This is a genomic window from Sphingomonas sp. G5 (assembly GCF_052660795.1).
Window position 1 is genome coordinate 113,435 of the sequence record NZ_CP109660.1, and the last position, 227,507, is coordinate 340,941.

The 227,507-nt window shown below is 70.2% G+C and carries 214 protein-coding genes and 1 pseudogene (2 of these 215 running past the window's edge); 93 read left to right on the forward strand and 122 right to left on the reverse strand.

Annotated features, from left to right (window positions below):
- A protein-coding gene (locus NE358_RS00555; RefSeq protein ID WP_289940411.1) for a DUF4241 domain-containing protein crosses the window boundary here: on the forward strand, positions 1-427 show its 3' portion. It extends 647 nt beyond the left edge of the window; the window shows 427 of its 1,074 coding nt (coding positions 648-1,074); the start codon falls outside the window, past its left edge; the stop codon is at positions 425-427.
- Between the two features lie 65 nt (positions 428-492).
- Here the strand turns inward: NE358_RS00555 and NE358_RS00560 are convergent, their stop codons facing one another.
- From NE358_RS00560 to NE358_RS00585, 6 genes are all read right to left on the reverse strand, one after another.
- On the reverse strand, positions 493-705 hold the full coding sequence (locus NE358_RS00560) for a hypothetical protein (protein ID WP_289940413.1): 213 nt from the start codon (positions 703-705) through the stop codon (positions 493-495).
- Between the two features lie 226 nt (positions 706-931).
- Positions 932-1,360 carry a hypothetical protein gene (locus tag NE358_RS00565; protein WP_289940415.1) on the reverse strand — a complete coding sequence of 143 codons (429 nt, stop codon included), beginning with the start codon at positions 1,358-1,360 and terminating at the stop codon, positions 932-934.
- Between the two features lie 665 nt (positions 1,361-2,025).
- A complete protein-coding gene (locus NE358_RS00570; RefSeq protein ID WP_499318133.1) occupies positions 2,026-2,859 on the reverse strand; it encodes a DUF6671 family protein in 834 nt (277 codons plus the stop codon).
- Positions 2,859-3,182, reverse strand: a complete 324-nt coding sequence (locus NE358_RS00575; RefSeq protein WP_116239610.1) for a P-II family nitrogen regulator — start codon at positions 3,180-3,182, stop codon at positions 2,859-2,861. Before NE358_RS00575 ends, NE358_RS00570 begins: the two co-directional genes overlap by 1 nt.
- Positions 3,182-5,728 carry a DUF2309 domain-containing protein gene (locus NE358_RS00580; RefSeq protein ID WP_289940419.1) on the reverse strand — a complete coding sequence of 849 codons (2,547 nt, stop codon included), beginning with the start codon at positions 5,726-5,728 and terminating at the stop codon, positions 3,182-3,184. The genes NE358_RS00575 and NE358_RS00580 overlap by 1 nt, the downstream gene beginning before the upstream one ends.
- Positions 5,728-7,203: a proton-conducting transporter transmembrane domain-containing protein gene (locus NE358_RS00585; protein ID WP_289940421.1), complete on the reverse strand. Its 1,476-nt coding sequence runs from the start codon at positions 7,201-7,203 to the stop codon at positions 5,728-5,730. The genes NE358_RS00580 and NE358_RS00585 overlap by 1 nt, the downstream gene beginning before the upstream one ends.
- 98 nt (positions 7,204-7,301) lie before the next feature.
- Between NE358_RS00585 and NE358_RS00590 the strand changes: the two genes are divergently transcribed.
- The 3 genes from NE358_RS00590 to NE358_RS00600 are packed head-to-tail and all read left to right on the forward strand — an operon-like array spanning position 7,302 to position 8,989.
- Entirely contained in the window at positions 7,302-7,574 is a 273-nt protein-coding gene (locus NE358_RS00590) for a helix-turn-helix transcriptional regulator (protein ID WP_115916228.1), read from the forward strand.
- Positions 7,575-7,618: 44 nt separating this feature from the next.
- Positions 7,619-7,993, forward strand: a complete 375-nt coding sequence (locus tag NE358_RS00595; RefSeq protein WP_141376920.1) for an ArsR/SmtB family transcription factor — start codon at positions 7,619-7,621, stop codon at positions 7,991-7,993.
- Positions 7,994-8,011: 18 nt separating this feature from the next.
- Positions 8,012-8,989 (forward strand): SRPBCC family protein, encoded by a 978-nt coding sequence (locus tag NE358_RS00600; protein ID WP_141376918.1) that lies wholly within the window; start codon positions 8,012-8,014, stop codon positions 8,987-8,989.
- A gap of 164 nt (positions 8,990-9,153) precedes the next feature.
- On the opposite strand, the gene fdhA is transcribed toward NE358_RS00600, so the two are convergent.
- From fdhA to NE358_RS00620, 4 genes are all read right to left on the reverse strand, one after another.
- Complete coding sequence (gene fdhA / locus NE358_RS00605) at positions 9,154-10,371, reverse strand: formaldehyde dehydrogenase, glutathione-independent (protein WP_141376916.1); 1,218 nt, start codon at positions 10,369-10,371, stop codon at positions 9,154-9,156.
- A gap of 197 nt (positions 10,372-10,568) precedes the next feature.
- Positions 10,569-11,003, reverse strand: a complete 435-nt coding sequence (locus NE358_RS00610; protein WP_141376914.1) for a hypothetical protein — start codon at positions 11,001-11,003, stop codon at positions 10,569-10,571.
- Between the two features lie 148 nt (positions 11,004-11,151).
- The gene (gene sufU, locus NE358_RS00615) at positions 11,152-11,607 is read right to left on the reverse strand and encodes a Fe-S cluster assembly sulfur transfer protein SufU (RefSeq protein WP_103211031.1); all 456 of its coding nucleotides are present in this window, start codon (positions 11,605-11,607) and stop codon (positions 11,152-11,154) included.
- Positions 11,604-12,845: an aminotransferase class V-fold PLP-dependent enzyme gene (locus NE358_RS00620; RefSeq protein WP_289940431.1), complete on the reverse strand. Its 1,242-nt coding sequence runs from the start codon at positions 12,843-12,845 to the stop codon at positions 11,604-11,606. The genes sufU and NE358_RS00620 overlap by 4 nt, the downstream gene beginning before the upstream one ends.
- Positions 12,846-12,957: 112 nt before the next feature.
- On the opposite strand from NE358_RS00620, the gene NE358_RS00625 reads away from it, so the two are divergent.
- From NE358_RS00625 to NE358_RS00635, 3 genes are all read left to right on the forward strand, one after another.
- Complete coding sequence (locus NE358_RS00625; RefSeq protein WP_289940432.1) at positions 12,958-13,389, forward strand: chemotaxis protein CheY; 432 nt, start codon at positions 12,958-12,960, stop codon at positions 13,387-13,389.
- The gene (locus NE358_RS00630) at positions 13,386-13,697 is read left to right on the forward strand and encodes a winged helix-turn-helix domain-containing protein (RefSeq protein WP_103211037.1); all 312 of its coding nucleotides are present in this window, start codon (positions 13,386-13,388) and stop codon (positions 13,695-13,697) included. The genes NE358_RS00625 and NE358_RS00630 overlap by 4 nt, the downstream gene beginning before the upstream one ends.
- Before the next feature lie 155 nt (positions 13,698-13,852).
- Positions 13,853-14,329, forward strand: coding sequence for a hypothetical protein (locus NE358_RS00635; RefSeq protein ID WP_289940433.1), 477 nt, complete (start codon positions 13,853-13,855; stop codon positions 14,327-14,329).
- Positions 14,330-14,567: 238 nt separating this feature from the next.
- Here NE358_RS00635 and NE358_RS00640 read toward each other — a convergent pair whose 3' ends face one another.
- From NE358_RS00640 to NE358_RS00675, 8 genes are read right to left on the reverse strand one after another with little or no spacing between them, the layout of a single operon-like run.
- Positions 14,568-15,239, reverse strand: a complete 672-nt coding sequence (locus tag NE358_RS00640; RefSeq protein WP_103211041.1) for a response regulator — start codon at positions 15,237-15,239, stop codon at positions 14,568-14,570.
- On the reverse strand, positions 15,236-17,758 hold the full coding sequence (locus NE358_RS00645) for a DUF4118 domain-containing protein (RefSeq protein WP_116238851.1): 2,523 nt from the start codon (positions 17,756-17,758) through the stop codon (positions 15,236-15,238). The genes NE358_RS00640 and NE358_RS00645 overlap by 4 nt, the downstream gene beginning before the upstream one ends.
- Positions 17,755-17,910 carry a hypothetical protein gene (locus tag NE358_RS00650; RefSeq protein ID WP_170210663.1) on the reverse strand — a complete coding sequence of 52 codons (156 nt, stop codon included), beginning with the start codon at positions 17,908-17,910 and terminating at the stop codon, positions 17,755-17,757. The genes NE358_RS00645 and NE358_RS00650 overlap by 4 nt, the downstream gene beginning before the upstream one ends.
- Positions 17,911-17,928: 18 nt before the next feature.
- Entirely contained in the window at positions 17,929-18,513 is a 585-nt protein-coding gene (gene kdpC / locus NE358_RS00655) for a potassium-transporting ATPase subunit KdpC (protein WP_289940434.1), read from the reverse strand.
- Positions 18,514-18,524: 11 nt separating this feature from the next.
- Positions 18,525-20,660: a potassium-transporting ATPase subunit KdpB gene (kdpB, locus tag NE358_RS00660; RefSeq protein WP_289940435.1), complete on the reverse strand. Its 2,136-nt coding sequence runs from the start codon at positions 20,658-20,660 to the stop codon at positions 18,525-18,527.
- Positions 20,660-22,345: a potassium-transporting ATPase subunit KdpA gene (gene kdpA / locus NE358_RS00665; RefSeq protein WP_141376904.1), complete on the reverse strand. Its 1,686-nt coding sequence runs from the start codon at positions 22,343-22,345 to the stop codon at positions 20,660-20,662. The genes kdpB and kdpA overlap by 1 nt, the downstream gene beginning before the upstream one ends.
- A 3-nt stretch (positions 22,346-22,348) precedes the next feature.
- On the reverse strand, positions 22,349-22,438 hold the full coding sequence (gene kdpF, locus NE358_RS00670; RefSeq protein WP_074696280.1) for a K(+)-transporting ATPase subunit F: 90 nt from the start codon (positions 22,436-22,438) through the stop codon (positions 22,349-22,351).
- On the reverse strand, positions 22,435-22,575 hold the full coding sequence (locus tag NE358_RS00675) for a hypothetical protein (protein WP_170210662.1): 141 nt from the start codon (positions 22,573-22,575) through the stop codon (positions 22,435-22,437). Before NE358_RS00675 ends, kdpF begins: the two co-directional genes overlap by 4 nt.
- 281 nt (positions 22,576-22,856) lie before the next feature.
- On the opposite strand from NE358_RS00675, the gene arfB reads away from it, so the two are divergent.
- Positions 22,857-23,294, forward strand: a complete 438-nt coding sequence (gene arfB, locus NE358_RS00680) for an alternative ribosome rescue aminoacyl-tRNA hydrolase ArfB (protein WP_289940441.1) — start codon at positions 22,857-22,859, stop codon at positions 23,292-23,294.
- Between the two features lie 177 nt (positions 23,295-23,471).
- Here the strand turns inward: arfB and NE358_RS00685 are convergent, their stop codons facing one another.
- From NE358_RS00685 to NE358_RS00700, 4 genes are all read right to left on the reverse strand, one after another.
- Complete coding sequence (locus NE358_RS00685; RefSeq protein WP_289940444.1) at positions 23,472-23,840, reverse strand: PLD nuclease N-terminal domain-containing protein; 369 nt, start codon at positions 23,838-23,840, stop codon at positions 23,472-23,474.
- Between the two features lie 133 nt (positions 23,841-23,973).
- Complete coding sequence (locus NE358_RS00690; protein WP_289940446.1) at positions 23,974-26,358, reverse strand: P-loop ATPase, Sll1717 family; 2,385 nt, start codon at positions 26,356-26,358, stop codon at positions 23,974-23,976.
- A 260-nt stretch (positions 26,359-26,618) separates the two neighbouring features.
- Positions 26,619-28,700, reverse strand: a complete 2,082-nt coding sequence (locus tag NE358_RS00695) for an APC family permease (RefSeq protein WP_499318143.1) — start codon at positions 28,698-28,700, stop codon at positions 26,619-26,621.
- A 112-nt stretch (positions 28,701-28,812) separates the two neighbouring features.
- Entirely contained in the window at positions 28,813-29,661 is an 849-nt protein-coding gene (locus NE358_RS00700; RefSeq protein ID WP_289940451.1) for a serine hydrolase domain-containing protein, read from the reverse strand.
- Between the two features lie 44 nt (positions 29,662-29,705).
- On the opposite strand from NE358_RS00700, the gene NE358_RS00705 reads away from it, so the two are divergent.
- Entirely contained in the window at positions 29,706-30,794 is a 1,089-nt protein-coding gene (locus NE358_RS00705) for a VanZ family protein (RefSeq protein ID WP_289940454.1), read from the forward strand.
- 7 nt (positions 30,795-30,801) lie between these two features.
- On the opposite strand, the gene NE358_RS00710 is transcribed toward NE358_RS00705, so the two are convergent.
- A complete protein-coding gene (locus NE358_RS00710; RefSeq protein WP_103207055.1) occupies positions 30,802-31,386 on the reverse strand; it encodes a GNAT family N-acetyltransferase in 585 nt (194 codons plus the stop codon).
- Between the two features lie 262 nt (positions 31,387-31,648).
- Here NE358_RS00710 and NE358_RS00715 point away from each other — a divergent pair, with 262 nt between their 5' ends.
- The 3 genes from NE358_RS00715 (at position 31,649) to NE358_RS00725 (ending at position 33,630) form a co-directional block, all read left to right on the forward strand.
- Positions 31,649-32,197: a hypothetical protein gene (locus tag NE358_RS00715; RefSeq protein WP_103207054.1), complete on the forward strand. Its 549-nt coding sequence runs from the start codon at positions 31,649-31,651 to the stop codon at positions 32,195-32,197.
- Between the two features lie 69 nt (positions 32,198-32,266).
- On the forward strand, positions 32,267-33,019 hold the full coding sequence (locus NE358_RS00720; protein ID WP_141376898.1) for a YcnI family copper-binding membrane protein: 753 nt from the start codon (positions 32,267-32,269) through the stop codon (positions 33,017-33,019).
- A 2-nt stretch (positions 33,020-33,021) separates the two neighbouring features.
- Positions 33,022-33,630, forward strand: coding sequence for a copper resistance CopC family protein (locus NE358_RS00725; protein ID WP_289940466.1), 609 nt, complete (start codon positions 33,022-33,024; stop codon positions 33,628-33,630).
- A gap of 142 nt (positions 33,631-33,772) precedes the next feature.
- Here NE358_RS00725 and ypfJ read toward each other — a convergent pair whose 3' ends face one another.
- Entirely contained in the window at positions 33,773-34,648 is an 876-nt protein-coding gene (gene ypfJ / locus NE358_RS00730; RefSeq protein ID WP_141376892.1) for a KPN_02809 family neutral zinc metallopeptidase, read from the reverse strand.
- A gap of 305 nt (positions 34,649-34,953) precedes the next feature.
- Here ypfJ and NE358_RS00735 point away from each other — a divergent pair, with 305 nt between their 5' ends.
- Positions 34,954-36,477 (forward strand): fibronectin type III domain-containing protein, encoded by a 1,524-nt coding sequence (locus NE358_RS00735; RefSeq protein WP_289940470.1) that lies wholly within the window; start codon positions 34,954-34,956, stop codon positions 36,475-36,477.
- 124 nt (positions 36,478-36,601) lie between these two features.
- Here NE358_RS00735 and NE358_RS00740 read toward each other — a convergent pair whose 3' ends face one another.
- On the reverse strand, positions 36,602-37,816 hold the full coding sequence (locus tag NE358_RS00740) for an amidohydrolase (RefSeq protein ID WP_289940472.1): 1,215 nt from the start codon (positions 37,814-37,816) through the stop codon (positions 36,602-36,604).
- Positions 37,817-38,021: 205 nt separating this feature from the next.
- Between NE358_RS00740 and NE358_RS00745 the strand changes: the two genes are divergently transcribed.
- Positions 38,022-39,215 carry an NAD(P)/FAD-dependent oxidoreductase gene (locus tag NE358_RS00745; protein WP_289940474.1) on the forward strand — a complete coding sequence of 398 codons (1,194 nt, stop codon included), beginning with the start codon at positions 38,022-38,024 and terminating at the stop codon, positions 39,213-39,215.
- A 138-nt stretch (positions 39,216-39,353) separates the two neighbouring features.
- Complete coding sequence (locus NE358_RS00750; RefSeq protein ID WP_141378409.1) at positions 39,354-40,601, forward strand: DUF4190 domain-containing protein; 1,248 nt, start codon at positions 39,354-39,356, stop codon at positions 40,599-40,601.
- Positions 40,602-40,775: 174 nt separating this feature from the next.
- Here the strand turns inward: NE358_RS00750 and NE358_RS00755 are convergent, their stop codons facing one another.
- The 4 genes from NE358_RS00755 to NE358_RS00770 all read right to left on the reverse strand — a co-directional run bounded on the left by NE358_RS00755 (position 40,776) and on the right by NE358_RS00770 (position 44,904).
- Positions 40,776-40,991 carry a hypothetical protein gene (locus NE358_RS00755; protein WP_289940481.1) on the reverse strand — a complete coding sequence of 72 codons (216 nt, stop codon included), beginning with the start codon at positions 40,989-40,991 and terminating at the stop codon, positions 40,776-40,778.
- Positions 40,992-41,091: 100 nt separating this feature from the next.
- Positions 41,092-41,979, reverse strand: coding sequence for a cutinase family protein (locus NE358_RS00760; protein ID WP_499318147.1), 888 nt, complete (start codon positions 41,977-41,979; stop codon positions 41,092-41,094).
- 202 nt (positions 41,980-42,181) lie between these two features.
- Positions 42,182-43,183, reverse strand: coding sequence for a LacI family DNA-binding transcriptional regulator (locus NE358_RS00765; RefSeq protein WP_141378406.1), 1,002 nt, complete (start codon positions 43,181-43,183; stop codon positions 42,182-42,184).
- A gap of 41 nt (positions 43,184-43,224) precedes the next feature.
- Positions 43,225-44,904: a glycoside hydrolase family 13 protein gene (locus tag NE358_RS00770; RefSeq protein WP_289940487.1), complete on the reverse strand. Its 1,680-nt coding sequence runs from the start codon at positions 44,902-44,904 to the stop codon at positions 43,225-43,227.
- Positions 44,905-45,247: 343 nt separating this feature from the next.
- Here NE358_RS00770 and NE358_RS00775 point away from each other — a divergent pair, with 343 nt between their 5' ends.
- Entirely contained in the window at positions 45,248-45,772 is a 525-nt protein-coding gene (locus NE358_RS00775; protein ID WP_103207036.1) for an adenine phosphoribosyltransferase, read from the forward strand.
- Between the two features lie 130 nt (positions 45,773-45,902).
- Here NE358_RS00775 and NE358_RS00780 read toward each other — a convergent pair whose 3' ends face one another.
- Entirely contained in the window at positions 45,903-47,123 is a 1,221-nt protein-coding gene (locus NE358_RS00780) for an FAD-dependent oxidoreductase (protein ID WP_289940490.1), read from the reverse strand.
- Between the two features lie 66 nt (positions 47,124-47,189).
- Here NE358_RS00780 and NE358_RS00785 point away from each other — a divergent pair, with 66 nt between their 5' ends.
- Complete coding sequence (locus NE358_RS00785; RefSeq protein ID WP_103207034.1) at positions 47,190-47,705, forward strand: MarR family winged helix-turn-helix transcriptional regulator; 516 nt, start codon at positions 47,190-47,192, stop codon at positions 47,703-47,705.
- A 60-nt stretch (positions 47,706-47,765) separates the two neighbouring features.
- On the opposite strand, the gene NE358_RS00790 is transcribed toward NE358_RS00785, so the two are convergent.
- The 4 genes from NE358_RS00790 to NE358_RS00805 all read right to left on the reverse strand — a co-directional run bounded on the left by NE358_RS00790 (position 47,766) and on the right by NE358_RS00805 (position 52,967).
- The gene (locus tag NE358_RS00790; RefSeq protein ID WP_116238835.1) at positions 47,766-48,488 is read right to left on the reverse strand and encodes a GNAT family N-acetyltransferase; all 723 of its coding nucleotides are present in this window, start codon (positions 48,486-48,488) and stop codon (positions 47,766-47,768) included.
- Positions 48,489-48,562: 74 nt separating this feature from the next.
- Positions 48,563-50,440, reverse strand: coding sequence for an FAD/NAD(P)-binding protein (locus NE358_RS00795; protein WP_289940497.1), 1,878 nt, complete (start codon positions 50,438-50,440; stop codon positions 48,563-48,565).
- Positions 50,437-51,789, reverse strand: coding sequence for an NtaA/DmoA family FMN-dependent monooxygenase (locus NE358_RS00800; protein WP_289940499.1), 1,353 nt, complete (start codon positions 51,787-51,789; stop codon positions 50,437-50,439). Before NE358_RS00800 ends, NE358_RS00795 begins: the two co-directional genes overlap by 4 nt.
- Positions 51,786-52,967 (reverse strand): LLM class flavin-dependent oxidoreductase, encoded by a 1,182-nt coding sequence (locus NE358_RS00805; protein ID WP_289940500.1) that lies wholly within the window; start codon positions 52,965-52,967, stop codon positions 51,786-51,788. Before NE358_RS00805 ends, NE358_RS00800 begins: the two co-directional genes overlap by 4 nt.
- A gap of 275 nt (positions 52,968-53,242) precedes the next feature.
- Here NE358_RS00805 and NE358_RS00810 point away from each other — a divergent pair, with 275 nt between their 5' ends.
- From NE358_RS00810 to NE358_RS00835, 6 genes are all read left to right on the forward strand, one after another.
- A complete protein-coding gene (locus tag NE358_RS00810; protein ID WP_289940502.1) occupies positions 53,243-54,658 on the forward strand; it encodes an FAD-binding oxidoreductase in 1,416 nt (471 codons plus the stop codon).
- Positions 54,659-54,684: 26 nt separating this feature from the next.
- Positions 54,685-56,340 (forward strand): ABC transporter substrate-binding protein, encoded by a 1,656-nt coding sequence (locus NE358_RS00815; protein ID WP_289940505.1) that lies wholly within the window; start codon positions 54,685-54,687, stop codon positions 56,338-56,340.
- Between the two features lie 71 nt (positions 56,341-56,411).
- Positions 56,412-57,428, forward strand: a complete 1,017-nt coding sequence (locus NE358_RS00820) for an ABC transporter permease (protein ID WP_289940507.1) — start codon at positions 56,412-56,414, stop codon at positions 57,426-57,428.
- Positions 57,425-58,270 carry an ABC transporter permease gene (locus tag NE358_RS00825; RefSeq protein WP_289940509.1) on the forward strand — a complete coding sequence of 282 codons (846 nt, stop codon included), beginning with the start codon at positions 57,425-57,427 and terminating at the stop codon, positions 58,268-58,270. The genes NE358_RS00820 and NE358_RS00825 overlap by 4 nt, the downstream gene beginning before the upstream one ends.
- Positions 58,267-59,922, forward strand: coding sequence for a dipeptide ABC transporter ATP-binding protein (locus NE358_RS00830; protein WP_289940511.1), 1,656 nt, complete (start codon positions 58,267-58,269; stop codon positions 59,920-59,922). The genes NE358_RS00825 and NE358_RS00830 overlap by 4 nt, the downstream gene beginning before the upstream one ends.
- Complete coding sequence (locus NE358_RS00835) at positions 59,919-61,109, forward strand: aminotransferase-like domain-containing protein (protein ID WP_289940513.1); 1,191 nt, start codon at positions 59,919-59,921, stop codon at positions 61,107-61,109. Before NE358_RS00830 ends, NE358_RS00835 begins: the two co-directional genes overlap by 4 nt.
- A gap of 117 nt (positions 61,110-61,226) precedes the next feature.
- Here NE358_RS00835 and NE358_RS00840 read toward each other — a convergent pair whose 3' ends face one another.
- A complete protein-coding gene (locus tag NE358_RS00840) occupies positions 61,227-62,237 on the reverse strand; it encodes an LLM class flavin-dependent oxidoreductase (RefSeq protein WP_289940515.1) in 1,011 nt (336 codons plus the stop codon).
- Between the two features lie 329 nt (positions 62,238-62,566).
- Between NE358_RS00840 and NE358_RS00845 the strand changes: the two genes are divergently transcribed.
- The 3 genes from NE358_RS00845 (at position 62,567) to NE358_RS00855 (ending at position 65,361) form a co-directional block, all read left to right on the forward strand.
- A complete protein-coding gene (locus NE358_RS00845) occupies positions 62,567-63,940 on the forward strand; it encodes a pyridoxal phosphate-dependent decarboxylase family protein (RefSeq protein WP_289940517.1) in 1,374 nt (457 codons plus the stop codon).
- Between the two features lie 63 nt (positions 63,941-64,003).
- The gene (locus tag NE358_RS00850; protein WP_141378394.1) at positions 64,004-64,783 is read left to right on the forward strand and encodes an alpha/beta fold hydrolase; all 780 of its coding nucleotides are present in this window, start codon (positions 64,004-64,006) and stop codon (positions 64,781-64,783) included.
- 74 nt (positions 64,784-64,857) lie between these two features.
- The gene (locus NE358_RS00855; protein ID WP_289940519.1) at positions 64,858-65,361 is read left to right on the forward strand and encodes a GNAT family N-acetyltransferase; all 504 of its coding nucleotides are present in this window, start codon (positions 64,858-64,860) and stop codon (positions 65,359-65,361) included.
- A gap of 185 nt (positions 65,362-65,546) precedes the next feature.
- Here the strand turns inward: NE358_RS00855 and NE358_RS00860 are convergent, their stop codons facing one another.
- From NE358_RS00860 to NE358_RS00935, 16 genes are all read right to left on the reverse strand, one after another.
- The gene (locus NE358_RS00860) at positions 65,547-66,314 is read right to left on the reverse strand and encodes an alpha/beta fold hydrolase (protein WP_289940521.1); all 768 of its coding nucleotides are present in this window, start codon (positions 66,312-66,314) and stop codon (positions 65,547-65,549) included.
- An 87-nt stretch (positions 66,315-66,401) separates the two neighbouring features.
- On the reverse strand, positions 66,402-66,917 hold the full coding sequence (locus NE358_RS00865) for a GNAT family N-acetyltransferase (protein ID WP_103207020.1): 516 nt from the start codon (positions 66,915-66,917) through the stop codon (positions 66,402-66,404).
- A gap of 60 nt (positions 66,918-66,977) precedes the next feature.
- Positions 66,978-67,958, reverse strand: coding sequence for an ABC transporter substrate-binding protein (locus NE358_RS00870; protein WP_103207019.1), 981 nt, complete (start codon positions 67,956-67,958; stop codon positions 66,978-66,980).
- Between the two features lie 113 nt (positions 67,959-68,071).
- Positions 68,072-68,854, reverse strand: coding sequence for an amino acid ABC transporter ATP-binding protein (locus NE358_RS00875; RefSeq protein WP_116238823.1), 783 nt, complete (start codon positions 68,852-68,854; stop codon positions 68,072-68,074).
- Positions 68,851-69,912, reverse strand: coding sequence for an amino acid ABC transporter permease (locus tag NE358_RS00880; protein ID WP_289940525.1), 1,062 nt, complete (start codon positions 69,910-69,912; stop codon positions 68,851-68,853). Before NE358_RS00880 ends, NE358_RS00875 begins: the two co-directional genes overlap by 4 nt.
- A 426-nt stretch (positions 69,913-70,338) precedes the next feature.
- On the reverse strand, positions 70,339-71,682 hold the full coding sequence (locus NE358_RS00885) for a M20/M25/M40 family metallo-hydrolase (protein ID WP_289940527.1): 1,344 nt from the start codon (positions 71,680-71,682) through the stop codon (positions 70,339-70,341).
- 4 nt (positions 71,683-71,686) lie between these two features.
- Positions 71,687-72,037, reverse strand: coding sequence for a carboxymuconolactone decarboxylase family protein (locus NE358_RS00890; protein WP_055959812.1), 351 nt, complete (start codon positions 72,035-72,037; stop codon positions 71,687-71,689).
- A gap of 105 nt (positions 72,038-72,142) precedes the next feature.
- On the reverse strand, positions 72,143-72,625 hold the full coding sequence (locus tag NE358_RS00895) for a hypothetical protein (RefSeq protein ID WP_289940536.1): 483 nt from the start codon (positions 72,623-72,625) through the stop codon (positions 72,143-72,145).
- Positions 72,626-72,664: 39 nt separating this feature from the next.
- The gene (locus tag NE358_RS00900; protein ID WP_170210745.1) at positions 72,665-72,949 is read right to left on the reverse strand and encodes a WXG100 family type VII secretion target; all 285 of its coding nucleotides are present in this window, start codon (positions 72,947-72,949) and stop codon (positions 72,665-72,667) included.
- Entirely contained in the window at positions 72,946-73,434 is a 489-nt protein-coding gene (locus NE358_RS00905) for a hypothetical protein (protein ID WP_181904578.1), read from the reverse strand. The genes NE358_RS00900 and NE358_RS00905 overlap by 4 nt, the downstream gene beginning before the upstream one ends.
- Positions 73,431-74,699, reverse strand: coding sequence for a putative T7SS-secreted protein (locus tag NE358_RS00910; protein WP_116238820.1), 1,269 nt, complete (start codon positions 74,697-74,699; stop codon positions 73,431-73,433). Before NE358_RS00910 ends, NE358_RS00905 begins: the two co-directional genes overlap by 4 nt.
- The gene (locus tag NE358_RS00915; RefSeq protein ID WP_116238819.1) at positions 74,696-74,977 is read right to left on the reverse strand and encodes a hypothetical protein; all 282 of its coding nucleotides are present in this window, start codon (positions 74,975-74,977) and stop codon (positions 74,696-74,698) included. The genes NE358_RS00910 and NE358_RS00915 overlap by 4 nt, the downstream gene beginning before the upstream one ends.
- A 150-nt stretch (positions 74,978-75,127) precedes the next feature.
- The gene (hpxO, locus tag NE358_RS00920; RefSeq protein ID WP_116238818.1) at positions 75,128-76,312 is read right to left on the reverse strand and encodes an FAD-dependent urate hydroxylase HpxO; all 1,185 of its coding nucleotides are present in this window, start codon (positions 76,310-76,312) and stop codon (positions 75,128-75,130) included.
- Between the two features lie 8 nt (positions 76,313-76,320).
- Positions 76,321-76,641, reverse strand: coding sequence for a hydroxyisourate hydrolase (uraH, locus tag NE358_RS00925; protein ID WP_115916147.1), 321 nt, complete (start codon positions 76,639-76,641; stop codon positions 76,321-76,323).
- Complete coding sequence (uraD, locus tag NE358_RS00930; RefSeq protein WP_289940552.1) at positions 76,638-77,165, reverse strand: 2-oxo-4-hydroxy-4-carboxy-5-ureidoimidazoline decarboxylase; 528 nt, start codon at positions 77,163-77,165, stop codon at positions 76,638-76,640. Before uraD ends, uraH begins: the two co-directional genes overlap by 4 nt.
- 207 nt (positions 77,166-77,372) lie before the next feature.
- Positions 77,373-78,011 (reverse strand): helix-turn-helix domain-containing protein, encoded by a 639-nt coding sequence (locus NE358_RS00935; protein WP_141378441.1) that lies wholly within the window; start codon positions 78,009-78,011, stop codon positions 77,373-77,375.
- Between the two features lie 160 nt (positions 78,012-78,171).
- On the opposite strand from NE358_RS00935, the gene NE358_RS00940 reads away from it, so the two are divergent.
- The 7 genes from NE358_RS00940 to NE358_RS00970 all read left to right on the forward strand — a co-directional run bounded on the left by NE358_RS00940 (position 78,172) and on the right by NE358_RS00970 (position 87,853).
- The gene (locus NE358_RS00940) at positions 78,172-79,845 is read left to right on the forward strand and encodes an NCS1 family nucleobase:cation symporter-1 (protein WP_246078349.1); all 1,674 of its coding nucleotides are present in this window, start codon (positions 78,172-78,174) and stop codon (positions 79,843-79,845) included.
- Positions 79,842-80,681, forward strand: a complete 840-nt coding sequence (locus NE358_RS00945; protein WP_170210744.1) for an aspartate/glutamate racemase family protein — start codon at positions 79,842-79,844, stop codon at positions 80,679-80,681. Before NE358_RS00940 ends, NE358_RS00945 begins: the two co-directional genes overlap by 4 nt.
- A gap of 51 nt (positions 80,682-80,732) precedes the next feature.
- A complete protein-coding gene (gene allB / locus NE358_RS00950) occupies positions 80,733-82,067 on the forward strand; it encodes an allantoinase AllB (protein ID WP_141378442.1) in 1,335 nt (444 codons plus the stop codon).
- Positions 82,064-83,266 carry an acetamidase/formamidase family protein gene (locus NE358_RS00955; RefSeq protein ID WP_499318161.1) on the forward strand — a complete coding sequence of 401 codons (1,203 nt, stop codon included), beginning with the start codon at positions 82,064-82,066 and terminating at the stop codon, positions 83,264-83,266. Before allB ends, NE358_RS00955 begins: the two co-directional genes overlap by 4 nt.
- 220 nt (positions 83,267-83,486) lie before the next feature.
- Entirely contained in the window at positions 83,487-85,145 is a 1,659-nt protein-coding gene (locus NE358_RS00960; RefSeq protein ID WP_289940559.1) for an AtzH-like domain-containing protein, read from the forward strand.
- Positions 85,146-85,320: 175 nt separating this feature from the next.
- The gene (locus tag NE358_RS00965) at positions 85,321-86,553 is read left to right on the forward strand and encodes a pyridoxal-phosphate-dependent aminotransferase family protein (RefSeq protein ID WP_289940562.1); all 1,233 of its coding nucleotides are present in this window, start codon (positions 85,321-85,323) and stop codon (positions 86,551-86,553) included.
- A 16-nt stretch (positions 86,554-86,569) separates the two neighbouring features.
- The gene (locus tag NE358_RS00970) at positions 86,570-87,853 is read left to right on the forward strand and encodes an allantoate amidohydrolase (protein WP_289940565.1); all 1,284 of its coding nucleotides are present in this window, start codon (positions 86,570-86,572) and stop codon (positions 87,851-87,853) included.
- A gap of 160 nt (positions 87,854-88,013) precedes the next feature.
- Here the strand turns inward: NE358_RS00970 and NE358_RS00975 are convergent, their stop codons facing one another.
- The 3 genes from NE358_RS00975 to NE358_RS00985 all read right to left on the reverse strand — a co-directional run bounded on the left by NE358_RS00975 (position 88,014) and on the right by NE358_RS00985 (position 90,879).
- Positions 88,014-89,420 (reverse strand): hypothetical protein, encoded by a 1,407-nt coding sequence (locus tag NE358_RS00975; protein WP_289940567.1) that lies wholly within the window; start codon positions 89,418-89,420, stop codon positions 88,014-88,016.
- Positions 89,417-89,935 (reverse strand): MarR family winged helix-turn-helix transcriptional regulator, encoded by a 519-nt coding sequence (locus NE358_RS00980; RefSeq protein ID WP_103207002.1) that lies wholly within the window; start codon positions 89,933-89,935, stop codon positions 89,417-89,419. Before NE358_RS00980 ends, NE358_RS00975 begins: the two co-directional genes overlap by 4 nt.
- A 164-nt stretch (positions 89,936-90,099) precedes the next feature.
- Complete coding sequence (locus NE358_RS00985; protein ID WP_499318163.1) at positions 90,100-90,879, reverse strand: isocitrate lyase/PEP mutase family protein; 780 nt, start codon at positions 90,877-90,879, stop codon at positions 90,100-90,102.
- A gap of 410 nt (positions 90,880-91,289) precedes the next feature.
- Between NE358_RS00985 and NE358_RS00990 the strand changes: the two genes are divergently transcribed.
- A complete protein-coding gene (locus tag NE358_RS00990) occupies positions 91,290-92,147 on the forward strand; it encodes a PhzF family phenazine biosynthesis protein (protein WP_289940571.1) in 858 nt (285 codons plus the stop codon).
- A 75-nt stretch (positions 92,148-92,222) separates the two neighbouring features.
- On the opposite strand, the gene NE358_RS00995 is transcribed toward NE358_RS00990, so the two are convergent.
- From NE358_RS00995 to NE358_RS01010, 4 genes are read right to left on the reverse strand one after another with little or no spacing between them, the layout of a single operon-like run.
- Positions 92,223-92,579 (reverse strand): DUF6188 family protein, encoded by a 357-nt coding sequence (locus tag NE358_RS00995; protein ID WP_289940573.1) that lies wholly within the window; start codon positions 92,577-92,579, stop codon positions 92,223-92,225.
- Positions 92,580-92,589: 10 nt separating this feature from the next.
- Positions 92,590-95,391 (reverse strand): molybdopterin-dependent oxidoreductase, encoded by a 2,802-nt coding sequence (locus NE358_RS01000; protein WP_289940575.1) that lies wholly within the window; start codon positions 95,389-95,391, stop codon positions 92,590-92,592.
- Positions 95,388-96,221, reverse strand: coding sequence for an FAD binding domain-containing protein (locus NE358_RS01005; protein ID WP_289940576.1), 834 nt, complete (start codon positions 96,219-96,221; stop codon positions 95,388-95,390). The genes NE358_RS01000 and NE358_RS01005 overlap by 4 nt, the downstream gene beginning before the upstream one ends.
- Positions 96,222-96,224: 3 nt before the next feature.
- Positions 96,225-96,839, reverse strand: a complete 615-nt coding sequence (locus NE358_RS01010; protein WP_289940577.1) for a pyridoxine/pyridoxamine 5'-phosphate oxidase — start codon at positions 96,837-96,839, stop codon at positions 96,225-96,227.
- Positions 96,840-96,948: 109 nt separating this feature from the next.
- On the opposite strand from NE358_RS01010, the gene NE358_RS01015 reads away from it, so the two are divergent.
- Positions 96,949-97,971 (forward strand): methylenetetrahydrofolate reductase C-terminal domain-containing protein, encoded by a 1,023-nt coding sequence (locus NE358_RS01015; protein ID WP_289940579.1) that lies wholly within the window; start codon positions 96,949-96,951, stop codon positions 97,969-97,971.
- A 145-nt stretch (positions 97,972-98,116) separates the two neighbouring features.
- Here NE358_RS01015 and NE358_RS01020 read toward each other — a convergent pair whose 3' ends face one another.
- Together NE358_RS01020 and NE358_RS01025 are read right to left on the reverse strand one after the other, a co-directional pair.
- Positions 98,117-98,824, reverse strand: a complete 708-nt coding sequence (locus NE358_RS01020; RefSeq protein ID WP_103206995.1) for an SDR family NAD(P)-dependent oxidoreductase — start codon at positions 98,822-98,824, stop codon at positions 98,117-98,119.
- Between the two features lie 130 nt (positions 98,825-98,954).
- Positions 98,955-99,461 (reverse strand): hypothetical protein, encoded by a 507-nt coding sequence (locus NE358_RS01025; RefSeq protein ID WP_141378347.1) that lies wholly within the window; start codon positions 99,459-99,461, stop codon positions 98,955-98,957.
- Between the two features lie 194 nt (positions 99,462-99,655).
- Here NE358_RS01025 and NE358_RS01030 point away from each other — a divergent pair, with 194 nt between their 5' ends.
- Positions 99,656-100,606: an alpha/beta hydrolase gene (locus NE358_RS01030; protein ID WP_289940586.1), complete on the forward strand. Its 951-nt coding sequence runs from the start codon at positions 99,656-99,658 to the stop codon at positions 100,604-100,606.
- Positions 100,607-100,667: 61 nt separating this feature from the next.
- On the opposite strand, the gene NE358_RS01035 is transcribed toward NE358_RS01030, so the two are convergent.
- The 4 genes from NE358_RS01035 to NE358_RS01050 all read right to left on the reverse strand — a co-directional run bounded on the left by NE358_RS01035 (position 100,668) and on the right by NE358_RS01050 (position 105,385).
- On the reverse strand, positions 100,668-102,002 hold the full coding sequence (locus tag NE358_RS01035) for an MFS transporter (RefSeq protein WP_103206993.1): 1,335 nt from the start codon (positions 102,000-102,002) through the stop codon (positions 100,668-100,670).
- A gap of 386 nt (positions 102,003-102,388) precedes the next feature.
- Positions 102,389-103,066 carry a GntR family transcriptional regulator gene (locus tag NE358_RS01040; protein ID WP_103206992.1) on the reverse strand — a complete coding sequence of 226 codons (678 nt, stop codon included), beginning with the start codon at positions 103,064-103,066 and terminating at the stop codon, positions 102,389-102,391.
- A gap of 82 nt (positions 103,067-103,148) precedes the next feature.
- Positions 103,149-103,625, reverse strand: a complete 477-nt coding sequence (locus NE358_RS01045; RefSeq protein WP_103206991.1) for a ribose-5-phosphate isomerase — start codon at positions 103,623-103,625, stop codon at positions 103,149-103,151.
- Positions 103,622-105,385, reverse strand: a complete 1,764-nt coding sequence (locus NE358_RS01050; protein ID WP_289940589.1) for a dihydroxyacetone kinase family protein — start codon at positions 105,383-105,385, stop codon at positions 103,622-103,624. The genes NE358_RS01045 and NE358_RS01050 overlap by 4 nt, the downstream gene beginning before the upstream one ends.
- Positions 105,386-105,497: 112 nt before the next feature.
- Between NE358_RS01050 and NE358_RS01055 the strand changes: the two genes are divergently transcribed.
- The 4 genes from NE358_RS01055 to NE358_RS01070 all read left to right on the forward strand — a co-directional run bounded on the left by NE358_RS01055 (position 105,498) and on the right by NE358_RS01070 (position 109,958).
- Positions 105,498-106,346 carry a sugar phosphate isomerase/epimerase family protein gene (locus NE358_RS01055; protein WP_103206989.1) on the forward strand — a complete coding sequence of 283 codons (849 nt, stop codon included), beginning with the start codon at positions 105,498-105,500 and terminating at the stop codon, positions 106,344-106,346.
- A gap of 32 nt (positions 106,347-106,378) precedes the next feature.
- Positions 106,379-107,137 (forward strand): SDR family NAD(P)-dependent oxidoreductase, encoded by a 759-nt coding sequence (locus tag NE358_RS01060; RefSeq protein ID WP_103207141.1) that lies wholly within the window; start codon positions 106,379-106,381, stop codon positions 107,135-107,137.
- Positions 107,138-107,453: 316 nt separating this feature from the next.
- A complete protein-coding gene (locus NE358_RS01065; protein WP_289940595.1) occupies positions 107,454-108,830 on the forward strand; it encodes an amidohydrolase family protein in 1,377 nt (458 codons plus the stop codon).
- Between the two features lie 333 nt (positions 108,831-109,163).
- The gene (locus NE358_RS01070) at positions 109,164-109,958 is read left to right on the forward strand and encodes an alpha/beta fold hydrolase (protein WP_289940598.1); all 795 of its coding nucleotides are present in this window, start codon (positions 109,164-109,166) and stop codon (positions 109,956-109,958) included.
- A gap of 233 nt (positions 109,959-110,191) precedes the next feature.
- Here NE358_RS01070 and NE358_RS01075 read toward each other — a convergent pair whose 3' ends face one another.
- From NE358_RS01075 to NE358_RS01105, 7 genes are all read right to left on the reverse strand, one after another.
- Positions 110,192-111,406, reverse strand: a complete 1,215-nt coding sequence (locus NE358_RS01075; protein WP_289940600.1) for an MFS transporter — start codon at positions 111,404-111,406, stop codon at positions 110,192-110,194.
- Positions 111,407-111,533: 127 nt separating this feature from the next.
- Positions 111,534-112,313 (reverse strand): creatininase family protein, encoded by a 780-nt coding sequence (locus NE358_RS01080; protein WP_103206985.1) that lies wholly within the window; start codon positions 112,311-112,313, stop codon positions 111,534-111,536.
- Positions 112,310-113,641, reverse strand: a complete 1,332-nt coding sequence (locus NE358_RS01085) for an FAD-binding oxidoreductase (protein ID WP_289940604.1) — start codon at positions 113,639-113,641, stop codon at positions 112,310-112,312. Before NE358_RS01085 ends, NE358_RS01080 begins: the two co-directional genes overlap by 4 nt.
- 90 nt (positions 113,642-113,731) lie before the next feature.
- Positions 113,732-114,910 (reverse strand): ABC transporter substrate-binding protein, encoded by a 1,179-nt coding sequence (locus tag NE358_RS01090; protein ID WP_141378340.1) that lies wholly within the window; start codon positions 114,908-114,910, stop codon positions 113,732-113,734.
- Positions 114,911-115,029: 119 nt separating this feature from the next.
- A complete protein-coding gene (locus tag NE358_RS01095; protein WP_103206982.1) occupies positions 115,030-115,920 on the reverse strand; it encodes an ABC transporter permease in 891 nt (296 codons plus the stop codon).
- Positions 115,917-116,693 (reverse strand): ABC transporter ATP-binding protein, encoded by a 777-nt coding sequence (locus tag NE358_RS01100; RefSeq protein ID WP_180993396.1) that lies wholly within the window; start codon positions 116,691-116,693, stop codon positions 115,917-115,919. The genes NE358_RS01095 and NE358_RS01100 overlap by 4 nt, the downstream gene beginning before the upstream one ends.
- Entirely contained in the window at positions 116,690-117,949 is a 1,260-nt protein-coding gene (locus NE358_RS01105) for an amidohydrolase family protein (protein WP_289940610.1), read from the reverse strand. Before NE358_RS01105 ends, NE358_RS01100 begins: the two co-directional genes overlap by 4 nt.
- Positions 117,950-118,327: 378 nt before the next feature.
- On the opposite strand from NE358_RS01105, the gene NE358_RS01110 reads away from it, so the two are divergent.
- Entirely contained in the window at positions 118,328-119,569 is a 1,242-nt protein-coding gene (locus tag NE358_RS01110; protein WP_289940612.1) for an MFS transporter, read from the forward strand.
- Positions 119,570-119,589: 20 nt separating this feature from the next.
- Here the strand turns inward: NE358_RS01110 and NE358_RS01115 are convergent, their stop codons facing one another.
- Genes NE358_RS01115 through NE358_RS01130 form a run of 4 tightly spaced genes read right to left on the reverse strand, consistent with a single transcriptional unit; the run spans position 119,590 to position 123,420 of the window.
- A complete protein-coding gene (locus NE358_RS01115) occupies positions 119,590-120,525 on the reverse strand; it encodes a PDR/VanB family oxidoreductase (RefSeq protein ID WP_289940613.1) in 936 nt (311 codons plus the stop codon).
- A gap of 8 nt (positions 120,526-120,533) precedes the next feature.
- On the reverse strand, positions 120,534-121,160 hold the full coding sequence (locus tag NE358_RS01120) for a helix-turn-helix domain-containing protein (RefSeq protein ID WP_103206979.1): 627 nt from the start codon (positions 121,158-121,160) through the stop codon (positions 120,534-120,536).
- Positions 121,157-122,455, reverse strand: coding sequence for an amidohydrolase family protein (locus NE358_RS01125; RefSeq protein WP_289940616.1), 1,299 nt, complete (start codon positions 122,453-122,455; stop codon positions 121,157-121,159). The genes NE358_RS01120 and NE358_RS01125 overlap by 4 nt, the downstream gene beginning before the upstream one ends.
- Positions 122,452-123,420, reverse strand: coding sequence for an XdhC family protein (locus NE358_RS01130; protein ID WP_289940618.1), 969 nt, complete (start codon positions 123,418-123,420; stop codon positions 122,452-122,454). Before NE358_RS01130 ends, NE358_RS01125 begins: the two co-directional genes overlap by 4 nt.
- A gap of 51 nt (positions 123,421-123,471) precedes the next feature.
- Between NE358_RS01130 and NE358_RS01135 the strand changes: the two genes are divergently transcribed.
- From NE358_RS01135 to NE358_RS01155, 5 genes are all read left to right on the forward strand, one after another.
- Positions 123,472-124,041, forward strand: coding sequence for a nucleotidyltransferase family protein (locus tag NE358_RS01135; protein WP_289940622.1), 570 nt, complete (start codon positions 123,472-123,474; stop codon positions 124,039-124,041).
- A gap of 215 nt (positions 124,042-124,256) precedes the next feature.
- A complete protein-coding gene (gene chvE / locus NE358_RS01140; protein ID WP_103206976.1) occupies positions 124,257-125,378 on the forward strand; it encodes a multiple monosaccharide ABC transporter substrate-binding protein in 1,122 nt (373 codons plus the stop codon).
- 108 nt (positions 125,379-125,486) lie between these two features.
- Positions 125,487-127,016, forward strand: a complete 1,530-nt coding sequence (mmsA, locus tag NE358_RS01145) for a multiple monosaccharide ABC transporter ATP-binding protein (RefSeq protein WP_103206975.1) — start codon at positions 125,487-125,489, stop codon at positions 127,014-127,016.
- 5 nt (positions 127,017-127,021) lie between these two features.
- Positions 127,022-128,242 (forward strand): multiple monosaccharide ABC transporter permease, encoded by a 1,221-nt coding sequence (gene mmsB / locus NE358_RS01150; RefSeq protein WP_103206974.1) that lies wholly within the window; start codon positions 127,022-127,024, stop codon positions 128,240-128,242.
- A 135-nt stretch (positions 128,243-128,377) separates the two neighbouring features.
- Positions 128,378-129,589, forward strand: coding sequence for an ROK family protein (locus tag NE358_RS01155; RefSeq protein WP_103206973.1), 1,212 nt, complete (start codon positions 128,378-128,380; stop codon positions 129,587-129,589).
- 208 nt (positions 129,590-129,797) lie between these two features.
- Here NE358_RS01155 and NE358_RS01160 read toward each other — a convergent pair whose 3' ends face one another.
- The 6 genes from NE358_RS01160 to purS all read right to left on the reverse strand — a co-directional run bounded on the left by NE358_RS01160 (position 129,798) and on the right by purS (position 134,539).
- Positions 129,798-130,727, reverse strand: coding sequence for a 2-hydroxyacid dehydrogenase (locus NE358_RS01160; RefSeq protein ID WP_267789124.1), 930 nt, complete (start codon positions 130,725-130,727; stop codon positions 129,798-129,800).
- On the reverse strand, positions 130,724-132,202 hold the full coding sequence (locus NE358_RS01165) for an FAD-dependent oxidoreductase (protein WP_141376383.1): 1,479 nt from the start codon (positions 132,200-132,202) through the stop codon (positions 130,724-130,726). The genes NE358_RS01160 and NE358_RS01165 overlap by 4 nt, the downstream gene beginning before the upstream one ends.
- On the reverse strand, positions 132,199-132,693 hold the full coding sequence (locus NE358_RS01170; RefSeq protein WP_289940634.1) for an ureidoglycolate lyase: 495 nt from the start codon (positions 132,691-132,693) through the stop codon (positions 132,199-132,201). The genes NE358_RS01165 and NE358_RS01170 overlap by 4 nt, the downstream gene beginning before the upstream one ends.
- A 101-nt stretch (positions 132,694-132,794) precedes the next feature.
- Positions 132,795-133,499: a GntR family transcriptional regulator gene (locus tag NE358_RS01175; protein WP_141376388.1), complete on the reverse strand. Its 705-nt coding sequence runs from the start codon at positions 133,497-133,499 to the stop codon at positions 132,795-132,797.
- 87 nt (positions 133,500-133,586) lie between these two features.
- Positions 133,587-134,294 carry a phosphoribosylformylglycinamidine synthase subunit PurQ gene (purQ, locus tag NE358_RS01180; protein ID WP_103206969.1) on the reverse strand — a complete coding sequence of 236 codons (708 nt, stop codon included), beginning with the start codon at positions 134,292-134,294 and terminating at the stop codon, positions 133,587-133,589.
- Positions 134,291-134,539: a phosphoribosylformylglycinamidine synthase subunit PurS gene (purS, locus tag NE358_RS01185; RefSeq protein ID WP_056225673.1), complete on the reverse strand. Its 249-nt coding sequence runs from the start codon at positions 134,537-134,539 to the stop codon at positions 134,291-134,293. The genes purQ and purS overlap by 4 nt, the downstream gene beginning before the upstream one ends.
- Positions 134,540-134,773: 234 nt before the next feature.
- Between purS and NE358_RS01190 the strand changes: the two genes are divergently transcribed.
- From NE358_RS01190 to NE358_RS01210, 5 genes are all read left to right on the forward strand, one after another.
- Positions 134,774-136,048: an ABC transporter substrate-binding protein gene (locus NE358_RS01190; RefSeq protein ID WP_103206968.1), complete on the forward strand. Its 1,275-nt coding sequence runs from the start codon at positions 134,774-134,776 to the stop codon at positions 136,046-136,048.
- A 79-nt stretch (positions 136,049-136,127) separates the two neighbouring features.
- Positions 136,128-137,249, forward strand: coding sequence for a carbohydrate ABC transporter permease (locus tag NE358_RS01195; RefSeq protein ID WP_174799654.1), 1,122 nt, complete (start codon positions 136,128-136,130; stop codon positions 137,247-137,249).
- The gene (locus NE358_RS01200; protein WP_141376390.1) at positions 137,246-138,151 is read left to right on the forward strand and encodes a carbohydrate ABC transporter permease; all 906 of its coding nucleotides are present in this window, start codon (positions 137,246-137,248) and stop codon (positions 138,149-138,151) included. Before NE358_RS01195 ends, NE358_RS01200 begins: the two co-directional genes overlap by 4 nt.
- 29 nt (positions 138,152-138,180) lie before the next feature.
- Entirely contained in the window at positions 138,181-139,635 is a 1,455-nt protein-coding gene (locus NE358_RS01205) for a glycoside hydrolase family 1 protein (RefSeq protein ID WP_116238788.1), read from the forward strand.
- 217 nt (positions 139,636-139,852) lie between these two features.
- Complete coding sequence (locus NE358_RS01210) at positions 139,853-140,866, forward strand: LacI family DNA-binding transcriptional regulator (protein ID WP_103206965.1); 1,014 nt, start codon at positions 139,853-139,855, stop codon at positions 140,864-140,866.
- A gap of 6 nt (positions 140,867-140,872) precedes the next feature.
- Here NE358_RS01210 and NE358_RS01215 read toward each other — a convergent pair whose 3' ends face one another.
- Positions 140,873-141,958 carry a sensor histidine kinase gene (locus tag NE358_RS01215; protein WP_103206964.1) on the reverse strand — a complete coding sequence of 362 codons (1,086 nt, stop codon included), beginning with the start codon at positions 141,956-141,958 and terminating at the stop codon, positions 140,873-140,875.
- On the reverse strand, positions 141,955-142,629 hold the full coding sequence (locus NE358_RS01220) for a response regulator (protein WP_103206963.1): 675 nt from the start codon (positions 142,627-142,629) through the stop codon (positions 141,955-141,957). The genes NE358_RS01215 and NE358_RS01220 overlap by 4 nt, the downstream gene beginning before the upstream one ends.
- Before the next feature lie 155 nt (positions 142,630-142,784).
- Between NE358_RS01220 and NE358_RS01225 the strand changes: the two genes are divergently transcribed.
- Both NE358_RS01225 and NE358_RS01230 read left to right on the forward strand, forming a co-directional pair.
- A complete protein-coding gene (locus NE358_RS01225; RefSeq protein WP_289940666.1) occupies positions 142,785-143,993 on the forward strand; it encodes a cation:proton antiporter domain-containing protein in 1,209 nt (402 codons plus the stop codon).
- Between the two features lie 97 nt (positions 143,994-144,090).
- Positions 144,091-146,655, forward strand: a complete 2,565-nt coding sequence (locus NE358_RS01230; RefSeq protein WP_289940669.1) for a bifunctional lysylphosphatidylglycerol flippase/synthetase MprF — start codon at positions 144,091-144,093, stop codon at positions 146,653-146,655.
- A gap of 138 nt (positions 146,656-146,793) precedes the next feature.
- On the opposite strand, the gene NE358_RS01235 is transcribed toward NE358_RS01230, so the two are convergent.
- From NE358_RS01235 to NE358_RS01245, 3 genes are all read right to left on the reverse strand, one after another.
- Positions 146,794-147,216, reverse strand: a complete 423-nt coding sequence (locus tag NE358_RS01235) for a response regulator transcription factor (RefSeq protein ID WP_289940671.1) — start codon at positions 147,214-147,216, stop codon at positions 146,794-146,796.
- Between the two features lie 91 nt (positions 147,217-147,307).
- Positions 147,308-148,045 carry a signal peptidase I gene (locus NE358_RS01240; protein ID WP_141376400.1) on the reverse strand — a complete coding sequence of 246 codons (738 nt, stop codon included), beginning with the start codon at positions 148,043-148,045 and terminating at the stop codon, positions 147,308-147,310.
- On the reverse strand, positions 148,042-148,614 hold the full coding sequence (locus NE358_RS01245) for a hypothetical protein (protein WP_289940677.1): 573 nt from the start codon (positions 148,612-148,614) through the stop codon (positions 148,042-148,044). The genes NE358_RS01240 and NE358_RS01245 overlap by 4 nt, the downstream gene beginning before the upstream one ends.
- A 418-nt stretch (positions 148,615-149,032) precedes the next feature.
- On the opposite strand from NE358_RS01245, the gene NE358_RS01250 reads away from it, so the two are divergent.
- Positions 149,033-149,770 (forward strand): acetoacetate decarboxylase family protein, encoded by a 738-nt coding sequence (locus NE358_RS01250; RefSeq protein ID WP_289940679.1) that lies wholly within the window; start codon positions 149,033-149,035, stop codon positions 149,768-149,770.
- 122 nt (positions 149,771-149,892) lie between these two features.
- Here NE358_RS01250 and NE358_RS01255 read toward each other — a convergent pair whose 3' ends face one another.
- Positions 149,893-150,135 carry a helix-turn-helix domain-containing protein gene (locus NE358_RS01255; protein ID WP_141376406.1) on the reverse strand — a complete coding sequence of 81 codons (243 nt, stop codon included), beginning with the start codon at positions 150,133-150,135 and terminating at the stop codon, positions 149,893-149,895.
- A 287-nt stretch (positions 150,136-150,422) separates the two neighbouring features.
- Between NE358_RS01255 and NE358_RS01260 the strand changes: the two genes are divergently transcribed.
- The 3 genes from NE358_RS01260 to NE358_RS01270 all read left to right on the forward strand — a co-directional run bounded on the left by NE358_RS01260 (position 150,423) and on the right by NE358_RS01270 (position 153,806).
- Positions 150,423-151,025 carry a hypothetical protein gene (locus NE358_RS01260; RefSeq protein ID WP_289940681.1) on the forward strand — a complete coding sequence of 201 codons (603 nt, stop codon included), beginning with the start codon at positions 150,423-150,425 and terminating at the stop codon, positions 151,023-151,025.
- 145 nt (positions 151,026-151,170) lie between these two features.
- Complete coding sequence (locus NE358_RS01265; protein ID WP_141376410.1) at positions 151,171-151,746, forward strand: hypothetical protein; 576 nt, start codon at positions 151,171-151,173, stop codon at positions 151,744-151,746.
- A gap of 239 nt (positions 151,747-151,985) precedes the next feature.
- The gene (locus NE358_RS01270) at positions 151,986-153,806 is read left to right on the forward strand and encodes a YncE family protein (protein ID WP_289940685.1); all 1,821 of its coding nucleotides are present in this window, start codon (positions 151,986-151,988) and stop codon (positions 153,804-153,806) included.
- 217 nt (positions 153,807-154,023) lie between these two features.
- Here the strand turns inward: NE358_RS01270 and nhaA are convergent, their stop codons facing one another.
- From nhaA to NE358_RS01290, 4 genes are all read right to left on the reverse strand, one after another.
- Complete coding sequence (gene nhaA / locus NE358_RS01275; RefSeq protein WP_499318183.1) at positions 154,024-155,391, reverse strand: Na+/H+ antiporter NhaA; 1,368 nt, start codon at positions 155,389-155,391, stop codon at positions 154,024-154,026.
- A gap of 39 nt (positions 155,392-155,430) precedes the next feature.
- Positions 155,431-155,658 carry a hypothetical protein gene (locus NE358_RS01280; RefSeq protein ID WP_141376414.1) on the reverse strand — a complete coding sequence of 76 codons (228 nt, stop codon included), beginning with the start codon at positions 155,656-155,658 and terminating at the stop codon, positions 155,431-155,433.
- A 262-nt stretch (positions 155,659-155,920) separates the two neighbouring features.
- A complete protein-coding gene (locus tag NE358_RS01285; protein ID WP_141376416.1) occupies positions 155,921-157,258 on the reverse strand; it encodes a uracil-xanthine permease family protein in 1,338 nt (445 codons plus the stop codon).
- A 178-nt stretch (positions 157,259-157,436) separates the two neighbouring features.
- Entirely contained in the window at positions 157,437-158,366 is a 930-nt protein-coding gene (locus NE358_RS01290; protein WP_499318185.1) for a phosphoribosylaminoimidazolesuccinocarboxamide synthase, read from the reverse strand.
- 111 nt (positions 158,367-158,477) lie between these two features.
- On the opposite strand from NE358_RS01290, the gene NE358_RS01295 reads away from it, so the two are divergent.
- The 3 genes from NE358_RS01295 to NE358_RS01305 all read left to right on the forward strand — a co-directional run bounded on the left by NE358_RS01295 (position 158,478) and on the right by NE358_RS01305 (position 162,622).
- Entirely contained in the window at positions 158,478-160,244 is a 1,767-nt protein-coding gene (locus NE358_RS01295; protein ID WP_103206956.1) for a BCCT family transporter, read from the forward strand.
- Positions 160,245-160,451: 207 nt separating this feature from the next.
- Positions 160,452-161,075: a PadR family transcriptional regulator gene (locus NE358_RS01300; RefSeq protein ID WP_103206955.1), complete on the forward strand. Its 624-nt coding sequence runs from the start codon at positions 160,452-160,454 to the stop codon at positions 161,073-161,075.
- Positions 161,072-162,622: an MFS transporter gene (locus tag NE358_RS01305; RefSeq protein ID WP_141376422.1), complete on the forward strand. Its 1,551-nt coding sequence runs from the start codon at positions 161,072-161,074 to the stop codon at positions 162,620-162,622. The genes NE358_RS01300 and NE358_RS01305 overlap by 4 nt, the downstream gene beginning before the upstream one ends.
- 165 nt (positions 162,623-162,787) lie before the next feature.
- Here NE358_RS01305 and NE358_RS01310 read toward each other — a convergent pair whose 3' ends face one another.
- The gene (locus tag NE358_RS01310) at positions 162,788-163,099 is read right to left on the reverse strand and encodes a hypothetical protein (protein ID WP_116238778.1); all 312 of its coding nucleotides are present in this window, start codon (positions 163,097-163,099) and stop codon (positions 162,788-162,790) included.
- A gap of 155 nt (positions 163,100-163,254) precedes the next feature.
- Positions 163,255-163,611 carry a hypothetical protein gene (locus tag NE358_RS01315; RefSeq protein ID WP_289940700.1) on the reverse strand — a complete coding sequence of 119 codons (357 nt, stop codon included), beginning with the start codon at positions 163,609-163,611 and terminating at the stop codon, positions 163,255-163,257.
- A 115-nt stretch (positions 163,612-163,726) separates the two neighbouring features.
- Here NE358_RS01315 and NE358_RS01320 point away from each other — a divergent pair, with 115 nt between their 5' ends.
- Positions 163,727-164,947 carry an ice-binding family protein gene (locus NE358_RS01320; RefSeq protein ID WP_180993392.1) on the forward strand — a complete coding sequence of 407 codons (1,221 nt, stop codon included), beginning with the start codon at positions 163,727-163,729 and terminating at the stop codon, positions 164,945-164,947.
- 132 nt (positions 164,948-165,079) lie between these two features.
- On the opposite strand, the gene NE358_RS01325 is transcribed toward NE358_RS01320, so the two are convergent.
- From NE358_RS01325 to purD, 3 genes are all read right to left on the reverse strand, one after another.
- Positions 165,080-165,592: a GNAT family N-acetyltransferase gene (locus NE358_RS01325; RefSeq protein WP_170210636.1), complete on the reverse strand. Its 513-nt coding sequence runs from the start codon at positions 165,590-165,592 to the stop codon at positions 165,080-165,082.
- Positions 165,589-166,179, reverse strand: coding sequence for a class I SAM-dependent DNA methyltransferase (locus tag NE358_RS01330; protein ID WP_289940704.1), 591 nt, complete (start codon positions 166,177-166,179; stop codon positions 165,589-165,591). Before NE358_RS01330 ends, NE358_RS01325 begins: the two co-directional genes overlap by 4 nt.
- A gap of 124 nt (positions 166,180-166,303) precedes the next feature.
- Complete coding sequence (purD, locus tag NE358_RS01335; RefSeq protein WP_289940705.1) at positions 166,304-167,575, reverse strand: phosphoribosylamine--glycine ligase; 1,272 nt, start codon at positions 167,573-167,575, stop codon at positions 166,304-166,306.
- A 184-nt stretch (positions 167,576-167,759) separates the two neighbouring features.
- Here purD and NE358_RS01340 point away from each other — a divergent pair, with 184 nt between their 5' ends.
- Positions 167,760-168,116: a sterol carrier family protein gene (locus NE358_RS01340; RefSeq protein ID WP_103206948.1), complete on the forward strand. Its 357-nt coding sequence runs from the start codon at positions 167,760-167,762 to the stop codon at positions 168,114-168,116.
- 130 nt (positions 168,117-168,246) lie between these two features.
- Here NE358_RS01340 and NE358_RS01345 read toward each other — a convergent pair whose 3' ends face one another.
- From NE358_RS01345 to NE358_RS01370, 6 genes are all read right to left on the reverse strand, one after another.
- Entirely contained in the window at positions 168,247-169,179 is a 933-nt protein-coding gene (locus tag NE358_RS01345) for a sugar kinase (RefSeq protein WP_103206947.1), read from the reverse strand.
- Positions 169,176-169,832, reverse strand: coding sequence for a bifunctional 4-hydroxy-2-oxoglutarate aldolase/2-dehydro-3-deoxy-phosphogluconate aldolase (locus NE358_RS01350; protein ID WP_289940712.1), 657 nt, complete (start codon positions 169,830-169,832; stop codon positions 169,176-169,178). Before NE358_RS01350 ends, NE358_RS01345 begins: the two co-directional genes overlap by 4 nt.
- Entirely contained in the window at positions 169,822-171,048 is a 1,227-nt protein-coding gene (gene manD / locus NE358_RS01355) for a D-mannonate dehydratase ManD (protein ID WP_103206945.1), read from the reverse strand. The genes NE358_RS01350 and manD overlap by 11 nt, the downstream gene beginning before the upstream one ends.
- Before the next feature lie 201 nt (positions 171,049-171,249).
- Entirely contained in the window at positions 171,250-172,650 is a 1,401-nt protein-coding gene (locus NE358_RS01360; RefSeq protein WP_103206944.1) for an MFS transporter, read from the reverse strand.
- Positions 172,651-172,685: 35 nt separating this feature from the next.
- Positions 172,686-173,690 carry an L-idonate 5-dehydrogenase gene (locus NE358_RS01365; RefSeq protein WP_289940716.1) on the reverse strand — a complete coding sequence of 335 codons (1,005 nt, stop codon included), beginning with the start codon at positions 173,688-173,690 and terminating at the stop codon, positions 172,686-172,688.
- Positions 173,691-173,732: 42 nt separating this feature from the next.
- A complete protein-coding gene (locus tag NE358_RS01370; protein WP_289940718.1) occupies positions 173,733-175,220 on the reverse strand; it encodes a mannitol dehydrogenase family protein in 1,488 nt (495 codons plus the stop codon).
- Between the two features lie 146 nt (positions 175,221-175,366).
- On the opposite strand from NE358_RS01370, the gene NE358_RS01375 reads away from it, so the two are divergent.
- Positions 175,367-176,329 (forward strand): LacI family DNA-binding transcriptional regulator, encoded by a 963-nt coding sequence (locus NE358_RS01375; protein ID WP_141376439.1) that lies wholly within the window; start codon positions 175,367-175,369, stop codon positions 176,327-176,329.
- 64 nt (positions 176,330-176,393) lie between these two features.
- On the forward strand, positions 176,394-176,729 hold the full coding sequence (locus tag NE358_RS01380; protein ID WP_141376441.1) for a potassium transporter Trk: 336 nt from the start codon (positions 176,394-176,396) through the stop codon (positions 176,727-176,729).
- Between the two features lie 15 nt (positions 176,730-176,744).
- Here the strand turns inward: NE358_RS01380 and NE358_RS01385 are convergent, their stop codons facing one another.
- On the reverse strand, positions 176,745-177,356 hold the full coding sequence (locus NE358_RS01385) for a zinc-binding alcohol dehydrogenase (protein ID WP_116238768.1): 612 nt from the start codon (positions 177,354-177,356) through the stop codon (positions 176,745-176,747).
- Between the two features lie 273 nt (positions 177,357-177,629).
- On the opposite strand from NE358_RS01385, the gene NE358_RS01390 reads away from it, so the two are divergent.
- The 4 genes from NE358_RS01390 (at position 177,630) to NE358_RS01405 (ending at position 182,624) form a co-directional block, all read left to right on the forward strand.
- Positions 177,630-178,481 (forward strand): endonuclease domain-containing protein, encoded by an 852-nt coding sequence (locus NE358_RS01390; RefSeq protein WP_289940723.1) that lies wholly within the window; start codon positions 177,630-177,632, stop codon positions 178,479-178,481.
- Positions 178,482-178,785: 304 nt separating this feature from the next.
- Positions 178,786-179,928 carry a phosphoribosylformylglycinamidine cyclo-ligase gene (gene purM / locus NE358_RS01395; protein WP_289940726.1) on the forward strand — a complete coding sequence of 381 codons (1,143 nt, stop codon included), beginning with the start codon at positions 178,786-178,788 and terminating at the stop codon, positions 179,926-179,928.
- Positions 179,929-179,934: 6 nt separating this feature from the next.
- The gene (gene purF, locus NE358_RS01400) at positions 179,935-181,410 is read left to right on the forward strand and encodes an amidophosphoribosyltransferase (protein ID WP_289940729.1); all 1,476 of its coding nucleotides are present in this window, start codon (positions 179,935-179,937) and stop codon (positions 181,408-181,410) included.
- Positions 181,407-182,624, forward strand: a complete 1,218-nt coding sequence (locus tag NE358_RS01405) for an MFS transporter (RefSeq protein WP_116238765.1) — start codon at positions 181,407-181,409, stop codon at positions 182,622-182,624. Before purF ends, NE358_RS01405 begins: the two co-directional genes overlap by 4 nt.
- 33 nt (positions 182,625-182,657) lie before the next feature.
- Here NE358_RS01405 and NE358_RS01410 read toward each other — a convergent pair whose 3' ends face one another.
- The 3 genes from NE358_RS01410 to NE358_RS01420 form a co-directional block, all read right to left on the reverse strand.
- Positions 182,658-183,410, reverse strand: a complete 753-nt coding sequence (locus tag NE358_RS01410) for a L,D-transpeptidase family protein (protein ID WP_289940733.1) — start codon at positions 183,408-183,410, stop codon at positions 182,658-182,660.
- A gap of 82 nt (positions 183,411-183,492) precedes the next feature.
- A complete protein-coding gene (locus NE358_RS01415) occupies positions 183,493-184,269 on the reverse strand; it encodes a hypothetical protein (protein WP_103206933.1) in 777 nt (258 codons plus the stop codon).
- A 263-nt stretch (positions 184,270-184,532) separates the two neighbouring features.
- Positions 184,533-184,715, reverse strand: a complete 183-nt coding sequence (locus NE358_RS01420) for a DUF3073 domain-containing protein (protein WP_056225789.1) — start codon at positions 184,713-184,715, stop codon at positions 184,533-184,535.
- Between the two features lie 160 nt (positions 184,716-184,875).
- Here NE358_RS01420 and NE358_RS01425 point away from each other — a divergent pair, with 160 nt between their 5' ends.
- On the forward strand, positions 184,876-185,391 hold the full coding sequence (locus NE358_RS01425; protein ID WP_103206932.1) for a universal stress protein: 516 nt from the start codon (positions 184,876-184,878) through the stop codon (positions 185,389-185,391).
- Positions 185,392-185,395: 4 nt separating this feature from the next.
- On the opposite strand, the gene NE358_RS01430 is transcribed toward NE358_RS01425, so the two are convergent.
- Complete coding sequence (locus NE358_RS01430; RefSeq protein ID WP_103206931.1) at positions 185,396-186,001, reverse strand: PadR family transcriptional regulator; 606 nt, start codon at positions 185,999-186,001, stop codon at positions 185,396-185,398.
- Positions 186,001-186,846, reverse strand: a complete 846-nt coding sequence (locus NE358_RS01435) for a DUF4097 family beta strand repeat-containing protein (protein WP_103206930.1) — start codon at positions 186,844-186,846, stop codon at positions 186,001-186,003. The genes NE358_RS01430 and NE358_RS01435 overlap by 1 nt, the downstream gene beginning before the upstream one ends.
- A 246-nt stretch (positions 186,847-187,092) precedes the next feature.
- On the opposite strand from NE358_RS01435, the gene NE358_RS01440 reads away from it, so the two are divergent.
- Together NE358_RS01440 and NE358_RS01445 are read left to right on the forward strand one after the other, a co-directional pair.
- Complete coding sequence (locus NE358_RS01440; RefSeq protein ID WP_289940746.1) at positions 187,093-187,362, forward strand: DUF7218 family protein; 270 nt, start codon at positions 187,093-187,095, stop codon at positions 187,360-187,362.
- A 4-nt stretch (positions 187,363-187,366) separates the two neighbouring features.
- Complete coding sequence (locus NE358_RS01445; RefSeq protein WP_289940748.1) at positions 187,367-188,332, forward strand: DNA topoisomerase IB; 966 nt, start codon at positions 187,367-187,369, stop codon at positions 188,330-188,332.
- On the opposite strand, the gene NE358_RS01450 is transcribed toward NE358_RS01445, so the two are convergent.
- Positions 188,316-189,302: a cation diffusion facilitator family transporter gene (locus NE358_RS01450; RefSeq protein WP_116238761.1), complete on the reverse strand. Its 987-nt coding sequence runs from the start codon at positions 189,300-189,302 to the stop codon at positions 188,316-188,318. The genes NE358_RS01445 and NE358_RS01450 overlap by 17 nt on opposite strands.
- Positions 189,299-189,790 carry a transporter substrate-binding domain-containing protein gene (locus NE358_RS01455; RefSeq protein ID WP_115916062.1) on the reverse strand — a complete coding sequence of 164 codons (492 nt, stop codon included), beginning with the start codon at positions 189,788-189,790 and terminating at the stop codon, positions 189,299-189,301. The genes NE358_RS01450 and NE358_RS01455 overlap by 4 nt, the downstream gene beginning before the upstream one ends.
- Before the next feature lie 98 nt (positions 189,791-189,888).
- Here NE358_RS01455 and NE358_RS01460 point away from each other — a divergent pair, with 98 nt between their 5' ends.
- A complete protein-coding gene (locus NE358_RS01460) occupies positions 189,889-190,959 on the forward strand; it encodes a LacI family DNA-binding transcriptional regulator (RefSeq protein ID WP_116238760.1) in 1,071 nt (356 codons plus the stop codon).
- Between the two features lie 105 nt (positions 190,960-191,064).
- Positions 191,065-191,721: a 2'-5' RNA ligase family protein gene (locus NE358_RS01465; protein ID WP_289940753.1), complete on the forward strand. Its 657-nt coding sequence runs from the start codon at positions 191,065-191,067 to the stop codon at positions 191,719-191,721.
- A 49-nt stretch (positions 191,722-191,770) separates the two neighbouring features.
- Here the strand turns inward: NE358_RS01465 and NE358_RS01470 are convergent, their stop codons facing one another.
- A complete protein-coding gene (locus tag NE358_RS01470; RefSeq protein ID WP_499318194.1) occupies positions 191,771-192,613 on the reverse strand; it encodes an inositol monophosphatase family protein in 843 nt (280 codons plus the stop codon).
- Between the two features lie 160 nt (positions 192,614-192,773).
- Between NE358_RS01470 and NE358_RS01475 the strand changes: the two genes are divergently transcribed.
- From NE358_RS01475 to NE358_RS01510, 8 genes are all read left to right on the forward strand, one after another.
- Positions 192,774-193,718, forward strand: coding sequence for a carbohydrate ABC transporter permease (locus NE358_RS01475; protein ID WP_116238757.1), 945 nt, complete (start codon positions 192,774-192,776; stop codon positions 193,716-193,718).
- Positions 193,718-194,554: a carbohydrate ABC transporter permease gene (locus NE358_RS01480; protein ID WP_103206924.1), complete on the forward strand. Its 837-nt coding sequence runs from the start codon at positions 193,718-193,720 to the stop codon at positions 194,552-194,554. Before NE358_RS01475 ends, NE358_RS01480 begins: the two co-directional genes overlap by 1 nt.
- A 26-nt stretch (positions 194,555-194,580) precedes the next feature.
- A complete protein-coding gene (locus tag NE358_RS01485) occupies positions 194,581-195,927 on the forward strand; it encodes an extracellular solute-binding protein (protein ID WP_289940756.1) in 1,347 nt (448 codons plus the stop codon).
- Between the two features lie 323 nt (positions 195,928-196,250).
- Positions 196,251-197,069 carry a hypothetical protein gene (locus tag NE358_RS01490; protein ID WP_289940758.1) on the forward strand — a complete coding sequence of 273 codons (819 nt, stop codon included), beginning with the start codon at positions 196,251-196,253 and terminating at the stop codon, positions 197,067-197,069.
- A 47-nt stretch (positions 197,070-197,116) separates the two neighbouring features.
- Entirely contained in the window at positions 197,117-197,482 is a 366-nt protein-coding gene (locus NE358_RS01495) for a fluoride efflux transporter FluC (protein ID WP_074696312.1), read from the forward strand.
- A gap of 90 nt (positions 197,483-197,572) precedes the next feature.
- Positions 197,573-198,502: a carbohydrate kinase family protein gene (locus NE358_RS01500; RefSeq protein ID WP_116238754.1), complete on the forward strand. Its 930-nt coding sequence runs from the start codon at positions 197,573-197,575 to the stop codon at positions 198,500-198,502.
- 23 nt (positions 198,503-198,525) lie between these two features.
- Complete coding sequence (locus NE358_RS01505; RefSeq protein ID WP_141376465.1) at positions 198,526-199,146, forward strand: class II aldolase/adducin family protein; 621 nt, start codon at positions 198,526-198,528, stop codon at positions 199,144-199,146.
- A 1-nt stretch (position 199,147) separates the two neighbouring features.
- A complete protein-coding gene (locus tag NE358_RS01510) occupies positions 199,148-200,614 on the forward strand; it encodes an aldehyde dehydrogenase family protein (protein WP_103206920.1) in 1,467 nt (488 codons plus the stop codon).
- Positions 200,615-200,659: 45 nt separating this feature from the next.
- Here the strand turns inward: NE358_RS01510 and NE358_RS01515 are convergent, their stop codons facing one another.
- From NE358_RS01515 to NE358_RS01525, 3 genes are all read right to left on the reverse strand, one after another.
- Positions 200,660-201,982 (reverse strand): MFS transporter, encoded by a 1,323-nt coding sequence (locus NE358_RS01515; RefSeq protein ID WP_258027876.1) that lies wholly within the window; start codon positions 201,980-201,982, stop codon positions 200,660-200,662.
- Positions 201,934-203,004, reverse strand: a complete 1,071-nt coding sequence (locus tag NE358_RS01520; protein ID WP_289940765.1) for an alpha/beta hydrolase — start codon at positions 203,002-203,004, stop codon at positions 201,934-201,936. Before NE358_RS01520 ends, NE358_RS01515 begins: the two co-directional genes overlap by 49 nt.
- Before the next feature lie 143 nt (positions 203,005-203,147).
- On the reverse strand, positions 203,148-203,783 hold the full coding sequence (locus NE358_RS01525) for a TetR/AcrR family transcriptional regulator (RefSeq protein ID WP_218026333.1): 636 nt from the start codon (positions 203,781-203,783) through the stop codon (positions 203,148-203,150).
- A 56-nt stretch (positions 203,784-203,839) separates the two neighbouring features.
- Between NE358_RS01525 and NE358_RS01530 the strand changes: the two genes are divergently transcribed.
- From NE358_RS01530 to NE358_RS01555, 6 genes are all read left to right on the forward strand, one after another.
- Complete coding sequence (locus NE358_RS01530; protein ID WP_289940769.1) at positions 203,840-205,261, forward strand: flavin monoamine oxidase family protein; 1,422 nt, start codon at positions 203,840-203,842, stop codon at positions 205,259-205,261.
- The gene (locus NE358_RS01535) at positions 205,258-205,701 is read left to right on the forward strand and encodes an SRPBCC family protein (protein WP_103206916.1); all 444 of its coding nucleotides are present in this window, start codon (positions 205,258-205,260) and stop codon (positions 205,699-205,701) included. The genes NE358_RS01530 and NE358_RS01535 overlap by 4 nt, the downstream gene beginning before the upstream one ends.
- A 3-nt stretch (positions 205,702-205,704) precedes the next feature.
- Complete coding sequence (locus tag NE358_RS01540) at positions 205,705-206,601, forward strand: alpha/beta hydrolase fold domain-containing protein (RefSeq protein WP_289940773.1); 897 nt, start codon at positions 205,705-205,707, stop codon at positions 206,599-206,601.
- Positions 206,602-206,662: 61 nt separating this feature from the next.
- Positions 206,663-206,887 carry a DUF2076 domain-containing protein gene (locus tag NE358_RS01545; protein ID WP_074696036.1) on the forward strand — a complete coding sequence of 75 codons (225 nt, stop codon included), beginning with the start codon at positions 206,663-206,665 and terminating at the stop codon, positions 206,885-206,887.
- Between the two features lie 35 nt (positions 206,888-206,922).
- Positions 206,923-207,285 (forward strand): fluoride efflux transporter CrcB, encoded by a 363-nt coding sequence (gene crcB / locus NE358_RS01550; RefSeq protein ID WP_267789366.1) that lies wholly within the window; start codon positions 206,923-206,925, stop codon positions 207,283-207,285.
- A 94-nt stretch (positions 207,286-207,379) separates the two neighbouring features.
- The gene (locus tag NE358_RS01555) at positions 207,380-210,541 is read left to right on the forward strand and encodes an efflux RND transporter permease subunit (protein ID WP_289940776.1); all 3,162 of its coding nucleotides are present in this window, start codon (positions 207,380-207,382) and stop codon (positions 210,539-210,541) included.
- Positions 210,542-210,860: 319 nt separating this feature from the next.
- Here NE358_RS01555 and NE358_RS01560 read toward each other — a convergent pair.
- From NE358_RS01560 to NE358_RS01570, 3 genes and pseudogenes are all read right to left on the reverse strand, one after another.
- Positions 210,861-211,484, reverse strand: a pseudogene (locus NE358_RS01560) (DUF998 domain-containing protein); the annotation flags it as partial.
- Between the two features lie 241 nt (positions 211,485-211,725).
- Positions 211,726-212,631: an aldose 1-epimerase family protein gene (locus NE358_RS01565; RefSeq protein WP_289940778.1), complete on the reverse strand. Its 906-nt coding sequence runs from the start codon at positions 212,629-212,631 to the stop codon at positions 211,726-211,728.
- On the reverse strand, positions 212,628-213,260 hold the full coding sequence (locus tag NE358_RS01570; RefSeq protein ID WP_056225826.1) for an antibiotic biosynthesis monooxygenase: 633 nt from the start codon (positions 213,258-213,260) through the stop codon (positions 212,628-212,630). Before NE358_RS01570 ends, NE358_RS01565 begins: the two co-directional genes overlap by 4 nt.
- A 404-nt stretch (positions 213,261-213,664) precedes the next feature.
- On the opposite strand from NE358_RS01570, the gene NE358_RS01575 reads away from it, so the two are divergent.
- Entirely contained in the window at positions 213,665-215,917 is a 2,253-nt protein-coding gene (locus NE358_RS01575) for a DEAD/DEAH box helicase (RefSeq protein ID WP_289940780.1), read from the forward strand.
- A 72-nt stretch (positions 215,918-215,989) separates the two neighbouring features.
- On the opposite strand, the gene NE358_RS01580 is transcribed toward NE358_RS01575, so the two are convergent.
- The gene (locus NE358_RS01580) at positions 215,990-218,125 is read right to left on the reverse strand and encodes an intein-containing Rv2578c family radical SAM protein (protein WP_289940782.1); all 2,136 of its coding nucleotides are present in this window, start codon (positions 218,123-218,125) and stop codon (positions 215,990-215,992) included.
- A gap of 131 nt (positions 218,126-218,256) precedes the next feature.
- Here NE358_RS01580 and NE358_RS01585 point away from each other — a divergent pair, with 131 nt between their 5' ends.
- Positions 218,257-219,378, forward strand: a complete 1,122-nt coding sequence (locus NE358_RS01585) for a D-alanyl-D-alanine carboxypeptidase family protein (protein WP_289940784.1) — start codon at positions 218,257-218,259, stop codon at positions 219,376-219,378.
- A 261-nt stretch (positions 219,379-219,639) separates the two neighbouring features.
- Positions 219,640-223,212, forward strand: a complete 3,573-nt coding sequence (locus tag NE358_RS01590; protein ID WP_289940785.1) for a S8 family serine peptidase — start codon at positions 219,640-219,642, stop codon at positions 223,210-223,212.
- Positions 223,213-223,270: 58 nt separating this feature from the next.
- Here NE358_RS01590 and NE358_RS01595 read toward each other — a convergent pair whose 3' ends face one another.
- From NE358_RS01595 to NE358_RS01605, 3 genes are all read right to left on the reverse strand, one after another.
- On the reverse strand, positions 223,271-224,293 hold the full coding sequence (locus NE358_RS01595; RefSeq protein WP_289940787.1) for a pirin family protein: 1,023 nt from the start codon (positions 224,291-224,293) through the stop codon (positions 223,271-223,273).
- The gene (locus tag NE358_RS01600; RefSeq protein ID WP_210072466.1) at positions 224,290-224,628 is read right to left on the reverse strand and encodes a GNAT family N-acetyltransferase; all 339 of its coding nucleotides are present in this window, start codon (positions 224,626-224,628) and stop codon (positions 224,290-224,292) included. The genes NE358_RS01595 and NE358_RS01600 overlap by 4 nt, the downstream gene beginning before the upstream one ends.
- An 85-nt stretch (positions 224,629-224,713) precedes the next feature.
- Positions 224,714-225,235: a CGNR zinc finger domain-containing protein gene (locus tag NE358_RS01605; protein WP_289940793.1), complete on the reverse strand. Its 522-nt coding sequence runs from the start codon at positions 225,233-225,235 to the stop codon at positions 224,714-224,716.
- 25 nt (positions 225,236-225,260) lie between these two features.
- On the opposite strand from NE358_RS01605, the gene NE358_RS01610 reads away from it, so the two are divergent.
- Genes NE358_RS01610 through NE358_RS01620 form a run of 3 tightly spaced genes read left to right on the forward strand, consistent with a single transcriptional unit; the run spans position 225,261 to position 226,867 of the window.
- Positions 225,261-225,455, forward strand: coding sequence for a hypothetical protein (locus NE358_RS01610; protein WP_116238745.1), 195 nt, complete (start codon positions 225,261-225,263; stop codon positions 225,453-225,455).
- 52 nt (positions 225,456-225,507) lie between these two features.
- Entirely contained in the window at positions 225,508-226,473 is a 966-nt protein-coding gene (locus tag NE358_RS01615) for a DUF5684 domain-containing protein (RefSeq protein ID WP_499318203.1), read from the forward strand.
- Positions 226,433-226,867, forward strand: a complete 435-nt coding sequence (locus NE358_RS01620) for an FHA domain-containing protein (RefSeq protein ID WP_499318205.1) — start codon at positions 226,433-226,435, stop codon at positions 226,865-226,867. The genes NE358_RS01615 and NE358_RS01620 overlap by 41 nt, the downstream gene beginning before the upstream one ends.
- A gap of 114 nt (positions 226,868-226,981) precedes the next feature.
- Here the strand turns inward: NE358_RS01620 and NE358_RS01625 are convergent, their stop codons facing one another.
- Positions 226,982-227,507, reverse strand: the end of a protein-coding gene (locus NE358_RS01625; RefSeq protein ID WP_141376492.1) for a S8 family serine peptidase. Its footprint extends 803 nt past the window's final position; 526 of the gene's 1,329 nt are visible here — the last part of the coding sequence; its start codon lies beyond the right edge, outside the window; the stop codon is at positions 226,982-226,984.

The following is a 227,507-nucleotide window of genomic DNA, read 5'->3' on the forward strand; positions in this document are numbered from 1 at the left end:
CAGCGTGGCACCGGGGGCGTACCCGGTCGAAAGAGTGACCGGTTTCGGCCGCAACGCCGCCCTGCGGGTGCGTTTCAGCGATCGGATGCCGGTGACCTGGCATCCCGCCGATCTGCCGACCGGGCCGGGGCACTTCTTCGGCGTCGACGCGGGTTCGGCGTGCATCGTCGACCTCGCCGCGTACACGACCATGAGCCGGCGGGCCAAGGCCGCGGCCTTCACCGAGTACATGTACGCGCCGTCGCCGAGCGTGCAGGAGATCGCCCTCGGTCCATCCGACGTGGGCATCGTCGCGGAGTCCGGGTACGGCGACGGTCAGTACCCGGTGTACTGGGGGCTCGACGAGACGGGCGCGGTCGCCCAGCTCGTCGTCGACTTCCTGGTGCTCGTCACCGCGGACGAAGAGGGGAACCTGCGGCACCTGTGAGGCGACCGGCCGCGTGATGGTGCGGCCGGCCTCTTGCGGTCGTCTCGCAGGGGCCGTTGCGTAGCTCAGATCGAACTGCGCTGCTGGCTCAGAGCGGCAGCCGGAGCCGCCGCGATGAGCGCGGCGATGAGGAGCAGGGCGCCGGTATCGCCGTGAACGGTGAGCATCGCAAGACCCGACACGCCGAGGACGAACACGGACGCCCACAGAAGGAACACCGCCACGGCACTCGCCCAGACCGGCTGCCCGAACGGCCTCTGATTCAGATCGGTTCGCACGGTGCCTCGCCTTCGGGTCGCTCGCAGATGAGGAGGTGTCACACATCGACGCGGCGCCTTCGTTGAACGCGGCTCGATACGGGGCCAGCATAACCGGGGCCAGGTCCCCCGAATGGGGGACATTGTGCGGCGAGTCGCGGAGCGGTATAGGCGAGCCGTGATGCCGTTCCGCCCGGCCCGTCGGCTAGTTCCGGGCATGCTGCCCACAACGAAAGTTGGAAGCGCCTTACTCGGACGTAGCGGTGCTGTCGAAGTATTCCTGCACATCGGCTCTGTCGCCTTCGCTGAGGGAATGCCCGACGTACTCGATCACGATCCAGTTCGACCGGTAGGAGCTAGACGACGTGGCGGCGAACGCTACCGCATCGTCAATGCTGCTGAACTTCCGGTACGACGCATACGTCGCGCTGTAGCCCTGAACGCACCCAGCAACGTCACTGCAGAGCTCCTCGGTCGCCTCCTCGTAGCCGTTCAGCGCGCGAAATTGCGAGCTGGAGTGAGCGAAGTCGCCGAGGTCAATGTCTTGTCGTGTGTCCCGGGTTGCCATCATGACGAGGAGAACGGCCAGCATCGCGGTGATCGCTACGCCAGCAGTCACACCCGTAGCAATCAGCGCGGCGCGCTGTGACCTGACTCGATTCACGGCCAGTTGCACTTGTAGGGGAAGGCGCCGCCGTCGATACGCCAGTTCAGTCTGTTCGCCCTATAGCCCTCGAGATCCCATGAAGGTCCGCCAAATTCTCTTGCGCGGCAATGCCGGTTTCGGCCGCGGTGCTTGTGACCGACCGAAGCGTGTCCAATGTCGGGGGCGGGTCTCCGTCATCGGCGTTCGCGGCAGTCGGTAGCAAGGCAAGCATCATCGTGATGGTCGCAGTTGCCGCACGGCAGGTCCAGTGTTTGCTGATCAAAGTTCCCCCCGGAACGTTCGAGCCTCACCGGTCCCCCCGGCACTGCGAACGTAGCGTTCGACGAGTTCTTTTCGCAAAACGAACATTTCTGCGTTTCGGGGGAGAGGGTCCGGCCGGCGGCCGGCGACCTCGAACAAGTGCTTGGTGTCGTGGGCTGGTCAGATCTCGCGGAGTCTTGCTCGCCCCGGAGAACGGTGCGGCGGCTCGATAGCCCCTGATTGTTCGGCGAGGATGGCGGCTCAAAACGCTCTGCCCATTCGTGCGCGTCGCCGCGTAATGGCCGGCGGTGATCGCGGGCCAGGCGCCCTTCGGTGCATCCGGCCCGTGCAGACCGAAAATCGACAACTCACCGTCGGGTGAAATGGTGAGTCAACCGCGCGCCGCACCTCCCGCACCGGCTCCAAAGCCCCCCTCACGGATTGCACCTATCGCACGTGGCCGGGTCGGCCTCACGCTGGGGTCGCCGGCGCTCGCGCTGCTCGTCGCACGCGGGGCAGCCGTCGACGTCGATGCGCACCTGCGAGGTGGCGTTGCCGCACGCGCCACAGCGGAGTCCGCGCACGACGCCCACCGGGCCGAAGCCCAGGCACCCGCACCCCGGACACAGCTGCCTCATCCGGGCCGCGAGCAGCCACGAGAGCCGGCGCAGCACCCTCCGCCGGGTCGGGTTCATATGGGCGCGCAGGTCGGGCTCGAGCTCGACGGGGCCGCGGAGGAGCAGGGCGTCGATGATCGCGGCATCCTGGATCCCCTTCTGCATCCCGGTGTCGGTGCGCGCGACGACGGCCTGGTGCGGGAAGCCCGCGCGGGCGAGGTAGCGCCGTGCTTCGCTCTCGGTGCGGACGGTCCGCGCGGGTGCGACGTGCGTGTACTGGCGGATGCCGTGGCGCACGCGGATGCCGCGTTCGAGGTCGACGAAGACGGCGAGCTCCTCGTGCACCATGGGGCCGAAGCCCCCGAGCGCGGGGGCGTACGATGCCTCGGTCGCCAGCCCCGTCGAGGTGCCGAGCTCGAGGGCCGCTCCGCGGGCCTTGGCCGTGGCCGCTTGCTCGGGAGTGCCCGCCCTCGGCACGTCTCGGGTGAACGTGCCGAGGGAGTCTGTATCGAGCTGTGTCGTAGGCATGACGCCCGCGACGAGCCACCGGGAGAAGGCCGGGGCGAATGCGTCCGCCTTGCCATGCCGGGTGCCCACGGCGATCGTCTCGCCGGCGTACGCCGACGCTGGGGGGCTCGTCGCGGCGCGCATCAGGCGAAGTAGTCCGGGCGGCTGACCGAGGTCGGCGAGACGAACATCACGCCCGACGCGTGATCCAGGACGGGACGGATGCCGGCGATGATCGCGTCCGCCTTCTCGGGAGCCACGACGGTGACGAGCAGCGTCAGGGTGTCGTGGTCGTTGAAGAGCAGACGGCCGCCGCGGGGGCCGTGGTGGCCCACGCCGGCCACGCCGGTGATCGCGGTGTAGCCGCGGGCGCCCAACGATTGCATGAGGGCGGACACCTCGGCGACGTCGTCGCTCGCGACGACCACCTCGATCTTGGTCATCGGGGTCAGTTCGGACAGGCTCATCAGTGGATCTCCTTCGTGGTGGTCTCTGCGGGGGCGGCGGGGACGCCCGATGGGGTGGGAATGTCGAGGTCGTCGGCCTGCCAGCCGTAGCGGCCCCACCGCATCCAGCGGGCGCTGTCGTGCTCGCGGACGCGGAGGGTGATCCAGCGGTTGGTCACCAGGGTGCGGACGGCCTCGGAAGCGTCGATGATGTCGTTTACCCGCGCGAGCGGGGCTTCGACGAACACCTGGAGCCGGATCGGCTCGTGCCGGGCCGCCCGGCCGACGCCCACCGACTGCCAGGGCAGGCCGAGGCGCAGGTCGCCGCCGTAGCCCGCGAGCACGCCAACCGTGCCGACGACGTTGTGCAGGGGCTTCGGCCCGGCGCCGAAGCGGTCGGGGGCGACGGTCGAGGCCGCGTACTGGGCGTTGATCCACTGCGCCACGATCATCGGCGCGGTCAGGATGGTTTCGAGACCCGAGCCGTCGGGGTCGGCGGCGGCGTCGTAGCTGTGCAGGAAGGCGCGGCGAGCGAGGTCGGTGCCTGCCGTGATCGAGCGCGGACCCACGATGAAGGCGGCGTTACCGACCAGGCCCCACTCGGCGTACGCCTCCGCCCAGTCCGCCGACCGGCGCGCGGTGTCGCGGATCGCGCCGTGGCGGCCGCCCGCTCCGGGCAGACTCGGGCCGCGTTCGGCCGTGTTCCCGGCGCGTGCGGTTTCGAGCCGCCGGGTCAGCTCGAGCACGGCGGTCTCGTGCGTGGCCGGGATGGCCCAGGGCTCGAGCAGGGTGACTTCGTCGGTGACGGTGTCCATCTGCGCCGCGACGAAGAGCGTGTCGGCGGGGATCGAGATGCCGAGGGCGGCGAGGGCGTCGCGCGTCTCGGGGTCGTTGAAGATCATGGCCGCCGCCCGCGCGTTCGGTTCGCCCTCGTGCCCGCCGCACGCCCCGCACTGCAGCGACGAGGCGAAGGGGTTGTTGGTCACGGAGGCACCGTGTCCGGTCAGTAGCACGATGGGCGCGAAGTCGTCGACGAGTCCCATCATCCGCAGCGCCGTCTCGGCGTAGAGCACGCGTTCTTCGAGTGTGAAGACGACGTTCGCGTCGACGTGCGTCGAGGGCTTCGCGGGGCGCATCCGCGACACCAGTGCGCGCCAGCCCTCCGGAGCGAGCGTCCGGGCCGCGCTCGCGGCGCCCAGGACCCACCCGGCGGTCTCCGCGAACGCATAAGGCGCGACGGCGGATTCTTTCAGGGCGTCGATCGCGGCATCCCGTTCCACGCCGGCGGCGCGTTGCCGCTTCCAGCGTGCGATCGCGTCGCGCTGCACGGACGACTCGGTGATCGCGACGCGAGGCGTGAGCAGCACCGGGCACGACGCGACCTCGGCGGACCCGTCGGCGGGCCGGAACGAGATGGGAGCGGCGAAGAAGCCCGCGAAGCCGAGGGTCTCGACCCCGCCCGCGGCCTCGAGGTGCCGCCGGAAGCTCTCCGACCGCGTGTCGATGCAGAAGACCGCCTGCGCGAGCGGCCGCTGGACCGGTGCGCTCGGGCGGAGCACCGGGGCGGTCGCCGGGGCGAGCTCGCGCGCGACGCCCCTCTCGAAGGCCTCCTGCCAGACGGCGAGCCGCGCCGGGGGGTGGATGAGCGAAAGGACGGGCCGTAGAGCGGCGCGCGCCTCGCCGTCGGTGGCGTCGACGCCGAGGGCGAGAGCGACGGCGCCGATGCGGGCGGTGTCGTCGGTCGGAACTTCTTCGTTCGCAGCCCGCGCGGGAAGGGTGGTGTCGGCGGGCAGGAGCAACCGCTCGAGCGTCGCGCGGATCGCGACGAGCGAGGTGAGGTCGACACCCGTCGTGCCGACGTGCCGGACGAGCGCCGCCCACCCCGGCAGTGCGAGCACGTGCGCAGACAGGAAGGACTTCGCGGCGGTCTCGTCGAGCTGCCACCGGGCGAGCGCTTCGCCGACAGCCGCGGCCGGGTCGTCGGGAGAGTTCCGGATGCCGCTGCGCACCCGCCGCGACAGGGTCGGGTCGAGTGCGGCCAGGCGCCGCCACGCCGTCCACATGTTCTCGCCGTTCGCCCGCGACCAGGGTGCCGAGCCCAGCGAGGCGGCGGCCCACCGCGCGGTGAGGTCGTCGACCCGCGCGTGGACCCGCGGCGAAAGCCGTGCGGCCGGTGTCGGCTGCGGGGAGGCAGCTGTCATCGGGGGAGCGACGAGCAGGTCATGCCCGAGCACCTCGCCGACCGTGGTGGCGAGGCCGCCGATGCGAAGGATGCGGGAGGAGCCCGCCTCGGGCACGGTGAACCGCAGAGCCGCGTGCAGGTCGGAGGACGAGATTCGCCCCCGCGCGTGCAGGTCACGGAACCGTTGCTCCGAAAGAGACAGCAGGATGCCGTGGTCTCGCGCGATCCGCCCGATCGCCTCTTCCCAATCGAGGTTCTCGTAGCCGGCGACGGGGTTGCGGGCGATGAAGGTCTCGAGGGGGAAGTGCGCAGAGATACTGCGCCCGGCGGCGGCGATCCAGCCCCGGATGACGGCGGGCGAGGGAGGGGAGGTGTGGGTGGTCATCAGAATCTCCGGTACTCGAGGGGGCCGTCGGCGGGTGCCGGGGTCCAGGACGTGTCCGTGCGGGGTGCGGTCGGGGGTAGGGGTGGTCGGCCCCAGGCGAAGGCGAAGGCGAAGAGGTGGTCGGCGAACCGGCCCGAGCCTCGCGCGGCGAGGCCCGAGACGGCGGCGATCACGAAGACCGCGATGGCGAACGGCGCGGGCACGGGTGCGGCGGCGGCGATCGGAGTGAGCGCTTCGGCGGCGGGGAAGACCACCGCGAGATAGGCGGCGGTGGCGGCGGCCAGACCGGCGACGAGGGCCGTGCGGGTCGCGGCCGGCGATGAACCCCCGCCGATCCGAGCCCCGGCGATCACCGCGGTGGCCCAGGCGAAGAGGAGGAGCACTGCCGCGCTGTGAGTGATCGCACCGGATGCCGCCAGCGCCGCCGCCCCGGTCAGGAGCACGACTGCGCCGCCGACGATGGCGCCGCCGCGGGACGGCACCGGGACCGCGATCGCCCGGCCCTTCAGCGCGTGCTCGACCGCGGAGCCGGCGCCGAGGAACAGGCTCGCCTTGTAGAGCGCGTGACCGATCGCGTGGACCAGGGCCACTCCGAAGGCCCCGAGCCCGCAGGCCAAGAGCAGGAACCCCATCTGCGCGGCGGTGGACTGCACGAGGCGGCCCTTCACGTCGGGGCGCGTGAGCATGGCGAGGGTCGCCACGATCATCGTGATCGCGCCGGCGACGGCCACCACCCAGGGCCCCACGGCGGAGGGCACAGCGGCATAGCGCAGCAGGAGCAGCGCGCCCGCGTTCACGAAGCCCGCGTGCAGGAGCGCCGAGACCGGGGTTGTCGTCGCCGCGGTCGCGGGAAGCCAGCCGTGCAGGGGGAAGGAGCCCGCGCGGGCCACGGCGGCGACCGCCACGAGCACACTCACCACTGCCGCCGAGGTGACGTCGAGGCTCCCGAGCGCGGCGAGCGAGACTGAGCCGGTGGACGCCACCGCCACGATGACCGCTGCCCAGAGGGCCGCGTCTCCGAGCAGCAGGGCGACCGTGCTGCGCGATACCGCGATCCGGGTTTGCGGCCCGGCACCGCCGGTCGAGATGAGGGCGATCATGCTGACCGTGCCGAGGGTCCACCCGGCCGCGAGCAGCACGACGTCGTTCGCGGCGATGGCGGTGGTCGACCCGACGGCCGCGAGAGACGACAGGGCGAAGAAGCTGCGCGAACGGGGGTCGCCGCGCAGGTTGCGGCTGGCGTAGGCCTGCACGATCACGGTGAGGGCGACGACCAGCAGCGCGAGGGCGGAACCGGCGATGTCGTCGTCCGTGGCGAGGGCCGACGCGAGGCTCACGGTGGCGACGATCGCGGCGACGGCTGCGGGCCAGGCGGCGAGTGAGCCCGGGGTGTGCCGACGCGCGACTTCCGGGAGGAGGGCGGCGACGACCGCGGCGAGCAGCGCGGCGATCGTGAGCGGGGCGAGAAGCGACATGCGCAGCACGTTACATGCAAAAAATTGCTGGTGTCAAAAAACAGGTAATGATTAACCGGTGCTTTGATTCCGGTACCGCGGGTCAGTATGCTGTGGCGATGACGACATGGACGTTTCTGACCAACCACGCCCATGTGTTCATCTACGTCGCCCGCGACCCCGGTGCCCGCGTGCGTGAGATCGCGGATGCCGTCGGCATCACGGAGCGCACCGCGCACGGCATCCTGGCCGACCTCGTCGACGCCGGGTATCTGAAGCGCGAGAAGGAGGGTCGACGCAATCGGTACGAGTGCGTCGAAGACCTCCCGCTGCGCCACCCGATCGAGAGCGATCACCCCGTGGGGGCGTTGCTGCAGGCGTTGCGGGGCTGAGCGCCTCCTGTACGAGTGGCTCCGCGGCGCTAACGTGCAATCAAATGGTTGAACATAAGAGCGCCGCCGACATCGACCGCGTCTTCCACGCCCTGGCCGATGCGACGCGCCGCGACATCGTGCGGCGCACCCTCGTCTCCGAACAGTCGGTGACGCAGCTCGCCGCAGCGTACGCGATGTCGTTCGCCGCCGTGTCGAAGCACGTCGCCGTGCTCGCCGAGGCGCGACTCATCACCAAGCGTGCGGAGGGGAGGGTGCGACTCGTGTCCGCCGACCCCACCGCGCTCGCCCGGGTGCAGGAACTGCTGCGCTCGTACGAAGACCTCTGGCGCGGCCGCGTCGACCGACTCGAAGCGATCCTGCTCGAAGACGCCGGGGTGCCGGCATCCGTTCCGCCCTCCGAACCCACCGAGATCTGAACCGACGAAGGAGTCGTCATGCCCGTCACATCTGTCGAGAGCGACGCTGCAGCGCTCACCATGACCCTGATCGCCGACTTCGCGGTCGGCGTCGAGAGGCTCTGGGCGGTGTTCACCGATCCGCGTCAGCTCGAGCGGTTCTGGGGTCCTCCCGGGTGGCCCGCGACCTTCGCATCGTTCGACTGCGCGGTGGGTGGCCGGGCGCGCTACGCCATGGCCAGCGCCACCGGCGAGGTCGCGCGAGGGAGCTGGGAGTTCCTCGCCATCGATGCGCCGCGGGGCTTCGAGGTGATCGACTCCTTCGTCGACGAGAACGGCGACCCCATCGACGGCATGCCCGCCATGCGCATGACCTTCTCGTTCGACGAGACCGCGACCGGGTCGCGGCTGACGAACGTCACGTACTTCGACTCCGAAGAGGCGCTCGAGCAGCTCACTGCGATGGGCGCGGTCGAGGGCTCGACGCTCGCGATGAACCAGCTCGACGCCGTGGTGCAGGATCTGCGCGCATTCGCTCAGGGCAAGGGCACACAGCTCGAGATCCTCGACGACCGGCACGTGCGCATCACGCGTCTGATCGACGGGCCGCGTGAGCTCGTCTGGCGCGCGCACGTCGACCCCGACCTGATGCGACAGTGGATGCTCGGCCCCGACGGCTGGCGCATGACGCACCGCGAGGTCGACCGGCGTGAGGGCGGCACGTACCGGATCGCGTGGGAGCCCGAGCCCGGCGCCGAGGGAGAGCCCTTCGGCTTCGACGGCGAGATCCTGCTCCTCGACGAGCCCCGCCGCATGGTGCAGACGGAGCACATGACCGGCACCGATTACCCCGCGACGATCAATGACTTGTCGCTGTACGAAGAGGACGGCGCGACCCTGGTGACCCTGCTGATCGAGTATCCGGATGCCGAGACCCGCGACGCCGTGCTGGCCACGGGCATGGTGGACGGGATGGAGCAGAGCTTTCAGCGGATGGAGCGGGTCGTCCTCGGGTGATCGGCGCGCGACTCCTGCAGATCGGCGGGTGGCCCCGAGAGAGGCCCTAGTGGTGCGGGGGTGAGTCTCCCGCGCACGGAAGCTCGCAGAACCGCGCGGATCTCGCAGGATCCAGGAGGAAGGCTGCGAGGAAGGGCCGGCTCTGCGCGCTCCGGTGCGGGTGATCAGCTCGTGATGTACCCGTTCGGGTTCAGCACGTACTTGCGCGGGGCGCCCTTGTCGAAGTCGGCGTAGCCCTGTGGGGCGTCGTCGAGGCTGATGGGCGTGGCGTTGACGGCTTTCGCGATCTGTACCTTGTCGTGCAGGATCGCCATCATCAGCTGCCGGTTGTACTTCATCACCGGGCACTGACCGGTCGTGAACGACAGCGACTTCGCCCAGCCGAGGCCGAGTCGCAGCGACAGCGAACCGACCTTCGCGGCCTCGTCGACCCCGCCCGGGTCGCCGGTCACGTACAGGCCCGGGATGCCGACCCCGCCGCCCGCCGCGGTCACGGTGAACAGCGAGTTGAGCACCGTCGCCGGGGCCTCGTGGCCCGCGTCGGACCCGTGACCGCGTGCCTCGAAGCCGACCGCGTCGACCGCGGCATCCACTTCGGGGACACCGAGGATCTGCTCGATCTGTTCTCCGGGGTCGCCCTTCGACACGTCGACGCTCTCGAACCCGAGCGAGCGCACCTGCGCCAGGCGCTCCGGGTTGAGGTCGCCGACGAGCACCGCGGCCGCGCCCAGCAGCTGCGCGCCGACGGCGGCGGCGATGCCCACCGGTCCCGCACCGGCGATGTACACCGTCGATCCGGGGCGGACGCCCGCGGTGTACGCGCCGTGGAAGCCCGTGGGGAAGATGTCGGACAGCATCGTGAGGTCGAGGATCTTCTCCAGCGCCTGTTCGCGGTCGGGGAACACCAGCAGGTTCCAGTCGGCGTAGGGCACGAGCACGTACTCGGCCTGACCGCCGACCCAGCCGCCCATGTCGACGTAGCCGTAGGCGCTGCCGGGGCGGTCGGGGTTCACGTTCAGGCAGATGCCGGTCTTGCCCTCCTTGCAGTTGCGGCAGCGGCCGCACGCGATGTTGAAGGGGACCGAGACGATGTCGCCGACCTTGACGAACTCGACGTCGGGTCCGACCTCGATCACCTCACCGGTGATCTCGTGACCGAGCACGAGGCCGGCCGGAGCCGTGGTGCGCCCGCGCACCATGTGCTGGTCGGAGCCGCAGATGTTGGTGGAGACGGTGCGCAGGATTGCACCGTGCGGGACCTTGCGGCCCACATTCGCCGGGTTGACGCCCGGTCCGTCCTTCAGTTCGAACTCGGGGTAGGGAGTGTCGATGACTTCCACGACACCGGGCTCTTTGTACGCCACTGCCTTGTTGCCGGACATCTTCGTCCTCTCCGGCCGGGTCGTCCCGGCCTGATCGTGTCCCGCGGTGCGGGGGCCGCGGCCCCGTCCGACGCGGCACTACCGGGTTCGGCGGTGAGAGACGCGAAGGATGCCCTCAGCCAAGACGTGGACGCCGGACGCGTCAAGGGATGGCGCGAGAAGCCGCCCGGTGCATCATGCGGCCGATGGTCGTTCGGTCAGGACGAGGGTGCCGCCCGCCGGACGGCCTCGCGGATGCGCTCCTCGACCTCGTCCGTCACCTCGACCACGGCGAACGAGACCGGCCACATCGGACCGTCGTCGAGCTGAGCGCTGTCGTCGAAGCTGACCGTTCCATATCGCGTCTTGAACTTCGAGGCCGGCTGGTAGAACACCACGACCTTCCCGTTCTTGGCATAGGCGGGGAAGCCGTAGAAGGTCTTGGGGTTCAGGTGCCCCGCCTCTTCGAGCACGATCACGTGCAGGCGCTCCGCGACCGCGCGGTCGACGCCCTCCAGCTTCTCGATCGCCTCGAGGCAGGCTTCGTTCTCCTTCTGCAGCTTCGCCAGGCCCTTCAGGCCCTTCATCGCCCTCAGCTCCTCGGCGCGCTGCTTCATCGCCGCGCGTTCTTCTTCGCTGAATCCGGTGGCCATGGCATCCGCCTTCGTTGAGGTCTGACCGAAAGAGTAGCGCGCGTCAGGCCCGCGTATCCTCCGGGATTCGCGCAACCTCAGCTCGGATCAGTGGATGCCGGCTGACTTTGCGTGGATCGCTGAGGTGATGCCGCTCGCGGCGCCGCGCTCAGGCCTGCCGCAGCCCCTCTTCCAGCGCGACCCACGCGAGCATCGCGCACTTCACGCGCGCCGTGAACTTCGAAACACCCGAGAGGGCGGCGGCGTCGGCGAAGGTCTCCTCGTCGAGGGGAATCTTGCCGCGGGAGCGCAGCGACTCCCGGAACGACGCGATCAGCGCTTCGGCGTCGGCGCGCGGCATCCCTTCGTCTCCGCCGTCTTCCTGCAGCAGGGCGACGAGCATCGAGGCCGAGGCTTGCGAGATCGAGCAGCCGGCGCCCTCCCACGTGACTGAGGTGATGCGGTCGTCGTCGACCGACACGCGCAGAGTGATCTCGTCGCCGCAGATCGGGTTGCGCTGGTGCACGGTCGCGCTGTGAGCCCCGGGATCGGCGAGGCCGAAGCCGCGCCGGTTCTTCGCGTGGTCGAGGATCAGCTCCTGGTACAGGGACTCGAGGCCGCTCACGCGCCCACCCCGAAGAAGCCGCGCACGCCCGAGACGGCGTCGAGGAGGGTGTCGATCTCGTCCTCCGTGGTGTGTATCGCGGCACTCGCGCGGACCGACGCCGTCATGCCGAAGCGACGGTGCAGCGGCTGCGCGCAGTGATGGCCGACGCGGACGGCGACCCCGCGCGAGTCGAGGAACTGACCCACGTCGTGTGCGTGCACCCCCTCGACCTCGAAGGCCTGCAGGGCGACCCGCTCCGCGGCATCCGTGTCTCCGAGAAGACGGATGCCGTCGATCGAGCGGAGGCCCTCGCGCAGGCGTGTCTCGAGTCTCGCTTCGTAGGCATGGGCGGCGTCGAGGTCGTGCTCGCCAAGCCATCGGACCGCGGTGGCGAGGGCGACCGCCTGCGACACCGGCTGCGTTCCCGCCTCGAAGCGCTGCGGCGCGGGCAGGTACTCGGCCTTGTCGAGGGTGACGGTCGTGATCATCGATCCGCCGGTGGTGAAGGGCGGCAGGCTGTCGAGCACCTCGTCGCGACCCCAGAGCGCGCCGATGCCGTACGGCCCGTAGATCTTGTGCCCCGAGAACACGGCGAGATCGACCCCGGATGCCGGCAGGTCGAGGCGCAGGTGAGGGGCCGACTGGCACGCGTCGAGCACCGTCAGTGCGCCGACGCCGCGGGCCAGGGTGACGAGCTTCGCGACGGGGTTCACGATGCCGAGCACGTTCGACACGTGCGGGAAGGCGACGACCTTCGTGCGCGCACCGATGAGGTCGGCAGCGGCGTGCAGGTCGAGCATGCCGTCGTCGAGCACGGGGATGTGGCGCAGACGCGCCCCCGTGCGGGCGGCCAGCTCTTGCCACGGGATGAGGTTGGCGTGGTGCTCGGCCTCGGTGACGACGATCTCATCGCCCTCGCGCAGACGCCCGGCGTACCCCAGCGAGCCGGCCACGAGGTTGAGGCCCGCGGTGGCGCCGCTCGACCACACGAGTTGCTCGGGCTCGGCGCCCACGAACTCGGCGACGGAGACGCGCGAGTCTTCGAACAGCTCGGTGGCCTCGGCTGCGAGGGTGTGTGCTCCGCGGTGCACGGCGGAATTGGCCGTCTCGAGGAAGGCGCGCTCGGCGTCGAGAACGGCGCGCGGCTTCTGGCTCGTCGCGCCTGAGTCGAGGTAGACGAGGGGGCGACCGTCGATCTCGGTCTCGAGGATCGGGAAATCGGCGCGTACGGCGTCGACATCGAAGGGGAGGGTCACCCCTCCAGGCTACGTCGCGTTGTGGGGCGGGGTGCCGCGAGGCGAAGAAAAGGAGAAAGTACTTGCCAAAGTGGAAAGTAGTTGCGATGATCGAACTAACGAAAGGATCGCCATGGACCACACGCCCGCGATGACCGCGTCGGAAGCCCAACTGCTGCTCGATCGCGCCGACCGCCTCAGCCACGCCGCACACAACGCAACGCGGTGGCCGTACATCAGCTTCATCCTCGCGCTCGGGGTGGCGACCTCGATGGGCACCTTCGCGATGGCCGTCACGACCGGAGATACGTTCGGCCTCGCCTACGTGAGCTTGCTGGCCGTCGTATTCACCCTCATCATCTTCTTCGTCGTCAGCATCCAAGGCCGCGCCGCCTTCGCCCGCGGCCGCCGCTGGACCGCCTACATCGCGAGCTGGTTCGCGTCGTACGCGCTCGCCCTGGCAGTCGTCATCTGGGCGCACGGCGACGTGCTGCTCGCGGCGCTGGCCTCGGGCCTCGTGCTCGTCGTCTCGCTGGTCTGCGCGGCGCGCGAGGCTCGGTCGTGACCACGTCGACCCCGCATCCCCGGCACCGGCTCGACGAGCTGCTGCAGAACTCCGTGCGGTTCTCGATCCTCGCGGCTCTCGACCGGGCGACCACGCTGAGCTTCAAGGAGGTTCGGGATGCCGTCGAGGTCACCGACTCCGCGCTGAGCAAGCAGGTCTCGACGCTCGAGGGCGCCGGCTACATCGCTGTGGGGAAGTCGTTCGCGGGCAAGATGCCCCGCACCTCGCTCACCCTGACGAAGGAGGGGCGAGCGGCGTGGAGGAGCCACCTCGACACGCTCCGCGAGATCGCGGGGACGTCGGTCTGAGCCGTTCGATCGTTCGACACCGCGTCTCACCGCCTCCTCATGGACGAGTCGATGAGACGCGGTGTCGTGCGCGAAGAGTGAGGAAGTCGAACCGGCCCGTTCGGAAACCGTGAGCACCGGCTGATCGCCCTCGCCGCGCGCGTAGACCGGATGCCATGACCCTCACGGCCCTGCTCCCCACCCTTCGATCCAGCATCCCGGCGCCCTTCGACGCCGCACTCTGGCCGGCGGGCTCGACCCCCACGCTCGACGACGTCACCGTGCGGGCCGTGTCGGTCGGTCGTTTCGCCGACATCTGCGGCACGCCCTGCGTCTGCACGGGCCCCGCGGTGATTCCGGCGTCGGGCGGGGTGGCATCCGCGACCCTCTCGACGACCGTGGTGATCGCGACCGTGACGGATGCCATGCCCGATACGCTGCGCCTCGATGCCTGCGTCGCCGGGCTCGAGGCCGTCTGGCGCGAGGCGCGGCTCATCGGCCGCGTGTCCCGCGCGTACGACGAGCCGTTCGCCGTCGTCGACGCGCACGGCGAGGAACCGTGCGGCACGGTCGTGCTGCCCGGGGACGTCTGCGTGGGCGATCGCATCGCCTTTCCCTGCCCCGGATGCCACACCGTCGGCGAGGTCCGCTGATGCTGCTGCACTCGATCGTCTTCGCCTCCCGCTGCGCCCGGGTACAGGCGGAATTCCTTGCCGCGGAGGCCGAGGACGAGGCGGCCGACGTGCGTGACTCCTGAGTGTCAGGACCGGCTCCGGCGGCAGCCGGCTCGGGCCCCGGTGCCGGCGCGTCTTTCCGACCGGGGGGTAAGCCGCCGCGGCGCGAATCTCAAGAGATTCGCGCGCTCGCGGCGGTCGTCCGGCCCGGGCCCGCTCAGACGACGAGCCGGTACCCCATCCCCTGCTCGGTGAGCAGGTGCGCGGGCGCCGACGGGTCGACCTCGAGCTTCTTTCGCAGTTGCGACATGTACAGCCGCAGATATCCCGAGTCGGCGACCTGTTCGCTCGCCCAGATCTCCTTCAGCAGCGTCTGTCGCGTCACGAGAGAACCGGGGTTGCGGGCGAGGAACTCGAGCATGCGCCACTCGGTCGGGGTGAGATGCACCCGGGTGCCGCCGCGCAGCACGGCTTTCGCCGACAGGTCGACCTCGACGTCGCCGAAGCGCACCACGGCGTCCCCCGCCGACGGCACCGAGCGTCGCGCGTGCACACGCAGGCGCGCCAGCAGCTCGTCGATCTGGAACGGCTTGGTGACGAAGTCGTCTGCCCCGGCGTCGAGCGCCTCGACCTTGTCAGCCGAGCCCGTGCGGCCCGAGACGACGATGATCGGGGCCGTCGTCCACCCGCGCAGGGCGTGGATCACCTGCACCCCGTCGAGGTGCGGCATCCCGAGGTCGAGAAGGACGATGTCGGGGTGCGATTGCGCGGCGAGGGTGACCGCCGCGGCACCGTCGGCCGCCGCCACCACGTCGTAGCCGTGCGCGGCGAGCGTGATGCGAAGGGCCCGCACCAACTGCGGGTCGTCGTCGGCGATGAGTACCTTCACGGCATCCTCCTCGAGATTCCGGATGCCATGGCCTCCGCATCGGCCACGGGCAGCGCCACGACCATGGTGAGGCCGCCGCCGGGGGTGTCCTCCGGGGTGAGCGTGCCGCCCATGCCCTCGGCGAAGCCGCGCGAGAGCGCGAGGCCCAGCCCCAGGCCCGCGGTGTTGTCGGTGTCGCCCAGGCGCTGGAAGGGCGAGAACATGTCCTCGCGGCGGTCGGCGGCGATGCCGGGGCCGTGGTCGATCACGCGGATCTCGGCGGTGCCGCCGAGGCGGCTCGTCGCGATGCGGACGCGTTCGCCGTCGGGCGAGTAGCGCTGGGCGTTGGCGAGCACGTTCACCAGAACGCGCTGCAGCAGCACGGGGTCGGCGCGCAGCATCGGCAGGTCGGGATCGAGCGCGAGCTCGACGTCGTCGGGGCCGAGGTCGAGCTCGTCGAGGGCGGAGAGCACGACGCCCGCGGCATCCGTCGCCGTCAGAGACACGGCGAGCACGCCGGCCTGCACGCGGCTCACGTCGAGCAGGTCGGTGACCAGCACGGACAGGGTCGCAAGGCTTTCGTCGGCGGTTTCGAGCAACACCCGGCGGTCGTCGTCGGAGAGCTGGTCGCCGGCGGCGCGCAGGCCGCCGAGCGAGGCGACGGCGGCGGCGAGCGGACGGCGGAGGTCATGGCTGACGGCCGACAGCAGGGCGGTGCGCACCTGGTCGGTCTCGGCGAGTGCCCCGGCCTCGGCCGCGGTCTCGGCCAGATCGGTGCGCTCGAGGGCGGCGGCGAGCTGCGCCACGACCACGTCGAGCAGGCGCCGTTCCGAGGCATCGAGGTCGCCGCCGTGCAGCTCGAGGGTCGCGCGGCCGTCGCCCACGGGCACGATGACCGCGCGATCGTCGCGCACCGGCTCCCCGTCGGTGGCGAGCACCGTGCCGTCGGTCGCGATCAGGCGGACACCGGCGAGGCCGAACGCCTCGCGTGCGCGGCTGATGAGCGCGGGCACGGCGCTCTCTCCCCGCAGCACGCTGCCGGCGATCGTGGCGAGCATCTCGGACTCCGCCGCGGCTCGTCGGGCCGCCCGCGCGCGGCGGGCGGCCTGGTCGACGACGACGCTGACGAGCACGGCGATGACGACGTAGAGCGTCAGCGACAGCGCGTGCGCGGGGTCGCTGATGGTGATCGTGTAGATGGGGGCGATGAACAGGAAGTCGAGCGTGACGCCCGACAGCACGGCCGCGAACACCGCCGGCCAGATGCCGCCGACGAGCGCGACGACCACGACCAGCAGCTGATAGGCCAGCACGTCGGCGGTGATCGACTCGTCGGAACCGGTCGCGATCATCAGCAGCGACAGAAGGGGCCCGCCGACCAGAGCCGTCACGAAGCCGAGGATGCGCCGCTTCGCGCTCAGCGCCGGGCCCGCGAGCCGGGGGAGCGTGAACCGGCCCCCCGCACGCGCGTGGTTGACGATGTGCACGTCGATGTCGCCCGAGGCGCGGATCACGGTCGCCCCGATGCCCGGTCCGGTCAGGGCCGCGCCGAGACGCCCGCGACGGCTTACCCCGATGACCAGCTGAGAGGCGTTGACCGATCGCGCGAAATCGACCAGGGCGGTGGCCACGTCATCGCCGACGACCTGGTGATACGTGCCGCCGAGGGTCTCGACGAGGGCGCGCTGTTCGGCGAGGGCGCCGGGGGCGCTCGCGCGCAGGCCGTCCTGCGTCGACACGTGCACGGCGAGCAGCTCACCGCCGGCGGAGCGTGCCGCGATCCGGGCGCCGCGGCGCAGCAGCGTCTCGCCCTCGGGACCCCCGGTGAGGGCCACCACGACGCGTTCGCGCGCTTGCCACGAGCCCTCGATGCCGTGCTCGGTGCGGTACCGCTGCAGGGCGGAGTCGACCTCGTCGGCGAGCCACAGCAGGGCGAGTTCGCGCAGCGCCGTGAGGTTGCCGAGACGGAAGTAGTTCGACAGGGCGGCGTCGATCCGCTCGGCCGGGTACACCGAGCCCGCCGCGAGGCGATCGCGCAGGGACTGCGGTGCCAGGTCGACGACCTCGATCTGATCGGCCGCCCGGACCACGGCATCCGGGACCGTCTCGCGCTGCACCACGCCGGTGATCTTCTCGACGACGTCGTTGAGCGATTCGATGTGCTGCACGTTCACGGTCGTGATCACGTCGATGCCCGCGTCGAGCAGCTCCTCGACGTCGGTCCAGCGCTTGCCGTTGCGAGAGCCGGGGACGTTGGTGTGCGCCAGCTCGTCGACGAGCGCGATTCTCGGGAGCCGTTCGAGCACGGCATCCAGGTCCATCTCGTCGAGCGCGACGCCGCGGTGCGCCACGGCCCGGCGCGGAACCACCTCGAGGCCTTCGGCTTGAGCGGCGGTGGCGGCACGGCCGTGCGTCTCGACGATCGCGATGACGACGTCGTGGCCCTCCGAGCGCAGCCGGCGCCCCTCCTCGAGCATCTCGTACGTCTTGCCGACGCCGGGGGCCATGCCCAGCAGCACGCGCAGGCGCCCGCGCTTCACGAGGCGTCCCCCGTGCGCGTTCCGTCGAGTGTCCAGAACTCGCCGCGCCCGCGAACGGCCAGCGGCATGTTCTGGACACTCGACCGGCGTTCCCGCACACGGCGCCGCCGCCGCACGGAGGGTGCGACGGCGGCGACGGGCGACAGGGTCATGACAGTGATTCTCGTCGCTCAGCGGGCGTCGAGCGCGCGGTTGAGCTCCACGACGTTCACGCGCGGGTCGCCGAGGTACCCGAGATCGCGGGGCAGCGTGTGCTCGGCGACGAGCGCGGAGACCTCGGATGACGGGATGCCGCGGGCTTGCGCGATGCGCGCGACCTGGCGTTCAGCGTTCTCGACCGAGACGTCGGGGTCGAGGCCCGAGCCCGAGGCGGTCACCGCGTCGGCGGGGATCGAGCCCGGGCCGTTCAGCGACTCGAACGTGGTCCGACCGTCCTGGATGGACGAGATCAGGTCGCTGTTCTCGGGGCCCAGGTTCGAGCCGGTCGAGGCCGAGGAGTCGTAGCTCGCAGCAGACGGTCGCGACTGGAAGTACTGCGGGAGCGCGTTGCCGTCGGCATCCTGGAACGACTGCCCGATCAGCTGCGAGCCGGCGACGGTCCCGTCGGCGGTCTTGATGAGCGATCCGTTCGCCTGGAACGGTAGGGCGACCTGTCCGACCGCGGTGATCAGCAGCATGTAGGCGACCCCGAGGAGGAGGGTGAAGACGACCATCGCGCGGACGGCGACGGCGGTGGTACGCAGGGTGGTGCGCATGACGGGGCCTTTCAGAAACCGGGGAGCAGGCTCACGACGAGGTCGATGAGCTTGATGCCGATGAAGGGGACGATGACGCCGCCGAGCCCGTAGACGAGCAGGTTGCGGCTGAGGATGCTCGACGCGCTCGCGGCGCGGTATTTCACGCCCCGCAGCGCGAGGGGGATGAGCACGATGATCACGATCGCGTTGAAGATGATCGCGCTCGTGACGGCGGATGCCGGGGAGTGCAGACCCATGATGTTCAGCGCCGCGAGGCCCGGGAACACGCCCATGAACATCGCCGGGATGATCGCGAAGTACTTCGCGATGTCGTTGGCGAGCGAGAACGTGGTCAGGGCGCCGCGCGTGATGAGCAGCTGCTTGCCGATGCGGACGATGTCGATGAGCTTGGTCGGGTCGGAATCGAGGTCGACCATGTTGCCGGCCTCTTTCGCCGCCGAGGTGCCCGTGTTCATCGCGACGCCCACATCGGCCTGCGCCAGGGCGGGAGCGTCGTTCGTGCCGTCGCCGGTCATCGCGACGAGGTTGCCGCCCTCCTGCTCGCGCTGGATGAGGGCGAGCTTGTCCTCGGGCGTCGCCTCGGCGAGGAAGTCGTCGACCCCGGCCTCGGCGGCGATCGCCTTCGCGGTGAGCGGGTTGTCGCCCGTGATCATCACGGTGCGGATCCCCATCGCGCGCAGCTCCTGGAAGCGCTCGCGCAGACCGTCCTTGACGACGTCCTTGAGGTGGATGACGCCGAGCACCTGCCCCACGCCCTTCGACAGGGTCGCGACCACCAGGGGCGTGCCGCCGGACTGGGCGATGGCATCCGTCTCGCTCATCAGCTGCGCGCGCAACGCCGGGGCGACCGGGCTGCCCGAGGCCTCGAGCCACGCGAGCACGGCCGAGCTCGCGCCCTTGCGCACCTGTGTGCCGTCGACCAGGTCGAGGCCGCTCATGCGAGTCTGGGCGGTGAAGGGTACGGGCTCCGCACCGCGGGGCATGTCGGCGACGATGCCTTGAGCTGCGGCCAGCTCGACCACCGAGACGCCCTCGGGCGTGGGGTCGGCCTGCGACGACAGCGAGGCGTACTCGGCGAGCTCGGGGCTCCCGACGCCCTTCATCGGCACGAAGGCCGACGCGCGACGGTTGCCGTAGGTGATGGTGCCGGTCTTATCCAGCAGCAGGGTGGTGACGTCTCCCGCGGCCTCGACCGCGCGACCCGACATCGCGAGCACGTTGCGCTGCACGAGACGGTCCATGCCCGCGATGCCGATCGCGCTCAGCAGAGCACCGATGGTCGTGGGGATCAGGCAGACCAGCAGCGCGACCAGGACCGGGATCGACACCGGCGACGCCGCATACGAGGCGATCGGGTTCAGCACCAGAACCACGACGACGAACACGATCGACAGGCTCGCGAGCAGGATGTTCAGCGCGATCTCGTTGGGCGTGCGCTGGCGCGACGCGCCCTCGACGAGCGCGATCATGCGGTCGACGAAGGTCTCGCCGGGCTTCGACGTGATCTTCACCACGATGCGGTCGCTGAGCACGCGCGTGCCGCCGGTGACGGCGCTGCGATCACCGCCCGACTCGCGGACGACCGGGGCCGACTCTCCCGTGATCGCCGACTCGTCGACGGTCGCGATGCCCGAGACGATGTCGCCGTCGCCGGGGATGAGTTCCCCGGTCTCGACCAGCACGATGTCGCCGACGCGGAGGTCGCCCGAGGGGACGTCTTCGGTGGCGGCACCGGATGCCGAGGGGTCGGTGGGGGAGTACGAGACCACGCGGCGGGCCGAGGTCGTCGTGCGGGTCTTGCGCAGGGTCGCGGCCTGCGCCTTGCCGCGGCCCTCGGCCACGGACTCGGCGATGTTCGCGAAGAACACCGTGAGCCACAGCCAGACCGCGATTCCCCAGGTGAAGCCGAAGGGGAGGCCGGTGTCGTCGCCGCCGAGGAACGGCTCGGCGATCGCGATGAGCGTCGTCAGGGCCGCACCGACCCAGACGAGGAACATCACGGGGTTGCGCCACTGGGCGGCGGGGTTGAGCTTCTTGGCCGCGCCCGGGAGGGCGGCGACGACCTGAGCGGCGCTGAACGCGCGGCGCGGGGCGGCCGGCGCCTCGTCGGCAGCGGGGACCGGCGCGTGGGTGAGGGTGGACATCAGCGGGTAAGTCCTTCAGCGAGGGGTCCGAGGGTGAGGACCGGGAAGTAGGTGAGGGCCGTGACGATCACGACGACGCCGGCGAGCAGACCCGCGAACTGCGGGCGGTGCGTCGGCAGGGTTCCGGCGGTGGAGGGCACGGCATCCTGGGCCGCGAGAGAACCCGCCAGGGCCAGCACGAACACGATCGGCAGGAACCGGCCGAGGAGCATCGCCACCCCCAGTGCCGTGTTGAACCACGGGGTGTTGGCCGTGAGACCGGCGAACGCGGAGCCGTTGTTGTTCGCCGCCGAGGTGAAGGCGTAGAGCACTTCGCTCAGGCCGTGCACGCCCGGATTGAGGATCGAGGTGGTCTCGACGTCGTCCCGGATGCCGGGAATCCCGAAGCTCAGCGCGGTTCCGGCGAGCACGAGCGTGGGTGTGACGAGGATGTACAGGCTCGCGAGCTTGATCTCTTTCGGCCCGATCTTCTTGCCCAGGTACTCGGGGGTGCGCCCGATCAGCAGGCCGCCGACGAACACCGCGATCACGGCGAGGATGAGCATGCCGTACAGGCCCGATCCGACACCGCCGGGGGCGATCTCACCGAGCATCATGTTGATCATCGGCATCATGCCGCCGAGCGCCGTGTAGCTGTCGTGCATCGAGTTGACCGCACCGGTCGAGGTCAGCGTGCTGGTCGTGCCGAAGAGCGTCGAACCGAAGATGCCGAAGCGCACCTCTTTGCCCTCCATGGCGCCGCCGGCGAGCATCGGGGCCGTCCCGTTCCCGGCCATCTCGGCCCAGGTGAGAAGAGCCGCGGATGCCACGAAGATCGCGCCCATGACGCCGAGGATCGTGTAGCCCTGGCGGTCGTCGTTCACGATCCGGCCGAAGGCACGGGGGAGCGAGAACGGGATCACCAGCATGAGGAAGATCTCGAAGAGGTTCGTCCAGGGGGTGGGGTTCTCGAACGGGTGGGCGGAGTTCGTGTTGAAGATCCCGCCGCCGTTGGTGCCGAGGAGCTTGATCGCCTCCTGCGAGGCGACCGGTCCGCCGGGGATCGACTGGGCCGCGCCCGCCACCGTCGTGGCATCCGTGAAGCCCGAGAGGTTCTGGATGACGCCACCGGCGAGCAGCACGACCGCCGCGACGATCGAGAACGGCAGCAGAAGGCGGTAGGTGCCGCGCACCAGGTCGACCCAGAAGTTGCCGATCACACCGCTGCGGCGGTAGGCGAACCCGCGCACGAGAGCGACCGCGATGGCGATGCCGACGGCCGCGCTGACGAAGTTCTGCACGGTGAGGGCGGCGAACTGCACGGTGTAGCCGAGCGTGGTCTCTCCGCCGTAGGACTGCCAGTTGGTGTTCGTGACGAAGGAGACGGCCGTGTTGAACGACAACGCCTCGCCCGGGGCGTCGAAGCCGAGAGAGAGCGGCAGCACGGCCTGCAGGCGCATGATCGCGTACACGAAGACGACCCCGACGAACGAGAACAGCAGCACCGAGCGCAGGTAGGCCTGCCAGGTCTGGGCGCTGCGGGGGTCGACGCCGATCAGGCGGTAGGTGCCCCGCTCGACGGCGAGGTCGCGCTGACCGGTGTAGATGCGGGCGATGTAGTCGCCGAGGGGGCGGTAGGCCAGGCCCAGGGCGACGAGAAGAGTGAGGCTGGTCAGGACGATCGACCAGATGGTTCCGCTATCCATGGGTCAGAACTTCTCCGGTCGGACGAGGGCGACCACGAGGTACACGACGGCGGCGACCGCGAGGACCGCGGCGAGGATCGAGAAGAAGATCACGGGCGCTCGCCCCCTCGTCCGGTGGTGCGGGACGTCGAGGGGCGGGCCTCGGGGCCCAGCTTCTCGACCCCCTTCGCGACGAGGGCGATCAGCGCGAAGAGCGCGACGATCGCGGCGAGGAAGACGGCATCGAGCACGACGACTCCAGATTCGGGTGTGTCCGCGGCGGACCGCGGGCGCCGCGGGGCGGCACGTGTGTCGATACAACTCCTCGAGGTCACGGCATCCCGGCGCCCTAACGCTTTCCCTACGGGTCGCCGACGGACACATACGGAGTGCTTACGGGGCGCTCTGCTCGATCGCCGCCGCCGCCGAGACGGCAACTCGCTGACATCCCGCTTGCAGGCTGACGCCGACGTGTCGGCCAGATGCAGTCTCGAGACCATCGGCGTCGGTGCCGACCGCGCATGATGGAGGCATGCTTTCCTCCGACGGATCCGACGTGCGCGTCAGCGCGGGGCTGGTGATCCCGGCGGCGGAGCTGTCGTGGCGGTTCTCGCGTTCCTCGGGCCCGGGCGGTCAGGGAGTGAACACCGCCGACTCGAGGGTCGAGTTGATGTGGGATGCCGCGGCCTCGACCGTTCTGTCGCGGGTGCAGCGTGAGCGGCTCATCGAGCGGCTCGGCGACCGGCTCGTCGGCGGGGTGCTGACGATCGCGGCATCCGAGCATCGGGCGCAGCTGCGCAATCGCGATGCCGCGCGGGCACGGCTCGCCGCTCTGGTGGCCGAGGCCGTGGCGCCTCCCGCCCCGCCGCGCCGCGCGACGAAGCCCACCCGCGGATCGAGGGAGCGCCGCCTGCAGGCCAAGCAGCGCCGCACCGACGTGAAGAGGATGCGCCGTCGTCCGACGGACTGACCCGCCCCGCCCCGCCATCCCGCCCTCCCTCCCGCCCTCCCGCCCCCTCCCCCCATGCCTGACGTTGAGTGTCCAAAACGCCCGGACGCTTTTGAAAACCGTCCGGGTGTTTTGGACACTCAACAGGGGTGGGCCGCGGGGAGCGGGCCGCGGGGAGGGGGCAGCGCGGCGTGAGCGTTATGGCTGAGCGCCGCCCTCGGCGCGGCGGCGGCGCACCTGCTCCTCGAGGTCGGCGAGGCGCATCTCGCGCTCGAGGTCGGCGATCTGTTGCTCGGTGGTGCGGGTCTCGCGAGCAGCGGCCGGCGGGGGAGCGGGGTCGGTGTCCTTCTGCCAGCGCCGCGGGTCGCCGAAGGACATCGGCGTCGCTCGCGTCTCATACTCCCGGCCGAGGGCGAACCACAGGATCGACCCGATCAGCGGCAGCAGCACGATGAAGATGATCCACGCGAATTTCGGCAGGTGCTTCACCTGGTCTTCGCGCCGGGTGATGACATCGACGAGGGCGACCACCATCACCACGAGGGTCAGCAGGGCGAGTACTGGCATGGCATCCACCCTGTCGGAGACGTCCGTCGGCGTCCACCGATCTGCCGCGATCGGGCCTGATCCCTGAGGCAGGCCCCGTCGGTGAGGATAAACCCGCTCTAGCGAAGTGCAAAAGATGCTAACGGCCGCGGACTCAGTTGGGGGAGAGCACTTCAGATCCATGAGAAGCAGAAGTGCCGTCGTGGAGGTCATCGTCCCTTATCTCGAGGTGATGCCGAAACGCGGGGTGAACACGGAAGCGGATAGGTGTGGCTTGACGCTCCGCAAAGCGCCGCGCGAGACGTAGTTGACGCTTGGCATTAGTTCGTCCCTCGACGTGCCTAAACTCGCCGGGCGCTACCTCCACCCCGAGGAATGATGTTCGCATTAGCCAATTAATGACGGCCCCTGCGTCAGTCGCTGGCGAAAGCACCTCATTCACCTCGTCCTCGGTCATCGTGGCACCAACTCCGGCGAACTCGTACAAAATTTCCTCCAGATCAAACTCTTCTGCATCGCTTTCTACAATCAATGCGTCGAAAGCGAACTTAGAGTACTGCCCCTCTGCAAAGAGAACATCAGACGCTTCAATCGTTCGATGCCTACGATTGATAGCGGTAGTCAGAGCCGAGTTGGCTAAATAGATGATGTCCCTAGGGCGAGGGAGTGTGCGCCAGAGCACATAGTCGCGCATCGGCGCGCCTCTGACCTCAGTTGCAAACAAGTCATCCCACAGGTCTTTTTCGGCGTGAGGGGCTTTGGCGCTCTTCATGGCAGAGTAGCGCTCTTCCAATACCCTGGATAGGAGTTCTTCATCTTGCCAATGAACCGCAAGGACGCGTATTTTATCTGGCTCGCGTGCCACGTTTGCGACTCGGTCGAATATGTCGGCGCGCAGGAAGACGGTCAGAGACAGGCGGACACCTTGGTCCGTGGCGTTCGCGGGTCGTTGGAATTCGCGCTCCAGGCTCCCCACCGTAGTGAGAAGAGCAAGAATAAATCGGGCCATTACTGCGTAATCGGCGCCGTTTTCCCATGCTTTATCAAGATTGTCGATGAGAACCGCAACGCGATTGTAAATTTGCGTTGCGCCTAACGTGAGACGGCGCAGGTCGCCCAGCCTATGCGATCGAAGTTCGCGCGCGATGAATTCTCGGTCTTGCTCCCCGGGGCGGCGGTTTTTCTCCTGTAGTCGTGCCACTGCGGATTCTAGTCGAGCCGACATGTCGTCTGTGGGGGAGATTCCAAGCGAGTCTAGCTCCTCCGAAAGCGCGTTCGTCGCGTCGTCGGCGCCCGCTGCCTTATTGCGACCGCCGTTGTACCGTACTGCGTGGCAGGCGATCTCCGTATATAGGAGGAAGGACCAGAGGGCGTGAAGTACATAGTCTGAATCCGCGCCAATGTTTCTGGCTACGGCGATCAAGTCCGCAAGTTCGTACCCAGACGGCTTGACCGATACTACGAGGTTCCGCCGGTCCTTCCTCAGATCATCCACCGCCTGCAGCATTGTGGCGGTCTTGCCAGTGCCTTTCCTTCCCACGAATATCTTCGCGTCGCCGCGCATGATGCTCGCGAACTCGCTGGTGTTGATGAAGTAGTCGCTTAGTTCTTCTCTTTCATACTCCGCGACGTACTGTCCGAAACTGGAGATGGGCAATTCGACGTCAAGGACAAGGCGCCCCAATCTTTTCCTGCCGCCAGACGAGGTCGGCAGCGTATTCAGCCATTCGCCGACATGGTCGGTTAGCTTTGCAGACGTCGGGTACACGTAGAGCATGTCCCGGTAGTCGAGTGGGGCTTTGAAACCGCTCTCTGCCACGATCAGTGTCGGAATTTCCAGCCCGTGGGCGAGGCCCGCTAAAAAGCTTGCCCGAGCGTTATGCTCCAACGCTTTCACGCGGTTCGGGGCGAGAAGGTGAAATACTGCCGCAGAAGACCGATATATCTCCTTAGCGTAGAATGCCAGCGGCGCGAGCCCTAAATCATCCTCACTGCCGAGCAGTTTGAGGTCCGAGCGGCGTTCTAGGAAGCGTTCCAGGCTGGTAGCCGCTTGAAACTTAATGGGGAGCGCTGGGGCGAAGATAGCATCCGCTTCCTTGGGTTTGCCTCCGGCTAGAAGTCCGTCAAGTAGTCCGGGTCTTTTTGTTGAGTTATTGGAAAACCACTGGGAGACCAATGTCTGAACGGAGCCCCCGTAGTCGACTCGACCAATCGATCCAAGGAGTGAGATCTCGCTCCAAAGGCGTGTGGCCGTTGCGTCCGTCTCATCCATTAGCAGGAACAAGTGCTTGTCTCGTCCGAGGGCATAGCCAGCTTCGAACAGCACGTTGCTATTCATGCTGCTCACCTCAGCGAAAACGTGCGATGATTCGTCGATCTTCCGACAAATCTCTTCTATGAGAATTTGTCCCGCGATGCTCATGTTTTCCCACGATTCTGCGCGAACCTTGCGACTCCGCAGGCTCTCAACGGCGTCCCGCATGGTCTCCGCTCGCAGAGCCGATTCGCTGCCATAAGCGACGAAGATATCGTTGTTCATTCGAAGAGCTTCCCACGAAATACCGCGGAAGAAGGTAGAGAGGCGCCATCCGCGCCGTCGGCCAGATCATGGCTCGGCGCGAGGCCTCTGCCCGCGATCACTATCAGTGGCCTGCACGGAAGCTCTCCCGGCTTGCGACGCGACATGGCGGTGCAGTTCCACCGTGGCGCCTCACCCTCCCCGCGGCGTGCTCTGGACAGTCGACGGGGCAGCGAGAACACCGACGCCCCCACCACGAAGGTGGGGGCGTCGGGCCAGACTCAGGATGCCGAACCGGGCGGGGTCTTCTTCGGGCGGTGGGCCGTGACCTCGGCCACCGGCTGTCCACCGCGCTGCTGTCCGGGCAGGGGGCGCGAGCGGCGACCGTAGATGACCTCGGACGAATCCAGCAGCCACGGGACGAGCGTGATCGAGACGCCGTGCACCAGCATGAGCTGGTGCGCGAGGCGGCGCGAGCGGCGGTTGTGCAGGATCGACTCCCACCAGTGGCCGACGATGAACTGCGGCAGGTACACGGTCACCACGGCCGAGCCGTTGTTCTCGCGGTACTTCTTTATGAACGTCGACACCGGCGAGGTGTACGTGCGATACGGGGAGTCGATGATCACCAGGGGGATGGGCATGTCGTGCTCGGCCCACTCCTTCTGCAGCTTCGCCGCATCTTCGTCGGTGATGGCGACGTGGACCGCGAGCGTCTTCTGGTGGTTGGCGGCCAGTGCGTAGTCGATCGCCTTCATGACGGGCTTCTGCAGGCGGTTCACCAGCACGATCGCCACGTCTCCCGACGAGCCGAAGTGCACGGTCTCGTCCATGCGGATCTCGTGCTCGACGTCGCGGTAGTAGCGGTTCACGCCGATCATCAGCACCGCGAGGATCGGGATCGCGATGAACACCAGCCACGCGCCGTGCGTGAACTTCGTGATCGTGACGATGAGCAGCACCAGCACGGTCATCGCCGCGCCGACGGAGTTGATCCACAGGCCCGAGATCGCCGAGCGGCGCTCGATCGCGGCCGACTGCTGCTTCGCCGCCTCGGGCGGCAGGTCCTTCAACCCGCGCAGCGCGCGGCGCCAGTGCTTGACCATGCCGATCTGCCCGAGCGAGAACGAGACGAAGACGCCGATGATGTAGAGCTGGATCAGCGTCGTGAGGTTGGCCTGGTAGACGATCAGCACGCCGATGGCGACGATGCCCAGGATGATCATGCCGTTCGAGTAGACCAGCCGGTCGCCGCGGGTGTTCAGCGCCTTGGGGGCGTAGCCGTCGCGGGCGAGCACGGCGCCGAGCAGCGGGAAGCCGTTGAAGGCGGTGTTGGCGGCGAGCAGCAGCACGCACGCCGTGGCGGCTTGGATGATGAAGAACGGGATGCTGTTCATGCCGAAGGTCGCGGCGGCGACCTGGGCCATGAGGCTCGGTTGCGGGTTGTTCGCACAGTCGAAGCCGATGAGGTGGCAGGGGTTCTCGGCGTAGTGCACGCCCGAGATGAGGGCCAGCATCGTCAGGCCCGCGAACAGCACGATGGCGATGCCGCCCATCAGGGTCAGCGTCGTCTGGGCGTTGCGGATCTTCGGCATGCGGAAGGCGGGCACGCCGTTCGACACGGCCTCGACGCCGGTCAAGGCGGAGCAGCCGCTCGAGAACGCGCGCAGCACCAACAGGATCAGCGCCGCTTGCGTCAACGATTCCGCCTGCACGCCGTAGTCCGCGCTCGAGGCGTGCGGCGCGTCTCCGAGCAGTGTGCGCGCGAGGCCCACGACGATCATCACGCCGACCGACCCGATGAACAGGTAGGTCGGGATGGCGAAGACGCTCGACGCCTCGCGCACGCCGCGCAGGTTCACGATCACGATGAGGATGACGAAACCGACGGCGATCTCGACGCGGAACGGATTCAACTCCGGCAGGGCCGAGATGATGTTGTCGACTCCGGATGCCACCGACACGGCGACCGTGAGCACGTAGTCGACCAGGAGCGCCGCGGCCACGATCACGCCCGGCACCTCGCCCAGGTTCTTGCTCGCCACCTCGTAGTCGCCGCCGCCCGAGGGGTAGGCCTTGATGAGCTGCCGGTAGCTCAACACGACCACGACGAGCAGCGTCACCACGGCGACGGCGACCCATGGACTCAGGGTCAGCAGGGCCGTTCCGCCGATCAGCAGGATCATCAGCAGCTCCTGTGGCGCATAGGCCACGGAGGACAGCGCGTCGGAGGCGAAGATCGGCAGCGCCATCTTCTTCGGGAGGAGCTGCTCGTCGAGTTTCTCGGAGGTGAGGGGCTCGCCGATCAGGATGCGTTTCGCGATCGGCGTCTCTTCGCCGTCAACGCGACTTTCGTCAGTCACGGCGCGCGACACTACGCGCACTGGAGGCCATGCGCAATCTGACGCGCACGCTGTTCAATGCATGGTCGCCAGACCGTGACCTAGCGGCGCATTCTCGCAATGCGAGAAACGCTCACTTCGCGGCCCTATTCCCGATGAATTCCGCGACCGCGTCAGCGCCCTCATGATCGTGCGCGGTCACCGTGACGACGGCATCGCCGGTGAAGACGACGAGCTGCCCGTGGGCACCGTGCAGGCGCCAGGCGTCGCCCGGTCCGTCCCATCCCGCGAGGGCGTAGCGGCGGTACCCGGCGCCGGGGCTGCCGGTGTCGACCCACCCCGAGTGCATGGCATCCACGATCCCCTCCGAGACCACCCGATGGCCGTCGATGACGCCGCCGTCGCGGATGAGCAGACCGAGACGCGCCAGCTCGGCGGTGCGCAGCTCGAGGCCCTCGCCGCCGAGGACGCGACCGTTCGGGCAGCGGCGCCACGACACATCGGTCCATCCCATCGGGGCGAACAGGCGCGGGCGCAGGAAGTCCTCGATGTCGCCGGTCCGCTGCGACAACGCGGCCATCGCCGTATAGGTGCTGGCGTTCGAGTATTGGAACACCCGGCCGCTCGAGGGGCGAGACAAGAACTCCGCGGCGAGATCGGGCCAGTCGGTCATCATCGTCTCGGACCAGGGCAGATCGATGCCGCTCGACATCGAGAGCAGCTCTCGCAGAGTGACAGGCGTTGCGGCGGGAAGCATCGAGCGAACCGGGTCGTCGAGCGACACGAGCCCCTCGTCGGCGGCGATTCCGGCGGCCAGCACCGCGACGGCCTTCGCGACGGAGTGGATCTCTTCCCGCACATCCGGCGTCCACCGGTGCATCGCGACGTCGTCGCCCACGCGCGCGTGCACGCCGTGCGCGGCGAAGCCGGTGTCGTCGATACGAGCGACGAGCGCGTCTCGAAGGGCGGCGGCGCGGGTCATGCGCCCAGGCTACGGGCCCGAGCGATTCTGCCTAGGCTCTCGGGGTGGACAACATCGTGGGCTCGGGCGTTCTCGCTGTCGTCGCGGGTGCCGTGGTCGCGATCCTCGCCTTCGTGCCGTTCGTCGCGGTCAGCTATCGGCGTCGCGGTCGGCTCACGGTGTGGCGCTCGCTCCTGTGGGCGGGGGCGGCCGTGTACTTCTGGGCGATCTGGACGTACACGCTCATCCCCCTGCCCGACTCCGAGGTCTACCGCTGCGCGGGCGTGAACCTGCACCCCTTCGCGTTCGTCGACGAGGTCCGCGCGGCCGTCGCCGCCTCGGGCCGGTACCTGACCGACCCCGTCGTTCTGCAGGTGGCGCTGAACGTGCTGCTGTTCGCCCCGCTCGGCTTCTTCTTACGGGTGCTCGGGGGTCGCGGCATCCTGATCGCGGGTCTCGTCGGCTTCGCGACCTCGGGGATCATCGAGACGACGCAGCTGACGGGCGTCTGGGGTCTGTTCCCCTGCGCCTACCGCGTCTTCGATGTCGACGATCTCATCTCGAACACCAGCGGCGCTCTGATCGGGTCGTTCCTCGCGTTCGTCGTCCCGGCGCAGCACCGGGGTGTGGAGAGAGCTGCGGATGCCGACACCCCGCGCCCCGTGACGCGTCGCCGCCGTCTGCTGGGACTTGTGTGCGACGTCGTGGGCGTCTGGCTGGTGGGCTTCGCCGTGGCCGTGGTGGTGCAGGCCGCGCTCGTGCTGCTTCTCGGTGAGACGTCGTCGTTCTCGACCGACCGCGTCGCGTCGGTGGCGGGGACGATCGCTTCGGCGGGGCTGTGGCTCGGCGTGATCCTGGCGACGGGTCGCTCGATCGGTGACCTCGCCACGCGTGTGCGGTTCACGAACGGCGTCCTGCCGGCGTGGGTCGCGCGACCCCTGCGCTTCGCGACCGGGGCCGGGTCGTACGCGATCCTCGCCGGGCTGCCGGCACCGTGGTCGCTCCTCGCCGTTCTCCTGGCGCTGACGACCGCGGCGCTCCTGCTCGTGTGGCCCGATGGTCGTGGGCTCACGGGGTGGATCGGGCGCCGCCGCCTGGTCGACGACCGCGCGGGAGTGGTCAGTCCGACGGTGGATCGAGGCTCGCGCGTCTAGGGCGCCGTCAGCCCGCGCGGAACTCCTCGGCCAGCACGCCCATCAGCACCTCGTCATGGAAACGCCCGCCGTGGAACGCCACCGCGCGCCGCACGCCCTCACGGACGAATCCGGCCTTCTCGTAAGCCCGGATGGCACGGTCGTTGAAGGCCCAGACGCGCAGCTCGACCTTGTGCACCCCGAGCTCGTCGAACCCGTACCGCAGCAGGGTGCGAGTGGCATCCGGGCCGTATCCGCGTCCGACCGCGTCGGGGCCGAGGATGATCGCGAACGTCGCGATGCGCGCGGGCAGGGCGGCTCCCCACAGCGTCGCGTGACCGATGAGCCGACCGGTCTCGTCATCGATGCTGAAGCCCGCGCCGCCCGGGGAGTCGTTGCGGCTCCACGCCTGGAACATCTCGCGGACGGATGCCGTGGGGCGCAGGCTCACGCTGTTCTGTTGCAGCACGGCGCTGTCGCTGCGCTGCCACCAGTCGACGAGCGGGTCGAGGTCGGCGTCGGTCAGCGCGCGTAACCGCACGCGCTCGCCGCGCAGGATGTCGGAGCCGTACGCCAGGGCGGAGTCGGTGTCGTGGATCGCGTCATCGGCCATGGCCCGACGTTACCGAAGGGGTCCGACACGGGACCACCAGGCCTCGGCCTTGTGCCCACGGGCGGGGCCGTCGACCGATATCCGGCGCGTCGAATGAACGCCCCGCGGTTGTGCTCGCGCCCCCCGCGATCGTATGCGCGGTCCCGCGGGTGTCTCGACGGCGGAACACTCCTCGTCACCCTCCGCGGGCCCGCCACCTAGGCTGGACCCGGAGGATTCGATGTCGTCGAGAGCAGGGCGCGCGCAGCGGACGGGGCGCGGCATGGCCGCAGCCGCGGTCGCGACGTTCGTGGCGACCCTCTCGCACTCGGCCGTATCGGCCGAGCGACCGCCTCTCGGAAACATCGTGCTGGCCTTGTGCCTGGCCGCTCCCGTGTGCGTCCTGCTCGCGGGGCGTGCGATGTCCTGGGTGCGCCTGTCGCTCGCGGTCGTGCTGAGCCAAGCGCTTTTCCACGCGTTGCTCGTGCTCGACCTCCAGGGCGGATTCGTCCCGGCCGGTCACCACGCCGCGGCATCCGTCCTCAGCGCCACCGGAGCGCACAGCGCGTCGGCACACGCCTCGGAGTCACCGTGGATGTGGGCTGCGCACGCCGTCGCCGCTCTCGTGACGGTCGTCGCCCTCGGTCGGGGGGAGCGCGCGGTACAGGTCATCGCGCGGTTCTTCGTCGCGGTGCTGTCGGCGCTACGACCCTTCCGGGGGCTTCCCCCGCGGCCGGATGCCGTCGTCTCGGCGCCCGCGCCGGTGCTGCTGACCACGACGATGACGGTGCTGTCGTCGATGAGGCACCGGGGTCCGCCGCTCGCGGCCTGATCCCCACCCCTCATCCTTCGCGCGTGAAAAACGCCGATTCGGCGTGCGCACCTCTCAGAAAGCAGCACCATGTCTCGAAAGACCACTCTCCGCCGTGCCCTCGCCGGCCTCGCCGCCGGTGCGGCCCTGGCGATCGCCGTTCCGCTCGCGGCTTCGGCCCACGTCACCGTGAACCCCAACACGGCCACCCCGGGCAGCTACGCCACGGTCAACTTCCGCGTTCCCACCGAGTCCGAGACGGCCTCCACCGTCAAGCTCGAGGTCACTCTGCCCACCGACACCCCGCTGACCTCGGTGCTCGTCGAGCCCGTCCCGGGGTGGACCGCCACCGTCGAGAAGGGGGCGCTGCCCGCTCCCGTCGAGGTCGACGGCAACACCGTCTCGGACGGCCCGCTCAAGATCGTCTGGCAGGCCGACCCCGGCGTGGGTATCGGACAGGACCAGTTCCAGATCTTCTCGGCGGTGCTCGGGCCCATCCCCGACACCGGGCACCTCGTGCTCCCCGCCGTGCAGACCTACTCCGACGGCTCGGTCGTCGACTGGACGAACACCCCCGAGCAGGTCGCGGCTGACGACACGCTCGAGCCCGCCCCGGTGCTCTACATCAACGACACCCCGCCCGCGAGCGGGCACGGCGGACACAGCGGCCACGGCAGCGCTTCGGCCGCGCCGACGATGGACGACCACTCGATGGAGGCCTCGTCCCAGACCGGCGACTCCTCGGGTCTGTCGCTGGGCCTCAGCATCGCGGCTCTCGTGATCGCGGTCGTCGGCGCCCTGCTCGGCGCCTTCGCGGTGTCGCGTCGCCCGAAGCGCAGCTGAGTATGGTCACCCGGAACGCTCTGCGCCGGGCCCTGGTCGGGGCGGTGGTCGTCGCTGCGGCGATGACCGCCGCCCTCGGCGGGGCGACGGCTGCCTCGGCCCACGACAGTCTCGTCTCGTCGACGCCCGCGGAGGGCGAGAGCGTCTCGTCGCTGTCGGAGGTCGCACTCGGTTTCAGCGCCAACCTGCTCGGTTACGACGGCGGCAACATCGTCATCGTGGTCGGCCCCGACGGCAAGCACTACGAGAGCGAGTGCGTGGCTCTCGCCGGCCCCACCCTGACCCTCCCGGTCGCCCTGGGGGCACCCGGCGCGTACACGGTGGAGTGGCGCGCGGTCTCGTCCGACGGACACCCCGTCTCGGGCGAGATCCCGTTCACGTACACCGGCGAGAACACCTCGGCCGGAGCGGATTCCTCGCCGTGCGCGAGCGCCCAGGGCGCGGCTCCCGCCGAGACCCCGGTGGCAGCGCCCTCGACCTCGGGCGGCGTGTCCGGCCTGACGGTGGGCCTGCTGATCGGAGGCGGAGCGATCGTGCTGGTCGGTGTGATCGTCGTCGTGATCCTCAGCCGTCGCCCGCGCGAGGACCAGGAGCCGTCCGACAAGGAGTGATTCCGGATGCCACGACCCGGCGCCTCCGCCCCACCCTCCGTTTCGCGGAGTCCGGGCCGGGCGCGCCGGGTTTCGGCATCCGGAGGCGGGGTGTGGACCGCCGAGTCCGCGGGACGACCGCTGCTCGCGCCGCGCGACGGGCTTACAGGCTCCCGCCGGGCACCGAGAACGTGTCGCAGGCGTTGACGCCGCCCTGGCGGCCTTCGTCGAACCAGCGCGTGCGCTGCTCGCTCGAGCCGTGCGTGAAGCTGTCGGGGTTGGAGATCTGGCCCGCTTCGGTCTGGATGTGGTCATCGCCGACGGCCGAAGCGGCGGACAGGGCGTCGAGGATCTGCTGGTCGGTGGGCGGCTGCAGGTACGGGGTGCCGTTCTCGTCCACCTGCTCGCTCGCCGCGGCAACCCAGGCGCCCGCGTAGCAATCGGCCTGCAGCTCAGTGCGCACGCCGTTGCTGTCGGCGCCCGTGCCGTTGTTCGGGTGCTGCTGCATCACGCCGGTGAGGCTCTGCACGTGGTGGCCGTACTCGTGGGCGAGCACGTAGAGCTGAGCGAGGGGCCCCGCTGTGGTGTCGTACTGCTCTCGCAGGATCGAGAAGAAGGTCGGATCGACGAACACCGTCTCGTCCGGCGGGCAGTAGAACGGACCGGTCGCGTTCGAGGCGGTACCGCACGAGCTCCCCGTCTGTCCGTCGACGATGACCAACTGCGGTTTGCGGTACCCGTCGAGGCGCTCGGCCCAGAACTGGTCGATGTCGAGCGAGGCCGCAGCGAGACGACAGGAGTCGTTTTCGTTTGCATCCTGACCCGTCTCGCAGCTCGCGATCCGCTCGCCGCCGCTGCCGGGGGCCGCAGCGCCCCCGCCCGAGCCGAGCAGGCCCGTCAGGTCGGTGCCGGTGAACATCGAGATGAGCAGCACGACCACCGCGCCGAGGCCCACGGCCCCGCCGCCCACGGCCGCCACGGTTCCGCCCCGGCGCTTGGCCGAGTTGCCGCCCACGCGGGCATTGTCGTTGAACGTCACGGCCGTCAGGCTACGCGCGGGGTCGGCGTGCTTGGAGGGGCTGGACTTCCAGCGAGCGAATCGTCGAGCCGCGTGCCCGAAAGCCCGTGTAAGTCCGTGTAAGTCCGTGTAAGTCCGTTTTGACCCGTTTCGCTCCATATCATACAGTTCGAAGAGTCATCCGTGAGCGCGCGAGGCGCGGAGCCAGGCGCAGGTCTTGCCCCTCTGGCCGACAGCGATTCCGCGCGAGCGCCATTCCCACGAACCAGAAAGGCCCCATGCGTTACAACCCATCACGGCCCCGTCTCCTTGGCGCAGTAGCAGCCGTGCTGCTGGTGATCGGCGGACCCGCCGCTGCCGCATCGGCTGCCCCCAACTCGTCGCATTGGCCTGACCAGATCTCGATCCCCGACGCCTACGGGATGGCATTCAGTCAGGACGGTTCGACGCTGTACGTCGCGCAGCGCGAGGTTGGTGTGGCCGCGGCGTCGTCGTCGGGCGATGTTTACCAGATCATCAAATCGTCGGACGACTTCATGGCCGTCGCCACCGAGGCGAATGGCGACCTTCTCCTCACCCTCGACAGCGACCCCAACATTTACCGCGTCAACATGACGGAGCTAAACCGAAATCCCGAGGCGGGCAAGGGCCCCATGTGGAAATTGCTGCTGGCCGACGTCGTCTATACCTCCACTTCCAGCTCCTCTCTCAACTCGCTTGCGGCGGCGCCCGACGGCACGATCTATTACTCGACATCTCAGGACAACCAGATCAACGTCCTCCGCGACGGCGTTTCGACGCCCTTGCTCACCTCATCGGCAGGCTCGCCGTTCAACGGCTTCTCGCTGCTCTCCGACGGCGGGTTGGGCGCGCTGGACCGAGAAGGAGTCATCTACGAGGTCTCTGCGGCGCAACTCGCCTCGGGCTCGGTTGAGCCCTCCGCCCTCAAGATCCTCACGACGGGTGTGAGCGACTACGGCTTCGCCGCTTTCGACGGCGACACGTTCTACGACGTCTCAGGCACGAAACGGACCTTCCAGGGCGCCCCTGCCGACGTCCCCGATGCGCCGACCGGACTCACGGCGACGACGGGTGATGGCGAGGTCACGCTGCGCTGGAAGGCCCCCGAGAACGACGGCGGCGCGGACGTGACCGAGTACACGGTCCTCGCTTACAACCGCAGCGATGACGAATTCGAGCGTGTCGCGTCGACGACGACTACCACCGCGAGGGTAACGGGGCTCAAGAACGGAACCCCTACCCAGTTCGTCGTCAGAGCCTCGAACAGAGTCGGTAAGAGCGACTTCTCCCGCAGCCTCACCGCAACCCCGTTCGCGCTGGACGTGGTTTACACGACCGGCGGGGCGACCCTCGCATCGGACGGCACGGTCGAAGCGGGGTACTCCGTGACCGCGACCGGGAGCGCCCTGCCGCCCGGCGCAGCCCTGAGTCTCGTGCTGCACTCCACTCCGGTCACCCTCGCCACCGGGGTGGTCGGCAGCGGCGGCACGTTCACGCTCACCGGCACCGTCCCCTCGGACACGGTCGCGGGAGCACACACTCTCATCCTGACGGTCGCGCCCGCGGGAGATGACGCCCGCTCGGTGGAACAGCCCATCACCGTCATCAACGCGACCCAGACTCCCTCGCAAACGGTGAACCCGTCCCAGGGCACGTCGTCGGCAACACCGGGTACGCCACCCTCCGCTGTCAGCCCGGCGAGTGCCGCGGGGCGCCTCGCGGCCACGGGAACGGATGACCCGGAGCCCGCGCTTGCCGCCGCTGCGTTCCTTGTCGCCCTGGGCATCGCGTTCTCCGTCCTCAGCCGCGTGCGCGAGCGCCGCGCCTGAGGGTCGGCGACAGAAAAAACGCCCACCGCGAGACGGCACCCCCCGGGGGGTGCCGTCTCGTCGTCTCTCACCTACCTTCGGAGCGGGCCGGCGAAGCCGGCCCGCTCCGAAGGTCGAAGCGCGTTCAGCCCAGGAACTCCCGCGCCGCGACCACCAGGTTCTCGACCCCGCGGTCGATCGTCGGCTGCATGACCGGCGCGAAGTACGGGGAGTGGTTCGTCGGGATGTCCCGCTCGATCGTGCCGCCTGCGAACGCCTTCTGGAACGTTTCGGGGTCGACCCCGCCCCAGAACCAGAACACCAGGGGAGCGCCGGACTCGCGGGCGAACCACGACACGTCCTCGCTGCCGGTGAACATGCCCGGGTCGACGACCGAGCCCTCACCGAACGATCGCCGGAACGCGTCGGTGAGCCGGGCCGTGGCATCCGCGTCGTTGATGGTCGGCGGCAGGGTGTGATCGGTCGTGATGGTCGGCGTCTGCTCCGCGCCCGAGGCCTCCGCCTCGGCGCGGATGATGCGCTCGACCTTGGTCATGACCCGTTCGCGCGCGGCGTCGTCGGGGTAGCGCAGGCTGAGCTCGAGCTTCGCCTCGGCGGGGATGATGTTGTTTTTCAGGCCGGCGTGGATCGAGCCGACGGTGACGACGGCGACGTCGCGCGGGTCGACCTCGCGCGAGACGACGGTCTGCAGGCGCATGACGGTGGCGGCCGCCATCACGACCGGGTCGATCGTGGAGTGCGGGCGCGAGCCGTGCCCGCCGCGGCCGTGGAGCACGACGGTGAGACCGTCGGATGCCGCCATCTGGGTGCCCGGACGCACGCCGATCATTCCGGTGGGAAGGGGCGTGACGTGCTGGCCGAGCACGATGTCGGGCTTCGGGAACCGCTCCAGCACGCCGTCGGCGATCATCGCCTTCGACCCCGCGCCGTACTCCTCGGCGGGTTGGAAGACCGCGACGACGGTGCCCGACCACTCCTCGCGCGTGGCGACGAGGCGCTCGAGGGCGCCGATGAGTGCGGTGACGTGCATGTCGTGGCCGCACGCGTGCATGACGGGAACAGCGTTGCCGGCGGGGTCGGTGCCGCGCGCGGTGCTGGCGTAGGCGAGGCCCGTCTGCTCCTCGACGGGCAGGCCGTCCATGTCGGCGCGCAGCCACACGACGGGACCGTCGCCGTTGACGATGCTCGTGACGAGGCCGGTGCGGCCCACTCCCTCTTCGATCTCGAGCCCCAGGTCCGCGAGATGCCGGGCGATGACACCCGCCGTCCGCGTCTCTTGGAACGACAGCTCCGGGTGGGCGTGCAGGTCGGTGTAGAGGCTTTCGAGGTCGACGCTCATGTGTCCGAGCCTAGTTCTCCCCGCCCGCGCGCGGTCGGGCTCCTCCTCGTCGAGTGTCCAGAAAACGCCGTACCGAGCGGCGCGCTGACGGAGTGTCGTGGACACTCGACGAGAGAGCGGCGGCACGCCCGCCGCATCGCTACCGGATGCCGGGGACACCCGCAACCCATCCGCTCCGGTCAGGTCGAGCGGTCACGCTTTCGCCATGACCACCACACACTTCGACTACCTCATCGTCGGCGGCGGAATGGTCGCCGACACCGCCGCCCGTGGCATCCGCGAGATCGACGCCGACGGCTCGATCGGCATCCTGAGCGACGACGTCGACGAGCCCTACACGCGCCCCGCCCTGAGCAAGAAGCTGTGGACCGACGAAGAGTTCACGTGGGACAAGGTGCCCCTCGGCACCTCCGACGACACGGGCGCCGATATCCGGCTGCAGACGCGCGCCACGGCGATCCGCCCGGACGCGCACGAAGTGGATGCCGACGGCGACACGTTCTCGTACGGCAAACTCCTCATCGCCACCGGCGGCAAGCCCGTGCCCCTGCCCGTCGAAGACCACTCGAACGGCGAGCGGGCGCTGACCTTCCGCACCGCCGAGGATTACCGACACCTCCGAGCCCTCGCGAAGGACCTCGACCGCATCGCCGTCGTCGGCGGCGGTTATATCGGCTCCGAGCTCGCCGCCGCCCTCGTGCAGAACGGCGTCGAGACGGTGCTCATCCACACGGGTTCGGTGCTCGGCGATGCGGTGTTCCCGGCCTCGCTGGCAGAGCGCTTCGAGAAGCTCTTCCGCGACGCCGGGGTCGAGATCGTCTCGGGCTCCAAAGTCGCAGGAGGAGAAGTGGATGCCACGGGCGCCCGCCTCGAACTCGAGAACGGCGATGAGGTGAGCGCGGACGCCGTCGTGAGCGGCCTCGGCATCGAAGTGGCCGTCGACCTGGCCGAGAAGGCGGGTCTTCAGGTCGACGACGGCGTGCACGTCGATGCGCAGCTGCGCACATCGGCCGACGACGTCTACGCTGCGGGCGACGTCGCGAGCTACCCCGACCGTCTGCTCGGGCGCCGTCGCGTCGAGCACGTCGACAACGCGAACGAGCAGGGCGCGGCCGCCGGTCGCAATCTCGCGGGCGCGGCCGAGCCCTACACGCACACCCCCTATTACTACTCGGCGGTCTTCGGCACCCGGTACGAGGCGATCGGCACGCTCGACTCCTCGCTCGAGACGGTCGAGGACTGGATCGACACCGACCGCGGGGTCGTCTACTACCTCGACGACGACCGCGTCGTCGGCGTCCTGCTGTGGAACGTGGAGGAGGCTCGGGATGCCGCCCGCGCGGTCCTCGCCGAGGCGGACACCCTGACGCGCGACGATCTCGTCGGTCGCATCCGCTGATCCGGCGGGCGGGCGGGAGGCGAGACCCCTCGTTCGCTCCCGCCCTGCTGCGGACGATCCGGTCGTGCGGACCGCGCCGCAGGACTAACCTGGACGCGCGCTGAGTGTCTTCAGCCCGTGATCCCCCAGGAGCATCCGATGGCCACCGCCGAACTTCGCCTCTCCGTCCCCGTCGACTCCGCACGAGACGCGGTCGGCTACGCGCTCGCCGAACAGGGCTTCACGGCCCAGCCCACGGCATCCGGATCCCTCGACGTGTCGCGCGGGAGCATGGGCACCACCCTGGTCGCCGGGGCGTTCGCGGGACAGGACATGCACGTCCGTTTCGACGTGCACTTCTCGGAGATCCCCGAGGGGACTCTCGCGTCGTTCGAGCACTCCACTCTGGGCGGCTTCTTCAAGGGCGGGGCGATCGGCGCCGCAAAGGTCGGCGATGTCGTGCGCGATGCAGCTCACCGTGCGGGCGCTCGGCTGGCCGAGCAGGGCGTGCTGGTCGGGGGTGTGCCTGCTTCCCCTTCCGGCGCGGGCGACGCGCAGCAGCCGGCCGCGACCGACAGCACGTGGGCGCCTCCGGTGCCGCCCGCTCCTCCCGGCTACCCCGGCGCGGCTTCTGCGGGCGACGGCGGAGCCGCTCCGGCTGACGGCGCTCCCGTCGGCGGCGCTCACACGGTCGCGCCCGCGTACGGCTCGTCGCCCTATGGCACCGTGCCGGCCGCATCGGATCGCACCAACGGCATCTCGATCCTCGCGATCATCCTCGGTTTCGTCTTCCCCATCGGCGGCATCATCGCCGGTGCGGTCGCCCTCGCCCAGATCAAGCGCACGGGCGAGAAGGGGCGCGGCCTCGCGATCACCGGCATCGTGGCGGGCGCGGTCATCAGCGTCCTGACGATCCTCGCCGTCATCGGCCTGTTGATCTTCTCGTTCACCGTCGGTTCGAAGGCGTCCTCCGCCGACCCGTTCGATGTCCCCACGTTCCCGCAGGACGGTGGCGTCACCGTCGGCCCCAGCGAGGCTGCTCCGGGCGACGAGGACACCTTCACCCTGCCCGTCGGGGTCTGCCTCGACGACGTCCCGAGCGGATTCATCAGCTCGTCCAACATCGTCGAGTGCGGCACCGCGCACACCTACGAGGTGTTCAGCAGCTTCCTGCTGACCGAGGGCTCCTTCCCCGGCGACGACGCCATCGCCTCGGCCGCCGAGACGGGCTGCGAGTCGGCGTTCCCGTCGTTCGTCGGCATTCCGTACGACCAATCCGCTTTGAACTACCAGTACGTCGCCCCCACCGAGGGCACCTGGGCCGACGGTGACCGCGAGATCTCGTGCCTGCTCTTCGACCCCGCCGTCCAGGAGACGACCGGGTCACTGGCAGGTTCGGCGCGCTGAGGCCAGGCGGAGGGTCGGAGCGCGAGCCGTCTCATGTGAATCGGTGGGATTCGGTCTTCGTGCGATGCACCCCGGGCCCGTTCGGGTCGGGAGGGCGACGACACGATAGATGACGGAGGGGGCCAGCTTCTCGCTGGCCCCCTCCGCCTGTCGATGTCCCGGGCGATGAAAGACTCAGCCTCCCGACGACGTCTGGCCCAGTGCCGCGGTGAGCAGCGCCGCTACGAGGGCGAGCATGAGGCCGACGAGGACGAATGCAGCGATCCGAGTGATCCTCGCGGCCCCGTGGTGACGATTGGCATCCAGCAGGATGGCGGCGCCGCCGAGAACGGGTACCGCGAAGAACGCGGCGATTGCGCTGATGCTGGCCGCATCGATGAGGTCTCCCACCGTCCGCATCATTCCCATGATGGAGACTCCGGTGGCGAGCACGACGACCCACGCGACAGCAGCAACCGGCAGAAGAAACCAGACGCCGTAGCGCGTGAACTTACCCGATGTCGAGGACGACGTTGTTGATGTAATTGGTTGCTGCATTGACCCACGCTCCGTACTGCCCATGAATGTTCCACCCGGTTGCGATCTGGTTCTGACAGGCGGCGTCCCCGTACAGACAGTACTCGCGCACGTGTTGGCGGGTTCCCATCGACTGCGTGTCGGCGTTCCACCCGTACGAGGTCATACCGTTCAACGCATTCTGGATGGCGTCCGTTCGCGTCTGCGAGAACATGCCGCTTCCCCCCGGGTTCAAACCAGGAGCATTGATCGGCTGGTTCGCGCGATAGCTGGGGTCTCCCAACAGAACCGCGGCCTGGACGCGGCTCCTGATGCTCTGGCTCACTTGGCCGAGTGCGGTCCCGATGACGTCGGCACCCTGGGAGTAGCCGATCAGGGTGACGGAAGGCGGCCGTGCGCAGGACGCGTAGTACTGGAGCTCCGCCTTCAACGCCGCGACGCCCGCGTTTCGGCTGTTGATGTAGGCACCGCTGGAGTCGATCGGGTTGACCGTCGCCGTCGCCGGGTAGTTCAAGGACACGCGATACATGCCCTGCAGGGCGTCGGGGGCGTTGGTGTCGACACCGTTGGCGATGGATGTGACGAAGTCGCCCATGCCGCCACTGCGCCAGACGCGGCCGCCGGGGCCAGGGTTCGAACCGGCGGGGGCCCCCGTGCCTCGCACACCGATCATCACCATCCATGCGTCACACGGGTTGGAAGGCGGAAGGGCCTGCGCGGGAGTTGCGGCGGCTCCGCCTCCTACGATGATGGCCACGGCCGCAGCGAACGCTGCTCCTCGTCGCTTCCAGCTGCCTCGATCGCGTGCGCGCCCGCTGGCGCGCCCCCCATCGCGTGAGGTCGAACGGGTGAAGTTGTACATGGTGCCCCCTTTGGATGAATTCCTTGAGGCGAACATAGTTACGAACGAGTGATTCTTTATGTAGGTACTTCGGGGGACATTGGTTCTATGAGGCTGAGCCTCGAGTTCACCCATCGCGTCAACGTGGACTGAATGGTCGTGGCTGATGGCGGGCGGACAGAAGGACCATGGCCGCCCCTGTCTTGTCGTCCCGACTGGTGCCTCAGCGCGCCATCGCCGCCGTCGAGCCGCGGTCGACCAGCTCGAAGGGCAACGTGCCGAGGCCCCGGCCGGGCTCGGCGCCGTCGAGGGCGGCGAGCACCGCCTCGGCCGCACGTCCTCCCTGACCCCGTGCGAACTGATCGACGGTGGTGAGGGAGAACCACCGGCCGAGCTCGTGTCCGTCCACACCGACGATCGACACGTCCTCGGGGACGCGCAGGCCGAGTTCGCGCGCGGCGAGGATCGCCCCGATCGCCATCTCGTCCGAGGCGGCGAAGAGCGCGGTCGGCGGGTTCGCGGCGGTCAGGGCGCGGGTCGCCGCGGCGGAGCCACCCTCGATCGTGAAGTCTGCCGGCTCCACCACGGCGTCGGTGATACCCGCTGCCGCCAGCTGCTCCACGAAGCCTCGACGTCGCAGGCCCGGCACGGTCGAACCCGCGGCGGTCGCGGCATCCGCTCCGATGTGCACGAGATGCCGGTGACCGAGCGCGAGCAGGTGATCCGTCGCCAGGCGTCCCACGGCGAGATCGTCGACCGTCAGGGTCGTCAGGAGCGGGTTGGGCCCGGCGATCGCGACGATCGGAACGCCCAGCCCGCGCAGGGACGCCGATTCCTCGGCATCCAGTTCGAGGGCGATCGTGATGACCGCGTCGATGCGGCGGCGGCGCAGGTGGTCGTCGAAGACGCGGTGACGCTCGACCGGGTCGCCGCTGACGCTGTAGAGCGTGATGTCGTAGCCCTCGCGCACGAGAGCATCGGAGATGCCCGCGAGCACCGTGCTGAAGAACCAGCGGTCGAGGAACGGCACGACCACGCCCACCGCCCGCGCCCGTCCGGTCGCCAGGCTCGACGCGGCCGCCGAGACGACGTACCCGAGCTCCTCCGCCGCTACGAGCACGCGCTCACGGGTGGCGGTCGAGACCGGCCCGCGCCCGCTCAACGCGCGCGAGACCGTGGCCGTCGACACCCCCGCCGCGCGGGCGACGTCATCGATACCGACCACGGTCTCGTGCTTCCGGGTGAACGCGTTCGGGATGCCGCGGCTCAGGCCGCCGCGATCCAGACGGTCGTGTCGGTCGGCAGGCGATCGCCGTCGAGGGGGCCGCTCGCGATGAGCACCTCGCCCGCGGGCAGGTCGACAGGTCCGTCGCCGAGGTTGGCCACCACCAGCAGCGAGCCGTTGCGGAAGGCCACCACGTCGTCGCCGTACTCGTCGAGCCACTCCAGGTGGCCCGCGCCGAGGCCCCGCTCGCGACGCTCGGCGAGCAGCGACCGGTAGAGGGTCAGCGTCGAGGCCGGATCGTCGACCTGCACATCGTGCGCGAGCTCGGCCCACTCGGCGGGCTGGGGCAGCCACGACGCGCCCGTGGTGTTGAAGCCGTAGGCGGGAGCGTCCGCGGTCCACGGGATGGGTACGCGGCAGCCGTCGCGGCCGTAGCGCTCACCGTTCGTGCGGAACCACGTGGGATCCTGACGCGCGTCGTCGGGGAGGTCGATGACCTCGGGCAGGCCCAGCTCCTCGCCCTGGTACAGGTACGACGAACCGGGGAGAGCCAGCATCAGCGACGTCGCCGCGCGGGCGCGGCGGAGGCCCTTCACCGGATCGGGCTGACCCGGGGACTTCGGGCCGATTCCCGCGCCCTGGGGGTTCTCGGCGGTCAGCGCGAGGCGCGAGGCGTGGCGCACGACGTCGTGGTTCGACAGGACCCAGGTGCTCGGGGCGCCGACGGCGGCATACTCTTTCAGCGACTCCGAGATGACATCGCGGAGGGCGGCGGCATCCCACTTCGTCTCGAGGTAGTGGAAGTTGAACGCCTGGTGCATCTCGTCGGGACGTACCCAGAGAGCCGTCTGCTCGATGGTCGGCAGCCACGCCTCGGCGCACAGGGCGCGGTCGCCGTCGTACGCGGCGAGCACCTCGTGCCACTCGCGCCACACGTCGTGCACGCCGGGCTGACCCCAGTACGGCACCTCTTCGGCGTCGCCGCCCATCGAGCCGCCCTCGGGGTCGGGCGTGAAGTCGGGCAGGCCCTCGGCCTTGATGAGGCCGTGGGCGACGTCGACGCGGAAACCGTCGACCCCGCGGTCGAGCCAGAAGCGCAGGATGTCGCGGAACTCCGCACGCACCTCGTCGTTGGTCCAGTCGAAGTCGGGCTGGCTCTCGTCGAAGATGTGCAGGTACCACTGGCCCGGAGTGCCGTCGGCCTCGGTGATGCGCTTCCACATGCCGCCGCCGAACACGCTCTCCCAGTTGTTCGGGGGCAGTTCGCCGTTCTCGCCCTTGCCATCGCGGAAGATGTACCGCGCCCGCTCGGGGCTGCCGGGAGCGGCCTTCAGCGCCTCCTGGAACCAGACGTGCTGGTCGCTGGAGTGGTTCGGGACGAGGTCGACGATGACCCGGATGCCACGCTCGTGCGCACCCGCGAGCATCTCGTCGAAGTCGGCGAGGGTGCCGAAGATCGGGTCGACGTCGCGGTAGTCGGCGACGTCGTAGCCCGCGTCCTTCTGCGGTGAGGTCTGGAAGGGGCTGAGCCAGATGGCATCCACCCCCAGCTCTTTCAGGTCGTCGAGGTGCGCGGTGACGCCGGGCAGATCGCCGAGGCCGTCGCCCGATGCATCGGCGAAGGAGCGGGGGTAGATCTGGTAGATGACGGCGGTGTGCCACCACTCGGAGCCGGGCGCGGAGACGAGGTCGGCCTGCGCCTCTTCCTGCGTGAAAGTCATGGTGTCCACGTTAGTGCAAGCGCTTGCATCGTGGTCAAGTGGGCGGCGGGTGAATCGCGGCGGGCGTAGCGAGGTGGGGTGGGTGGTGTCGGCCGGGGTGCGAGCGGTCCGCGCCTCGGGGTGTGAACGCTCCTTGAGTGTCCAAAACACCCGGACAAATTTTCGAAGTGTCCGGGTGTCTTGGACACTCGATGCGTCGGGCGAGCGCCCACCGTGAGCCCGCCCGTCCGCGCCCGCCGTGAGCCCGCCGGTCCGCGCCCGCCGTGAGCCCGCCCGTCCGCGCCCGCCGTGCGCCTGCCGCCCGCGAGCCCCGCCCCGCGGGCGCCGCGATTAGGCTGGGTCGGTGCCCGACGCCTCCGCCCTCGCCCGTGCTGAATCGCTCATCACGAGCATCCCCGACTACCCCAAGCCCGGGATCGTGTTCCGCGACATCACGCCGCTGCTCGCCGACGCCGCGGCGCTGCGGGTCGTGGTCGACGCGCTGATCGCGCCGTTCGCCGGACGCTTCGACGCCGTCGCCGGGGTCGAGGCCCGCGGCTTCCTGCTCGCGGGGGCGGCGGCCATCGCCGCCGACGTGGGGCTCATGCCGATCCGCAAAGCCGGCAAGCTGCCCCGGCCCGCGGCGAGCGTCTCGTACGACCTCGAGTACGGCTCGGCGCGGATCGAGATGCACGATGACGCCGCAGCCGGTGCTCGCGTGCTGCTGCTCGACGACGTTCTCGCCACCGGTGGCACGCTCGGCGCGGGCCGCGAACTGCTCGAGGCCGTGGGTAGCGAGGTCATCGGCATCGCGACGCTGCTCGAGATCGACGGCCTGGGCGGCCGCGAGGCGCTCGGCGGCGACCTGCACTCGGTCTTCCACGTCTGACGCGCGTCGACCACCCCATGCCGCGCTCCGGGTGATCCGGCTGCGATAACCGCGCGCCGCGAGGCGGCGGGAGAGTGGATGCCGGGATCTTTCGGAGTCCGGCACGCCGCTGCCCCGCCGCGACGACGTTCTACGTGTGGTCGCTCGACGCTCGCAGCGCCGGCAGCTCCCGGTCGGTGTCGGCGACCTGCGTCAGTTTCGCCGTGAAATGCGAGAGGGGCGGTGCGGTCATGACCTTCATGAGCACGCCCCGTGCGGCGAGCCCGAGCCGCGAATGCGGGTACGCGAGCTTGAGCATCCCGCGCGGAAAACCCTGGATCTCGTCGACCAGCGGCCGCATCCACGCATCGAACGAGGCGAGCGCCTCGTCGAGCCGGTCGCGGTCGGGGCGCCCCTCGACCTGCGAGAGGGAGGCCGCCAACACGTACCCGCCGATGAGTGCCAAAGACGCCCCGCCCCCGCCCATCGGTGTCACGCACCACGCCGCGTCGCCGATGACGCACACGCGTCCGCGGTGCCATCCCGGCATCCGGATCTGCGTGAGTTCGTCGATGTACACGTCGTCGGAGGAGTCGAAGCCGTCGAGCACGCGCTCCGCCTGCCACCCGGCGTCGGCATAACGCTCGCGCAGCACGCGCAGGGCTTCGTCGCGGTCGCGCCCGACCAGGTCGTCCTCGCCCGCGTACGACAGGATCGCGCGGATGGTGCCGTAGGGGTCGGGGCGCAGGTGCACCTGGCGTCCGCCGACCGCGTTGTACCAGCGCCACCGGTCGTCGTCGCCGTCGGCCCGGGGGATCGTTCCGAAGGCCATCGTGATGCCGAGGGGATCGGCATCCACCTCCGATTCCGCGAAGAGCAGGTCGCGCGTGGCTGAGCGCACGCCCTCGGCCACGATGAGGAGGTCGGCCTCGAGGCGCTCGCCGTCGGTCGTGACGACGACGATCCGGTCGGCCCGCGACTCGTCGACCTCGGTCACGGTCGCGCCGTAGACGAAACGCACGCCCTTCGGGAGGGACTCGAGAACGGCGCGCGCGAAGTCTCCGCGCAACACTTCGAGTTCGGCCGTGGCACCGTCGGGCCCGTCCGAAGGAAGCTCGGCGATGACCTTGTCATCGGCGTCGACGATCACGGTGCCGGTCTCGGTGGTGTTCTTCGCGCGGATCGCGTCGGTCAGGCCCATGCGTTCGAGGACCTCGCGCGCGACCCCTCGCACGTCGACGTTCTGCCCGCCGTCGCGAAAGGCCGGGGCCCTCTCGACGACGGTGACGTCCCACCCGATCGTGCGCAGCCACCAGGCGGTGGACAGTCCGGCGATGCTGGCGCCGGTGATGAGGGCGTGCGGTGCGGTCATGGCGGTCTCCTCGGGGGTCGGTGCATATAGCTTTACGGCAAAGTCGCTTGACTGTAAAGTCATTGCATGACCTCCGTGAACGCGCTCTCCACGTCCTGGTCCGACGACGAGGTCGGGGTGATGCACGGTCTTCGCGACTGGGCGATGGCATCCGACGAACTCAATCGGCACCTGTCGACCTGGATGGGTCTTCCCGTCTCGGATGCCGAGGCGCTCGGCCAGATCGTGTGGGCCGCGCAATCCGGCAGCCCGGTGTCGCCCGCTCTGCTCGCACGACAGATGGGCATGACCTCGGGCGCGGTGTCGGTGCTCATCGACCGGCTCGAGCGCGCGGGGTACGTCACGCGCCACCGCGAAGGCGACGACCGCCGTCGCGTGGTCGTGCGCCCCACCGCCACCGCCCTCGAGGGGACCGAGCGCTTCCTCGGCTTCGCCGGCGCCGAGGTCGCCGCCGCCGTCCGCGAGACACCGGAGGCCGAGCTGCGCGTGATCCGCGCCTTTCTCGGGCGTATGACGCAGGCGGCGTCGGCTGCGAACACCCGACTTCGCGACGCACCCGCGTCGACCAGAATCGACGCGTGACCATCAGCCCGGGACCCCGGCGCCGAGGAACGGCGACCGCGCTCACGCGTTAGCGTCGGCTCACGCGGGCGTGCGCACCGCAGCGAACCTGTTGCGGCGACGCAGCGCGAAGCCCAAGCGCTCGTACGCGGCGATCGCGCCGAGGTTCGTCGCCGCGGCGTGCAGCAGCGCACGGTCGCCGCGTTGCTGGATGTGGAAGGCGACATCGAGCACGAGTCGTGAGGCGAGTCCCTGGCGGCGGTGGTCGGCGTCGACGGCGACGGCACTGATCTCGGTCCATCCGGTGGGGTGCAGACGCTCGCCGGCCATCGCCACGAGACGCCCCTCACGACGGATGCCGATGTACCGGCCGAGCTCGTAGGTACGGGGTCGGAAGGGACCGGGCTGGTTGCGCGCGACGATGTCGATCATCTCGGCCGCGTCATCGGCGCTCAGCTCGATGGCCTCGTCGTCGGGGCGGGTCTGCAGGGCATCGGTCTCGACGAGCTGGACTCCCTCGCCGCCGCCGACCCACTGCCAGTCCGCGGGGATCTCGCCCTCGAAACCCGACAGGCCCACGTCGGCGCCGGGGCCGACGAGCTCGCGCAGCGCCTCCCACACGTTCGGGTCGTCCCACGTGCGCACGGCCACGAACGGGGCGACGTCTTCGGGGTAACGCTTGACCAGATCGCCGCCGATCGCGAAGCGCGCGTGCGGACCGGCGAGCGAATGCCAGGCGGCGTTGTCGAGCACGGTGGCGTCGGCGTGCGGAACGGGAAGCGGGAGGGTGGTGGTGGTGGTCATGGCATCCGTTCTGGGCGAGGTGCGGCGAGGCGCACTTAAGACAACAGCGGCGAGAGTCCCGCATTCCGCGGGGCTCAGCGCACCCCGGCCGTGGTGCGGGCCGCGAGGGCGGCGGCGACCGCCCCGGCGACTCGGTCGGTCTGGCGCAGCGACAGCGAATCGGAGCGCGGGCGGGTGAAAGCGCCGGCCTCCATCGACGAGGTGAAGGGCCCGATCGCGAACATCGCCGGGCGCGACCGCCCGTCGCGCGCGATCACGCGACCGTCGGCGTCGACGTCGATGCGCCCGAGCGAGCCGGTGAACGTCTCATCCGAGACGTGCACCTCGCGTCCGTGACGACTGGCCAGCTCGCGGAGTGCGGGGTTCTCGCTCGCCGACGCGGTCGCGGCGGGAAGCCACGCGTCGATGAGTCCTCGAGCGCTCACGTCGCCGCCGGTCCGCGGCGACGAGGCGACGAAACCCCGGTCGACGTCGACGTGCACCGCGACGTCGGGCCCGAGAAAACGGACGATCCCCGCGTCGGCCAGCGCGAGGAACTCGTGCAGACGGTGCGCGGGCGGACCCGAGGCGACGTAGCTGAAGAACGCGTGCCAGGTCACGGGCAGGTCGACGGCCCGGGAGCGCGCGCTCCACCGCTCGGTCGGGATGTCCGCCAGTGCCAGGAACGACGACAGGATCGTGAGGAACAGCGCCTGGGCCGTGCTGCGCTCCTGGTTCGTGCGCAGGTGCAGGTCGTCGAGGATGTGCCGGCTCACCCGCTCGTGCACCTCGGCGGCGTCGGCGAACGTCTCGTCTCCCAGCGGTACGTCGAGTGTGCGCACGTCGAACCGGTCGAGAGGGTCGGGCACCACCGCGGCGGCGGCCCGGCGGAGGGCCGAGGTGTCGGCATCCACCTCGCGAAGGGTTTCGCGGAAGGCCTGCCACGTCGTCGTGACGCGCTCGGGGTGACCCGTGAAGAGTTCGCGGTAGTGGCCCCACACGAGCTCGCGCGCGATGAGCGGCCAGACGTCGTCGAGGAAGTCGATCGTGCCGGGGCGCGCGAGCAGCGCGGCGACCGCCGCGGGGGTCAGCACCTCGCGCACGGGCGGGTCTCCCTGAAGCTGAGACGACACCTTCGAGCGGTAGGGCACGCCGCGTCGAGATCCGAGGTGCAGCCGCGGCTCGCGGCCCGAGGGCTCGTAGCGCAGCCTCCCGTCCGCACCGGTGACGAAGCGACCGCCCCGCCCCGCGGTGAGCAGCACCACGGCGTCGACGGACGCCAGCCCCATCCCGCGGACGATCACGTCGTCGCCGGGTGCGAAGACGCTCAGGTCGGCGTCGGCGGTGAAGGCCGGGGGAACGTAGGTCAGCCCGGTGCGGGCGGCGGCCTCGCGCAACGAGACCGCCTCGCCCTCGAGCTCGCGGGCGTTGTGCCCCATCGCGTACACGAGAACATCGGCGGGCAGACGGATGCCGTCGGCGAGGGCGATCTCGTACCCGTCGGCCGTGTCGTCGACCCACTGCACGGTACCCTCGTGCCACCGCACCTCGACGCCCGGCGGGGCGATCGCCACCGTGCGCCGCCAGAACCAGTCGAGGTACGCGCTCTGCAGGCGCCGCGTCGGGAAGGAGTCCGGGCCCAGGCCCCGCAGCTCGGCATCCAGCTCGACATCGTCGATCGCGACGTCGGGGAGCGTGCCCGCGCGCACCCGCTCGGCCCACTCGATCAGCGAGGGCCCGGAACGGATCGGCCCCGAGATCGTGCAGGACTCGTCGGTGAAGACGGTGACGTCGCGCGCCATCGAATTGAGCTTCAGCAGCGGCGACTGCTCGCGTCGCCAGATGCGCCCCGCCCCCGGCGGGAACGGGTCGACGAGGGTGATGCGCAGCGGAAGCGGGGAGCGCCGGGCGAGCAGACGCTCGACGAGCATGACCGCCCGCGGCCCTGCCCCGACGATCACGAGCTCGGTCATCGCACCCCGGCGCTCACGGTGACCGGGGGCAGGCCCAGCAGGTCGTGCAGCGTGGCCCCCTCGTCGTAGGAGCGGCGGTACGACCCGCGTTCCTGCAGCAGCGGGACGACCTTCTCGGTGAACTCGTCGAGGCCGTGCGGGGTGACGTGCCCGACGACGGTGAACCCGTCGGTCGCGCGCTCCTGGACGTAGCGGTCGATCTCGGATGCCACGTGCTCCGGCGTCCCGACGAAGGTGTGCTTCGCGGTGAGGCGGATGACGAGCTCGCGGATGCTGAGGTTCTCGGCGGTGGCCTGCTCGCGCAGCTGCCCCACGCGAGCGCGGATCGCGGCGTGACGTCCGGCGAACCCCTGCGCTGTCTCGACCCCCGTGTCGGGCTCGAGGTCGGGCAGTGGTCCGTCGGCGTCGTACCCGCTGAGATCGCGATTCCAGATCTGCTCGAGATAGGTGATCGCGGTCTGGGGCCGCACCTGCGCGAGCGCGATCTCGCGCGAGCGTTCGCGGGCCTCGCCGGCGGTGTCGCCGAGGACGAAGGTGGCGGCGGGGAGGATCCTCAGCGAGTCCTCGTCGCGGCCGTGCGAGGCGAGGCGGCCCTTCACGTCGCGGTAGAACTGCTGCGCGTCGGCGAATTCCGTGTGCAGCGAGAAGATCACATCGGCGTGGGTCGAGGCGAAGTCGCGGCCGTCGGGGGAGTCCCCGGCCTGCACGATGACGGGCCGCCCCTGGGGGGAGCGGGGGACGTCGAACACCGCGTCGACGTCGAATAGACGGGATTCGTGCCGCACCCGCGTGATGGCGTCGTCGCGCAGGAACTCACCCGTCTCGGCATCGGCCACGACCGCGTCGTCGCGCCACGACGACCACAGCGCCTTCGACAGTGCCGCGAACTCCGATGCCCGCACGTACCGGTCGGCGTGGTCGAGGTAGCCGCCGCGGCGGAAGTTCGCCCCGTGGAACGCGTCGGAGCTCGTCACGGCGTTCCATCCGGCCCGGCCGCCCGAGAGCTGATCGAGGGTGCCGATCTGTCGCGCGAGTTCGAACGGCTCGTTGAACGTCGTGTTGAGCGTGCCGACCAGTCCGATGTGCTCGGTGACGGCGGCCAGCGCGGTGAGGATGGCGAGGGTGTTCGGGCGTCCCGCGACGTCGAGGTCGTGCAGCTGCCCGCGGTGCTCGCGCAGACGCAGGCCCTCGGCCAGGAAGAGGTAGTCGAAGAAGCCGCGCTCGGCCGTGCGGGCGAAGTGCTCGAACGACGAGAAGTCGATCTGGCTGCCCGCGCTCGGGTCGGTCCACACGGTGGTGTTGTTGACGCCCGGGAAGTGCGCGGCGAGATGGACCTGGCGGCGGGTCATGCGCCGACCTCCTGACGGGCGTAGCGGCTGGCGAGGCGGGGGAGTCCGAGACGCTCGCGCAGCGTGGGGGAGCCGTCGTCGGGGAGCAGGATGCCGGCGGCCGCCGCCCGCGGCACGACCCGGTCGGCGATGGCGTCGAGGTCGGCGGGCAGACGGGCGGGGCGCAGGCGGACGCCGTCGACCCCCGCATCGGCGAGCGCGCGGATCTCGTCCACCACGTCGTCCGCGGTGCCGACCACAATCCGGGCATCGGTGGTGAGCGGAGCGCGGTCCTGCAGGCGGCTCCACACGGCCTCGGCCCCGGCGCGCGTCTCGTCGACGAGCACGAGCAGGTCGGCGAAGACGCGCAGGTCGTCGCCCCCGTCGAGTTCGCCCAGGATGCCTCCGACGGCGTTCGCGTCGGAGGGAGTGACGAAGACGAGGTCGGCGTGCTCCGCGGCGAAGCGATAGGGGATCGTCTGGTGCGCGAGCGCCGTGATGAGCGGCTGACCCTGGGGAGACCGCGGCACGATCGACGCCCCGGTGATCGAGAAGAACTCGCCCTCGAACGCGACGTTGTGCACGCGTTCGCGGTCGAGGAATCTGCCCGACTCGAGGTCGCGCACGATCGCGTCGTCCTCCCACGAGTCGGCCAGACGCCGGATGACGTCGGCGACCTCGCCCGCCTCGCGGAAGGCGGCCAGCAGCGCGGGATCGTCTTCGACACGACCGGATGCCGGCAACCCGGTCGGTCCGTCGGCGCGGCGACCGAAGTTCTTCCGCTCCTGCGCCGTCGAACCCGCGACGAGCCGGACGCCCGCGCGGCCGCGGCTCACGTGGTCGAGGGTCTGCAGGCCCGTGGCGAGGTGGAAGGGCTCGGGATGGGTCGTCGTGGCGGTCGGCACGAGACCGATCCGCCGCGTGGCCGGGGTCAGGAACGACGCCAGCAGCACCGCGTCGAGGCGCCCGCGGACGCGGTCGCGGCGGGTCTCGGCATCCGGTTCGAACGACCGCCCGCCCAGGCTGAGCGCGTCCTCGATCGTCGCGAGGACAAGACCCGCGGCGTCGGCCGTGCGGGCGAGGTCGCGCCAGTAGCGGGCAGAGGTCAGCTCGGTGGGCCGGGCTCCGGGCTCGCGCCAGGCGGCCGGGTGCCAGCCGGCTCCGTCCAGGGCGACGGCGAGGTGGATGCGGTCGGGCATCGAGGCTCCTTCGGTCAGGCGACGTGCTGACGACTGTCGCCCGGGACCCAGGCGGGTCTCAATGCGTGACGTAACGCAACGTCTTGCGGCGTCACGAACCGACGAAAGGGGCGGAATCTAGCGCGCGCGCTCGGCGACCGCTCGACTATGACGCTCCGCAACGCAGGGTGTCGGACGGTGACGCCTCGCGACGGTCGGTGTCGCTCGAGATGAGCGCGCCGCCGCGCGCGCCTACGGTCGGCGTCATTCCTGTTCCCGAGGAGAGAGGCCTTCCCATGAGCGCAGCCCCCGCGACCGCCCCGTTCACGGGTGTGTCCGCGCTTTTCGACGATCTGCGTCGCGAAGCGCCCGAGATCGACGTACGGCAACCGTCGTCCGAAACGGTGGCGTTCGCCTACGACGCGGGCACGACCCCGCGGAGCGGCGATCCGGCGCTCGACGGGCCGACGGTGGCCTTCCCCGCGACCGTGGGTGACGTGCAGCAGCTCGTGCGTCTCGCCGCCCGTCACGGCGTCAGCGTCGTGCCGCGTGGGGCGGGAACCGGCCTCTCGGGCGGGGCCACGGCGCAACCCGACCAGCTCGTCATCTCGACCGACCGGCTCGACCGCATCGTCGAGGTGTCGCCCGCCGACGAGGTCGCCGTCGTCGAACCCGGCGTGCTCAACGCCGCGCTCAACGAGCGCTTGGCGCCCCTGGGGCTCTTCTACGCCCCCGACCCCGCCAGCTGGCGCATCTCGACGATCGGCGGCAACATCGCCACCAACGCCGGGGGCCTGCGCTGCGCCAAGTACGGCGTCACGCGCGAATCGGTCCTCGCTCTCGACGTCGTGCTCGCCGACGGCAGCCTCGTGTCGGTGGGCCACCGCTCGATCAAGGGCGTGACGGGTCTCGACCTGGTCTCGCTGTTCGTCGGGTCGGAGGGCGTGCTCGGCATCGTGGTGGGCGCCACCGTGCGCATCCGCCCGCTCCCGGTTGCGCGGCGCACCCTGACGGCGTTCTTCGATTCCACCGACGCGGGGGCCGCGGCCATCGGGGCCATCACCGCCTCTCGCGTGCGCCCGAGCGTCATCGAGTTCCTCGACGAGATCACCCTCGACGGGATCGACGCGGCGCAGGGTTCGGGCCTGAGCGCCCGGGGCGCCGCCCTGCTGCTGATCGAACTCGACGGCTTCGGCATCGACGAGCAGACCGCTGAACTGACGACCGCGCTCGTCGCGGCAGGGGCGCGGGTCGAGGTCGAGAACGACGCGGATGCCGAGGTCCTCTGGGAACTGCGACGCTCGGGCCGACGTTTCGACGCGGGCTCGTGGTTCGCCGGTGGCGACGTCGCCGTGCCGAAATCGCGCATCGCGGAGTTGTTCGCGGGATTCCCCGCGATCGCCGCGCGGTTCGGGGTCTCGGTGAGCGCCGTCGCGCACGCCGGCGACGGAAACCTCCACCCGGTCATCTCGCTCCCCATCCCCGCCGGCGCGGACCCCGCCGTCGTCCCGCCCGCGGTCCACGATGCGTCCGACGCCGTCGTGCGCGCCGCTCTCGCCGTCGGGGGGACCGTGAGCGGCGAACACGGCATCGGCACAGTGAAACGCGCGCTCGCCGCCGAGGAACTCACCGTCCGTGTTCGCGAAGCCCAGCTCGCCGTGAAGAACGCGCTCGATCCGGCCGGGCTCTTCAACCCCGGCAAAGCCCTGTAGTCAGCCCCCACAGCCCGAGGATTTCCATGACCACTCGCCTCCGTCCTTTCCGGCGCCTTCTCGGCGTCGCCTCCGCCCTCACCGTCGGCGCCGTGCTGCTGAGCGGGTGCGGCGCCGCGTCGACCGCCGCTCCGGCCGCCGACGCCGAACCCCAGCCGGGTGGTGACCTCGTCTTCCTCATCGATTCGCTCGGCGCGACCTGGATTCCCAACAACAGCGCGATCTCGAGCTACCAGGGTCAGATCTGGGGCAACCTCACCGACAAGCTCGTCTACGTCGACGCCGAGGGGAACCTCAGCCCGTGGATCGCCGAGAGCTGGGACGAGAACGCCGACAAGACCGAGTTCACCCTGCACCTGAAGGAGGGCGTCACCTTCTCCGACGGCACGCCTCTGGATGCCGCCGCGGTCGTGGCGAACATCGACATCTGGGCGAAGGGACGACCCGATGACGGCATCAACCGCATCGGACTGTTCCCCTCGGCCAACTACGCCGGCGCCGAGGCGGTGGATGCCACGACGGTGAAGGTGTCGTTCTCGGCTCCCACCCTCAGCTTCATCCCGACGTTGGCGTACCACGGCTCGATCCTCATCTCGCCGACCACTCTCGCTCTTCCCGCTGAGCAGCAGGCCGACCTCACGAACGACATCGGCAGCGGTCCGTTCGTCGTCGAGAAGGTCGCCGAGGGCGACAGCGTCGTGCTGAAGAAGCGCGACGACTACGACTGGGGTCCCGAGGCCCTCGGCCACGAGGGCGCGGCCTACCTCGACACGATCACGTACAAGCAGGTCGCCGAGCCCACGCTCCGTACCGCTTCGGTGGAGTCGGGCCAGGCGCAGGTGGCGTACAACGCCAGTCCGCAGGACCTCGAGGCCCTGAAGCAGGAGGGGCTGACCGTCGAGACGCCCCGCTACCTCGGCTTCGTCAACGGCTACGCGCTGAACACGTCGGTGGCCCCCTTCGACGACCTCGCCGTGCGCCAGGCCGTGCAGCACGGCATCGACCGCGACGAGATCCTCTCGACCGTCTACACCCCCGACTGGCACGCGGCCGAGTCGCTGTTCCAGAGCACGGTGCCCGAGGCGACTGACCACAGCGCCGACTTCGCCTACGACCCCGACAAGGCCGCGGCGCTTCTCGACGAGGCCGGCTGGGCGAAGGGTGCCGACGGCGTCCGTACGAAGAACGGCCAGAAGCTGTCGTTCACGCTCTACCCGAACCCGTACCTGCAGGCTTCGCAGTCGGTCGACGAGCTCGTCGACCAGCAGCTGACGGCGCTCGGGTTCGAGGTGAACCTCGAGACCTACGACGTGCCGACGTACGGTCAGAAGGTGATCGGCAACGCGACGATCCCCGCGACCGAGATCACCCGCAGCTTCGTCGACGTCGGAACCGTCGCCGGCGTCCTCACCTCGCAGAAGAAGGGCGACGAAGACTGGTTCACGCTCGGCACCTCGGATGCCACGCTCAACGACCTGTCGACGCGCATCGCCACGGCCACCGACCGTGACGCCCGCGCGAAGGTCGCCGACGAGCTGCAGAGCTATGTGCTCGACCAGGGCTACTTCGTGCCGCTGACGCAGATCGTGCAGCGCGTCTACGTGCAGGCCCCCGACGTCAGCGGCGTGACCTACAACGGCCTCGCCTACGCGTACTACCTGGACGCCTGGCTCAACAGCTGACACCGGACGGGAGACGGATGCCGCGGTATCCGTCTCCTCGATCCGTTACACCGAGACGAGAGGAGGAGAGCATGTTCCGCACATACGGCCGATTCGTGCTGCGCCGCACGGGCCAGGCGCTCGTCGTCGTGCTGCTGGCGTACCTGTTCACGTTCTTCGTGATCAGCATCCTGCCCGGGGACCCGATCACGAGCACCTTGCGCAATCCCGACAACGGCTTCACCGAGGACGACATCGCCCGCATCGTGGCGTACTACGGCCTCGACCAGCCCTGGTGGGTGCAGCTCGGATCGTCGCTCGGACGCTTCGTGGTCGGCGACCTCGGTGTCTCGCTGCGATCGAACCTGCCCGTCAGCACTCTCGTGTTCGACGCGCTGGGGTCGACGCTGAGCCTCGCGGCCGTCGCGCTGCTGGTCGCCATCGTGCTCGCCGTCGCCATCGCGTACGGAACGCAGTTCCTGCCCGCGCGCTTCGGGCAGGGCGTGCTGCGGTCGCTGCCGTCGCTGTTCCTCTCCGTCCCGAACTTCGTGATCGGCCTGCTGCTGATCCACGTCTTCGCCTTCGGGCTCGGACTGTTCAGCATGATCGACACCGAGACGCCCTGGGGCACCTTCTTCGCGGCGGTGGCCCTCGGCATCCCCGTGTCGGCTCAGCTCGCCGAGGTGCTCATCGCGTCGCTCGATCACGAGTCACGGCAGGAGTACGTCGCCGTCGCGCGCTCGCGGGGACTCCGCCAGGCAGCGCTGTTCCTGCGTCACCTCGTGAAGCCCTCGGCGCTGCCGACGGTCACCGTTCTCGCACTCATCGTCGGAGAGCTCCTCGGCGGCGCGCTCATCACCGAAGCGATCTTCGGCCGCGTCGGCATCGGCACCCTGGTCGAGTCATCGGTGGCCAGTCAGGACCTCCCCGTGCTGCAGGCCGTGGTGTCGCTCGCCGCCATCGTCTTCGTCGTCGTCAACCTGCTCGCCGACCTCGCCTATCCGCTGCTCGACCCCCGCGTGTCCATCGGCTCGCGCGGGCGCGCGGTCACGGCGACCCCGCGCGAAGAGCCGGCGCCGCTGCTCCGCGAGGAAGTGAGCGTCGTATGACCGCCGTCGTCTCACCATCCCGCCCCGCGATTGCCCGGGTCCGCGGCATCCGTCTCGCCGTTCCGGTCGGTGTCATCGTGTCACTCCTCGTCGTGGCCGTGGTGCTGGCGTTCTCTCTCGCGCCGACCCTGTTCACGTCGCAGAACCCGGCGCAGGGCGTGCCGGCCAACAAGCTGCAACCGCCCAGTGCCGCGCACCTGCTCGGCACCGATCACCTGGGCCGCGACCTCTTCGCGCGCATCGTGTTCGGTGCGCAGTCGTCGGTGACAAGCGCCCTCGTCGCCGTGGCGATCGGCGTGGTCGTGGGCGGGCTCATCGGCCTGCTCGCGGGGTTCCTGGGGTCGTGGACCGACACGGTGCTCGCCCGTCTCATCGACGTGCTGCTCGCCATCCCGGCGTTCCTGCTCGCCGTCGTCATCGTCAGCTCGCTCGGTTTCCAGACCATCAACGCCGCGATCGCCACCGGCGTCTCGGCCGTCGCCGTGTTCGCCCGGGTGATGCGCTCCGAGGTGCTGCGCGTGCGCTCGTCGGTGTTCGTCGAGGCGGCGCGGTTGCAGGGCGGGTCGAGCCTGCACGTGCTGTTCCGGCACGTGCTGCCCAACGCGTCGCGCTCGCTCGTGCCCCTCGCGGTCCTGCAGTTCGGGCTGTCGATCCTCGTCATCGCGGGGCTCGCCTTCCTGGGCTACGGCGATCCGCCCCCGGCATCCGATTGGGGTCTGCTCATCTCAGCCGGCAAGGACTACCCGCGTGCGCCGTGGCTCGTCGTGTGGCCGGCCCTGGTCACCGTGGCGACGGTGTTGTCGATCAACCGCATCAGCCGGTGGCTTCGGAGGACGTCATGACCCTCACTCTCCCCTCGCGCGAACAGACACGGGCCGAGGCCGCACCCCTCCTGAGGGTGCGGGACCTCTCGGTGGCCTACGGACGAACCCCCGTGGTGCACGACGTGTCGTTCTCGATCCCGCACGGCGGCAGCCTTGCCCTCATCGGCGAGTCGGGGTCGGGAAAGTCGACGATCGCGCGATCCGTGCTGCGGCTGCTGCCCCGCGCGACCGGGCGGGCGAGCGGACGCGTCGAGTTCGCCGGCGACGAGGTGCTCGGGCTGAGTGAGGCGCGGTTCCGCCCTCTCCGCGGCCGGCGCCTCGGCTTCGTGCCCCAGGACCCGTCGAACGCGCTCAACCCGGTGCGCACCATCGGCTCGCAGGCGCACGAGGCCGCCGCGTTGTCGGGAATCACGGATGCCGGCGCGCAGCGCGACGCGATCCTCGACGTCTTCGCCCGCGTGGGCCTTCCCGATCCGCGCCGGGTTTACGGCTCGTATCCGCATCAGCTCTCGGGCGGCATGCTGCAGCGCGTGCTCATCGGTCTCGCGGTGCTGCCGCGACCCGAGCTGCTCGTCGCCGACGAGCCGACGAGCGCCCTCGACGTCACGATCCAGAAGCGCATCCTCGACCTGCTCGGCGACCTGCGCGAGGAGCTCGGCATCGGCCTGCTGCTCATCACGCACGACCTGGCCATCGCGGCCGAGCGCACCGACGAGATCGTCGTGCTGAAGGACGGGCGGGTGCAGGAGGCCGGCGCCACACGCGAGGTCTTCGCGGCGCCGACCTCGCCGTACACGGTGCAGCTGCAGGCCGACGCACCCGCGCTGAACCCCGACCGCTACCGGCGCGCTGACGAGCGCGGTGTCGACGCGTGGACCACCGACACCACCGCGACCCGCATCGAGGTGCGCGAGGTGTCGAAGAGCTTCGTGGTCGACGGGTCTGAGCGCGCGGCGGTGTCGGCGGTGTCGTTCCGCGTGCCGCCGGGCACCACCCACGCGCTCGTGGGGGAGTCGGGCTCGGGGAAGACCACGACGGTGCGGCTACTACTCGGACTCGAGACCCCCGACACGGGCGACATCGTCGTCGACGGCAAGCCCGCGACCGGACGCACCGAGGCGGAGCTCCGCGGCATCCGTCGCCACCTGCAGCTCGTGTACCAGAACCCCTTCACCTCGCTCGATCCCACCTGGACCGTGGGGCGGATCGTGCGCGAGCCGCTCGATCAATACCGGGTCGGCACGCGCGCCGAGCGCGCGGCGAAAGTCACCGAGGCCCTGGACGCCGTGGGTCTGTCTCCGCAGCTCACCCGCCGTCGCCCCGACGCGCTGTCGGGCGGTCAGCGGCAGCGCGTCGCGATCGCCCGCGCCCTGGTGCTCGAACCCGACGTCATCGTGCTCGACGAGCCGACCTCGGCGCTCGACGTGACGGTGCAGGCGGGGGTGTTCGACGTGCTCCGCCGACTGCAGCGCGAACGCGGGCTGACCTACCTCTTCGTCTCGCACGACCTCGCGCTCGTGCGGCAGATCGCCGACACCGTCTCGGTGCTCAAAGACGGACGGGTCGTGGAGGCCGGGCGGGTGGCCGACGTGCTCTCGCACCCGCGCGAGCAGTACACACGGGCCCTCGTCGACGCGATCCCCACCCCCGACCCCCGGAGTCCCTCATGACCCTGCTCTTCCCGCCCCGCTCGCGTCCCGCGCTCATCGAGGCGTTCACCGCCCCGAAGGGCTTCGGCGATCAGACCCTGCGGGACCGCCGGCCCGATGCGATCGAGTTGCTCGGCGGCATCCCCGATCCCTCCGTCCTGCCGACCGCGGAGCTCGCCGAGGCGACGGCCCGCGTACTCGCCCGACCGGGGGCGCCGTCGCTGCAGTACTCGCGTACCGAGGGCATCCCGGCGCTGCGCGAGTGGATCGCCGCGCGCGAGGGCGTCGCCGTCGAGCGCGTGCTCATCACCAACGGCGGGTTCCACGGCCTCGCGATCGCCGTGCAGACGGTGCTCGAGCGCGGCGACCTCGTGGCGGTCGACAACCCGGTGTTCCCGCTGTTCCTGCGCGGGCTCGAGCTCGCGGATGCCCGCGTTCTGCCCATCCGCGTCGGGGCCGAGGGGCTCGACATCGACGCCCTCGCCGCCGAGCTGCGCGCCGGCGCCCGCCCGGCCGCGGTGTATACGGTTCCCGAGTTCCACAACCCCTCGCAGTCGTCGCTGCCGACCGCCCGGCGTCGCGAGCTCGTGGAACTGGCCGAGAAGTACGGCTTCGTCGTCTTCGCCGACGACCCGTATCGCGAACTGCGCTTCCACGGCGAGCCCGAGTCGCTCGCACCGTTCCACGACTCCGACCACGTCATCCACGTCAACACCTTCACGAAGACGCTGGGCCCGGGCCTGCGGCTCGGCTGGATCGTTCTTCCGGAGCGCCTGATCCCGGATGCCGTGGCCCTCCGCAGCCGCCAGGACTCGCACTCGTCGACCTTCGTGCAGGCCGTCGTGGCCGAGCTGCTGACCGGCGACGTGGGCGTCTTCGACCGGGTTCTCGGAGGTGCTCGAGCCCTGTACCGGGCGCGGGCGCACGCTCTGGCCGAGGCGCTCTCGGCATCGGGCTCCTTCGACGTCACCGTGCCGGACGGCGGCCTGTTCCTCTGGCCGCGCCTGACCGACGACTCCCTGGACGCCGACCGGCTCGCCGCCGCCGCGAGCGCCGAGGGGGTCGAGTACCAGCGCGGGTCGTTCTTCCCCTCGGGGCCGGGAACGGACGCCGACCGGCACCTGCGGCTGGCCTACGGCGACACGTCCGAGGAGCTGTTGGTGGAGGCGGCGTCGCGGCTGGCGCGGGCCGTAGCGCGGCAGCGCTGACGCGCCGCGTCGCCCTCGTGCTGGCGTTGAGCGTCCAAGACACCCGGACGTCTCGAGAATTCGTCCGGGTTTCTTGGACACTCAACGTGCCGCGCGGACGGCGGTGCGTCCGGGGCGTCAGGCTGACGGCTGCCACCCCAGCAGCGGCCCGAGGCGCCCCGCGATGTCCTCGAGGATCTGCACGTAGTCGTCGGGCTCGAAGGCGAAGGGCAGCGCGAAGGCCACCTCGTCGACCCGCGGGAACGACCGCGACGACAGCAGCCGGTCGGCGATCTGCTCGGACGTGCCCACGAGATCCTCGGCGAACAGCAGCCCTTTCGGACCCTGGGGGATGCCGACGCGCCCGCGCCGCGACTCGGCGTACGCCTCGTACCGCCGGCGTTGTTCGGGTGTGGCGGTGTCGGTCGGCACGACGACGAGACCCTGTGACACCCGGGCGGTCTCGCCGTCGGGGTGCGTCTCCCGGTAGAGCTGGATCTGCGCGTCCTGCTCGACATCGAAGTCGGTCGAGTGCACCGACTGGATCACGCTGCTGGTGAGCAGGTGGAAGCCGTTCTCTGCCGCCCAGGTCGTCGAGGTCGGGCTGCCGGCGCCGTACCAGAGCCGGTCCGAGAGACCGGGGGAGTGGGGCTCGACGCGCTCGGAGTACTCCTCGATCCCCTCGGTGCCCGAGAACGGGCTGACCCGCTCGCCGGCGAGGAAGCGGCGCAGGCGCGAGAGGCGCTCGTATCCGAAGTCCTCGGCGTCGGCGGTGTCGGGGTACAGCGCCGGCGCGATCTCGTCGAGGCGGCGGGGCGGCCCCACCGAGAAGCCGGGCTCGAGGCGCCCGCCGGTCAGCACGTCGACGGTGGCGAGGTCTTCGGCGAGGCGCAGCGGGTTCTCCCACCCGAGCGGGATGACAGCGGTACCCAGGCGGATGCGGCTCGTGCGCTGGGATGCCGCGGCGAGCACCGCCACGGGCGAGGAGATGCCGTACTGCAGGTGCCGGTCGCGCAGCCACGCGCTGTCGAAGCCGAGGCGCTCGCCGCGCTCGATGATCGACAGCGTGGTCTCGTGCCCGGCGCGCGGGTTCTCGCGATCGAAGAGGCCGATGGTGAGGAAGCCGAGGGAGCGGAGAGCGCGGGTCACCCCGCCACGCTAACGGCGCCGGCGACCGATCGAGGCCGCATCGTCACGGTCCGTCATCGCCGGGCCGAGCGGGCACACGAGGGGATCGGATGCCGCCGCTCGAGGTGGCATCCGTCATCGAATCGGCGGCTGAACCCCTTCGCTCGCGCGCCCGTCCCTGCGAACCCGAGGCGTGTTCGTGGCTGATGTGCCAGGCTCCGCGCCTTTCGGGCACGCGACCGGCGTCAGCGAAGCGAGGCGGCGGAGGAGCGAGGGCGCGCCCCCGACGAGTCCACGGAGTCCCGATTGGCCGCTCCGTCGCGCGTCCGTGGGCGGTCAGAATCGGACCCATGCTGCCCTCCCGAGACCCTCACGATCGTCTGGCCGAACTCGCCGTCCTCGCAGACGCCGACCGTCGCGCCCAGGACTACGTCGCGGCCATCGGCTCACGACCGGTCTACCCGTCGGTTCACGCGCGGGAGGCGCTCAGCGGATTCGATGAGGAGTTGTCCGCGGCCGGTCACGATGAGCGCTCGACCATCGCCCTGCTCGATGAACTCGGCTCGGCAGCCGCCGTCGAGTCGAACGGGGCGCGCTACTTCGGTTTCGTCGTCGGCGCGACGCTCCCCGTCGCGGCGGCGGCCGATCGCCTGGTCCTGGCGTGGGACAACACGGCATCCACTCCGCTCGGCTCGCCCGCGACCAGCGCGATCGAAGCGATTGCCGCTCGCTGGGTCGTCGAGGTTCTCGATCTGCCGCGCGACAGCGCCGTCGGGTTCTCTACCAGCGCGGGAGCCGGGACGGTCGCGATCCTCGCCACCGCTCGGCAGCACGTGCTGGCACAGCTCGGGTGGGACGTCGCGCGTCGCGGGCTGACCGGTGCACCCCCGGTGCGGGTCGTCGCGAGCGAGCTCGCGCACGTCGTCGTGCGCAAGGCTCTGCGCGTCCTCGGTTTCGGCTCGGACCTCGTCGAGTGGGTTCGCACCGACGAGTACGGACGCATCGACCCCGACGCCCTCCCCGCGGTCGACGCGAGCACGATCGTGATCCTGCAGGCCGGTGAGGTCAACACGGGCGAGTTCGACCCGTTCGAACCGATCATGCAGAAGGTGCGGGCGAGCGCCGGGTGGATCCACGTCGACGGAGCGTTCGGTCTGTGGGCGCGTGCCTCGCGTCTTCGACCGCTCACCGACGGCATCGACCGGGCCGATTCGTGGACCGTCGACGGGCACAAATGGTTGAACACGCCCTACGACAGCGCCGTCAGCATCGTGCGGAACCGCGACGCGGCGAACGCGGCTCTGCACTCCGATGCGACATATGCCCCGTCGACCGATGACGCGCAGAAGAACCTGACCCTGGAGTTCTCGCGACGGGCACGCGGTATCCCGATCTGGGCGGCACTGCGCACGCTGGGTCGCGACGGCGTGGCCGAACTCGTCGAGAACTCGACCGCGACGGCCACGCGGATCGCCGACGGTCTCCGCGGGGCCGGCTACACGGTGCTCAATCGCGTCGTGCTGAACCAGGTGCTGGCACGAGCCGGGTCCGCCGAGGAGACGGCGCGCATCGTGGCCGCCGCCCAAGCCAGCGGCCACACGTGGTTCGGCGCGACCGTCTGGCGGGGGGAACCGGCGTTCCGCATCTCGGTGTCGTCGTGGCGGACGCGCGCGGAGGACGCGGACGCTCTCGTCAAACTGCTGGCGGGACTCGCGCGAGCCTGAACGGGCGCTTGTGGTGCGCTCATCTGGTGGGGAGCGCAGCTACGCTCGCGTACGATCCCCTTCGTGATCGCGCGTGAAATCGGTTCGGGTCGCCCCCTCGTCGCTTTGCACGGATTCGGTGTGGACCACCGGATCATGCTGCCGCTCGCCGAGTGGATCGGAGACGCGCCGTGGCGCTTGGTGCTGCTCGACCTGCCCTGGGCGGAGTCGGCAGCGCGGGGAGCGACGGTGTCGAGTACCCGGGAGGTGGCGCACGGCGTCCTCGCCGAGATCGACGATCATCTGGGCGATGAGCCCTTCGCTGTCATCGGCAACTCCTACGGGGCGATGCTCGCCCGCCACGTCGCGCACGAACGTCGTCCGCGTGTGCGGGGCCTGGCCACCCTGGCGGGCGTATTCCGCCCGGCGCATCACGAGCGGAGCGTCCCCGAACGCACCGTGGTCCACGTCGAGTCGCCGGTCCTCGACGCTGCGGGCGACGCTCGCGAGGCCTTCGAAGAGATCAGCGTCATTCAGGATGCCGCGTCGTTCGCCGCCTTCCAGCGGTACGTCCTGCCGGGTCTGCGCGGGGCCGACACCACGGTCATGGACCGCATCGCCGCCGACTACGCAATCGATGGCGTGCCGGAGGAGCGGTATCCCGAACCGTTCACCGCGCCGACCCTGCACGTGTTCGGCCGTCAGGACGACGTCGTCGGGTACGAGGACGGTCTCGCCCTGCGGGAGCACTACCCGCGCGGGAGCTTCGTCGTCCTCGACGGGGCCGGTCACAACGTGCACCTCGAACAGCCCGACGTCACCGGGGCGCTCTTCCGCGAGTGGCTCGCCCGCATGGATCGCTGAGCGGCGCATGCCCCGTATGACCCGACGTTTCCGCCTGCTCTCGGCACGCGTGTGACCCCGGCGATACTGGCGTCATGACGGCGGCGCACCCCACGTGGACAATCGAACGCGTCGACTGGCACGACGAGCGCGCCGTCGCTCTGCGCACAGCGATGGACGAAGAGATCGGCCCCCGCTACGCCCCGGTCTTCGCCGCCTTCGACGAAGAGACGCAGGCGGTCCTGGCGGAGGACTTCGCGGTCGATCCGGCGACGATCGTCGACGTGATCCTCGTCCACGATGCCGCCGGGGAACCGGTGGGGCACGCGGCCCTGCGCGCGCTCGGGACCGATCTCGAGGTCAAGCGCGTCTTCGTCGATCGGCGTGCCCGCGGGCAGGGCGCCAGCCGAGCGCTCATGTCGGAGCTCGAGCGTCTCGCCCTCGCGCGCGGGGTGTCGCGACTGATCCTGCAGACCGGCGATCGTCAGCCCGAGGCCATCGCGCTGTACGAGCGCATCGGCTACCACGCGATCGAGACCTTCCCGCCGTACGTCCGCTTCCCCGCGTCGCGCTGCTTCGCGAAGTCGCTCCCCTCGTGAGCGTCTCGCCTTTCGCCGGCTGACCGTGCTGACCGGCGGCAGCGCGGCTTCGCCGGCCCGCCCCGCCGACTCGGCTCCCGCCCTGCTCGCGCGGCATTCACGCGGTGACGGCCGACCCGTGTCGTCTACGACAGCAGACCGAGGGATGCCACGCTCCGCGGCATCCCTCCTCTGACGGGACCGACTCAGCGGGTGCTTCGGTGGCGTGCCAGGAACGCGAGGATGCGCCGGGCGACCTCGGGCGCCGCGGTGAACTGCACGAGGTGGCGGTGACCGGGGACGATGTCGACCGTGCCGTCGGCGGCGAGGGTGCCCAAGCGCTGCGCCCACGACTGTTGCGCGATCGGGTCGTCGGCGCCGCGCACGACGAGCAGGGGTGCCGTGAGGAGGGGAATCCGGTCCTCGATCGGGTAGCCCAGCATGTGCCGCGCCTGGCGGGCGTACCAGACGGGGCCGCAGCGCAGGTAGTCGGTGCAGACGAGGGCGTTTGGTCGGGGCGGCTCGAGGACGGAGTCGCGGGTCAGCCGCAGGGCCTGGACCAGGGCGTTGCGCCTCCGATCGTCGGTGACGGGCCCGATCGCGACGACCGCGTCCGCGAGGTCGGGACGCTGCACCCCCAGCTCCACGACCCACTGCGCGCCCATCGAGTGGCCCACGAGCACCGCGGATCGGACGCCGAGACCGTCGAGCACGCGTCCCAGCGCCCGTGCGACGTCGGCGATGTCGGCGGCCCGTCGCGGTTTGGGCAGCCCGCCGAAACCGGGCAGATCGATGGTGTGCACCTCGGCATCCCGCGCCAGTTCGTCGTGAAGGCGGGTCAGGTAGCGGTGCGACATTCCGATGCCGTGGATGAGCACGAAGACCGGGCGTCCTTCGCGGCGGCTGGAGAACGACCGGAACGCGAGCCCGTGCACCGCATGGTCGCGAACTGATTTCCCCGTGACGGATGCCACCGTATACCCGCCGCGACGAGGGCGGGTGAGGCTTGCGCGCCCCCGTTTCGATCGGATCCCCCCGAGCGACCGGCGCGCCCCGCGCCGTCAGAGGTCGAAGCCGAACGCCCGCAGATCGAGGAACCGGCCCGGTTCCACCTCGACCGGGTGCTCGCGCTCGGTGAGGCGGCGGAAGCCGAGCTTCAGGTAGAGCGCGTGCGCGCCGAGCATCTCGGGGCCGCTGTTCATGACCACGCGGTGCGCCCCTCTCTCTCGAGCGAGCCCGATCACGTGCCGGGTGAGCGCCTCTCCGACGCCGCGCCCGCGCGCCGAGGGGGCGACCGCGAGCTGACGGAAATCGAGCTCGCCCTCCTCGGCGAGCTCGGAGAGGCGCTCGCCGGGGCGCGGCGTCCACACCGTCCCGACGATCTCCTCACCGTCGAGCGCAACCCAGACCTCGCCCAGCGCGACGCGCCCGTCGACGTCGGCGAGCGACGAGAGGTAGCTGTCGGTGAGCCCGTCATAGCTCTGCCGGTACGCCTCGGCGGTGACGCGGCCGGCCTCGGTGTGCTCGTGCGGGGCGACGAGCCGGATGGTCGGTGACGAGACGGGCGAGGTGGTCATGGCATCCATTCCATCAGGCGTGCTGGGGGCCCGGTCTCGGAAGACCGGGCCCCAGAGGATTCAGGACTTCGGGAGTCCCGGGGGGTTGATCTGTGAGGTCTCGATGCCCTCGGATGTGAGGTTCCACGCCTTCAGCACCTTGGCGTACGTGCCGTTCGCGATCAGGTCGTTCAGCACGATCTGCACGGGCTCGATGAGGCCGTTGCCCTTCTTGGTGCCCGCCGCGATGTCGGCCTGCAGCGGGTAGCCGCCCGGGACGACGCCCACGATCTTGGTCTCACCCGTGTCGCGCGCGGCCCACGCGGCGGTGGCGTTCGGACCGAAGGTCGCGTCGACTCGACCCGACAGCAGGGCGAGGGTCGCGGCGGCGGTGTCGTCGTAGTACTGCAGGTCGGCGGGAGCCTTGCCGGCCGCGACGAGCTCTTCGTTCCAGTTCAGCAGCACCTTCTCTTGGTTGGTGCCCGAGCCGACCACGATCTTCAGGCCCGAGATGTCGTCGGCGGTCTCGATCTTCGCGATCGAGCTGTCGGCGCGGACGGCGAAGCCCAGCAGGTCTTGGCGGTAGCTGGCGAAGTCGTACAGCTCTTTCCGCTCCTCGGTCACCGTGACGTTGGCGGTGATGAGGTCATACTTTCCCGACTGGATGCCGAGCGGCCAATCCGCCCACGCCACCACGACGGGGTTGTACTCGAGGCCGAGACCCTCGGCGATGAGCGAGCCGATGTTGGGCTCGGTGCCCGAGGGCAGCGTCTCTCCCTCGGGCACGTAGCTCAGCGGCGGCACGAACGCGCCGACGGCGACCGTCAGCTTGCCCGGTTCGATGGGCGTGAACCCGCTCGCCTTGAGCGCGGCGACGGCCTCGGGAACGGCGTCGGTGTGCACCCACTCCGCCGGGGCGTTCGAGGCGGATGCCGAGGGCTCGGGCGCCGCGACCGCGTCGGCCGGGCGGGTGAGGCCGATGGTGACGCCGACGCCGACGACGGCGACGACCGCTGCGGCGATCACGCCGATCGCGATGCCCTGCTTCTTACTGAGTGCCATGCTGTGTCTCCTGTGGTGGTGCGGGTTGGATGCCGCGGCGGCGGTGTCGGCGCCGCGGTTTCGGGTACGGGTGGGAGCGGGCCCCCGCGTGGCGAGGCCCGAGAGGGGTGGGGTCAGCCGAGCACCTTCGCGAGGAACTCGCGCGTGCGCGGATGCTGCGGTCGCGAGAGCACCTCATCGGGGGTGCCCTGCTCGACGAGACGGCCCTGGTCGAGGAAGACCACCCGGTCGGCGACCTCGCGGGCGAAGCCGATCTCGTGCGTGACGATCACGAGGGTCGTGCCGAGCTTCGCGAGGTCGCGGATGACATCGAGCACCTCGCCCACGAGCTCGGGGTCGAGAGCGCTCGTCGGCTCATCGAACAGGAGCACCTTGGGCTGCAGGGCGAGGGCGCGGGCGATCGCGACGCGCTGCTGCTGGCCGCCGGACAGCTGCCGCGGATAGGCGTCGGCCTTCTCGGCCAGGCCCACCCGCTCGAGCAGGCCGAGAGCCAGCTCACGCGCCTCGCCTCTGCCCAGGCGTTTGAGCGCGAGAGGTGCCTCGGTGATGTTCTCGAGGGCGGTGAGGTGCGGGAAGAGGTGGAAGTTCTGGAAGACGATGCCCACCTGCGTGCGACGCTGGAGGATCTCGCGCTCGCGCAGCTCGTGCAGTCTGCCGTGACGCAGCTCGTAACCGATGAACTCGCCGTCGACCGTGACCGAGCCGGCATCCACCGTCTCGAGGTGGTTGATGGTGCGCAGCAGAGTCGACTTTCCCGAACCGCTCGGGCCGAGCAGGGCCACGACCTCTCCGGGCTGCACGGTCAGGTCGATGCCCTTCAGCACCTCGACCCCGTGGAAGCTCTTGTGCACGTTGTGCACCTCGACGAGCCCGCTCGTCGCCGTGACCGCGGTCATGCCCGAGCTCCCTTCGCGGCGGTGGGTGTCTCGGCATCCGTTCCCCCCGGTGGAGCGGGGGAGTCACCGAGGCGCGCCCACTGCGTGCGCACCCAGGTGCGGGCGCGCTGCACGGGAGTCGGCGGCAGCGCCCGAGCGGACCCGCGGGCGTAGTACCGCTCGATGTAGTACTGCGCGATGCTCAGGATCGTCGTGATCAGCGTGTACCAGACGACCGCGACGAGCAGCAGCGGGATCACGCGGCTGTTGCGGTTGTAGATGACCTGCACCGCGTAGAACAGCTCGGGGATCGCGATGACGAACACGACCGACGCGCCCTTGACCAGGCCGATGATCTCGTTCGTCGCGTTGGGCACGATCGAGCGCATGGCCTGCGGCAGGATGATCCGGAACAGACGACGGGATGCCGGGATGCCGAGCGCCGCAGCCGCCTCGTGCTGACCGGGGTCGACCGAGACGAGGCCGCCGCGGATGATCTCGGCCGAATACGCCGCCTGGTGCAGGCCGAGTCCGAGAATCGCGGCGGCGAAGGCGCTGACCAGCTGGACCGTCGGGAACTCCACGATCCAGAAATCGGTCGTGAACGGGGTGCCCAGGCCCAGGGTCGGGTACAGGTACCCCAGGTTGTACCAGACGATGATCTGCGCGACGAGGGGCACCGACCGGAAGAACCAGATGTAGCCCCACGCCACCCCGCTCAGCAGCGGAGACGCCGACAGACGGCCGAGGGCCAGCAGCGTACCCAGCGAGAAGCCGACGATGGCCGAGATCGCCGTGAGCGACAGCGTGTAGCCGATGCCGATCAGCACGGGCTCCGAGAAGAAGTACTGCGCGAAGGTGCCCCAGAGGTAGCGGTCGTTGGTGACGAGACTCCACGCGAACTGCGCCACGACGAACAGCAGCAGGCCGCTGAGGATCCAACGCCACCAGTGGCGGGTGGGGACGACGGCGATGGTGCCGAGGTCGACCTTGTCGCGGGCTGTCGTGGGCGCGGTGTCTCGCGCGGCGGTGGGACCGGTGGTCGGGCGGTCGGCGGGGGCCGGCGCGGTGGTGGTCATGGCGTGCTCCTGGGCTTCCGGATCGGCGGGATGCCGGTGGGTGACCGAAACGCTATGACGGCCCGCGCGCACCGCCGAGCGGGCGTTTCACACGTCGAAACGCCCCGCCACGGGCCGAAACCCGGGGGCATGCGGGGTAACACGCTGGACGCGCGACGGCTCGGGGCGTTACCGTCGCCGGTTTGGCGGCGGGCTGCCGTGCCCAATTCCGGAGAAGTGGCGCGCTGCGGCGACTTTCGGGGCGGATGTCGGCGTTCTCGCGTGGATTCTCGGGAGTTACGCACGCGACCTGCGCGCGACTCGAGCACCGGGGAGCCGCCACGGCGGCGTGCTGAACTCCGGAGAAGTGGCGCGCTGCGGCGGCTTTCGGCTCCGGAACGAGCCTTTCCGCCCGGATTCTCAGGAGTTCGGCACGCCCGCCCGCCGCTACGCGTCGCGCAGGATCCGCGCCGTCACCCGCGTCCCGAAGAACAGTGCCTCGACCGGCACGCACTCGTCGGCCGTGTGGAACTGCCCGAACACGTCGAAGTCGGCGGGAACCCGCAGCGGCACGAAGCCATAGCCCCGGATGCCGAGACGACTGAGGTGCTTGTTGTCGGTGCTGGCGGGAAGCAGGTACGGCACGACGGTGCCGTCGGGGTCTTCGGCGGTCACGGCATCCTGCAGCACGTCGATCAGCCGCCCCTCTGCCGGAGCCTCGATCGCCGGGATGTCGCGCGTCCACGTGACCTCGATGTCGTCGCCGACGACAGCCGCGAGCTGCTCCCGCACTGCATCGGCCTGCCCCGGCACGATGCGGACGTCGAGTGCCGCGCTCGCCGAGGCGGGGATGACGTTGATCTTGCCCCCGGCCGCGAGCACGGTCGGCGAGACCGTGTTGCGCGCTCCCGCGTCGATGACGGATGCCGAGAACCCCAGGCGCGACAGGTCGTCGCCGTCGAGGGGCTCGCCGCTGGCGCGTCCGTAGACCTCGAGGAAGCGCTCGAGCGTCGCGGTCCGCACGACCGGGAAGCGGTGATCGCCGATCGCCGCGACGGCGCGCGCGACGCGCACCACGGCGTTGTCGGCGGTGGGTCGGGAGCCGTGCGCCGCAGCCCCACGCGCGGTCAGGGTGGCGACCGTCACGCCTTTTTCGGCGGTCGCGACGAGATAGGCGCGGCGGTCATCGGGCAGCGGGATCGAGAAGCCGCCCACCTCGCTCAGCGCCTCGGTCGCGCCCTCGAAGAGCTCCGGGCGGTTCTCGACGATCCACCGTGCGCCCCACACGCCTCCGGCCTCCTCGTCGGCGAAGAACGCGAAGATGAGGTCGCGCCGCGGAACGACGCCGTCGCGCCGGAACGCGCGCGCGATCGCGAGCAGCATCCCCGCGAAGTCCTTCATGTCGACCGCCCCGCGGCCGTACAGGATGCCGTCGTGGATCTCGGCCCCGAACGGCGGGTACGTCCAGTCCTCGGCGTCGACCGGCACGACGTCGAGGTGGGCATGGGCGACGAGGGCTCCGGCATCCGGATCCGAACCGGGCAACCGTGCGATGACGCTCGCCCGACCCGGCCGGGGTTCGACCAGGACCGTCTCGTACCCGACCTCGTCGAGACGCTTCTTCACGTAGAGCGCGGCGCGCGTCTCGCCGTCACCGATCGTGGCCGCGTCGCCCGTGTTGACGCTGTCGATGCGGATGAGCGCGCGGATGTGCTCGAGCGCCTCGGTCTCGAGCGGGCCCGGGTCTGGCGGTTCGTGCCCGTCGGGCTGGGGCGAGGGCGCGTCGGCCACGGGGTCAGTGCTGGTGCGGGCGGGCGTCGTCGGCGAGCTTGAACGCCAGGCGTCCGTGTGCGTAGCCACCGCCCGCGCGGATGGCGGTCGCGACCCAGGCGGCCTCGGCGAGCTCGGCCTCGGTGGCGCCGGCCTTCACGGCGTTCTGCGAGTGACCGTCGATGCAGTACACGCACTGGGTCGTGATGCCGACGGCCAGGGCGATGAGCTCGCGGTACTTCAGCGGGATCGCGCGGCCCTCGGGCGCGAACACGGCCTGATCGAACGCGGCGAACGCGGCGAGGATGTCGGGCGTCTCGGCCTTGTAGACCTTGGTGTACGTCTTGTCAGCGGTGCGATCGAAGTATTCGGACATGGGGCCTCCCGGCGGCGTGAGCGGTGCGGATATGTCGCATCCACGGTGCCACGCGGGGCCGCCCCGACCGGCGGTCGTGCGTCATACGGTGACACACCGGTGAGATCAGGGCTGCGGTTTCGGCCAGGTGAGGTCGTACCAGCGCAGCTCGTACGCGGACGGGATCTCGCCGGTCTCGTAGTAGTGGAAGAAGATGTCGGTCGCTTCGTCGAGTGCGAAGACCTCGTCGGGATACACGGTGGCCTTCCGCGTGCCGTCGAAGAAGGGGATGTCGACGGAGGGCTCTCCGGAGTGGTCACCGCCGTGGCCGACGATGTAATGCCGGTCTTGACCGTCGTCGTCGATCTTGTGCCATTCAATCGTCATCGCGTCGGAGGTGCCGGCGCATTGCAGGTACCGAGACTTCTCGCCTTCGTGGATGTGATGCGCGAAGTGAATGCCTTCGGGAATGGCGCCGAGTATGAATGTGGACCTCTCCCCCGGCCGGAGGAGGCCAAGAAGATGGGCGACTTGATCACGCGGGCCGCGAAAGTCGGAGCCGAATTCCATGGAGCTGCCATCCATCGTGTAGTAATAGCGCTGGGCCACTGCATCCTCCCTCTCACTATTGCTGACGTTGATGTGGACTCAGGTCCAGAGGCGAGTTACCAGCGCCTCAGCGGTCTCGAATGCCGAGCGCGCCGCATCCATCCCCGACGCCGCGTCAGCCAAACTCGTGTTCATGCGCTCGAGAGCGTCCGACCACTGTCGCTGGGCCGCGTCGTAGGCGTTTCTCGCGTCTCCTGTCCATTCGGCTCGGCCTGCGGCGACGGCGGCATCGAGGTCGTCGAGATGTCGCTCGATGGACACGGTTGCGTCGCGGAGCGCATCGATGAGCTCTGCATGGCGGTCGCCGTCGAAACGGATGGTCACGGCTGCGGTTTCGGCCAGGCGAGGTCGTACCAGCGCAACTCGTACGCGGACGGGATCTCGCCGGTCTCGTAGTAGTGGAAGAAGATGTCGGTCGCTTCGTCGAGTGCGAAGACCTCGTCGGGATACACGGTGGCCTTCCGTGTGCCGTCGAAGAAGGGGATGTCGACGGAGGGCTCTCCGGAGTGGTCGCCGCCGTGGCCGACGATGTAATGCCGGTCTTGACCGTCGTCGTCGATCTTGTGCCATTCAATCGTCATCGCGTCGGAGGTGCCGGCGCACTGCAAGAAGACCGGGCTTCCGCCCTCATGGAGGTAGTCGACAAAGTTTTTGGCATCGGGAATTGGCGCGAGCATCAGGGTGGACCGTTTGCCGGATTGCATCAGGGTGAGCAAGTTTTCCAGCAACTCTCGGGCTGGTCGTATTCGCGGCTTGAGCTCAGTCGAACGAGAGCCATCGACCGTGTAATAGTGCCGCTTTACCGTCATGGTACAACCGATATCAGCACGTCGGTGATTGTCATTTTCTGCCCCCTGATCGTAACGGTTGCAGGGTTGTCGGGGGAGATGGAATCATCGAACGATTTCTGGTTCTCTGCGTTCTTCATGTATTTCTCGTAACCCGTTCCACTCTTCACCTCGATGGCTGTATAAGTGCCGTCGTCGTTTTTTACATATCCGTCGAAGTAGCGTTGCTGGGTGGAGCCCTCGATCGAAGACCGAGCCCTCTGGCGCTCCACCGGGACCTTCAGTTCAGCTTCGACTTCATCGAGACCGATTTTTTCCTTATCTACCCACGGCTTGTTCGTTTGCCCATGCGCAAACTGCCCGTAGTCGTCACGGCCATCTCCTCGATCGGCCCCATGCTGCTTCTCCATCAGCATGACACCCGCGCTGCCGGTTGCCTCACCGGCCAGCTTCGAGGCGCCCGCGGCCGCCAACGCGCCGCCGGTCCCCGCGACGGCGACGCCACCGACGACCGCGGCCCCGCCCGGAACGCTTCCCACCCCGGTCGCGGCCAGCCCTCCACCACCGAGAGCTGTCGCGCCGCCGCCGATCATCATCGCCCCGCCACCCAGGAGAGCGAGGAGTGCGTCTGGATTGCGCAAGATGGCATTACCGACCGAGGCGGTACCGTTCACCAGGTTCGCCAGGGTGTCCCAGTGAATCTGGCCTTGCACGACGAGCGCTCCCAAGAAGAGCGCGCCGGCCCCTTCCCACGTGAGTGCTTCCGGCGGCGTGATCGCGGTCACCGCATGTGCGGCGGTGTCGCCCGCGTCTCGGACCTCGGACCGGGCATAGGCGAGCAAACTTTGCGCGTCACTTCGAGTTGCTGCGCCGGCGTCTGTGTAGAAGGGGACGATGCCTGTCGCGCCCGCCTGGCGTTCCGCCTGCCGGTAGCTCTCGACCCCTGCGGCCGTTTGCGCCTGCGCAACCTGCCACATGGCGATGGCATCGCCCGCCTTCTGCTGTGCCCACCCGAGTACGGTTGCGTATTCGTCTAGCGCGTCGGCTGCCGTGGTCAGTGACTCCCCCAGCTGTTGCCATTGCGTCCCCACGTCGGGGAGACGGGCAGCGAAGCCGTCCGCGGCTGCCCCTTCCCAGCCCTCCGGCGAGGGAAGGCTCGTTAGCTGAGCGGCGATGTCCCCCGCAGTACGTGCATTCTCTCGCCACCGCGATACGAATTCGTCCAGACCGCTCACCGACCCGGGGATGAGGTCGACCGGGTCGGACGTCTGCCCGAGTTCGCTCACCTCTCGACCGTCCCGCCGGGCACCACGAGGTCTTGATCGGTGCTCTCGTACAGGTCGGCACTCTGCCGGAGCCGCTCGACGAGGTGACCGAGGTCCTCGATCGCGCTTCTCCACGCTTCAGCCGTGTCGACCGCAAGAAGCGAGATAGCCTTCGCCGCGGCGGCGTGGCCGATATCGGCCGGACACGTCTCGACGAATGAACCCGCGGAGTCGCGCACACCCTCGATGTGCGCGGCGGTCGAGCGCAGAGCCTCAGGATCGACGGAGAATCTTGGCACGAGAGCCCCCTCTCGCCGACGAGGGTAATGCTTTGATGGCGCGAGCGCTGTTTTCCTTCGACTTCTCCTAGGAGGATTCACCCGGGTGAAACGTGAGTTCCCCGCACTCGCCCGGGATCGTTCCCTGTGGCAGCGGGGAGCCGGCGGTCCTCAGCGCATCACACTCGCGCCGAGCTCGACCGGACTGCCCTCGATGTTGCCGACGATCCCGCGGATCACGCCCGTGCCGTCTTCGCGGCGCAGGCCGTCGTACCAGGCCTGGGTCGCGGCGACGTCGAAGGCGTGGGTCTCGTGGGCGCGCTTGCGGGCGCGCAGCACGAGGTCGCCCGCGCGTTCGGTGCGGATGCGTTCGTAGCGCTTGAGCGAATCCTCGACGCCGAGGGTCGACGTGGCGAACACGATGCCGAGCGCGAAGCTGTCTTCGAGCGCCGAGCACGCGCCCTGCCCGATGTCGGGGGCGGTGTTGTGCGCCGCGTCGCCGAGGATCGCCACGCGGCCCCGCACCCACGTGTCGAAGGGGTCGATGTCCCAGATCTCCACGCGGTTGAGCGACTCGTCGGGGTCGATGCCGTCGAGCAGTGCCCGCACGCCCGGTGCGCCCCACGACCCGAAGGCGTGCTCCAGCGCCGCCATGCGGTCTTCGACCACGCCCGAGGGCCCGGGCACATCGACGAAGAAGTAGAAGCGGTCGCCCGCGACGGGCATCACGGCGCAGCGCTTTCCGTCGCCCACGTACGTCGTCCACTGGTCGAGCGGCCCGATCCGCTCGTCGGCCGCCACCAGGCCGTTGTAGTTCACGTACCCCGAGTAGGAGCGCTCGGGACGGATGCCGGTGGGCTCGGTGACGTAATCCCGCACGAGCGACCGGGCGCCGTCGGCTCCGATCAACAGCTCGGCGAAGTCGGTGGAGCCGTCGGCGAACGTGGCGGTCACGATGCCGTCGGCCTCGTAGACCCCGGTCAGCTGTTTGCCGAGGTGGATGTTGTCGGAGCCGACGGCATCCATCATCAGCTGCTGCAGGTCGGCGCGGGCGACGGGGTACGGGCGCTGGCCGGTCTGTTCGGTGACCGGGGCGAGACTGAAGCGGCACATCTCGTCGCCGGTGTGGCCGTCGTAGTAGGCCATGTCGTCCATGCGCCCGCCGAGGGCGGCGACCTGCGGGCCGAGGCCGAGCCAGTTGAGCACCTTCACGCCGTTCGACCACAGCGACAGTGCGGCTCCGACCGGCCGGTTCTCGCGCATGCGGTCGTAGACGACGACCTCGTGGCCGAGTTTCTGCAGGGCGAGGGCGGCGGAGGTTCCGCCGACTCCGGCTCCGATGACGATGACCTTCATGACGCTCCTCAGCTGCCGCGGTAGGTCGAGTAGGCGAAGGGGCTCAACAGCAACGGCACGTGCAGGTGCTGCTCGCCCGAGACGGTGAAGGCGACGGTGACCACGGGGTGGAACGACGGCACGTCGCGCCCACGGAAGTACGCGCCCGTCGCGAAGGTCAGCGAATAGTCGCCGTCGTCGAGCCGGTCGGGGCCAAGGGCCAGGCGCCCGTCGGCGTCGGTGGACCCCTCCGCGACCGCGGTGCCGTCGAGACGGGCCAGCGTCACTGTAACGCCGGGCGCGGGCGTGCCAGCTGTGGCATCCAGGATGTGGGTGGTGACGTGGGTCATTCGGCGTCCTCGGGTTCGGTGGGAGCGTCGTCGGCGAAGGTGGTCCGCAGGCGCAGCAGCGCGATCTCGGCGAGCTGGCGGGTGGCCTCGATCGTCTCGGCGTCGGGGTCGTTGCCGAGCCGGCGCTCGAGCTCGGCGCGCATCTCGCTCGGCGTGCGCCCGGCGGCGCGGATGAGGAAGACGCGACCGAAGCGCTCCTCGTACGCGGCGTTGCCCGCGGCGATGGCCGCCACGTCATCGTCGGCGGCGGATGCCATCGAGCCCTGCTCGCGACGTGATGCCGCGGCCTCGGCCCCGTCGCCCGACACTTTCGCGCCGATACGGGGGTGGGCGTGGAGAGCTGCCTCGAGGTCGGCAGGCGACCACGCGGCGGCGAGGTCTCCGGCGTAGGCGGCGAGGGCGTCGACGCTCGCGTAGGGGCGGCCCGCGACGACGGCGTCGACCCAGCCCGGAACGTCGGCCCAGACGCGGGCGACGGCGACCGCTTCGGCATCGTCGGCGGCGTTGAAGTCGGAGAGGTGCATACGCGCCACGCTAGGCGGTGCGCGTTACGCGGCTGTAGCGGGATGTGTCGGCGATGTTGCTGTGGGCAACATCCCGGGCGGGGTTCGCGGTCACGAGAACAGGGGATGTCATGAGAACAGGCCGTTGCGACCGGTTGCGGCCTGTCGTGGTTGTCTTCCCCTGTTCTGGTGACGCGAGACGCCGCGGGTGGTGAGCCGGGCCCTGCGTCAGGCGTGCACGATCAGCCAGTGCGCCACGGCATCCACGTCACCGGTGTTGTGCAGGCGGTGGGGGACCGAGCAGGGGTAGCTGATGGCATCGCCGGCGCGCAGGATCACGCGCTCGGCCTCGAAGTCGATGGTGAGCTCGCCCGCGACGACCGTGCCGACCTCGTACCCCTCGTGGTGGAACAGCCCGTCGGCGCCGTGCGCGGCCGCTCCGGGCGGGTAGATCGACTCGAAGTAGTCGACGCCGGGAGAGGACCCCGGGGTGAGCCGGCGGAACGACACCCCGCTGTCGAGCACGATGTCGGGCGACTGGCCCGCGCGCTGCAGGGTGAATCCCGAGGGACCGGCGGGTTCGACGGAACGACCGGATGCCGGGTCGAAGGCCGCGACGAGCGGAACGCCGAGGGCGTCGGTGATGGCGATGAGGCGCGAGACGCTCGGCTGCATCACGCCGCGCTCGATCTGCGAGACGGCGCTGGGGGAGATGCCGAGGGTCTTCGCGAGGGCGCGTGCCGAGATGCCGCGCGCCTGCCGCAGGTCGCGGATGCGGGTGCCGACGGAGGTCGTGGCCTCGGATTCGTGGGAGGAAGCGGCGGCAGCGGCAGTCTCGACGGCGTCGGCGAGGGATGGCTGCGGCATGCCCCGAGTCTAAGGATCGCCGAGGGTGTGAAGGAGCGACTTCACATGCTCGTTACAAACGCGAAACCGCCGCGGTGATGTGAACCAATAACTTCACATCAGAGCTCCACTCCGGCCGCGGACTCCACGTCGTGGCATCCATCGTCCTGAGAGGATTGACATGACTTCGACCCCGCTCACCGGCCCCCACGATCTCGTGGAGGCCGCCGGCCACCCCCACGGGGGTGGCAACATGAAGCCCCACTACGACGATCGTCTCGCCAACGAAGACCTCGCGCCCCTGCGGAAGCAGAAGTGGTCGAGCTACAACATCTTCGCGTTCTGGATGAGCGACGTGCACTCGGTCGGCGGTTACGTCACCGCCGGTTCGCTCTTCGCGCTCGGTCTTCAGTCGTGGCAGGTGTTCGTCGCCCTCATCGCGGGCATCGTCATCGTGCAGGTCTTCGCGAACATGGTCGCCAAGCCCAGTCAGAAGACGGGCGTGCCCTACCCCGTCATCAACCGCGTGGTCTTCGGCATCCGGGGTGCCAACATCCCCGCGATCATCCGCGGCCTCATCGCCATCGCCTGGTACGGGGTGCAGACGTTCCTCGCGGCCGAGTCGCTCAACATCATCTTCCTGAAGTTCATCCCGGGCTCCGCGGCCCTGCTCGACGTCTCGTTCGCGGGCCTGTCGGCGCTGGGCTGGATCTCGTACGCGATCCTCTGGGTCGCGCAGTTCCTGCTCTTCTGGAACGGCATGGAGGTCATCCGCCGCTTCATCGACTGGGCCGGCCCCGCCGTCTACGTCGTGATGATCATCCTCGCCGTCTACCTCGTCTCGCAGGCCGGCGTCCAGAACATCTCCTTCACGCTCTCGACGACCCAGCTCGACTTCTGGGCGTCCATCCCGGTCATGTTCGCCGCCATCGCCCTCGTCGTGTCGTACTTCTCCGGCCCGATGCTGAACTTCGGCGACTTCGCCCGCTACGGCAAGAGCTTCGAGGCGGTCAAGAAGGGCAACTTCTGGGGTCTGCCGATCAACTTCATGTTCTTCTCGCTGCTGACCGTCATCACCGCGTCGGCCACCGTGCCGGTGTTCGGTGCGCTCATCACCGACCCGATCAAGACTGTCGAGCAGATCGACACGCCCTTCGCGATCCTGCTCGGCGGCCTGACCTTCGTCACGGCCACGGTCGGCATCAACATCGTCGCCAACTTCATCTCGCCCGCCTTCGACTTCTCCAACGTCGCCCCGAAGAAGATCTCGTGGCGCGCGGGCGGCATGATCGCCGCCGTCGGGTCGACCTTCCTCATGCCCTGGAACTGGTACTCCAACGCCGACGCCATCCACTACTCGCTCGGTGTGCTGGGCGCGCTGATCGGCCCGCTGTTCGGCATCCTGATCGCCGGCTACTACATCGCCGCTCGCCAGCGGGTGAAGGTCGACGCGATGTTCACGATGGACACCCAGGGGCCCTACTGGTACCGCAACGGCTTCAACCCGAACGCGGTCAAGGCCGTCGTCTTCGCGGGTGTTCCGACGGTCGCGATCGCGATCTTCCCGAAGCTCTTCGCCGACCTGGGCCTGTTCGACATCGCCGCCATCAGCGACTACAGCTGGTTCATCGGCTGCGGTCTCGGCTACGTGCTGTTCCTGTTCTTCGAGCGTCTCGACCCCCGCATCCCGACGTTCGACGGCGAGACCGAGGGCATCTCCGACGGCACCGTCGACGGAGCCGCCGCCACCACGGCATCCGAGCCGTCGGCCGTCTCGGCTCCGGTCGCCGTCGTGACGAGCACGGTTCCGGATGCCGCGGCCCCCGGTACGACTTCCCGCGAGGCGCTCGCGTGAGGATCCTGCTCATCAACCCCAACACCTCCCGGGCGATGACCGCGAAGATCGCGGACGCCGCCCGGGGGGTGGCGGGACCCGATGTGATCGTCGATGCCGTGTGCCCGAGCGTCGGGGCGGCGGCGATCGAGAGCCACACCGACGAGATCGCGGCGGCCGCCGCCGTGGTCGAGCTGATCGCGGCGGACCGCGACGGAACCGACCCCGCAGACGCGTACGTGATCGCCTGCTTCGGCGACCCGGGGCTCGACGCGGCGCGCGAGCTGGTCGAGGTGCCGGTGGTGGGCATCGCCGAGGCGGCGATGCACCTGGCAGCGGTGTCGGGCCGGCACTTCGGGGTGGTCACGACGCTCAGCCGGACGCTGGGGCGCGCGCACGACCTCGTGTCGCGGTACGGCATGGAGCGGGCGTGCGTCTCGCTCGCCGCGACGGGGATTCCCGTGCTCGACCTCGAGGACACCGACTCGCCCGCCGTGGAGACCATCGCGCGGTATAGCGCCGACGCGGCCGCCGGGGGCGCCGACGTCATCGTGCTCGGGTGCGCAGGCATGGCCGATCTCTGCATCGAGCTCACGGCACGCGTGGGTATTCCGGTCGTCGACGGGGTCGCGGCGGCGGTGGGCATGGCATCCGGGATGGTGCGGATGGGGCTCGGTACGAGCAAGCGCGACGAGTACGCACGGCCGCCGCGGGCCTTCGCCGGTGGCCTCGGAGTGCTGGGCGAGCGCGATGTGTCGCCGCACCCGTCGGCCGGTGGCCCCGGGGTGACTTCTGACGCGCCGGGGGCAGCGACACCGCCCCGCGCCGCCGTCGTCACCTCGAAGGTGTTCGCATGAATGTTGATGACGGTTACATCGGCGAAACGCGAGGCGCTTAGCGTGAACGGCATGAGCACCCGGATCGCCGCCCGCCGCGTCTTCGTCGACGGGGCTTTCGCGCCCGCCACGGTCGTCATCGACGACGGGGTGATCGACGCCCTCGAGCCGTTCGACGCCTCCGCCGACACGGTCCTCCCCGCCGACGCGGTGCTGCTGCCCGGGCTCGTCGATTCGCATGTGCATCTCGACGAGCCCGGCCGCACCGAGTGGGAGGGCTTCGCCACGGGCACCGCCGCGGCGGCCGCGGGAGGCGTCACCACGATCGTCGACATGCCGCTGAACAGCCTCCCCGTGACCACGACCGTCGAGGCACTGGATGCCAAGCGCCGGGCCGCCGCAGGAAAGCTCGCCGTCGATGTCGCGTACTGGGGCGGCGCGGTCCCCGAGAACCTCGGGTCGCTCCGTGCTCTCGCCGACGCCGGGGTCATGGGCTTCAAGTGCTTCCTCTCTCCCAGCGGGATCGACGAGTTCGGCCATCTCGATGCCGAGCAGCTCGAGCGGTGCCTCGCCGAGCTCGCCGAGTTCGACGGGCTTCTGATCGTCCATGCCGAAGACCCCGCACATCTGCACGCCGACGGCCCTCTGGGGCAGCGCTACAGCGACTTCGAGGCCAGTCGCCCGCCGATGAGCGAGCGCGCCGCGATCCTCCGCGTCATCGACGCCGCCCGCCGCACGGGCGCCCGGGCGCACATCGTGCACGTGTCCGACGGGGGAGCGCTCGACGCCGTCCGCGCGGCGAAGGCCGAGGGCGTCCGCCTCACCGTCGAGACGTGCCCGCACTACCTCACGCTCGACGCGTCGGCGGTGCCGGACGGCGCGGGAGCGTTCAAATGCTGCCCGCCCATCCGCGGCGGCGCCAACCGCGACCTGCTCTGGGCGGGTGTCGTCGACGGCACGATCGACGCGATCGTCAGCGACCACTCACCCGCAACCGTCGAGTTGAAGGGCAACCCCGACTTCGGTCTCGCGTGGGGTGGGATCGCGGGACTGCAGACCGGCTTGTCGGCCGTGCACACCACGGCCCGCGAGCGGGGACTCGCGTTCGAGTCGTTGCTGCCCCTGATGACGACCGGACCCGCGCGCATCGCGGGCCTCGAGGGGCTGGGCGTCATCGCCCCCGGCGCTCCCGCGCACCTGATGGCGTTCGCTCCTGACGAGGAGTTCACGGTGGATGCCGCGGCCCTCGAGTACCGCAACCCCGTCTCGCCCTGGCACGGTCAGACCCTCACGGGGGTCGTCCGCGAGACGTGGCTGCGCGGCGAGCCGGTCTACCGTCGCGGGGCCGCGGTGACCGAGCGTGAGGGGCGCGAGATCCTGCGCACGGCGACGGCGGTACAGGCGTGAGCGCCGCCACGGCGCCCGAGCCCGGCGCCCTGACCACGGCGGGGATTCCCGGGGGGACCCGTGTCCCCGCCGTGCCGATCCTGCAGCCCGGTGAGGGCCCCATCCCCGCCGCCCACTACCTCCCAGCCACGCCCGACACCGTGCTGTGGGGACGCCTCCCCTGCGCGACCGACGCCCCCGTGCTCGAGATCTCCTCGGGCGAGAGCGTGACGATCGACACCGTGAGCCACGAGGGCATCCTCGACGACCAGGGCAAAGACCCCGCCGCGTACTTCGCCGCGCACGGTGTCGCCGCCGACGACGTGCTCGTCGACGCGATCGAGATCGCGGCATCCGTGGCTCGAGATCCCTTCGCCGACGGACCGCACGTCGTCGTCGGCCCGGTGCACGTGAAAGACGCGCATCCCGGCGACCTGCTCAAGATCACGGTCGAGTCGCTCGTCCCGCGCGTTCCGTACGGCGTGATCTCGAACCGGCACGGCAAGGGCGCCCTCGTCGGCGAGCTGCCCCGAGGCGAGCACAACGTCAGCGTGTTCGCCGCGGTCGCCGAGCGCGACGGCATCCTGCACGGCACGCTTCCCCTCGTCGAGGGAGGGGATGCCGTGGTGTCGTTCCCGCTCGCGCCGTTCCTCGGCACGATGGGGGTGGCCGTCGCCGGCGACGAGCGTCCGCACTCCGTCCCGCCGGGCCCCCACGGCGGCAACATCGACATCAACCTTCTCATCGAGGGCGCGACCCTCTTCCTCCCCGTGCAGGTCGAGGGGGCGCTCGCCTACATCGGCGACCCGCACTTCGCCCAGGGCGACGGCGAGGTCGCGCTCACCGCGCTCGAGGCATCGCTGCGAGCGACCCTGCGGTTCGAGGTCATCCCCGCCGACGCCGCCCGCGCCGCATTCGGTGAGGTCACCGGCCCGTTGGTGCGGACCCCCGACTACCTCGTGCCGACCGGGATGGACCCCGACCTCGACGCCGCGATGCGCGCCTGCGTGCGTTCGTCGCTCGCGCTGCTCGGTGGCCGATGGGGCATGGACGAGCACCTCGCCTACGCGTACCTGTCGGCGGCGACCGACTTCGACATCTCACAGGTCGTCGACATCGTCTCGGGCGTGCACGCGCGCATCCGCGAAGCCGACTTCGCGGGTGTTCCGGCCGTGGAGCCCGAGGCATTGGCATCCGCTCCCGAAGGAGACGCCGCATGAGCCCCGTCCTCGCCGCCGCCCTGGCCCGCGCCGAGGCCGCTGACGCCGACTTGGCCTTCGACGCCCATGTCGCGCGCGCGCCGCGGGACGTCGACGCCGCGGGCCCGCCGTTCAGGCGGGGCGCCCCAGAGGTGGCTCCTTCCGGTCGAGTGTCCAAAACACCCGGACGATTTTCCTGGGTGTCCGGGTTTCTTGGACACTCAACGCAGCTGAGAGGCGGGTGACGCTCGTGACGGATGCCATGACCCCGCCGACCGAGACCGCCGCCGCCGGGTCGGTGCCGACCGGCCCCGCGCCCGAAGCTTCCGACACGGCGCCGATCCCTGCCGACCTCCGCGCCGCGTTCGACGCGTACGAGCGCGCGATCGTCGCGAACGACCTCGACGCGCTCGACGCCTTCTTCGCGCCCGGGCCCGACACCCTGCGCGGCGACCCGGCGGGACTGCTCGTCGGGCACGACGCGATCAGCGGGTTCCGCTCGCTGCGCGGAGGCGTGCCCCCGCGCGACATCGCCGAGGTGCACTACCGGCCGCTCTCGCCGGATGCCGCCCTGCTCATGTCGGTCTCGCGCTTCCACGGCGGAGGCCGCGGCCTGCAGACGCAGGTGTGGCAACGCCTCGACGGTCGGTGGCTCATCACCGCCGCTCACGTCGCGCCGCGCACGCCCCCGCTCGACAGGACCATCTGGCGCAGCGTCGGCGACCCCTTCCAGCAGGGCGCATGGGAGGGGCCGCTCGCGGGCCTGACCGTCGCCGTGAAAGATCTCTTCGCGATCGCCGGCTTCCGCATCGGCGCGGGCAACCCGACGTACCTCGAGCAAGCGCGACCCGAGAAGGCCACTGCCCCCGCCGTCGCCGACCTCCTGCGCGCCGGGGCGTCGCTGCGCGGGATCGCCCGCACCGACGAGTTCGCCTACTCGATCGCCGGAGACAATGTGCACTACGGCACCCCGCCCAACGGCGCGGTGGTCGGCGCCCTCCCCGGCGGATCGTCGAGCGGACCGGCATCCGCCGTCGCCCTCGGCCATGCCGATATCGGTCTCGCCACCGACACGGCCGGCTCGATCCGCGTGCCCGCGTCGTACCAGGGGCTCTGGGGCTTGCGCACGACCCACGACCTCGTGCCCCGGCAGGGCATGCTCCCCCTCGCGCAATCGTTCGACACGATCGGCTGGCTCACGCGCGACGGCGAGACGCTGCAGCGCGTCGCCGACTGGTGCCTGAGCTACGACGGCTCGTCCTCGACCGAGAACGTCCAGGGTGCCTCCGGGGAAGATCTCCCCTGGCGCTTCCTCGTGCCCGAGGAGATCCTCGCGTGCGTGGAGCCCGCGACCCGCGAGGCGTTCTCGCGGTTGCTCGCCGGGCTGTCGGCATCCGACGAGCCGCCGCCGTTCCGCGCCGTGTCGAGTGGAGACCTGGATGCCGCGTTCACGGCGTTCCGCACGGTGCAGGGCGCCGAGGCGTGGCGCAACGACGGCGAGTGGCTGCGGGCGCACCCCGGGGCCGTGGGCCCCGCCGTGGCGGAGCGCTTCGAGATCGCCTCGCGCATCACCGCGGCCGACGAAGCCGCCGCGCGCGAACACCTCGAGCCGATCGCCGCGCATTTCGCCGAACTGGTCGACGGGGCCGTCATGATCTTCCCGACCGTGCCCGGCCCCGCGCCGCAGCGCACCGCCGACGTCGACGCCGTGCGGGCCGCAACCCTGCGGATGACCGCGCCCGCTGCGATCGCGGGTCTTCCCGCTGTGTCGGTGCCGCTGCTCACCGTCGACGGCGCCCCGGTCGGGGTCTGTCTCGTCTCTCGGGCCGGTACCGATATCGCCCTCGTGCGCCTGGCCCGGCGCCTCGCCGAGGCCGCCGGCGCGGGGGTTGCCCGGTGAGTCGCGTCGTCCCGTCGTCGGGCCGTGCGAGACTCCTGACTTTCTCCCCCGTGGCGGCGGTGGCCCTCCCCGGGGTGGTGGCTGCCGTCGGTTCTTCAGGAGTTCGGCCCGCTCCGCCGCTCCCACCGTCTCGTCCCGCCCGCCCGAAGTCCCTGTCCCGCACCACGGAGTCCTGATGTCCCACCTCCCCGGCCCGATCGATCCGCCCGCCCGCCTGCTGATGGGCCCCGGCCCGATCTCGGCGTACCCCAGCGTGCTGCGCGCGATGGGGGCGCCGCTCGTCGGCCAGTACGACCCGTTCATGACGGCGACGATGACCGAGACGCAAGAGCTGTACCGCCAGGTCTGGGGCACGACGAACGACGCGACGTTGCTCATCGACGGCACGAGTCGCGCGGGCATCGAGGCCGCGATGGTCTCGCTCATCCGCCCCGGCGATCGCGTGCTCGTGCCCGTGTTCGGCCGCTTCGGCCACCTGCTGGCCGAGATCGCCGAGCGCGCTCTCGCCGAGGTCCACACGATCGAGGTGCCGTGGGGACAGGTCTTCCCGGTGTCGACGATCCGCGAGGCCGTCGAGCGGGTGAAACCCCACCTCGTCGCGTGCGTGCAGGGCGACACCTCGACCACGATGCTCCAACCGCTCGACGAGATCGGCGAGATCTGTCGCGCGCACGGCGCGCTGTTCTACACCGACGCCACCGCTTCGCTCGGCGGCAACCCCTTCGAGATGGACGGCTGGGGCCTGGACGCCGCGACCGCGGGACTGCAGAAATGCCTCGGCGGTCCCTCGGGGTCGGCGCCGCTGAGCCTCTCCGACCGCGCCGTCGAGGTGGTCCGTTCGCGGGCCCGGGTCGAGGCCGGAATCCGGGAGGAGGGCGATGCCGTGGCATCCGACTTCATCCGCTCGAACTACTTCGACCTCGCGATGATCCTCGACTATTGGGGACCGCGGCGCCTGAACCACCACACCGAGGCCACCACGATGCTCTACGGCGCGCGCGAGTGCGCCCGCGTGCTGCTTCTCGAGGGCCGGGATGCCGTGATCGAGCGCCACCGGCTGCACGGCGACGCGATGCTCGCCGGCGTCGAAGGCCTCGGGCTCACCGTCTTCGGCGACGTGGCCCACAAGATGACCAACGTGGTGGCGGTGGAGATTCCGGATGCCGTGGTCGGCGACGCCGTGCGCAGCGAGCTGCTCAGCGACTTCGGCATCGAGATCGGCACCTCATTCGGTCCGCTCCACGGCCGCGTCTGGCGGATCGGCACGATGGGGTACAACGCCCGCACCGACGCCGTGCTGACCACCCTCGCCGCCCTCGAGGCCGTGCTGCGGCGCCACGGTGCGGCGGTGCCCGCGGGTGGGGGCGTCGAGGCGGCCCAGGGCGTCTACGCGGCGGCGCGCTCGTGAGGCCGGGAGTTCGCGCGTGAGCACCGCCACCCGCCTGCAGGTCGCCCCCGAGCTCATCGCGTCGGCCGCCCGCCGCGTCATGGGTCGCTGCGAAGAGCTGGCCCGCGTCACCTCGACGCCCGGGAGCATCACGCGCGTCTACCTCTCGCCCGAGCACGCCCGCGTGAACCGGCTCGCCGCCGAATGGATGCGCGAGCTCGGCATGACCACGCGCCAGGACGCGGCGGGCAACCAGATCGGACGCCTCGCCCCCGCCGGAGCCCCCGATGCGCCGGCGCTGCTGATGGGCTCGCACCTCGACACCGTCCCGGACGCCGGACGCTTCGACGGCATCGTCGGGGTGCTGATGGCGCTCGAGGTCGTGCGAGTGATTCGCCGGGTCGACGCCGAGGGAACGGCATCCAGCCCCTTCCCCTTCGCGCTCGAGGTCGTCGCCTTCAGCGACGAAGAGGGCACGCGCTTCGGCAAGGCCCTGCTGGGGTCGTCGGCCGTGGCCGGGCAGTGGGACGAGTCCTGGTGGGAGTTGACGGATGCCGACGGCTCGACGCTGCGCGAAGCCTTCCGCGAGTTCGGGCTCGATCCCGGTCGCGTGGGGGAGGCCGCCCGTCGCTCCGAGCAGCTCGTCGGGTATCTCGAGGCGCACATCGAGCAGGGACCGGAACTGCACCGCAGCGGGCAGGCGCTCGCCGCGGTGTCATCGATCGCGTCGGCCAGACGGTTCCAGCTCGTGGTCGAGGGGGAGGCCCGCCACGCCGGCGGCACGCCCTACGACATGCGCCGCGATGCCCTCCTCGGCGCGAGCGAGGCCGCCCTCGCGGTCGAACGCATCTGCCGGGGCGAGCACCACATCGTGGGTACCGTAGGCCAGCTCGAGGCCTTCCCCGGAGCCGTGAACGTCGTGCCGGGCGAGGCGCACTTCTCTCTCGACCTGCGCGGAGAGTTCGACGACTCCCGCGACCACGCGTGGGACGAGATCGCACGCGAACTCGACGCCATCATGGGCCGTCGCGGGCTGCGCTGGACGGCCCGCGAGGTGCACAGCGCCCCGGCCGTGTTCTGCGCGCCCCTGCTGCAGGACGTCGTGCGCGCCGGCATCGGGGGCGAGGCCCCCACGCTCTTCAGCCGCGCCGGGCACGACGCGATGTCGATCGGTGCGATCACCGAGGTCGGCATGCTGTTCCTTCGCAACCCCGACGGCATCAGCCATCACCCCGACGAAGCCGTGGCCGGAGCGGATGTGGCGGCGGGGATCCGCGCGCTGGCCGAGGCGGTGCTGCACCTGGGGGCCGAGCGGCGCTGAGTTCCTCGTCGATCAGCGAGATGCCCGGGCAGTCGACATCGGTATCGCTCTCCGCCGTGACCGTGCCGTGCGGTGAGCAAGATCGACCGGCGTGGTCACCTGGCTGTACCTTCGCGGTGCGTTTGTGGTGCGAAACCGAACGGTTTCGCACCACCGTGCGTCAGGCCTTGATGAGGTGTCGCAGTGCTCGGGCTGCGGCGACGAGCTTGTTGAGCTTGTTCGGCAGTTTGACTTTGCCGAAGCTGTCGCTGGCGACCGGGCCGGCGAGGTGGTTTTGCAGGCGGCGGAAGCTGTCGATCTGGCGTGTCAGTAGGTCGATGTCCACGACGTCTTCGTTGGTTTCCGCGAGGAGGTAGAGGGGGCCGGTGACGAGGGCGATCGCGGGGATGCGGTGGTCGTAGAGCGGTTCGCCTTCGCCGAGGTGGATGAGGGCGCCGGGCTTGACGGGGTGGCCGGTCGGGTCGACGCCGTTCCACGTCGCGCGGGCCAGATCCGCGAGTTCCTTGGTGGTGGCGTAGAGCAGTTCGGGTTCGAGTTTCCCGGTGGGGCCGTAGGTGCCGGTGGCGGGGTCGACGTCGTAGTGCTTCGCGCCGAGGTGTTCGATCGCCAGGCCAGCGACGGCGTGTAGCGGACTCCCGGTTGACCACATCTCTGGGTGCGCGTCCAGCCAGGCGGTGGTGGCTTGGCCGTGGGAGGTGACGGCGGGGATGCGGAGGTGTCCGGCGGTGTAGATGAACACGATGGTGCGGTTGTGGGGCGCTGCTGCGGCGTCACGCGCGAGGGTGAGTAGTCCGATGTGGCCGTTCTCTTCGACGGCGTTGCCGCCGTCGCTGTGGGTGACTACCAGGATTGCTTCGTGGGCGTCGCTCCCGGAGCCGGGGGAGACAGCCCAGAGGGTGTCCATCGTGGCGCCGGGCACTCGCTCGGCGGCGAGGACGACTGTGGCGGTGGCGCCGGCTTCGGCCGCGGCGACGAGCGCGTCGGCTTCGGACTCGGGAGCCCACACGGCCGGGATGCCCTGGTAGTCACGGGTGAACGGCAGGTACTGGGCGTGCGCGGCCCCATCGGGTAGGTCACGCCAGACAGCGATCACCGCTCGCACCCCGGCTGCGCACGCCTTCGCCAGATCGGTGCCGCCAAGCTCTGACCCAACAACGGGGTTGGCGATCGAATCGAACGGATAGGTGCCGTCCCACGTGTCGACCAAGAGGGAGGAGGGGACGTCGATGTTGCGCATCTCCACCACGGCGATCTTCCCCGCAGCGTTCGCCCACTTCTTGCGTCGTCCGCGGAGGAGGACGAGGGGCGCCGTGACGCCCTCCGGGGGTGTCTCGCCGGAGTAGGGCCACGCCGAGGAGAGTTTCACCGCGCGGCCGGCGACGGTGAGCGCGACGTTTTCCGGGGACACTTCCCAGCGTTCGAAGGAGTGCGGGTCACGGTGCACCTGGTAGCCCAGGTCGGTGAGGTCTTGAGCGACGTCTTCGATGAGCGCGCGGTGCGCGCTAGTGGCGGAGTTGCGCGGGCCGAGTTCGTGCAGTCGACGGATCCGTGCGGCGTAGTCAGTCATGAGACCTCCCGAACGTGAGCGCTCGGGAGAACGAGGGGTGGTGTGACATGCGCGAGGGCGTTGTTCAGTGCGGGTAGGTCGATGCCGCGCGCGGCGAGCTGAGCGGCACCATCGGTAGACGCTTGGGCAATGCGGGGCGCGACCGCCTCCGCCGCCTCGAGGCCGGCGGGGGTGAGGCGGACGAGCACGCGGCGCCTGTTCGCCTCGTCAGGGCGCCGCTCGACAAGTCCGCGGTTTTCGAGGTGGCGCACCCGGTGGGTTACCGACCCCGCCGTGATGAAGAGCTGTGCCTGAAGGTCGCCCATCGCGATGTCCACCGGCGAATACCTCCACAGCACGAACAGAACGTCCCACTCCCAAAGGTCCAGCTCACTCCCCGCCAACACCACTGCCGAGTAGGCGGCGAGGGTGCGGTGCGCGAGAAACAGTCGCCGGTTCAACTCCAACGCCGACAAGTCCGCGTCGGGGAACCGAGCACCCCAGGCCTTCAAAACCTCATCCATGGCGTCTGTCATGACACCTCCAAAACTTTTATATCAAAATGTCGCGTACGGCATGCGCATTGCTTTCCTCACGTCATCTGTACGGGGCAGGTGTGCTGCAGTACCGATCGGTTTCACGCCTCCGCGGGACCGTCGACGGGGCGCCGCACATTGGCGGGCCCGCCAGGCGCGAGTCGCTAGCCTCGTGAGAACAGCGAGTTCAGCTCGCCGTAAGCGACGGCCGGGGCCAAGGGCCCATACGTGCCAGCAGTCAGCAGCTCGGTAGCGGCCGATCGAGCAATCTCGTACGCGGCCTGTGCCATGCCCGAGCCGACGCTCACGCGGGCCACTCCGAGTTCCGAGAGCTGCGCGGTGTTCGGGGAGCCGGGACCTACCATCACGTTCAGCGGGCCGTTGATCGCCTCAGCCAGCGCCCTGATCGTGTCGGCGTCGCTGACTCCGGGTACGAAGACACCATCTGCTCCTGCTTCGAGGTACCGGTGCGTTCGGTGGAGGGTCTCAACGAGGCGTTGCTCCGGCGTGACCAGGCCGGCGAGGTACACGTCCGTCCGCGCGTTGATGAACATCGGCACCCCGGCGCGATCCGCTGTGCGTCGAGCCGCGCCGATACGAGCTATCAGCTCTGCTGGGGGCAGTGCGCCGTCCTCGATGTTGATGCCGACCGCACCGGCCTCGAGAACGGCGTCGACCGTCTGCTCCACGCCGTCTGCGTCGTCGGCGTAGCCGGCTTCGATGTCAGCGGTGACGGGCACGGTGACCGCGCTTGCGATCCGAGCGAGTGCCGCGATGGCCTCCTCGCGCCCGAGCGCGTTACCGTCCGCATGACCGAGTGACCATGCGACACCTGCGCTGGTGGTAGCGATGGCTGGCGCACCCGCGCTCTCGACGAGTCGGGCGCTTGCTACGTCCCAGGCGTTGGCGAGAAGGAGCGGGTGTGCGGGGTTCTGGTGCAGCATGTGGAAGGCGGCGGCCTGCGTGGTTCTGTCGTTCATCTGCTCAGTTCATCCGAGCCGCGGTCCCGTTTCTGGCGGATATCGGACGACGCGGTCAGCGTTACAGCGGTCTCGATAGCCGATCGCCAGACGAGACGTCCGGCTGTGCCTCGTGACCGTGGTCAGCGATAAAGCTCGACGCCATCATGGGTCGTCGCGCGTTCCGCCGGACGGCCCGCGAGGTGCACAGCGCCCCGAGGCCGTGCTGCACCTGGGGGCCGAGCCGCGCTGAGTTCCGCGTCGAGCGTGATTCCCGGGCGGTCGCGACCGCTGTCGTAGCCCGCCCGTGCGCATGCCGCGCGGGCGCCCGGTGCAGGCCACGAGAACGCGGGTGGCCCCCTCGGTCACCGGGCGCCCTGCGGAAGAATCGAGTCATGACCCCCACCCCTGACGTCCTCGAACTCCTCGCCTTCGCCGCCGAGCCCGGCGGCGGCAATCCCGCGGGTGTCGTCCTGGATGCCGTGGGTCTGAGCGACGCGGACATGCAGCGGATCGCGGCCGACCTGGGGCACCCCGAGACCGCGTTCGTGGGCGCCCGCGAGGGGCGCCGCGTCGCCGTGCGTTACTTCTCGCCTGACGATGAGGTGCCGTTCTGCGGGCACGCGACCGTCGCGACCGCCGTCGCGCTCGCCGAGGCCGAGGGGCCGGGGTCCTTCGTTTTCGACACCGCCGCCGGGGTCGTCGAAGTGACGACCGAGCGCGGAGCAGAGGGGCGTGTGACGGCCGGGTTCACGAGCGTCGAGCCGTACGTCGTCGACCTCGAAGCAGACGTCGCCGACCGCCTGCTCGGCCTTCTCGGGCTCTCTCACGCGGACCTCGACGAGCGGATGCCGCTGGCCCAATCGTTCGCGGGCAACCTGCACCCGGTCGTCGCGGTGCGGGAGCAGCACACGTTCGATTCCTTCACGTTCGCGCCCGCACCCGTGCGCGCTCTGCTCGACGAGCGCGGATGGAAGGGCACGATCATCGTCGTCCATGTCGACGCTGCGATCGCCGACGGCGTGGTGATCGAGGCGAGGAATCTCTTCCCGGTGGTCGACATCACCGAGGACCCCGCGACGGGCTCCGCGGCGGCGTCGCTCGGCGCGTATCTGCGCGACCGCATCGGTCTGCCGGCCCCGTTCGGATTCAGCGTCCGGCAGGGCCGACACATCGGTCGACCGAGCGTGCTGGACGTCGAGGTTCCGGCATCCGGTGGCATCGTCGTGCGGGGGTCGGCGACGCCGCTCTGATCTCGCGCCGGCGGGTCGTACCCTTGCCGGGAACCGGAGGGCTCGGCGGGGCGACCCCGCAGACGCGACCAGCGATCACATGATCCAGATGCGCTCGCCGTGGTGCACGTCGAAGCATTCGTACGGGCCGAGGTCGTCGATCGCCCTCACGACCGTGCCGTTCTCGAACGTCAACGCGAGGCTCGAGGGCGCGTCGACTCCCACCGCCGTCACGGTCAGCGCGAGCAGGTCGAGCAGCGGCGCCGCGAGAGCGCGGGAGTCTTCGGCGGATCTCTCGTCGCCGCCCGGGACGGTCACGGCGAGCGGCCCCTCGACGTCGAGGCCCACGCCTTCGTCGAAGAACAGCGACACCTTGTAGCGGCCGAAGGTCACGGCATCCAGCCGTCGCCCCTCGAAGAAGTCGAACGTCTCGTCCGCGGGAATGCCGTACACAGCGGTCAGCCTAGGCGGCGTCCCCGCCGGCCAGCCGCCACACGCGGTCGCGCGAGAACGGCAGCTCGTACCCGCGTCGCCCGAGCGCGCGCGACACGGCGTTGCCGATCGCGGCTCCCACGGGGTTGTACGGCGACTCGCTCATCGACTTCGCGCCGAACGGACCCAGGGTGTCGTCGGTCTCGGCGAAGTACACCTCGGTGTCGGGCACGTCGGCGAACTGCGGCACGCGGTACGTGCGGAACACCGGGTTCTGCACGACGCCGTCCTCGAGGTAGACCTCTTCGTAGAGCGCCCCACCCAGGGCCTGAGCCGCTCCGCCCTCGATCTGCCCACGGCACTGCGCAGGGTTGATGACGACTCCGGCGTCCGCCGACTGAATGGACTGCAGCACCTTCACCGTCCCCGTCTCGGGGTCGACCGCGACGCGCACGGCGTGCACGTTGAACGCGAGCGAACGGAAATCGCCGAACTCCGCGCCGTCCGCGGTGAGCTCTCCCGCGCCCCCGGCCTCGACGATCCGCGCCCACGAGACGACCTCACCTCCGGATCGGATTCCGGATGCCACGATCTCGGCCTCCGCGGCATCGCTCTGCGTGAGGTCGGCGGCGAGGGCGAGCATCCGCCGCTTCAGCGCGAGGCAGGCGCCGTAGAGCGCCTTGCCGGCGACCACCGTTCCCGCCGAGGCGAACGCTCCGGTGTCGTGGCGCACCGCGTCGGTGTCGGCGGCCCATAGCTCGAGCCGCTCCGGGGCCGCGTCGAGCACGGTCGCGGCGATCTGCCGGTGCACGGTCGAGGTGCCGTTGCCGAACTCCGCCGTACCCACGCGCAGCAGGTACGTGCCGTCGGGGCGCAGGGTCGCGCTCGTGTGGGCGATGTGCCCGCGTGGCGCCATGGTCGCGATCATCGCGGCGGCCATGCCCTCGCCGACGAGCCAGCCCGCCGGGGCCTCGGCGCCGTTGCCGCGCCGCAGCGCCTCCTGCGCGAGGTCGAGGCACTGGTCGAGACCGTAGCTGCCCCAGATGAGATCTTCCTCGTGGGGCTCCTCGCCGTCGTCGGGGTGCAGGGAGTCGCCCTCTCGGACGGCGTTGATGCGGCGCAGGTCGAAGGGGTCGATGTCGAGCGCTTCCGCGAGGGCGTCCATCGCGGACTCGACCGCGAAGACCACCTGCCCGAGCCCGTACCCGCGGAACGCTCCCGACGGCGGGTTGTTCGTGTAGACCGCCTCGGCGTCGATCCACTTCACCGGAACCCGGTACAGCGTCGTCGATTCGGCGCACGAGTGGAAGAGCACGCCGATGGCATGGTTGCCGTAGGCCCCGGTGTCGCTCAGCACGTCGATCTTCATCGCGGTGAGGGTGCCGTCGGCATCCGCTCCCAGCGTCGTCTTCACGCGCATCGGATGCCGGAGCGAGGCCCGCATGAACTGATCGGTGCGCGAGAACTCGTAGGCGACGGGCCGACCGAGCTTGAGCACGGCGAGAGCGGTGAGGTCCTCGGTGAACAGCTCCTGCTTGCCGCCGAAGCCGCCGCCGACGCGCGTCGCGTACACGCGGACGCGATCGCGCTCCAGGCCGAACACGTGCGCGAGTTCGTCGCGCGCGAGGAACGGCACCTGGGTCGACGAGCGGATCACCAGGCGCCCCTCGTCGTCGAGCCAGCCGATGGCGCCGTGCGTCTCGAGGGCCGCGTGCGTGACGCGCGACGACCTCCACTCGCCGGTCACGGTGGTGTGGCTGGCATCCAAGGCGGCCTCGATGTCACCGCCGTGGCCCACGTGGAACCCGGCCACGACGTTGCGGCCGGCCTCCATCACGCGTTCGGCGGGTGTGCGTTCGGGATGCAGCAGGGGAGCACCGGGCTGACGCGCCTGCTCGGGGTCGAAGACCGCGGGCAGCACCTCGTACTCGACGGCGATCGCTCGGCATCCGGCATCCGCGGCCTCCGCCGTCTCGCCGACGACGGCGACGACCCGCTGACCCACGTGCCGCACGACGTCGTCGAGCATGCGCGTGTCGTCGGGGTCGTCGGTGCGGTGCTCGTGCCGCCCGGTCGAATACCGCACGGCGGGGACGTCTTCGTGGGTGAAGACGGCGACGACCCCGGGGATCGCCCGCGCCGCCGCGGTGTCGATCGAGACCACGCGGGCATGCGCGTGCGGCGACGTCACGACGCGCAGCACGAGCGGCGGACCGCCGGGCACGGGCTCGTCGAAGGTGAAGGGCTCGCGTCCCTGGACGATGCGCCGCGCGGCCTCGGGAACGACCGAGGTGCCGACGCGTCCGGCCGGGGAGGGTCCGGATGCCGCGGTCTCGCCGTGCCACTCGCACGACGCGCCGCACGAGGGGTCGGGGGTTCGCGCCCCCGTCTCGCGCACCGGCCCGAGCACCGACTGGCGGATGGCCTCGCGGATCGGGCGGTATCCGGTGCAGCGGCAGAGGTTGCCCTTCATGCGGCGGTCGAGGTCGGGCAGGTCGTCGGCGGTGAGGGTGGATGCCGTGACGCTCATGCCCGGCGTGCAGAACCCGCACTGGAAGCCGAAGCCGGTCGCCAAGGCCTCCTGCACGGGATGCAACTCGTCGCCGGGGGCGAGGCCCGCGGCGGTGGTGATCGCGCGACCCTCGAGCCGCATCGCGGGGATGATGCACGAGTGGGTGGGTGTGCCGTCGAGGAGCACGGAGCACGCGCCGCAGTCGCCCGCGTCGCAGCCCTTCTTGACCTCGACGTGGCCGGCCTCGCGCAGCAGCGTGCGGGCACTCTGACCGGGGCGGGGGTCGACCTCGACCGGGGCGCCGTTGACCTCGAACCTCACGCGACGCCTTCCTGCAGCTCGCGCGCGAAGCGCGCGCGCAGTCGTTCCGCGAGCACGACGCTGACGCCCCGACGCCAGTCCGCGCTTCCCAGCGGATCCGTGTAGAAGTCGCTCGCGGCGGCCACGGCATCCCGCAGCTCTCCCGCCCCGGGCACCTGCGGAAAGCGCAGCACGCGGGGCCGGCGCACCGCCGCCGTCACGACGAAGACGGCGGTGCCGTCGGGGTCGACGCGGGCCGTGACGACGGCCCCTGACCGGCCGAGCTCCGCGAGCGCGATCTTCTGCAGCCCGACCCGCGCCTCCAGCGCGCGGGCCGGAACGTCGAGGGCGCGCACGATCTCACCGGGGTTCAGGGAGGTCGCGGCATTGTCGACCACCAGGTCCGCCACGGCGATCCGGCGTTCTCCGCCGTCGGGCGTCCAGACCACCGCCGTGGCATCAAGGGTCGACAAGAGCGCGATCATGGCGCCGGCAGCGAATGCCTGACACACGTTGCCGCCGACGGTGGCGGTGTTCCAGATCTTGAACGAGGCCAGCAGCGCGTCTGCGGCGGGGCGCGCGAGAGCGAGGGAGGTCCAGGCGGTGGGGGCCTCGTGCTCGACCCACGAGAGGAGCCGCGCGATGGTGCACGTCGCACCGATGCGCAGGCCCTCGTCGGTGATCTCGAGGTCGGGCCAGTCGAGGGTCGTCAGGTCGACGAAGCCGGTGGTGCCGGGCTGGGGCTCGCTCATGATCCAGGTGCCGCCGGCGAGCACGACCTCGCCGGGCGCGAGAGCGAGATCGGCGCGCGTGCGTGCGGCGCGGTACGAGCTGACGGTGGTGATGTCCATCACTCAACCCGCCAGGATCCGGCCCGACCAGCGGCCGTCGGCGAGCGTGTAGTGCTGGCGCGTGCTCTGACCGATCGGGTCGCCGCGCCAGAACGTCAGCGTCACCGGGCGCAGCCGGAACCCGACCCACCGCTCGGGCGGGTCGAGCGCGGGGTGGGCGTCGGAGAACTCCGCCCACAGGTGGTGCCGCGCGTCGACCGGAAGGTGGGCGTTCTCGTGCGTGTTCAGCCACGCGAGCAGCTGCAGGTAACGGGATCGCTCCCGGTAGACGGCCGCCGCCTCGGCGGCGCTCACCGGCTCGACGATTCCGCGCACGACGAGCTGGCGGCCGACCTCGGGCCACGCCACGGCCATCGCCGCGACCGGGTTGGCGGCGATCTCGGCGACCTTCGTGCTCGCAGAGTCGGTGTGGAAGAAGACGCCCGTGGCGTCCCGGTCGCTGATCAACACGTGCCGGAGCGAAGGGATGCCGTCGAGCCCGACGGTCGAGAGAGCGGCGAGGGGGCGCAGTTCCCCCTCGTGGGGCGGGAGCCACTGCTGGACGAGCTCCAGCGGATCGTCGACGAGCGCGTCGATGTCGTCGACGTCGGAACCGAACGTGGTGCCGGCCGTGATCATGGCCACCTCCGTGGGCTGCAGCGGGTAGGCCCGAGCGTAGGCAGCCCGCGTTTCGGCGATGTTGCCGCCATGAACATTCGTCGAAACACGCGTTTCCTACACTCCGGTCATGACCCTGCTGCCACTGATCGACGCGTGCCCCAAGCGCATGGAGTACGGCCCCTGCGGCGGGGTCGGCTTCGACGGCTCGTGCGAGATCGACGCGAGCCATCGCTGCGCCTTCCTCGACCGGCCGACCGTCGCGTGGACGGGCGTCGATCGGTCCGAGCGTCCGGCCCCGGCGCCCCGCACGGCCGCTGCCGAGGCCACCCTCGCCGCCCTCGGCACCCGCCCCTGGGTGGTGGCCGACCTTCCTGCCCGCGCGCTCAGCGTCGCCTCGATCGACGCGTGCGCGGACGTGCTCTCGGGACCGGTGGATGCCGTTCTCGCCGGCGACGCGGGAAGCGCGCGGGTGCAGTTCCCTCCGGCGTATCGCGCGCATCTGCTGCAGCGGCGCGGCCTGCGCGTGTGGACCGGCCTGAACATGCGCGACCGCAACCGGGTGGCGATCGAGGGGGAGCTCGCCGCCCTCGCGGTCGAGGGGGTGGCGGGTGTGCACTGCGTCACCGGCGACCACACCCGCACCGGCCACCGGCCCGATGCCGCCCCCGTCTTCGACCTCGACTCCACCGAGGCCGCCGCCCTCGCCCGGGCCGCCGGACACGTCGTGTCGGTCGCCGCCTCTCCCGCCGCGCCGCCCGTCGAGCGCCGCGCCGCTCGCCTGCGCGAGAAGCTGCGCGCCGGCGCCGACGTCTGCTTCGTGAACCACGCCGGCGGGGCGGCGCCCGTGCGCCGGTTCATCGACGAGGTGGGCGAGGGCGTCCGCTTCATCCCCTGCGTCCCCGTCGTGGTCGACCACGCGTCGGCCGACCTGCTGGAGTCGTTCACCACGCTGGTGCTGCCCGAGGGGTTCCTCGATCGCGTACGGTCCGCCCGCGACCCGCGCGCGGAGGGGATCGCCCTGGCCGTCGCGCTCGCCGAGGAGATGCTCGCGCTGCCCGGCGTCGTCGGTGTGAACCTCTCCGGGGGGCGCGACGGCGCCGAGGAGTCGTTCGCCGAGGCGCTCGCGGAGGTGGCACGGCGGCTTCGGTGACGGCCCGACCGTGGGTCGCGGCGGGCCATACTCCTGAAATTCCGCCGGTCGGGTGCCGGGGCGCGCCGATTCCCCGCGGCTCCAGCCGGCGCGGCTGACGGTTCTCAGGAGTTTCGCCCGGCCCGGGCGGGGCCACGTGCCCGCGTCAGTGCATGATCATGCCGCCGGTGACGTTGATCGCCTGACCGGTGAGATAGCCGCCCGCGGGCGACGCGAGGAAGTGCGTCACCCCCGCCACGTCCTCGGGCGCGCCCAGTCGCCCGAGCGGCGACTTCGCGCTCCATGTGCGCACGTCGTCGTCGGAGCGGGTGTCGGCGCCCATGTCGGTGAGCACGTATCCGGGGCACACGGCGTTGACGCGCACACCGTGGCATCCCCACTCCTGTGCCCCCGCGCGCGTGAGCGCGACGACCGCGGCCTTCGATGCGGCGTAATGTCCCTCGCCGCCGCCGCCCTGTTTGGCGGCCATGCTCGCGATGTTGACGATCGAGCCGGCGCGCGCCTCGAGCATGACCGGCGCGACGGCCTGCATCGTCACGAGCGTCGCGCGGGCGTTGATGTCGAGCACGAGGTCCCAGTCGTCGACGGTGATGTCGAGGAGCGAGACGTGCTGGAACACCCCGGCGCAGTTGACGAGCACATCGATCCCCCCGAGCGCGGCGATCGCCTCACCCACCGCGCGGCGGGTGTCGAGGGGATCTCGCAGGTCGACGGAGAAGAAGAGGGATGCCGGCTCAGCGGCGGGAGCGCGACGATCGAGAACCGCGACCCGCGCACCGTCCGTCACGAACCTCTCCACGATCGCGGCGCCGATACCGCCGGATCCTCCCGTGACGATCACGCGCTGAGACATAAGGCTCCTTCCGGGGGGCGTCGGGTCGCCCTCGGCCGCACGGTACGCCCGTCGGTGATCGAGACGACGACGCCGCTGTTTCGGCGACGTAACGGGGCGGGCGGTGAGCGACGTCGTCGGGAGCCACCGCTCAGGGCGCGGTCGACGCCGCGAGCAGACCCCAGACGAGGGCCGCGTCGACCTCGATCCGCGCATCGGTCCCGCGCGAGCGCCACGCGTCGCGGTCGAAGACGTAGGCGCGCTCGACCTCGAGCACATAGAGCCGTTTGCGCGGGATGCCGGCGATCGCGGCGACCTCCGCCGCAAGGCCGGAGGCATCGACCGCATCGCGCGGCAGCCGTGCCGAGAGGACGTCGTGCACCGCTGCCCCGCCCACCTCGCGCGCGCGGAAGGCGAACTGCACCCCGTCGGCGTCGGAGACATCCGCCGAGGAGTCGTACACGACCCCCGACGCCACTCCCGCGGAGACGATCGCGCGCGCGTGCCGCGACTCTCGATCGGATTCGACGTAGAGGCCGCCCGGCAGCAGCCGGTACTGCGCGGCGGCGGTCCATGGCCCTTCGGCGTCGGCCGTTCCGATCACGACGAAGCGCTCCGCGGCGAGGATCCCGGCGGCTCGCTGTTCCGGCGAAGGCATGACGCCATCGTGCGGGAGCTGGACGACGCCCGTGTTTCGGCGGCGTGAAAGATGGTCGTCCGCGCCGGGTCGGCGGCATCCCTCGCTCTACGCTCGACTCACCGCCGCCCGCCGCCTTCCCGTCGAGTGTCCAGAATACGCCGCCACGGAAGAGCCCGCGCGGCGTGTTCTGGACACTCGACAGAAGGGCACCCGTGGCCGACGCCGTGCACCCCGCGATCACCGACCTCGCCGTGCGCGCTCATCTCGAGCGCCTCGCCGCCCGGGCGGGCACGATCCCCTCCGGAGCGACGGATGCCGAGGGCGACGACGCCGCGCGCCTCTCGGAGCTGCGGGCGAACCCGTCGTGGGTCCGCGTGCCCGACGACGACAGCCTCGAATCGATCGACCTCGAGGCCGAGGGCCTGGCCCTGCGCCTGTACCGCCCGCGCGCCGAACACCGCGGAACCCTGGTGTTCGCCCACGGCGGCGGATGGGTCGCCGGAAACCTCGACAACAACGACGCCCTGTGCCGCGCGCTCGCGGTCGCCACCGGCACGCAGGTGCTCAGCGTCGACTACCGCCTCGCGCCCGAGCATCCCTTCCCGGCCGGCCTGGACGACCTCGACCGCGCGCTGCGCTTCGCCGCGACGGGGGCGGACGGACTCATCGACCCCGCGCTCCTCGGCGTCGCCGGGCACAGCGCGGGCGGCAACCTCGCGGCCGCGCTCGCATTGCGTGCGCGGGACGGCCGGGCTCCCGGCATCCGGTGTCAGGTGCTGCTGTGCCCGGTGCTCGACGCGCCCGATCCGACCCGTCCGAGCTATCGCGCCCACACCGACGACCTGCCGCTGACCGCGCGCGGCATGCAGTGGTACTGGGGGCTGTACGTCCCGGATGCCGTGGGCGCCGTGCCCGTCGGGGCGGCCCCGTTGCGTGCCCCCGACGTGGCCGGATCCGCACCCGCCGTGATCGTCGCCGCGGCGGTGGACCCGCTGTCGGACGAGGCGGAGGAGTACGCGGAACGACTCTTGGCCTCCGACGTCCCGACGACGTTCGTGCGCCGCGAGGGCGTGCCGCACCTCTTCCTGGTGTTACCCTCGACGCCCGCGCGCGACGAGGTGCTCGCGCAGATCGGGCCGGCCGTGCGGGCGGCGTTCGTGTGACCCCGAGACGCCGGATGCCACGAACCCGGCGGGGTCCGTGGCATCCGGCGTCTCGAAGGGGTCAGGCTCCGACGAGCTCGCGCTTGGCCTCCGCCTCGGCGACGTCGTCGGCCTCTCGGCGGCGGCGGCCGTTCGTCTCGGGAGTGAGGACGGCGGCGATGAGGCCGACCAGGCCGTAGAAGCTGAAGAGCACCGCCGGGCCCACCCACCCGAAGGCCTGGAAGAGGCTCACGGCCCAGAAGGCCGTGAAGCCCGACACGACCGCGGAGAGCTGATAGGCCAGCGAGGCACCCGAGGATCGCGTGCCGGTGTTGAACAGCTCGGGGAACCAGGACGCCTGCGTTCCGGCGAGGGAGTTCTGGCAGATCGCGAAGCTGAAGACGAACACCGCGACGATGAGCGGGAACACCCCGGTATTGGCGAGGAGGAACAGGGGGATGCCGGACAGCAGGATCATCGTCGTGCCGAAGACGTAGACGGGCTTGCGGCCGATGCGATCGGTGAGCCATCCCCAGAACAGTGTCGCGGGGAAGCCGACGAGTGCGGCGACGACGATCGCGAGGATGGTCTGCGACGGGTCGGCGAGCTGGTTGCTCTTGAGGTACGACGACATGTAGGTGATGGCGATCGCGTACCCGGCGGTCTCGGCGATGCGCATGCAGAAGGCGCGCAGCAGGTTCTGCCAGTCGGAGCGCAGGACGCTGAGGAGGGGGTTCTTCTCGATCTTGCCCTCCTCCTTGATCTCCTCGAATTCGGGCGACTCCTCCACCTTCAAGCGGATGTAGAGACCGGCGAACACCAGCAGGGCGGAGAGCAGGAAGGGCGTGCGCCACTTCCAGTCGTCGGGCAGTCCCGAGCTGGCGAAGAACGCCAGGTTGGCCAGCAGCAGCCCCAGCGGGAAGCCCGCCTGCGGCAGAGCGCCGAACGCACCCTTGCGGCGCCAGGGGGCGTGCTCGTACGTCATGAGGATCGCGCCGCCCCACTCGGCGCCGAACGCGAGGCCCTGGATGATGCGGGTCACCACGAGCAGGATGGGAGCGGCGACACCGACCGTGGCGTAGGTGGGCAGGATGCCGATTGCGAACGTCGCGAGGCCCATGATGAGAAGCGAGGCGATCAGCACCGGCTTGCGGCCGATCTTGTCGCCGAGGTAGCCGCCGATGATGCCGCCGATGGGGCGGGCGGCGAAGCCGACGCCGAGCGTCGCGAACGACAGCAGGGTGCCCGTAAGGGGATCGGCGTCGGGGAAGAACGCCGTTCCGAAGTACAGGGCTGCGGCGGTGCCGTAACCGATGAAGTCGTAGTTCTCGATGGTCGTGCCGACGGTGCTGCCGGCGGCAACGCGCCAGCGGTGGGGAGTGCCGAGCACCGGGGTCGACGTCGTGGCCTGTGCCATGGGTCTTCCTATCTTCTTCGATAGCCTCCGCGTGCTCCATCGATGGAGACCGGCGGGCTGAACGCTCTGGGTTCGATTGTTAACAATGCAACAGTAGGACCCTGGGCGCAACACCTCAACGGACATTTTTTCCGGATGCCACTGTCCGCGGTCGCCGCGGGCGGGTGGCCGTGTGCCGTCGTGCGGAGTCGGGTGCCGCCGCATCCGTTCCGGGCGGCTGTGCGCGGCGTGTCGCCCGCGCGCTCCGCTGGACGGCGTGCCGCAGAGACGCCCGAGGGCCCCGCCCCGCCGGATGCCGCGCACCGCACTCCGCAGGACGGCGGGCCGACGAGGGGCAGGGGTTATCGCTTCGACGATCGGGCGGTCGTCGGGTCAGCGCGAGGGAATCAGGCCTCGACGCGGTCGAGCAGGCGCTCGACGGCGGCATCCATGTGTCCGCGCAGGAACCGACGCGCGGCGTCGGGGTCGCCCTCGACGAGGATGTCGACGAGGGGCATGTGCCGGTCGATCGACATGTTCGCCACCGCCACGTCGAGTCCGCCGCTGGTCAGCGCCGCGCGGGCGAGCCCGGCGACCCGCTGCCACGACTGCAGCAGCGTGGCATTGCCGCTCAGCTCGCACAGCGTCTCGTGGAAGGCGAGGTCGGCGCGCACGCGCGCGGCGAACTCCTCGGCGGCGTTCAGCGTGTCGAGGCGCTCACGCAGCACGGCCGCCGCGTCGGAACGGTCGTCGAAGGCGCAGATCTCCTCGCACGCGAGCGACTCGAGCGCGTAGCGCACGTCGAAGATCTCGCGGATGTCGGCGGCCGACACCACCCGCACCGACAGGCGTCCGCGCGAATCGGCGGCGAGCAGGCCCTCCTGCTGCAGGTGGCGCAGAGCCTCGCGCAGCGTGCCGCGAGACACTCCGAGCGAGTCAGCCAGCTCGATCTCGCCCAGGTGCGTGCCGGGGGCCAGCTCACCCGACGACACTGCGTCGCGCAGTCGCGTGAGGATCTGCTCGCGCAGCGTGTTGCGGCTCACACTGCCGAGACCGCGCAGCGCGCTCGAGGGGGAGGTCGGCATGGAGACCAACCTAGTCGCCGCTGCTGCGAGGGGCGTCACCAGGCGCCCGCCGCCCGCAGCCGGGACCGACGGGCGCGGCTCCTCACGCGGCTCCGGGTGCTTCGTACCCGCAGATCGCCGCGACCTTCTCGGCCGACGCCGACGACGGGTCGAAGCGGTACGTGAGCCACTCCCGCACGAGACGGCGCGCGAGCTCGAGTCCGATCACGCGCTGGCCCATGCACAGCACCTGCGCGTCGTTGGAGAGCACGGCGCGCTCGACCGAGAACGAGTCGTGCGCAGTGACGGCCCGGATGCCGGGCACCTTGTTCGCCGCGATCGCGACGCCCAGGCCCGTGCCGCAGATGAGCAGCGCGCGGTCGGCGCGGCCGTCGGCGACCATGCGGGCCGCGTCCACCGCGATGTGCGGATACGCGGTGTGGCCGTCGGCATCCACTCCCACGTCGACGACGTCGACGACGAGATCGGATGCCGCGAGGTCGGCCTTGAGGGCCTCTTTGTAGTCGTAGCCGGCGTCGTCGCAGCCGATGACGAGGCGGAGGGGTTCGAGCGCGGTCATGAGTGTCCTTCCAGGATGAGCGGGAGCGCCGGGGTGGAGTCCCCGAGCGCGAGGTCGGTGAGGGCGGCGACGGCCAGCGCGAGCGAGACGGCGCCCGCGTCGGGGGTGCCGACGCTGCGTTCGGCGAGGGGACGGGCGCGGCCGAGGCGCGGCGTGAGGGCGGCGGTGGCGCCGGCCGCCGTGATCGCGGTGGCGCGGGCGGAGCGGAGGGTCGCGGCATCCGCGGGTCCGTCCGAGAGGGCCTCGGACCAGGGCAGCAGCACGTCGACCATGGTCTTGTCGCCGAGGGTCGCGCCGCCGGTTCCGGTGATGGCGTCGCCCCCGGCCCGCAGGGCCGTGATGAGGCGCGCGGTATCGGCGGACTCGGTGTCGCCGAGAGACGCGCCGACGGCACGCAGGGCTCCCCCCCACAGGGCTCCCGACGTACCGCCGGCGACGTCCGACCAGGCGGTGCCGGCGCGGGCGAGCAGGGTTCCGGCCCCGGCTCCGCGCTCGGCGGCGGCTCGCGCGGCGTCGAGCGCCGCGCGGGTGCCGCGCTCCATGCCGATCCCGTGATCGCCGTCTCCGGCGACCGCGTCGATCCGCCCGAGCTCCACGGCATGGGTGGCCATCGTGGTGTGCAGCGTCTCGAGGGCGAGCAGCACCCCCGCGGCCAGGTTCTGGGACGCGGGCGTCCCGGGCTCGATCTCCGCGCCCGAGACCACGGCGCGTCGACGCAGGTCGTCGCGGGCGTCGGCGTCCAGCTGCGCGGCGGGCCGGGCGCTGCCCTTGCGGTAGCCGGGCGTGAGGCTGGGCGAGGTCCACCGGCGCTCGAGCTCGTCGTCGAGCCAGACGAGCGTGAGCGAGATGCCCGCCATGTCGAGGCTCGTGCACAGCTCGCCGATGTCGGGGCTCACGACGGTGACGCCCGCGGCATCCAGCAGCTGCGACACGCGGCGCCACACGACGAAGAGCTCTTCGTACTTGACCGTGCCGAGACCGTTGAGCAGCGCGGTGACGCGCTGGCCGCGGGCCCGGTCGACGCCGTCGGGGAGCTCGTCGAGAAGCCGGTCGACGAGCATCGCGGCGAGGTCGTCGGCCGAGGCGATCGGCACGTCCTTCACGCCCGGTTCGCCGTGGATGCCGAGCCCCAGCGACATCATCCCCTCGGGGACGCGGAAGAGCGGCCCGTCGGCGCCGGGCAGCGTGCAGCCGTCGAAGGCGACGCCGAAGGTGCGCGTGCGGCCGTTCGCGTGGCGCCCCGCCGCGACGACCTCGTCGAGGGGGAGACCCTCGTCGGCGGCCGCGCCGAGCACCTTGAAGACGACGAGGTCGCCGGCGATGCCGCGACGCTTGTCGATCTGGTCGCGGGGGGCGCTGGCGACGTCGTCGGTGACGAGCACGATGCGCGCGTCGATCCCCTCGTCTGCGAGGCGCGTAGCCGCTTCGCCGAAGTGCAGGACGTCGCCGGCGTAGTTGCCGAAGGTGAAGATCACGCCCTGCCCGCGATCGGCGGCGCGGCCGACCGCGACCGCCTGCGAGGCCGAGGGTGAGGAGAAGATGTTGCCCACGACGGCGCCGTGCGCGAGGCCCGTGCCGACGAGGCCGCAGAACGCGGGGTAGTGGCCCGAGCCGCCGCCGGCGAGGACGGCGACGCTGTCGTAGGCGGTGCTGCGCACGACGCCGCCGGGCACGGGGGCGACCATGTCGGGGTAGGCGGCGGCGAATCCCTCGAGCATCTCGGCGGGGAAATCGGCCGGGTCATTGAACAGTCGGGTCATCGTCGACCTCCGGTGAGGAGCGGTGGAACACGTTCAGTGTTTGAATGTTAACAATAGAACAGATAGTGTCATCGTCAAGCCCGGATGGGCGTCACACTCGAGGAGGAGAACCGTGGCCGTCATCGACCCCCGCATCACGTGCTCGACCATCACGCTGCGCCACCTGCCACTCGCAGAGGCGCTTGCCGAGATCCGCGCCCGCGGCTTCGAGGGCATCGACCTCGGCGCCCTCCCCGGCGTCTGCGACCACGTGCCCTTCGAGCTGGACGAGGCGGCCGTGACCGCCGTGGCCGCCACCGTCGTGGCATCCGGTCTCCGCGTCCGGTCGGTGAACGCCGACGTGGGCGATCTCAACCACCCGGACTCCGGCGGGTCGGCCGCCCGCCGCGCCGCGCACGTCGACCGGCTGCTCGACCTGTGCGTCGCGATCGGGTCCGATGCGCTCGTGCTCCCCAACGGCGCGCAGGAGCACACCCCCGTCGTCGACCTCGACGCCGACCTCGACCTCGTCGCCGCGCGTCTCGTCGAGATCTCCGCGACCGCCCGCGCCCGCGGCGTCGAGCTGTGGGTCGAGGCACCGCACTTCTTCCGCCTCGCGTACGACCTCGACCGCGCGGGTGCCTTGCTCTCGCGTCTGCCCGCCGGGATCGGCGTCGTGCTCGACACCAGCCACATCGTCGCGGGAGGCGGCGATCCCCGCGACTTCCTCGACGCGCACGCCGCGCGCACGCGCCACGTGCACCTGCGCGACGCCGAGCCCGGGTACATCCATCACTCGATCGGCCGCGGACGGGTGGACTTCGCCGACCTCGCCGCCGCGCTCGCCGAGGTCGGCTACACCGGTGACCTCGCGCTCGAGCTCGAGACGCGCGATACCGCCGACGCCGATCGGGCGGATGCCGCCCGTGCCGCGGCCGAACACCTCAGCGCCCTGCTCGCCGCAGCGATCGTCCCCGTGTGACCAACGCCACCCGTTTCGAAGGAGAACACCCCATGTCCCAGCCCACCACCGCCGTCGTCACCGGCGCCGGCTCGCCCCGCGGTATCGGCCGCGCCACCGCTCGCGCGCTCGCCGCGACCGGCGCTCCCGTCGCCGTCATCGATCTGGATGCCGCCGCGGCCGAGGCCGTCGCTGCGGAACTCCGCGAGGAGTTCGGCGTCGAGGCGTTCGGCTACGGCGCCGACGTCACCGACGAGGCCGCGGTCGACGCTGTGGTCGCGCGCATCGAGAACGACCTCCCGCCCGTGGCATCCCTCGCCAACATCGCCGGGATCACCTCGCCCACGCGCTTCCTGCAGACGACGTTGGCCGAGTGGAACCGCGTCATGTCGATCAACGCCACGGGCACGTACGTCGTGACCAAGCGCATCGCCGCAGGCATGGCCGAACGGGGGTACGGCCGCATCGTCAACATGTCGTCGGTGTCGGCCATCCGCGGTGGCGGCGTCTTCGGCGGCGTGCCCTACTCGGCCGCGAAGGCCGCGATCCTCGGCTTCACCCGCGCCGTCGCGCGCGAGCTGGGACCGTCGGGTGTCACCGTGAACGCCGTCACCCCCGGCGTGGTGGCCACCGACATCCGCGCGGGTGCGACGAACGACGAACTCGAGGCGAAGCTCGCCGCCGACGTGCCGCTCGGACGTCAGGCGACGGCGGAAGACATCGCGAACCTCTTCGAGTTCCTGATGAGCGACCGGTCGGCCTACATCACCGGTGCGACTTACGACATCAACGGCGGCTCGCACATCTCCTGAGCCGCCCTGCCACGACGCCGCGCCCGCCCCTCGGGGCGGACGCGGCGTTCAGCGTGTGGGCGGTGCGCCGTCGCGCTCCGCCGGCACTCCGGTGCGCGCGGTCGGTCAGCCCGGGCCCACGCACTGCGCATGAGGGGGACGACGCTCTGCTCTGGCGCTGTGTTCGAGCACCCTCGTCCCACTTGGAGCGGGTTGAGGGGCGCTCCGTCGGCCATTTGTGGGACATACACCGGCGTAAAGGGGACGAGGGTCCCCGCAAACAGCCCGCCCCACGCCCGGAACACCGCGGAAACACGCCATTGTTACCGTCATCAACATGTCGCTCCTGGTCACGAACGCGCGTCTCATCACGGTCCCTGCGGGCACCGACGACCCCGGCTACATCGAGCGCGGCTACATGCTCGTCGAGTCCGGTCGCATCACCGCCATCGGCTCCGGCGACCCCGCCCCCGGGGTGACCGCCGACGAGACGCTCGACGTCGACGGCAAGTTCGTCGCCCCGGGGTTCGTGTCCTCCCACAGCCACCTCTTCACGAGCGGCTCGCGCGGACTCGGCGTCGACCAGACGCTCTACGGCTGGTGCACCTCGATGTTCAGCGTCCTGAACAACGCCTCTCCCGACCAGATCTACTGGGCGACGCTGCACGGCTCGCTCGACTTCCTCGCCAACGGTGTCACCACGGCGTACAACTTCACCGACCCGCTGCTGCCCTGGGAGCCGATGGTCGAGGGCAAGCGGGCCGACGGCGGCGGAGTCCTCCGCGACCACGCGTGGCACACCCGCCAGGCCGACGGCTGCCTCGACGCGGGCCTCCGCTTCGTCGACTCCATCGCGCTCGATGCGACCGTCGGCACCGACGACGAGATCTTCGCCCGGTTCGAGGCCTCCCTCGATCACGTCCTGGCGATGGATCCGGACATCGCGCTCGGCGCCTCGATCATGGGGCAGGTGCAGTGGTCGACCCGGCCGGATGCCGCCGAGATCGAGGTCGCGGTCATGGACCGCTTCGGCGTCACGAACCAGGCGCACTTCCTCGAGACGTACGAGGCGATCGAGCATCAGCAGACGAAGTTCCAGCTGTACAAGAACGCCGGCGCCCTGCGTCCGGGCATGATGTTCGGCCACTTCATCCAGACGACACCGGAGATCATCGCGGATGCCGCCGCCGGTGGCGCATCCATGTCGTGGCAGCCCGCGTCGAACGGGCGTCTGGCGTCGGGGATCGCCCACGTGCCCGAGATGCTCGACCAGGGCATGAAGGTCGGCATGGGCCTCGACGACCAGGCCTGCACCGACGTCGCCGACCCGTGGCAGAACATGCGTATGGGCATGTTCATGCAGCGCGCCCGCACCCACGACCCGCTGTCGATGATGCCCGAGCGGGTCCTGCGTCTGCACACCCTCGGGGGCGCGGAGATCATGGGCGTCGACGACCGCGTCGGCAGCCTCGAGGTCGGCAAGTTCGCCGACTTCGTGGTCGTGGATCCGCGCAAGCCCGACATCGGCCCGCTCTGGAACCCCGTGCGCAGCTACGTGCTCGCCTGCGGCCTGCGCAACCTGCAGCAGGTGTACGTCGGCGGCAAGCTCGTCAACGACCGGGGCGTCTCGACGAACCCGCTTGCCGAAGAGGCCACGCGCGTGCTGCACGAGGAGCTGCCCGCTCTGGCCGAGGAGTTCGGCGTCATCCTTTAGCCTGCGCCGACTCGCGCTGGCTCGTGCCGGTCCGCGACGGGCCGCCTCGCCGCGACGAACCATGCCGGCCGGGCCCCGACCGCGGCCGTCGGGCTCCGGCATCCGGGGTCTCTCTCGCCCACCCCGTCGAGTGTCTAGAACACGCCGCAGGGCGCGGGGCCCACCCCGCGTGTCCTGGACACTCAACGCTCCGCCGCACACTGAGTGTCCGAAACACCCGGACGCGATGCCGCGGTCGTCCGGGTTTCTTGGACACTCGACGTCCCGCTCACTCGGCGTCTCGCGGGCCGCGCGCCCCTCGCGCTCGCGCGGGGGCCGTGCGAGCCTGGACGCATGCGCCGACGCATCGCGGGTCTCGACGTCCACACCTCGCTCGACGACCTCGCCGGCCGCGACGTCCTCCTCTGGCACCACGGCTCCCCGCAGACCGGTGCCATTCTCGCGCCGGTGCAGGCCGTCGCCGATGCTCACGGCCTCGCCGTCGTCTCCGTCGCGCGCCCCGCCTACGCCGGGTCGCCCCGTCACCCCGGCCGGACCGTCGCCGACGTCGCCACGGGCCTCGTTCCCGTGCTCGACGCTCTGGGGGTGGCATCCGTCGTCTCGGTGGGTGCCTCCGGCGGCGGACCGCATGCCCTCGCGTGTGCAGCGGCCATGCCCGGTCTCATCCGCGCGGTCGTCACCTTCGCGAGCCCCGCACCGTTCTCGGGTGACGACTCCTGGTTCGAGCGCATGCGCGCCCCGGGCGGGCTGTGGGCCGCGGTCGAGGGCGAGGCGGCCCGCCGCCGGTTCGCCGAGACCGACGCGTTCGATGCGGAGCAGTTCGTGGATGTCGACTTCGCGGCGCTCGAAGGGGAGTGGGTCTCGCTCGGAGTCGATGCCGCCGCCGCGGAGGCGGAGGGCCCCGACGGGCTCATCGACGATGACCTCGCGTTCACGCGGCCGTGGGGCTTCGATCTCGCCGGGGTGTCGGCATCCGTCGTGCTGGTGCAGGGGGAGCGCGACCGCGTCATCCCTCCCGCTCACGCACGCAGGTTGAAGGCGGCCCTCCCTCACGCGGCGCTCGACCTGCACCCCGCCGACGGTCACGTCTCGGTGCTGCGGCACCTGGGCGCCGCCCTCCGCCGTTGAGTGTCCAGGACACGCCGCTCCCGGGCGGACCGGAACGGCGTGTCTTGGACACTCGACAGTGTGTGCGGCGTCGTTGAGTGTCCGAAACACCCGGACGCGATGCCGCAGTCTTCCGGGTTTCTTGGACACTCAACCAACTCGACGCTCAACGTCGCGCTCGCCGAGCGTTCCGCTCACTCGGGAATCCGATCATCGGGCGGCCCGCGGGGCGGGCGCCCCACTCCCCGGGGGCGTCAGCGACGCCGAGCCACCCGCAGCAGCGCCTCACCGGTCGCGGCGATGGCCGCGGCGAGCGCCAGTGACACCGCGATGGTGACGAGGGCGGCCGCCGGGCCCGTGGCATCCAGAGCCGCCCCGGCGATCACCCCGCCGATCGGAACGCCGAGCGACATCGCGGCCGTGGGGTAGGCGAGGGTCTCGGTCACACGGCCCTCGGGAGCACGGGCCGAGGCGACCAGGATGCCGCTGACCATCACCGGCGAAACCGCCAGCCCGAGGAGCAGGATGACGCCGAAGAGCACCGGCACCGACCCCTGCGCGAACGGCAGGCCGACCGCGACGACGCCGGCCAGCGTCGCGAAGACGATGAACCGTGCGGCGGCGGACAGTTTCCAGGCCCGCGCGCCGGTGATCACCGAGCCGATCGCGATCGCTACGGCCAACGCGCTGAACGCCGGGCCCGCGAGCCACGGCCGCTCACGCAGTTCGGCCCAGCCGACCAGGCTCACGTCGAACGACCCGAAGACGCCGCCGAGGGCGACGCAGGCGATCGCGATCGGGACGACCCCCGCGGGCGGGAGCACCAGCCCGCGCCGGGGGTCGCGCGGGGCGGGCCCGGGTTGCGTGCCCCGCTGTGCCGCGAGCCACACCCCGCCGATGACCCCCAGCCCGAGCGACCCGAGCATCGCCACGGCCGGATCGATCGCGGCGGCGACCGCGGTGATCGCGGGCGGTCCGGCGATGAAGACCATCTGGTCGGCGATCGTCTCGAGCGCCAGGGCGGCATTGCGCTGCGACGGAGGGGCGAGCACCGTCCACCGCGCCCGTACGGCCGAGGTGAGGTCGGGCGTCGACGCCCCCGTGATGAACGCGGCGACGAGCCACGTCCAGAAGGGCGCCCCCGTCAGTACAAGGGCGAGGAACCCGGATGCCGCGAGCACGAGGCATCCGAGGGACGCCAGGATCACGCGCGACTGGCCGTGCCGATCCATGCGCGACGACCACAGCGGGGCCGCGATCGCCATGCCCCCGACCAGTGGTGCCACGACGAGCCCGGCCGAGGCGAAACTGCCGGTCGCGGCCGAGACGAGCAGGATGATGCCGAGCGAGAGGGTGGCCCGGGGGAACCGCGCGAGGATCCCGGCGGCGACGAACGTCCGCGCCCCGGGCAGGCGCAGCACCTGGCCGTAGGCCCGGACGCCCTGCGCCGGCTCGGCGGCGACGCTCACGCGCGCACCGCCGAGCCCGCGGCATCCCCTATCGCGTCCGCGTCGGCCGGTTCACCCAACCGACAGGATGGGCCAGACGCCGCAGATCCGGCGCCGAAACGCCGGATCTGCGGTACGGGGAACAGATTCACGCGGTGTAGTCGAATCGGCTGATCTCCTCGAGCGCTTCGACGACGAACGACACGCTGTCCTCGAACAGCTCCGCGCCGTGAGCGGCGTTCGCGCCGGTCGGGTCGCCGAGCACTCCCGTCGGCCCGAAGTCGTTCGAGAGCCACCCGAAGGTCACGGGCTTGCCGTTGAAGCCGATGTGACGGAAGTCGCCGATGTGCGCCGGCACGGTCGCTTCGAATTTCGACGCGTCGACGAGCTCGGGCCTCAGATGCATGATCATGCTCGTCTCGCCGTGGCCGGCGTGAATGCCCGTGCCGTGCTCGTTCGGTCCGCCGTCGGTGCCGTCGAACGAGGGCACGCGCGCGGCCGGCATGAAGAACGTGCGCAGCCCGAATCGACGGCGCAGCTCGCGGTTGGCGACGTTGAGCAGGGCCACGTTCCCGCCGTGGCCGTTGAGGAACACGAGAGTCCGTGCACGGGTCGTGAGGATCGACCGGCCGATGTCGACGATGGTCTGCAGCATCGTCTCGGGGGTGAGCCACAGCGTGCCCGGTGCCCAGGAGTGCTCGTCGGACTTCGTGATCGACAGGGTCGGCAGCTGCCAGACGTCGAGGCCCATGGCCGCAGCCCGCGCGACGGCGGCCGTCGCGGAGGCCTCGGCGACGATGGCATCCGTCGCCAACGGCAGGTGCGGTCCGTGGTGCTCGATCGCGCCCGTCGGCAGCACGACGATGGAGTCCTCGGTCAGTGCCTCGGCGGCGGCGGGGCCGCTCAGCTCGGCCAGCAGACGGGTCATGAGATGATCGCTCCCTTGCGCGCTCCGGTGTAGTCGGGGTTGAGCTTGCCGGGGTTCAGCAAGCCGTTCGGGTCGGTGAGGGCGGCGGTCTCGGCGGTCTGCTCGACATTGAAGTCGACGTTCCACTGATGCGGATTGTGCACGCCGACGCCGATCGCGTTGAGCTCGGCGATGCCTCGGTAGACGTCCTCTTCACTCACGTAGGGCGCGGCGAGCATGCCGATGGGGAACGCCTTCGTCGACTCGATGTGGAGCTTGCCGCCCGCGAACACCGACTCGACGGCCTCGATGTCGTCGGCCAGGGGAGCGCCGGCGACCTCGAGGTGGAACACCTCGTGCTCCTGGCTCTTCTGGTACCACTCGATCGGGTGGTTGTAGCTGAGCATCGACAGGCGGATGCTGGCCTGCGGGCCCTCGCGGACCGCCTCGACGCGGCCGCCCGCGCCCTCGATGATCGCGGTCACGGTGTCGACCTGGGTGGCATCCAGGATCACTCGAAGACTGGAACGCCCCTCGGGAATGGCCTCGTCGGCGGGGAGGGATGCCGAGATCTCGGGCCCGTCTCCCGACACCAGACGCGGCGAGGGGTCGAGATTGCCGATGGTCTGCACGACCGAGAGCGTCCCGTCGAAATCGGGGAAGCTCGCCCACAGCCCGCGCCATTCACGGAGCGGCTCGAGGCGGACGGTCGCGCGCACGATGACGCCGGCCGTGCCGTAGTTGTGCACGTACTTCTGCGCCTCGTCGCCCTCGACGTGGTGGATCTCGGCGCTGCCGTCGGCGTGCACGACGTCGAGAGCTGCGACAAACCCGCGGTCGTTGGAGCCGTGCTCGATCGACCCGGTGCCGCCGGAGCCGCCCGAGAGGAATCCGCCGATGGTCGACTGCGCGGTCGAGGGGTACATCCACAGGGCCTGGCCGCTCGCCCACGCGGCCTGCTCGAGCATGACCATCGGGGTGCCGGCCTCGGCGGTGATGAAGCCGTCGCCGACCTCGACGATCGCCTTCGCCCGCGTGGTGTCGATGACCAGGCCGCCCTGCATCGGGATGCCCTGACCGTAGTTTCCGGTGCCCTTGCCGCGCACGGTGATCGGAACACCGTGACGGGATGCCGCGGCGACGGCCGTGGCGATCTGCTCGGCGTCGGCGGCGAACACGACGAGGTCGGCGAGACCGAGGGGAAGCTTGGCGGCGATGATCGGCGACATCGGGGAGCCGTCGATGCTGGCGCGCTCGCGGACGCGGGGTTCGGTGCTGACGGACGCGGGGCCGAGCAGCTCGAGGAGTTCGTCTTCGAGGGAGAGGACGCGGGTGGAGGTGTCGCTCATGGGGTGTCTCCGGGTGGAACGAGGTGCGGGTGTGGGGGAGTCCGGACCGACCACGGCCCGGCCCGCGCGAGGCGGACCGGGCCGGAGCGATCAGAACGAGATGCTCTTGTCGATGAACTCGTTCGTGTAGAGGTCGCCGACGGTGTAGCCGGACGCCGGCGGGGTGCCGAGGTCGGTGTAGACCTTGCTCGCCTTGGTGAAGAAGTCCTCGAAGCGGCCGTCGTCGAAGTTGCCGTAGGTGGAGTCGGTGCCGTTGCCGACCAGGCCGAGCTCCTTCTGCGTCTTCACGGAGTAGTCGGCCACGCCCTGCGTGTAGGTCCAGCCGGTGGCGTACTCGTCGACGAGCTTGAGGATGAGGTCGTTCGCCGCGGACGGGTCCTTGTAGTACGCGACGCCCGCCTTCTGCAGCACGGGGACGAGCTTCGACAGGCACGGGGTCAGTTCGTCGAACTTGTCGGCCTTGACCGACACCGACGACTGGTAGGTCTGCCATCCGGCGTCGTGGATGAGCGCGAACTTGACGGGCTTGCCCCAGGCCGAGACCTCGTTCTGGTACACGTACGGTTCGGCCGACGCGAAGCCCTGCTGCATGTCCTTACCGCCCGCGGCGACGAAGTTCGACGGCGTGCCGTCGTACGAGCCGTCGAGGATGTCGGGTGAGGCGAGTCCCGAGCTCTTGAGGTACTCGATGTACGCCGAGCCGTCGAAGTAGCGCCATACGCCCTTGTTCTTCTCGAGCGCGGGCTTGATGTCCTGGATGGTCTGGACGTCGGGGTAGGTCGCCGGGTCCCACATGACCATCGTCGGGCTGATGTCGAGCGGGGCGAAGACGGCCTTGGTCGGGGTGGTGCTCGAGAGCTGGATCGCCTCGTCGGTGCTGACGTAGCCGAGGGTGATCGAGTCGTCCTGGTACATCTGGGCCGACACGGTCTGGAAGCCGATCGCGGGGCCGCCGGCACGGATCTCGAGGTTGACGCCGGTGTACTCGCCGTCGGACATCAGCGGGCCGGTGACCGCCTTGGTGTTGGCGTCGACGGTGTAGTTGTCCTTGATCATCTCGTAGAGGTGACCGTGCTCGGCCTCGGGGTTCCAGTCCGTCTGGATGACGACGGTGGAGGGGCAGTCGGCCGAGAGATCGACCGAGCCGATCTGCATATCGGCAGACGAAGGAGCGGTCTCCGCGGCACTGCCGGCGCAGGAGCTGAGAGTGAGGGCGATCGCGACGGCGCCGGTGACGGCGGTGCCGCGGAGGAGGGTGGAGCGCTGCATGCTGGTTCGCTTTCTGTGACGGGTGGAGCTCTCGGGTGCGGGTGTTTCGGGTACGCCGGATGCCGCCCCCGTGCGTTCGCGCGGGAGGAGCCGTGGCATCCGGAGGTCGGAGAGTCGGGTCAGAGGGTGCTGTCGTACCAGCGCCCCACGGCCACCTTCGACAGCCAGCCGAAGAAGGCGAAGATCGCGACTCCCAGGAGGCAGGCCGCGAGGATCGCCGCGAACAGCTCGGCGCTCTGCAGACGCGACTGGTAGTTGGCGATCAGCGAACCGATGCCCGGCTCGCCGCGACGGAAGAAGTAGTCACCGACGATCGCGCCGATGACCGAGAGCCCGGCCGAGGTGCGCATTCCCACGAAGATCGAGGGCAGCGCGGCGGGCAGGGTGAGCTTGGTGAGGACCGTCCACTTGTCGGCCTTCTGCAGGCGGAACAGCTCGCGCTGCGACTTGTCGACCGACTGCAGGCCGAACAGCGTGTTCGACACCATCGGGAACAGCGAGATCAGCACGCAGACGATGACGCGGGCGAGGAACTCGTAGCCGAACCAGAAGCCGACCAGTGGCACGAGCGCGAGGATCGGGATGCACTGCAGCACCACCGCGTAGGCGTAGGTGGAGCGCTCGACCCAGCGGGCGAGCGACATCGCGATGGCCCAGCCGATGCCGATGATCATCGCGATCCCGAGGCCCGCGAGGGCGACGCCGGTGGTACGGAACAGGGCGACCCAGATGTCGCTGCTCACCTGCGGGTCGAAGAAGCCCGAGGTGAACATCTCGTGCGGCATGGGCATGAGGAAGCCCTTACCCGAGGCGCTGAGCGTGATCGAGATCGCGTACCAGATGCCCAGCAGCACGACGAGGACGCCGAGCGGGGGGCCGAGCAGGGCGGCCCGCGCACCGAACCCGCGGCGGGCCTTCGCCGCGCGGGGGCGGGGCGGCTCGATGGGCGGAGTGGATGCCGCGGACTCGGCCGTGTCGGAGACGACGGGCTCTGCGGAGGTGGTGCTCATGAGTGTCCTTCCCGGAGGGCGTGGGAGACCTCGCCGACGAGCTTCGCGAATTCGCCGGTGTAGCGGATCTCGGGATCGCGGGGCATGTCGAAGGGGACCTCGAAGGTGTCGACGAGGTGGCCGGGGCGACCCGACATCACGACGACCTTGGTGGAGAGGTAGACGGCCTCGGAGACCGAGTGGGTGATGAACAGTCCGCCGAACTTCTGCGCGACGAAGATCTTCAGCAGTTCGTCGTTCAGGCGTTCGCGGGTGATCTCGTCGAGGGCGCCAAACGGCTCGTCGAAGAGGAACAGCTCGGGGTCGAGGGTCAGCGACCGCGCGAGCGAGGTGCGCATCTTCATGCCGCCCGACATCTGCTTGGGCAGGTGCTTCTCGAAGCCGTTGAGGCCGACGAGGTCGATGGCCCACTGCGCCTTCGGTGCGCGTACGCGCTTGGGCTGCCAGTTGAGCTCGGCGAGCAGTTCGACGTTGGAGCGCACGTCGCGCCAGGGCAGCAGGGTCGCGTCTTGGAAGACGTAGCCGATGCGGTCGGTGGCCACGGTGGCGGTGCCTTCGCTCGCGGTCTCGAGACCCGAGGCGATGCGCAGGAGGGTCGACTTTCCGCAGCCGGAAGGGCCGACCACGCTGACGAACTCGCCGCGCTGAACGGTGAGGTCGACGCCGGAGAGGGCGGTGGTGCCGTTGGGGAACGTCATGGCGACGTTTCGGAAGTCCAGCAGCGGCGCGGTGGGGTCCGCGACGGATGCCGGGGCGGGAGAGGCCAGGGTCACGGGGCGCTCACTTTCCGTTCGGGGGCGGGGAGGAGGGTGGGAAGAGCGGTCTGGGTCGAGACGGTGGTGCGGCTGACGAGCCGGCCGCGGTGCAGCACGACGCGGTCGGCGCTGGCGAAGGCCACGGCGTCGCCGAGCGAGTCCGCTTTCACCGCCACGAGGTCGGCGCGGGCTCCGGCGACGGGCCCGGCGACCGGCAGTCCCATTACGTCGCGGGCGCCGACGGTGACGGCGTGCACGGCATCCGCGGGGGCGAGGTGGCCCGCGCTGACGAGCAGCGAAGCGGTCTCGAGGTGGTCGCAGCGACCCACCGGATTGAAGGGGTCGCGCACGTTGTCGGCACCCGCCGCGACGCGCACGCCGGCGTCTTTGAGCCGGCCGATCGGCGCGATCCCGCGCGGGACGGCGTGATCAATTCCCCATCCCTGCAGGTACAGGTTGGTGATGGGGAGGGCGATGATGCCGATGTCGGCGGCGCGCACCTGGGCCGCGAGGCTCTCGAGAGCGGTCGCGGGCATCATGCTCAGGCGCACGCAGTGCCCCGCGGTGCGGGGGCGGTGCCAGCCGGTGACGGCCCGCGCGTACGCGGCGAGGGTATCCGCCCCGGCGAGGCTCTCGTCGGTGTGCAGGTCGAGTCCGACATCGCGGCGCCGAGCGAGCGCGATCAGACGCTCGAGGTCGGCGATCGGGTCGTCGGCGAGGTGCGGAGCCCCGCCCACGAGATCGATCCCGGCGTCGAGAGCGGCCTCGAACACCTCGTCGGGCACGGTGGGCCCGCCGAGGGCGACGAGCTCGAGGTCCATGATCCCCTCGAGCTCTGCGCGCAGCCGGACCAGAGCGCGCACGCCGGTCAGGGCGTCCTCGCCGCGCAGCAGATCCACGTGGGTGCGGATCGAGGTGATCCCGGATGCCAGCATCCGCAGCGCCGTGGCACGAGCGCGCTCGAGCGTGTCGTCTTCGTCGAGGGTCGCGGCGAACGCGTGCCAGCTCTCGATCGCGCTCTCGAGGTCGCCGAACGGGGGGTCGATGGCATCCCAGGACTGGGACTTGTCGAGGTGCGCGTGCGGCTCCGCGCCCGCGGCCGTGACGAGGTAACCGTCGAGGTCGAGGATCTCGCCGTCGGTCTCGGGGAGGGGACTGCCGGCCGGCACCACCGCGAGCACCTCGTCGCCATCGATCGCGATGTCGACGAGCGCGCCCGAGGCGAGGCGCACACCGCGCAGAGCGGCGATGGAGACGGGTGGAGCGGCAGACACGAGGGCCTCCGGAGGAGTCGAGAAGACAAGCGTCGGGACGGGAACCACGGCAACGGGGCGAGCCGCTCGAGGCGGCTGCGTCAGTGTTGGTGTGACCAACATCCGGCGATGTTCCGATGCTAGGAACCACGCGTTTCCGCTGTATTTCCCCCGCGTGACCCTCTCGACAAAGTTGTCCGACAGGCGGCGGTATCCGCGCGCGTGCGTGCGACGAGAACAGGGGATGTCGCGAGGACAGGCCGATTTCGGCTCGATCGGCCTGCTCTCGTCTCCTCTCCTGCTCTCGTCACCGTCGTCGCCACCGCGCGTTCGCGAGTGCGCCGGCGCGGATGACAGGATCGTTCCGGCGCTGGACGCCCCGACCCCCCGGAGATCGCCGTGCTCGTCACCCCCGCCCCGCCCCGTGCCGCCCGCACGCCGGTGCTGCTGGGCACGCAGCTGATGTTCAACGTCGGCTTCTTCGCGGTCGTCCCCTTCCTCGCCCTCGTGCTCACCGCCGACTTCGGGCTGACCGCCGCCGCGGTGGGCCTCATCCTGGGGGTGCGGACCTTCGCGCAGCAGGGCATGTTCCTCGTCGGAGGGGTGCTCGCCGACCGCTTCGGCGCGCGCCGCACGATCCTCACGGGATGTGCGGTGCGCGTGCTCGGCTTCGCCACCCTCGCCCTGTCGCTGCTCACGCCTGCTCCGCAGCTCGCCCTTTTCATCGCGGGGACCGTGCTGACGGGCCTGGGCGGCGCGCTCTTCTCGCCGGGAGTCAACATCCTCGTGGCGGATGCCGAGCAGCGCCGCGCCCCGGCCGCGGGACACCGCGCCTCGCTGTTCGCATGGCTGAGTGTCGCGGGGGAGTTCGGGGCGGTGCTCGGCCCCCTCGTGGGTGCCGCCCTGCTGGGGTGGGGCTTCGTCGTCGTCGCGCTCGCCGGGGCGGCCCTCTTCGTGCTGATCGCGGTGTTCCTCGCGATCGCCCTACCGCGCCGGACGCCCGCGTCGACCGAGCGCGGGATTCACGGACGCTGGTGGTCCCTCCGCGATCGTCGCTTCGTCGCGTTCTCGGCCCTCCATGCGGCGGACCTGCTCGCCTTCAACCAGCTCTATCTCGCGCTCCCCCTCCAGCTCGCGCGCGCCGAGGCCGGCCCCGCGGTGGTCGCGGCGATGTTCGCGTGGGTCTCGGCCCTGACCCTCGTGCTGCAGCTGCCGGTCTCGCGCTGGTGTCATCGCGTGGGCGCGGCCCGCGCCCTGCGGGTCGGCTACGGGCTCTCGGCCGCGGGCTTCGTCGTGGTCGCCGCGAGTGCCGTTGTGCCTCTCGACGACCCCGTGCTCATCGCCGCGGTGTTCGCCGCCGCCGGGCTCGTCATCGTCGGGCACCTCACGACGAACCCCACCGCGCAGGGTCTCGTTCCCCGCTTCGCCGGGGCGCTGCCGACGGGATCGTTCTTCGGTCTGCTGTCGACGTGCGGGGGTATCGCCGTGCTCGTCGGCAACGTCGCGGTCGGCGCCCTGCTCGGCTGGACCGCCGTCCCCGCGGCGGCGTGGGTGCTGCTCGCCGTTCCGCTCGTGGTCGCCGCCGTGTGGGCGCCTCGGGTCACGGCCTCCGCGGGTTCGGCCGACTCACTCTCGCGCTGACGACGCGCCATCGAGAGTCGTCACAGCTCGAGCGTGATCCGCGGGCAGGCCGCGCGCGAGACGCACGGCATCATCGAGCGGTTGGCATCCTGCTCCTCGGGAGAGAGCACGGAGTCGCGGTGCTCGATGTCGCCGTCGACGACGGCTACTTCGCACGTTCCGCAGGTGCCGACGCGGCAGCTCGAGGGCACGACGATGCCCTGCTCCTCGATCACGTCGAGCACCGAGCGCTCCGGCGGCACCGTCACCGTCAGCCCCGACATCATCAGGTCGACCTCGAACGGCTCGGTCCAGACGGGCGGGCCGAGCACTTTCGCCTCGAAACGCTCGACGTGCAGGCTTCCGCGCGGCCACACCGACATCGTGGCATCCAGGGCCTCGAGGAGACGGGCGGGTCCGCACGCGTAGACGACCGTGCGAGCCACCGGTGTGCCGAGCCGATCGGGCAGATCGAGTCGTCGTCCCTCGTCGGCCGCGAACACCTCGACGCGCGAGCCGTGCTGCGCCTCGAGCTCGCTGACGAAGGCCATCGTCGTGCGCGAGCGCCCGACGTAGAGCAGCGTCCACTCGGCCCCGGCCGCCGCGGCGGCCTCGATCATCGGCACGATCGGCGTGATGCCGATCCCGCCGGCGACGAACACGTACGACCGTCCCGCGGTGGGCGCGAACAGGAAGTGGTTCGCGGGGCCGCGCACGAGCAGAGTCGACCCGACCCGGGCGTTCTCGTGCAGCCACACCGATCCTTCGCGCTCGCGGAGGACCCCGATGCGCCACGTGCCGCGTTCGGTCGGCGAGCCGCAGAGCGAGTACTGCCGTTCGATTCCGCCGGGCAGGACCACGTCGATGTGCGCTCCGGGCGACCAGTGCGGCAGCGTCCCCGTCGCGCGCTCGAGGTCAAGCACGACGACGCCGTCCGCGGCATCCCGGCGCTCTCGGACAACCGCGTCGAATGTCACTCCCGCACTCACGTGTCCTCCTGTTCGACCGCGTCGTCGGCGCCGCCGCCGTGCACGAGCTCTTTCACGATGAGCAACCGGTACACGGAGCCGTCGGGCGAGTACCAGCGGTGCGGTGTGCCCGACCGGCAGTACACCGAGTCGCCGACCCGCAGGGTGCGCTCGCCGAAGCCGCCGAACGAGATGACGATCGAGCCCTCGAGAACCGTGAGGAACTCGTCCTCTTCGTGCACGTAGTGATCGCCAGGAGTCGGATTCGACCCCGTGAACTCGAGGGGCTCGAACCGCCGCGGGCCCTCGGCCAGCAGCCGGGCGGTTCCCTCGGCATAGGGGCCGATGACCCCCTCGTCGGCGGCCACGAACGAGGGCTCGGCGTCGTGGTCGGCGCGCGGCGGCTCCGACCCCGCGAGCAGCTCGACTCGGCTGGTGCCCAGCGCCCGGGCGAGCCGTTCGAGGCTCGCCATGCTCGGGCGCGCGAGACCGCGCTCCAATTGGCTGAGGAAAGGGTGCGACAGGGTCGCGGCCTCGGCGAGCTGGGTGAGGGTCAGCCCGCGCGCCTTGCGCAGCCCACGCAAGTGAGCGCCCAAGCGTTCGTCGCTGCTGGGGGTATCCATCACGGGGGCCATGGTGGTCATCGTTTCACCCTCTCGAACAATCGGGCGACCACCTCGCGTTCGTCGGCGCGGATCAGCCGGCCCTGGTCGACGACGACGTGTCCGGCCACGAGGACGGTCCGCGGACGTCGGCCGGGTGCAGCCCACAGCAGCCCCGCCACGGGGTCGGCCACGCCGGCGTCGGCAACACCGGAGACGTCCCATAGGCAGAGGTCCGCCGCCGACCCGGGGGTCAGTCGTCCGAGCTCGGGGCGCCCGAGTCCGTCGGCGGATCCGGCGGTCGCCATCGTCAGAACCTCGGATGCCGGCAGCTGCGGCCCGGCCAGCGCCGACACCTGCAGGGCGAGGCGCGCGTCCGCGAGCAGGTGCCCCGCGTCGTTGCTGCCCCCGCCGCTGGTACCGAGGCCGACGGCGATACCCGCGTCGAGCAGGCGCCGCACCGGCGCGACACCCCAGCCCATGGGCACGTCGCACCCGGGAGCATGGGTGGCGGTGGCCCCGGATGCCGCGACTCGCGCGATCTCGTCGTCGGACACGTCGCACAGGTGGGCGAGGGTCACGTCGGGGGCGAGCCACCCCCAGTCCTCGAGCAGATCGAGGGGGCGCCTGCCGTACCGCTCGAGCGCGATCTCGACGTCCACCACCTCGTTGGCCTGCGTGCGTCGGCGCAGGCCGTGGCGCTGGGCCACCTCGCCGAGCAGCGCGAACGTCTCGCGCGGGTCGCTGTGCACGCCGGCCGGTCCCACGGCGACCTGCAGCATCCCGTCGGCCGAGACACCGCCCGCGCGATTCGGGACGAGGGCCGAGACGATGTCCTCCGCCGATGCCGCCGCGGTCGGCGGGTCGTCGCGCGCCGCGCCGCGCACGAAGACGAGTCGCGCGCCGAGATCGGCCGCGGCGGTCGCCGCCGCGCGGGCCATCCCGACGGTGTCGGCGTCGGCGGGCCAGGTCAGGTGGTGGTCGGCGACGGTGGTCACCCCGCACAGCAGCGCTTCGGCGAGACCCGCTCGAGCGGCGAGACCGGTCAGTTCCGGGTCGACCCCCGCCGCGGTGTAGGCCGCCGCCATGGCGGGGAGCCATTCGCGCATCGGGATGCCGCGCGTGCCCGGCAGCGTGCGGAAGGCGGTCTGCAGCAGGTGGTGGTGGGCGTTGACCAATCCGGGCGTGACGACGCAGCCGGTGGCGTCGATGATCTCGGCGTCCGTCGTGTCGGCGCTCTCGACGACGACCCCGTCGGCGATCGTGACGTCTCCCTCGCGCACGTGCCCGGAGCCGACGATCACCGCGATCGCGCCGCGGACGATGGTGACGCTCATGCGCTCCTCACAGCGCACGAGTCCCCGCCACTCGCGATCGCGTGCAGGCGGGGTCCGGCGGCCTCGCGCAGCGGTCGAGCGTCGGCGGCGTTCCGGGATGCCACGATCTCGGCGATCACCGACAGGGCCGTCTCCTCGGGGGAGCGGCCCCCGAGGTCGAGACCCAGAGGGGAGTGCAGGCGCGAGAGCTCGGCATCCGTCACTCCGGCGGCGCGCAGGAGCGCGGCTCGACGCGAGACGGTGGCGCGAGCGCCCATCGCTCCGACGAAACCGACCGGCAGGCGCAGCGCCGAGCGGATCGCGGGAACGTCGAGACGCTCGTCGTGGGTGAGCACGCACACGGCCGTGCGTGCGTCGGGGGAGGGGAGGGTATCGAGCACCTCGTGGGGTGCTCCGACGACCAGCTCGGCCGCGTCGGGGAAGCGGTCGCGGGTCACGAGGAGGGCCCAGTCGTCGCAGACGGTCACCGCGAAACCGGCGACGGCTCCCAGTCGGCAGAGCGCGGCCGCGTGCTCGCCCGCGCCGAGGATGATCAGCCGCGGGGGAGCCGGTCGATGCAGCACGAGAGGCTCGTCCCCGCCGAGGTCGAGGCGCAGCGTCGCATCGCGACGGTCTCGGGCCGCCTCCAGGGCGGGGCGGTGCGCGTCTTCGACGCGATACGCGACGACGTCGACCGCGCCGCCGCACGCCAGACCGGCGGCGATCGGCGCGATCGCGTCGTCGGCGCCGAAACCGAAGCGCGCGCGACGGATGGTGCCGGTGCGCAGGACATCGAGACCGAGCATGACCGCGTCGTTCTCGACGCAGCCGCCCGAGATCGATCCGATCACCCGGGCATCTCTCGTGACGGCGAGGGTCGCGCCCACGCCGCGGGGTGCACTGCGCACGACCGCGGTGACCGTGACGGCCGCCACGGGCACGCCCGCGTCGAGCAGCGGCACCAGGTCGGGGGCCAGTTCGAGCATGGATGCGACCGTAATCGGGGCGTGTTTCGCGCACGCTACGCTGTCGTGACCATGCCCGCAGTCCCGCTCGGAACCGTGTCGGGCCTCGTCCTGGCCGCCGGGGCGGGGCGGCGGTTCGGTGGACCCAAGGCCCTCGCGCGCACTCCCGCCGGCACGCCGTGGATCGCGCTCGCCGCCCGAGCACTGAGCGAGGGCGGATGCCACGACGTCACGGTCGTCCTCGGCGCCGAGGCGGACGCGGCGAGCGCCCTCGTCCCCACCGGCGTCTCGATCGTGCGAGCCGAGGATTGGGCGACGGGGGTCGCCGCCTCGCTGCGCGCGGGGCTGGGGGCGATGGCATCCGGTCCGTCGATCTCGGTCGTGGTGCTGCCCGTCGACACTCCCGACGTTCCTCGCGCTGCCGTCGCGAGGATTGCGCGTCGAGCGAGCGCGGACGCTCTCGTGCAGGCGACCTACGGCGGGGCGCCCGGTCACCCGGTGCTTCTCGGCCGCGATCACTGGGGGCCGGTGGCGGCCTCGATCCGGGGCGACATCGGCGCGCGCCCGTACCTCATCGCGCAGGACGCGCAGCTCGTCGAGTGCGGTGACCTGTGGTCTGGCGTCGACCACGACGAGCGCTGAGGGGCGCTCGCGCGCGACGTGTCACGGTCCGGTCACGGGCGCGGATGAATTTTGACGCGGCTATAGACAAAACCCCCTCCGGTGGATATTTTTTCGGAGCCGTCATAATTCGACGGACCAGAGTGCCGGGAACGAAGACGTACCCGATCCGACGCCGGGGAGGGCGCGGGTACGGATCGAAGGGTCCCTGCTGTTCAGAGAGGAACGCAGATCACATGCTGAAGAAAATCCTGACCGGTGCGGCCATCGCCGCACTCGCCGTGGGCCTCGGAGCGTGCAGCTCCACGCGCCCGGCGGACGGCGGTGGAGACGCCGCAGGTGGCGGATCGACCGAATGCAACGTCGGCATCGCCATGCCCACCCGCAGCCTCGAGCGTTGGATCAACGACGGCGAGCAGCTGCAGAAGAAGCTCCAGGATGCCGGGTGCACCGTCGACCTGCAGTACGCCGACAACAAGACCGACCAGCAGATCAGCCAGATCCAGAACCAGCTGTCGGGTGGCGCGAAGATCCTCGTCATCGCCGCGATCGACGGTTCGACCCTGGGCCCGGTGCTGCAGGAGGCCAAGTCGCAGAACGCCAAGGTCATCGCGTACGACCGTCTCATCAACGGCAGCGAGAACGTCGACTACTACGCCACGTTCGACAACTACAAAGTCGGAACGCTTCAGGGCCAGTACATCGAGTCGAAGCTGGGCCTGAAGGACGGCAAGGGCCCGTTCAACCTGGAGCCCTTCGCCGGAAGCCCCGACGACAACAACGCGAAGTTCTTCTTCGCCGGCGCGTGGGACGTGCTCAAGCCCTACATCGACAAGGGTCAGCTGGTCGTCCCCAGCGGCAAGTCGCCCGCCAACGACGACGCCTGGGCGTCGATCGGCATCCAGGGCTGGGCGTCCGACAAGGCGCAGTCCGAGATGGACAACCGTCTCTCGTCGTTCTACGGCAACGGCAAGAAGGTCAACGTGGTGCTCTCGCCCAACGACAGCCTCGCCATCGGTATCGAGGCGTCGCTGAAGTCGGCCGGATACACCCCCGGCGCCGACTACCCGATCATCACGGGTCAGGATGCCGACAAGGCCAACGTCAAGGCGATCCTCGACGGTGCGCAGGCGATGACGGTCTGGAAGGACACCCGTGCCCTCGGTGACCGGGTCTTCACGATGATCCAGGAGCTGAAGGACGGCAAGGAGGTCGAGGTCAACGACACCAAGACCTACGACAACGGCAAGAAGGTCGTCCCCTCGTACCTGCTGACCCCCGAGGTGGTCACCAAGGACGACGTGCAGTCGAAGCTCATCGACTCGGGCTTCCTGAAGGCGTCCGACGTCGGACTCTGATCCACCCGGCGGCGGGGCGGGTTCGCCCGCCCCGCCGCTCCCCGTGCCGCCCCCGGGCGGCGGAGCCGAAATGCCGCCCCACCGGCGGCGGAGGGACAAGCACACACCATGACCGAACCGATCCTGCGTATGTCGGGGATCTCGAAGTCGTTCAACGGGGTTCCCGCCCTGGCCGATGTGTCGATCGACGTCTACCGCGGCGAGGTCCACGCCATCTGCGGTGAGAACGGCGCCGGAAAGTCGACGCTGATGAAGGTGCTCAGCGGGGTCTATCCCGCCGGCAGCTTCGAGGGCGGCATCACCCTCGAGGGCGAGCAGATGGCCTTTCGCTCCATCAACGACAGCGAGGCCGCCGGCATCGTCATCATCCACCAGGAGTTGGCGCTCAGCCCGTACCTCTCGATCGCCGAGAACATCTTCCTCGGCAACGAGAAGTCGCGTCGTGGCGTCATCGACTGGAACGCGACCAACTCCGCGGCGGCCGAGCTGCTCAAGCGGGTGGGGCTGCGCGAGAACCCCGCGACGAAGATCTTCGAGCTCGGCGTCGGCAAGCAGCAGCTCGTCGAGATCGCCAAGGCCCTCGCGAAAGAGGTGAAGCTCCTCATCCTCGACGAGCCCACCGCCGCCTTGAACGACGACGACTCCGCCCACCTGCTCGATCTGATCGACCAGCTGCGCACGCAGGGCATCACCTGCATCATCATCAGCCACAAGCTCAAAGAGGTGCTGCGCATCTCGGATCGCATCACCATCATCCGCGACGGCCGCACGATCGAGACGATGCACCGCTCCGACGCCGACACCGACGAGGGCCGGATCATCCGCGCCATGGTCGGCCGCGATCTGAACAGCCTCTTCCCGCCGCGCGAGCCCGACATCGGCGAAGAGCTCTTCCGCGTCGAGAACTGGACCGTCCACCACCCCGTCGACACCGAGCGCGTGGTCATCGACGACGCCTCCTTCATGGTGCGCGCCGGGGAGATCGTGGGTTTCGCGGGCCTCATGGGCGCCGGTCGCACCGAACTCGCGATGAGCATCTTCGGGCGCATGTACGGCACCGGCATCTCGGGCGAGGTGTACAAGAACGGGCAGCAGATCGACGTCCGCACGGTGGATGCCGCGATCAAGCACGGCATCGCCTACGCCACCGAGGACCGCAAGAAATACGGTCTCAACCTCATCGGCGACATCCAGGTCAACGTCTCGGCCTCCGCTCTCGCCCGCCTCGCCCGCCTCGGTGTGGTCGACCGGTACCGCGAGTACAAGGTCGCCGATTCGTACCGCTACAAGATGAACATCAAGGCGCCCAGCGTCGCCGCGATCACGGGACGCCTCTCGGGCGGCAATCAGCAGAAGGTCGTGCTGTCGAAGTGGATGTTCACCGGGCCCGACGTGCTGATCCTCGACGAGCCCACCCGCGGCATCGACGTCGGGGCCAAGTACGAGATCTACGGCATCATCAACGAACTCGCGGCCCAGGGGAAGGCCGTCATCGTCATCTCGTCGGAGCTGCCCGAGGTCATCGGCCTCTCCGACCGCATCTACACGATCTCCGAGGGGCGCATCACGGCCGAGGTCAGCCGCGACGACGCCACGCAGGAGAACCTCATGCGGCACATGACCGCCGGAAGGAACTGACAGCAATGGCCACCGCATCCACCCAGACGGTCGAGGCACCGACGCAGCCGGGACCGCGACGTCGCGGCATCCTGTCGCGCATCAACTTCCGACAGTTCGGCATCCTCGCCGCTCTCGTCATCATCATCGTGCTCTTCCAGGTGCTCACCGGCGGTCGCCTGCTGATGCCCGGAAACGTCAACAACCTCATCCAGCAGAACGCCTACGTGCTGATCCTCGCGATCGGCATGGTGATGGTCATCATCGCCGGCCATATCGACCTGTCGGTCGGATCGGTCGTGGCCATGGTGGGCGCGATCGCGGCGATCGCGATGAACCAATGGGGTCTGCCCTGGTTCGTCGCCGTCCTGCTCTCGCTCGTCGTTGGCGCTGTCGTCGGTGCGTGGCAGGGCTTCTGGGTCGCGTTCGTGGGCATCCCCGCGTTCATCGTCACCCTGGCGGGCATGCTGCTGTTCCGCGGTCTCACGCTCGTCCTGCTCACCGGCGGCACCATCAGCGGCCTCCCCGACGGCTTCACGGCGATCGGCGCCGGCTGGCTGCCGCCGTTCCTCGGCTACCTCGGCAACTGGGACGCGCTGACCCTTGCGCTCGGCGCCATCGCCAGCGTGCTGCTCGTCGTGCAGCAGCTGCGCACCCGCGCGACGCTCCGCCGCCTCGAGCTGCCGCGCGAGGTCGCCTGGTCGTTCTGGGCGAAGAACGTCGTCGCAGTCGTCGCGATCATGGCCACCGCCTTCACGATCGCCGCCTACAACGGCACCCCCATCGTGCTGATCATCCTGGCGGTCCTTGTGCTGGCGTACACGTTCGTGCTCAACCGCACCACGTTCGGTCGCCACATCTACGCCATGGGCGGCAACCTCTTCGCGGCCGTGATGAGCGGTGTCAAGACGAAGTGGGTCAACTTCTTCATCTTCGTCAACATGGGTGCCCTCGCGGGTCTCGCCGCCGTGGTCAGCACTGCGCGTGCCGGTGGTGCGGTGGCCTCGGCCGGTCAGAACTACGAGCTCGATGCGATCGCTGCGGTGTTCATCGGTGGTGCGGCCGTCCAGGGCGGTATCGGAACGGTCGTCGGCGCGGTCGTCGGTGGTCTGGTCATGGGTGTGCTGAACATGGGTCTGTCGATCCTCAGCGTCGACGCCGCGTGGCAGATGGCCATCAAGGGCATCGTGCTGCTCCTCGCCGTCGCGTTCGACATCTTCAACAAGCGGCGCAACGGCGGTGCGTGACCGGATGGGGAGCCCGGTCACCCGGCCGGCTCCCCATCCCGGCCGCTCCGGCCGTCGGCCGCGTCGCGTCGCTGTGCGTCGGCCGCGTGAACACTCCGGTCCCCTCGATGGGATGATGGGGGAGGTGCGCCTCTCATGACCCCTGCCGTGTTCGAGCCCGCAACCCCGCTCGCGCCGCCGGCTGGCCGTACGACGAACGACCTGATCCGTCAGCAGAACCTCTCGTCCGTCCTGTCGCTCCTCCACTCCCGGGGAGCGCTCTCACGCGCCCAATTGGGCGCCACGACCGGCCTCAACCGCTCCACGGTCACGGGTCTCGTCATGGAATTGACCGAGCTCGGCCTCGTCCGCGAGGCGCCCAGCGGGGAGCGCACCGGCAAGGTCGGTCGACCGACTCTCGACCTCGAACCCGAAGACCACGTCGCCGCCCTGAGCGTCCGCGCCGAACCGCACGCGGTGACCGTGGCCCTGGTCGGCCTCGGCGGGGTGGTGCACGCCCGTCTGCGTCACGACACCGCCACTGCGCCGGCGCCGAAACGGTTCGTCCAGATCGTCGCCTCGTCGGTCGAGGCGATGCGCGCCGACATCGACCGCCACTACCGCGTGGTCGGGGCCGGGCTGGCGGTCCCCGGACTCGTCAACGCCAACGGTTCCGTCCTCGTCTCGCCCACCCTCGGGTGGAAGCGCGATCCCGTCGCGGCGCGTCTGAGCGACGAGCTCGGGATGCCGGTGGCCGCCGGCAACGACGCCAGCATCGGCGCCCTCGCGGAGTCGCGGTTCGGCGTGGGCGTGGGCGTCGGCAACCTGCTCTACCTCGGCGGCGCGATGCACAGCATCGGCGGCGGTCTCATCATCGACGGCACCCTGCTGCGCGGGACGTCGGGTTACGCCGGAGAGCTCGGCCACACCGTCGTCGACCCGCGCGGACGCCCGTGCGTGTGCGGACGCCGCGGGTGCCTCGAGGCCGAGGTCAGCCTCGACCTGATCGAACCGCTGCTGGGGCGCCGCAAGCTCGACGAGGACGAACTCGATGTCGAGCTCGGCGTCGCCCGCAATCCCCGCGTGATGACCGAGGTGACGCGCCAGGTCGAGATGCTCTCGCTCGCCCTGACGAACTTCGTCAACGCCTTCGCCCCTGAGACGGTCGTGCTCTCGGGGTATCTCGGCGCGCTGCTGTCGGTCAGCCGCGAGAGACTCGCCGACGCCGTGCGCGTGCATCCGCTGGGCGCCGAGGGCCGCACGATCCGTCTCGAACGCGCCCACCTGCGCTCGCGCCTCATGCTCGTGGGCCCCGCGGAACTGGCCTTCAGCGACCTGTTGGCCAACCCCGCCGGCTTCCGCGGCTGACCCCGCTCCCCCGCACGCAGCGCGCGTTGCGGCCGCAGCGTCCGAATGCCCGCGTCCTCCCGTGAGTGTCCAAAACACCCGGACGAATTTCTGCGGCGTCCGGGTTTCTTGGACACTCGACGCTGGTGGCGCGGGCGCACGTTGCGCGCGGTCGCACGTTGCGCGCGGCGACGGGACGCCTGACGGCGTTTCGGCGACGAGGAGGCGATCAGCCCCCGAGCACCACGTTCACCGGCTCCTCGCCGCGGTGCAGGCGCTCGATCTGCTGGCGCACCAAGCGAGCGATGCGGGGGCGCATGGCATCCGTCGCCCCTCCGACGTGCGGGGCGATGAGCACGCCGTCGAGGCTCCACAGCGGGTGGCCCTCGGGGAGGGGCTCCGGGTCGGTGACGTCGAGGGCAGCCCGGATGCGGCCCCGGCGCACGTGGTCGACGAGCGCGTCGGTGTCGATGAGGGGGCCGCGACCGACGTTCACCACGAGCGCGCCGTCGGGCAGGGCCGCGAGGGCGCGGTCGTCGATGACGTGGCGCGTCGCTTCGCCGCCGGGGAGCGAGGCGACGAGGATGTCGGTCTCGGCCAGCACCTCGTACAGCTTGCCGAGGGGAAACACCTCGACCTCGTCCTGCAGGCGGCCGTGCGAGGCGACGGCGCGGAGGTCGACCTCGAACGGCTTCAGACGCGCGGCGATCGCGCGGCCGACCCCGCCGAAGCCGAGCAGGGTCACCCGAGCGTCGGCCAGGCCGGGAGCCCCGCCGCCGGTCCACTCGCCGCGGTCCTGCGCGCGCACGACCTCGGGCAGCCGTCGCTGGGCCGCCAACGCCAGGGCGACGGCGAGCTCGGAGGTGGCCGTCTCGTGCACGCTCGAAGCGTTCGCGAACACGATCCCCTCGGGCAAGCGCCCCTCGACGTTGTCGTACCCGATCGACTGGCCCTGGACGAGTCCGACCTCGATCTCGGAGAGGCGCTCGATGACGTTGGCCATCGACATGTACGGGGGCACGACCATGTCGAATCGGTCGTGCGGTGCCGGTCCCGTCATGTCCCAGACCACCACCTCGACGCCGTCGGGCAGCTCGCCCAGGTCGGCGCGGAGTTCGTCGGTGGGCACGGACACGAGGAGGGGGGTCGAGGTCGTCACCGCAGAGACGCTACCCCCGCCGTCTCGGTGGGCGTGGGAGGTTGCGCCCGGCGCCCGATGTGCACACCGACCGGTACGTCGTATGCCAGGTACTCGCGCAGCAGGGCGTCGGCGTCGCGCTCGAACAACCGCCGCGACAGGGCGGCGGCGAGCTTCGTGGCCCCGCCGACGAGGCCGGGGATCTGGTGGCTGAGCATGCCCTGGCTCAGGCGTGCGCCGTGGTTGAACATGTGGATCCGAGAGAGGGCCGAGGCCTCCGGCGTGCTCCGGCTGACGAGACCGAAGTCGTCATCGAGATACGGGAATGCCGCGAGACCGGGGTTCTGCGCCGTGGACGCGGGGTCGAGCCGGTCGCTCCACAGGACGGCATCCGCGGCGACGTTCGCCAGCTCGGGGCGCCGCGCGAGCTCCGAGACGATCCCGGTCGCCGCCAGCACGACGTCGTAGTGATGGATGCCGTGCGGCGTCGTCACGGCGATCTCGCTGCCCGTCCACTCCACGCTCTGCCACGGCGACGAGGTGAGGAAGCGGAAGGAGTCGAAGGCGTGGGCGCGCCAGAGGGCGTTCTGCGTGGCCGGTTGGTCGACCTCCGACAGGTGCACGTTGAAGGCCCACTTCTGCTGGTCGGTGAACGAGCCGTAGTTCTCGATGAGGCCGGCGAACTCCATCCAGCGGTAGGGGCTCACCTGCGGCATCGCCGGTCGACGCATGTGCACGTCGACACTCGCCGCTCCGTGCTCGAGAGCGGTCGCGGCGTTGTCGAACGCTCCCGTGCCCGCGCCCAGGATGCCGATGCGCAGCCCCGCGAGCGCCTCGAAGTCGATGGCGTCGTGCGTGTGATGTACGCGCTCGGCGGGAAGCTCGCGCAGGAGGGCGGGGATGTGTCGACCACCGGCCCCCTCGATGCCCGTGGCGAGCACGACGTGCTGTGCGGGCAGCATCCACTCGCCGTCGGGCCCGTCGAGGTGCATCTGGATCGGGCCGTCCGCCGTGGTCGGTGCGAGCGACCGCACGCGGGTGGAGGGCACCACCGTCAGGGCGGAGACTTCTCGGTACCACCGCAGGAAGCCCTGCCACGCAATCGTGGGGAAGTACTCGATCGCGTCCCACGCGTCGATGCCGTACACGGCCTCGAACCAGGCCCGCGGGCTCACGGCGGGAGTGCCCCAGGTGGGCCATGCGATGTCTTTCGGAGTGCGCAGCGTGTGCATGCGCGCGTAGGTGGTCCAGGGGCCCGCCGCATCGGCGGGGGCGGCGTCGATCACCACGACGTCGTCGATCCCACGGCGTCGGAGGCCGCGGGCCAGAACGAGTCCGGCTTGCCCCGCGCCCACGATCACCACGGGACGGATGCCGTCCCGCGCACCGACCCACGAGCGTCCGTCGCCCGCGCTGAGGGCGCTCTGGTGCGCGGCCTCGCGTTCGAGGGCCGCGAGGCGGGCGTCGGAATCGGGGAGCGGGGTGAGCACGCTCACTCCCCGTCGATCACGACGCGAACGCCGAGGGTGTCGTCGAAGCGGTGGTTGTGGTGGTCGGTGACGTTGGTGTCGTCGAGCTCGAGGTTGACGAAGTCCATGCTCGGCTCGGCGAAGAAGGGGCCCGCGTGCCAGGTGCCCTTGCGCATCGTGATGGCCCTTCGCGGCGGGATGCGGAAGGCGCGGAGATCGTCGAGCGCCGGGGCCTCGATACCGGGGGCGGCGACGGCGATCGTCCACTCGACGTCTCCGACGGCCATGAGCGTCTGCGTGGTCTCGAGGTGGCGGGTGACGCGCACGAACTCCGGCGTCTTGTCGTCGAGGTGCATGAGGTAGAAGCGCGGGATGCCGTTCGACACGTCGAGCACGGCTTCCTCCGCGGTGAAAGGAGTGCCGTCCTCCATCGGCGTCAGGACGACGCCGAAGGGGTCGAACGACGCGGGGGTCACGGTTTCGGCGGTGAGGCGGTGGACGGTGAGGGTGTCGGACATGGCGGCTCGCTTTCGTGGGGTGATCCGACCGTACACTTGTCCAACAAGCATCGAATCAACTTGTCCGACATGTTCACCGCGCTGTTACGCCCGCGAAACGCTCACGAGCGCACCCGGCGGATCAGGGCGTTGCGCAGTCCCTCCGGCGCGGGCAGCTGCACCTCTCGCGACCAGTACCCGATCGCGTCGTCGGCACCGTATCCGCAGTAGGTCATCTCGATGACCGGCGTGCCCGGCGAGCTCGACAGGAGCCGTGACCTCTCGGCATCCAGCCCGATCGCCTCCATCCACACGGTCTCCCACGCGACTCGTACGCCGTTGGCGGCTTCGGCGAGATCGAAGACGGGGCGGTGCGCGTCGAGCGTGGCGTCGCGCTGCAGGGGGACGAGGTCTTCCGCCAGGGCGTAGGGCGCTCCGTCGGCGCGCCACATCTTCACGGTGCGCAGGACCGAGGTGCCGTCGGGCAGGTCGTCGAAGCGGTGCGAGCCGGGGGTCAGCTCGAGGCGATCGGACGACACGAGCTCGAGTGACGGCTCATAACCGGCGGAGCGGATCGAGAGGGAGTGGTCGAACTGCTGGTCGATCCGTCGGCCCACCCCCGCGAGGCGACGGTTCGGAGTGGTGCGCGCGCCCTGCGTGCGGTGCACGTATCCGCGCTCTTCGAGGCGCACCAGCGCTTCGCGCACCGAGTTGCGGCTCGCGCCGAGCATCTCGGCGAGGCGCGGTTCGGAGGGCAGCGCCGCTGCCTCGCTGCTCCACAGGGCAAGGATGCCCTCGATGATCGGATCGGGATCGGGTACGCGCACGGACTTATCTTCCCCGATGGATACCGGGACGATCGCCCCGGTGGGGCAGGGGAGTCGCGAACGCCCCGAACGAAACCGCGGGCGGGGTCAGGCGGCGGCGCCCACGACGGCGGCGATGGCCGACGTGAAGAAGCCCAGACCGTCGACGCCCGAGCGCATCGCCGCCGCGGTGCCCGGGCCGAAGCCCGGCTCGACCGCGTGCTCGGGGTGCGGCATGAGGCCCACGACGTTGCCGCGCTCGTTGGTCAGGCCGGCGATGTCGTCGAGCGAGCCGTTGGGGTTCACTCCGACGTACCGGAAGGTCACGAGGCCCTCGCCGTTCACGCGCGCCAGGGTCTCGGCATCCGCGATGTATCCGCCGTCGGCGTTCTTCAGCGGGATGACGATCTCGTCGCCCTCGGCGAAGTCGCTGGTCCAGGCGGTCGAGGCGTTCTCGACGCGCAGGCGCTGGTCACGGCGGATGAACTGCTGGTGGGCGTTGCGGATCAGACCGCCGGGCAGCAGGTGCGCCTCGACCAGCATCTGGAAGCCGTTGCAGATGCCGAGCACGGGCATGCCCTTGCCGGCCGCGTCTTTGACCTCGGCCATGATCGGCGCGAACGCGGCGATCGCTCCGGCGCGCAGGTAGTCGCCGTAGCTGAAGCCACCGGGCAGTACGAGGGCGTCGACGCCCTTCAGGTCGTGCTCGCCGTGCCACAGGGCGACGGGCTCGCCGCCCGCGAGGCGGATCGCGCGCTGCGCGTCGCGGTCGTCGAGGGAGCCGGGGAACGTGATGACCCCGATGCGAGCGGTCACTCGACGACCTCGATGTTCACGACGTCTTCGATGACGGCGTTCGAGAGCATCTCGTCGGCGAGCTCACGGGCTCGCGCGAGCGTGGCCTCGTCGACCTCGCCCTCGACGGTGAGTTCGAAACGCTTGCCGATGCGCACGTCCGAGAAGCGGTGCTCGCCCAGACGCGACAGGGCGCCGGCGACGGCCTTTCCCTGCGGGTCGAGGAGCTCGGCCTTGGGCATGACGTCGACGACGATGGTGGGCACTGCAGCTCCAAGAGTCGGGTGGCGTTGTGAAGGCCAGTCTACGCGAGCCGTCGACGGCGCCCGCTACGGCCGACCGGGCCGAGCGAGCAGGACTTCATAACGATCTCACAGCGTCCTCTTGACCGCATGGGAGCGATCCCATAGCGTCGTCCCCGATCGGTGAGAGCGCTCCCACGCGATGTCGCAGGGAGCTCTCCAGAGCGCCGGTCAGCACCCACCACAAAGGAGTGATCTGTGAAAACTCGTGCCCTGCGCCGGGTGGCTCTCGTCGCCGCCGTCGCATCGACTTCCGCCCTCGTCCTCGCCGGCTGCTCCGGTGCCGGGGGCTCCGCCTCGGGCGGCGACGGCGAGGTGACCCTCACCGTCGCCACCTTCAACGACTTCGGGTACACCGACGCGCTCCTGCAGGAGTACATGGACGCCCACCCGAACGTGAAGATCGTGCACAACAAGGCCGCGACCAGCAACGAGGCCCGCGAGAACTACTTCCAGAAGCTGGGCAAGACCGGCCTCGCCGACATCGAAGCCATCGAGGTCGACTGGCTGCCCGAGGTCATGGAGTACGCCGACCTGCTGGCCCCCGTGCCCGACGACCTGAAGAGCCGCTGGCTCGACTACAAGGTCGAGGCCGCCACCAGCCCGGAGGGCAAGCTCGTCGGCTACGGCACCGACATCGGGCCCGAGGGCGTCTGCTACCGCTCCGACCTCTTCGCCGCGGCGGGTCTTCCCACCGACCGGGCCGAGGTCGCCACGATGCTCCAGGGCGACTGGTCGACCTATTTCGCCGCGGGCGACACCTACGTCGCCGCGACCGGCAAGGCCTTCTTCGACTCGGCCGGCGGCACCTACCAGGGCGCGATCAACCAGGTCGAGGCCGCGTACGAGAACCCCGACAACGGCGAGATCACCGCCACGAGCAACCCCGACGTCAAGAAGATCTACGACCAGGTGCTGAAGGCCAGCGCCACGCAGTCGGCGCACCTCGGCCAGTGGTCGGACGACTGGTTCGCGGGGCTCTCGAACGGCGCCTTCGCCACGATGCTCTGCCCGGGCTGGATGCTCGGCGTCATCGAGGGCAACGCCCCCGAGGTGAAGGGATGGGACATCGCCAACGTCTTCCCCGGCGGCGCCGGTAACTGGGGCGGCTCCTACCTGACCGTGCCCGGCAACGGCAAGAACGTCGAGGCCGCTCAGGAGCTCGCCGACTGGCTGACCGACCCCGAGACCCAGGTCACGGCGTTCGAGAACGCGGGCACCTTCCCGAGCCAGACCGATGCCCTCAAGGCGGACGCGCTGCTCAGCAACACGAACGCGTACTTCAACAACGCCCCCGTGGGCGAGATGCTCTCCGAGCGCGCGCAGGCCGTGAAGGTCTCGCCGTACAAGGGGACGTTCTACTTCCAGATCAACGACGCCATGCAGAAGGCGCTCACGCGAGTGGAAGACGGAACGCAGGACGCCGCGACCTCCTGGAAGCAGTGGGCGACCGAGGTCGACGCCCTGTCCTGATCCGCAGCGAGCGGATGCCGGGGCACTGTTCCGCGGGCCCCGGCATCCGTCCCGCTCGTCTCGAGGAGGAGACATCATCGTGACCAGCACACTCGAACGGCCCACGCGGCCGGCGCAGCCCCCGGTCGGGGAGCGCCAGCCGCGGCGCCTCGGCTTCGGTCGGCGCCGCAGCGCGTGGGACCTGAAGCTCTCGCCGTACCTCTACATCTCGCCGTTCTTCATCCTGTTCGCGATCACGGGTCTGTTCCCCATCGCCTACACGGCGGTGATCTCGTTCATGGACTGGGATCTCGTTCGCAACTCGGGCGAGTTCATCGGCTTCGACCAGTACGCGTGGGTGCTCTCGCAGCCCAAGTTCTGGATCGCCCTGCGCAACACCTTCAGCATCTTCCTGCTCTCGAGCGTCCCGCAGCTCATCCTCGCGATCTTCATCGCCGCCATGCTCGACCAGAACATCCGCGCCAAGACGTTCTGGCGCATGAGCGTGCTGGTGCCCTACGTGATGGCCCCTGTCGCCGTCGCCCTCATCTTCAGCAACATGTTCGGCGACCAGTACGGCGTCGTGAACACCACCCTGCAGAACCTCGGCATCCCGGCCGTGCCGTGGCACTCCGACGCCTTCGCGAGCCACATCGCGATCGCGACGATGGTCAACTTCCGCTGGACCGGCTACAACACCCTCATCCTGCTCGCGGCGATGCAGGCCATCCCGCGCGAGTACTACGAGGCCGCGACCGTCGACGGCGCCGGCAAGATCCGCCAGTTCTTCTCGATCACGCTGCCGAGCCTCAAACCGACCCTCGTCTTCGTGATCATCACCGCCACGATCGGGGGTCTGCAGATCTTCGACGAGCCGCGCATGTACGACCAGTACGGCACGGGCGGCGCAGACAACCAGTGGCTCACCGTGACCCTCTGGTTGTACAACGTCGGCTGGGGCGAGTGGAACTTCGGCCGCGCCGCGGCACTCGCGTGGATCCTCTTCCTGCTCATCCTCGCCATCGGCGCGATCAACCTTTTCATCACGCGCTCGCTCGTGCGCGACGACGGTGGCCGCGGCAACGCGCGCTTTCGCCGAGATGCCCGCGCGCAGGCGCGAGCGGCGAAGGCTCGACTGAGGGCGGATGCCGAGACCCCGGCGACCGCGCGGGACACCGACGCGCCCCGAGGCGGCGCCGCACGACAGGAGACCAGCCGATGACCGCCGTAGGCGCCACCCCCCTCCCGGTCGTCGAGCCCGACGTACCCGGTCCCGTCCGCCGCCGCTCGCGCCCCGTACGCGGCTCCCGCCCCGGCTGGGTCGTCTACGCCGCCCTCGGCGCGGTGCTGCTGGCGAGCCTGTTCCCCTTCTACTGGTCGCTGCTGATCGGTTCGGGCGACTCCTCGACCATCCGCGACGCCAACCGGTCATGGATCCCCGGCGGCAACTTCTTCGCCAATGCGGCGTCCGTCATCGGCGACCCCGCGGTCAACTTCTGGCCGGCGCTCGTGAACTCGATCATCAGTTCCGGCTTGATCGCGGCATCCGTGGTCTTCTTCTCGACCCTCGCGGGCTGGGCGTTCGCGAAGCTGACGTTCCGCGGTGGGCCGTGGCTGCTCGTCTTCGTGGTGGCGACCATGGCCGTGCCGACGCAGCTCGGCGTCGTGCCGCTGTACATCCTCTTCAGCGAGCTCGGGTGGACGGGGCAGCTCGGTGCCATCATCATCCCGGCTCTGACGAGCGCCTTCGGTGTCTTCTGGATGACGCAGTACCTGCGGCAGTCCGTGCCGGACGAGCTGATCGAAGCCGCGCGCGTCGACGGTGCGAGCTCGTTCCGCACGTTCCTCACCGTGGGCGTTCCCGCCGCTCGCCCCGCCGCCGCGATGCTCGGTCTGTTCACCTTCGTGAGCGCGTGGAACAACTTCTTCTGGCCGTTCATCGTGCTCGATCGCCAGAACCCTACGCTGCCGGTGGCCCTGTCGCTCCTGCAGTCCAACTACTTCGTCGACTACTCGATCGTCCTCGCGGGCGTGCTGCTGTCGACGATCCCGCTGCTGCTGCTGTTCGTCTTCGCGGGCAAGCAGCTGGTCAGTGGCATCATGCAAGGGGCGGTCAAGGGATGACCCTCGCGCCCACGGAAGGAACCCGAACCATGTCCCACACCCGCTCGTTCCCCGACGGCTTCCTCTTCGGTGCCGCCACCGCGGCCTATCAGATCGAGGGGGCGGCCTTCGAAGACGGTCGCACGGCCTCGATCTGGGACGCGTTCAGCCGCGTGCCCGACGCCGTGATCAACGCCGACAACGGCGATGTCGCGTGCGACCACTACCACCGCTATGCCGACGACGTGCACCTCATGAAGAAGCTCGGACTGCAGACCTACCGCTTCTCGACGTCGTGGTCGCGCGTCCGCCCCGACGGCGGTGCCCTCAACGCGAAGGGCGTCGACTTCTACAAGCGCCTCGTCGACGAGCTGCTGGATGCCGGAATCCTGCCCTGGCTCACCCTGTATCACTGGGACCTCCCGCAGGCGCTGCAGGACACCGGCGGCTGGACCGTGCGCTCGACGAGCGAGAAGTTCACCGAGTACGCGCTCGACATGCACGACGCGCTCGGCGACCGCGTCAACGTGTGGACCACGCTCAACGAGCCGTGGTGCTCGTCGTTCCTCAGCTACACCGCGGGCATCCACGCACCCGGGCACTACTCCCAGGCCGAGGGCATGCTCGCCGCACACCACCTGCTGCTGGGACACGGTCAGACCGTTCGCGAGCTCCGTGCGCGCGATTCCTCGCTGAACCTCGGGCTCACGCTCAACCTCACGGTGGCGGATGCCGTCGACCCGACGAACCCCGCCGATCTCGACGCCGCGCGCCGCGTCGACGGGCAGTTCAACCGGTGGTTCCTCGACCCGGTGTTCCGCGGCGAGTACCCGGCCGACATCATCGCGGACTTCCGCGAGACGGATGCCGAGGCCGTGTCCCGCTGGCAGGAGGCCGTGCGGCCCGGCGACCTCGACATCATCTCGACGCCGATCGACTCGCTGGGCGTGAACTACTACCACGGCGAGTTCGTCGGCGGCACGCCGCCCGAGATCGAGCCTCCCGCGGGTGACGCCCCCACGGTGCGGCCCGTCGGCAAACCGTTCCCCGCGCACGAGAACCTGTACTGGCACGACCGTGGCCTGCGCCGGACGAACATGCACTGGGAGGTGCAGCCCGAGGGGCTCACGCGTCTGCTCGAGCGCGTCAGCGAGGACTACTCGGCTGAGGCCGAGGTCGCCCTCTACGTCACCGAGAACGGCGCCTCGTACGACGACGAACTGAGCACCGTCGGCGATGAGTCGCGCGTGCACGACGGCGAACGCGTGGAGTTCGTCGAAGCGCACCTCGGAGCGGTCCTGGATGCCGTCGACAAGGGCGTCGATGTGCGCGGCTATTTCTACTGGTCGCTGATGGACAACTTCGAGTGGGCCTGGGGCTACGAGAAGCGCTTCGGCATCGTCTACGTCGACTACGCCACGCAGGAACGCACGATCAAGGACTCGGGGCTCGCGTACGCCCGGGTCATCGCGGATCGCGCGCTGGAGCCGGTCGTCGCCCACTGAGGTCGACAGCGAAGGCCCGATCGCATGCGATGTGCGGTCGGGCCTTCGTCGTCCGGTGAGGGTGGGGTGCGGAGGTCGTCGACGGGCGGACGTCGCGGGGATCTGATCCGGATGCCGATGCGGTCGGCGCCCTCCCCGCAGTACGCTCGCAACAGCGCACAACGCGCCTGGCCACCCGAAGCGCGGTGCGATGCCGCCGTCCCGAAGGAGGGGAGCGATGGATCTCACATCCGTTCGGGGTGCCGCCACGATCGAAGAGGTCGCGGCGCGTGCCGGAGTCTCGCGATCGACGGTGTCCCGCGTCGTCAACGGCTCCACCGCCGTCTCGCCCTCCGCCCTCGAGGCCGTGCGCCGCGCCATCGACGAGTTGCAGTACGTCCCCAACCGCGCGGCACGCTCTCTCGCCAGTCGTCAGACCCGAGCGATCGCCCTGGTGATCCCCGAACAGACCGATCGCTTCTTCGGCGACCCGTTCTTCGCCTCGATCGTCGCGGGCATCGGCGAGGTCATCGGCGAGTCCGACTACATCATGAACATGCTCATCGCGAGCGACGACGCGAGCGCCAAGGCGCTCGGATACCTCCGAGGCGGGAGCGTCGACGGGGCGATCGTCGCCTCGCACCACACGAGCGACACCTTTCTCGATCGGGTCGCTGATGTCGTGCCCGTGGTCTACGGCGGACGACCCGCACGCGTCCGCGCGGACGACTACTACGTCGACGTCGACAACGTCGAGGGCGGCCGCGTCGCCACCGCCTACCTGCTCGCCCGAGGTCACCGACGCGTCGCCACGGTGTCGGGGCCGTCCGACATGCCCGCGGGCATCGACCGCCTTCACGGCTTCCGCAACGCCATGGCCGAGGCGGGGCTGGAGCCCGCGGCCGTCGAGAACGGGGACTTCACCGAGATGGGCGGCGCTCTCGCGATGAACCGCATCCTCTCGAGCGGGGTCACCCCCGAGGCCGTCTTCGTTGCGAGCGACCTCATGGCCCGCGGCGTCTATACGGTGCTCCGCGACAAGGGCCTCGAGCCGGGGCGCGACGTCGCCGTCATGGGCTTCGACGACTCGGCGGTGTCCACCGCCCTCACGCCGTCGCTGACGACGGTCCGGCAACCGTCGCTGACGCAGGGCCGGCACATGGCATCCGTTCTTCTCGACATCCTCGCCGGGCGTCCCGCCGCCCACGCGACGATCCTGCCGATCGAGGTCGTGGAGCGCGACTCGGCGTGAGGCTGGTCAGGGACCGGCCGGCAGCCGCAGGTCGATCTCGTAGCCGCCATCGGCGAGAGGGCCGGCGCGGAACGTTCCGCCGAGCATGTGTGCGCGTTCCGAGAGTCCGAGGTGACCGAGGCGCGCCGTCGGTGCGGGATCGGGGCGCGGGGCCGGGGAGGCGGCGTTGCGCAGGATCACCTGCACGCCGCCGGTGTCGGTGCTCGTCGCGGTCACGGTGACGTGCGATCCGGGGGCGTGCTTGCGCACGTTCGTGAGCCCCTCCTGGATCGTGCGGTAGACCGCGCGCTGGGTCGCGGGCGGGAGCCCCTCGCGCAGGTCGATGCGGGCATCGACCTCGAGGTCTGCCGGGTGCAGGATCTCGTCGAGGTGTCGCAGGGTCGGCTGCGGGCCGAGGGGTGCGGCTTCCGGTCCGTCGGCGCGGAGGACGAGGAGCATCTGGCGCAGCTCGGCGAGAGTCGTGGAGGCGAGGGTGCGGATCGTGTCGGCCGTCTCGACGACCTCGGGATCGTCGGCGCGGACCATCAGAGCTCCCGCCTGCACGGTGATGAGGCTCACCTGGTGGGAGACGACGTCGTGCATCTCCCGCGCGAGGTGGGCGCGCTCCGCCGCGACGGCCTCGCGCGCGACGCGGCGGTTCTCGTCGGCGCGGGCGAGGCGCAGTTCGTCGAGGCTCGCCGACAGCCTGCTCTGATTGCGCCGGAGGCGGCCGAGCGCCACCGCGCCTCCCGAGGTCATCGTCGCGTAGACGATGGCGAGCACGTGGTCGTTGACCGAGGTGAAGGTGTCCCACGACAGACCGAGGCCCAGGAAGGTGACGGCGGTCGCGACGACGAGCCAGACCATCCCTGTCGCCGCGCTCGCTACGGTGTACAGGGCGATCACCGAGGCGATCGGCCCGCCGGTGAGGAACAGAGCAGGAAGCGCCAGCGCGAGCGACAGCAGGGGGATCCTCCGGCGCAGCAGCAGGCCCGCGGCCCCGACGAGCGTCAGCACCAGTTCGAGCAGGTCGGTCGTGTACAACCCCAGCACGCCGTCGAGCGCGGCGACAGCGACGAGCCCCAGATCGATCAGCACATCGCGGCGCTTCATCGCGCGTCCTGGTCGCGCAGCAGCCCCGCGCGCTCCGCGACGAGGGCCGCCTGCACGCGCCCCTCGACGCCGAGCTTGCCGAGGATCGTACTGATGTGCGCTTTCACGGTGGCCGGGCTCAGGAACATCGCGGCACCGATCTGGATGTTCGAAAGTCCTCGCCCCAGCTGCACGAGGATCTCGCGCTCGCGCGAGCTGAGCGCGTCCACCAGATCGGTGTCGGCCGCAGGCTCCGGGCGCAGGTACCCGGCCACCACCGCGCGGCTGACGGTGGGTGAGAACACCACCCCGCCGCCGTGGAGGGTGCGCACGAGCTGGGGCAGCTGACGCGGGTCGGTGTCTTTCACGAGGAATCCCGCTGCGCCCGCATCGAGGGCCGACGCGATGTGATCGTCGGAGTCGAAGGTCGTCAGGATCGCCACCGTCATGTCCCACCCCGCCCGGCGGATGTCGCGCAGCACCTCGAGGCCGTTGCGTCCCGGCATCCGGATATCGAGGAGCACCACGTCGGGGCGCGCCTCGGCGAGCACCTCCATCGCCTGGACCCCGTCGGCGGTCGCCACGACCTCGATGTCGTCGGCGGCGCTGAGGATGTGCGAGAAGCCGGAGCGGATGAGCGCTTCGTCGTCGATGACGGCGACACGGATGATCGGGGAGGCGAAGGATGCCATGCGACCAGGCTAGGGACTCCGGGCGCCGTCGAGGCAGGGGGGGCGACGCCGATCTACCCGACCGGACGCGATCGGTACCCGTTCAGCCCCGGGGTCGGGGCATGCCCGTCGAACAGACTGGCTCCCGTCCCGTTCTTGACCCAGGAGCTCCCACCGTGTCCGTTCCCCTGCTCATCGTCGGCCTCTCCCTGCTCGTCTGGGCGCTGTGGAGCCGCGTGTTCCGCAAGGTCACGGTCAACGGGCCGATCGTGATGACCGCGCTCGGTCTGCTCGGCGGCGCACTGCTGCCCGTGCAGGGCGAGCTGTTCCTCGAGTCGAAGGCCATGCTCTTCTTCGCGGAGATCGTGCTGGCGTACCTGCTCTTCGTCGACGCGCTGGAGGTGCGGGGCTCGTTCGGCTCGCACTTCACCGGGGTGCCGGCGCGGCTGCTCGGGATCGGCCTGCCGCTGTCGCTGATCCTCGTGCTGGCGGTCGGTCTGATCCTGCCGTTGGGGTTGTCGGTCGCGGTGATCCTCGCGATCGCCTGCATCTCGGTGCCCGCCGACTTCTCGCCCGAGACCTCGATCGTGCGCGACGACCGCGTCCCCGCACGGGTGCGGCGGTGGCTCAACGTCGAGAGCGGGTACAACGACGGCCTGGTCTCGCCGCTCCTGCTCGGCGCGGTCGCCTTCGCCTCGGCGGGGACGACGAGCGACGCCGGACGGGCGTTCGCGGTGGCCGCCCCCGCGGGGCTCATCGCGATCCTGGTCGGCGCTGCCACCGGGGCCGCGATCGGGGGAGCGATGCGCTTCGCCGACGGGCGGGGATGGACCGAGGCGCAGAGCATGCGCATCGCCTTCGTCGCGACGCCGCTCATCGTGTTCGGTCTCGCGGTCGCCCTGCAGGGCAACGGGTTCGTCGCCGTGTTCGTCGCGGGCGTCGCCGTGCGTCTCGTGCGCGGCGCGAGCGGCATCCCCTCCGCCGAGATCTCCCTGCTCGACGATCTCTCGTGGCTGCTCAATCTGCTGTTGTGGCTGGCCTTCGGCTTCGCCTCGATCGTGCTGCTCAGCGAGACCTACGACTGGTGGCCTGCGATCGTCCTCGCTCTCGTGGCCCTGACGGTGGGGCGGTTCCTCCCCGTTCTTCTCGCCCTGATCGGCACCGAGACGACCCGCAAGGAACGGTTCTTCGTCGCCGCGATGGGACCCCGGGGCGCGGCATCCATCGTCTTCGGTCTCATCGCCGCGAACGCCCTGCCGGGGGAGGATGGGTTCCTCGTGCTGGCGGCGACCTGCATGGTCGTGCTCGGCAGCGTCGTGCTGCACGGCATCGCGGGGCCGCTGCTGGTGCGCCGGTTCTGGCCCGGGCGGGTCGCCGCCGCCTGACCGGTCGGACCACCCGATCGGCCAGAGGAGGGGGCCGACCGGCTGATGCGCCGTGCGGAGGTCTCTCGCGAACATGGACGGGATGCCGGTGGTCGGCATGAGCACGCACGCTCGGGGAGGACCGATGGTCGCGGTGATGGACACGGTGCAGGCGGCGACCGAGGTGACGCCGGCGCCGCAGCCGAAGCGTCGCGCTGCGCGGTGGGACATCCCTGGGCTCGTGCGCCGTCGTACCGGCACGCTCGGGGTGACGCTGGCGATCCTCGTGGTCAGCTCCAGCACGATCGCGACGCAGAGCACGTTCGAGGCCGGTCTGTTCGACCTGCGCGACATGCTGCTCGCCCTGGTACGGATCGACGACCCGCTCGTGCTCGCAGTCACGGTGCTGCTGACGCTGGTGACGTGCGGTCTGGCGGAGGGGCTCCTGGGCACACGACGTCTGCTCGCGGCGTTCGTGGGCGGCGGTCTCGTCGTCTGCGCGATCGGCGAGGGCATCGGCCTGTTCGAGGACAACGTCATTCCCGAGGTCTCGCTGAACGTCACCCCCGACACGGGGGCGCCGCCCATCGCGGCTCTGCTGTGCGTCGCTATCGCCGCGAGCTGCTTCGCCTCGCCGCTGTGGCGCCGTCGCATCCGCATCGGCGGCGTCGTCCTCGCGGTGACGATGTTCCTCTACGCCGCCTCGGCGTCCGACCTCTACACGCTCATCGCCCTGCCCGTCGGCATGGCGGCCGGCCTCGTGCTCGGGGGGACGCGGGCCGTCGGCATTCCCCGCAGCTCCCTGCACGAGAAGCGCGTGCTGCTGGCCGCGCTCACCGCCATCACAGCCATCGGGCCGGTCGTGGCCACCCTCTGGGGCTCGGGGGCGGGAGTGCTGTCGGTCTACAGCTGGCTGTCGTACGACCCGCTGAACGTGGCCGACGGCGTCGTCTGCGCGATCGGTTCGACCAACGCTCCCTGCCCGCCCTCCGCCTCGGTCTACGCCGAGCTCCAGCCCGCCTCGGGGTGGATCGCCGCGCTCCCGCAGCTGGTGCTGCTGATCGCCGCCTGGGGCGTGCTGCGCGGGCGCCGCGGCGCCCTGCACCTGGCCGTGGGGGTGAACGTCCTCACCTTCGCGGCGATGAGCATCCTGCTGCTGCTGAGCGAGACCGACACGCTCGAGCAGCTCGCGACGGTGCGTGCCGCGTACGACGTCGCCGACGTCTGGCAGACGGTCGTGGGCATGGTCGTCGGTGCCGCCCTTCCCCTGATGGTCGCCGTGCTTCTCGTGCGTTTCCGCGCCGCCGCGCAGATCCGATCGATCCCCGGGGTGCGCCGGATCTTCGTGCGCACGGTCGTCGTCGCGGCCCTGGGCTCGCTGGCGCTGGCGCTGGTCGGCATCCTGATGACGTCCGCCGAGTTCCGACCGTGGCCGAACGTGACCACCGTGCTCGCCACTCTGCCCCTGCGTCTCGTCCCGCCGTCGCTTCTGCCGCCCGAGGCCCTCGTCTTCGTCCCGATGACCGGAGCCGCACAGGCGGCGTGGTACCTGCCGCCGCTGCTGTTCTGGTTGAGCGTCGTGGTCGCCGCCGTGCGCTTCGTGGTCCGCTCCGGCGCCGCCGAGACCGCACCCGATCGCGAGCGCGCGCGGGCTCTGCTCGCAGCGGGATCGGGGGACACCCTCGGGCACATGACCCTGTGGGAGGGGAACGCCTACTGGTTCGCCGCCGACGCGGAGGCGGCGATCGCCTACCGGGTGCGCGGCGGTTTCGCGGTGACGCTCGGCGGTGCCTTCGGCCCCGACCGGGACGACGCCTCCGTCGGCGCGGAGTTCGCCGCGTTCTGCGAGGAGCAGGGCTGGACGCCGGTGTTCTACAGCGTCGATGACGCCGAGCGCGAGCGGCTCGCCCCGCTGGGCTGGTCGTCGCTGCAGGTCGCCGAGGAGGCCTTCCTCGACCCGCGCAGCTGGACTCCCGCCGGCAAGAAGCGACAGGACGTCCGGACGGCCACCAACCGCGCGGCGCGAGAGGGACTGACCTCGCGTTGGGCCCGGTGGAGCGAGCTGTCGTTCTTCGATCGCGGCCAGATCCGCGACATCTCGGAGGCCTGGGTCTCGGACAAGACGATCCCGGAGATGGGTTTCACCCTCGGCTCGACCGACCAGCTCGACGACCCGGAGGTGCGCCTTCTCGTGGCGCGCGACGGATCGGGACGCATCACGGCTTTCACGAGCTGGATACCGATCCATCGCGACGGCACGATCGCCGGGTACGCCCTCGACGTCATGCGTCGGCGCGACGACGCGATGCCCGGGGTCATGGAGTTCCTCATCGGTCAGGCCGTCGAGCGGCTCCGTGAGGACGGCATGACGGTGATGAGCCTGTCGGGTTCGCCCCTGGCGCGGCACTCCACCGGGGACGACGCCGATCCCAGCGCCTTGGACCGCGGCCTCGACGTCATCAGCGCGCTCCTCGAGCCGGCGTACGGTTTCCGGTCGCTGGCGAACTTCAAGAAGAAGTTCCAGCCCGACTTCGCGCCCCTGTGGATGATCTACCCGGATGCCACGCAGATCCCGGCCATCGCGATCGCCCTCGTCCGCTGCTACATCCCCGGGCTCACACTGCGTTCGGCGGCGGAGATGGCCGCCTCGTTGCGCCGGCCGCGAGAGGCCGCGGGGCGCTGACGCGTCGGGCGGGGCGGAGTTTTGCGGTGTCACCAGAACCGGGGATGCCACAAAGGGTGCCGCGGGATTCGACACCAGCCTGGACGGGTCGTGCCCTCTTTCCGGTGGAGCTCGGTGGCGTCGGGGCGGGGATGCGAGTCAGCGGTTGAGGCGCCGAGTGACGGCGTCGATGCGGGCTCGAAGTTCTCGGGAGCGGAAGGGTTTGGTGACGTAGTCGTCCGCGCCGGCGTCGAAGGCCGAGACCTTGTCGGCGTCGTCGTGCAGGCCGGAGATGACGATGATGTGCGCGCTGGATCCGGCGGATCGTATGCGTCGAATGGCTTCGATGCCGTCCATGCCGGGAAGGGTCAGGTCCATCGTGACCAGGTCGGGGCGGATGGCCAGCGCCGCGCGAGCGCCTTCGGCGCCGTTGTCGAAGGCGTCGGTCGCGTATCCGGCGCTCTCGAAAATTCGCGTGAGCACGGACCGGACGTGCGGATCATCGTCGACGACGACAGCGGTGGCGCAGGCAGAGAAATTCGAAGGGCTTGTGGGTTCTGAACGCTTGTCGAGAAGAGTCATGAGGTGACCGGTTGATCTTTCTGCGAGATGTGAAGATCCCGGTCCGTGAGGATCGGGGCGTGAGGAGTGGCCACGGGTCGATGTTCGTTCGTCACCACTGCGAGGACCGCCGCTGTCTGGGACCGTTCTGTTCTTGGGGGGCGAGGAGGGAGGGCTTTTCGGTGTGGGGATGCCGGTCTCCGGCGAGCCCGAAAACGTCCTCGAGCACCCGGTCCGTGTCCTCCGCCGAGGTGGCCGGGGGGTCCTTCTGGTCCGCGGGGTCGGTATCGCTGTCTTTCCGACCCCCGTCCTCGCCGTCCTCGCCGTCCTTGGCGTCGGCGGGCCGACGTTCGAGGGGAAGCAGGAGAAGGGCGAGAACGAGGACGGCAAGGCTGATACGCGCGGGGGTGGTTTGGACGTAGGCGAGAACGGCGGCGAGCGGGCCGCCGATGTGGCCGCGGACGGCGCCTACGAGCTGGTCGTAGGAGATCGTGTCGGGGTCCGCCGCGGTGTTGCCGTCGCCCTTCAGGAGGGCCTTACCGTCGGTGATCTCTTGGATGCGGTGGGTATACATGCTTCCGTCGGGGCGTCCGACGGTGACGACGTGGCCGGGTTGAAAGTCGTCGGGGTGGGGGTCGCCGATGAGAACAAGGTCGCCGAACTCGTAGGTGGGCGCCATGGACTTCCCATCGACGACGACGAGCCGGGTCCCGGTGGCCAGAGTGATGGCGGCGGGGGCGATGAGGAGGGCGAGCAACGCGCCTACGATGCTCCAACGGAGGAAGGAGAGGATGCGCATTGTGCCTCCAGGTGAGTATCGGGTGATGGCCGGTGGGGTGGAGCGCGTCACACGCGCGATAGCAGGCGCGCGCGCGGTTGCGGACGTTCGGGGCGCGAGGAGGACTGAGCGGTCGATGCCTCGAGGCAGAGGTGCGTGATGTCGGCGGGGCGGGGGACTCGGACGCGGAAGTGCACTGTTTGGGTCGCTGAGGGCAGGAGGGGCGAGACGGCGCAGAACGCGGGGTTACCGGACGTGTCGATGGTCAGCGGTGTCGACCACGTGGCACCGTCGGTCGTGCTGGCGGCGAGTGTTACTTCGCGCGCATCCGATGCACTGCTGCGCAGTTCAATACCGAGTATCCAGTCGACCGCCTCGCCGCTCGTATTGTGCGCATCGATGGCGAATGCGTACACGTCCGCCTGCGCATCGAATGCCGGAGCGGTGAGCGAAGAGGTGGTGTGCGCGGCGATGCGGCCGCCGTCCGTGTGTCCGAGACGGATCGTGTCGTGCGTGCACGAGTCAGGGGTGGGGGTCACGGCGGACGAGGACGGCGCAGCGTGGTCGACGCCGAGCGTGAGAAGAACGACAGCAGACGTGGCCGTGTGCGGTCCCTGAGGGTTCGGCCGGACGATGCTCATGCCGCCGCTCCTTCTTGGTGTGGGTGGGTGCCGCTCGGCAGCTCGAGTACTCGTCGGCTGACACGCGGACGACGGTTCCGGCACCTGACCGGGCCTCCTCCTGGCGCAGGCTCACTCTCGTAAGAACACATAACGGATCAAAACGGTGCGTATCGGATCTAACGCACCATAGCAGGAATCGCCTCGATCGTCCCGTCTGTTTAGGGAGCGCCCCGCGAAGTGCGCGCGGCACCCTCGTCCGTAGAGTGCGAGAGTCGAACCAGGTCCGTCCGCAACGCCCATGACGTTCACGTGTCTTCTGGTCGACGAGCGGTCGTCCCCTGCGTGCCGGGAGCGCTGATTGCCGCCGGATATTAGCGGCGGGGCCCGCACGGCGGGGGCGTTATGAGCAAGTTGTTCAGATCCTTAGAATCTTCGCGTGCTAGCTTCCGAGGTCCTGCAGCTGCTGACCACGCCTGCCAATGTGCCGTTCATCGCTCACTTAGGTGCGCCGAATATTCGCCGGAGCATTCTTCGCGTCGATTATGTGACCGATGAGCACGCCGCGCGCAAGCTCCTTCCGGAGCCCCTGCATCTGCCTCTGATTCCGCGCGCCAGCGTGTTCTTCACGCAGTTCTTCAACTCGCACGGGGATGTTCCCCTCCTCGAAGTGACGCAGTCGATCGAAGCGGTCAGCTCGGCAGGCGTCGTGGGGGACTACATCCAGGCGGTCTACACGGACAACGTGACCTCGATCATCCACAACCGTGAGGCCTACCTGCAGCCCGTGCTGTACGGCGTGGGGTCGATCGTGCACCGAGACGGAGCGAGCAACTTCTCTTTGGCCGTGAACGATACCGTCGTCGTTCACGGGAGTGCGGGCTACCGAAGCGAGCCGATGTTCGCCGACGACGCCGTCGAGTTCCTGCAGCGCCCCAAATTCTTCCTGAAGGTGCTCGGGCGGCCGGCATTGGGCGAGCCGGCGAAGCCCACTCTCTTCATGTTGCGCAGCGCAAAGCTCGAGGTCAGCGAAGCCTACCGGGTGCCGTCGCGGCTTACCCTCGACGGCCACATCATGGCCCCCTTCGATCAGCTGCCCGTACGTCACATCGACTCGTGCCACACATTCGAAACCACGTGGTCGATCGGCGAAACGGAAGTCCTGCACCGTTACTGACTTCCCGGGGAGCCTGCGCGGCAGGCTTCGCAACGCGCGGCGACGTTACAGCTGGCTCCCCTCGTTGCGCGGACGCTGCCGCCTCAGCGTCCCGTGCGAACGGAGTCGAGCGTCGATCCTGTTCAGCTCGAGGGCGTCGCCACCTCAGGGGTGCTCCGGTCAGCCACGTTCGAGGTGCTCGATATGTACTCGACCACCTCGTCTCGCACGATGACCCACTTCGAGCCGATGTGGTACGCGGGCAGCTCGCCGGACTGCAAGTACTCATAGACGGTCTTGCTGTTCAACCCGAGCACCTCGGCGACGTCTCTGGCGGAAAGGATCGGCGGATATCCAGCGAACAGGTGCTCGAGGTGCTTAGGCATGGCGCTCCCGGGGGGTAACAGACTCGTCACAGTTTAGGGGCAGCATGCCCAATAACAGCCTGATCCGGCGCGATTTTGCGTGAAGCGCACTACATCGGGTGTAGAGCTCGAGGCGGAAAAGAGTTGTTAGGGGCTGTTGGCATCGGCTATGGTCCACCTGAGTCCGTTTCAACCCGTTTCATACCAAAGGATCTTCTGTGGATTGTTCTGTTCCGGTCGTGCCCTCCCCGGCAGCGCCCGCGATCACGGCCTCGGGAGGGTCCGGACTTGCGGCAACAGGCTCTCCCATGGACGTCATACTCGCCTGCGCCATCGCGCTCGTCCTTCTCGCGGGTGGCGTCATGGCTTTGGCCCGGTCGCGTCGGCGTCGCCGTGAAGCGCTGCCCTCTTCCACGGCGGCCGCGCCTGGCGTGGGGCTCGCTCTGTCGAGCGTGCTGGGCGTGATCTTGCTCTTGGGGGCCTTCTCCCCGTCACAGGCCGCGCATGCCGCTCCGGAACAGTGCGATGTCATCTCGGTATCTGATGTGCAGATCGACGCGACCGTGCTCGCCGGCGGAGTGATCCAGCTCGTACCCGGCGGTCAGCCTGCCGTCGTTCGCGCGTCTGTGACGAACTCCACCACCGTGCCCGTGACCCTCACCGCGATCGCTCGCACCGATAACGCCGTCCCCCTCGCGACACAGATCGTGTGGAAGAGCGAGAGCTCGAGTGGTTCGGCCGTCGAGTCCAGCTTGGGTGACTCCGACTCGCACTCCCTCGGGACCTTGGCTTCGGGTGAGAGCACCACGGTGACGTTCGCGGTGAACTTGCCCGCCTCGGTCGGGAATGAGTACCAGGGCCAAACAGTCCCCCTCAGCCTGCTCGTCCAGGCCGTCCAGCAGGGCTTCTAACACCCGCACCTCGCGCGCCCGCATCTGCGGGCTGCGCCCCCACCTTCTCGTCGAGCCGCTACGCCACCTTCGTTCGCACTCGTCGAGCCCCTCAGCCTCCCTTTCCGACCCGAAGCACGACTCACCACTAAAGAAAGCAGATCCCATGTCCACCACCAAGCGCTCCTTCTCTAAGAAGAAGGTCCTCGTCGCCTCCCTCGCCCTGCTCACTATGGGCCTGGGCGGCACGGTTGCCACCGGCGCGTACTTCACCGCCGACAAGACCGTTTCCAGCAACACCCTGGCGTCCGGCACCGTCGTGATCGGGAACATCGGCGACGACGCGTCCTCCACAGCGGCGCTGTCGTTCACCAACGTGCTCCCGGTTGCGTCCTCGGACGTCGCGACCAAGGCCAAGATGTTCAACATCAACGTCCGCAACAACGGAACGGCGGCCGTTGACTGGAAGGTCCAGATGGCTTCCACCTCGAGCGACTTCGCCAAGCAGGTCAACGTCGAGTACAGCACCGACAATGGCTCGACCTGGTCGAAGACATGGACTGCTGACGACCTCCGAAACGTCTCCATCCCGGGCACCTCCTCGCTCGCTGCTGGCGGAACCGCGGTGATCAAGTTCCGTGCGTGGCTGCCCGCCGCCACCGACAACACAGCCCAGGGTAAAACTCTTACGTTCTCGACCGTTGTGAACGCCATCCAGGCTGGCGCTCCGTTCTCGTCCTGACCCTCGCGCGTGGGCGCCGGCAGCACGCTGGCGCCCACGTTCCCTCGCACGGCGGCTCGCCGACCTCGAGATGCATTCGTACCTCCCCTTCATTGAATGCTGAGTAAAGACCACACAACAGGAGCGCCAACATTATGCAGGCCAGATATCGCGCCTTCGCTGTCGCCCTCATCGTTTCCGTCTTCGGTGCGGTGTCCCTTTGGCCCGGCGCCGCAACGGCGGCTGAGAAGGATATCGCGGTGGGCGGCGAGCCCACGTCGATCGTCGTGAGCCCCGACGGCGGGACGCTGTACGTAGGGAATTACGACACCGGTGCGGTGACAATCGTTTCCACCGCAACAAGATCTATCGAGGGCAGCATCGAGGCGGGCGCCGCTCTGACCGACCTGGCCGTGACACCTGACGGCGAATACTTGTTCACGGCGACTCGATCGGCGATCCAAAAGTTCTCCACAGTGGGGCGGAATCTTGTTCGTGAATGGCTGCTTGGCGAGTCCAGCGCTGGTATCGCGCTGAGTCCTGATGGGGAGGCTGCTTACGCAACTTCTGGCAACGTGTTGAGGGCCTACCTTTCCACCGGTGCAACGACGCTGGCTGCGGTCGGAGGCTCTCCGACGTCCCTTGCAACCACGCCCGACGGCAAACGGGTCCTCACGACGAGCGGAGACGACAACACTGTCTCGGTCGTATCGGTCGACGAGAGGCAGGTTCTGGCGACCGTCCCTGTGGGGATCTTTCCGACGGACGTGGCGGTAACGCCAGACGGGGATCTGGCGCTTGTCACGAATGGAGTAGGCACGGTGTCCGCTATTGATCTCAGCGACAACACCGTGCTGGACACCATCCGGGTAGGGCGGACGCCCATGGCCGTGACAACGAGCGCCGACAGCCAATGGGGCTACATCGCGAACGCCAACGACGATTCCGTCTCCGTGATCTCGCGACAGACCCGGTCGGTTGTGCGGACCATTTCGACTGGCGACCGGCCGGTGGCCCTCGCTCTGAGCCCCGACGACAGCACGCTTTACGTGGTCAACAACACGAGCCAAAGCGTCTCTGTTCTCACCGTCGAGCGTGCGCCGACGTTCACCGCCTCCACTCCAAGCGAGACAGCAACGGTTGGAACTCCCTACTCATACGCCTTCGCCGCATCAGGCTTCCCGGCACCGACATTCGAAGTATCTGAAGGGTCGCTCCCGGACGGGCTCATGTTGAGTTCGGATGGCGTCTTGTCGGGCACACCGACAAAATCTGGTTTGAGCTCGTTCCGCGTCACCGCGTCCAACGGTGTCGAACCCAACGTCACCACCGACTCGATCACCATCGGCGTGAACGCCGGACTGGTGGCCCCGAGCTTCACTGCCTCGAACCCCGACGAGATCGCCACCGTCGGCACCAAGTACGCCTTTAAGTTCGCTGCGTCCGGACACCCCGCGCCGCTGTTCACGGTGTCACAAGGATCCCTTCCGGACGGACTCGAGCTCGACGAGTTCGACGGGAGCCTGAGGGGATACCCCACCACCGTCGGCACCAGCACGTTCACCGTGACCGCATACAACGGGGTGGATCCCAGGGCGACGACCGGCCCCATTACGATCACTACTCAGCCGGCACCCGGTGCCCCCGTCTTCACCGCATCGACACCACCACCAGCGGCTACGGCAGGGACGCCCTATTCCTACCGGTTCGCCGCGAGCGGATACCCGGAGCCGCACTTCTCTATCACGCAAGGAGCGCTTCCGGACGGCCTCATGTTGAGCAGTGACGGATGGGTATCAGGAACACCCACGACCGCGGGCACGAGCACTTTCGCCATCACCGCGTCCAACGGCACTGAACCCGACGCCAACACCGACCCCATCACGGTCACCGTTTCCGCGGCGCCTCAGGTTGCGAATACGCCCGAGCAGCAGATCCGCAGCGACGCGACTCCATCAGCCGCCGGCACGCTGGCGACAACCGGCAGCATCGCAAGCCTGGCCGCACCCTTGCTCGGAGCCGGACTGCTTGCCGCGGGCGTCGTCGCCACAATCCTCTACCGAAGGCGCCGTCCACAGTAGTGAAAGCGAGCCAGGCGATGCAGCACCTGCACGCCGGCTCCCCCGAGCCGGGAGCAGGGTTTCTCCCCCGAAACCCACCCCTGCTCCCCCCCGCCGCCGCACCCAGGCGGCCCGCTGAGGGGAGGTACCCCGACCGGAACCTCCCCTCAGCACCTCAGCGCGAAAGCACTCCTATGCAGCCCGTTCCCACGACGCTCGCGGCTCAGCCGGCCTCGGGTCACGGCTGCTGGTACACGTCGGGTACGTCGTCGCCGTCGGCATCCACCTTCTCGGCGAGAGCCAACTGCTTGTAGCGCCGGTTGCGCAAGAGGAGCACGGACGAGGCGAGGATGGATGCCAGAAGCGAGGCGACCATGATCGCGATCTTCGCGTCGTCGGTGTGGGGCGAGCCGTCGGGGAAGCTCAGCTCGGCGATCAACAGCGAGACGGTGAAGCCGATCCCGGCGAGCAGGCCCACCCCGGCCAGGTCGATCCACTTCAGAGCGGGGTCGAGCCGGACCTTCGTCACGAGAGTGAGCAGGCGGACACCGAGCAGGATGCCGAGGGGCTTGCCGAGCACGAGACCGGCTACGACGCCGAGGGTGACGGGGTCCGTCACAGCGCGGAGCAGTCCCTCGCCGCCGCCGACCGAGACCCCCGCCGCGAAGAAGGCGAACAACGGCACGGCAATGCCCGCCGACAGGGGACGGAAGCGGTGCTCGAACTGCTCGGCGAGGTCCATGCCCCGCACCTCGGGCTGACGGCGCGAGGCGGCGACCGGGATCGTGAAGGCGAGCGCGACTCCGGCGATCGTCGCGTGCACCCCCGAGGCGTGCAGGAACGCCCACGCGGCGAAGCCGATCGGCAGCAGCACGACCCAGGCGCCCCAGGATGTGCGGGCGAACCACGCGCGGCCACGGTGGGCGATGACGCCGTAGACGACGACGAGCACGGCGAAGACCGCCAGCGGCACCAGCGCGATGTCGCTGGTGTAGAAGACGGCGATGATCGCGATCGCGATCAGGTCGTCGACGACCGCGAGCGTCAACAGGAAGATGCGCAGGGGACCGGGAAGATGCGAGCCGACCAGCGCCAGCACCGCCACCGCGAAAGCGATGTCGGTCGCGGTGGGAATGGCCCAGCCCGCCAGCAGGCTCGGCTGCGCGTGCACGATCGCGGCGTAGAGGAGGGCGGGCACGGCGACCCCCGCGAAGGCGGCCGTCACCGGCACGATCGCGGTCCCCAGCCGGCGGAGGCTCCCGACGACGATCTCACGCTTGAGCTCGAGGCCGACCAGGAAGAAGAAGACCGCCAGCAGGCCGTCCGCCGCCCACGACCCGACGCTCAACTCGAGGTGCCATGGCGCGTAGCCGAAACGGAGGTCGCGCAGCGCGAAGTACGCCTCGGACGCGGGGGAGTTGGCCCACACGACCGCGCCGATCGCGGCCACGACCAGCAGCATGCCGCCGACGGATTCGCGGCGCAGAAGCGTCGTGACGCGGTGGACTTCGGCGTATCCGGGCCACTGGGGCGCGCGGGTGGTGTCGTGGCTCATGAGGCTTCCTGGAGGGTCGATCGACAGATCGTCGACCAGACTTCCCGACACGCCTCTCTCAGTTTAGTCGGCCCGACCCCGGGCCGGGTTTCAGGCGGACTCCTCGTCCTCTTCGGGGTTGAAGTGCGAGGCCGTGTCGGAGTGACCGGCGGCGACGCCCTTCGGGTCGTCGGGGATGGTGCCATCGGCCCCGAGCCCGCCGGGCTTGGCCTCTCCGTCGGAGCCCGAGCCGGCGGTGGGCGAGACCTCGACGTCAGCGCCTTCGAAGGAGTCCTCGTCGGCAGCGGCCTGCGACGGGTCGGAGATTTCGGATGCCATGAGCGTGCCTCTCTCGTCATCGGTGGCGAGGCGGTTTGCGGTGCACCGCCGGTCGTCCGACGCTACCGAGCTGCCCCGTCATGGCATCCCCTCTTGTCGGGTGCCGCCGTGTGTGCTGGGCTTCGTCCTCCCCCGGTCGCGCAGCGCGGGCCGTCGTGCGGATTCCGACCGCGGCGCGCCGCGGCGGAGCCCCCCCCCCGAATCGGAGTGTCGACCTCGAACTCCGCACGACGGCGCGGTCCTATAGGGCAGCCCCGGCGACTCAGCTCGGGTCGCCGCCCAGCGGACCCACGGCGGGGATCGGGCCGCCGTCGTCGGCGCCGGTCTTGCGCGCGCGGGCGATGGCGTTGCCGAGGTGGTAGATCACCAGCGCCGCGACGGAACCCAGCACGATCGGACCGAGCTGGAAGTCGCCCCACTGCATGGTGAAGCCGGCGATGGCGAGCACCAGGGCCACGGCGCCGGTGTACTGGTTGACCGGACGCGAGAAGTCGACGCGGTTGTCGACCCAGATCTTGATGCCGATGATGCCGATCAGCCCGTAGAGCGCGGTCGTGACACCGCCGAGCACTCCCGCCGGAATGGTGTTGAACACCGCGCCGACCTTGGGCGACAGGCTCAGCACGATCGCGGTGAGACCGGCGACCCAGTACACCGCGGTCGAGTAGACGCGGGTCGCGGCCATGACGCCGATGTTCTCGCCATAGGTCGTGGTTCCCGAACCGCCGAAGGTGCCGGCGAGGGTGGTGGCGACACCGTCGGCGATGAGAGCGCGGCCGGTGGAGCGGTTTGCCGTGGCATCCGTCATCGCCGCCACGCCCCGCACGTGACCGACGTTCTCGGCCACGAGCACGAGCACCACGGGGAGGAACATCGCGATGACCGACCAGGTCGCGGGCGTCGTGAAGTCGGCGATCTCGAAGGTCGGCAGGCCCACCCAGGGAGCGGCCTCGACGGCGCCGAAGTCGATGAGCGTCTCGCCGGTGCCCGCCTGGATGAGCACCGTGGCGACGTAGCCGACGATCACGCCGAGGAAGATCGAGATGCGCCCGAGGAAGCCGCGGAAAAGCACGCTGAACAAGATGACGGCGACGAGCGTGATCGTGCCGGGTAGGGGCTGCACCTTGAAGTTCGACCACGCGACCGGGGCGAGGTTGAAACCGATCAGTGCCACGATCGCGCCGGCGACGACCGGCGGCATGACCTTGTCGACCCAGCCGAGGCCGACGAACTGCACGATGAAGCCGATCACGGCGAGCAGCACGCCGACGGCCACGATGCCGGCGAGCGCTGAGCCGGTGCCCGCGGTGGTCGTCGCTGCCGTGATCGGCGCGATGAACGCGAAAGAGGAGCCCAGGTAGCTGGGGAGGCGGTTCTTCGTGATGAGCAGGAACAGCAACGTGCCGACACCCGAGAACAGCAGCGTCGTCGACACCGGGAACCCGGTGAGCACCGGCACCAGGAAGGTGGCGCCGAACATCGCGATCACGTGCTGGAGCCCGATCGCGATCGTCGCCCCCCAGTTCAGGCGCTCGCCGGGGGCGACGACGGCCCCGGGTTCGACGGTGCGCCCGTTGCCGTGCAGCTTCCAGCGGAACATGTGTCTCCTCAGGTGGGGGTGGATGCCGAGGTCACGTGTTCTCGCCGAGCTCACACCCCGTGGCGTGTGCTCTCGACGAGGTCGCGTGATCTCGATGGTCGTTCTGGCGAGATCACGTGATCTCGCGGGGTGGTTCCGCCGACGCCACGTGATGTCGGTGGCATCGCGGCGGGTGAGGTCAGGACGTGAGCAGGCGCAGCAACTCCGCGTAGCGGTCGCGGGTGCGCTCGACGATCTCGGCGGGCAGGGCCGGCGGCTCGCCCTGCTTGTCCCAGTTCTCCGCCAGCCAGTTGCGCACGATCTGCTTGTCGAAGCTCGCCATGCGCTCGGCGGGTGTCGTTCCGGTGCGCCAGGCCTCGGCATCCCAGTAGCGGGACGAGTCCGAGGTGAGCACCTCGTCGGCCAGGGTCAGCACGCCGTCGGCGTCATAGCCGAACTCGAACTTCGTGTCGGCGAGGATCAGTCCGCGGGCCTCGGCTGTCTCGGATGCGCGTCGGTAGATCTCGAGCGAGAGATCGCGCAGGGCCGAAGCCGTCTCGGCCCCGACGAGCTCGACCGAGCGTTCGAAGGTGATGTTCTCGTCGTGCTCGCCCATCGGCGCCTTGAACGCGGGAGTGTAGAGCGGCTCCGGCAGACGGTCGCCGTCGTTCAGGCCCTCGGGGAGAGGGATGCCGCACACCGTGCCCTCGGCCCGGTACTCCGCCCAGCCCGAGCCGGTGAGGTAGCCGCGCACGACGCACTCGATCGGTTGCATGTCGAGGGACCGGACGAGCATCGAGCGCCCCTGCACGGCATCCGGGATGAGGGCGACGGCCTCGTCGCCCACCAGAGCGTGGTCGGCGGCGAGGTGGTTCGGGATCGAGCGGCCCCCGTCGGCGCCCGCGAGCTGATCGAACCACCACAGGCTCAGCGTCGTGAGCAGTTCCCCTTTGTCGGGGATGCCGGGAGACAGCACCTGGTCGAAGGCGCTCACGCGGTCGCTGGCGACGACGAGGAGGTGCGCGGGGGCCTCGCCCTCGGCGGTGTCGGTCGGCACGTACAGGTCGCGGACCTTGCCGGAGTAGATGTGGCGGAAGCCGGGGAGCTCGAGCGGGGGAGCGGTGGTCACCCGCTCATTATTGCGGGTGCGGGGCACGCGCATCGGCGCGGATTGTGTCACAACGCTCGCTCGCGCGCCTGCCCCCCGGACGCGGCCACCCTCCTGACTACGCTCGGTGGAATGACCGAGGCAGCCCCCGATACCGCGGTGAGAATCGACCCGCACGCCGGTAGCCGGCATACGACCATCCGCGGGTGGGTGTTCTGGCCCGCAGCCGGCATCGCCCTGGCCTTCATCGCTTTCGCGCTGATCTTCCCGTCCGCGGCCGAAGCGACCTTCACCGCGGTGCAGACGACCATCGTGTCCACGTTCAACTGGTATTACGTGCTGATCGCCGCGTTCTTCGTCGTCTTCGCCCTCACCATGGGCTTCAGTCGGTTCGGCACGATCAAGTTGGGCCAGGACGACGACGAACCCGAGTTCTCGACCATCTCGTGGTTCTCTCTCCTGTTCGCCGCCGGCATGGGTATCGGCCTCGTCTTCTACGGGGTGAGCGAGCCGCTCAGCCACTTCGTCTCTCCCCGCCCCGGCGTGGAGGGCACTCCCGCCGAACTCGCGCAGCAGGCGATGTCGCAGACCTTCCTGCACTGGGGCGTGCACGCGTGGTCGATCTACGTCGTGCTCGGTCTCGCGCTCGCGTATGCCTTCCACCGCCGTCGCCGCCCCCGCACGATCCGCTGGGCTCTCGAGCCGATCCTCGGTGCGCGCCTGGTTCAGGGCGGGTGGGGCAACGCGATCGACGTCGCCGCCCTCGTGGGCACGCTCTTCGGTGTCGCCACCTCGCTCGGGCTGGGCGTCATCCAGATCAGCGCGGGCCTCGACTTTCTCGGCGTCGTGCCGCCCACCATCATTAGCCAGGCCATCATCATCGGCATCATCACCGGGTTCGTGCTCTTCTCGCTGCTCTCGGGCGTGGGCAAGGGCATGAAGTGGCTGTCGAACATCAACCTCGTGCTCGCGGGCGTGCTCATGCTGTTCCTGCTGTTCGCCGGCCCGACGGAGTTCCTGCTGCGCGACGTGGTGCAATCGATCGGCAATTACATCCAGAGCTTCGTGGGCTTGTCCTTCACGGTCAGCGCGTATGCGGGTGACGACGGCGTCGCCTGGCAGGGCGCGTGGACGGCGTTCTACTGGGGCTGGTGGATCTCGTGGGCGCCCTTCGTCGGGATCTTCATCGCGCGCATCTCGCGCGGTCGTACCGTGCGGGAGTTCGTGGTCGGCGTGATCCTCGTGCCGACGCTCGTCGGCATCCTGTGGTTCACCGTCCTCGGCGGCACCGCGATCTACGGCGAGCTGACGGGCACCGCGTCGTACACCGGGCCCGACGGGTCGGTGGACGTGTCGACCGCGTTGTTCCAGATGCTTGAGAACGTCCCGGCCTCCGGGGTCCTGATCGTCGGCTTCCTCATCCTGATCGCGGTGTTCTTCGTGACCTCCGCGGACTCGGGCGCGCTGGTGATGAGCATGATCGCCACCGGCGGCGAGGAGGAGCCCAAGAAGTGGGTGCGCGTGTTCTTCGCCCTGGCCACCGCGGTGATCGCATTCGCTCTCCTGATCGCGGGCGGGCTGCAGGCGCTGCAGACCGCGGCGATCAGCATCGCTCTGCCCTTCAGCGTCGTGCTGTTGGCGATCTGTTGGGCCACGGTCGTCGCGTTCCGACGCGAGATGAAGGCCTACGACAAGGCCGAGCGCGCTCAGTTGCGTGATTCGATCGGTGAGCACTACGGCCTCGAGGTCGAAGAACCGAACCAGCGCGGAATCTTCGGCATCCCCGTGCGGTGGCGTCAGCGTCGTGCGGTGGCGGCACAGGCCGAGGCGCGCGAGGTGGCTCTCGCCGATGCGGAAAGCAGCCCCGAATCGGTCGGAAGCGACTCCGCGAAGGCCTGACCCCCGGCATCCCTCACCGCTGCGAAGCACGCCGCGCCCCGAATCGGGCGCGGCGTGCTCGCGTCGAGTGTGCACGACGCGCCGCGACGATTCGCGTGCCAACGGTGTGTGCTCGACACGCGACGTTCATCTTCGCGCGTTGGCGCGGGGCGAGGAATGAGCGTATAGTCCACGTGGACTAGTCGAAACGGACCATGAGGAGGACGGATGCCGGAGGCCAGCCATCTCACCCCCGTCGCCGTCATGATCCTGGCCACGCTCCGCGAGGCTGACATGCACACGTACGAGCTCGTGCGCCTGCTGAAGGAACGCCGGGACGACCGTCTCGTGCCCCTGCAGAAGGGCACGATCTATCACACGGTCGCGCGCCTCGAACGCGACGGTCTCCTCGCGGAGGTCGGCGTTGATCGCGACGGCAACCGTCCCGAGCGCACCACCTACACGATCCTGGATGCCGGCCATCGGGCCGTCGAAGAATGGGTGCGCGCCGAACTCCCGCGAATCGACAGACCGGGCGAATTCCGGGTCGCCCTCTCCGAAGCCCACAACCTCGGGCGTGCCGAGGTCATCGGTCTGCTCGACGCGCGCCGCGCCCGGCTCGTCGCCTCCGTCGAGGAACATCACGACGGTCTCAGCGTCGCGGCCGAGCGCGAGACCCCCGAACAATTCCTCGTCGAGCTGCGGCGTCAATCCGCTCTGCTCGACGCCGAACTCGCGTGGCAGGACTCCCTGCGTGCGCGCCTCGCCGATCGCTCCCTCCCCTGGGGCATCGCTGAGATCCCCGAACACATCAAGAAAAAGCACCGCGTCTCAAAGGAGACCACAGCATGACCGACTCTCGCGCCGCCTCCGCGGCATCTACCCGTACCGGGTCCCACCAGACCCACGAACGCAGCCCCTGGCCCGCCCTCTGGGCGCTGGTCATCGGGTTCTTCATGATCCTCGTCGACACCACGATCGTCTCGGTCGCGAACCCCGCCATCAAGGCAGCCCTCGACCCGAACACCAACAACCTCGACAACGTCGTGTGGGTCACCAGCGCCTACCTGCTGACGTACGCCGTGCCGCTTCTGATCACCGGTCGCCTCGGTGACCGCTTCGGCCCCAAGAACATCTACCTCATCGGTCTGGCGCTGTTCACCCTCGCCTCGCTGGCCTGCGGCCTCGCGCCCTCGCTCGAGGTGCTGATCGCCGCCCGGGCCGTGCAGGGCCTGGGGGCGGCGATGATGACGCCGCAGACCATGGCCGTCATCACCCGCACCTTCCCGCCGCAGAACCGCGGCGCGGCGATGGGTCTGTGGGGTGCCACCGCCGGTGTCGCCACGCTGGTCGGCCCCCTCGCCGGTGGACTGCTGGTGGACGGCCTCGGCTGGGAGTGGATCTTCTTCATCAACATCCCCGTCGGCATCATCGGCTTCGTCGCCGCCGTCATCCTCGTGCCGCAGCTGCCGCGCACCGCGCACAAGTTCGACATCCTCGGCGTCGTGCTGAGCGCCGTCGGTCTGTTCCTCATCGTGTTCGGTCTGCAGGAGGGCGAGCACTACTCCTGGGCCGCGTGGATCTGGGCGATGGTCGCCGCGGGCGTCGTCGTCATGGCGGTGTTCGTCTGGACGCAGGCGCGCAGCACGGGGGAGCCGCTCGTTCCCCTCGACCTCTTCCGCGACCGCAACTTCTCGATCGCGAACCTGGCGATCGCGGCCGTCGGCTTCACCGTGACGAGCATGGCGCTGCCGCAGATGTTCTACCTGCAGCTCGCCCGCGGCCTGACGCCGACCGAGTCGGCGCTGCTGCTCGTGCCGCTGGCGATCCTGTCGGGCGTGCTCGCTCCCTTCGCGGGCAAGTTGCTCGACCGCACCGACCCGCGCTTCCTGCTCGTGCCCGGTCTGCTGCTGGTGGGCGGATCGCTCGGCCTCTACGTCGCGCTGATCCTGAACGACGCGCCGATCTGGATGTTCCTCATCCCCTCGGTGTTCATGGGCATCGGAAACGCCGGCATGTGGGGCCCGCTCGCGACGACTGCCACGCGCAACCTCCCGCCGCGCCAGGCGGGCGCCGGCGCCGGCATCTACAACACGACCCGCACCGTCGGATCGGTCATCGGCTCGGCATCCATCGCCGCCTTCATGCAGGCGCGCCTCGAGGCGAATCTGCCGGGTGCCGCGGACGCATCTGCGAGTTTCGGCGGCGGAGCGCTTCCTCCGCAGGTCGTCACCGGCTTCTCTCAGGCGATGGGGCAGTCGCTCGCGCTGCCCATCATCGTGATCGGGCTCGGCCTCGTGGCGGTGCTGTTCATGCGCCGTCCGTCGGTGATCCGCCCGCACGGTGCTCCGCGCGACGCGGCTCCGGCCCAGGCCGCTCCGGCTGCCGCGGGCGAGTAACCCGGCGAACGCCGCCGTCCCTGCCGAGGGGCGGCGGCGTTCGCCGTGTCCGGGTGCGCGCGGGAGGAGATTCGGCGAGCGGAGGAGGGATGCCGCGGACTCCATCCTCCGCAGCGCGAGTGTCCTCCGTTCCACGTGCGAGGCGGACGGCGGTGCAGAAGTGTCCTACGGACGCCCGGCCCGGATCGCCGCGACGACCCGTTGCGCGTCGGACGCCTCGGCGCCGAAGAACCGCGGCTGAGCCGACTCGATGCGAATCAGGCCGCGGGAGTACTCCTGCTCGAGGAAGACATTCGTCACCCGGCGCAGCTCCACCGTCCAAGTGTCGGTCGTCGAGGCGAAGACGACGCGGGTGGGAGTGACCGCGAGCAGCCCTCCGCGGGCCGGAGGCGACGACTCGGCTTCGACCGTGAGCAGGGGCACCTCTTCGGGCAACAGCGCCGCAGCGAGACGTTCGCGTGCGTTCTCGCGCCGCATTCGATCACCTCACGAAGGTTCGCGGTGCGTGAGCATCGCCGTTCGAAGCCTATGTCGCGACACCCGGCCGACGCGGAAATGGGGGGCGCGCCGGCCGGGCGGCTCGGGGATCCGCGAGGCGGAACACTGTGGAGACGGGTCGACCGACGGATTCGTCACGCGGGATCGTCAAGCGGGCGCAGGACCGCGGGGCTCGAGAACGTCGTCACCGTCGCGCCCACCGCTCCACTCCGACGCCCGATGGGCCTCTCGACCCGCGTCGCGCGGAGGTGCGTCTCGACGTCGTCGAAGCGAGCGGCATCCGCCCCGCGTCCGAGCCCGGTACCGGGGACGAGGAGTGTCCCGCCCACGGGCGGGAAGCCGTGACGCTCGGAGAACCGCTGTGCGCGCTCGTCGACCCCGAAGGCGAGGAAATGCGCCGCGTCGTCGCCGATCGTGGCGCGCAGGGGGCCCGACCCGTGCTCCTGTCCCTGATCCCGCGTGCGAGAGTCAAACTGGCAATCGGTCGCCAATGTCTGCGCATTCGCCTATGACGGACCTGAGAGGCGCATACTTCGAAGACCGGAGATCATGTGCATGTCGTCGACGTTCGCCCTGTGGCTCTTCGTCATCAGACAGGGGCCTCTCATGGCCACGTCCCGTTTTCTCCGACCCCTTACCCTCGTCGTCACGGGTGTCGGTCTCGCCGCGGTCATGGGGGCCGCAGCGATGTCCCCCGCCTCGGCGGCGACCGTGATCGACGGCCCGGTCGATCTCGGCACCGCCAGCACCTACGGCGTGCTCGGGGCCAGCGCCGTCACCAATACCGGCCCCACGCTCGTCAACGGTGACCTGGGGCTCTCCCCGGGAACGTCCATCACCGGCTTCGGCGGTTTGCCGGACGGCGTCGTGAACGGCACCGTCCACCAGACCGATGCCGCGGCGGCGCAGGCGCAGCAGGACGCTCTCACGGCATACGGCACCGCCGCCTCACTGACGCCGACTCGCACCGGCCTCGAGGAGCTCAACGGGCTGTCTCTGTCGCCCGGCGTGTACTCCGGCGGCGCTCTCGCCCTGGCCGACGCGGGCGCTCTGACCCTCGCCGGGGACGCGAACTCGGTGTGGGTCTTCCAAGCGGCATCCACTCTCACGATCGGCTCGGGCAGTCGCATCACGATCACCGGTGGTGCGAGCTCGTGCAACGTGTTCTGGCAGGTGGGCAGTTCGGCCTCCGTCGGCACCGCCGCGCAGTTCCAGGGCACCGTCGTCGCCCAGCTGTCCGTCACGGCGACCACCGGCGCGACCGTCCAGGGCCGCCTCATCGCTCAGAGCGGTGCGGTGACACTCGACGACAACACGATCACCGCCTCCACCGGCTGCCCTCCTCCGGGCACGGTGTCGGAGACGACCGCTCCGACCATCACGTCGCCGCCGCCGGGCAACGCCATCGTCGGTGAGGGCTACACCTCGACCATCACCGCCACGGGAAACCCCGCGCCGACCGTCACCGTGACCGGGTTGCCCGACGGCCTCGTCTTCGACAGCGGCACCGGAGTCATTTCGGGGACGCCCACGACGCCCGGCGATTACGCGGTGGTCATCACCGCGTCGAACGGCACCGCACCCGACGCGACGCAGAACGTGAACCTCGTCGTCGGCCAGCCCGCTCCCGCGCCGAGCCCCTCGCCGTCGGCCTCGACCCCGCCGACCGGCAGCGCGACCCCGCCCCCGGGCATTCGCGCCGACACTCCCGGCGGGCTCGCCGTCACCGGTACCGATCCGACGATGGCGCTGAACCTCGCCGGCGGATTACTCGTCGCCGGTCTCGTCGCCGTCGTCATCTCCCGACGCCGCGCACGTCGCTCCTGACCCGCTGATCACGAACGCGAGGCCGGTGCACCCCGAGGGGCGCCGGCCTCGCGTGTCTCGTGCCGAGAGAGGGCGACGGCTGAGCGTCGTGCATCGCCCCGCATGCCGAGCCGCGGGGTCGGCGCGTGGCCCTCATGCCTGCCCGGGCGCGGCAATCACTCGACCCGGCCGAACCCACCGCCGCTCCGTGAGCCCGGTGCCGGGGTCGAGGAGCGTCCCGCCCACGGGCGCGAAGCCGTGATGTGCGTAGAACCGTCGCGCACGTCGGTTGACCTCGAAGACCAGAAGATGGGCGGCATCGTCACCGATCGCGGCGTGCAGGAGGCGCGATCCCAGCCCCGCGCCCTGCGCGTCGCGGCGCAGGTAGAGCGTGTGCAGTTCGCGCGGCGGTAACCCAGCGCGCGGTGAATCCTCGACGGAGGTACTCGCCACTCCGACGATCGCGCTCGCCGCCCAGGCGATCGTCACGGTCCGAGACCCGGAACGGATTCGTTCTGTCCACCGGTCGACGCGACTGCTGGCCGGGACGTCGAGCAGAGCGTCGTCGATCAGCCCGCGATAGGTCTGCTGCCACGCAAGGGTCTGGAACGCGGCGACGGCGGGCGCATCCTCGACGCGGGCCGTCGCGAGGCGGGCGATGATCACGCCCGCCGCTCGCAGAGCAGAGCCCCCACCGGCCGGCCTCCGCGCGTCTCGCGCGTGTGCGTCTCGACGACGTCGAAGCCCGCGGCATCCGCTCTGCGCCCCAGCTCCGCCGCGGGCCAGCGGTACGCCCGGACGACGGCGTGGTCGAATGCTTCGACCCCCGCGCCGACGAAGAAACCGAGCAGCAGTCGGCCGCCCGGACTCAGCGTTCGCGCGAACTCCCGCAGCGGCACGTCGACGCGCGCGGGTTCGTGGTGGATCGTCGAGAACCACGACAGGATCCCGCCGAACTCCCCGTCGGCGGCTTCCAGGCCGTCGATCGTGTCGACATCGAACCGGATGCCGGCATGCACCGCCCGCGCGTGCGCGACGAACCGCGGGGAGAGGTCGACACCCCGCACGTCGAGGCCCTGCCCGGCGAGGTGCGCCGTCCAGTGCCCCGGTCCGCATCCGGCGTCGAGCAGCGGACCGCTGACCGAGGCGGCCCAGGCGTCGACGATGCTGCGGTCGACCGGGTGCACGGCATCCATCGATCCGAGGGCCGCGATGTATTCGTCGGCGCGGGCGTCGTACGCGGTCGAACTCATCGCTCGAGGCTACGGGGTGATCTTCACCGCTGGCGGGAGGAGATCCGGGGAACGGAGGATGGATGCCGCGGACTCGTCCCTCCGCTCCCGTGATCTCCTCCGCTCCCGCAGCGCGGGGCGAAGCTCAGGCCTGCGCCACCCGCGCGGCGATGTCGGTGCGGTACTGCCCGCCCTCGAGGCCGATGCGCTCGAGTCCGGCGTAGGCCGCCTCGCGCGCCTCGCCGAACGTGGAGCCGGTGGCGACGACGCTGAGCACACGCCCACCCGTCGCGACGAGGTCGCCGTCACGTCGTGCCGTGGCGGCGTGGGCGACGTGGACGCCGTCGACCTCTTCGGCCTCGTCGATCCCGGTCAGCACACGACCGGTGAGGGGGGCCTCGGGATAGCCCTCGCTCGCGAGCACGACGGTGACCGCGGTCGCCTCGGCGAAGGCGGGACGCGGCTGATCCTCGAGCGTGCCCGAAGCCGCCGCCAGCAGAAGGCGGGACAGGGGATCGATGAGGCGGGGGAGCACCACCTGGGTCTCGGGGTCGCCGAAGCGGGCGTTGAACTCGATGACCTTCACGCCCTGCTCGGTGAGGATGAGCCCGGCGTAGAGCAGCCCGATGAACGGGGTGCCCTCGGCATCCATCTGCCGGATGACGGGCTCGGCGATGTCGCGGGTGACCTGCGCGACGAACTCGTCCTCTCCGCCGAAGCGCTCCGTCAGCCACGGAAGCGGGGAGTACGCGCCCATGCCGCCGGTGTTGGGGCCCTCGTCGCCGTCGCGCAGACGCTTGAAGTCCTGGGCCGGGCTGAGCGGGGCGACGTGGTCGCCGTCGCTGAGGAAGAACAGCGAGACCTCGGGGCCCGAGAGGAACTCCTCGATCAGCACCGCGCCGCTGGGCAGGTAGCTCTCGGCGTGGGCGAGAGCCGCAGCGCGGTCGGAGGTCACGATGACGCCCTTGCCCGCCGCCAGACCGTCGGCCTTGACGACATGGGGGGCGCCGAACCGGTCGAGGGCGGCCTCGACGGTGGCGACGTCGTGCGCGCGCACCGATCCGCCGGTGGGGACGCCCGCGGCATCCATGATCCGCTTGGCGTACGTCTTCGAGCCCTCGAGCTGGGCTGCGGCCTTGCCCGGGCCGAACACCGGGATGCCGTGGGCGCGCAGCGGGTCGGCGACTCCGGCGACCAGGGGTGCCTCGGGGCCGACGACGACGAGGTCGATGGCCTCGCTCTTCGCGAAGGTCAGGACCGCGGTGGGATCCATCGGGTCGAGGTCGATTAGGTGCGCTTCGCGAGCGATGCCCGCGTTGCCGGGGGCGGCGAAGATCGCGTGCGACTCCTCTTCGGCGCGCAGGGCGAGGATGATGGCGTGCTCGCGCGCGCCCGAACCGAGGACCAGGATTCTCACGCGGCCAGCCTACCGAGCGCGGGGGTCGCGCCTTTCGCGCCGCCGCGCGCAAGCGCGCATCCTCAGCCGACTGCACGACCTCCGTTCACTGCGGCGGAATGCCGACGAGGGTGCGCGATCGCTGAGGTCCTTCGCGAGCAGCGAGACGCCGACCCCGCGTCGACCCGCGGGTAGCGTGGATGCCATGCCTCCCCGCCGTATCGAGACCGGAGACGGCCGCGCCGCCCTCGCCGCCGTCGCCGCCGGAGACGCCCCGCGCCCCGCGACCGCCACAGCCGTGCGGTATCTGCTGCAACTGCTGGTCGAGAAGGCCCCCGGCAACTCGGTCGAGATGCGCGTGCCGCCGTTCGGCGCGGTCCAGGTGATCGAGGGTCCGAGGCACACGCGCGGGACGCCTCCGAACGTGGTCGAGACCGACGCCGCGACCTGGATCGCCGTCGCCACGGGCGAGGAGCACTGGGCGGATGCCGTGACCGCCGGCCGCATCGTCGCCTCGGGCGTCCGCGCCGACCTCAGCGCGCTGCTGCCGCTGCGGCCGTAGGCGGGGGTGCCGCCGGGCGCTCAGCCAGATCACGTGATCTCGGCCACAGCACACGCCATGTGCCGCGATCTCGACGAGATCACGTGACCTCGCCGGCCGCGCCCCCGCCGCCCCGCCCCCGCGCCCCGCGTCAGCGCCGGACGGGGTCCCCGCCGCCGGCCAGGAACCGCTCCAGGTCGCGTCGGGTGGGGGCAGCCTCCCAGTCGCCCGGCACGAGACAGGCCATGGCCCCGCACGCGTTGGCGCGGATGAGCGCCGCGGCGATGTCGAGACCGTCGAGGTGGGCACTGAGGTACCCCGAGACGAAGGCGTCGCCCGCACCGACGGTGTCCAACGGGTCGATGGCGAAACCCGGAGCTTCGGTGGAGCCGTCGGCGGTGACGACGGCCGCACCGTCGGGACCGCGCTTGACCACCACGTGCGCCACTCCCGCATCGAGGAGCGACTCCGCGGCATCCGGGGTCATCAGCGCGAACTCCTCGGGCCCGCCGAACACGATGGTCGCGCGCTCGGCGATCTCGCGCAGGATGGGGCCCGCGACGGCGGGGCTCGCGAGGGCCGAGCGGTAGTTCACGTCGAAGCTCACCGTGACGCCGGCGCCGCTGGCGCGCTCGACGGCCGTGAGCACCGTGGCGCGTGCGGTGTCGGAGAGCAGCGGTGTGATGCCGGTCACGTGCAGCAGGTCCGCTTCTTCGATCCACTCCGGGGGGATATCGCTCGGCGAGAGGCGTGAGCCCGCCGAACCGCGGCGGTAGTAGTGCACGGCGGTGGATGCCGCCGACGGACGCTCCTTGAGCATGAGGCCCGTCGGTGCTCCGCCGTCGACGATCGCGCGCACGTCGAGGCCCTCGGCGCGCAGCTCCCGCGCGATGCGCTCGCCCAGGGGATCGTCGCCGACGCGGCCCAGCCACGAGACGTCGACCCCCAGCCGGCGCAGGCCGACGGCGACGTTGCTCTCCGCCCCGCCGATGCCCAGGGCGAGCCCCGCGGCGTGGCGAAGCGAGCCGATCTCGGTGGTGCGGGCGAGCGCCATCGTCTCGCCGAGCGTGACGACGCGGGTCACGCGGACTGTCCCTCGGGGCGTTCGGAACCCGCGCACACCGCGACGAACCGCTCGGCCCGGTCGCGCAGCGCGCCCAGGTCGCCGCCACGGAAGGCGTCACCGAGCAGGGGCCCGCCCACGCTGACCGCCACGGCCCCCGCCGCGAGCCAGGCGGCCGCGGAGTCGGCATCCACTCCTCCCGAGGGCACGACGGCGATGTCGGGGAACGGCCCGCGCAGGTCTTTCAGGTAGCCGGGGCCGACCTGACCGGCCGGGAACACCTTCACGGCCGAGGCGCCCGCCGACCAGGACGCGAACAGCTCGGTCGGGGTGAGACCGCCGGGGATGATCGGCATGCCGGCATTCACCGCCCGCTCCACGAGCGCGGAGGAGGTGATCGGCGTCACGACGTAGTCGGCGCCCACCTCGATCGCGCGCTCGAGCTGGCCGAGGGTCGTGACGGTGCCGATGCCGAGGTCGAGCGTGTCGCCGAACGCGGCGCGAAGCGAGGCGAAGGCGTCGAAGGTACCCGGGGTCGTCAGCGTCACCTCGACGCTGCGAATGCCGCCCTCGGCGAGGGCGTCGAGCACCGCACCGTAGTCCGCGGCGGCCGACGCCCGCGCGACCACGACGAGCTTCGACGAGAGGGTGCGCAAGGGCAGCTCACCAGTCATGGACGGTCCCATCGAGCAGGCGGTTCACGGGCAGGTACGCCTTCGTGTACTCGAAGGCGCTCGCGGCCTCTTCGTCGAGCTCGACGCCGAGGCCGGGCTGATCGCCCGGGTGCAGGAAGCCCCGGTCGAAGGTGAACGACGTCTGGAACACCTCGAGCGTCTGCTCGTTATGCGGCATGTACTCCTGGATGCCGAAGTTGTGGATCGCCAGGTCGAGGTGGAGCGCCGCGGCCATGCCGACGGGCGAGATGTCGGTCGGGCCGTGGATGCCGGAGCGGATGCCGTAGATGGCGGCGAAGTCGAGGATCTTCTTCATCGCCGTGATACCGCCGGTGTGGGTCACGGCGGAGCGCACGTAGTCGATCAGGCGTTCGGTGATGAGCGTCTGATAGTCGTACACGGTATTGAAGACCTCGCCGATCGCGAGCGGGGTGGTGGAGTGCTGTCGGATGAGTCGCAGCGCCGCCTGGTCCTCGCCCGGGGTGGCGTCTTCGAGCCAGAACAGGTCGTAGGGCTCGATGTCCTTCGCGAAGCGCGCGGCCTCGATGGGGGTCATGCGGTGGTGGCCGTCGTGCAGGAGGCGCAGGTCGGTGCCGAACTCCTCCCGGATCTGCGCGAAAACGCCGGGCATGTGGGTGAGGTACTGGCGGGTGTCCCATTGCTCCTCGGCCGGACGGTCGCCCGAGCGCTTGGCCGGTTCGTAGTCGTAGCGCACACCCGGACCGGCGGCCGAGACACCGTAGATCTGCCCCAGGCCGGGGACGCCGGTCTGCACGCGGACGGCGGTGAAGCCGAGTTCGCGATACCCGGTGATCGCGTTGGAGAGGGCCGCGAAGTCGGTGCCCGAGGCGTGCGCGTAGACCCGCACGCCGTCGCGACTGGCTCCGCCGAGCAGCTGGTACAGCGGCATCCCGGCCTTCTTCGCCTTGATGTCCCACAGGGCCATGTCGACGGCGGCGATCGCGGCCATCGTCACGGGCCCACGGCGCCAGTACGCGCCCCGGTAGAGGTACTGCCAGGTGTCTTCGATGCGGTCCTCGTCGCGCCCGATGAGCATCGAGGCGAGGTGGTCGGAGAGATACGACGCCACCGACAGCTCGCGGCCGTTGAGCGTGGCGTCGCCCCAGCCGACGATGCCGTCGCTGGTGGTGACCTTGAGAGTGACGAAGTTGCGGCCGGGGCTGGTGACGATGACGTCGACGGAGGCGATGCTCATACGGGGTCTTTCTTGTCGAAGCGGGAGGCGGGGCGGGGGTGCGTCGCGTGGCCGGGTGGGGCGATCGAAGTGGCCCCGGGGCGTCTCGGGTGACCCCGGGGCCACGCACGATGGCGGATCGCACTCACCGACGAAGCGGGATGCCGGGCGGACTCGCCGTCACGAGCCCGCCCGGGGTGCGGGGCGAAGCGCCCCGCGGGTTCACATCGCGGGACGGGGATCGCGCAGATCGCGCCCGGTCCACTCGGGGGCGACGATCGCGGCGACCAGTGCCGAGGCGGTGAAGACGCCCATGAGCACCATGACCGGCACGATGCTGCCGGTGGCCGCGGCCACCCACGCGGCGGCGACGACCGGACCGATGCCCGTGGCGACGATGGCCGCGATCTCGCGGACGACGGCGGTGAGCGTGTAGCGGTTGCGTGCGCCGAAGATCTCGGGGATCGAGATGTTCTCCATCGAGGCCAGCCCCAGCACCGAGATGTTGTGGATGAGTGCGTATCCGACGAAGATCGCTCCCACTTCGCGCGAGTTGATCAGCAGCAGGGTCGGAACGATGAGCAGCAGCGACAGCGCCGACATCACGATGTACATCCGGCGACGGCCGAACCTGTCGCCGAGGAAACCGACGAGGGGGATCGTGATGAACCCGATCAGCGACGAGACGATGACGATCTCGGGACCGACCTCTTTCGAGATCGCGAGGGTGATCGTGATGAACGAGATGAGGTAGGTCTGCACGATGCCGGAGTTTCCGGCCTGACCGAAGCGCAGCAGGAACGACACGAGGACGGCCTTCAGCGGCTTCTTCTGCAGCGACTCGAGGGTGCGGATGTCGTTCGTCTCGGTGGCGACCTTGTGCAGCTCGGCGCGCGAGAGCGCCTTTCCGTCGACGACGTCGGTGCGCTCCTCGAAGACGGGGCTCTCCTTGAGGTTGAAACGCACCCACAGGGCGAAGAGCATGATGACGGCGCTGCCGATGAAGGGGATGCGCCAGCCCCACGCGATGACGTCGCTCTCCATCATCACGGCGAGCAGGATCGCCCAGATGCCCGAGGCGAAGAGCGTTCCGCAGTTGGTGCCGAGCGCGACGAGCGAGGCGACGATTCCGCGACGGTTGTCGGGCGCGTATTCGGCGAGCATGACGCCCGCGCCCGAGATCTCCGCTCCCGCGCCGAAGCCCTGCGCGAGGCGGAGGACCACCAGCAGGATCGGGGCGAGGATGCCGACCTGCTCGTACGTGGGCAGCACGCCGATGAGCGTGGTCGCCGCGCCCATCAGCAGGATCGTGTAGAACAGCACCTGCTTGCGGCCGATCTTGTCGCCGATACGGGCGAAGAAGAACGCACCGACCGGGCGGGCCACGTATCCCACGCCGTAGGTCGCCATCGCCAGCACGACCGCCATGGCCGCGTCGCCGCCGGCGAAGAAGATCTGGCTGAAGACGAGGGCGGCGGCCAGCGAGTAGAGCTGGAAGTCCATGAACTCCAGCGCGGTGCCGAGCCAGCCCGACACCGCGGCGCGGGCGAGGTCGCCGACGGATCGTTTGGCGACGGGCGGCGGCGTCGAGGCGTCGACGCCGGGGGCGGAAGAGCTGCTCATCGGATTACTCCTTCGTAGTGATGATGTGTCGGGTGTCAGAGGGAGAGAAGGACCTTGGCGGATGCCGAGGAGTCCCGCGCCGTGGCGAGCGCGCTCGCGGCGTCGGAGGCGGGGACGACGTGCGAGACGACCGCGTCGAGGGCGGTGCTGGAGGCCAGCAGGGCGATCGCGTCGTCGATCTCGGTCGAGAAGCGGAACGCGCCGCGCAGGGTCAGCTCTTTGCCGAGCATCGGCGCGAGGTTCACGCCGATCTCGGCGTCGGGGAGCATGCCGACCTGGACGACGGTGCCCGCTCGGCGGGCGGCACGGACGGCCTGGGTCAGGGCCACGCCGACACCGGAGCACTCGAAGACCACGTCGACGGACTCGGGATCGATCGCGTCGGTGCCCACGAGGAAGGTCTCGGTCGCGCCGAGCTCCCGGGCACGTTCCAGTGGCTCGGGCCGCACGTCGCTCGCACCGACGACCGAGGCTCCCGCGTGGACGGCGGCCGCGATCGTGAGCAGCCCGATGGGACCGGCGCCGATGACGAGGGCGCGCTTTCCGGTGAGGTCTCCCGCGAGGCCCACCGCGTGGAGGGCGACCGCGAGGGGCTCGGCGAGCGCGGCGCGCTGGAGCGGCAGTCCCTCGGGGAGCACCCGGATCATGTGCTCTTCGACGACGAGGAGCTCGGCGGCCCCGCCCTGGCGGTGGGGGAACCCTGCGGCACTGCCCAGGTAGTCGCCGCCCGCGCGCAGGTGCGGACGCTCTTCGAGGCCGGGCGTCGACGGGCCGAAACGCGCGGGGTGGACCGTCACGGGCGTCCCGGGGGCGAGTCGTCCCGAGGGGTCGAGATCGACGACCGCCGAGAGCTCGTGTCCGGGGGTCAAGGGTTCCCGGACGGCGTACTCGCCGTTCTTGCCGTGGAAGTAGTAGTGCAGGTCGGATCCGCAGATTCCGACATAGCGCACGCGGAGGCGCACTTCGCCCTCGCCGGGTTCGGGGTCCGGTCGGTCTTCCCAGCGGATGTCCTCCGCAGCGTGGATCGCGAGAAGCTTCATCGCGTCTCCTTCGTGTCGAAGCGCCCGAGGGGCGCCGGGTGGTCAGTGGGTGGTCGGTGCCAGAGCGTCGGATGCCGACAGGCTGTCGGCGATGGCGCGGTCGACGCCGCGCGTGACGATCGTGTCGAGGAGGTCGCCGACACGCTCGACGAAGGCGGTGCGGTGGGAGAGCTCTTCGCCGAAGAGCTGCAGGTCGACGATCGCCCGAGCGGCAAGGTCGCGTCCATCGCGGGTGGCGACGGCGGTCAGCCGTTCGCGCGCCGGGTCGGTCATCGCGGCCGCGTGCGGGCCCGGGTCGAATCCCGCGGGAGGGGCGACGCAGGCGAGGTAGGCCGCCACGGTGAGGGCGATGAGGTGGGGGAAGACGCCGTTCTCGAGCGCGTGGAGCACAGGTCCGGGGATGCGCTGTCCGAGCTTGACCGAACCGTCCGAACCCACCTGGCTGGTGCGGTGTCCGAGGGCGCTGTTGCCCCAGCGCGAGAACAGGTCGCGTTCGTACTGTGCGATGTCGACGCCCGCCGGTGCCGTCACCGAGGGCTCGTACTCCTGGCGCAGGATGGCCGCTGCGGCGGACTCCACGTCGGGCAAAGAGATGGCATCCGGGATGGTCGCTGCCCCGCGCAACGCACCCAGGTACGCGATGAGGGAGTGCGTGCCGTTGAGCAGCCGCACCTTCAGCTGCTCGAAGGCGCCCACCTCGTCGGTGAAGACGGCGCCGCCGGCCTCCCAGGCGGGACGTCCCCCGGCGAAGCGGTCTTCGATCGCCCACATCGTGAACGGCTCGGCGGGCACGGGGATGTCGTCGCGCGCGCCCAGCAGGGCGGTGACGCGCTCGGTGAGCTCCGGCGTCGTCGAGGGGACGATGCGGTCGACCATGCTCGAGGGGAAGGTCACGGCCCGGTCGAGGTAGGCGAGGACGTCGGCGCCCTCGGCATCCGGAAGCTCCCGCACGAAGTCGCGCACGAGCTTCTCGGTGTGCGATCCGTTCGAGAGCAGGTTGTCGCAGCTGAGGATCGAGATCGGCGCACCGCCCGCGGCGGCGCGCCGCTGGAGCCCGCGAGCGAGCTGCCCGATGGTCGAGCGCGGGTCGCCCCCGCGCAGATCGCTCGCCACGATCGGGTCGGTGACGTCGAGGTGCTGGGTGGCGTTGGAGTAGCTGTAGCCGTTCTCGGTGACGGTCAGCGTCGCGATGCGGATCCGCGGATCGGCGAGGTCGTCCACGACCCGGGCCGGCTCGTCGGTGGCGACGTACGAGTCGGTGTGCACGCCGGGGACGACCAGCGACGTGCCCTCGGGTGAGATCGTGGCGACGGCGTACAGGTGGTCTTGGGCGTGTAGAGCGTCGACGACACGGTGCGAGCGCGAGGCGACCCCGACGATGCCCCAGTCCCCGCCTTCGGCACGCAGGGCGGCCGCGGTGTAGACCGCTTGGTGGGCGCGGTGGAAGCTTCCGAGGCCCAGGTGCAGGATGCCGGCTCCGCCCGGGGTGACGGTCGCGTTCGCGGTGCCGCGCTGCAGCCGTGCGCTCATGAGCGGGTTCCCGACGGCGCGGCGGTGGTCGACCGGGGGAGATCGTCGATGATCAGCATGTAAGCAGTTTTCAAGCTTTGTACAAACTTGTCAAGTGTTTACATCGACGGATGCGCGATGATGGAACGTCACGGACAGGGGTGAACATGGCGGCGAATCTCACCGAGGTGGCCAAGCACGCGGGCGTCTCGATCGCGACCGCGTCGCGCGCGTTCGGCGAGCCCGATCGCCTGGCCCCCGCCACCCTCGACCGCGTTCGCCGCGCCGCCGTCGAGCTGGGGTACACGGCGCCGCAGGCGACCGTCGCCACCCGCACGATCGCGGTGATCGTCCCGGATGCCGCCAACCCCGTATACGCGACGCTGCTCAAGGCCATCCAGGCGCAGGCGTGGCACGGTCGTCACCGCATCGTGCTGTTCGACGCCGACGAGGATCTCCACCGCGAGCGCGAGAGCATCGAACTCGCCGCGCGCACCGACGGAGTCCTCCTCTGCTCACCGCGCCTTCCCGAGCGCGACGTTCTCGCACTCGTCGGCGACACTCCGCACGTCGTCGTCAACCGCGTGCTCGACGGAGCGGTCTGCGTCGTCATGGACGCGGAGCGCGGACCCGTCCAGGCTGTCGAGCATCTCTCCGCGCTCGGTCACTCCCACATCGCCTACGCCTCGGGCCCGCACGGCTCGTGGGCGGACGAGCAGCGCGCCGGTGCCGTCGAGCGGGCCTGCCGGCGCTTCGGCATCCGGCTCTCGCGCCTCAGCCACAACGCCGCATCGATCCAGGGTGGTCGAGCGGCCTCGGCGGCCGCCGTCGCGACCGGGGCCACCGCCGTGATCGCGTACAACGACCTCGTGGCTCTGGGCCTCGAGGCCGGGATGGCCGAGCTCGGGCGCGCGTGCCCCGACGACGTCAGCATCGTCGGGATCGACGACATCGACCTCGCCGGTGCGGTCACGCCCAGCCTGACGACGGTGCGCATGCCCATCGCCCGCTCCGGAGCGCTCGCCGTCGACCTGCTGCTGCAGTCCATGGCCGGGTCGGCGCCGATCGCCGACACCGTGCTCCCCTCCGAGCTCATCGTCCGCCGGTCCACCGCTCCGCCCGCCGGCTGATCCGGTATCTCGACGCCCGCGCATTCCCGCCCCGCCGATCCGCCAGCGGTGGGACAATGGTCGTATGGCCGAGCAGCCCGCCCCCGAACGACCGTCTTCCTCGAGCGATGAGCGACAGACGCTGACGGTTCGTCGCGCCCCGAAGTACGGCGTGTTCCTGGGAGCCGGGGCGTTCGCCGGCATCCTGATCGCCCTTCTGCTCACCGTCTTCATCGACGGTTCCGACATCAGCCCGTACACGCAGGTCGTCTACTCGCAGATGCAGGTCTTCGGGTTCACGGCCCTGATCTTCGTGGTGCTGGGCGTCGCGGTGGGGGCGATCGTCGCCCTGATCTTCGAGCGCACCGTCGGCGGTCGTACTCGCCAGGTCACCGTCGAGCACGAGCAGCACGGCATCTGACGCGCAGCTCGTCGATCAGGCCAGTTCGGCGATGATCGGGTGGATAGCGGTGTCGAAGGCCGCGACGTCGCCGCGCAGGCCGTCGGTCACCGCCACGGTGAGCGAGCCGATCCACCACACGCCTCGCTGAGCCAGCGGAAGCACCTGCACGTTCAGCTCGAACGAGTGAGCGCGTCGCCCCACGGCCCGCTCGTGCGCGGCGATCGCGCTCGCATACGCGCGGTACGAGACCCCGGGCCGGGCGGCGGCCTCGCGCGTATAGCGATCGTTCGCGAGCCGCGCGAAATCGACGGCGTCGTCGGCGTGCGCGCCGATGGCTGCGCGCAGGGTCTCCGAGCCCTCGACCGGCAGGGTGACGAGCGTCTCGAAACCGTCGATCAGTTCGAGGGGTACGGGCGAGGGGTGCGCCTGGGGCTCCACCGTCATCGCCCAGTACTCGCGCCACTCGCGTTCGAGCTGCGCGTGCGCGGCATCCGTCCGCTCATCCACCCACGGGGGCGGCACGCGCCGCAGGGCGGGGAGCTCGTCGGGAGACCGGATGCCGAGGACCTGGCGCAGGTAGAGCGCGACGAGCACCGATTGCGCCGCGTCCTCGCGGATCACCCACTCCGGCTGACCGCCCGTCATGGCGCCATTGTAGGGAGCGGGAGCGACGTGGGGGTGGGTCTTGCGTCGGGCCGGGGGTGCGTCGCGGGTGGCCCGGTGCGCGTGCCGCGGGAGGGTCGCGGGAGGAGAACTCCGGACGGGAGGATGCCAGGCGCCCGGTCCGTCCTCCCGTCGCTGAATCTCCTCCCGTCGTCAGCCCCGGTGCGCGTGCTCGTACTTCCTCCACATCCCCGTTGTCCACAGCGCGTCGCGCGATCCGCCGATCGCACGCCGTCAACCGGGCACGATGGCGCGATGGTCGATTCCGCGCTCCGCCTCGATGGGCTCGTCACTCGCCTTCGTGCTCTCGGCGGGGTGGCGGCCTCCGCCCGTGTGCAACGGGAGGGTTTCTCCGCCGGTACCGTCGGGGCGGCCGTTCGCGCGGGCGCCGTTCTCCGTGTCCGCCGCCGGTGGCTCGCGCTGCCCGAAGCCGACGCGTTCCTCGTCGCGGCGGCACGCAGCGGTGTGGTGCTGACGTGCTGCACGGCCGCCCACCGGCTGGGGCTGTGGGGGCTGGAACACGAGGAGGTGCATGTCGCCGCCCCTCCCCACGCGGGTCGCATCACGGTGGCAGAGGGCACTCGCGTGCACCGGTGCACGCCGCTGATGCCGCGGCATCCCGAGGATCTCGTCGATGGTGTCGTCAACATCCTGGGCGTCGTCAGCAGATGCCTGCCGACGGAGCAGGCCCTCGCCGTCTGGGACTCGGCGCTGAACAAGAAGCTCGTGACGCTGGACGAGATGCGGCGGTACCGGCTGACAGGCCGAGGCAGGGCGCTCGCGGACCTCGCCACTCCTCTCGCCGACTCGGGTCTGGAGACCTTCCTCATCGTGCGGCTGCGATGGCTGGGGGAGCGCCTCACGCCGCAAGCGTGGATCCTCGGTCACCGCGTCGATCTGCTGATCGGGGAACGACTTGTGGTTCAGGTCGACGGTGCTCACCACGTGGGCGCACAGAGAGAGGCCGACATCCGGCACGACGCTCGGCTGATGCTCAACGGCTATCACGTCATCCGCGTCGGCTACCGGCAGGTGGTCGAGGACTGGCCCTCCGTGCAGCAGCTCGTCGTCCACGCCATCGCGCAGGGGCTGCATCGAGCTCGCTGACGTGCCGCGGGCGGGGCGTCGGGAGGAGAACCCGGGAAGGGAGGGCGGGTGCGCGTCTCGAGGTCCTCCCGTCACGGAATCTCCTCCCGTAACCGAAGCCCTCGGGGCCGGCCGGCAACCGCCACGCCCGCGCGAGGCGTGCGCGAGGGGAGGATATTCCGCGCAGGGAGGAAAGATTCGGTCTCGAAAGCCCTCCCGCGGGGCGATCTCCTCCGTTCCCCCGCCCAGGGACGCTTCCCTGTGTTCTGAAAGGGTCACGCGGGGTGCGGTGCCCGCGCCTGTCCGCCCCGGGTAGTCTGTTGCGGTGGCTTCCGCTCCCCACGAAAACCCATACTCCGCCGCAGGCGTCGATACCGCCGCCGGAGATCTCGCCGTCGAACTGATGAAGTCGGCCGTGCGTCGTACGCACGGGCCCGAGGTGCTCGGTGGGGTGGGCGGTTTCGCCGGTCTCTTCGACGCCTCCGCGCTCCGCGACTACGCGCGCCCCCTGCTCGCGACCAGCACCGACGGTGTCGGTACGAAGGTCGCGATCGCGCAGGCCATCGACAAGCACGACACCATCGGTGAAGACCTCGTCGGCATGGTCGTCGACGACATCGTCGTGGTCGGTGCACGTCCCCTCTTCATGACCGACTACATCGCGTGCGGCAAGGTCGTGCCCCCGCGCATCGCCGACATCGTCGCGGGCATCGCGCGCGGTTGCGCCATGACCGGCACCGCGCTCGTCGGCGGCGAGACCGCCGAGCACCCGGGTCTGCTCGGCATCGACGACTACGACGTCGCGGGAGCGGCGACCGGTGTCGTCGAGGCCGATCGCGTGCTCGGTGCCGACCGCGTCCGCGCGGGAGACGTGGTGCTGGCCCTCGCCTCGAGCGGCCTGCACTCCAACGGCTACTCGCTCGTACGCCACATCATCACCGGCGCGGGGATCGCCTACGGCGCGGCCTCCGCGGAGCTCGGTAGCACGTGGGGCGAAGCGCTGCTCGAGCCCACGCGCCTGTACACCTCGCCGCTGCTGCGCCTGCTCGACGACGGTGCCGTGGGCGCCGGCATCCACTCGCTCAGCCACGTGACGGGCGGCGGTATCGCCGCGAACCTCGCGCGCGTGCTCCCGCAGCAGAGCTGGGTTGATGTGGACCGTTCGACGTGGAGCCCCGCGCCGGTGTTCCGCGTCCTCGCCGACATGGGTGGACTCGAGCTCACGGCGACCGAGGGCACGTGGAACCTCGGCATCGGCTTCCTCGCCGTCGTCTCGCCCGAGATCGCGGATGCCGCGACCGCCGCGCTGCAGGCCGATGGCATCGCCACCTGGCAGGTCGGCGTCGTCCGCGAGGGCGCTCGCCCCGAGGGCGAGTACGAACAGGGAGCGAAGGGCGTCGACGGAGGGGCCGTGCGCCTGGTCGGAACCTACGCGGATGCCGGGCACCCGGCGAACGGAGCGGTCTGACACCCCATGTGCGGCATCGTCGGCATGGCCGGGCAGGGCCCGGTCAATCAGGAGATCTACGACGCGCTCCTGCTCCTCCAGCACCGAGGGCAGGACTCCACGGGCATGGCCACGGCCGAGTCCAGCGGCGTCTTCCACATCCACAAGGCCCGCGGACAGGTGCGCGAGGCCTTCCGCACGCGCGACATGCGCGCCCTGCTCGGCGACATCGGTCTGGGCCACGTGCGCTACGCCACCAAGGGCACCGCGTCGAACGAAGAAGAGGCGCAGCCCTTCTACGTCAACGCGCCGTACGGCATCGTGCTCGTGCACAACGGCAACCTCACGAACACGCGCGAGCTGACGACCGAGCTGTTCCACAAGGACCGCCGCCACCTCAACACCAGCAGCGACACCGAGCTGCTCGTGAACATCCTCGGCTCCGAGCTGCAGTCCGAGATCACCGGCCCCGACCTCGACCCCGCGCAGGTCTTCCGCGCGGTCGGCCGCGTGCACGAGCGGGTCGAGGGCTCGTACGCGTCGATCGCCCTCATCGCGGGCTATGGCCTGCTCGCGTTCCGCGACCCGTTCGGCATCCGCCCGCTCATCCTCGGCAAGCGTCCCGCGCCCGAGGTGTCTGGGGGAGAGCCCCGCGACGAGTACATCGTGGCGTCCGAGTCGCTCGTGCTCGAGAACGCCGGCTTCGAGATCGTGCGCGACGTCGAGCCGGGCGAGGCCGTGTTCATCACCCTCGACGGCACGCTTCACGCGCAGCAGTGCGCGAAGAGCACCGTGCTTGCGCCCTGCTCGTTCGAGTACGTCTACCTCGCCCGTCCCGACTCGGTCATGAACGGCGTCTCGGTGTACGAGACGCGCCTGCGCATGGGCGAGCGTCTGGCCGACACCGTCGCGAAGTACACGCCCGCGGGGGCCATCGACGTGGTCATGCCGATCCCCGACTCCGCCCGTCCTGCCGCGATGCAGGTGGCCCGCAAGCTGGGCATCGAGTACCGCGAGGGCTTCTACAAGAACCGCTACGTCGGCCGGACGTTCATCATGCCGGGACAGGCGGTGCGCAAGAAGAGCGTGCGTCAGAAGCTCAACGCCATGTCGACCGAGTTCCAGGGCAAGAACGTGCTGCTGGTCGACGATTCGATCGTGCGCGGCACGACGAGCCGCGAGATCATCCAGATGGCTCGGGATGCCGGAGCCAAGAGCGTCACGTTCGCCTCGGCCGCCCCGCCGGTGCGCTATCCCCACGTGTACGGCATCAACATGCCCTCGCGTCACGAGCTCGTCGCGCACGGCCGTACGATCCCCGAGATCGCGGAAGAGCTCGGCTGCGACTACCTCGTGTACCAGGAGGTCGACGACCTCAAGGCGGCCATCATGGAGGGCACCGACCTGGTCGACCTCGACATGAGCTGCTTCGACGGGCGTTACGTCACGGGCACCGTGTCGGACGAGTACCTCGCCTGGGTCGAGGGCAGCCAGGAGTCTTGACCCGCCGTCGGGCGGGAACCATCGCGCTTGCCGCGGCGGCGATCGTGCTGCTCGCGCTCACGCTGCGGATCGCGGTCGCGTCGCTCTCTCCGCTGCTGACGCGCATCGGCGAGGACTTCCCCCTCCCCGCGGCCGTCGTGGGACTGATCGGCATGGCACCGCCGGTGGCGTTCGCGCTCGCCGGCATGGTCACCCCGGCGATCGAGCGTCGTCTCGGCCTCGAGCGTTCCGTGCTGATCGCTGCGGTCACCGCCGCGGCGATGCTCGGCCTCCGCGCGGCCGCGGTCGACGCGTGGTCGCTGCTGGGCGCGACGGCGGGGGTGTTCGCCGCGGTGGGCGTGGCGAACGTCCTGATCCCGACCGTGGTGAAGAAGTACTTTCCCGAGCGCATCGGTCTCATGACGACCGTCTACAGCACGGCGATGGCGGTCGCCACCTTCACGCCCCCGCTCGTGGCCGTGCCCCTGGCCGACGCGGTGGGGTGGCGCGGTTCGTTCGTGACCTGGGCCGTCGTGGCCCTCGCCGCTGTCGCGCCGTGGGTCGCATTGAGCCTGCGGGCGCGGGTGTCGCGGCGCGATGCGGTCGACGAGCCGCGCGCCGACGTGCTGGCGCGGATCGTGCGCGTGCCGCAGACGTGGGCGCTCGTCGTCACGTTCGGCGTCAACTCCTCGGTCGCCTACGCCATGTTCGCGTGGATGCCGCCCCTGCTCATCGACGTCGCCGGAGTGGATGCCGCGGAAGCCGGTGGACTGCTCGCCCTCTTCTCGTTCATGGGGCTGCCGGTGTCGCTCCTCGTCCCCCTGCTCGTGTCTCGACGGGGCCGCACGACCCCGTTCTACGTGGTTGCCGTCGGGGGCGGGCTGGCGGGGGTCATCGGGTTGCTGGTGGCCCCTTCGGCGGCGACGGTGCTGTGGGTGGTGCTGGTCGGCACCCCGCCGCTGATGTTCCCGCTGGCGCTGGTGCTGTTCGGGCTGCGTACCCGCTCGCACGAGACCACAGTCGCGCTCAGCGGCTTCGTGCAGAGCGTGGGGTACGGGTTCGCCGCGCTCATGCCCCTGGCGATCGGGGTGACCCACGAGCTCACCGGTGGATGGACCGCGGGGCTCGTGCTGATCGGCGTCGCGCTGGTTCTCGTCGTGCCGGCTGCGATCGTCATGAGGCGCCGCGAGAGCGTCGAAGAGGCGTGGGAGCGCCGCACGGGGCTCCGCTGGTAGAGGAGTGTCCGCCCCGGTCGGCGGGATCCGTCGTCATCGGATGGTGATGGGGGTGCCCAGCGGCAGGAGGTTCGCGAGTTCGGTGATGTCGGTGTTGGAGAGCCGGATGCAGCCGTGGCTGGCTGATCGGCCGATGCTGTCGGCATCGTCGGTGCCGTGCAGACCGATCTGGCCGGGACCGCCGCCGAAGCTCGAGAGCACGTCGGAGAACGCCGACAAGCCGAACGCGTAAGGGCCGTATCCCTCGTTGGTGGGCTGGAGCAGCTCGGTGAGGAAGAACGCGCCGTGCGGGGTCGGGGTCCCGCCGGTACCGGTGGCGGCGCGGAAAGTCTTCACCGGGTGGCCATTCTTCAGCAGCGTCAGGGTGTTGTCCTCGGTGGAGGCGTCGAGGCTGTACTCAAGGCTGTGCTGAACAACGGCATCGGCCTTGACCCATCCCGTGCTGCCGTTGGGGCGTTGAGCGAGGTGCACCTGCAGCCAGTCTCCCCGTGTGGCGGCCACGAGAAGCGTCAGGGGCGCGCCGGACTCCTGCGGGTTCCGCAGGGTGGCTGTCACGCTGCCGGCGGGCTCATCGTAGACGTCGAGTGTCGCGCCCGTCGCCGTGGCCGAGGTGGCGGTCGCCGCCGGGGTGCTCGCCGCCGGCGTCGAATCGGCTGTCGGCTGCGTCTCGGCGATTGCGGAGGGGGCCGCGTCCGGCGTCGCGGCGGGAGAGCATCCGGCGAGCAGGAGGCTGGACAGGAGCGCCACGGCTCCGACGCTGACGGATGCGGTCGTGCGGCTGAGCACCGGGAACTCCTCAGGGTGGGTGGAAACGGGAACGCCGGGCCGGAACGAACGTCCCGGCCCGGCGTCGGACAAGCCTTATCGATCAGCCGGTGAAGGTCGCGGCACGCTTGACCGGGGTCGCCGGGCCCGCAACGGGCACGGGAGCCGGGGTCGTGGCATCCGCGGTCACTGTGAAGCTGACCGGCGCGGCCTGGATGGCGCCCGCTTCGGTGGATGCGCTGAGGTTGTAGGTGCCCGCGTTGGCGTAGTTGGTGCCGACTTCGGGAACGTAGTGAAGAGTGACGGTGCCGGTCGCGTCGGCGACGGCATCGGGACCGGCCTGGTCGCCCGTACCGGGTGTCGAGATGCCGAAAGCGACCGTGGCGCCCGGTGTGAAACCGGCGAAGGTCGCGGTGACACCATTCTTCAGATAATCCGACAGCGGCTGCGTGGTCGGCGTTACCGACGACGCGGGCGGGGCGACGACGGTGATCTCAGTGAAGGCCCCCGAGTTGTCTGCTGGGTGCGTGACGGCAATTCTGTGCTCGCCGGTTGAAAGGCCGGCGGGGATACGTGCCGTGCCTTTGTATTGGCCGCTGCCGTCCGCTTCCACGGCGCTGCCCGTGACGGGATACGTCGTCAGCGGGGTGATGTCGTCGATGGTGAACTCCAGGCTGCCGCCCTCCGGGAATCCCGAGGCGGTGAGCGTGATCGTGCCGCCGGGGGTCACCGTTGCGGAGCTGGAAGCGAGCCCCGGGTCGGGGCGGGCCTGGGCGGAAACCGCTCCTCCGAGCGTCAGGAGCGCCGTCAGGAAACCGGCGATGAGGATCGAGGCGGAGCGCTCACGTCGCGAACGCGTGCGAGGTGTAGTCGTCGACATGGGAGTGTCCCTGTTCTGTGCAGTGGCGGCACCCGATGGAAGGGTGGATGCCATCAACGGGAAGAGCACCCCGATTACAGAGCAGTCGGAGCACCCTCCGCATCATAGCGACAGGAGGGTGTCAAACCCACGAAATGGAATGAAGCGGTACAAAACGGTTCGCAGATCGATCTGCACCACGAACAGGCCGCCCCCTCGTGGGAGTGGCGACCACAGGGCCGTGGTGCGCGGTTTCGCGCGGTACGGAAACGAGCGGGAAGGCGTCAGGCCTTCTCGTTGTCGTATTCGTCGCTGTACTGGTCGGCCCACTTGTCGACGTACGCGTCTTCACCCGGAGCGGGTGCACCCAGTTCGCGCTCGAGAGCGGAGTAGTTCACCGAATAGGTGTCGTACTTCAGCTCACGGGCGATCTTGGTGTTCTTCGCCTTCTGACGGCCACGCCCCATGCGAGACCCCCTCACGATCGACGTCGAGGGCCGACTGCGGGCCCTGCGTATTGCGGTTCCGGACCGAGCCGGTAAGAGTAACAGCCAGGATATCACGGCACCTTCCGGCCGAGCCGTCGAGCGGCGGCCGCCGGGGGTGCCGTCGTCGAGAGGAGCCGTCATGTCCGATCAGCCCCGCCCGCGTACCGGTCGCGGAAAGGTGATCGCGGGCGTCGTGCCCGGTCAGTCCGCCAGGATCGTGCGCGAGGCGGCCCACTATGCAGCCCTCGCGCGCGCGGAGCTCGTCGTCGCTCACGTCGACACCACCCGTTTCGTGGCCTTCGAGGATCCCGACGGCTATGTGCACTCGTCCACCGTCGACGTGGCGGGGGACGCCGCGAAGGCCGCTCTCGACGAGGTGCGCCGCATGACGGCCGAGGCTCTGGCCGGAAGCACCGTCACGTGGACGGCACGCCAGATCATCGGAGATCCGGCGCTGGCCCTGATTCAGCTCGCCGACGAGATCGACGCGTCGCTCATCGTCGTCGGGACGCGCAAGCGCGGCCTTGGTGAATCCCTGCGCGAGTTCCTCACCGGCTCCGTAGCCGCGCGCCTGAGCCACCGGCAGCGCCGACCGGTTCTCGTCGTCCCGCAGGGAGAACCGGTCGGCGCCGAGGAGGAGCTGCCGTGGGAGTGACGCTCTAGGTGCGCATCGCCCGCGCGACCGCTTCGGTGGCGTGGAGCAGCGCGGCCTCGATGTCGTCGACTCCGGATGCCGCGAGCTCCCCGCCGCGCGCCACGTGCGATCGCAGTTCGGAGCGCACGCGCCCGCGGAACTCGTTGATCGCGGCATCGGCGCGAGAAAGCTGTTCGCGGCTGCGGGACCGCGCGTCGTCCGCCGGAGTCGCCTGGGCGTGCTCGCGCTCCTCCCGCGAGGCAGCGGCGAGGTCGGCGCGGAGGCTGCGCATGGCGTCGCGCACACTGCCACGCACCTCATCGGCGATCAGTCGCACGCTGTCGGCGAGCCCGGCCTGAATGCCCTCGAGGTCGCTCGTGCGTGCCGCGACTTCGGCGCGGCCGGCATCCGTGATCTCGTAGACGGTCTTGCGGCCGTCGACGGTCTTGGTGACCAACCCCTCGTCCTCGAGCTTCGAGAGCCGCGGGTAGATGGTGCCGGCTGACGGGGAGTAGGTGCCGCCCGTTCGCTCCGAGAGGGCCTGCATGAGGTCGTACCCGTGGCGCGGGGCCTCCTCGAGCAGGCTGAGGATGTACAGGCGCAGATCGCCGTGCGAGAAGACGGGGCTCATCACCACTCCTCCTCTCCGGCGAGTTCCTCGGGACGCAGGCCCGAGATGCCGCGGCGCAGCACGGTGATCTCGCCCGAGACGGTATTGGCGCGCACGTCGACGAACGAGCCCGCGAGGGCGCCCGTCGACCCGGTGTAATTGGTGGGTCCCTTGCCGGAGCGCACCTGACCGTCGATCTGAACGCGGCCGCTCACCGATCGCGAGACGTAGTTGGCGGGGAGCGACCGGTCGAGGCGGATCGTCGCCGTGCCGCTGACGGAGTTGAGCGAGATCGCCTGGGTCGCGCCCGTCGAATCGACGAGCATGGCACCCGACACGGTGTCGATCGATGCCTTCGTGATGCGGCCGGTGGCCGCGACGTCACCCGAGACGCTGTTCGCGCTGAGGGCGCCTTCGAGTTCGCGCACCTGCACATCCCCCGATACGGCGTTGAGGTCGATGTCGCCGCGGAGGCCGTCGACGATGATGTCGCCCGACACGGTGTTGAGCCGCACATCGGTGCGCAGACCCGAGACGAGAGCGCTCGCGCTGACGACGCCGAGGGTGAGGGCGACCGTGCGCGGTACGGCGACACTGACCTCGGCCTTGGGACCGCCCGAGCCGAAGTTGCGGAACACCTCGAGAAAGTTGTCCCACCGCAGCTGTGGGTGGTCGATCTCGAGACGGCCGTCGACCATCTCGATCCGCAGGTCTTTGACGGTGACGCCGTGCACCTCGATGCGGGCATCGGGCTCGTCGTGCGCGATGACGTCGACCTGTCCGCCGACGAGGCCGACCTTCAGCTCACGCAGCGAATCGATGTCGATGACGCGCGTCTCGCCGGGGTGGACGATCCATTTCTCCATGGCGGGTTCTCCTCACTCGCGATATATCGCGTTAGAGGGAGTATCGCGATATATCGCGAGTTCGTCAACCCCAGGAGGTGGGGTTCGTACGGCCGAACCGCACGCGTGGCTCGGTGTCGCCGTTTCGTCGATGGCTCACGCGACGGCGGGGGCGACGAGCGCCGGTCGCCACCGAGCGTTGTCAATCCCTTCCTCGACGCAATGCGCGGTCGTAGCGTCGGGATTCCCCGACGGAAGGAGAAGGTCGTGCCGCAAGGGCAACGTTCCCGCAGTCTGAAAGACCCCGACCTGTACGAGGAACTGCGTAAGCAGGGCGACTCGAAAGAGAAGGCCGCGCGCATCTCGAACGCCGCCGCCGCTCAGGGGCGCGAGAAGGTCGGAGAGAAGGGCGGTCACGCCGAGAACTACGAAGACCGCACTGTCGCCGAGCTGAGGAGTCGCGCGAAGGAGCTCGGTCTGACCGGCTACTCCGGCAAGAAGAAGGCGGAGCTCATCGACATGCTCCGCACCCACTGACGCGATGGCCCGACTCGTCCGCGTCCGCCCCTACGAAGACCCCGGTTACCGCCGGGTGCGCTCCGGTTCGGGGTTTCGTTTCGTCGATCACACGGGTGCGTCCGTCCCCGAGCGCGACGCCGAGCGCGCCCGGGGTCTGGTCATCCCTCCCGCGTGGCGCGAGGTGTGGATCGCACGCGAGCCGAACGCGCACATCCAGGCCGTCGGAACGGACGAAGCCGGACGCCGCCAGTACACCTACCACGCGGACTGGTCGAAGCGTCGGGACAGGGGCAAGTTCGCCCGGGCGCTCCAGCTCGCCGAGTCGCTGCCCCGAGCGCGATCGCGGGTGACGCAGTCGCTCCGCCGGGCCGAAGCGGATCGCGAACGAGTGCTGGCGGTGTCGTTCCGCTTCCTCGACCTCGTCGCTCCGCGCGTCGGCAATGCCCGTTACTTCGTCACCAGCGGCAGTCGGGGCCTCACGACCCTGCAGAGACGGGATGCCACGGTCGAGGGTGACCTGATCCGCCTGTCGTTCCCCGCGAAGAGCGGCAAGCGCGCCGAGCTCTCGCTGCGCGATGCGGAGCTGGCATCCATCGTCGACGAGCTCGCCCGGGGGCGCTCGCGTGCCGCGCTACTGAGCTACACGCGCGGGCGCCGGCGCGTTCCGCTCACTCCCGGCGACGTGAACGGCTATGTGCGCTCGCTCACGGGCGGGCCGTTCAGTGCCAAGGACTTCCGGACGCTGCGCGGCACGATCCTCGCGGCCGAGTCGCTCGCTCAGGTGGGCGCCACGGGCGGGAAGAACGAACGCAAGAAGGCCGAGGTCGCCGCGGTGCGCGCCACCGCCGAAGCGCTGGGCAACACCCCCGCGGTCGCGAAGGCGAGCTATATCGATCCGCGCGTGTTCTCGCTGTACCGCAGGGGGCGCACGATGGATCTGGGCGGGTCGAAGGATGCCGCCATCAGGCGGCTCATCCTGGGTGAGTGACCGGCTCGACGACCGAGGGCAGCTCCGGCACGGGGACGATCACCACGTCCTGCACCTTCCAGTCCAGGGCGACACAGCCTTCGCGCGCGCGCTCGATGTCATCGAGCGACAGGCGCGTTTTGCGCGGCACGACGAAGGCCTCGATGTGGAACACATGGCCCTGATCGCGCACGCGCGTCCCCGCCGCCGACACCCAGGGGAGTCCCGCGAGGTACTGATCGACCCGCTCGGCCAGCGGGTGGGGGCGCTTGTCGTCGAAGGTCGTCGCGCGCGCATCCATGAGATCGACGACGGCCGCGCGCAGGTTGCTCACGCCGTCGTGCACGATGCTGAGCGAGATGAAGATGGCGGCCGCGGCATCCATCCACCACAGGCCTATCCCGATACCCAGCACTCCCACGATGGTTCCGGCGGAGGTCATCCAATCGGCCTTGTTCATGTCGGCGTCGGCGTAGAGCACCTTGTCGTGCAGCTCGCGGGCGAGACCGATCTTGAGCCGACCGACGATGACGGGCGGGATCGCGGTCACGGCCATCACCGCGATCATGAGCCACCCGAGCCACATCGTCACCCCGAAGATCTCGACGGTTCCGATGGTGGGATGCTCCGCGGTGACCAAGCCGATACCGGAGTCGACGATGAGGAAAGCCCCCATGCCGGTCAACGCGACGGCCGCGACGAGGTGGCCGACGGCCACGGAACGGTGAAAGCCGTAGGGGTGGCGGCGGGTGGGGCGGCGTCGCGCGAGACGCACGGCGACGAGGAAGGCGAGGGGCGGGATGAACGACAACAGGTCTTCGGCCCACGCCGCCTTCATCGCCTGCGAATTGCCTAGAACGAGGAACACGAGCGTGGCCGTGATGACGAGGAAGCCGATCGTGACCCACTCGAGCCGGACGGCTCGGTGGAGCGCATCTGCCTGCCGATCGGGCAGCCGCGTCTGGCCGAAGCGGACTTCTTCGCCGCTCACGGTGCGATCCCCCGGGCCTCGGCCTCGTCGATGAGGAAGGTCTCGAGCCTCGACACGAAGGCGTTCTCACCGAGCGGCACGAGCATGACGAGCTTCACTGTCGACCCGTCCTCGAGCGGCGCCTCGGCGTAGGGGCGGGTCACGCCGGCCTTGCTCGTCCACGGCGTCTTCTCGGTGAGGCCCCCGGCGACGACGTCGAGGTCGCCCTCCTCGAGGCCGCGCACGAGCGACTCCTCCGAACCCACCGTCCACTCGACGTCGGCGTCGAGCGATCGCGCGAACGCCGTCAGGGCGTCGATCTCGATCCCGGTCGGTTCGCCCTCGTCCCCTCGCACCCACTCGCCGTTGGGGGAGACCCCCGCCCGCAGCACGCCGCCCTCGACCGCGTCGAGCGTTCCGTCGGGATCGGAGGGGATCCGGATGCCGCAGCCCGCGAGCATCAGCACGGTGACCGCCGCAGCAATCGTGGCCGGCAGCAGCTTTCGCATGGCTCTCCCTTCGTCGCCGGAATCCTGTCCGCAACGGCCCGTCGTCGTCGCGGGGGTTGCGAAGTGGGCACGGGGGGCTCTACCGATAGCGTGAGGGCGTGCGAGACAAGACCCCCGATGTCGATCGCCGATCGGCCCGTGCCGCTACGCCCCGCCAGGCCGGAGCCGCCCCCACCATCCACGATGTGGCGGCGGCCGCGGGGGTGTCGAAGTCGGTGGTCTCGCGGGCGCTCTCCGGGGCGTCCGGGGTCGCCGCGCACACCGTCGACCGCGTCCGGCGGGCGGCGACGGAGCTCGGTTACGTCGCCAACGCGCACGCGCGGGGGATGTCGGCTCACCGGAGCCACACCCTCGGCGTCTTCGTCCGTGACGCCGCGACGCCGTTCTACGGTCACCTGCTGACCGCGTTCCAGGAGCAGGCGGCTGCTCGCGGGTACCGGGTCGTCACCGCGACCGGGGCGGGATCCTTTTCCGTGGACGACGAGCGCCGCGCCCTCGAGACACTCGTCGCGCTGCGGGTGGAGGGACTGATCGTCTGCAGCGGCGCGCTCCCCGTCGAGGACATCACGCCCTTCGCGCGGCGTATCCCCGCGGTCGTCGCGGGGCGCCCGGAGGAGGACCCGACGATCAGCAGCGTGTACTGCGACGAGGTGGGCGGTGGCCGCGCCCTCGCCGATCACGTGGCCGACCTCGGGCATCGCAGGGTCGCGGTGATGACCTTCACCCCGGTCTCGTCGATCACCCAGTCGCGGCGCACGCACGCGATGGCCGAGCGCCTGCGGGAGCGCGGCGTCGACGTCGTCACTCTGAGCGGTGACGATGCCGGACCGGGCTTCGACGGGGCCGACGCGATCGTCGCGGGCGTCCTCGGGGCCGGCGGGGTCACCGCCTTCATGGCGCCGAGCGACGCGTGGGCGGTGGCGGCCCTCGAGGCGCTGCGCGTGCGCGGGGTCGCCGTGCCCTCGGAGATGTCGGTGACGGGTTACGACGGCGTCACGCCGTTCATGACGTCACTGCTGGGTCTGACGTCGTGGCGCCAGCCGCTGCGGACGATCGGCCGGCTGTCGGTCGACGCGGTCGTCGATCAGATCGATGGACTCGCCACCACGGTGACGCACCACGCGATCGACGGAGAACTGGTTCCCGGGCGTACGGCCGCCGCCCTCTGACGTCGTCACCGTCCGTTCACCCACCGGATGCCGTGACGTCGACCGTCGCGCGACCGTTCCGCGGAGAATAGGGAACGTTCCCTATCGGCATCACGGAGAGTCCACATGAACGACCACATCGCCCACAAGCTGCCCCGAGACGACAGCGATCCCTTCCGCTACGGCATCTACCTGCGTCCCGACGCGAAGACCTGCCGCGCGGTGACCACGGTGACCGACCAACTGCGCGCTCAGTACGGCTTGCTCTCCGCGGGTGCGTTCCCCCCGCACGCCACCCTCGTGGGCAGTCAGCCGTTCGGATTCTCGGAGCCCGCTGTCGTCGACGCGCTCACCGAGCTGCTCGACGGTCGCCCGGCCTTCACCGTGCACAACGCCGGCGTCCGCGCGCAGGGTCGGGGCTACGTCTACGACGTGAGCGAGAACCCCGACGGCTCGGTCAACGACGACCTGGTGGGCCTGGCTCGCGACATCGAGGCGACGGTCGCCCCGTTCCGCGCGCCGATGAACAACCCCCTGCCCAACGACTTCGTTCCGGAGCTCTACCGCGGACACCTCTCGCTCGCGTCGCACGACCTGTACGTGCGTCCCGACCTGTACGAAGAGGTGGGGGAGTTCATCCGAGAGCTCGACGTTCCCGTCCCCGGCGGCTTCCCGGGACGCACGGTGGTGATGTACCGCACCTCGAGCCCCGATTGGTCGGGACGCTGGTGGCAGACGATGACGTGGGAGCACGTGCGCACCTGGAATCTCGCCGGGGCGTAGGCCGCTCGGACGTGTCCGGATGCCGCACGGTCGCGGCATCCGGACTCTCTCACTGCCCGGCCGGCATCCACTGCCCGGACAGGGCGCGCAGGCGTCGAATGAGCACTCCGTGCTCTCCGCCCGCTCCCTCCGCGACGTAGTCGAGGCTCTCCTGGGCGCGAGCGACCTCGACGCCGGAGCGGAAGCCCGTGTACGTGCCACCGGCCCGTTCGAGGATGTGGGCTCCGGCGGCCACGTCCCAGGGGTGGGTGTCGAAGCCCATCGTGGCGTCCGCCCATCCGGCCGCGACGTGCGCGAGGTTCAGTGCCCCGCTGCCGGTGCTGTGGTGGTGCTGGTACGTGCGCGTGATCTCGGCGAGCAGGTCGAAGGCGCCCTCGCCCAGGAGGTCGACGTCGTGCTGTCCGGGAAAGCTCGTGAGCAGGGTGGAGAGTTCGGCGGGGCCGGACGCCGATCGCATCGGGACCCCGTTCACGTGGGCGTGCTCCCTGCCGGCCGAGAACATGTTGTCTGCGACGGGGTCGAACACGACGCCCGCGACGACCTCGCCGTCGAGCTCGGCGGCGATCGAGATGCACCAGTAGGCGAGACCGCGCGCGAAGTTGGCGGTGCCGTCGATCGGGTCGATGATCCATCGCAGGGGTGCGTCGCCCGAGCTGCCGGTCTCTTCGCCCAGGATCACCGAGTCGGGTGCGCCGTCCTGGAGGATCCCGGCGATGGTGGCCTCGGCCGCTCTGTCGTGGATCGTCACGACGTCGTGCACGTCGCGCTTGAACGACACGCTCATGTCGGAGCGGAACGCGGCGAGCAGTGCCGGCGCGGCGGATCTCGCGGCCCTCTCGGCCAGGGCGCGAAGGTCGTCGGGGGAGGGGGAGGGGGAGGGGTGCGTGGTCATGGTTCTCCTCGGGGGTCAGGGGGATTGATTCAGGTGCTCGTGAACGCCGCGTGAACGCTCGGCGACCGCTCGCCGGTCGCCTTGACCTCGTCTCTCGCGGTGTCGCAGAGTGAGTCCGTCATCAAAAAAGGGAACGTTCCCTATGACGGAAAGGTAGCCGATGTCGCTCTCGACACTCGACCGCCGGCCGACGCTCGCCGACCGTCGTCGGCCGGCTTCGACCCTGGCCTGGCGGCGCGCCGACCGACGCGTGGGTGCCGCTCTGATGGTTCCGGCGCTCGCGGTCTTCGCCGTCTTCGTCTTCTTTCCCCTCGGCCGGGTCGTCTGGCTCAGCACCCAGGGAACCGACATCTTCGGCCAGGCCGCCGGGTTCGTGGGGACGAAGAACTTCGCGACGATCTTCACCGATCCCCAGTTCGGCGACACGCTGTGGCGGACGGCCGTGTTCTGCGTCGCGGTCGTGGTCGGTCGCATCGTCGTCGGGCTGCTCATCGTCATCCCGTTGACGGCGAAGCTCCGCGGCATCCGCGTCTTCCGCGCCCTGCTGACCTCGCCCCTCGTGGCCTCGGTCTCGGTGGCCTCGGTCGCCTTCGCCGCGATGCTCGCTCCGGCCGGCGGGCTGGTCAACTCCGTGATCGCGCGCTTCGGGGGCACGCCGGTGCCGTGGCTGACCAGCACCCAGTGGGCCATGCCGAGCGTGATCGCCGTCACCGTGTGGGGATCTCTCGGATTCACCGTGCTGCTGCTGCTCGGGGCCTTCGGCGCGATCGATCCCGACGTGATCGAGGCGGCCCACCTCGACGGGGCGGGTCCCCTCCGCACGCTCTGGTCGATCTCTCTGCCGCTGATCACGCCGACCCTGTTCTTCATCGTGGTCACCGGTGCCGTCGAGGCGCTCACGACGTTCGGGCAGATCCAGATCCTCACCGGCGGCGGCCCGGCGAACTCGACGACGACGCTGGTCTACACGATCTATCAGGCGGCGTTCGGGGCGGGGAGCGCCAACTTCGGCATCGCCGCGGCAGTGGGCGTCGTGCTGTTCCTGCTCGTGCTCGGCCTCTCGCTCGTCCAGTTCGGCGTCCTCGAGAAGCGAGTGAACTACTGATGGCGCGGCCGCTGTCCGTCCGCGCGCGTCTGCGGAGCACCCTTCTCTACGTCTGGCTCGTCGTGGCGGTGACCGTGGTGTGCTTCCCGCTCTACTACGTCTTCGAGGGCGCGCTCACGCCGACCGCCTGGCTCGACGAGGGCCTCGAGGGTCTTCTGCCCATCCACCTGACGCTCGACAATGTGATCCGCGCCACCCAGGTCATCCCGCTCGGACACCAGTTCCTCAACAGCGTCGTGGTGACGCTGGTGCAGACCTTCTTCCAGGTCGCGATCGGCATCGCCACCGCCTACGCTCTCGTCTTCTGCGGGCTGCGGGGCACGCGTGCCCTCTTCCTGCTGATCCTGTCGAGCATGATGGTGCCGGGCGAGACGATCCTCATCGCGAACTATCTGACGATTTCGTCGTGGCGGCTGATCGACACCCTGCCGGCGGTGTTCCTGCCGTTCCTCGCCTCGGCGCTGAGCATCTTCCTGTTCCGGCAGGCGTTCCTCAGCTTCCCGGGGGAGCTGCGCGACGCCGCCCTCCTCGACGGTGCGGGGCACGTCCGCTTCATCCGGTCGATGCTGCTGCCGATCGTGCAGCCGACGCTCATCTCGGTGACCCTCGTGAGCGCGACCGCCGCGTGGAACGGGTTCTTCTGGCCGTTGCTGGTGACCAACTCGCCCGAGAACCGCACGGTGCAGGTCGGTATCGCCCAGCTCTCCAGTGCCGAGGCGGCCGACGTCGGCGTCGTGCTCGCCGGCGCGGCCATGGTCACCCTTCCGGTTCTCGTCCTCGTGCTGCTCGCGCAGCGCTTCCTCGCCGGCGGGATCACCGCCGGCGCTCTCAAATAAGACCCGACAGAAAGAAACCCGAGCCCATGTCTCTGCGCCCCCGCACCACGATCGCGGCGACCGCCGCGGGAGCCGTCCTCCTTCTCGCCCTCGCCGGGTGCACGGCATCCGGATCCTCCCCCGGAGCCGACTCCGACCCCGTGACCCTCCAGTTCTGGCACGAGATGAGCGGACCGGCGGCCACCGAGCTCGACGCCCTCGTGTCGCAGTTCAACAGCGATCACGACGGCGAGATCACCGTCGAGTCCTCGTTCCAGGGGTCGTACGCCGACGCCCAGACGAAGTACACCGCCGCCGTGCAGTCGGGCACGACGCCCGACGTGCTGATGATGAACGACATCTCGACGGGCTTCATGATCGATTCGAAGAAGACCGTCCCCCTGTCGACCTTCACCGCGACCGACACCTCGTTCTCTCTCGACAGCTTCCCCCCGGCGGTCAGCGCGTACTACGGCGACGGCGCGGGCGGGCTCGCCGCCATGCCGTTCGCGGTGTCGCAGCCGGTGATGTACCTCGACCGCGACCTCGTGACACGCTCGGGGCTGAACCCCGACTCCCCGCCGCGCACGCTCGCCGAGGTGGCCTCGTGGGCCGAGAGGATCCACGCGGCGACGGGTGCCTCGGGCCTGACGATGAACATGTCGGACTCGTGGATGATCGAGCAGATGTCGGCCGCGGGCGGGGTGGACTTCTGCACCCCCGACAACGGTCGCGGCTCCGACCGCGTCAGCGGACTGCAGCTCACCTCGCCGACGCAGGTGGGCTTCATGCAGCGACTGCAGAAGCTGTTCCAGGACGGATCGATGCTCAACCCCGGCACCGACAACAGCGCGATGGTCTCCGCCTTCGCGAGCGGCAAGGTGGGCATCATGCTCACCTCGACGGGCGCCTACACGACGGCCGATCCGAAGAAGACCGCGTCGACGGTCGCTGCCTTCCCTTCCACCGCCGAGTCCGACGACGCGGGTGTGGTCATCGGCGGCAACGCGCTCTGGATCTCGGGTGACGGACACTCCGACGCGCAGCAGCGGGCGGCCTATGCCTTCGTGAGCTTCCTGCACTCGGCCGAGGTGCAGGCGGCGTGGGCGAATGCCACCGGGTACCTCGCATCGAACACGGGGGCGGCCTCCACCGCGGCCGGCGCGGCCTCGCTCGCCGACCCGAACGTCAAGGCCATGGTCGACCAGCTCGCGAACACGCCGGCGTCGAACGCCGCGGCGGGCTGCCGCACGGGCGCTTTCCCCTCGCTGCGATCGACCGTCATCGGGGCGTTCACCCAGGTGGCCGAGGGTGCCGACGTGACCTCGACCATGTCGGATGCCGAGACGAAGGCGGCGTCGCAGATCGCCGCCTACAACACGGCGGCGGGCTGAGCCGGGAGCTCTCCGCCCGCGTTCCCGGTCTGTCAAGGCGGCCGGGAGCGCGGGCGATCGCGACGACGGACTGAGAGGATCGACGCGTGACGGACGACCTCTCGCCCTCGGACGCGTCCCGCCGGTCTCGCCGGAGGGCCGGTGTCGGTGACCCGGACGCATCCCCCACGCGCCTCTACGCCCTGCTGACTCCGGAGGCCCGTGACCTGTAGGAGCTGGTCCCCGGCGCGCAGGAGCTGTTCCGACCGACCGCGGCCTCGTCCTCAGTGCTGCGGCGAGGGCTCCGGCAGGACGACGCGTTCCGAAACCTGCTCCGGGCGGCGATGCAGGAAACGGCGGAGCCGCGCGGGTGGCAACGCCACGAATGGTCCGACGAGGAGGTCGCTCGCGCGGCCGAGGACCCGCAGCTGCTCGCGGCAGCCCGGGCGATGTCGAAACGGAACGCACGGGTCGACTGGCGCGCGACGTGGAAGAAGCGCCGCCAGCGGGAGACGGCGGTGCTGGCCGTCTTCACGTACTCGCTGATGGCCATCCCCGCAGCCCTCCTGCTCAACATGGCGTGGCTCGCGGGTGTGGGAGCCGTGGGCGTGCTCGCCGCGGTGGGGTACCTGATCTTCCGTCGGCGCATCGAGAACCGGCCGGCGCTCGCGCCCCACCCCCTTCCCGCCGAGAGCGATCCCCCCGCGGACGACGGCGCCCCTCGGCCTCTCTTCGTCGTCGAACGCGCCCCCTCGCAGCATCTGATCGCGCGCGGCACCGGTCTCGTCTTCCTGGCGGGCGCCGTCGTCCTCGCGATCGGGGAGATCATCGAGGGCGGTCCGCTCGCCGCCGTCGGGGTGACCGTGTGGCTGGGCACCCTCGGTGTTCTCGGCGCGATCATCTTCCTCTGGGCGCTGTCCGCCGGGCGCGCGCGCATCGTCGGCTTCGACGATCACCTGGTCGTCCGCCCGGGACTCCGCCGGTCGCGGGTGGTTGCGGCATCCGAGATCGCGGAACTCTCGCTGCTGTCGGGCGGTCGGCTTCGGGGCGCGGACGCGCGGGGTCGCCGATTGTTCGAGGCGATGAGCGTGTACGACGACTTCCCCGACCTCGTGGCGTGGCTCGAGGCCAAGACGCCGCGGCGGTGGGCCGACATCGGATGACGCCGCTGAGGTGCGTCGGGCCGCGGGCGTAAGGTGGCGCGGTGAGCATGTGGCGGGATGTGGGCCTCGTCGCCGTCGGCGGCGCGATCGGTACGGCCGTACGCGCCGGTCTCACCCTGGCGCTCGGCGAAGACCTGGGCCCGGCCCTCGTGCCGCTGATCAACGTCGTCGGGGCGTTCGCGATCGGCATCCTGTACGGCTGGAGAGCACGGATGCCGGAGTCCTCGCGTGCGCAGCGCGTGCAGCTGTTCATCGGGACCGGCATCCTGGGCGGGTTCACCACCTACAGCTCGCTCGCCGTCGAGTCGGCCGACCTCGGCCTGCTCTGGTGGGGGGTGGCGACGGTCGTCGTCGGGACGGCGGCGGCCTGGGGCGGCGTACTCCTCGGCCGTGGTGGGCGGGCTTCGCGCTGACGCTTGTCGAACCCGGCGAGAAAGTGGTACAAATGTGCCACTTACCGTCGTGGGTTCGCCGCGCCGGTCACCCGACCCGGAGGTTCGACGATGAACGCCGCCCCCTCGATCGTCACGCTCGGAGCCCACGTGCTCGACACGATCGTCCAGCCCGTCGATGAGATCCCCGAGGGGCAGGGCTCGCTCCTCGTCGACGAGATCGTGATGTCCGCAGCGGGACCCGCCGGCGGCACCGCGCTCGTGCTCAACAAGCTCGGCGCGCGCGTGGTCACGAGCGGGGCCGTGGGCGACGACGTCGCCGGACGCGTGCTGGTCGGCCTGCTCGGTGACGCCGGCATCGACGTGTCGAACCTGCGCACCGACGAACTGCCGACCTCGGCATCCGTCCTCCCCATCCGCTCCGACGGGTCGCGACCGGCGCTCCACGTGGTCGGGGCCAACGCGCTCGCCGCCGACGTCGTGCCCTGGGACGCGCTCGCCGCCGCCGACCACGTCCACGTCGGAGCGCCCGAGCTGCTCGGTCCCGAGAACGTCATCGAGATCCTGGAGTACGCCCGTCGGCACGGAGCGACGACGTCGCTCGACTTCCTCATCGGCGGCGACCCCGCGTTCTACGCGCTCATCGAGCCCCTGCTCGCGCACACCGACTACGTGCTCCCCAACGCCGAGCAGGCCATGGGCTGGACCGGCGCCGACGACCTGCCCGCCGCCGCCCGCGCCCTGCACGCGGCGGGAGCAGCGGTCGTCGCGTGCACCAACGGCGGCGACGACATCGTGGTGGTCGACGGCGGCGACCTCGAGTTCGTCCCCATCGTGCCCGCGGAACCGGTCGACACCAGCGGCGGCGGAGACGCCTTCTCGGCCGGCTTCGTCTTCGCCAAACTCCGCGGGTGGTCCTCGCGCGACGCCGCGCGCTTCGGATCGGCCACCGCCGCACAGGTCGTCGCCGGCGTGGGTACCGATCACGGCGCGTACGACGCGGCATCCATCGATGCTCTGCTCTCGGCGGGAGTGCTGTGATCGCGAGCGGTGTGCGAGAAGCCGTGGCGGACGCCTGCCGTTCTCTCGCCGCGCAGGGCCTGGTCAAGGGGACAGCGGGCAACGTCAGCGTGCGCGTGGACGGGGGCATCGCGATCACGGCGACCGGAGTGGTCTTCGCCGAGGCGGTCGCCGACGACGTCGTGATCGTCGACGGCGAGAAGAGAGTCGTCGAGGGGGCGCTCGCCCCGAGCTCCGAGCTCGACCTGCACCGCGCGGCCTACGCCGACGAGGCCGTCGGGGCCGTCGTGCACACGCACGCCCCCGCGGCGATCGCCCTCTCACTCGTCTCGGACCGACTGCCCTGCGTGCACTACCAACAGCTCGCCCTCGGGGGCGAGATCGAGGTGGTGCCCTTCTCGGTCTTCGGCTCGGCCGAGCTCGCCGCGGCCACGGGCGGCGCCCTCGCCGCAGCCAATGCCGCGATTCTCGCCCACCACGGCGCCGTCACCACGGGCCGAGACCTCGCCGACGCGGTGACGAACACCGCCCTGCTCGAGTGGGCGTGCGACATCTACCTGCGCGCGCGAGCGGTGGCGGTGCCCGCCGAACTCAGCCCCGAGCAGCAGGCCGCGGTGCTCACCGCCGCGGTCTCGACCGGGTACGGACAGAAGCACGGAGCGTGACATGGATGCCGTGACCACCGACACCTTCGACTCGCTGAGCCCTCTCGATGGGCGCGTCGTCGACACCTTCCCGGTGCGGGGCCCCGCCGAGGTGGTGTCGGCGGTGGACCGCGCGCGGCGCGCGGCGCGCGAGTGGCGGTCCCTCGGTTTCGAGGGGCGGCGGCGCGCGCTGCAGGCCTGGCGGCGCGACATCGTGGCGCACCTCGACGACCTCATCGCCGTGGTGCGCGCCGAGACCGGCAAGCCCCGTGGCGACGCCCGGCTCGAGATCATGCTCGCCCTCGACCACCTGGCCTGGGCGGCGACCCACGCGCGCCCGGTCCTGCGTCGGCGTCGCGTGGGCGCGGGCGTGCTGATGCTCAACCAGTCGGCGAGCGTCGGCTACACCCCGTACGGCGTGGTCGGGGTCATCGGCCCGTGGAACTACCCGGTCTTCACGCCCATGGGCTCGATCGCGTACGCGCTCGCCGCGGGCAACGCCGTGGTGTTCAAGCCCAGCGAGTACACCCCCGGCGTGGGCGTGTGGCTGCAGCGCTCCTTCGTGCGCGCGGGCGGGTCGGCCGATGTCTTCGCCGTGGTGACCGGTCTCGGGCCCACCGGCGCCGCCCTCTGTCGCGCGGGTGTCGACAAGGTGGCCTTCACCGGATCGACCGCGACGGGCAAGGCCGTCATGGCCGCGTGCGCCGAGAGCCTCACCCCGGTCGTGATCGAGGCGGGCGGCAAAGACGCCCTCCTCGTCGACGAGGACGCCGATCTCGCGGCCGCGGCCGAGGCGGCCGTCTGGGGCGCGTACTCGAACGCGGGTCAGACCTGCATCGGCATCGAGCGCGTCTACGCGCACGCGAAGATCTACGACCGCTTCGTCGAGGCCGTCGCCGAGCGCACGCGCGAGCTCCGCGCCGGCGCCGACGACGCCGCGACGCTCGGTCCGCTCACCATGCCGCGCCAGGCCGACGTGGTCCGGGCGCACGTCGCCGACGCGCTCGCGCGGGGCGCGACGGCGCGCGTCGGATCGACCCCGGCGCCCGGGGTCACCCTGCAACCCGTCCTCCTCACCGACGTCGACGAGGAGGCGGACGCCGTGCGCGAAGAGACCTTCGGCCCGACCCTGGTCGTCAACCGCGTGGCATCCATGGACGAGGCCGTCGAGAAGGCCAACGCCGTGCGGTACGGACTGTCGGGCTCGGTGTTCTCTCGGAGGCGGGGGAGCGAGCTCGCCCTGCGCCTGCGCGGAGGCATGATCGCGATCAACTCGGTCATCTCGTTCGCCGCGGTCCCCGCCCTCCCCTTCGGCGGGGTGGGCGATTCCGGGTTCGGGCGCATCCACGGGGCGGACGGTCTGCGTGAGTTCGCGTACCCGAAGGCGCTGACCCGTCAGCGCTTCCCGCTGCTGACGTTGACCACGATGCGGCGCACCGCGAAGGTCGACCGTCTCGTCGAGCGCATCATCCGGCTGCTCTACGGCTGAGCCGGAACGGCGCGGATGCCGCGGGCTCCCGGCATCCGTCGACGATCACCGCACCGAGCGCACCCGCATGATGATGACCGAGCCGAGCAGGCCCGCCAGCCCGCTCGCGAGGAACAGCCCCGAGAACCCGCCGAACAGCACCACGGCCCCCGCCCCGAGCAGGGGACCGAACGCCTGCGGGCCGGCGAGGGCGATATTCATGATCCCGACGTCCTTGCCGCGCGTCTCGGCCGAGGGCAGCACCTGCGTGGCCAGGGCCTGGTCGACGGCGAAGAAGCACCCCTGACCGAGCCCGAGCAGCACGGCGCCGATCACCGCGGTCGACTCGGCCGGGGCGACGGCGAGGAGCAGGGCCGAGACGGCTTGAGCGACCCCCGAGGCGAGGACGAACACGCGACGGCGCTGAACCACGTCGCTGAGTTTGCCGAGGGCGACGGATGCCACGATCGTCACGACCATGTAGATCACCGTCGTGAAGACGAGGAAGCCGGTCGGATCGGCCACCCTCAGCGCGAAGGTGAAGAAGTACAGCAGCATCGTCGTGGCAATCGCGTTGCCGAGGTTGATGAGCACACGGCTCGCGACGGTCCACGCGAAGTCGGGGTGACGCCGGGGGTCGACCCAGATCGACGAGAGGATCGTGCGGACGGTGAGCGGACCCAGCAGCGCCGCCTCGGACGTCGTCAGCGGAACGTCGCGCAGAACGAGCAGGAACGGCACGGCCAGGCCTACGCAGCACACGGCCAGCGCGAGGTAGCCCGAAGCCGTCGTGGTGAACACCGCGGTGACCAGCACGATCCCCAGCAGGATGCCGATCGCGTTCGGTGCTGAGATCCAGCCCGACACGAGCCCCCGCTGCCCCGCGGGCACGCGGTCGGCCATGACGGCGGTGAGGGCGGCGGAGGCCATGCAGAAGCCCATCATCACCGCGGTCCACATCGTCACCGTGCCGAGCGACTCGGTCTGGACGCCGAGCAGCGCGAGACCGACGGCCGCGAGCACGACACCGCCGAGGATCCAGGGGCGACGGCGTCCGAACCGAGACCGGGTCCGGTCGCTCAGCGCACCGACGATCGGGTAGGCGATGACCACGAACGTCCCCGCCACGGCGCTGACCAGGCCGTAGGTGAGGAGCGAGACGAGCCAGTCGTCCGAGGCGTGCTGCGCGGCGATCTGCAGGGGCAGCAGCACCTGCACCGGGACGAGCTGCGCCATCCACAGTCCGAGCCACACCCCGGCGAAGGCCGCGATCCAGCCCGCACGAACGGGGCGGGTGGGTTCGGCGTAGGCGGTGAGGGTGGCGGGCGTCGCGTCAGCGGTCACCGGATGCCGCCCGTCCGCGTCGCCGCGAGCGTCGTCACGGCCCACCGGCCGGCATCCGCCACGGCGTCGCGCGCGTCGCGCAGCGCTCCGCAGGCGTTGAAGAACCCGTGGATCTGGCCGGTGTGGGTCACGAGGTGCGTGGCGACGCCGGCGGCCTCGAGACGCTCGGCGTAGGCGACGCCCTCGTCGCGGAGCACGTCGAAACCCGACACCGCGACATACGCCGGGGCCAGGCCCGAGAGGTCCTCGGCCCGCAGGGGCGATACCAGCGGATCATCGGCGCTTCCGCCGCCGCTCAGGTAGTGCGCGGCGTACCAGTCCATCTGCGCCTCCGTGAGGAAGAAGCCGTCGGCGAACAGCTCGTACGAGCGGTGCTTGCGCGAGAGGTCGGTGACGGGACAGAACAGGATCTGGAACGCCGGTGCGCCCTCGGCATCGTCGCGCGTGACCGACGCCACGACCGCCGAGAGGTTGCCGCCCGCGCTCTCGCCGCCGACACCGACCGCGTCAGCGGTCCCGCCGAACCGCGAGGCGTTGTCGCGGACCCACCGGAAGGCGTCGACGCTGTCGTGGAGCCCCGCCGGGAACGGCGCTTCGGGGGCCAGTCGGTAGCCGACCGACACCACCGTCATGCCCGAGGTCTTCGCGAGGGTGCGGCACATGGCATCCGCGCTGTCGACCGATCCGAGTACCCAGCCGCCGCCGTGGAAGGAGACGATGATCCCGGATGCCGCACGGTCGAGGTCCGCGCGGTACACGCGTCCCGGAACCCGCCCGGCGCGCGTGGGGATCTCGATGTCGTCCGTCTGCGCGAGCTTCGTGTTCCCGGCGAACGTCCACGCCTCGAGTTCGATGTGCGCGCGGGCCTCGTCGAGGGGGAGCCGCTCGAAGTGTGCGCCGGGCGCGTCATTCATCACGCGCAGAGACGTCTGCACGGCGGGGTGCAGGGTGTTGCCGTCGATCACGACGGGGCGGCCGTTCACCGCGCGGAGGGCCGCGGGCGGAAGCGACCCGAGGGCGCGCGCGCCCCAGCGGAGCAGGTGGTCCTGGGGACGGGGACGGAGCATCGCGGAACCCTTCTGTCGATCACGGCAATGGGATCGACTATCGGGTCACTTTATTGCACACACGTACCGTTTTGTGTGACAAAGATGTGAATTCGACTCCGCGAGGAGGCGACGGGCGCAAGAAACCTGTACGTTTGTGCCAACTAAGCGGGGGAGTGATCCCCCTCGCCCAGCGAAGAGGTCGCGGCGAGGGTCACGAACCCCACGATGGCGGCACGCAGGGCGTGCGCCAGCGACTGGAACTGGACCTCCTCGGAACGGGCGATGCGATGCAGGGCGAAACCGTCGATCAGGGCGACGACCGCAGCGGCGGCGTGCGGATCGGTCACGCCGTTCGTCTGCAGCACGGCCGCCGCGAGCGCCCGCGTCTCGTCGAGGATCTTCTCGACGTGAACACGCAGGGCCGGATGACGCGAGGCGAAGAGGTAGATCTCGAACTGCGCGACCGTGTGGTCCTGCGATTGGCTGCGCACGATCTCGACGAACTCGTCGATCGCCGCCCCGGGGCTGTTCGCGCCCGAGACGAGGACGGAGCGGAACTGCTCGAGCCGCTCGAGCTCGGCCGCCATCGCGTGCGCGACGGCCTCGCCGATCATGTCGTCGAGCGAGTCGAAGAAGTACGTCGTCGACGAGTGCGGCACCCCCGCCGCGGCGGCCACCGACCTGTGCGTGACGGCCGCGATGCCCCCCTCGGCGATGATCGCGATCGTGGCGTCCAACAGCAGCTCGCGACGCGCGCGACCGCGCGCCCGCATCGGCCGGCTCGTCGTCTCGCTCACGCTGTCCTCCTCGCCGACCGGGGTGGTCGGTGTCGCCTTCGGAACGGAGTAAGCCTATGACCGCCTCCCCGCCCTCTGCGGACCGGGCCCCGGCCCCCGACGTCGACGTGGTCGTGGTCGGCGCAGGTCTCTCGGGCCTGACCGCCGCTCACCGGCTTCGCCAGTTCGGCGCGACGGTGGCGGTGTTCGAAGCGGCGCCCCGCGTGGGCGGACGCGTGTCGTCGGCGGAGGTGGCGGGGGTGCACGTCGACCTCGGCGGCACGTTCGTCGGCCCCGGCCAGGATCGCATCCTGGCGCTCGCCGACGAAGTGGGCGTCTCGCGCTATCGGACCTACGCCTCGGGTCGCAACGTCATCCGGTGGCGCGGCGATCATCGGCGCTACCGGGGCACGGTGCCTCCGGTCGGCGCGAGCCTGCTCGACGTGGGACGGATCCAGCTCACTCTCGACCGCCTGGCGCGCACCGTCCCCCGGGGGAACCCCGCCGCCGCCCCGCAGGCCGCGAACCTGGATGCCGAGAGCCTCGGCTCGTGGCTGCGCCGCTCGCACGCTTCTCCCGCGGCACGAGAGCTCATCGCGATCGCCGGCCGGACGACGTGGGGGTGCGAGCCCGACGAGATCTCGTTCCTGCACGCTCTGCACTACATCCACCAGGCGGGTGGACTGTCGTCGATGCTCGACACCGAGGGCGGCGCGCAAGAGGAGCACTTCGTCGAGGGCTCGCACGCGATCGCCGTGCGTCTCGCCGACGCGCTCGGGGCTGCTCTGCGGGTGAGCGCTCCGGTGCGACGCATCGAGACCGCCGCCCAGGGGGTGCGCGTGTCGACGGCCGACGAGACGGTGACCGCTCGCGCCGTCGTCGTCGCCGTGCCACCGGCGCTGCGCGGCAGGATCGACTTCGCGCCGGCCCTTCCCCCCTCTCACGCCCAGATGGCCCAGCGCTGGCCGGCGGGGGTGCTGTCGAAGGCCTACGCCGTGTACGAGCGGCCGTTCTGGCGCGACCACGACCTGTCGGGGCAGGGGCTCTCCGACACCGGCCCGGTCTTCATCACCTTCGACGCCGGTCCCGCTCACGCCGGCGCCCCCGGCGTGCTCCTCGGCTTCGTCGGCGGGGTCTACGCCCGCGAGTGGGACGAGCTGGCACCCGCCGAGCGCGCAGCGCGGGCGCTGTCGTCCTTCGCTGACCTGTTCGGCCCCCGGGCACTGGATGCCATCGGCTTTATCGACCAGCGCTGGGGCGCCGAGCCCTGGGTCGGCGGCGGCCCCACGGCCGCCCCGGGGCCGGGAGCGGTCGTGCCCTACGCCGGTGCCCTGGCCGCCCCCGTCGGGTCGATCCTCTGGGCCGGGACCGAGACGGCCGATCGCTGGACGGGATTCATGGACGGCGCCGTCCGCGCCGGTGAGCGCGCGGCGCTCCAGGCCCGCGGCATCCTGAGCTCCTCCTCGACCGACCACGAACAGACGGGAGTCGCCCGATGACCTGGCGCCGCGAGTACACGCACCTCACCACCGCCACCGCCGACGCGGTGTGGAAGAGGTGGACCACGCCCGAGGACTGGGCCGTCGACGATCCCGATCTGCGCGAGGCCACCTTCCCCGTGCCCCCGCGCGTCGGTGCATCGGGCCGCGTGGTCAACCACGGAACCCCCGCGCAGCGCTTCACCTTCACCGAGCTGCAGCCGGGGGTTGCGATGAACTTCCGGATCGGCCTGCCGGGGGCGGTGCTGTCGTTCCCGCACCGCATGCGCCAGACGCCGAACGGGCTGTCGGTGACGCACGCCGTCGAGATCTCCGGTCCTCTCGCGCTGGTGTTCGGCCCCCTCGTGGGGCGCAAGATCGCCGCGGGCCTGCCGGCTGTCGTCCGCTTGGTGACGACGAATGCGCTCGCCGATATGGCCGCCGACGCGCGCGGGGAGTAGTCGGTGTCGCTGTCGATGACGCTCACGACCGCGGCGATGTGGGTGAGCGCGCGGCCGATCCGCCTCGCGCTGGCTCGTGACGACTACCTCGAGACGCTCGACCCGGGCCGCCGTCCGGCCGATCCGCCGGCGCGCCTGCGACGCTCGGGCCGTGTCGTCGTCTCGCGTGAGGGCGGGCTGCCCGTCTCCCGCTACGAGCCGGCGGCGCGCACCGCGGGCCTCGAGCTGATGTACCTGCCCGGTGGGGGACTGGTGAATCCCCTCGTCGCCGAGCACTGGTGGATCGTCGAGCGTCTCGCCCGGGCGACCGGGGCGGCGATCACGGTGGTCTGCTACCCCCTGGCGCCCGAGCATCGGGCCGACGACACCCTCGCCGTGATCGACGCCCAGTACGAACGTCTCGCCGCGCGGGCGGGGACCTCCCGCCTCCTCGTGGCGGGCGACTCGGCCGGAGGGGCCGTGGCGGTGGGGCTCGCCCTGCGCGCCGCGCGTCGACCGGACGGGCTCGTGCTGTTCTCGCCGTGGCTCGACCTCGCTCTCGTCGACCCGGGGATCGCGCGTCGGATGCCGCGGGATCCCTCGCTGCGCGTCCCCGGCCTTCGAGCGGGCGCGCAGGCGTGGGTGGGCGATCGGGGGCTCGACGACCCGGAGCTCAATCCCGCGCGGATGGAGCTCGCCGGGCTGCCGCCGACCCTCGTGTTCCAGGGGGGTCGCGACATCTTCTTCGACGACGCCGTCGCCTTCGCTCGACGGGCGCGCGCCGAGCGGGCGTCGGTGCGTCTGGTGACCGCTCGGGCGGGGTTCCACGTCTACGTCGGGGCGTTCTGGACGCCCGAGGCGCGCGCGGCCTACGCGCTCGTGGGGGCTTTCTCGCTCGATCCCGAGCGATCGATGACATAACGGGACATATGTGCAACAATCTGCCGAGGGCGCGACGGTGCGCCCCGTTCAAGGAGGACCGATGACCGCTCGCTACGACCTGGCAAAGATCAAGCTCGGCAAGCTCATGACCGACCCCGATGCCGAGGGCATCATCCTCGACGTCATCCCCGACCTCAAGGCGAGCCCCACCTACCTCGTGGCCCGCACGCTCACCGCGAGCGCCGCGCTCAAGCTCGCCGAAGCGCAGATCGGCGCCGAGAAGGCATCCGAACTGCGTCGTCGCGTCGAGGCGCTCGAGGCGTGAGGGGCTCGCGCGGCGAGGGGTAGATTGGCGGCGTGATGCCGCTCGTCTTCCTCGCCGTGGCCCTCGCCGGCGGCGTGGGGGCGGCGCTGCGCTATCTGCTCGATGTGGCTGTGCGGCGCCGCACGGGCGAGCGGTTCCCGTGGGGCATCCTGGTCGTGAATCTCACCGGGGCGCTGGTGCTCGGCATCCTGACCCCCCTTCCCGCCGACGAGTCGTGGCGGTGGGTCCTCGGGACGGGTCTGCTCGGCGGGTACACGACCTTCAGCGCGGTGGCTGTGACCACGGCGCTGCTCGCCGAAGAGGGGCGCTCGCGCGCGGCGGTGTCGTACGCGGTGGTGTCGTTCGTCGGGTCCGTCGTCGCGGCGGCACTGGGTCTGTCGCTCGGGTCGGCGCTCTGAGGCAGCCGCCCGCCGGGCGGTCCGAGGGGCGGGCGCGCATGGGATACTGAGCTTCGATACATTCCTGTATCGGACTTACCCGGAGGGTCCCCCCGTGTCGTACCTGGCCGTCCTGAGCCTGAAGAACCGCGCCCTCATCGCCCTCGTCACGATCGTCGCGGCGGTCTTCGGCGGGCTCGCGCTCACCAGCCTCAAGCAGGAGCTCATCCCCTCGATCGAGTTCCCCCAGCTCGCCGTCGTCACGACCTACCCGGGCGCCTCGCCCGAGGTTGTCGAGACCGATGTCTCGACCCCGATCGAGAACGCCATCCGCGGTGTCGAGGGACTCGAGTCCACGACCGCGACGAGCACGACGAACTCCTCGATCGTCTCGGCGGAGTTCACCTACGGCACCGACCTGGCGGGGGCGCAGCAGAAGATCCTCGCCGCGATCGCGCGCATCAAAGACCAGCTGCCCGACTCCGCCGACACCACCGTCGCGTCGGCGAGCATCGACGACTTCCCCGTCATCCAGCTCGCCGTCACGGGATTCACCGACGCCGAGGCGACGCAGTCGATCCTGCAGACGAGCGTGGTCCCCGACCTCGAGGACGTCGCGGGGGTCAACGGCGCGCAGATCGTGGGCGGCACCGCCCAACGCGTGACGATCACCCCCGACACCGCCAAGCTCGCCGAGCGCGGCTTCAGCCAGCAGGCGATCACCGACGCCCTCGACGCCAACGGCGTGCTCTTCCCCGGCGGTTCGCTCACCGAGGGCGGTCAGACGTTGACCGTGCAGACCGGGTCGAAGCTGACCAGCGTCGACGAGATCTCCGCGCTGCCGCTCGTGCCCACCGACGCCGCCCAGTTCCAGGCGGGGCAGACGAAGATCAGCGATGTCGCCACGGTCGCCCTCGAGCCCGACCCCGTGACCACGCTGTCGCGTGTCGACGGGCAGCCGGCCCTGACCATCGCGGTCACCAAGCTCCCGGCCGCCAATACCGTCGACGTCTCGCGCGGCGTCCTCGATGCGCTCCCGGGGCTCGAATCGCAGCTCGGTCAGGGCGCCAAATTCACCGTCGTCTTCGACCAGGCGCCGTTCGTCCAGCAGTCGATCGAGGCCCTCGCGCAGGAGGGGCTCCTCGGTCTGGTCTTCGCGGTCGTGGTGATCCTCGTCTTCCTCATGTCGGTGCGCTCGACGCTCGTGACGGCGATCTCGATCCCCACCAGCGTCCTCATCACCTTCGTGGGGCTCCAGGCCTTCGGGTACTCGCTGAACATCCTGACCCTCGGCGCGCTGACGATCGCAATCGGCCGCGTCGTCGACGACTCGATCGTGGTGATCGAGAACATCAAGCGCCACTACGTCGGTGACGCCGACAAGATCCCCACGATCGTGCGCGCCGTGCGCGAGGTGGCGGCCGCCATCACGGCATCCACCATCACCTCCGTCGCGGTGTTCCTCCCGATCGCCTTCGTGGGTGACGTGACGGGAGAACTCTTCCGACCGTTCTCACTGACCGTGACGATCGCCATGGCGGCCTCGCTGCTCGTGTCGCTCACGATCGTGCCCGTGCTGGCGTCGTGGTTCCTGAAGCCCGGGAAGGTCATCCGCGATGCCGAGGGGAATCCGATCGACCCCGAGTCGCCGACCGCGCCGCCCTCGCGCCTGCAGAAGGCCTACGTCCCGGTCCTTCGCTGGACGCTGAAGCACTCGTGGGTCACCCTCACCCTGGCCGTGCTCGTGCTCGGCGGGACGCTCGCGTCCGTCCCCCTGCTCAAGACGGACTTCCTCGGCGACTCCGGTCAGAACACCTTCACCGTCACTCAGAAGATCGGCTCCGCCCCGAGCCTGGATGCCGAGGACGCGGCGGCCCAGAAGGTCGAGGCCGTGCTGCTCGACACCGACGGCGTGCAGACGGTGCAGACCTCGATCGGCTCGAGCGGGTCGGCGCTGCGCGACGCCTTCTCGGGCGGCGGCTCGGGCATCACCTACTCGATCACCTCGGAATCGGGCGTCGACCAGGTCGAGCTCCGCGACCGCGTGCGCACCGCGCTGGAGGCGCTGCCCGATGCGGGCGACATCCAGGTCGCAGCCTCGGGCGGGGGACTCGGCTCGGCCGGCATCACCATCGACGTCACCGCCGCCGACGGGCAGTCGCTGCAGCAGGCGAGCGACGCCGTGGTGGCGGGGCTCCAGGGGAGAGACGGCATCGGCCAGGTCACCAGCAGCCTCTCGGCATCCCTTCCCTTCATCTCCGTGCGCGTCGACCGCGACGCCGCCTCGGAGCGCGGGCTGTCGGAGCGTGCGGTGGGCGCCCTCGTCTCCGCAACGCAGCAGCCGCGGCAGGCGGGCACCGTCGAGATCGACGGGCGCGGCGTGACCGTCTACGTCGCCACGGCCAACCCGCCGAAGACGATCGACGATTTGCGCGCCCTCGAGATCCCGAGCGCCCGCGGTACCGTGCGCCTCGACGAGATCGCCACGGTCGAGCAGAGCCAGACTCCGCCGTCGATCTCGACCTCACGGGGATTGCGGACGGCCACGATCACCGTGACCCCCACGACCGACGACCTCGGCCGTTCCTCCTCGACCGTCAGCGCGGCCCTCGCCGACACGGCCCTGCCCCAGGGCGCCGCCGCCAAGGTGGGCGGTTCGGTCACCGACCAGGCAGATGCGTTCAGCCAGCTCGGCCTCGCCCTGCTCGCGGCGATCCTCATCGTCTATGTCGTGATGGTGGCGACCTTCAAGTCGCTGCGCCAGCCGCTCGAGCTGCTGGTGTCGGTGCCGTTCGCGGCCACGGGAGCGATCGTCATGCTGCTCATCACGGGCGTGCCGCTCGGCGTCGCCGGCATGATCGGCGCCCTGATGCTCGTCGGCATCGTCGTGACCAACGCGATCGTGCTCATCGACCTCGTGAACCAGTACCGAGCCCGTGGCCTGAGCGTTTTCGAGGCCACGGTGGTCGGCGGCGCGCGACGGCTCCGACCGATCCTCATGACGGCTCTCGCGGCGATCTTCGCGCTCGTGCCGATGGCGCTCGGAATCACCGGCCACGGCGGCTTCATCTCGCAGCCGCTCGCGGTCGTCGTGATCGGCGGACTCGTGTCGTCGACCCTGCTGACGCTCCTCGTGCTGCCGACGCTCTACAACCTCATCGAGGGAGCGAGCGAGCGGCGCCGCGAGCGGCGGGCGGTGCGAGCGGCAGAGCACGTCGAGTCGACGGCCGAGGAGGGGCACCCGCTGAGTCGCCGAGAGCTGCGCGAGAAGCACTGACGCGGAACGGGCGGGATGCCGACACCCGGCGTCCCGTCCCTCTCGCGATGCTCATCCCGAGGTGTCTGCGGTCACCGGTCGGGGTGAGCGTCGATGCGCGATCGGGGCGGAGCGGCGAGCCCTCGACGGGGTGACCGGGTGCGACGCGCGGGGCGTGCTGCGCCGCCGAGCGCGCGGGCCGACGGGTGGCCGTCGGCCGGGCGAGCGGAAGGCGACGGCGTCGACGGGGGGCGTGGTGAGCCGCGACGGGAGTCTGTGATGTCGGCTTCGACGTGGCGGCCGTCGCCGCCGACGCGAGGATCTGGGTGAACATGCCCGACCAGGCGAACATCGCCGCGCACGAGATGGTCTCGAACAGCGCCAGGTTGATGGTCGCCGAGACGAACAGCGTGATCGAGACGATCAGCCAGACGGTCGCGATCCCTGTGCCGATCGCCATCCGCTTGCCGAGGCGATGGAAGAGGAACGGCGCGCTCAGCAGCAGGGCGAGGAACCCCAGGACCATCGAGCCCGCGACCTTGTCGTGCAGGTCTTTGTCGGTGTTCAGGGGAATGCAGCCCACGAGAGCGAGATTGACGCCCACGACATTCAGGCAGATGAAAGCCACTGTCGCGGCGCCGCGACGGACGGGGCCGCGACCCACACGTCGCACATCCCGCCGGACACGGAAGGCGAAGACGACGACGATCATTCCGCTGACTTTGAGGGTCGTGTTGAAGAATGCGCTCGACAGATCGCCGAAGATCCCCAGCTGGCTGAAGTGCAGCTGCCACCACAGCGGGTCGCTCGTCGTTGCGATCGACAGCAGCAGTCCGCTGACCAGGACGATCAGGGCCGCCCCGCCGACGTGCAACGTCGGGATCGCGTCGAGGCGGCGCGTGAGGGTGCCCAGGCGCGGCACCGGGAGCGAAAAGGGGACAGCGGAGCGGAGCACGGTGCTCATGTGGGGGATCTTTCCTCAGGACGGAACGAGGATCCCCCCACACCGCGGGACCCTCGGCCCCCGTCGGCTCATTCGGGCAATGAGCCAGGAGAAAGCTTGGTCTTTTGCCTCCCCCGGCCTTGACGGAAACCGTCAGGGCACATGGTATCGTTCGCGCCGCCTTTTCAGGAAAGGGCTTGTCTGGGAAATTCCCAGGTCATATGGCCAATTTCTTGTCCCCCATTTGGGGGACAAGGCCGCCTCATGCGCGGTAGGAAATGCCCCATTCCCTGGTCATTTTCGCGCCCGGCTCGAGTCGCTCCAGGTCCGTTCCGGTCGCGAAAGCGTTCGCCGGAGCCGTCATCGGCTCGATCGCCACCGCGAGGGACTGCCCGGGGTAGCGGTCGGTCGTGAACACCTGTGCCCAGCGGAACCCGTCGTCCTGCCACAGCTGCACGCGCCGACCGTCGGGAGCGGTGAGGGTGTGGTGCGCCCGGCCGTCGGCATCCCGCTCCAATCCGCGGTAGCCGTTGTCGAGTGAGGCATCGCCGAGACGGCGACCCTCGCGCAGGTCGGTGGCGGCGTCGACGGGCACCTCGTCGACGGGGATGTTGCGGTCGTCGAGGACGAGCGTGGTCGTGCCGGTCGATCGCACCACCAGATCCTCCGTCGGCACGCCGCCGATCTGGAGGTAGGGGTGCACGCCCAGGGCGACGGGGGCGGCCTTCGCCCCGATGTTCTCAACGGTGTGGGTCACGTGCAGACCGTCGGCGCGGAGGGCGTACGTGACCCGCGTGCGCAGGTGGAAGGGGTAGCCGGTCTGCGGCACCACGTCGGCGCCGAGTACGAGGCGATCGTCGGTGTGCTCGAGGGCCTGGTAGGTCCCGAAGCGCAGCAGCCCGTGGCTGGCGTTGCCGAACTTCGGCTCGCTGAGCGCGAGCTGCAGGTCTTCGCCGTCGAAGGAGTACTTGCCGTCGCGGATGCGGTTCGGCCACGGGACGAGGACGACTCCGGATGCCGCGGGCGTGGGCAGGTCGTCGGGGTAGCGCGGCACGAGGTCGACGCCGTCGACCGTCAGCGCGCGAAGCGCGGCACCCACCTGAGCGATCTCGGCGGAGGAGTGTTCGCCGCGGAGGTGGAAGCGGGATCCGGTGGGGTCGGCGGTCATGACGTGGCCTTTCGCGATCGGCGCGGGCGCTGCAGCCAGGGCTGCAGCATGCGGGTGACCCACGGGAGGACCGCGTAGGTCATGACGGGGGTGAGCATGAGGGTGGTGGCGAGCACGCGCAGTACGAGGGGGATCTCGGCGAACCCGGGAACGAAGCCCAGCAGCCACGATGCCGCCAGGTTCGTCGGAAAGAACCCGACCCAGATCGTCACGGCCTGCTTCCACCGCGGCGGAGCCGCCGGCACCGGCTGTTGGATCGGTTGGGTTCCGGCCTCCGTCACCGTCGCCGCCTCGAGGATCGAGCCGTGCGGGGCGTCGAACCAGCCCTCGATGCCGGTGCGTCGCTCACTGCGCTCTTCGCGTGCGAAGGGGCGGCCCGAGTCGAGCCACCACTGGCGCTGTGTGGAACTCTCCCACTCCTCGAGGGTCGTGATGTCGCGGAAGCGGTACAGCATGTACCAGAGGTCGCTGTCTTCTCCCGCGCGCACCCACCCCGAACCGAGGAAGCCCGGGAACGCGGTCGCGAGATCGGTGCCGGCCTGCATCCAGGAGGTCGCCTCGGCGGTGCGCGTCGGGTCGATGCGCCGCTCGATCGCCACCGTGATGGGGTGGGCGTCGGTATCTGCCATGCGTCCATCTTCCGTCACGGCGGTTCCTCTGCCGGGGTCGGGCCGTGCATGTCCCACTTTGTGTTGCTCTGTGGTGTCGAACCTGCACTGTTTGGGACATGTACGTGGGGTGTGTCGGGGGTGGGGGTGGGAGTGTCCCACTTTGTGCGGCTTTGCGGCGGTGGACCGGCACGAATGTGGACATGGATGCCATTCCCAGGCGTGACGTGTAGCGTTGTGCGGTCGGCTCTGGACACCGTGCGTGATGCGCGGATGGGTTTGTGAGTCCAAGGGGCCGATGGACAGGACGCGATCGCGGCCTCGACCATCTCTAGTGAATGGCCCCCGGCCGACGGAAGTCCGGGTATCGCACCGCCACGAGCGGCGCCGCTGTTTCGCGCAAACAGAACCCAGGAAGTTTCCCCATGCCCAAGAACAAGAAGCCCGCCGGCGGCCGCGCCGCCAAGAACTTCGAGCCCCGTTACGGCGCTCAGACCTCGTTCCAGGACCGCAAGCGCCGCCCCGGCGCCGAGGCACCCGCGAAGCCCGGGAGCAAGAGCCCGAGCCACCGCGGCTACCGGCCCGAGACGGAGACCACCCCCAGCAAGGGTCGCTGGAACGCTTCCGACCGTGCTGGCCGTTCCCAGGCCCGCGACATCCGCACCTCGGCGCGCGACGATCGTCCCGCACGTTCGTTCGACGACCGCCCCGCGCGTTCGTTCGATCGGAACGATCGTCCGGCGCGTTCGTTCGATCGTGACGAGCGTCCGCGTCGTGATGCCGGTGAGCGTCCGGCGCGTTCGTTCGACCGTAGTGATCGTCCGGCGCGTTCGTTCGACCGCACCGATCGTCCGGCGCGTTCGTTCGATCGTGATGACCGTCCGGCGCGCTCCTTCGATCGCAGTGACCGTCCCGCGCGTTCGTTCGACCGCACCGATCGTCCCGCGCGTTCGTTCGATCGTGACGAGCGTCCCCGTCGTGATGCCGGTGAGCGTCCGGCTCGTTCGTTCGACCGTAGTGACCGTCCCGCCCGTTCGTTCGACCGCACCGATCGTCCGGCGCGTTCGTTCGATCGTGACGAGCGTCCGCGTCGTGATGCCGGTGACCGTCCGGTTCGTTCGTTCGACCGCAGTGACCGTCCGGCGCGTTCGTTCGATCGTGACGAGCGTCCCCGTCGTGATGCCGGTGAGCGTCCGGCGCGCTCCTTCGACCGCAGTGACCGTCCCGCGCGTTCGTTCGATCGTGACGAGCGTCCCCGTCGTGACGCCGGTGAGCGTCCGGCGCGCTCCTTCGACCGCAGTGACCGTCCCACCCGTTCGTTCGACCGCAGCGACCGTCCGGCGCGCTCCTTCGATGACCGCCCGCGCCGCAACGACGGCCCGAGCCGCAGCGATTGGAACAACACTCCGCAGCGCTCGGCCGAGCACGAGCAGCGCGTCGACGTGGTGCACGAGCGCCTGCAGGCCGAGGCCGTGGATGCCGCGACCGTGACCGGCGCCGGTTTCGCCGAGCTCGGTCTGGGCGACAACCTCGTCCGCGCCCTCGCCGGCCTCGGTGCCGCGAGCCCCTTCCCGATCCAGGCGGCCACGGTCGCTCCGATCCTCGAGGGACGCGACGTCCTCGCCCGCGGCCGCACCGGCTCGGGTAAGACCATCGCCTTCGGTGCGCCGCTCGTCGAGAGCATCCTGCGCTCGCAGGCGGGCCAGCGTCGCGAGTTCGCTCGTGCTCCGAAGGCGATCATCCTGGCCCCGACGCGCGAGCTCGCGCTGCAGATCGATCGCACCGTGCAGGTGCTCGCGCGCAGCGTCGGCCTGTTCACCACCCAGATCTACGGCGGCGTGCCCCAGGCGCGCCAGGTCGGTGCGCTCAAGAAGGGCGTCGATATCGTCATCGGCACCCCCGGCCGCATCGAAGATCTGCTGAATCAGGGCAAGCTCGACCTCTCGCAGGTGCAGGTCGCCGTCCTCGACGAGGCCGACCACATGTGCGAGCTCGGCTTCCTCGAGCCCGTGCAGCGCATCCTCCGCGCGACCAGAAAAGACAGCCAGAAGCTTCTCTTCTCGGCCACGCTCGACCGCGAGGTCGCGGCCCTCGTCGACGAGTTCCTCGTCGAGCCGGCCGTCTACGAGGTCGCCGGTGAGGACCAGGACTCGAGCACCATCGAGCACCGTGTCCTCGTCATCGAGCACCGTGACAAGGCGCAGATCCTCGACTCGCTCGTCGATCGCGAGGGCAAGACGCTCGTCTTCGCCCGCACTCGCGCCTACGCCGAGATGCTCGCCGAGCAGTTCGACGACGCCGGCATCGCCGCCGTGGCGCTACACGGCGACCTGAATCAGCAGAAGCGCACGCGCAACCTCGAGAAGCTCACCTCGGGTCGCGTCAACGTGCTCGTCGCCACCGACGTCGCCGCCCGCGGCATCCACGTCGACGACATCGACCTGGTCATCCAGGCCGACGCCCCCGACGAGTACAAGACGTACCTGCATCGCTCGGGTCGCACCGGTCGAGCGGGTCGTGCAGGCACCGTGGTCACCCTGATCACGCGCCAGCGCCGCCGTCGTATGACCGAGCTGCTCGACCGCGCCGAGATCCAGGCTCCCTTCGAAGAGACCGCGCTCGGCGACGACGTGCTCGAGGAGCTGTCGGGCCGTCAGCTGTCGAACGTCGACGCGTAGACCCCTCCCGCAAAGCCCTCGTCGCCTCGGCGACGGGGGCTTTGCGCGTTTCCCGCGGCGAGAATCGGCAGGTCAGAACAGGGTCGGCTCGCTCGCAGGCGCGACGCGGGGGCGACCGGATGCCGGGACCCCGGTGCGGTGAACGGGTCCGAGGCTGCTGACAGGCGGTGTGCGGGCGGCCAACCCCGGCTGCGGGCGGCCGCGCGGGTGATCGTCTTCGTCCCACCCGTCGAGGCGGTGCATGCGCAGCAGCGGTCGCATGCGCTTGCCGAGCCACGTGCGATAGGCCTTCGGCGCCGAGGTGGAGACTCCCGGGTAGAGCCCGCGGTACGACGACATGAGGTTCGGGTGCTCGCGTTCGAGCCACTCGAAGAACCACTGCTTCGCGCCGGGGCGCAGGTGTAGTGCCCCGTATACGACACGCGCCGCACCGGCCTCGCGAATGCGCGCCAGAGCGTCGTCGAGAGCGGAGACCGAGTCGGTGAGGTGCGGCATGATCGGCATGAGGAACACCGTCACCCGGAATCCCGCGGCGGTCGCCGCGCGCACGGTTTCGAGCCGGGCTTCGGCACTGGGAGTGCCCGGTTCGATCGAGTGCTGGAGGGCGTCGTCGAAGACGGCGATCGACATCGCCAGCGTGACCTTCACCTGCTGCGAGGCCTCGGCGAGGAGAGGGAGGTCCCGTCGAAGCAGCGTGCCCTTGGTGAGGATCGAGAAAGGTGTGCCGTTGTCGGTGAGGGCCCCGACAATGTCCGGCATGAGGCGGTACCGACCCTCCGCACGCTGATAGGGATCGGTGTTCGTCCCGAGCATCACGGGTTCCCGCGCCCACGACCCCCGGCGCAACTCGGTGCGTAGCACGTCGGCCACGTTCACCTTCACCACGATCTGCGAGTCGAAGTCGGCCCCGTAATCCAGGTCGAGGTACTCGTGAGTTTTTCGAGCGAAGCAGTTGTGGCTGATGACGCCGTTCGCGACGAAGTCCTCGGTGTCCGTCGTGATGTCGATCATGTCGATGTCGTAGCCGATGTCCTCGACGTTCACGACTCTCAGGTCCGCGCTGGTCTTGACCGCTGTCCCGCAGACATCGAGTTTGCGCGTGATGGACGGTCGGGCGGTATCGAAGAATCGCTGTCTCGAGGTGAGCCCTCCGCGAAGGCGGATACTCGACACACCGTTCGGGCGAGCGGGTTCGCGAACAGCGTCGAAGCGGAATGCGGCGAAAGCCTCTTCGGTCAGCGAGAGAAGTTCCTCGTTCGCGTTGCTTATTCGCACGATCCCGCGCGAACACGAGCCCTCCGCGTCGAAGATGCCCCCGAGGAAGCCCGCCATCCACTCCCGGCTTCGCAAGCGCGGTATCGCTATGTAGTCCTCGAGACGCGCGACATCGTGCATTTTTGCCGTGTGAAGAGCCGTAATGGGTCGGCGATGCGCGGGCACGGAGAAGGGGCGGACCATCGTGACGATGCCGATCTGCTCGAGAAGCTCCTTTGCGAGATCGAGCGCCTCCCGATCGGCCAGGGCGAGGCGGAATCGGTGGATCTCGCGGGCTCGATTCCCGTCGTCGTAGGTCTTGTGAAAGATCATCGCGTCACCGCGCACCATGCCGGTCAGATACCCTTGGCGCCAGTCCGGACCCGACGCCTCCACGGAGGTGTGGGCACCCGTTCCGAAACCCTGCAGACGGTTCGACACGGTGAGATGAGGGCGCTGTCGGCCCGCGACGGGGGAGTCGGTGACGTGCTTCCAGCCGCGCTCCGTCAGGAACCGGTGGTCTGCGCTGCCCTCGATCTCGGTACCATCCGCGAGGGTGACGCGATGGAGGCGTTTGCGAGTGGTCCACTTCGCGCGAACGGTTGTTCGCACGTAATGGCGGTATCGCGATCCCCTCTCGGTGCCGATGACCTCGTCTCCGACGCGGATATCCGACAGGGGGACCTGTCGGCCGTCCGCTTTCAAGATGAGGGTGTCCGGGGAGAGGCAGTACGAGCACGCGTGACTGCAGCCTCGGTAGGGATTCACCGTCCAGTCGAACGGCATGGCCGAGGCGCCAGGGACGCGATTCAGTGCGCTTTTGCAGAGCACCTCGTGGAACGTCATCCCGGCGAACTCCGGGGTCGTCACCGAGCGGACGAGGCCGTCCATTCGTTCCATGCCCGGGAGCGCGGCTGCGTCGTCGACGCCCAGCTGCTGCCCCTGCCATCTCATGAGAATAGTCGAACACATGTTCGACGAAATGGCAACGCCGCGGCCACAAAAATCGTCAACGTGCACGAGTTTCGCCGAGCCCGCCGTCACCCGGGTCGACCGCTCAGAATGCGCGCGCGAGAATGGAGTCGATGACCAGCCACGATCCCGAGACTTCGCCACGCCGCGCCGCGCGCGCCGAGGCCGAGAGGCTCGCGACCGCGGCGCTCACCCTCCCCGCCGTGTTCGACGAGCGCGCCCCCGCCGAGCAGGCTCCGACCCGCGGCCGGCGTCGTGGCCGGATCGGCGCGTTCGATGCCGCCGCGCCCGGGCCGCGCGGCATCCGCCGATTCTCCCCGGTGCCGCTGCGGCGGCGTCTGGTCGTGGTGGTCGCGGCCGTGATCGTCGTCGCCGGGTGCGCGGTGGCGATCGGCGCCGCCGCCTCCGGCGGAGTGCCCGGCCCGGCGCCCGACGCCGTCGACCATCTCTCCGGCCCTCCGCCCGTCGCCGACGACGGGATACCCGTTCCGCAGCTCGCCGCCGTCGCCGCGACAGCGACTCCCTGCGACGACCCCGCCTTCACCGCCGCCCTGGCGTCGGGTGACGATGCCGCCACCATCGCGGCGGCCGGTGGCGGTCAGGCGTTCCGTGCCGCCGTGGCATCCGGGATCGCCCCCTGCGTCTCGCTCTCGGACCCGAACCGTGAGTGGCTCGTCGTCAACAAGCAGCGCCCCTACGACCCGGTGGACTACCAGCCGGGCGACCTCGTCATGCCCGCGAACGTACGTGCCCTCGAGGACTCCGCGGTCCGCGCCCCGGCCGCGGCCGCCCTCACCTCGCTCGTGAAGGCCGCCTCCGACGCCGGAGTCGGCGAGATCGGCTACCTCAGCGCCTACCGTTCGTACACGACGCAGAAGTCGACCTACGCGGGACGAGTCGCCGTGGGGGGCGTCGCCGAGGCTGATCGAGAGAGCGCGCGCCCGGGGTTCAGTGAGCACCAGTCCGGGATGGCCGTCGACATCGTCCCCTGCAACGGCTCCTGCCGCACGCTCGACGACGTCGCCGGTTCGCCGCAGGGCGCGTGGGTGCGCGAGCACGCCTGGGAGTACGGCTTCATCACCCGCTACGCCGAGGGACGCGAGAGTGTCAGCGGCTACGAGCCCGAGGCGTGGCATCTGCGCTACATCGGTCCCGAGCTCGCCCGCGCCTACCACGAGGGCGGCTTCACGACCCTCGAGGAGTTCTTCGGACTGCCTGCCGCGCCGACCTACTGACGCGTCGTCGGGTCGCGGCCCCCGCCCGCGGTGCCGGTCCGACGACCCGCTGACCGGGGTGACAGGGGTGACGGACCCCGACTCTCAGAGACCGGATGCGAGCGATCGTGCCCCGCGGGAAGGACGGCTCGGGATGCCGACGTTTTCGAATGTCGTCCAAACTGAACGTTGGTGATGAAAGCGCTCTGAGTTATGTTTGTGCAACGCGCGCCACCGCTGCCGCGCAGATCGCTCAATTCATCCCCCCGTTTGGAGCGCACGATGGGTCGAACCCTGCGTTCGGTCGCGGCCATTTCCCTGGCCGGACTGTTCACCGTTGCCGGAGCCACAGCCGTTCAGGCTGCCGACGTGGGCGAGGGGGTGACGCCTCCCACACCCATCGAATCCGCGACGGGCCGTTACATCGTGGTCCTCGACGAGGCCCCCGTCGCCACGTACGAGGGCGGCGAGCCGGGCCTCGACGCCACGAAGTCCGACGAGGCGCGGCTCGACGCCGACTCCCCGCAGGCGCGGAAGTACTCCGCCTTCCTCGAGGAGCGGCAGCAGAACGTCGCCGACGAGGCGGGTGTTCGTCCCGATGCCACCTACACGATCGCCGTCAACGGCTTCAGCGCGAGCATGGACCCGAACCAGGCCGCCAAGCTCGCCGCGACCAAGGGTGTGCAGAAGGTCGTGCCCGACGAGATCCGCCACCCGGTCGCCGTCCCCTCGACCGAGTTCCTCGGCCTCGAGGGTGACGACGGCGTCTGGCAGAAGATCGGTGGCATCGGTTCGGCCGGCGAGGGCGTCGTCGTCGGTGTCGTCGACACCGGCATCGCGCCCGAGAACCCCGCCTTCGCGGGCGAGCAGCTCGGCACCACGGCCGGCTCGGAGCCCTATCTCGACGGCAACGACGTCGTCTTCCGCAAGGGCGACGGCACCGACTTCCGCTCCACCCGCGTGGCAGAGGGCAACGGGTGGTCGCTCTCGGACTACTCGACCAAGCTCGTCGGCGCCCGGTACTTCGACCAGGGTGCCGCCGCCACGGGCTTCACCTTCGAGGCGGACTACCGCTCGCCCCGCGACGGCGACGCGCACGGCTCCCACACCGCCAGCACGGCCGCGGGAAACAACGGAGTCGACGCGAGCGTCGAGGGCATCGACTTCGGCGCCATCTCGGGTGTCGCCCCGGCCGCCAAGGTTGCCGCGTACAAGGCCTGCTGGGCGGGTCCCGACCCCCTCGTCACCACGGACGACGTCTGCGCCCTGAGCGACCTGCTCGGCGCGATCAACGCCGCGGTGTCCGACGGCGTCGACGTCATCAACTACTCGATCGGCGGAGGCGCGGCCACCACCACGCTCTCCCTCGAGGACCAGGCGTTCTTCAACGCCGCTGCGGCCGGTGTCTTCGTGTCGGTCTCGGCCGGCAACTCCGGCCCTGGCGCGTCGACCGCCGACCACGCCTCGCCCTGGTACACGACGGTCGCGGCATCCACGATCCCCACCTACGAGGGAACCGTGGAGCTGCCCGACGGCTTCCAGGCCGCGGGTGCCACGGTGTCGGTCCGCGAGGGCCAGGACGTGACGGCTCCCGTGGTCTACGCGGGCGATATCGCGGCATCCGGAGCCGATCCCGCGGGCGCCGCGTTGTGCCTCATCGGATCGCTCGACGCCGCGAAGGCGGCCGGCAAGATCGTCGTGTGCGACCGAGGGCAGAACGCGCGCATCGAGAAGTCGCAGGCGGTGAAGGACGCCGGCGGCGTGGGCATGATCCTCGTCAACGTCACTCCCGCCTCGGTCGACAACGACTTCCATTCGGTGCCCACCGTGCACATCGACGCCCGGTATCGCGACGCCCTGCTCGCCTACGTGCGCGGCACGGCCGATGCCACGGCGACCCTCGTCGGCGAGAACGTGACGGGTCAGACGACGCCGACGCCGCAGGTCGCCGGCTTCTCGAGCCGCGGCCCCATGCTCGCCGACGGCAGCGACATCCTGAAGCCCGACGTGTCGGCCCCCGGCGTGGCGATCCTCGCCGCCGCTGCCAACGCCCCCGGCGCCGCTCCGACCTTCGAGTTCCTCTCGGGCACCTCGATGTCGTCGCCGCACGTCGCCGGTCTCGGCGCGCTGTACCTGGGTGAGCGGCCGCTCGCGACGCCCGCCGAGGTCAAGTCCGCGATGATGACCACCGCGTACGACACCGTCGACGCCGAGGGAGCTCCCGCTCAGGACCCCTTCGCGCAGGGCGCCGGGCACGTGGACCCCACGAAGTACTTCGATCCGGGCCTGCTGTACCTCAACGGTCCCGCGGACTGGGCGGCCTTCCTCCAGGGCAAGGGCCTCGAGGACTTCGGCGTCGCCCCGATCGACGGCAGCGACCTCAATCTCGCGTCGATCTCGATCGGCTCGCTCGCGAAGCCGCAGACCGTCACCCGCACGGTCACCTCGACCCGGGCCGGAACGTTCTCGGCTTCGGTGAATGTGCCCGGAGTGGATGCCACGGTCGAGCCGTCGACGCTCGAGTTCGGTGCGGCCGGGGAGCAGAAGACGTTCACGGTGACCTTCTCGCGCACCGATGCCGCGGCCGAGCAGTGGACGAGCGGCTTCCTCACCTGGACCGGCGACGGCACGCAGGTGCGCTCGCCCATCGCCATCCGTCCCGCGACCGCCGAGGCTCCGGCAGAGGTCTCGGGAACGGGCCTGGCGGGCTCGACGAAGATCGAGATCCTCCCGGGTGTCGGCGGCGAGCTGCCTCTGACGGTGTCGGGGCTTGCCGCTCAGACGTTGCTGACCGATTCGGACAACCCCGTCGAGGGCCACAGCGGAAACCAGGATTCCGGTGACGCCGACGGATACGTGCGGTGGACCGTCGAGGTGCCCGAGGGGACGACCCTCTCGCGCTTCGACCTGAACTCGTCGGATGACACCGGGAGCGATCTCGACCTGTTCGTCTCGCGGGTGGTCAGCCCCGACGACCTGCGGTACTACGAGCGCTTCACCTCTGCGACGGCCTCGGCCGACGAGCGGGTGACGCTGCCGAACCCCACCCCCGGCACGTATCTGATCGAGGCGAACATCTACTCGTTCACGGGGCCCTTCACCTGGGACATGACGTACGCCAACGTCACCCCCGGCGGTGAGGGACAACTGACGGCCACGCCGAATCCGCTTCCGGTGCAGCAGGGTGAGGCCGTCTCGTACGACCTGTCGTGGCAGGGGCTCGCTCCGCGAACGCAGTACCTCGGCGTCGTACGGTACGGCGACTCCGACGTGCAGACGGTGCTGACCGTCGACTCGGGCGAAGCCGCGCCGGCGATCGTGGACGCGCCGACGATCTCGGGCACCGCGAAGCTCGGGCGCACCCTCACGGCGACCCCCGGCACGTGGAACCCGGCCGACGTCACCACGACGTACCAGTGGCTGCGCGACGGCGAGCCGGTGAACGGCGCCACCTCGGCGTCGTACCGCGTGCAGCGCGCCGACCTGGGCCGCGTGCTCACCGTACGGGTCACGGCGACCTCGCCCGCCAACGGACTGACGGCGACCGCCGACAGCGTCGGGGTGCCGGTCGTGGTCGGTTCGTTCACGACGGTCACCGTCGACCCCTGGGTCGGTCGCACCGGCGACGCGTACACGCTGACTGTCAAGGTGCGGTCGCTCAGCGGTCCCGCACCCCAAGGCGATGTGACCGTCACCGTGGCGGGCAAGGACTACGTCGCAACCCTGCAGGACGGGAAGGCGACCATTGCCCTCGATCCGCAGACGCGCGGGGTCAAGCTCGTGAAGGCGGTCTACGGCGGCAGCGCGACGGTGGAGTCGTCACGCGCGAGCAGCGCGTTCATCGTGTTGCGGTAGCCCTCGATCGACGCGGCGGCGCCCGGGCTTCGGCTCGGGCGCCGCTGTGCGTGATGGATCAGCCGCGGCGCCGACGCGGTGTGAGCTTCACCGCCGGCAGCGGCGGGGCCGGGATGCGCTCGGGCCCGTGGTCGATCACGGGCCCAAAGCGGGCCGTACCCGCTTCCCAGGCTTCGCGAGCTGCGACGATCTCGTCGTGCGATCGGCCCACGAAGTTCCACCACATGACGATGTCGGCCTCGAACGGCTCCCCACCGAGCAGGAACACGCGCGCATCGTCTTCGCTGCGCAGCTCGAGGTGGTCGCGGCCCTTTCCGAGGTAGACCAGTCGGGTGTGGTCGATGGATGCCGTGGGTCCCGCCTCCGGCGCAGAGCCCGGGCGTCTCGCCGCGTCGGCGTCGACGGCATCCATTCCCGTCACCGCCTCGACGGTTCCCGTCATGCCGTAGACCGCGTACTCCCAGTCGAGGCGGAGGGGGATGCGCACCGCGACTCCCGCAGGCAGGCGTAGTTCGGCGCCGACGAGGGGTGTGTGTACGGTCGCGGGCGAAGTGGTCCCGCCGAGCTCGCCCATCACGACGACCGCGTCGGCGCCCTCGCCGAGATCGAGCACGGGGAGGTCTTCGTGGCGCTCGAACGCGGGCTCGCCGTGACGACGGGACTCGGGAAGCGCCACCCAGAGCTGCAGGGCGTCGAGCGGGATCGGCCCCTCGCCCACCGAGTACTCGGAGTGCGCGATGCCGGCGCCGCTGGTCATGAGGTTGAGGGCCCCGGGGCGCACGACGACGTCGCTGCCCACGGCATCCCGATGTCTCACCTCGCCGACGATCGGCCACGTCACCGTCTGCAGACCGATGTGCGGGTGCGGTTCGACGCGCATGAGGGTGTCCTGCGGGCCGAAGCGGTCGAGGAAGCACCACGCGCCGACCATGGGCAGCGCGCGGTGGGGGAGGGTGCGGTGCACCTCCATGCCGCGCACGCCGCCCAGCGGCACCTCTCGCGCCGCCACCACGAGGGCGCGCGGGCCGTCGCAGTCGACAGGTCCCTCGGCCTCGGGGGGAGCGACGTCGAGCCGGGTCACGCGGGTTCGCCGGGTGCCGCCGAGTCGGCGGCGTCGTCGTCGTTCGGCCATTCGACCACCAGGCCGGCCACGTCGTGCTCGCGCAGGTAGTGCGCCACGAAGGGGCACGAGGGGATGACGCTGCCGCCGCGTCGGGCGAGGTCGGACAGCGCTTCGCCGGCGAGGGCCGAGCCGAGGCCGCGGCCCTTGAACGACGGGTCGATCTCGGTGTGGGGGAGCACGGTGCGATCGTCGTCGATCGCGCGGAACTCGAGGAAGCCGCCGAGCTCGTCGCCCACGTGGATCTCGTAGCGGCGGGCGTCGTCGTTGCGGGTCACGGTCAGTTCGTCGGCCATGGGGTCTCCTGTCGTCGGTAACGACAGCAACGTACGTGCGCGTGCGGGTGTTCCGCCATCCCCGCGGAATACCCGATGGAGTTTGCTACGACGCCTCGCGCGAGCGGTGTCGCCGCACGGCGGCGCGGTTGGCGCAGCGGACCGAGCAATAGCGCTGACGACCGTTGCGGGTGACGTCGACGACGACGTTCGTGCAGGGATCGGCCGCGCAGCGGGAGAGGCGGTTCATGCCGCGCGTGACCAGGTGCAGCGAGGTGCCGACCGAGATCACGGCGGCGAGCACGCGGGGCAGGGCCTCGTCGCTGTCGCGATAGTGCAGGTGCCACCCCTCGCCGTCGTGATCGGTGAGGCGCGGGTAGGCGGTGACGGCCGCCATCTGGGCGTTGAGCAGGTCCGCCCGCGCGTCGGGATCGGTCTCGTCGACGACGTGCAGCCAGTCGTCGATGACGGCCCGGGTGCGCTCGTGATCGTCGGATGCCACGGGGAACGTCATCGTCATCCCCATCTCGATCGTGCGGCGCTCGATCCCGTCGCGATCGGCGGGCCAGTCGTTGGCGAGCGAGGCGGCGAGGAGAACCGCGTACTCCCCGTAAGGGTTGAGATGCATAACGGCATTACATCACGCTGGATCCATGACCGCTTCGCGCACGATTCCCCTGGCCCCCTCGGCATCCGTCCACGAACACGCGTGGATGACGGAGTCGGTGCACCTCACGAGCGACGGGCGCGTGCGGTACGTGCGATGCGCCGGCTGTTCCGTACGACGCGTGGACGTCGACGCGGTCGCGGCTGCTCCGCCGACGGCACTGACGCGCGAAATCGGCTGACGCGGCGCCGCACCGCACGGTAGCGTCGAAGCAGACTGCTGACGGGGGACGCATGCTTGTTCTGAGCCTCATCGCGGCGATCGCGTGCGCGATCCTCGTGCCGGTGATCGCGCTGCACGTCTGGTACGCCATCGGGCTGTCGCGCGTTTTCGCCACGCACGGGGGTGAGCCCTGGCGCGCCTGGATCCCGCTGGTCAACGAGGCCGAGCTGTTCCGCCTGGGGCGGCTGGACCCGGTCCGCGCCGTCCTGCTCGTGGTCCCCGGCGTCAACATCTACGGTCTCGTGCTCAAGGCTACCGCCGCTCACCGCATCGGCCAGACCGCGGGGCGCGGGGCCGGTACGACCGCCCTCGCGGTGATCTTCCCGCCCGTGTGGGCGACGATCCTCTCGGCACGCCCGCGAACGGATGCCGCGCCTGCCGGCGATGTCGCCGATGAGCGTCCGATCGTTCTGAGTGAGACGGCATCCGGTCCGATCACCACCATCCCCGGCGCGAGCGCGGCCGAGGTCGCGACCGCCGGACGGCGACGGTCGACCGCCGTCGTGGCGGAGCCGGTCGCGGTGCCCGTGCTGCCCGGACCTGTCGATATCGACGAAGACTTCGAGCACACGTCGATCCATCCGTCGAGGCGTCGGTCGGTGGCGGCGGAAGACGCGGAAGCCGCGGATTCGGACATCGTTCCGGGGGTCGCCGCGCAGACGCCTGCCCCGGCGCCGACGGCCGACGCGGAGCCGGCCCTGACCCGGACGCCGGCGATGCCCATCGCGGCCGCGGCCCTCGACACGGAGGCGGCGGGGGGTCGCGACTCCTCCGCCGGACCCGGCGGCGTCGGTTCCGACCACAGGGACCGCACCTGCGGCGGCACCTGCTCCGGTGCCGCCGGCTCCCGCGGCGCCCTTCCCGACCGGTGCCGCTCAGGCCGCGACCACGTCGTCGGCTCCGGTTACCGGGCGGGACGACACCGGCTTCGACCGCGTGGCCGAGACCACGGACACCACGGCCGCCCCTCAGCCTGACGGTGCCGCCGCTGCGGCTCCCCTCGACGAGCTGACGCAGACCGCCCGCCCGCGCTCGCGTCGGCGCGGCGAGTGGACCCTCGCCCTACCCGACGGAGGCCGCGTGGCGCTGACCAGTCGCACGGTGGTTCTGGGCCGCAAGCCGGGGAACGGGGAAGACGCGGTGCAGTACGTCGCGGTCGTCGATGACACCCGGACGATGTCGAAGCAGCACGCGCGACTCGAGTGGACGGTCACCGGCTGGAGCATCACCGACCTCGACTCGACCAATGGAGTGACCCTCATCCACGACGACGGGCGCACCGAGCGGGTTCCGGCGGGTGCGTCCGCGATCGCGACCTCGCGCTTCCGGCTCGGCGACGCGAGCATCGAGTTGCGTCCGGCGACCGTCTGACGTCGATCGGCGATGGACTGATGCCGTCGAGTTCCTCCTGGTTCGCGCCCCGAAGGGCTCACGGCCGGTTCGTGCCGGCCGTGCTCGCGGCCGGTGGGCTCTTCCCGCCGCCGGCTATTCCTGCTCTTCGGGCCCGTAGAGCCCGCGGCCCGTGGGGGCGGCGCGCCGTGGAGTCGCCTCTTCGCGGCGACGGCTGACGTAGATCGCGAGAGCACCGATCGCGCCGAGCGCGATGAGTCCGGCCACGCCGACGCCCGTCGCGGTCGCGATGGCCGCGGCATCCGGTCCCGGCCCGATGACGACCGAGACCGCCTCGGGGGTCGCGGTGGGCGAGGCGGAGGGGCTGGCGGCGACGAAGGGGCTCTTGGGACCTCGCAGACCCGTCCCGGGAACCATCACGATCGCGTCGTAAGGCTGAACGACACCCCATCCGGAGATGTTGGAGCGCGTGTCGGGCTGCGCGCGGACGGCGGTCGCCTCGAGCCGGTACGCCCACTGGGCGGGGGTCTCGGTGGGGTGCGCGGATGCCACGAGCGCCGCCGCGGCCGACACGTAGGCCGTGGCCCAGCTCGTCGCGGGCTCGTCGGCCCCGACGACGCAATCGCCGCCCAGGGGCCATGACGAGGCGACCGCCTGACCG

Excerpts from the sequence above, each read along its gene's own strand:
- NE358_RS00570 (WP_499318133.1), bottom strand. The coding sequence starts at position 2,859 with ATGCGCGCCGCGACGAGCCCCCCAGCGTCGGCGTACGCCGGCGAGACG.
- NE358_RS00575 (WP_116239610.1), bottom strand. The coding sequence starts at position 3,182 with ATGAGCCTGTCCGAACTGACCCCGATGACCAAGATCGAGGTGGTCGTC.
- NE358_RS00580 (WP_289940419.1), bottom strand. The coding sequence starts at position 5,728 with ATGACCACCCACACCTCCCCTCCCTCGCCCGCCGTCATCCGGGGCTGG.
- NE358_RS00585 (WP_289940421.1), bottom strand. The coding sequence starts at position 7,203 with ATGTCGCTTCTCGCCCCGCTCACGATCGCCGCGCTGCTCGCCGCGGTC.
- NE358_RS00590 (WP_115916228.1), top strand. The coding sequence starts at position 7,302 with ATGACGACATGGACGTTTCTGACCAACCACGCCCATGTGTTCATCTAC.
- NE358_RS00595 (WP_141376920.1), top strand. The coding sequence starts at position 7,619 with ATGGTTGAACATAAGAGCGCCGCCGACATCGACCGCGTCTTCCACGCC.
- NE358_RS00600 (WP_141376918.1), top strand. The coding sequence starts at position 8,012 with ATGCCCGTCACATCTGTCGAGAGCGACGCTGCAGCGCTCACCATGACC.
- fdhA (WP_141376916.1), bottom strand. The coding sequence starts at position 10,371 with ATGTCCGGCAACAAGGCAGTGGCGTACAAAGAGCCCGGTGTCGTGGAA.
- NE358_RS00610 (WP_141376914.1), bottom strand. The coding sequence starts at position 11,003 with ATGGCCACCGGATTCAGCGAAGAAGAACGCGCGGCGATGAAGCAGCGC.
- NE358_RS00625 (WP_289940432.1), top strand. The coding sequence starts at position 12,958 with ATGGACCACACGCCCGCGATGACCGCGTCGGAAGCCCAACTGCTGCTC.
- NE358_RS00635 (WP_289940433.1), top strand. The coding sequence starts at position 13,853 with ATGACCCTCACGGCCCTGCTCCCCACCCTTCGATCCAGCATCCCGGCG.
- NE358_RS00650 (WP_170210663.1), bottom strand. The coding sequence starts at position 17,910 with ATGACCCTGTCGCCCGTCGCCGCCGTCGCACCCTCCGTGCGGCGGCGG.
- kdpC (WP_289940434.1), bottom strand. The coding sequence starts at position 18,513 with ATGCGCACCACCCTGCGTACCACCGCCGTCGCCGTCCGCGCGATGGTC.
- kdpB (WP_289940435.1), bottom strand. The coding sequence starts at position 20,660 with ATGTCCACCCTCACCCACGCGCCGGTCCCCGCTGCCGACGAGGCGCCG.
- kdpA (WP_141376904.1), bottom strand. The coding sequence starts at position 22,345 with ATGGATAGCGGAACCATCTGGTCGATCGTCCTGACCAGCCTCACTCTT.
- arfB (WP_289940441.1), top strand. The coding sequence starts at position 22,857 with ATGCTTTCCTCCGACGGATCCGACGTGCGCGTCAGCGCGGGGCTGGTG.
- NE358_RS00685 (WP_289940444.1), bottom strand. The coding sequence starts at position 23,840 with ATGCCAGTACTCGCCCTGCTGACCCTCGTGGTGATGGTGGTCGCCCTC.
- NE358_RS00690 (WP_289940446.1), bottom strand. The coding sequence starts at position 26,358 with ATGAACAACGATATCTTCGTCGCTTATGGCAGCGAATCGGCTCTGCGA.
- NE358_RS00700 (WP_289940451.1), bottom strand. The coding sequence starts at position 29,661 with ATGACCCGCGCCGCCGCCCTTCGAGACGCGCTCGTCGCTCGTATCGAC.
- NE358_RS00710 (WP_103207055.1), bottom strand. The coding sequence starts at position 31,386 with ATGGCCGATGACGCGATCCACGACACCGACTCCGCCCTGGCGTACGGC.
- NE358_RS00715 (WP_103207054.1), top strand. The coding sequence starts at position 31,649 with ATGGCCGCAGCCGCGGTCGCGACGTTCGTGGCGACCCTCTCGCACTCG.
- NE358_RS00720 (WP_141376898.1), top strand. The coding sequence starts at position 32,267 with ATGTCTCGAAAGACCACTCTCCGCCGTGCCCTCGCCGGCCTCGCCGCC.
- NE358_RS00725 (WP_289940466.1), top strand. The coding sequence starts at position 33,022 with ATGGTCACCCGGAACGCTCTGCGCCGGGCCCTGGTCGGGGCGGTGGTC.
- NE358_RS00740 (WP_289940472.1), bottom strand. The coding sequence starts at position 37,816 with ATGAGCGTCGACCTCGAAAGCCTCTACACCGACCTGCACGCCCACCCG.
- NE358_RS00745 (WP_289940474.1), top strand. The coding sequence starts at position 38,022 with ATGACCACCACACACTTCGACTACCTCATCGTCGGCGGCGGAATGGTC.
- NE358_RS00750 (WP_141378409.1), top strand. The coding sequence starts at position 39,354 with ATGGCCACCGCCGAACTTCGCCTCTCCGTCCCCGTCGACTCCGCACGA.
- NE358_RS00760 (WP_499318147.1), bottom strand. The coding sequence starts at position 41,979 with ATGTACAACTTCACCCGTTCGACCTCACGCGATGGGGGGCGCGCCAGC.
- NE358_RS00770 (WP_289940487.1), bottom strand. The coding sequence starts at position 44,904 with ATGACTTTCACGCAGGAAGAGGCGCAGGCCGACCTCGTCTCCGCGCCC.
- NE358_RS00780 (WP_289940490.1), bottom strand. The coding sequence starts at position 47,123 with ATGACCGCACCGCACGCCCTCATCACCGGCGCCAGCATCGCCGGACTG.
- NE358_RS00785 (WP_103207034.1), top strand. The coding sequence starts at position 47,190 with ATGACCTCCGTGAACGCGCTCTCCACGTCCTGGTCCGACGACGAGGTC.
- NE358_RS00790 (WP_116238835.1), bottom strand. The coding sequence starts at position 48,488 with ATGACCACCACCACCACCCTCCCGCTTCCCGTTCCGCACGCCGACGCC.
- NE358_RS00795 (WP_289940497.1), bottom strand. The coding sequence starts at position 50,440 with ATGACCGAGCTCGTGATCGTCGGGGCAGGGCCGCGGGCGGTCATGCTC.
- NE358_RS00800 (WP_289940499.1), bottom strand. The coding sequence starts at position 51,789 with ATGACCCGCCGCCAGGTCCATCTCGCCGCGCACTTCCCGGGCGTCAAC.
- NE358_RS00805 (WP_289940500.1), bottom strand. The coding sequence starts at position 52,967 with ATGCCCGACCGCATCCACCTCGCCGTCGCCCTGGACGGAGCCGGCTGG.
- NE358_RS00810 (WP_289940502.1), top strand. The coding sequence starts at position 53,243 with ATGAGCGCAGCCCCCGCGACCGCCCCGTTCACGGGTGTGTCCGCGCTT.
- NE358_RS00815 (WP_289940505.1), top strand. The coding sequence starts at position 54,685 with ATGACCACTCGCCTCCGTCCTTTCCGGCGCCTTCTCGGCGTCGCCTCC.
- NE358_RS00820 (WP_289940507.1), top strand. The coding sequence starts at position 56,412 with ATGTTCCGCACATACGGCCGATTCGTGCTGCGCCGCACGGGCCAGGCG.
- NE358_RS00825 (WP_289940509.1), top strand. The coding sequence starts at position 57,425 with ATGACCGCCGTCGTCTCACCATCCCGCCCCGCGATTGCCCGGGTCCGC.
- NE358_RS00830 (WP_289940511.1), top strand. The coding sequence starts at position 58,267 with ATGACCCTCACTCTCCCCTCGCGCGAACAGACACGGGCCGAGGCCGCA.
- NE358_RS00835 (WP_289940513.1), top strand. The coding sequence starts at position 59,919 with ATGACCCTGCTCTTCCCGCCCCGCTCGCGTCCCGCGCTCATCGAGGCG.
- NE358_RS00845 (WP_289940517.1), top strand. The coding sequence starts at position 62,567 with ATGCTGCCCTCCCGAGACCCTCACGATCGTCTGGCCGAACTCGCCGTC.
- NE358_RS00855 (WP_289940519.1), top strand. The coding sequence starts at position 64,858 with ATGACGGCGGCGCACCCCACGTGGACAATCGAACGCGTCGACTGGCAC.
- NE358_RS00865 (WP_103207020.1), bottom strand. The coding sequence starts at position 66,917 with ATGACCACCTCGCCCGTCTCGTCACCGACCATCCGGCTCGTCGCCCCG.
- NE358_RS00870 (WP_103207019.1), bottom strand. The coding sequence starts at position 67,958 with ATGGCACTCAGTAAGAAGCAGGGCATCGCGATCGGCGTGATCGCCGCA.
- NE358_RS00875 (WP_116238823.1), bottom strand. The coding sequence starts at position 68,854 with ATGACCGCGGTCACGGCGACGAGCGGGCTCGTCGAGGTGCACAACGTG.
- NE358_RS00880 (WP_289940525.1), bottom strand. The coding sequence starts at position 69,912 with ATGACCACCACCGCGCCGGCCCCCGCCGACCGCCCGACCACCGGTCCC.
- NE358_RS00890 (WP_055959812.1), bottom strand. The coding sequence starts at position 72,037 with ATGTCCGAATACTTCGATCGCACCGCTGACAAGACGTACACCAAGGTC.
- NE358_RS00905 (WP_181904578.1), bottom strand. The coding sequence starts at position 73,434 with ATGACGGTAAAGCGGCACTATTACACGGTCGATGGCTCTCGTTCGACT.
- hpxO (WP_116238818.1), bottom strand. The coding sequence starts at position 76,312 with ATGAAGGTCATCGTCATCGGAGCCGGAGTCGGCGGAACCTCCGCCGCC.
- uraH (WP_115916147.1), bottom strand. The coding sequence starts at position 76,641 with ATGACCCACGTCACCACCCACATCCTGGATGCCACAGCTGGCACGCCC.
- uraD (WP_289940552.1), bottom strand. The coding sequence starts at position 77,165 with ATGCACCTCTCCGACTTCAACGCCGCCGACGATGCCGAAGCGGTCGCC.
- NE358_RS00935 (WP_141378441.1), bottom strand. The coding sequence starts at position 78,011 with ATGCCGCAGCCATCCCTCGCCGACGCCGTCGAGACTGCCGCTGCCGCC.
- NE358_RS00940 (WP_246078349.1), top strand. The coding sequence starts at position 78,172 with ATGACTTCGACCCCGCTCACCGGCCCCCACGATCTCGTGGAGGCCGCC.
- allB (WP_141378442.1), top strand. The coding sequence starts at position 80,733 with ATGAGCACCCGGATCGCCGCCCGCCGCGTCTTCGTCGACGGGGCTTTC.
- NE358_RS00965 (WP_289940562.1), top strand. The coding sequence starts at position 85,321 with ATGTCCCACCTCCCCGGCCCGATCGATCCGCCCGCCCGCCTGCTGATG.
- NE358_RS00975 (WP_289940567.1), bottom strand. The coding sequence starts at position 89,420 with ATGACTGACTACGCCGCACGGATCCGTCGACTGCACGAACTCGGCCCG.
- NE358_RS00980 (WP_103207002.1), bottom strand. The coding sequence starts at position 89,935 with ATGACAGACGCCATGGATGAGGTTTTGAAGGCCTGGGGTGCTCGGTTC.
- NE358_RS00985 (WP_499318163.1), bottom strand. The coding sequence starts at position 90,879 with ATGCTGCACCAGAACCCCGCACACCCGCTCCTTCTCGCCAACGCCTGG.
- NE358_RS00990 (WP_289940571.1), top strand. The coding sequence starts at position 91,290 with ATGACCCCCACCCCTGACGTCCTCGAACTCCTCGCCTTCGCCGCCGAG.
- NE358_RS01005 (WP_289940576.1), bottom strand. The coding sequence starts at position 96,221 with ATGGACATCACCACCGTCAGCTCGTACCGCGCCGCACGCACGCGCGCC.
- NE358_RS01010 (WP_289940577.1), bottom strand. The coding sequence starts at position 96,839 with ATGATCACGGCCGGCACCACGTTCGGTTCCGACGTCGACGACATCGAC.
- NE358_RS01015 (WP_289940579.1), top strand. The coding sequence starts at position 96,949 with ATGACCCTGCTGCCACTGATCGACGCGTGCCCCAAGCGCATGGAGTAC.
- NE358_RS01020 (WP_103206995.1), bottom strand. The coding sequence starts at position 98,824 with ATGTCTCAGCGCGTGATCGTCACGGGAGGATCCGGCGGTATCGGCGCC.
- NE358_RS01025 (WP_141378347.1), bottom strand. The coding sequence starts at position 99,461 with ATGCCTTCGCCGGAACAGCGAGCCGCCGGGATCCTCGCCGCGGAGCGC.
- NE358_RS01035 (WP_103206993.1), bottom strand. The coding sequence starts at position 102,002 with ATGGCACAGGCCACGACGTCGACCCCGGTGCTCGGCACTCCCCACCGC.
- NE358_RS01040 (WP_103206992.1), bottom strand. The coding sequence starts at position 103,066 with ATGCCGACCTCCCCCTCGAGCGCGCTGCGCGGTCTCGGCAGTGTGAGC.
- NE358_RS01045 (WP_103206991.1), bottom strand. The coding sequence starts at position 103,625 with ATGACCGCGCTCGAACCCCTCCGCCTCGTCATCGGCTGCGACGACGCC.
- NE358_RS01050 (WP_289940589.1), bottom strand. The coding sequence starts at position 105,385 with ATGACCCGACTGTTCAATGACCCGGCCGATTTCCCCGCCGAGATGCTC.
- NE358_RS01060 (WP_103207141.1), top strand. The coding sequence starts at position 106,379 with ATGTCCCAGCCCACCACCGCCGTCGTCACCGGCGCCGGCTCGCCCCGC.
- NE358_RS01065 (WP_289940595.1), top strand. The coding sequence starts at position 107,454 with ATGTCGCTCCTGGTCACGAACGCGCGTCTCATCACGGTCCCTGCGGGC.
- NE358_RS01070 (WP_289940598.1), top strand. The coding sequence starts at position 109,164 with ATGCGCCGACGCATCGCGGGTCTCGACGTCCACACCTCGCTCGACGAC.
- NE358_RS01080 (WP_103206985.1), bottom strand. The coding sequence starts at position 112,313 with ATGACCCGTCTGCTGGCCGAGCTGAGCGGCCCCGCCGCCGCCGAGGCA.
- NE358_RS01085 (WP_289940604.1), bottom strand. The coding sequence starts at position 113,641 with ATGAGCGACACCTCCACCCGCGTCCTCTCCCTCGAAGACGAACTCCTC.
- NE358_RS01090 (WP_141378340.1), bottom strand. The coding sequence starts at position 114,910 with ATGCAGCGCTCCACCCTCCTCCGCGGCACCGCCGTCACCGGCGCCGTC.
- NE358_RS01095 (WP_103206982.1), bottom strand. The coding sequence starts at position 115,920 with ATGAGCACCACCTCCGCAGAGCCCGTCGTCTCCGACACGGCCGAGTCC.
- NE358_RS01120 (WP_103206979.1), bottom strand. The coding sequence starts at position 121,160 with ATGACCACCATGGCCCCCGTGATGGATACCCCCAGCAGCGACGAACGC.
- NE358_RS01125 (WP_289940616.1), bottom strand. The coding sequence starts at position 122,455 with ATGAGCGTCACCATCGTCCGCGGCGCGATCGCGGTGATCGTCGGCTCC.
- NE358_RS01130 (WP_289940618.1), bottom strand. The coding sequence starts at position 123,420 with ATGCTCGAACTGGCCCCCGACCTGGTGCCGCTGCTCGACGCGGGCGTG.
- NE358_RS01135 (WP_289940622.1), top strand. The coding sequence starts at position 123,472 with ATGCCCGCAGTCCCGCTCGGAACCGTGTCGGGCCTCGTCCTGGCCGCC.
- chvE (WP_103206976.1), top strand. The coding sequence starts at position 124,257 with ATGCTGAAGAAAATCCTGACCGGTGCGGCCATCGCCGCACTCGCCGTG.
- mmsA (WP_103206975.1), top strand. The coding sequence starts at position 125,487 with ATGACCGAACCGATCCTGCGTATGTCGGGGATCTCGAAGTCGTTCAAC.
- mmsB (WP_103206974.1), top strand. The coding sequence starts at position 127,022 with ATGGCCACCGCATCCACCCAGACGGTCGAGGCACCGACGCAGCCGGGA.
- NE358_RS01155 (WP_103206973.1), top strand. The coding sequence starts at position 128,378 with ATGACCCCTGCCGTGTTCGAGCCCGCAACCCCGCTCGCGCCGCCGGCT.
- NE358_RS01170 (WP_289940634.1), bottom strand. The coding sequence starts at position 132,693 with ATGTCCGACACCCTCACCGTCCACCGCCTCACCGCCGAAACCGTGACC.
- NE358_RS01200 (WP_141376390.1), top strand. The coding sequence starts at position 137,246 with ATGACCGCCGTAGGCGCCACCCCCCTCCCGGTCGTCGAGCCCGACGTA.
- NE358_RS01205 (WP_116238788.1), top strand. The coding sequence starts at position 138,181 with ATGTCCCACACCCGCTCGTTCCCCGACGGCTTCCTCTTCGGTGCCGCC.
- NE358_RS01210 (WP_103206965.1), top strand. The coding sequence starts at position 139,853 with ATGGATCTCACATCCGTTCGGGGTGCCGCCACGATCGAAGAGGTCGCG.
- NE358_RS01215 (WP_103206964.1), bottom strand. The coding sequence starts at position 141,958 with ATGAAGCGCCGCGATGTGCTGATCGATCTGGGGCTCGTCGCTGTCGCC.
- NE358_RS01220 (WP_103206963.1), bottom strand. The coding sequence starts at position 142,629 with ATGGCATCCTTCGCCTCCCCGATCATCCGTGTCGCCGTCATCGACGAC.
- NE358_RS01230 (WP_289940669.1), top strand. The coding sequence starts at position 144,091 with ATGAGCACGCACGCTCGGGGAGGACCGATGGTCGCGGTGATGGACACG.
- NE358_RS01235 (WP_289940671.1), bottom strand. The coding sequence starts at position 147,216 with ATGACTCTTCTCGACAAGCGTTCAGAACCCACAAGCCCTTCGAATTTC.
- NE358_RS01245 (WP_289940677.1), bottom strand. The coding sequence starts at position 148,614 with ATGAGCATCGTCCGGCCGAACCCTCAGGGACCGCACACGGCCACGTCT.
- NE358_RS01255 (WP_141376406.1), bottom strand. The coding sequence starts at position 150,135 with ATGCCTAAGCACCTCGAGCACCTGTTCGCTGGATATCCGCCGATCCTT.
- NE358_RS01260 (WP_289940681.1), top strand. The coding sequence starts at position 150,423 with ATGGACGTCATACTCGCCTGCGCCATCGCGCTCGTCCTTCTCGCGGGT.
- NE358_RS01265 (WP_141376410.1), top strand. The coding sequence starts at position 151,171 with ATGTCCACCACCAAGCGCTCCTTCTCTAAGAAGAAGGTCCTCGTCGCC.
- NE358_RS01280 (WP_141376414.1), bottom strand. The coding sequence starts at position 155,658 with ATGGCATCCGAAATCTCCGACCCGTCGCAGGCCGCTGCCGACGAGGAC.
- NE358_RS01285 (WP_141376416.1), bottom strand. The coding sequence starts at position 157,258 with ATGTTCCGCTGGAAGCTGCACGGCAACGGGCGCACCGTCGAACCCGGG.
- NE358_RS01295 (WP_103206956.1), top strand. The coding sequence starts at position 158,478 with ATGACCGAGGCAGCCCCCGATACCGCGGTGAGAATCGACCCGCACGCC.
- NE358_RS01300 (WP_103206955.1), top strand. The coding sequence starts at position 160,452 with ATGCCGGAGGCCAGCCATCTCACCCCCGTCGCCGTCATGATCCTGGCC.
- NE358_RS01305 (WP_141376422.1), top strand. The coding sequence starts at position 161,072 with ATGACCGACTCTCGCGCCGCCTCCGCGGCATCTACCCGTACCGGGTCC.
- NE358_RS01310 (WP_116238778.1), bottom strand. The coding sequence starts at position 163,099 with ATGCGGCGCGAGAACGCACGCGAACGTCTCGCTGCGGCGCTGTTGCCC.
- NE358_RS01320 (WP_180993392.1), top strand. The coding sequence starts at position 163,727 with ATGGCCACGTCCCGTTTTCTCCGACCCCTTACCCTCGTCGTCACGGGT.
- NE358_RS01330 (WP_289940704.1), bottom strand. The coding sequence starts at position 166,179 with ATGAGTTCGACCGCGTACGACGCCCGCGCCGACGAATACATCGCGGCC.
- NE358_RS01340 (WP_103206948.1), top strand. The coding sequence starts at position 167,760 with ATGCCTCCCCGCCGTATCGAGACCGGAGACGGCCGCGCCGCCCTCGCC.
- NE358_RS01350 (WP_289940712.1), bottom strand. The coding sequence starts at position 169,832 with ATGACTGGTGAGCTGCCCTTGCGCACCCTCTCGTCGAAGCTCGTCGTG.
- manD (WP_103206945.1), bottom strand. The coding sequence starts at position 171,048 with ATGAGCATCGCCTCCGTCGACGTCATCGTCACCAGCCCCGGCCGCAAC.
- NE358_RS01360 (WP_103206944.1), bottom strand. The coding sequence starts at position 172,650 with ATGAGCAGCTCTTCCGCCCCCGGCGTCGACGCCTCGACGCCGCCGCCC.
- NE358_RS01365 (WP_289940716.1), bottom strand. The coding sequence starts at position 173,690 with ATGAAGCTTCTCGCGATCCACGCTGCGGAGGACATCCGCTGGGAAGAC.
- NE358_RS01370 (WP_289940718.1), bottom strand. The coding sequence starts at position 175,220 with ATGAGCGCACGGCTGCAGCGCGGCACCGCGAACGCGACCGTCACCCCG.
- NE358_RS01375 (WP_141376439.1), top strand. The coding sequence starts at position 175,367 with ATGGCGGCGAATCTCACCGAGGTGGCCAAGCACGCGGGCGTCTCGATC.
- NE358_RS01380 (WP_141376441.1), top strand. The coding sequence starts at position 176,394 with ATGGCCGAGCAGCCCGCCCCCGAACGACCGTCTTCCTCGAGCGATGAG.
- NE358_RS01385 (WP_116238768.1), bottom strand. The coding sequence starts at position 177,356 with ATGACGGGCGGTCAGCCGGAGTGGGTGATCCGCGAGGACGCGGCGCAA.
- NE358_RS01390 (WP_289940723.1), top strand. The coding sequence starts at position 177,630 with ATGGTCGATTCCGCGCTCCGCCTCGATGGGCTCGTCACTCGCCTTCGT.
- purF (WP_289940729.1), top strand. The coding sequence starts at position 179,935 with ATGTGCGGCATCGTCGGCATGGCCGGGCAGGGCCCGGTCAATCAGGAG.
- NE358_RS01415 (WP_103206933.1), bottom strand. The coding sequence starts at position 184,269 with ATGTCGACGACTACACCTCGCACGCGTTCGCGACGTGAGCGCTCCGCC.
- NE358_RS01420 (WP_056225789.1), bottom strand. The coding sequence starts at position 184,715 with ATGGGGCGTGGCCGTCAGAAGGCGAAGAACACCAAGATCGCCCGTGAG.
- NE358_RS01425 (WP_103206932.1), top strand. The coding sequence starts at position 184,876 with ATGTCCGATCAGCCCCGCCCGCGTACCGGTCGCGGAAAGGTGATCGCG.
- NE358_RS01430 (WP_103206931.1), bottom strand. The coding sequence starts at position 186,001 with ATGAGCCCCGTCTTCTCGCACGGCGATCTGCGCCTGTACATCCTCAGC.
- NE358_RS01435 (WP_103206930.1), bottom strand. The coding sequence starts at position 186,846 with ATGGAGAAATGGATCGTCCACCCCGGCGAGACGCGCGTCATCGACATC.
- NE358_RS01445 (WP_289940748.1), top strand. The coding sequence starts at position 187,367 with ATGGCCCGACTCGTCCGCGTCCGCCCCTACGAAGACCCCGGTTACCGC.
- NE358_RS01455 (WP_115916062.1), bottom strand. The coding sequence starts at position 189,790 with ATGCGAAAGCTGCTGCCGGCCACGATTGCTGCGGCGGTCACCGTGCTG.
- NE358_RS01465 (WP_289940753.1), top strand. The coding sequence starts at position 191,065 with ATGAACGACCACATCGCCCACAAGCTGCCCCGAGACGACAGCGATCCC.
- NE358_RS01470 (WP_499318194.1), bottom strand. The coding sequence starts at position 192,613 with ATGACCACGCACCCCTCCCCCTCCCCCTCCCCCGACGACCTTCGCGCC.
- NE358_RS01475 (WP_116238757.1), top strand. The coding sequence starts at position 192,774 with ATGTCGCTCTCGACACTCGACCGCCGGCCGACGCTCGCCGACCGTCGT.
- NE358_RS01480 (WP_103206924.1), top strand. The coding sequence starts at position 193,718 with ATGGCGCGGCCGCTGTCCGTCCGCGCGCGTCTGCGGAGCACCCTTCTC.
- NE358_RS01485 (WP_289940756.1), top strand. The coding sequence starts at position 194,581 with ATGTCTCTGCGCCCCCGCACCACGATCGCGGCGACCGCCGCGGGAGCC.
- NE358_RS01490 (WP_289940758.1), top strand. The coding sequence starts at position 196,251 with ATGCAGGAAACGGCGGAGCCGCGCGGGTGGCAACGCCACGAATGGTCC.
- NE358_RS01495 (WP_074696312.1), top strand. The coding sequence starts at position 197,117 with ATGTGGCGGGATGTGGGCCTCGTCGCCGTCGGCGGCGCGATCGGTACG.
- NE358_RS01500 (WP_116238754.1), top strand. The coding sequence starts at position 197,573 with ATGAACGCCGCCCCCTCGATCGTCACGCTCGGAGCCCACGTGCTCGAC.
- NE358_RS01510 (WP_103206920.1), top strand. The coding sequence starts at position 199,148 with ATGGATGCCGTGACCACCGACACCTTCGACTCGCTGAGCCCTCTCGAT.
- NE358_RS01520 (WP_289940765.1), bottom strand. The coding sequence starts at position 203,004 with ATGCTCCGTCCCCGTCCCCAGGACCACCTGCTCCGCTGGGGCGCGCGC.
- NE358_RS01530 (WP_289940769.1), top strand. The coding sequence starts at position 203,840 with ATGACCGCCTCCCCGCCCTCTGCGGACCGGGCCCCGGCCCCCGACGTC.
- NE358_RS01535 (WP_103206916.1), top strand. The coding sequence starts at position 205,258 with ATGACCTGGCGCCGCGAGTACACGCACCTCACCACCGCCACCGCCGAC.
- NE358_RS01545 (WP_074696036.1), top strand. The coding sequence starts at position 206,663 with ATGACCGCTCGCTACGACCTGGCAAAGATCAAGCTCGGCAAGCTCATG.
- crcB (WP_267789366.1), top strand. The coding sequence starts at position 206,923 with ATGCCGCTCGTCTTCCTCGCCGTGGCCCTCGCCGGCGGCGTGGGGGCG.
- NE358_RS01565 (WP_289940778.1), bottom strand. The coding sequence starts at position 212,631 with ATGACCGCCGACCCCACCGGATCCCGCTTCCACCTCCGCGGCGAACAC.
- NE358_RS01570 (WP_056225826.1), bottom strand. The coding sequence starts at position 213,260 with ATGGCAGATACCGACGCCCACCCCATCACGGTGGCGATCGAGCGGCGC.
- NE358_RS01575 (WP_289940780.1), top strand. The coding sequence starts at position 213,665 with ATGCCCAAGAACAAGAAGCCCGCCGGCGGCCGCGCCGCCAAGAACTTC.
- NE358_RS01580 (WP_289940782.1), bottom strand. The coding sequence starts at position 218,125 with ATGAGATGGCAGGGGCAGCAGCTGGGCGTCGACGACGCAGCCGCGCTC.
- NE358_RS01585 (WP_289940784.1), top strand. The coding sequence starts at position 218,257 with ATGACCAGCCACGATCCCGAGACTTCGCCACGCCGCGCCGCGCGCGCC.
- NE358_RS01590 (WP_289940785.1), top strand. The coding sequence starts at position 219,640 with ATGGGTCGAACCCTGCGTTCGGTCGCGGCCATTTCCCTGGCCGGACTG.
- NE358_RS01600 (WP_210072466.1), bottom strand. The coding sequence starts at position 224,628 with ATGGCCGACGAACTGACCGTGACCCGCAACGACGACGCCCGCCGCTAC.
- NE358_RS01605 (WP_289940793.1), bottom strand. The coding sequence starts at position 225,235 with ATGCATCTCAACCCTTACGGGGAGTACGCGGTTCTCCTCGCCGCCTCG.
- NE358_RS01610 (WP_116238745.1), top strand. The coding sequence starts at position 225,261 with ATGACCGCTTCGCGCACGATTCCCCTGGCCCCCTCGGCATCCGTCCAC.
- NE358_RS01615 (WP_499318203.1), top strand. The coding sequence starts at position 225,508 with ATGCTTGTTCTGAGCCTCATCGCGGCGATCGCGTGCGCGATCCTCGTG.